199 protein-coding genes, 1 tRNA gene and 1 pseudogene (2 of these 201 cut by a window edge) are annotated in these 225,076 nt (G+C 67.8%); 115 read left to right on the forward strand and 86 right to left on the reverse strand.

Annotation, left to right across the window (positions count from 1 at the left end):
• The 11 genes from ACTWJ5_RS12695 to ACTWJ5_RS12745 all read right to left on the reverse strand — a co-directional run.
• A protein-coding gene (locus ACTWJ5_RS12695) for an NADH-quinone oxidoreductase subunit A (protein WP_009623254.1) crosses the window boundary here: on the reverse strand, positions 1-398 show its 5' portion. 16 nt of this gene lie to the left of the window's left edge; the window shows 398 of its 414 coding nt (coding positions 1-398); it begins with the start codon at positions 396-398; its stop codon lies beyond the left edge, outside the window.
• Between the two features lie 995 nt (positions 399-1,393).
• Positions 1,394-2,989 (reverse strand): isocitrate lyase, encoded by a 1,596-nt coding sequence (locus ACTWJ5_RS12700; RefSeq protein ID WP_074980670.1) that lies wholly within the window; start codon positions 2,987-2,989, stop codon positions 1,394-1,396.
• A 490-nt stretch (positions 2,990-3,479) separates the two neighbouring features.
• Complete coding sequence (locus ACTWJ5_RS12705; protein WP_074980669.1) at positions 3,480-4,295, reverse strand: secretin N-terminal domain-containing protein; 816 nt, start codon at positions 4,293-4,295, stop codon at positions 3,480-3,482.
• The gene (locus tag ACTWJ5_RS12710; protein WP_253410751.1) at positions 4,292-4,909 is read right to left on the reverse strand and encodes a DUF7931 domain-containing protein; all 618 of its coding nucleotides are present in this window, start codon (positions 4,907-4,909) and stop codon (positions 4,292-4,294) included. The genes ACTWJ5_RS12705 and ACTWJ5_RS12710 overlap by 4 nt, the downstream gene beginning before the upstream one ends.
• Before the next feature lie 10 nt (positions 4,910-4,919).
• Entirely contained in the window at positions 4,920-5,348 is a 429-nt protein-coding gene (locus tag ACTWJ5_RS12715) for a GNAT family N-acetyltransferase (RefSeq protein WP_009623246.1), read from the reverse strand.
• A complete protein-coding gene (locus ACTWJ5_RS12720; RefSeq protein WP_253410749.1) occupies positions 5,341-6,516 on the reverse strand; it encodes a ribosomal protein uL16 3-hydroxylase in 1,176 nt (391 codons plus the stop codon). Before ACTWJ5_RS12720 ends, ACTWJ5_RS12715 begins: the two co-directional genes overlap by 8 nt.
• A gap of 60 nt (positions 6,517-6,576) precedes the next feature.
• Positions 6,577-7,947, reverse strand: a complete 1,371-nt coding sequence (gene purB / locus ACTWJ5_RS12725) for an adenylosuccinate lyase (RefSeq protein WP_444438873.1) — start codon at positions 7,945-7,947, stop codon at positions 6,577-6,579.
• Between the two features lie 116 nt (positions 7,948-8,063).
• Positions 8,064-8,690, reverse strand: a complete 627-nt coding sequence (hflD, locus tag ACTWJ5_RS12730; RefSeq protein ID WP_074980665.1) for a high frequency lysogenization protein HflD — start codon at positions 8,688-8,690, stop codon at positions 8,064-8,066.
• Positions 8,687-9,826 carry a tRNA 2-thiouridine(34) synthase MnmA gene (gene mnmA / locus ACTWJ5_RS12735; RefSeq protein ID WP_444438875.1) on the reverse strand — a complete coding sequence of 380 codons (1,140 nt, stop codon included), beginning with the start codon at positions 9,824-9,826 and terminating at the stop codon, positions 8,687-8,689. The genes hflD and mnmA overlap by 4 nt, the downstream gene beginning before the upstream one ends.
• 40 nt (positions 9,827-9,866) lie before the next feature.
• The gene (locus ACTWJ5_RS12740; protein WP_249919626.1) at positions 9,867-10,334 is read right to left on the reverse strand and encodes an NUDIX hydrolase; all 468 of its coding nucleotides are present in this window, start codon (positions 10,332-10,334) and stop codon (positions 9,867-9,869) included.
• Positions 10,335-10,466: 132 nt separating this feature from the next.
• Entirely contained in the window at positions 10,467-12,689 is a 2,223-nt protein-coding gene (locus ACTWJ5_RS12745) for an NADP-dependent isocitrate dehydrogenase (protein ID WP_074980662.1), read from the reverse strand.
• Between the two features lie 396 nt (positions 12,690-13,085).
• Between ACTWJ5_RS12745 and icd the strand changes: the two genes are divergently transcribed.
• Entirely contained in the window at positions 13,086-14,342 is a 1,257-nt protein-coding gene (gene icd, locus ACTWJ5_RS12750) for an NADP-dependent isocitrate dehydrogenase (RefSeq protein ID WP_444438878.1), read from the forward strand.
• An 80-nt stretch (positions 14,343-14,422) separates the two neighbouring features.
• On the opposite strand, the gene cspD is transcribed toward icd, so the two are convergent.
• Positions 14,423-14,698 carry a cold shock domain-containing protein CspD gene (gene cspD / locus ACTWJ5_RS12755; RefSeq protein WP_058490152.1) on the reverse strand — a complete coding sequence of 92 codons (276 nt, stop codon included), beginning with the start codon at positions 14,696-14,698 and terminating at the stop codon, positions 14,423-14,425.
• Positions 14,699-14,925: 227 nt separating this feature from the next.
• On the opposite strand from cspD, the gene clpS reads away from it, so the two are divergent.
• On the forward strand, positions 14,926-15,288 hold the full coding sequence (clpS, locus tag ACTWJ5_RS12760) for an ATP-dependent Clp protease adapter ClpS (RefSeq protein WP_024128657.1): 363 nt from the start codon (positions 14,926-14,928) through the stop codon (positions 15,286-15,288).
• A gap of 27 nt (positions 15,289-15,315) precedes the next feature.
• Positions 15,316-17,589 (forward strand): ATP-dependent Clp protease ATP-binding subunit ClpA, encoded by a 2,274-nt coding sequence (clpA, locus tag ACTWJ5_RS12765; protein WP_043272069.1) that lies wholly within the window; start codon positions 15,316-15,318, stop codon positions 17,587-17,589.
• 88 nt (positions 17,590-17,677) lie between these two features.
• On the opposite strand, the gene infA is transcribed toward clpA, so the two are convergent.
• The 4 genes from infA to trxB form a co-directional block, all read right to left on the reverse strand.
• Entirely contained in the window at positions 17,678-17,896 is a 219-nt protein-coding gene (gene infA, locus ACTWJ5_RS12770; RefSeq protein WP_002553999.1) for a translation initiation factor IF-1, read from the reverse strand.
• 101 nt (positions 17,897-17,997) lie between these two features.
• Positions 17,998-18,705: an arginyltransferase gene (locus tag ACTWJ5_RS12775; RefSeq protein ID WP_074980660.1), complete on the reverse strand. Its 708-nt coding sequence runs from the start codon at positions 18,703-18,705 to the stop codon at positions 17,998-18,000.
• A gap of 31 nt (positions 18,706-18,736) precedes the next feature.
• Positions 18,737-19,441, reverse strand: coding sequence for a leucyl/phenylalanyl-tRNA--protein transferase (aat, locus tag ACTWJ5_RS12780; RefSeq protein ID WP_444438882.1), 705 nt, complete (start codon positions 19,439-19,441; stop codon positions 18,737-18,739).
• A 36-nt stretch (positions 19,442-19,477) separates the two neighbouring features.
• The gene (gene trxB / locus ACTWJ5_RS12785) at positions 19,478-20,431 is read right to left on the reverse strand and encodes a thioredoxin-disulfide reductase (protein WP_116424009.1); all 954 of its coding nucleotides are present in this window, start codon (positions 20,429-20,431) and stop codon (positions 19,478-19,480) included.
• Positions 20,432-20,624: 193 nt separating this feature from the next.
• On the opposite strand from trxB, the gene ftsK reads away from it, so the two are divergent.
• From ftsK to ACTWJ5_RS12815, 6 genes are read left to right on the forward strand one after another with little or no spacing between them, the layout of a single operon-like run.
• A complete protein-coding gene (gene ftsK, locus ACTWJ5_RS12790) occupies positions 20,625-23,063 on the forward strand; it encodes a DNA translocase FtsK (RefSeq protein ID WP_256514914.1) in 2,439 nt (812 codons plus the stop codon).
• A 12-nt stretch (positions 23,064-23,075) separates the two neighbouring features.
• Positions 23,076-23,699: an outer membrane lipoprotein chaperone LolA gene (gene lolA, locus ACTWJ5_RS12795; protein WP_009623215.1), complete on the forward strand. Its 624-nt coding sequence runs from the start codon at positions 23,076-23,078 to the stop codon at positions 23,697-23,699.
• 38 nt (positions 23,700-23,737) lie between these two features.
• Positions 23,738-25,063 carry a replication-associated recombination protein A gene (locus ACTWJ5_RS12800; protein ID WP_074980656.1) on the forward strand — a complete coding sequence of 442 codons (1,326 nt, stop codon included), beginning with the start codon at positions 23,738-23,740 and terminating at the stop codon, positions 25,061-25,063.
• A gap of 42 nt (positions 25,064-25,105) precedes the next feature.
• Complete coding sequence (serS, locus tag ACTWJ5_RS12805) at positions 25,106-26,386, forward strand: serine--tRNA ligase (RefSeq protein ID WP_444438885.1); 1,281 nt, start codon at positions 25,106-25,108, stop codon at positions 26,384-26,386.
• A gap of 1 nt (position 26,387) precedes the next feature.
• On the forward strand, positions 26,388-27,773 hold the full coding sequence (cysG, locus tag ACTWJ5_RS12810; protein ID WP_074980654.1) for a siroheme synthase CysG: 1,386 nt from the start codon (positions 26,388-26,390) through the stop codon (positions 27,771-27,773).
• A 17-nt stretch (positions 27,774-27,790) separates the two neighbouring features.
• A complete protein-coding gene (locus tag ACTWJ5_RS12815) occupies positions 27,791-28,120 on the forward strand; it encodes a lysozyme inhibitor LprI family protein (protein ID WP_043318304.1) in 330 nt (109 codons plus the stop codon).
• Positions 28,121-28,445: 325 nt separating this feature from the next.
• On the opposite strand, the gene ACTWJ5_RS12820 is transcribed toward ACTWJ5_RS12815, so the two are convergent.
• The 7 genes from ACTWJ5_RS12820 to ACTWJ5_RS12850 form a co-directional block, all read right to left on the reverse strand.
• Positions 28,446-29,447 carry a glutathione S-transferase family protein gene (locus tag ACTWJ5_RS12820; RefSeq protein WP_444438887.1) on the reverse strand — a complete coding sequence of 334 codons (1,002 nt, stop codon included), beginning with the start codon at positions 29,445-29,447 and terminating at the stop codon, positions 28,446-28,448.
• Positions 29,448-29,530: 83 nt separating this feature from the next.
• Complete coding sequence (locus ACTWJ5_RS12825; RefSeq protein ID WP_249919632.1) at positions 29,531-30,532, reverse strand: glycosyl transferase family protein; 1,002 nt, start codon at positions 30,530-30,532, stop codon at positions 29,531-29,533.
• Positions 30,529-30,864 carry a TusE/DsrC/DsvC family sulfur relay protein gene (locus ACTWJ5_RS12830; RefSeq protein WP_116424003.1) on the reverse strand — a complete coding sequence of 112 codons (336 nt, stop codon included), beginning with the start codon at positions 30,862-30,864 and terminating at the stop codon, positions 30,529-30,531. The genes ACTWJ5_RS12825 and ACTWJ5_RS12830 overlap by 4 nt, the downstream gene beginning before the upstream one ends.
• On the reverse strand, positions 30,861-31,160 hold the full coding sequence (gene tusB / locus ACTWJ5_RS12835; protein WP_253410733.1) for a sulfurtransferase complex subunit TusB: 300 nt from the start codon (positions 31,158-31,160) through the stop codon (positions 30,861-30,863). Before tusB ends, ACTWJ5_RS12830 begins: the two co-directional genes overlap by 4 nt.
• Positions 31,160-31,519 (reverse strand): sulfurtransferase complex subunit TusC, encoded by a 360-nt coding sequence (gene tusC, locus ACTWJ5_RS12840; protein WP_249919634.1) that lies wholly within the window; start codon positions 31,517-31,519, stop codon positions 31,160-31,162. Before tusC ends, tusB begins: the two co-directional genes overlap by 1 nt.
• The gene (gene tusD, locus ACTWJ5_RS12845) at positions 31,519-31,911 is read right to left on the reverse strand and encodes a sulfurtransferase complex subunit TusD (protein ID WP_253390198.1); all 393 of its coding nucleotides are present in this window, start codon (positions 31,909-31,911) and stop codon (positions 31,519-31,521) included. Before tusD ends, tusC begins: the two co-directional genes overlap by 1 nt.
• Positions 31,912-32,026: 115 nt before the next feature.
• Positions 32,027-32,692 carry a Bax inhibitor-1/YccA family protein gene (locus ACTWJ5_RS12850; protein WP_009623200.1) on the reverse strand — a complete coding sequence of 222 codons (666 nt, stop codon included), beginning with the start codon at positions 32,690-32,692 and terminating at the stop codon, positions 32,027-32,029.
• A gap of 129 nt (positions 32,693-32,821) precedes the next feature.
• Here ACTWJ5_RS12850 and ACTWJ5_RS12855 point away from each other — a divergent pair.
• Positions 32,822-32,909 (forward strand) — tRNA-Ser (locus ACTWJ5_RS12855).
• A gap of 203 nt (positions 32,910-33,112) precedes the next feature.
• On the opposite strand, the gene ACTWJ5_RS12860 is transcribed toward ACTWJ5_RS12855, so the two are convergent.
• The 6 genes from ACTWJ5_RS12860 to ACTWJ5_RS12885 all read right to left on the reverse strand — a co-directional run bounded on the left by ACTWJ5_RS12860 (position 33,113) and on the right by ACTWJ5_RS12885 (position 41,141).
• Positions 33,113-34,165 carry a cytochrome-c peroxidase gene (locus ACTWJ5_RS12860; RefSeq protein ID WP_256514918.1) on the reverse strand — a complete coding sequence of 351 codons (1,053 nt, stop codon included), beginning with the start codon at positions 34,163-34,165 and terminating at the stop codon, positions 33,113-33,115.
• A gap of 19 nt (positions 34,166-34,184) precedes the next feature.
• The gene (locus ACTWJ5_RS12865) at positions 34,185-37,013 is read right to left on the reverse strand and encodes a secretin and TonB N-terminal domain-containing protein (protein ID WP_444438891.1); all 2,829 of its coding nucleotides are present in this window, start codon (positions 37,011-37,013) and stop codon (positions 34,185-34,187) included.
• 117 nt (positions 37,014-37,130) lie between these two features.
• Positions 37,131-38,141: a FecR family protein gene (locus tag ACTWJ5_RS12870; RefSeq protein ID WP_444438893.1), complete on the reverse strand. Its 1,011-nt coding sequence runs from the start codon at positions 38,139-38,141 to the stop codon at positions 37,131-37,133.
• A gap of 31 nt (positions 38,142-38,172) precedes the next feature.
• Positions 38,173-38,658 (reverse strand): sigma-70 family RNA polymerase sigma factor, encoded by a 486-nt coding sequence (locus ACTWJ5_RS12875; RefSeq protein WP_236695232.1) that lies wholly within the window; start codon positions 38,656-38,658, stop codon positions 38,173-38,175.
• A gap of 158 nt (positions 38,659-38,816) precedes the next feature.
• Positions 38,817-40,106, reverse strand: a complete 1,290-nt coding sequence (locus ACTWJ5_RS12880; RefSeq protein WP_253390200.1) for an HD-GYP domain-containing protein — start codon at positions 40,104-40,106, stop codon at positions 38,817-38,819.
• A gap of 129 nt (positions 40,107-40,235) precedes the next feature.
• On the reverse strand, positions 40,236-41,141 hold the full coding sequence (locus tag ACTWJ5_RS12885; protein WP_074980648.1) for a LysR family transcriptional regulator: 906 nt from the start codon (positions 41,139-41,141) through the stop codon (positions 40,236-40,238).
• A 601-nt stretch (positions 41,142-41,742) separates the two neighbouring features.
• Here ACTWJ5_RS12885 and ACTWJ5_RS12890 point away from each other — a divergent pair.
• The 21 genes from ACTWJ5_RS12890 to ACTWJ5_RS12990 all read left to right on the forward strand — a co-directional run bounded on the left by ACTWJ5_RS12890 (position 41,743) and on the right by ACTWJ5_RS12990 (position 65,181).
• On the forward strand, positions 41,743-42,729 hold the full coding sequence (locus ACTWJ5_RS12890; RefSeq protein WP_245323039.1) for an SMP-30/gluconolactonase/LRE family protein: 987 nt from the start codon (positions 41,743-41,745) through the stop codon (positions 42,727-42,729).
• Positions 42,730-42,788: 59 nt separating this feature from the next.
• Positions 42,789-44,465: a DUF1302 domain-containing protein gene (locus ACTWJ5_RS12895; RefSeq protein WP_245323040.1), complete on the forward strand. Its 1,677-nt coding sequence runs from the start codon at positions 42,789-42,791 to the stop codon at positions 44,463-44,465.
• Between the two features lie 18 nt (positions 44,466-44,483).
• Complete coding sequence (locus ACTWJ5_RS12900) at positions 44,484-45,854, forward strand: DUF1329 domain-containing protein (RefSeq protein WP_074980646.1); 1,371 nt, start codon at positions 44,484-44,486, stop codon at positions 45,852-45,854.
• Between the two features lie 81 nt (positions 45,855-45,935).
• Positions 45,936-47,798 carry a phytoene desaturase family protein gene (locus tag ACTWJ5_RS12905; protein WP_116423995.1) on the forward strand — a complete coding sequence of 621 codons (1,863 nt, stop codon included), beginning with the start codon at positions 45,936-45,938 and terminating at the stop codon, positions 47,796-47,798.
• A gap of 26 nt (positions 47,799-47,824) precedes the next feature.
• Positions 47,825-48,757, forward strand: a complete 933-nt coding sequence (locus ACTWJ5_RS12910; RefSeq protein WP_074980644.1) for a VOC family protein — start codon at positions 47,825-47,827, stop codon at positions 48,755-48,757.
• 10 nt (positions 48,758-48,767) lie between these two features.
• Positions 48,768-49,151 carry a Rieske (2Fe-2S) protein gene (locus tag ACTWJ5_RS12915; RefSeq protein WP_074980643.1) on the forward strand — a complete coding sequence of 128 codons (384 nt, stop codon included), beginning with the start codon at positions 48,768-48,770 and terminating at the stop codon, positions 49,149-49,151.
• Between the two features lie 22 nt (positions 49,152-49,173).
• Complete coding sequence (locus ACTWJ5_RS12920; RefSeq protein WP_074980642.1) at positions 49,174-50,337, forward strand: alpha/beta hydrolase family protein; 1,164 nt, start codon at positions 49,174-49,176, stop codon at positions 50,335-50,337.
• A gap of 34 nt (positions 50,338-50,371) precedes the next feature.
• Positions 50,372-51,505 carry an FAD-dependent oxidoreductase gene (locus ACTWJ5_RS12925; protein WP_074980641.1) on the forward strand — a complete coding sequence of 378 codons (1,134 nt, stop codon included), beginning with the start codon at positions 50,372-50,374 and terminating at the stop codon, positions 51,503-51,505.
• A 228-nt stretch (positions 51,506-51,733) separates the two neighbouring features.
• Positions 51,734-52,477 carry an SDR family NAD(P)-dependent oxidoreductase gene (locus ACTWJ5_RS12930; RefSeq protein WP_074980640.1) on the forward strand — a complete coding sequence of 248 codons (744 nt, stop codon included), beginning with the start codon at positions 51,734-51,736 and terminating at the stop codon, positions 52,475-52,477.
• 48 nt (positions 52,478-52,525) lie between these two features.
• Positions 52,526-53,644, forward strand: a complete 1,119-nt coding sequence (locus ACTWJ5_RS12935) for a WD40/YVTN/BNR-like repeat-containing protein (protein ID WP_074980639.1) — start codon at positions 52,526-52,528, stop codon at positions 53,642-53,644.
• A 15-nt stretch (positions 53,645-53,659) separates the two neighbouring features.
• Positions 53,660-56,062, forward strand: coding sequence for an efflux RND transporter permease subunit (locus ACTWJ5_RS12940; protein WP_074980638.1), 2,403 nt, complete (start codon positions 53,660-53,662; stop codon positions 56,060-56,062).
• A 63-nt stretch (positions 56,063-56,125) separates the two neighbouring features.
• A complete protein-coding gene (locus ACTWJ5_RS12945; RefSeq protein WP_444438899.1) occupies positions 56,126-56,674 on the forward strand; it encodes a carboxymuconolactone decarboxylase family protein in 549 nt (182 codons plus the stop codon).
• A 56-nt stretch (positions 56,675-56,730) separates the two neighbouring features.
• Complete coding sequence (gene hisD / locus ACTWJ5_RS12950) at positions 56,731-58,014, forward strand: histidinol dehydrogenase (RefSeq protein WP_444438900.1); 1,284 nt, start codon at positions 56,731-56,733, stop codon at positions 58,012-58,014.
• Positions 58,015-58,017: 3 nt separating this feature from the next.
• Complete coding sequence (locus ACTWJ5_RS12955) at positions 58,018-58,773, forward strand: SDR family NAD(P)-dependent oxidoreductase (RefSeq protein ID WP_444438902.1); 756 nt, start codon at positions 58,018-58,020, stop codon at positions 58,771-58,773.
• A 17-nt stretch (positions 58,774-58,790) separates the two neighbouring features.
• Positions 58,791-59,249, forward strand: coding sequence for a VOC family protein (locus tag ACTWJ5_RS12960; RefSeq protein WP_245323041.1), 459 nt, complete (start codon positions 58,791-58,793; stop codon positions 59,247-59,249).
• On the forward strand, positions 59,246-60,232 hold the full coding sequence (locus ACTWJ5_RS12965) for a fumarylacetoacetate hydrolase family protein (protein WP_444438903.1): 987 nt from the start codon (positions 59,246-59,248) through the stop codon (positions 60,230-60,232). The genes ACTWJ5_RS12960 and ACTWJ5_RS12965 overlap by 4 nt, the downstream gene beginning before the upstream one ends.
• Positions 60,229-61,191, forward strand: coding sequence for an NAD-dependent epimerase/dehydratase family protein (locus tag ACTWJ5_RS12970; protein ID WP_444438904.1), 963 nt, complete (start codon positions 60,229-60,231; stop codon positions 61,189-61,191). The genes ACTWJ5_RS12965 and ACTWJ5_RS12970 overlap by 4 nt, the downstream gene beginning before the upstream one ends.
• A 38-nt stretch (positions 61,192-61,229) precedes the next feature.
• Entirely contained in the window at positions 61,230-61,760 is a 531-nt protein-coding gene (locus ACTWJ5_RS12975; protein ID WP_256514934.1) for a nuclear transport factor 2 family protein, read from the forward strand.
• A 96-nt stretch (positions 61,761-61,856) separates the two neighbouring features.
• A complete protein-coding gene (locus tag ACTWJ5_RS12980; RefSeq protein WP_444438906.1) occupies positions 61,857-63,101 on the forward strand; it encodes an MFS transporter in 1,245 nt (414 codons plus the stop codon).
• Positions 63,102-63,878, forward strand: coding sequence for an SDR family NAD(P)-dependent oxidoreductase (locus ACTWJ5_RS12985; protein WP_074980630.1), 777 nt, complete (start codon positions 63,102-63,104; stop codon positions 63,876-63,878).
• 88 nt (positions 63,879-63,966) lie between these two features.
• Positions 63,967-65,181 carry a multidrug effflux MFS transporter gene (locus ACTWJ5_RS12990; RefSeq protein ID WP_074980629.1) on the forward strand — a complete coding sequence of 405 codons (1,215 nt, stop codon included), beginning with the start codon at positions 63,967-63,969 and terminating at the stop codon, positions 65,179-65,181.
• 97 nt (positions 65,182-65,278) lie between these two features.
• On the opposite strand, the gene feaR is transcribed toward ACTWJ5_RS12990, so the two are convergent.
• A complete protein-coding gene (gene feaR, locus ACTWJ5_RS12995; RefSeq protein ID WP_074980628.1) occupies positions 65,279-66,217 on the reverse strand; it encodes a transcriptional regulator FeaR in 939 nt (312 codons plus the stop codon).
• Positions 66,218-66,434: 217 nt separating this feature from the next.
• Here feaR and ACTWJ5_RS13000 point away from each other — a divergent pair, with 217 nt between their 5' ends.
• From ACTWJ5_RS13000 to ACTWJ5_RS13040, 9 genes are all read left to right on the forward strand, one after another.
• On the forward strand, positions 66,435-67,853 hold the full coding sequence (locus ACTWJ5_RS13000; RefSeq protein WP_083426775.1) for an APC family permease: 1,419 nt from the start codon (positions 66,435-66,437) through the stop codon (positions 67,851-67,853).
• A gap of 33 nt (positions 67,854-67,886) precedes the next feature.
• The gene (locus ACTWJ5_RS13005) at positions 67,887-69,188 is read left to right on the forward strand and encodes an NAD(P)/FAD-dependent oxidoreductase (protein WP_074980626.1); all 1,302 of its coding nucleotides are present in this window, start codon (positions 67,887-67,889) and stop codon (positions 69,186-69,188) included.
• Positions 69,189-69,262: 74 nt separating this feature from the next.
• Positions 69,263-69,652: a DUF4440 domain-containing protein gene (locus ACTWJ5_RS13010; RefSeq protein ID WP_074980625.1), complete on the forward strand. Its 390-nt coding sequence runs from the start codon at positions 69,263-69,265 to the stop codon at positions 69,650-69,652.
• A 50-nt stretch (positions 69,653-69,702) separates the two neighbouring features.
• Positions 69,703-71,019 (forward strand): hypothetical protein, encoded by a 1,317-nt coding sequence (locus ACTWJ5_RS13015; RefSeq protein ID WP_116423983.1) that lies wholly within the window; start codon positions 69,703-69,705, stop codon positions 71,017-71,019.
• A 144-nt stretch (positions 71,020-71,163) separates the two neighbouring features.
• The gene (locus tag ACTWJ5_RS13020) at positions 71,164-71,331 is read left to right on the forward strand and encodes an OprD family porin (protein ID WP_143096590.1); all 168 of its coding nucleotides are present in this window, start codon (positions 71,164-71,166) and stop codon (positions 71,329-71,331) included.
• 235 nt (positions 71,332-71,566) lie between these two features.
• Entirely contained in the window at positions 71,567-72,097 is a 531-nt protein-coding gene (locus ACTWJ5_RS13025; protein ID WP_249919671.1) for an iron transporter, read from the forward strand.
• Positions 72,098-72,156: 59 nt separating this feature from the next.
• Positions 72,157-72,483, forward strand: a complete 327-nt coding sequence (locus ACTWJ5_RS13030; RefSeq protein ID WP_249919672.1) for a cupredoxin domain-containing protein — start codon at positions 72,157-72,159, stop codon at positions 72,481-72,483.
• 13 nt (positions 72,484-72,496) lie between these two features.
• Complete coding sequence (locus ACTWJ5_RS13035) at positions 72,497-73,348, forward strand: FTR1 family iron permease (protein ID WP_249919673.1); 852 nt, start codon at positions 72,497-72,499, stop codon at positions 73,346-73,348.
• The gene (locus tag ACTWJ5_RS13040; RefSeq protein WP_444438912.1) at positions 73,345-74,733 is read left to right on the forward strand and encodes a 4Fe-4S binding protein; all 1,389 of its coding nucleotides are present in this window, start codon (positions 73,345-73,347) and stop codon (positions 74,731-74,733) included. Before ACTWJ5_RS13035 ends, ACTWJ5_RS13040 begins: the two co-directional genes overlap by 4 nt.
• Positions 74,734-74,851: 118 nt before the next feature.
• Here ACTWJ5_RS13040 and ACTWJ5_RS13045 read toward each other — a convergent pair whose 3' ends face one another.
• From ACTWJ5_RS13045 to mhpA (ACTWJ5_RS13070), 6 genes are all read right to left on the reverse strand, one after another.
• Positions 74,852-75,676: a SphA family protein gene (locus ACTWJ5_RS13045; protein ID WP_256514940.1), complete on the reverse strand. Its 825-nt coding sequence runs from the start codon at positions 75,674-75,676 to the stop codon at positions 74,852-74,854.
• A 69-nt stretch (positions 75,677-75,745) separates the two neighbouring features.
• Positions 75,746-75,940 carry a 2-hydroxymuconate tautomerase gene (locus ACTWJ5_RS13050; RefSeq protein WP_009623158.1) on the reverse strand — a complete coding sequence of 65 codons (195 nt, stop codon included), beginning with the start codon at positions 75,938-75,940 and terminating at the stop codon, positions 75,746-75,748.
• Between the two features lie 113 nt (positions 75,941-76,053).
• Complete coding sequence (locus ACTWJ5_RS13055; RefSeq protein ID WP_074980709.1) at positions 76,054-77,298, reverse strand: MFS transporter; 1,245 nt, start codon at positions 77,296-77,298, stop codon at positions 76,054-76,056.
• 92 nt (positions 77,299-77,390) lie between these two features.
• Entirely contained in the window at positions 77,391-78,230 is an 840-nt protein-coding gene (locus ACTWJ5_RS13060; protein ID WP_074980619.1) for an intradiol ring-cleavage dioxygenase, read from the reverse strand.
• 44 nt (positions 78,231-78,274) lie between these two features.
• Positions 78,275-79,330 carry a maleylacetate reductase gene (locus ACTWJ5_RS13065; protein ID WP_074980618.1) on the reverse strand — a complete coding sequence of 352 codons (1,056 nt, stop codon included), beginning with the start codon at positions 79,328-79,330 and terminating at the stop codon, positions 78,275-78,277.
• 25 nt (positions 79,331-79,355) lie between these two features.
• Positions 79,356-80,984, reverse strand: a complete 1,629-nt coding sequence (gene mhpA, locus ACTWJ5_RS13070; RefSeq protein ID WP_253390207.1) for a bifunctional 3-(3-hydroxy-phenyl)propionate/3-hydroxycinnamic acid hydroxylase MhpA — start codon at positions 80,982-80,984, stop codon at positions 79,356-79,358.
• 295 nt (positions 80,985-81,279) lie between these two features.
• On the opposite strand from mhpA (ACTWJ5_RS13070), the gene ACTWJ5_RS13075 reads away from it, so the two are divergent.
• The gene (locus ACTWJ5_RS13075) at positions 81,280-82,911 is read left to right on the forward strand and encodes a sigma-54-dependent Fis family transcriptional regulator (RefSeq protein ID WP_058071776.1); all 1,632 of its coding nucleotides are present in this window, start codon (positions 81,280-81,282) and stop codon (positions 82,909-82,911) included.
• Positions 82,912-83,001: 90 nt separating this feature from the next.
• Here the strand turns inward: ACTWJ5_RS13075 and ACTWJ5_RS13080 are convergent, their stop codons facing one another.
• On the reverse strand, positions 83,002-83,154 hold the full coding sequence (locus ACTWJ5_RS13080) for a hypothetical protein (protein WP_261746417.1): 153 nt from the start codon (positions 83,152-83,154) through the stop codon (positions 83,002-83,004).
• A gap of 154 nt (positions 83,155-83,308) precedes the next feature.
• On the opposite strand from ACTWJ5_RS13080, the gene ACTWJ5_RS13085 reads away from it, so the two are divergent.
• Complete coding sequence (locus ACTWJ5_RS13085; protein WP_444438916.1) at positions 83,309-84,586, forward strand: putative porin; 1,278 nt, start codon at positions 83,309-83,311, stop codon at positions 84,584-84,586.
• A gap of 766 nt (positions 84,587-85,352) precedes the next feature.
• Here ACTWJ5_RS13085 and ACTWJ5_RS13090 read toward each other — a convergent pair.
• From ACTWJ5_RS13090 to cydP, 6 genes are all read right to left on the reverse strand, one after another.
• A complete protein-coding gene (locus ACTWJ5_RS13090; protein ID WP_159458817.1) occupies positions 85,353-85,526 on the reverse strand; it encodes a hypothetical protein in 174 nt (57 codons plus the stop codon).
• 160 nt (positions 85,527-85,686) lie between these two features.
• Complete coding sequence (locus ACTWJ5_RS13095) at positions 85,687-85,986, reverse strand: cyd operon YbgE family protein (RefSeq protein WP_043318342.1); 300 nt, start codon at positions 85,984-85,986, stop codon at positions 85,687-85,689.
• Complete coding sequence (gene cydX, locus ACTWJ5_RS13100) at positions 85,967-86,083, reverse strand: cytochrome bd-I oxidase subunit CydX (RefSeq protein ID WP_009623142.1); 117 nt, start codon at positions 86,081-86,083, stop codon at positions 85,967-85,969. Before cydX ends, ACTWJ5_RS13095 begins: the two co-directional genes overlap by 20 nt.
• A 12-nt stretch (positions 86,084-86,095) precedes the next feature.
• Positions 86,096-87,232 carry a cytochrome d ubiquinol oxidase subunit II gene (gene cydB / locus ACTWJ5_RS13105; RefSeq protein ID WP_116423977.1) on the reverse strand — a complete coding sequence of 379 codons (1,137 nt, stop codon included), beginning with the start codon at positions 87,230-87,232 and terminating at the stop codon, positions 86,096-86,098.
• Between the two features lie 10 nt (positions 87,233-87,242).
• Positions 87,243-88,817 (reverse strand): cytochrome ubiquinol oxidase subunit I, encoded by a 1,575-nt coding sequence (locus ACTWJ5_RS13110; protein ID WP_444438918.1) that lies wholly within the window; start codon positions 88,815-88,817, stop codon positions 87,243-87,245.
• A complete protein-coding gene (cydP, locus tag ACTWJ5_RS13115; protein WP_043272039.1) occupies positions 88,817-89,026 on the reverse strand; it encodes a cytochrome oxidase putative small subunit CydP in 210 nt (69 codons plus the stop codon). The genes ACTWJ5_RS13110 and cydP overlap by 1 nt, the downstream gene beginning before the upstream one ends.
• 182 nt (positions 89,027-89,208) lie before the next feature.
• On the opposite strand from cydP, the gene ACTWJ5_RS13120 reads away from it, so the two are divergent.
• The gene (locus tag ACTWJ5_RS13120) at positions 89,209-89,406 is read left to right on the forward strand and encodes a YgaP family membrane protein (protein WP_444438920.1); all 198 of its coding nucleotides are present in this window, start codon (positions 89,209-89,211) and stop codon (positions 89,404-89,406) included.
• 184 nt (positions 89,407-89,590) lie between these two features.
• Positions 89,591-89,824, forward strand: a complete 234-nt coding sequence (locus ACTWJ5_RS13125) for a metal-sensing transcriptional repressor (RefSeq protein ID WP_009623131.1) — start codon at positions 89,591-89,593, stop codon at positions 89,822-89,824.
• Positions 89,825-89,844: 20 nt separating this feature from the next.
• Here the strand turns inward: ACTWJ5_RS13125 and ACTWJ5_RS13130 are convergent, their stop codons facing one another.
• The 3 genes from ACTWJ5_RS13130 to ACTWJ5_RS13140 all read right to left on the reverse strand — a co-directional run bounded on the left by ACTWJ5_RS13130 (position 89,845) and on the right by ACTWJ5_RS13140 (position 93,354).
• Positions 89,845-90,639 (reverse strand): sulfite exporter TauE/SafE family protein, encoded by a 795-nt coding sequence (locus ACTWJ5_RS13130; protein WP_074980613.1) that lies wholly within the window; start codon positions 90,637-90,639, stop codon positions 89,845-89,847.
• Positions 90,640-90,649: 10 nt separating this feature from the next.
• Positions 90,650-92,332, reverse strand: coding sequence for a TIGR01244 family sulfur transferase (locus ACTWJ5_RS13135; RefSeq protein ID WP_444438922.1), 1,683 nt, complete (start codon positions 92,330-92,332; stop codon positions 90,650-90,652).
• A gap of 83 nt (positions 92,333-92,415) precedes the next feature.
• Complete coding sequence (locus ACTWJ5_RS13140) at positions 92,416-93,354, reverse strand: MBL fold metallo-hydrolase (protein WP_116423971.1); 939 nt, start codon at positions 93,352-93,354, stop codon at positions 92,416-92,418.
• Between the two features lie 148 nt (positions 93,355-93,502).
• Between ACTWJ5_RS13140 and ACTWJ5_RS13145 the strand changes: the two genes are divergently transcribed.
• Positions 93,503-94,153 (forward strand): peroxiredoxin, encoded by a 651-nt coding sequence (locus tag ACTWJ5_RS13145; protein ID WP_245323042.1) that lies wholly within the window; start codon positions 93,503-93,505, stop codon positions 94,151-94,153.
• The gene (locus ACTWJ5_RS13150; RefSeq protein ID WP_074980609.1) at positions 94,150-94,548 is read left to right on the forward strand and encodes an ArsR/SmtB family transcription factor; all 399 of its coding nucleotides are present in this window, start codon (positions 94,150-94,152) and stop codon (positions 94,546-94,548) included. Before ACTWJ5_RS13145 ends, ACTWJ5_RS13150 begins: the two co-directional genes overlap by 4 nt.
• On the opposite strand, the gene ACTWJ5_RS13155 is transcribed toward ACTWJ5_RS13150, so the two are convergent.
• Complete coding sequence (locus ACTWJ5_RS13155) at positions 94,545-95,306, reverse strand: TetR/AcrR family transcriptional regulator (protein WP_444438925.1); 762 nt, start codon at positions 95,304-95,306, stop codon at positions 94,545-94,547. The two genes, ACTWJ5_RS13150 and ACTWJ5_RS13155, sit on opposite strands and share 4 nt — an antisense overlap.
• Positions 95,307-95,788: 482 nt before the next feature.
• Here ACTWJ5_RS13155 and ACTWJ5_RS13160 point away from each other — a divergent pair, with 482 nt between their 5' ends.
• The 8 genes from ACTWJ5_RS13160 (at position 95,789) to ACTWJ5_RS13195 (ending at position 104,891) form a co-directional block, all read left to right on the forward strand.
• A complete protein-coding gene (locus ACTWJ5_RS13160; protein WP_444438927.1) occupies positions 95,789-97,003 on the forward strand; it encodes an acyl-CoA dehydrogenase family protein in 1,215 nt (404 codons plus the stop codon).
• A 16-nt stretch (positions 97,004-97,019) separates the two neighbouring features.
• Positions 97,020-97,526, forward strand: a complete 507-nt coding sequence (locus ACTWJ5_RS13165; RefSeq protein ID WP_444438928.1) for a flavin reductase family protein — start codon at positions 97,020-97,022, stop codon at positions 97,524-97,526.
• A 101-nt stretch (positions 97,527-97,627) separates the two neighbouring features.
• Positions 97,628-100,288 carry an alpha-ketoglutarate dehydrogenase gene (gene mdeB / locus ACTWJ5_RS13170; protein WP_444438929.1) on the forward strand — a complete coding sequence of 887 codons (2,661 nt, stop codon included), beginning with the start codon at positions 97,628-97,630 and terminating at the stop codon, positions 100,286-100,288.
• A 12-nt stretch (positions 100,289-100,300) separates the two neighbouring features.
• A complete protein-coding gene (locus tag ACTWJ5_RS13175) occupies positions 100,301-101,581 on the forward strand; it encodes a 2-oxo acid dehydrogenase subunit E2 (protein WP_444438931.1) in 1,281 nt (426 codons plus the stop codon).
• A gap of 26 nt (positions 101,582-101,607) precedes the next feature.
• Positions 101,608-102,186 (forward strand): VOC family protein, encoded by a 579-nt coding sequence (locus ACTWJ5_RS13180; RefSeq protein WP_253390217.1) that lies wholly within the window; start codon positions 101,608-101,610, stop codon positions 102,184-102,186.
• A 10-nt stretch (positions 102,187-102,196) separates the two neighbouring features.
• Complete coding sequence (locus tag ACTWJ5_RS13185; RefSeq protein ID WP_444438933.1) at positions 102,197-103,081, forward strand: fumarylacetoacetate hydrolase family protein; 885 nt, start codon at positions 102,197-102,199, stop codon at positions 103,079-103,081.
• On the forward strand, positions 103,071-103,448 hold the full coding sequence (locus ACTWJ5_RS13190; RefSeq protein ID WP_444438935.1) for a nuclear transport factor 2 family protein: 378 nt from the start codon (positions 103,071-103,073) through the stop codon (positions 103,446-103,448). The genes ACTWJ5_RS13185 and ACTWJ5_RS13190 overlap by 11 nt, the downstream gene beginning before the upstream one ends.
• 90 nt (positions 103,449-103,538) lie before the next feature.
• The gene (locus ACTWJ5_RS13195) at positions 103,539-104,891 is read left to right on the forward strand and encodes an outer membrane beta-barrel protein (protein WP_444438937.1); all 1,353 of its coding nucleotides are present in this window, start codon (positions 103,539-103,541) and stop codon (positions 104,889-104,891) included.
• A 514-nt stretch (positions 104,892-105,405) separates the two neighbouring features.
• Here the strand turns inward: ACTWJ5_RS13195 and ACTWJ5_RS13200 are convergent.
• A complete protein-coding gene (locus tag ACTWJ5_RS13200; protein ID WP_074984069.1) occupies positions 105,406-106,110 on the reverse strand; it encodes a GntR family transcriptional regulator in 705 nt (234 codons plus the stop codon).
• Between the two features lie 172 nt (positions 106,111-106,282).
• Between ACTWJ5_RS13200 and ACTWJ5_RS13205 the strand changes: the two genes are divergently transcribed.
• The 8 genes from ACTWJ5_RS13205 (at position 106,283) to ACTWJ5_RS13240 (ending at position 114,951) form a co-directional block, all read left to right on the forward strand.
• Positions 106,283-107,116, forward strand: a complete 834-nt coding sequence (locus ACTWJ5_RS13205) for a fumarylacetoacetate hydrolase family protein (RefSeq protein ID WP_116423964.1) — start codon at positions 106,283-106,285, stop codon at positions 107,114-107,116.
• A 75-nt stretch (positions 107,117-107,191) separates the two neighbouring features.
• Positions 107,192-108,112, forward strand: coding sequence for a VOC family protein (locus tag ACTWJ5_RS13210; RefSeq protein WP_253390223.1), 921 nt, complete (start codon positions 107,192-107,194; stop codon positions 108,110-108,112).
• Between the two features lie 106 nt (positions 108,113-108,218).
• Positions 108,219-109,850 carry a bifunctional 3-(3-hydroxy-phenyl)propionate/3-hydroxycinnamic acid hydroxylase MhpA gene (gene mhpA, locus ACTWJ5_RS13215; RefSeq protein WP_444438940.1) on the forward strand — a complete coding sequence of 544 codons (1,632 nt, stop codon included), beginning with the start codon at positions 108,219-108,221 and terminating at the stop codon, positions 109,848-109,850.
• A 64-nt stretch (positions 109,851-109,914) separates the two neighbouring features.
• Positions 109,915-111,267, forward strand: coding sequence for an outer membrane beta-barrel protein (locus tag ACTWJ5_RS13220; RefSeq protein ID WP_253390225.1), 1,353 nt, complete (start codon positions 109,915-109,917; stop codon positions 111,265-111,267).
• Positions 111,268-111,297: 30 nt separating this feature from the next.
• The gene (locus ACTWJ5_RS13225; RefSeq protein ID WP_253390226.1) at positions 111,298-112,542 is read left to right on the forward strand and encodes an MFS transporter; all 1,245 of its coding nucleotides are present in this window, start codon (positions 111,298-111,300) and stop codon (positions 112,540-112,542) included.
• A 229-nt stretch (positions 112,543-112,771) separates the two neighbouring features.
• Complete coding sequence (locus tag ACTWJ5_RS13230; protein ID WP_249919697.1) at positions 112,772-113,545, forward strand: ABC transporter ATP-binding protein; 774 nt, start codon at positions 112,772-112,774, stop codon at positions 113,543-113,545.
• A gap of 42 nt (positions 113,546-113,587) precedes the next feature.
• Positions 113,588-114,547 (forward strand): quinone oxidoreductase family protein, encoded by a 960-nt coding sequence (locus ACTWJ5_RS13235; RefSeq protein WP_116423959.1) that lies wholly within the window; start codon positions 113,588-113,590, stop codon positions 114,545-114,547.
• Between the two features lie 179 nt (positions 114,548-114,726).
• Entirely contained in the window at positions 114,727-114,951 is a 225-nt protein-coding gene (locus ACTWJ5_RS13240; protein WP_074984054.1) for a hypothetical protein, read from the forward strand.
• Between the two features lie 1,429 nt (positions 114,952-116,380).
• Here the strand turns inward: ACTWJ5_RS13240 and ACTWJ5_RS13245 are convergent.
• The 3 genes from ACTWJ5_RS13245 to ACTWJ5_RS13255 all read right to left on the reverse strand — a co-directional run bounded on the left by ACTWJ5_RS13245 (position 116,381) and on the right by ACTWJ5_RS13255 (position 119,365).
• Positions 116,381-117,583, reverse strand: a complete 1,203-nt coding sequence (locus ACTWJ5_RS13245; protein ID WP_444438944.1) for an NAD(P)/FAD-dependent oxidoreductase — start codon at positions 117,581-117,583, stop codon at positions 116,381-116,383.
• Between the two features lie 198 nt (positions 117,584-117,781).
• Positions 117,782-118,150, reverse strand: a complete 369-nt coding sequence (locus tag ACTWJ5_RS13250; protein ID WP_444438946.1) for a response regulator transcription factor — start codon at positions 118,148-118,150, stop codon at positions 117,782-117,784.
• Positions 118,151-118,339: 189 nt separating this feature from the next.
• Positions 118,340-119,365 carry a GlxA family transcriptional regulator gene (locus ACTWJ5_RS13255; protein ID WP_249919700.1) on the reverse strand — a complete coding sequence of 342 codons (1,026 nt, stop codon included), beginning with the start codon at positions 119,363-119,365 and terminating at the stop codon, positions 118,340-118,342.
• Between the two features lie 238 nt (positions 119,366-119,603).
• On the opposite strand from ACTWJ5_RS13255, the gene ACTWJ5_RS13260 reads away from it, so the two are divergent.
• Positions 119,604-120,278: a response regulator transcription factor gene (locus ACTWJ5_RS13260; RefSeq protein WP_074984045.1), complete on the forward strand. Its 675-nt coding sequence runs from the start codon at positions 119,604-119,606 to the stop codon at positions 120,276-120,278.
• A 22-nt stretch (positions 120,279-120,300) separates the two neighbouring features.
• Positions 120,301-125,427 carry a trifunctional serine/threonine-protein kinase/ATP-binding protein/sensor histidine kinase gene (locus ACTWJ5_RS13265; RefSeq protein ID WP_444438949.1) on the forward strand — a complete coding sequence of 1,709 codons (5,127 nt, stop codon included), beginning with the start codon at positions 120,301-120,303 and terminating at the stop codon, positions 125,425-125,427.
• Here the strand turns inward: ACTWJ5_RS13265 and ACTWJ5_RS13270 are convergent.
• Positions 125,413-126,162, reverse strand: coding sequence for an SDR family NAD(P)-dependent oxidoreductase (locus tag ACTWJ5_RS13270; protein WP_256514960.1), 750 nt, complete (start codon positions 126,160-126,162; stop codon positions 125,413-125,415). The two genes, ACTWJ5_RS13265 and ACTWJ5_RS13270, sit on opposite strands and share 15 nt — an antisense overlap.
• Positions 126,162-126,572 (reverse strand): MerR family transcriptional regulator, encoded by a 411-nt coding sequence (locus ACTWJ5_RS13275; protein WP_444438951.1) that lies wholly within the window; start codon positions 126,570-126,572, stop codon positions 126,162-126,164. Before ACTWJ5_RS13275 ends, ACTWJ5_RS13270 begins: the two co-directional genes overlap by 1 nt.
• Before the next feature lie 221 nt (positions 126,573-126,793).
• Between ACTWJ5_RS13275 and ACTWJ5_RS13280 the strand changes: the two genes are divergently transcribed.
• The 5 genes from ACTWJ5_RS13280 to nahK all read left to right on the forward strand — a co-directional run bounded on the left by ACTWJ5_RS13280 (position 126,794) and on the right by nahK (position 135,221).
• Positions 126,794-127,018 (forward strand): hypothetical protein, encoded by a 225-nt coding sequence (locus tag ACTWJ5_RS13280; RefSeq protein ID WP_058070440.1) that lies wholly within the window; start codon positions 126,794-126,796, stop codon positions 127,016-127,018.
• Positions 127,019-127,088: 70 nt separating this feature from the next.
• A complete protein-coding gene (gene pqqF, locus ACTWJ5_RS13285) occupies positions 127,089-129,377 on the forward strand; it encodes a pyrroloquinoline quinone biosynthesis protein PqqF (RefSeq protein ID WP_444438953.1) in 2,289 nt (762 codons plus the stop codon).
• 289 nt (positions 129,378-129,666) lie between these two features.
• Positions 129,667-130,863 (forward strand): porin, encoded by a 1,197-nt coding sequence (locus tag ACTWJ5_RS13290; RefSeq protein ID WP_043316469.1) that lies wholly within the window; start codon positions 129,667-129,669, stop codon positions 130,861-130,863.
• A gap of 637 nt (positions 130,864-131,500) precedes the next feature.
• Positions 131,501-132,661 carry a nitric oxide-sensing protein NosP gene (gene nosP, locus ACTWJ5_RS13295; protein ID WP_043316467.1) on the forward strand — a complete coding sequence of 387 codons (1,161 nt, stop codon included), beginning with the start codon at positions 131,501-131,503 and terminating at the stop codon, positions 132,659-132,661.
• Positions 132,594-135,221, forward strand: coding sequence for a hybrid sensor histidine kinase/response regulator NahK/ErcS' (gene nahK, locus ACTWJ5_RS13300; protein ID WP_444438955.1), 2,628 nt, complete (start codon positions 132,594-132,596; stop codon positions 135,219-135,221). Before nosP ends, nahK begins: the two co-directional genes overlap by 68 nt.
• A 404-nt stretch (positions 135,222-135,625) precedes the next feature.
• Here nahK and ACTWJ5_RS13305 read toward each other — a convergent pair whose 3' ends face one another.
• From ACTWJ5_RS13305 to ACTWJ5_RS13335, 7 genes are all read right to left on the reverse strand, one after another.
• The gene (locus ACTWJ5_RS13305) at positions 135,626-136,486 is read right to left on the reverse strand and encodes a DMT family transporter (RefSeq protein WP_444438957.1); all 861 of its coding nucleotides are present in this window, start codon (positions 136,484-136,486) and stop codon (positions 135,626-135,628) included.
• A gap of 9 nt (positions 136,487-136,495) precedes the next feature.
• Entirely contained in the window at positions 136,496-137,161 is a 666-nt protein-coding gene (agmR, locus tag ACTWJ5_RS13310; protein WP_009622977.1) for a response regulator AgmR, read from the reverse strand.
• Positions 137,162-137,216: 55 nt separating this feature from the next.
• Complete coding sequence (locus tag ACTWJ5_RS13315; RefSeq protein ID WP_444438960.1) at positions 137,217-137,753, reverse strand: PQQ-dependent catabolism-associated CXXCW motif protein; 537 nt, start codon at positions 137,751-137,753, stop codon at positions 137,217-137,219.
• A 104-nt stretch (positions 137,754-137,857) separates the two neighbouring features.
• Entirely contained in the window at positions 137,858-138,676 is an 819-nt protein-coding gene (locus ACTWJ5_RS13320) for an ABC transporter permease (protein WP_249919708.1), read from the reverse strand.
• Positions 138,673-139,404: an ABC transporter ATP-binding protein gene (locus ACTWJ5_RS13325; protein WP_249919709.1), complete on the reverse strand. Its 732-nt coding sequence runs from the start codon at positions 139,402-139,404 to the stop codon at positions 138,673-138,675. The genes ACTWJ5_RS13320 and ACTWJ5_RS13325 overlap by 4 nt, the downstream gene beginning before the upstream one ends.
• Positions 139,401-140,387 (reverse strand): YVTN family beta-propeller repeat protein, encoded by a 987-nt coding sequence (locus ACTWJ5_RS13330; protein ID WP_074984027.1) that lies wholly within the window; start codon positions 140,385-140,387, stop codon positions 139,401-139,403. The genes ACTWJ5_RS13325 and ACTWJ5_RS13330 overlap by 4 nt, the downstream gene beginning before the upstream one ends.
• A 14-nt stretch (positions 140,388-140,401) precedes the next feature.
• The gene (locus tag ACTWJ5_RS13335) at positions 140,402-141,607 is read right to left on the reverse strand and encodes an ABC transporter substrate-binding protein (RefSeq protein WP_444438962.1); all 1,206 of its coding nucleotides are present in this window, start codon (positions 141,605-141,607) and stop codon (positions 140,402-140,404) included.
• A 158-nt stretch (positions 141,608-141,765) separates the two neighbouring features.
• Here ACTWJ5_RS13335 and ACTWJ5_RS13340 point away from each other — a divergent pair, with 158 nt between their 5' ends.
• The 5 genes from ACTWJ5_RS13340 (at position 141,766) to ACTWJ5_RS13360 (ending at position 144,687) form a co-directional block, all read left to right on the forward strand.
• Entirely contained in the window at positions 141,766-141,906 is a 141-nt protein-coding gene (locus ACTWJ5_RS13340) for a hypothetical protein (protein WP_009622964.1), read from the forward strand.
• Between the two features lie 9 nt (positions 141,907-141,915).
• A complete protein-coding gene (locus ACTWJ5_RS13345) occupies positions 141,916-143,166 on the forward strand; it encodes a sensor histidine kinase (RefSeq protein WP_074984022.1) in 1,251 nt (416 codons plus the stop codon).
• A gap of 13 nt (positions 143,167-143,179) precedes the next feature.
• Entirely contained in the window at positions 143,180-143,836 is a 657-nt protein-coding gene (locus ACTWJ5_RS13350; protein ID WP_061562022.1) for a response regulator transcription factor, read from the forward strand.
• 268 nt (positions 143,837-144,104) lie between these two features.
• On the forward strand, positions 144,105-144,383 hold the full coding sequence (locus tag ACTWJ5_RS13355) for a type II toxin-antitoxin system RelE/ParE family toxin (protein ID WP_024128692.1): 279 nt from the start codon (positions 144,105-144,107) through the stop codon (positions 144,381-144,383).
• Positions 144,384-144,399: 16 nt separating this feature from the next.
• Positions 144,400-144,687 carry a HigA family addiction module antitoxin gene (locus tag ACTWJ5_RS13360; RefSeq protein WP_009622956.1) on the forward strand — a complete coding sequence of 96 codons (288 nt, stop codon included), beginning with the start codon at positions 144,400-144,402 and terminating at the stop codon, positions 144,685-144,687.
• Between the two features lie 170 nt (positions 144,688-144,857).
• Here the strand turns inward: ACTWJ5_RS13360 and ACTWJ5_RS13365 are convergent, their stop codons facing one another.
• Both ACTWJ5_RS13365 and ACTWJ5_RS13370 read right to left on the reverse strand, forming a co-directional pair.
• Positions 144,858-145,787, reverse strand: coding sequence for a carbon-nitrogen hydrolase family protein (locus ACTWJ5_RS13365; RefSeq protein WP_444438965.1), 930 nt, complete (start codon positions 145,785-145,787; stop codon positions 144,858-144,860).
• Between the two features lie 30 nt (positions 145,788-145,817).
• Positions 145,818-147,140, reverse strand: coding sequence for an MFS transporter (locus tag ACTWJ5_RS13370; protein WP_444438967.1), 1,323 nt, complete (start codon positions 147,138-147,140; stop codon positions 145,818-145,820).
• 80 nt (positions 147,141-147,220) lie between these two features.
• Between ACTWJ5_RS13370 and ACTWJ5_RS13375 the strand changes: the two genes are divergently transcribed.
• Positions 147,221-148,147 carry a LysR family transcriptional regulator gene (locus ACTWJ5_RS13375; protein ID WP_444438969.1) on the forward strand — a complete coding sequence of 309 codons (927 nt, stop codon included), beginning with the start codon at positions 147,221-147,223 and terminating at the stop codon, positions 148,145-148,147.
• Between the two features lie 211 nt (positions 148,148-148,358).
• Here the strand turns inward: ACTWJ5_RS13375 and ACTWJ5_RS13380 are convergent, their stop codons facing one another.
• Positions 148,359-148,598 carry a hypothetical protein gene (locus ACTWJ5_RS13380; protein WP_074984011.1) on the reverse strand — a complete coding sequence of 80 codons (240 nt, stop codon included), beginning with the start codon at positions 148,596-148,598 and terminating at the stop codon, positions 148,359-148,361.
• A 585-nt stretch (positions 148,599-149,183) separates the two neighbouring features.
• On the opposite strand from ACTWJ5_RS13380, the gene ACTWJ5_RS13385 reads away from it, so the two are divergent.
• The 5 genes from ACTWJ5_RS13385 (at position 149,184) to ACTWJ5_RS13405 (ending at position 154,800) form a co-directional block, all read left to right on the forward strand.
• Complete coding sequence (locus ACTWJ5_RS13385) at positions 149,184-149,477, forward strand: hypothetical protein (protein WP_074984009.1); 294 nt, start codon at positions 149,184-149,186, stop codon at positions 149,475-149,477.
• A 40-nt stretch (positions 149,478-149,517) separates the two neighbouring features.
• Positions 149,518-150,258 (forward strand): SDR family oxidoreductase, encoded by a 741-nt coding sequence (locus ACTWJ5_RS13390; protein ID WP_261746387.1) that lies wholly within the window; start codon positions 149,518-149,520, stop codon positions 150,256-150,258.
• Positions 150,259-150,740: 482 nt separating this feature from the next.
• Positions 150,741-151,271 carry a sigma-70 family RNA polymerase sigma factor gene (locus ACTWJ5_RS13395; RefSeq protein ID WP_444438972.1) on the forward strand — a complete coding sequence of 177 codons (531 nt, stop codon included), beginning with the start codon at positions 150,741-150,743 and terminating at the stop codon, positions 151,269-151,271.
• Positions 151,268-152,221, forward strand: a complete 954-nt coding sequence (locus ACTWJ5_RS13400) for a FecR domain-containing protein (protein WP_253412113.1) — start codon at positions 151,268-151,270, stop codon at positions 152,219-152,221. Before ACTWJ5_RS13395 ends, ACTWJ5_RS13400 begins: the two co-directional genes overlap by 4 nt.
• A 107-nt stretch (positions 152,222-152,328) precedes the next feature.
• Positions 152,329-154,800 (forward strand): TonB-dependent siderophore receptor, encoded by a 2,472-nt coding sequence (locus ACTWJ5_RS13405; RefSeq protein WP_444438974.1) that lies wholly within the window; start codon positions 152,329-152,331, stop codon positions 154,798-154,800.
• A gap of 350 nt (positions 154,801-155,150) precedes the next feature.
• Here the strand turns inward: ACTWJ5_RS13405 and ACTWJ5_RS13410 are convergent, their stop codons facing one another.
• The 7 genes from ACTWJ5_RS13410 to ACTWJ5_RS13440 form a co-directional block, all read right to left on the reverse strand.
• Positions 155,151-155,840 carry a GNAT family N-acetyltransferase gene (locus tag ACTWJ5_RS13410; protein WP_444438976.1) on the reverse strand — a complete coding sequence of 230 codons (690 nt, stop codon included), beginning with the start codon at positions 155,838-155,840 and terminating at the stop codon, positions 155,151-155,153.
• A 474-nt stretch (positions 155,841-156,314) separates the two neighbouring features.
• Positions 156,315-156,935, reverse strand: coding sequence for a hypothetical protein (locus ACTWJ5_RS13415; protein WP_444438978.1), 621 nt, complete (start codon positions 156,933-156,935; stop codon positions 156,315-156,317).
• Positions 156,936-156,939: 4 nt separating this feature from the next.
• Positions 156,940-157,566 carry a hypothetical protein gene (locus ACTWJ5_RS13420; RefSeq protein ID WP_061562011.1) on the reverse strand — a complete coding sequence of 209 codons (627 nt, stop codon included), beginning with the start codon at positions 157,564-157,566 and terminating at the stop codon, positions 156,940-156,942.
• The gene (locus ACTWJ5_RS13425) at positions 157,563-158,339 is read right to left on the reverse strand and encodes an ABC transporter ATP-binding protein (RefSeq protein WP_444438980.1); all 777 of its coding nucleotides are present in this window, start codon (positions 158,337-158,339) and stop codon (positions 157,563-157,565) included. The genes ACTWJ5_RS13420 and ACTWJ5_RS13425 overlap by 4 nt, the downstream gene beginning before the upstream one ends.
• Positions 158,332-159,348 (reverse strand): FecCD family ABC transporter permease, encoded by a 1,017-nt coding sequence (locus ACTWJ5_RS13430; protein ID WP_074983990.1) that lies wholly within the window; start codon positions 159,346-159,348, stop codon positions 158,332-158,334. Before ACTWJ5_RS13430 ends, ACTWJ5_RS13425 begins: the two co-directional genes overlap by 8 nt.
• Positions 159,345-160,412 (reverse strand): ABC transporter substrate-binding protein, encoded by a 1,068-nt coding sequence (locus ACTWJ5_RS13435; RefSeq protein ID WP_253412121.1) that lies wholly within the window; start codon positions 160,410-160,412, stop codon positions 159,345-159,347. Before ACTWJ5_RS13435 ends, ACTWJ5_RS13430 begins: the two co-directional genes overlap by 4 nt.
• Positions 160,412-162,529 carry a TonB-dependent receptor gene (locus ACTWJ5_RS13440; protein ID WP_444438981.1) on the reverse strand — a complete coding sequence of 706 codons (2,118 nt, stop codon included), beginning with the start codon at positions 162,527-162,529 and terminating at the stop codon, positions 160,412-160,414. The genes ACTWJ5_RS13435 and ACTWJ5_RS13440 overlap by 1 nt, the downstream gene beginning before the upstream one ends.
• A gap of 109 nt (positions 162,530-162,638) precedes the next feature.
• Between ACTWJ5_RS13440 and ACTWJ5_RS13445 the strand changes: the two genes are divergently transcribed.
• From ACTWJ5_RS13445 to ACTWJ5_RS13455, 3 genes are all read left to right on the forward strand, one after another.
• Positions 162,639-163,331, forward strand: coding sequence for a Crp/Fnr family transcriptional regulator (locus ACTWJ5_RS13445; protein ID WP_444438983.1), 693 nt, complete (start codon positions 162,639-162,641; stop codon positions 163,329-163,331).
• Between the two features lie 1,697 nt (positions 163,332-165,028).
• Entirely contained in the window at positions 165,029-165,814 is a 786-nt protein-coding gene (locus ACTWJ5_RS13450) for a hypothetical protein (protein WP_444438985.1), read from the forward strand.
• A gap of 13 nt (positions 165,815-165,827) precedes the next feature.
• Positions 165,828-166,115, forward strand: coding sequence for a hypothetical protein (locus tag ACTWJ5_RS13455; RefSeq protein ID WP_444438987.1), 288 nt, complete (start codon positions 165,828-165,830; stop codon positions 166,113-166,115).
• A gap of 122 nt (positions 166,116-166,237) precedes the next feature.
• Here the strand turns inward: ACTWJ5_RS13455 and ACTWJ5_RS13460 are convergent, their stop codons facing one another.
• Both ACTWJ5_RS13460 and exaA read right to left on the reverse strand, forming a co-directional pair.
• Positions 166,238-166,897 (reverse strand): pentapeptide repeat-containing protein, encoded by a 660-nt coding sequence (locus ACTWJ5_RS13460; protein WP_074983985.1) that lies wholly within the window; start codon positions 166,895-166,897, stop codon positions 166,238-166,240.
• 53 nt (positions 166,898-166,950) lie between these two features.
• Complete coding sequence (gene exaA, locus ACTWJ5_RS13465; protein WP_444438989.1) at positions 166,951-168,822, reverse strand: quinoprotein ethanol dehydrogenase; 1,872 nt, start codon at positions 168,820-168,822, stop codon at positions 166,951-166,953.
• Between the two features lie 314 nt (positions 168,823-169,136).
• Here exaA and pedF point away from each other — a divergent pair, with 314 nt between their 5' ends.
• From pedF to aldA, 8 genes are all read left to right on the forward strand, one after another.
• Positions 169,137-169,574: a cytochrome c-550 PedF gene (gene pedF, locus ACTWJ5_RS13470; protein ID WP_009622924.1), complete on the forward strand. Its 438-nt coding sequence runs from the start codon at positions 169,137-169,139 to the stop codon at positions 169,572-169,574.
• Positions 169,575-169,581: 7 nt separating this feature from the next.
• Positions 169,582-170,463 (forward strand): substrate-binding periplasmic protein, encoded by an 882-nt coding sequence (locus tag ACTWJ5_RS13475; protein WP_444438992.1) that lies wholly within the window; start codon positions 169,582-169,584, stop codon positions 170,461-170,463.
• A gap of 14 nt (positions 170,464-170,477) precedes the next feature.
• A complete protein-coding gene (locus tag ACTWJ5_RS13480) occupies positions 170,478-171,224 on the forward strand; it encodes a quinoprotein dehydrogenase-associated SoxYZ-like carrier (protein ID WP_444438994.1) in 747 nt (248 codons plus the stop codon).
• Between the two features lie 27 nt (positions 171,225-171,251).
• On the forward strand, positions 171,252-172,181 hold the full coding sequence (locus tag ACTWJ5_RS13485; protein WP_074983977.1) for a quinoprotein relay system zinc metallohydrolase 1: 930 nt from the start codon (positions 171,252-171,254) through the stop codon (positions 172,179-172,181).
• A 382-nt stretch (positions 172,182-172,563) separates the two neighbouring features.
• The gene (locus ACTWJ5_RS13490; protein WP_256514981.1) at positions 172,564-174,342 is read left to right on the forward strand and encodes a methanol/ethanol family PQQ-dependent dehydrogenase; all 1,779 of its coding nucleotides are present in this window, start codon (positions 172,564-172,566) and stop codon (positions 174,340-174,342) included.
• Between the two features lie 475 nt (positions 174,343-174,817).
• Positions 174,818-176,338: an acetaldehyde dehydrogenase ExaC gene (gene exaC / locus ACTWJ5_RS13495; RefSeq protein WP_043271910.1), complete on the forward strand. Its 1,521-nt coding sequence runs from the start codon at positions 174,818-174,820 to the stop codon at positions 176,336-176,338.
• A gap of 658 nt (positions 176,339-176,996) precedes the next feature.
• Positions 176,997-179,183, forward strand: coding sequence for a PQQ-dependent dehydrogenase, methanol/ethanol family (locus tag ACTWJ5_RS13500; RefSeq protein ID WP_444438996.1), 2,187 nt, complete (start codon positions 176,997-176,999; stop codon positions 179,181-179,183).
• A gap of 23 nt (positions 179,184-179,206) precedes the next feature.
• Positions 179,207-180,643, forward strand: coding sequence for an aldehyde dehydrogenase (gene aldA / locus ACTWJ5_RS13505; protein WP_444438997.1), 1,437 nt, complete (start codon positions 179,207-179,209; stop codon positions 180,641-180,643).
• A 592-nt stretch (positions 180,644-181,235) separates the two neighbouring features.
• Here the strand turns inward: aldA and ACTWJ5_RS13510 are convergent.
• Positions 181,236-183,149 carry a sigma-54-dependent Fis family transcriptional regulator gene (locus ACTWJ5_RS13510; RefSeq protein ID WP_444438998.1) on the reverse strand — a complete coding sequence of 638 codons (1,914 nt, stop codon included), beginning with the start codon at positions 183,147-183,149 and terminating at the stop codon, positions 181,236-181,238.
• Positions 183,150-183,540: 391 nt separating this feature from the next.
• Between ACTWJ5_RS13510 and pqqA the strand changes: the two genes are divergently transcribed.
• The 9 genes from pqqA (at position 183,541) to ACTWJ5_RS13555 (ending at position 193,104) form a co-directional block, all read left to right on the forward strand.
• The gene (gene pqqA, locus ACTWJ5_RS13515; protein WP_003106462.1) at positions 183,541-183,612 is read left to right on the forward strand and encodes a pyrroloquinoline quinone precursor peptide PqqA; all 72 of its coding nucleotides are present in this window, start codon (positions 183,541-183,543) and stop codon (positions 183,610-183,612) included.
• 47 nt (positions 183,613-183,659) lie between these two features.
• Positions 183,660-184,574, forward strand: coding sequence for a pyrroloquinoline quinone biosynthesis protein PqqB (gene pqqB, locus ACTWJ5_RS13520; protein WP_116423925.1), 915 nt, complete (start codon positions 183,660-183,662; stop codon positions 184,572-184,574).
• Positions 184,575-184,586: 12 nt separating this feature from the next.
• Positions 184,587-185,333: a pyrroloquinoline-quinone synthase PqqC gene (gene pqqC / locus ACTWJ5_RS13525; protein WP_064582816.1), complete on the forward strand. Its 747-nt coding sequence runs from the start codon at positions 184,587-184,589 to the stop codon at positions 185,331-185,333.
• Entirely contained in the window at positions 185,333-185,611 is a 279-nt protein-coding gene (gene pqqD / locus ACTWJ5_RS13530) for a pyrroloquinoline quinone biosynthesis peptide chaperone PqqD (protein WP_009622916.1), read from the forward strand. Before pqqC ends, pqqD begins: the two co-directional genes overlap by 1 nt.
• Positions 185,583-186,728, forward strand: coding sequence for a pyrroloquinoline quinone biosynthesis protein PqqE (gene pqqE / locus ACTWJ5_RS13535; protein ID WP_249919733.1), 1,146 nt, complete (start codon positions 185,583-185,585; stop codon positions 186,726-186,728). The genes pqqD and pqqE overlap by 29 nt, the downstream gene beginning before the upstream one ends.
• 2 nt (positions 186,729-186,730) lie before the next feature.
• Positions 186,731-188,563: an alpha/beta hydrolase family protein gene (locus tag ACTWJ5_RS13540; protein ID WP_249919734.1), complete on the forward strand. Its 1,833-nt coding sequence runs from the start codon at positions 186,731-186,733 to the stop codon at positions 188,561-188,563.
• 81 nt (positions 188,564-188,644) lie between these two features.
• Positions 188,645-189,808, forward strand: coding sequence for an alcohol dehydrogenase-like regulatory protein ErcA (gene ercA / locus ACTWJ5_RS13545; protein ID WP_423357672.1), 1,164 nt, complete (start codon positions 188,645-188,647; stop codon positions 189,806-189,808).
• Positions 189,792-191,489, forward strand: a complete 1,698-nt coding sequence (locus ACTWJ5_RS13550; RefSeq protein WP_444439001.1) for a PAS domain-containing hybrid sensor histidine kinase/response regulator — start codon at positions 189,792-189,794, stop codon at positions 191,487-191,489. Before ercA ends, ACTWJ5_RS13550 begins: the two co-directional genes overlap by 17 nt.
• A gap of 100 nt (positions 191,490-191,589) precedes the next feature.
• On the forward strand, positions 191,590-193,104 hold the full coding sequence (locus ACTWJ5_RS13555; protein WP_444439003.1) for a sensor domain-containing diguanylate cyclase: 1,515 nt from the start codon (positions 191,590-191,592) through the stop codon (positions 193,102-193,104).
• Positions 193,105-193,819: 715 nt separating this feature from the next.
• Here the strand turns inward: ACTWJ5_RS13555 and ACTWJ5_RS13560 are convergent.
• Together ACTWJ5_RS13560 and ACTWJ5_RS13565 are read right to left on the reverse strand one after the other, a co-directional pair.
• On the reverse strand, positions 193,820-194,296 hold the full coding sequence (locus ACTWJ5_RS13560) for an SRPBCC family protein (RefSeq protein ID WP_444439004.1): 477 nt from the start codon (positions 194,294-194,296) through the stop codon (positions 193,820-193,822).
• A 4-nt stretch (positions 194,297-194,300) separates the two neighbouring features.
• Entirely contained in the window at positions 194,301-195,071 is a 771-nt protein-coding gene (locus tag ACTWJ5_RS13565) for an SDR family oxidoreductase (protein WP_261746367.1), read from the reverse strand.
• Between the two features lie 290 nt (positions 195,072-195,361).
• Between ACTWJ5_RS13565 and ACTWJ5_RS13570 the strand changes: the two genes are divergently transcribed.
• Genes ACTWJ5_RS13570 through dmpG form a run of 4 tightly spaced genes read left to right on the forward strand, consistent with a single transcriptional unit; the run spans position 195,362 to position 198,938 of the window.
• Positions 195,362-196,186 carry an alpha/beta fold hydrolase gene (locus tag ACTWJ5_RS13570; protein WP_253412714.1) on the forward strand — a complete coding sequence of 275 codons (825 nt, stop codon included), beginning with the start codon at positions 195,362-195,364 and terminating at the stop codon, positions 196,184-196,186.
• The gene (locus ACTWJ5_RS13575; protein ID WP_116423916.1) at positions 196,183-196,974 is read left to right on the forward strand and encodes a fumarylacetoacetate hydrolase family protein; all 792 of its coding nucleotides are present in this window, start codon (positions 196,183-196,185) and stop codon (positions 196,972-196,974) included. The genes ACTWJ5_RS13570 and ACTWJ5_RS13575 overlap by 4 nt, the downstream gene beginning before the upstream one ends.
• 9 nt (positions 196,975-196,983) lie before the next feature.
• Entirely contained in the window at positions 196,984-197,892 is a 909-nt protein-coding gene (locus ACTWJ5_RS13580; RefSeq protein ID WP_253412715.1) for an acetaldehyde dehydrogenase (acetylating), read from the forward strand.
• An 11-nt stretch (positions 197,893-197,903) separates the two neighbouring features.
• On the forward strand, positions 197,904-198,938 hold the full coding sequence (gene dmpG, locus ACTWJ5_RS13585; protein ID WP_261746366.1) for a 4-hydroxy-2-oxovalerate aldolase: 1,035 nt from the start codon (positions 197,904-197,906) through the stop codon (positions 198,936-198,938).
• A gap of 62 nt (positions 198,939-199,000) precedes the next feature.
• On the opposite strand, the gene ACTWJ5_RS13590 is transcribed toward dmpG, so the two are convergent.
• The 5 genes from ACTWJ5_RS13590 to ACTWJ5_RS13610 form a co-directional block, all read right to left on the reverse strand.
• Entirely contained in the window at positions 199,001-200,281 is a 1,281-nt protein-coding gene (locus ACTWJ5_RS13590; protein WP_116423914.1) for an OprD family porin, read from the reverse strand.
• Between the two features lie 1,153 nt (positions 200,282-201,434).
• Positions 201,435-202,634 carry an MFS transporter gene (locus tag ACTWJ5_RS13595; protein WP_083426838.1) on the reverse strand — a complete coding sequence of 400 codons (1,200 nt, stop codon included), beginning with the start codon at positions 202,632-202,634 and terminating at the stop codon, positions 201,435-201,437.
• A gap of 269 nt (positions 202,635-202,903) precedes the next feature.
• Entirely contained in the window at positions 202,904-203,461 is a 558-nt protein-coding gene (locus ACTWJ5_RS13600; RefSeq protein WP_444439008.1) for a putative glycolipid-binding domain-containing protein, read from the reverse strand.
• Entirely contained in the window at positions 203,458-203,820 is a 363-nt protein-coding gene (locus ACTWJ5_RS13605; protein WP_074983928.1) for an MmcQ/YjbR family DNA-binding protein, read from the reverse strand. Before ACTWJ5_RS13605 ends, ACTWJ5_RS13600 begins: the two co-directional genes overlap by 4 nt.
• Before the next feature lie 13 nt (positions 203,821-203,833).
• A complete protein-coding gene (locus tag ACTWJ5_RS13610; RefSeq protein ID WP_444439010.1) occupies positions 203,834-204,112 on the reverse strand; it encodes a peptidylprolyl isomerase in 279 nt (92 codons plus the stop codon).
• 192 nt (positions 204,113-204,304) lie between these two features.
• Between ACTWJ5_RS13610 and ACTWJ5_RS13615 the strand changes: the two genes are divergently transcribed.
• The 6 genes and pseudogenes from ACTWJ5_RS13615 (at position 204,305) to ACTWJ5_RS13640 (ending at position 209,900) form a co-directional block, all read left to right on the forward strand.
• Positions 204,305-205,507 (forward strand): PilT/PilU family type 4a pilus ATPase, encoded by a 1,203-nt coding sequence (locus tag ACTWJ5_RS13615; protein ID WP_249919742.1) that lies wholly within the window; start codon positions 204,305-204,307, stop codon positions 205,505-205,507.
• Between the two features lie 543 nt (positions 205,508-206,050).
• Positions 206,051-206,479, forward strand: a pseudogene (locus tag ACTWJ5_RS13620) (GNAT family N-acetyltransferase); the annotation flags it as partial.
• A gap of 99 nt (positions 206,480-206,578) precedes the next feature.
• Positions 206,579-206,830, forward strand: coding sequence for a DUF1801 domain-containing protein (locus tag ACTWJ5_RS13625; protein WP_249920251.1), 252 nt, complete (start codon positions 206,579-206,581; stop codon positions 206,828-206,830).
• 98 nt (positions 206,831-206,928) lie between these two features.
• Entirely contained in the window at positions 206,929-208,017 is a 1,089-nt protein-coding gene (locus ACTWJ5_RS13630) for a glycerophosphodiester phosphodiesterase (protein ID WP_444439013.1), read from the forward strand.
• A gap of 206 nt (positions 208,018-208,223) precedes the next feature.
• Complete coding sequence (locus tag ACTWJ5_RS13635) at positions 208,224-209,165, forward strand: MBL fold metallo-hydrolase (RefSeq protein WP_444439015.1); 942 nt, start codon at positions 208,224-208,226, stop codon at positions 209,163-209,165.
• Positions 209,166-209,627: 462 nt separating this feature from the next.
• The gene (locus ACTWJ5_RS13640; RefSeq protein WP_444439017.1) at positions 209,628-209,900 is read left to right on the forward strand and encodes a hypothetical protein; all 273 of its coding nucleotides are present in this window, start codon (positions 209,628-209,630) and stop codon (positions 209,898-209,900) included.
• 532 nt (positions 209,901-210,432) lie between these two features.
• Here the strand turns inward: ACTWJ5_RS13640 and ACTWJ5_RS13645 are convergent.
• Positions 210,433-211,266, reverse strand: coding sequence for an oxidoreductase (locus ACTWJ5_RS13645; RefSeq protein WP_444439019.1), 834 nt, complete (start codon positions 211,264-211,266; stop codon positions 210,433-210,435).
• A 93-nt stretch (positions 211,267-211,359) separates the two neighbouring features.
• Here ACTWJ5_RS13645 and ACTWJ5_RS13650 point away from each other — a divergent pair, with 93 nt between their 5' ends.
• The gene (locus ACTWJ5_RS13650) at positions 211,360-212,304 is read left to right on the forward strand and encodes an AraC family transcriptional regulator (RefSeq protein WP_256514999.1); all 945 of its coding nucleotides are present in this window, start codon (positions 211,360-211,362) and stop codon (positions 212,302-212,304) included.
• 377 nt (positions 212,305-212,681) lie between these two features.
• Here ACTWJ5_RS13650 and ACTWJ5_RS13655 read toward each other — a convergent pair whose 3' ends face one another.
• Entirely contained in the window at positions 212,682-213,023 is a 342-nt protein-coding gene (locus ACTWJ5_RS13655) for a carboxymuconolactone decarboxylase family protein (protein WP_074986491.1), read from the reverse strand.
• Between the two features lie 272 nt (positions 213,024-213,295).
• Here ACTWJ5_RS13655 and ACTWJ5_RS13660 point away from each other — a divergent pair, with 272 nt between their 5' ends.
• Positions 213,296-214,225, forward strand: a complete 930-nt coding sequence (locus ACTWJ5_RS13660; protein WP_444439022.1) for an AraC family transcriptional regulator — start codon at positions 213,296-213,298, stop codon at positions 214,223-214,225.
• Positions 214,226-214,260: 35 nt separating this feature from the next.
• On the opposite strand, the gene ACTWJ5_RS13665 is transcribed toward ACTWJ5_RS13660, so the two are convergent.
• Together ACTWJ5_RS13665 and ACTWJ5_RS13670 are read right to left on the reverse strand one after the other, a co-directional pair.
• Positions 214,261-216,180, reverse strand: coding sequence for a tyrosine-protein phosphatase (locus ACTWJ5_RS13665; protein WP_444439024.1), 1,920 nt, complete (start codon positions 216,178-216,180; stop codon positions 214,261-214,263).
• A gap of 131 nt (positions 216,181-216,311) precedes the next feature.
• Positions 216,312-216,704 carry a GFA family protein gene (locus ACTWJ5_RS13670; protein ID WP_009619548.1) on the reverse strand — a complete coding sequence of 131 codons (393 nt, stop codon included), beginning with the start codon at positions 216,702-216,704 and terminating at the stop codon, positions 216,312-216,314.
• A 227-nt stretch (positions 216,705-216,931) separates the two neighbouring features.
• Between ACTWJ5_RS13670 and ACTWJ5_RS13675 the strand changes: the two genes are divergently transcribed.
• From ACTWJ5_RS13675 to ACTWJ5_RS13685, 3 genes are all read left to right on the forward strand, one after another.
• Entirely contained in the window at positions 216,932-218,098 is a 1,167-nt protein-coding gene (locus tag ACTWJ5_RS13675; protein ID WP_444439027.1) for a GGDEF domain-containing protein, read from the forward strand.
• A 583-nt stretch (positions 218,099-218,681) separates the two neighbouring features.
• Entirely contained in the window at positions 218,682-219,260 is a 579-nt protein-coding gene (gene gfa, locus ACTWJ5_RS13680; RefSeq protein ID WP_256515003.1) for an S-(hydroxymethyl)glutathione synthase, read from the forward strand.
• A 98-nt stretch (positions 219,261-219,358) separates the two neighbouring features.
• The gene (locus tag ACTWJ5_RS13685; protein ID WP_444439029.1) at positions 219,359-221,926 is read left to right on the forward strand and encodes an excinuclease ABC subunit A; all 2,568 of its coding nucleotides are present in this window, start codon (positions 219,359-219,361) and stop codon (positions 221,924-221,926) included.
• 49 nt (positions 221,927-221,975) lie between these two features.
• Here the strand turns inward: ACTWJ5_RS13685 and ACTWJ5_RS13690 are convergent, their stop codons facing one another.
• Complete coding sequence (locus ACTWJ5_RS13690; protein WP_116423903.1) at positions 221,976-223,187, reverse strand: MFS transporter; 1,212 nt, start codon at positions 223,185-223,187, stop codon at positions 221,976-221,978.
• Between the two features lie 268 nt (positions 223,188-223,455).
• On the reverse strand, positions 223,456-225,076 hold the 3' portion of the coding sequence (gene metE, locus ACTWJ5_RS13695) for a 5-methyltetrahydropteroyltriglutamate--homocysteine S-methyltransferase (protein ID WP_444439031.1). Its footprint extends 695 nt past the window's final position; only the last 1,621 of its 2,316 coding nucleotides appear in the window; the start codon falls outside the window, past its right edge; its stop codon occupies positions 223,456-223,458.

Raw genomic sequence — 225,076 nt, forward strand, 5'->3', positions numbered from 1 at the left:
GCCTGCCGCTCGCGACGTGCCGCCGGCGCCCAATCGAGCGCGCCGACCCGCCAGAGGTAGACAAGACCTGCCAACAGAATTGCAATGAAAATGGTGGCCTCGACCAGACCGGCCCAACCGCTTTCACGGACGGACACGGACCAGGCGAAGAGGAAGAGGGCTTCGACGTCGAAGATCACGAAGAGCATCGCGACCAGATAGAATTTTGCCGACAGGCGCAGGCGTGCGCTGCCGGTGGGAACGATGCCGGATTCGAAGGGCTCGTTCTTGCTGCGACCAAATGCCTTGCTGCCCAGCAGCGAGGAAACCCCTAGCATGAAGGCCAGCAGGCCGACCACGCCTAGAAGGAAGGCGGCGAGTCCCCAGTGTTGAGCTGCAAGTTCAGCTGGGTTGGGCATGCCGATACTCCTTCCTACAAAAATTAGCGGTGGTCTTGGATTCCGGGCCTTCGCCCGGCTGCATGAACCTCGGGCTCAAGATAGCGAGCTAAGGGTTCGAGTGATCTTTCCAATTTTATGCCCAAAGCCTCGGGCAAGTAAATTTTTCTAACACAAACAGATGCTTCCAAATCGGGCAAAAGGCTTTTGCATTTTTGTCCGGGCCCCGGCTGCAGGCCGCTCTACGCCTGGGCTGGTGCGGATCAGGCTTTGGTCGAATGGCACTTTTACGGATATGAAGAAAGTGTTTCTAGTGCTCTTTAGATGATAAATATTATCATTCGCGGTGTCGTTTATCCGTAACTTTACTACATATAGGCGTCGTACTTTTTATTGTCGGCGGTTTTAAGGGTTTATGGGCGTCAATTGGCGTCGGGAATTTCCCAATGAGCTGTTTTGGGGGCGTTGGGGTGTGCGCCGGAGGCCGCTGCCTAGGGCGGATAACGGTTCCAGGGAGGTGTGAGCGTCGGCATAGGCCGGCCTGCCGGCCGGATCGCGGATGAATCCGTTCCTACATGGAATGACGTGGGTGGGGCAGTGTAGGAGCGGATCTTATCCGCGAATCGCGCGGGAACCTCCGGCTATCGCGGACAAGGTCCGATGGCTTCTCGTGGGAGCGAGCTTGCTCGCGAACAAACTCCGCTGCGGGGCTCATTCGCGAGCAAGCTCGCTCCTACGAAGAGCATCTCGGCGTAGCCGGCAAGCCAGTTGTTCACTCCGCGTACTCGCAGAAGAGCCCCCTCTCCCGCAAGCGGGAGAGGGGGCGTTCGGAGTGGGCGGATAGTTCGGCGTCAGTCGGCGAGTTCGTAGGGCGGATAACCGCTCGCGGTTATCCGCCGCATCTCGGCGCCGGACATGAAAAAACGCCGTTTCCCAAGGGAAACGGCGTTTTCATTGGCGCTACACCTTTGCGGCTGGGCCGCTTCCCGGCCCCGAGGGGCCGGGCGAACCGGTTCTTAGTGGAACTGGTTCATGGTGTTGTCTTTGCCCGAGGCCTTCAGCGCGGCTTCGCCAGCGAAGTACTCTTTGTGGTTGTCGCCGATGTCCGAGCCAGCCATGTTCTGGTGCTTGACGCAGGCGATGCCCTGACGCAGTTCCTGACGCTGAACACCTTTCACGTAGGCCAGCATGCCCTGGTCGGCGAAGTAGCCCTTGGCCAGGTTGTCGGTCGACAGTGCGGCGGTGTGGTAGGTCGGCAGGGTGATCAGGTGGTGGAAGATGCCGGCGTGGGCCGAGCCGTCGCGCTGGAAGGTGCGGATCTTCTCGTCGGCAACCTGGGCCAGCTCGGTCTCGTCGTACTCGACACTCATCAGCTTGGCGCGGTCGTAGGCGGAAACGTCCTTGCCTTCGGCGACGAACGCATCGAACACCTGCTGGCGGAAGTTCAGGGTCCAGTTGAACGACGGGCTGTTGTTGTAGACCAGCTTGGCGTTCGGGATGACTTCGCGGATGCGGTCAACCATGCCCTTGATCTGACCAACGTGCGGCTTCTCGGTTTCGATCCACAGCAGGTCGGCGCCGTTCTGCAGCGAGGTGATGCAGTCCAGGACGCAGCGGTCTTCGCCGGTGCCCTTGCGGAACTGGAACAGGTTGGAGGGCAGGCGCTTGGGACGCAGCAGCTTGCCGCCGCGGTTGATCACCACGTCGCCGTTCTGCAGGTCGGCCGCGCTGATCTCGTCGCAGTCCAGGAAGGAGTTGTACTGGTCGCCCAGGTCGCCCGGTTGCTTGGTCACGGCGATCTGCTTGGTCAGGCCGGCGCCCAGGGAGTCGGTACGGGCGACGATCACGCCATCGTCAACGCCCAGCTCGAGGAAGGCGTAGCGAACGGCGTTGATCTTGGCGAGGAAGTCTTCGTGCGGAACGGTCACTTTGCCGTCCTGGTGGCCGCACTGCTTCTCGTCGGAAACCTGGTTCTCGATCTGGATGCAGCAGGCACCGGCTTCGATCATCTTCTTGGCCAGCAGGTAGGTGGCTTCAGGGTTGCCGAAGCCGGCGTCGATGTCGGCGATGATCGGTACGACGTGGGTTTCGTAGCCGTCGATCTGGGCCTGGATCTCGTCCTGCTTGACCTTGTCGCCGGCTTCGCGGGCGGCGTCCAGGGCGGTGAACAGCAGGTCCAGTTCGCGGGCGTCAGCCTGGCGCAGGAAGGTGTACAGCTCTTCGATCAGGCCGGAAACCGCGGTCTTCTCGTGCATGGACTGGTCGGGCAGCGGGCCGAAGTCCGAGCGCAGCGCGGCGACCATCCAGCCGGACAGGTAGAGGTAGCGCTTGTTGGTGGTCTTCAGGTGCTTCTTGATGGAGATCAGCTTCTGTTGACCGATGAAGCCGTGCCAGCAGCCCAGGGACTGGGTGTAGACGGAGGAGTCGGCGTCGTATTCGGCCATGTCCTTGCGCATGATGGCCGCGGTGTACTTGGCGATATCCAGGCCAGTCTTGAAGCGGTTCTGGGCGCGCATACGGGCGACGGACTCGGGGTTGATAGCGCTCCAGCTGCTGCCGAACTTCTCTTTCAGGGCGGCAACGGCCTTGATGTCGTTCTGATATGCGGACATGGTCAACAATCCTTCAAAAAATGTGTTGGTTGAGCACCGACTTCCCACGCAGGACCCGTGGGATCGCTCGCCGCAGATGGCGAAATGACGACTGGAAGGATTGACGCAGAGGGGGAGGGGGTGGAGCGGGCGAACAGGTAGATGATCGCAGCGATGGCATTCGGGATCGCTTGCCGGCTCGTGGCTGCCGTTGGGCGAGGGCGAATGGCTGCATTCGACCATCTTGCTGATACGTTGTTTGCTTCCCCGTCCCTCAGGACAACTTCTTGCCAGTCGCAACCTCGTCATTTCGCCTTGTGGGCTGTAACAACACGGACCGGCACAGCGAGTGGGCTGCGGGCTCGATCCGGAGGCCCGGTTCAGGGCCCCTGGTTAGCGGGAGCGAGGCCATCATGCCTTTCGAACAAACGTTCGTCAAACGTTTTGTAGTGTTTTTTTTGGACTACTACACGAAGGTCTAAGGAGGACTCTCCGGTCACCTTCGGAAGGCTTAGTCGAGCACTTCGACCTTCACCCGCAGGCTGCTGTCGCTGCGGCCCTGGGTGCTGTAATTGCGCGTCAGGCCGCCCTGGCTGCCCTGGCTGTTTTCGCTGACGCCGCCCACCTCGATCCACTCGCCGAGGCGGCCGCTCAGGCGGGTGCTGGCGCCGGCGGTGTCCATGGCGCCGGGGGCGCTGTTGTTGAAGCGGTCGTTGCGGGTGTCCAGGTCGATGTGGACGATGTTGCCGCTCAAGGTGGCGGTCACGTACATGCCGCGGTTGGCGTCGCGGTACTCGGTCTGGCTGTAGACCTGGCCGTAGGGGCCGACGCCGACGTTATATACCGGCTGGCTCTGGCCGACCTGGATCAGCGCCGGCGAGCCCTCGGTGGTCTGGATCTGCTGCACGCCGCCGCTGCGGCTGGCGGTGGAGCTGTCGATGATGCGCACCTGGTCGCGGCCGTGGACCTCGCCGCGGCCGCTCTGGATCTCGACGTTGCCGACGCTGGCCGAGCCGTTCACCGAATAGCCGCTGCGGCTGCGCTGGCTGGAATCGCTGGTGTCGACGCTGATCAGCAGGCGATGGGGGCGGGTGTCCAGTTGCTCCAGCACCTGCTGCAGCTCGCGAATCTTCGCTGGCTCGGCGTTGACCACCAGTTGGTTGCCGTAGGCGGTTACCCGGCCTTCGTTGCCGAGGACCTGCTGCACCACCGGGAGGATTTCGTCAGCGGTGCGGTAGCTCAACGGCAGGATCTCGGTGCGCGGCGCGGCCTGGACGGCCAGGCTGATGGCGCAGGCGAGGAGCAGGGCGGTTCGGCGATGGCTCACAGCAGGAAGCTCCGCAGGTTAGGGTCGGCGAGGCTGGTGTCCCAGGCCTGGTCGAACTGCGCCTGGAGCTGGCGCACGCGGCCGGGGTCGTTGTAGTGGGCATGGCCGGCGGGCAGCGCTGGTTCGGTTCGCAGCAGCAGGCCGAGTTGGTCGGCGAGCAGGAAGGCCTGTTCCGGGCTGGGGTAGTCCGGGTTGAGCAGGCGGATGTGCAGGTTGCTCGACAAGCGCCGGCTGAGGTTGAGCAGGCGGTGGCCTTCCCTGACCGGGCGGGTGCTGTCGCGCAGGAGGATGCGCAGGCGGTTCTGCGGATGGCGCAGCAGCAGGCGGGTGCAGGCTTCCTGGATGCTGCTGTGGTTGTACAGCCAGGCTTCCAGGTCGGGGCTGTACAGGCACAGGCTGCGGCTGGCCTGCTGCATCAGCGCCAGGGCATGGGAGCGGGCGGCCTCTGGTTCGCCGAAGCGTTGCAGGCCGCTGGCCTCGCCGAGGCGGAAGGGCGCCGGTTCCCAGGGTTGGGAGGTCGGCAGGTCGGGCGCCGGGTTGTGCACGCTGAAACGCCCCGGGGATTGGAAGTCGATGGCCGGGAGTTGGCCTTCGTGGTCCGGGGCGTCTTTCATCGCGGCTTCCTCAGGCGCTTTCGCGCACCATGTCGACGTGGGGCAGGCCGGCTTCGAGGAATTCGCCGCTGGCCACCTTGAAGCCTAGCCGCTCGTAGAAGGGGATGGCATAGACTTGGGCGGTGAGCAGCTGGCGCTTGAGCTGGCGGCGCTCGGCTTCCTCGATGGCGGCGCGCATCAGCTGGTCGCCGACCTTCAGCCCGCGCCAGTCCTTGAGTACCGAGACGCGGCCGATGTGGCCGTCGGGCAGCAGGCGCGCCGTGCCGATTGCGTAGTCCCCCTCGAAGGCGAGGAAGTGCACGGCTTCCGCGTCCTCGGCATCCCACTCCAGTTCCGGCGGCACCGATTGCTCGGCGATGAAGACCGCCTCGCGGATGCGTCGCAGGTCGGCATTGTCCTTCTGCCAATCGGCCAGGCGAACCCTGATCTTGTTACTCATCGGCAAACTCCAAACTGCCCTGTTTGACCAATTCTGCCAACAGCTTACGCCCATCCTCGTCGCCCAGCCATTGGCCGAGGTTGTCGCTGTGCAGGGCGTCCGCCGAGCACACCAGCTTGAGCAGCGGCTCCATGGCCTTGGGCAGCACCACGCTCTGGCCGCTGGAGAACAGCAGCAGGCCGACGTCCACTTCGCTCCAGGCCAGGCGCGCGCTGGGGTTGCGCACCAGTACGGCGCCGTCTTCCAGGGCCTGCCGCAGGTCCGTGTCGTCGATCTCCTCGCCGGTCACCAGTTCCGGGTAGCGCGGCTCGGTCATGAACTGGCCGAACCAGGTGAGCAGCAGGCGCTCGTCGCTCATGTGCTCCTGCAGCAGGTTCTTCAGGCGGTCGAGGGCGTCGCGCTGGATCTTGTGCTGGTCCTCGCCGCTCTGCACGGCGGCCATGCCGGCGTCGCTGTAGCGCTCCTCGTCGGAGAGGAACTGGGCGAGGAAGTCGGTGAAGTGGGTCAGCACCTCGGCGGCGCTGGGGGCGCGGAAGCCGACCGAGTAGGTCATGCACTCGTCCTCGGCGATGCCGTAGTGGGCCAGGCGCGGCGGCAGGTAGAGCATGTCGCCGGGTTCCAGCACCCATTCGTCGCTCTGCTGGAAGTCGGCGAGGATGCGCAGGTCGGCGTGCTGCAGCATCGGGCTGTCGGCGTCGCACAGCTGGCCGACCTTCCAGCGACGGCGGCCGTGGCCCTGCAGCAGGAACACGTCGTAGTTGTCGAAGTGCGGGCCGACACCGCCGCCGGGAGCGGCGTAGCTGATCATCACGTCGTCGATGCGCCAGCTGGGCAGGAACTTGAAGTGCTCCAGCAGGCCGGCGACTTCCGGCACGAACTGGTCGACGGCCTGCACCAGCAGGGTCCAGTCGCGCTCGGGCAGTTCCTTGTAGGTGTCCTCGCTGAAGGGGCCGCGGCGCATTTCCCAGGGGGTGTTGCCGTGTTCGAGGACGATGCGCGACTCGACGCTGTCCTCCAGGGACAGGCCGGCCAGCTCGTCGGCCTCCAGCGGGCTTTCGAAACCGGGGATGGCCTGGCGCACCAGCAGGGGTTTCTTCTGCCAGTAGTCGCGGAGGAATTCATCGGCGCTGATGCCGCCCAGGAGCTGAAGAGGAATAGCAGGATTCATATGTAAGTCCTTGAAACAAAAACGCCCGGCACAGCCGGGCGTGCAAATGTTCAGCGCATGTCAGATGCGCTTGGCCTGGGCGGCGGCGTTGCCGATGTAGTTCGCCGGAGTCAGCTTCTTCAGCTCGGCCTTGGCTTCGGCGGGCATGTCGAGGCCTTCGATGAACACTTGCAGGGCCTCGGCGCTGATGCCTTTGCCGCGGGTCAGCTCCTTGAGCTTCTCGTAGGGGTTCTCGATGCCGTAGCGGCGCATCACGGTCTGCACCGGCTCGGCCAGGACTTCCCAGCAGGCGTCCAGGTCCTCGGCGATGCGCGCGGCGTTCAGCTCCAGCTTGCCGATGCCCTTGAGGCTGGCTTCATAGGCGATGACGCTGTGGGCGAAACCGACGCCGAGGTTGCGCAGCACGGTGGAGTCGGTCAGGTCGCGCTGCCAGCGGGAGATCGGCAGCTTGCTGGCCAGGTGCTGGAAGATCGCGTTGGCGATGCCCAGGTTGCCTTCGGAGTTCTCGAAGTCGATCGGGTTGACCTTGTGCGGCATGGTCGAGGAGCCGATCTCGCCGGCCACGGTCTTCTGCTTGAAGTAGCCCAGGGAGATGTAGCCCCAGACGTCGCGGTCGAAGTCGATGAGGATGGTGTTGAAGCGGGCGATGGCGTCGAACAGCTCGGCGATGTAGTCGTGCGGCTCGATCTGGGTGGTGTAGGGGTTCCAGGCCAGGCCCAGGTCGTGGACGATGAACTCGCGGGCGTTGGCTTCCCAGTCCACCTGCGGGTAGGCCGACAGGTGGGCGTTGTAGTTGCCCACGGCGCCGTTGATCTTGCCCAGCAGCTCGACTTCGGCGACCTGCTTGATCTGCCGCTCCAGGCGGTAGACCACGTTGGCCAGTTCCTTGCCCAGGGTGGTCGGCGAGGCCGGCTGGCCGTGGGTGCGCGAGAGCATGGGCACGTCGGCGAACTGCACCGCCAACTCGCGGATCGACTCGGCGATCTGGCGCATCAGCGGCAGCAGCACCTGGTCGCGGCCTTCGCGCAGCATCAGGGCGTGGGACAGGTTGTTGATGTCCTCGCTGGTGCAGGCGAAGTGGATGAATTCGCTGACCTTGGCCAGCTCCGGCAGCTTGGCCGCCTGCTCCTTGAGCAGGTACTCCACGGCTTTCACGTCGTGGTTGGTGGTGCGCTCGATTTCCTTGATGCGCTCGGCGTGCTCCAGTTGGAAGTCCTCGGCCAGCTTGTCGAGCAGGGCGTTGGCTTCGCCGGAGAAGGGCGCCACCTCGGGGATGCCGGTGTGCGCCGCGAGGCGCTGCAGCCAGCGGACCTCAACCAGGACGCGGAAACGGATCAGGCCGTATTCGCTGAAGATCGGACGCAGGGCGCTGGTCTTGCTGCCGTAACGGCCGTCGACGGGGGAAACCGCGGTGAGGGAGGAAAGCTGCATGGGGCGTTCTCGTGGCTGTCGGTCAACGAAAAGGGCGCACATCATACACGAAAGGGCGCGCCGTCGCCCGTACTTGCTGCCATGTGGAAGGCGCCCGGGCGGGCGCCCCGGGCCGGTCAGTCGGCGCCGCGCAGGATCGGGCGCAACTCGTTGAGCAGCTTGCGCCGGCCGAACACCATTTGCCAGCGGTTGCCGCCCAGCTGCCGCCACAGGCGCGCCGAGCGGATGCCGGCCAGCAGCAGGGCGCGGATGCGCGCGGCGTTGGCGTTGATCTGCAGGTAGCGCATGTCGCCGTGCACCTGGATGCGCTGGCGGAAGGTGCTCAGGGTGTCCTGGTAGAGGCCGGCGCAGGAGGCGATGACGTTCTCGTGGACCAGGCCGAAGTGCTGCACCTGCTGCTGCACCTGGTCCAGGCGCGAGCCGATCAGGTCGAGCATATCGTCGCGCTTGGCCAGCTGGCGCTCCAGGCCGATCAGCGACAGCGCATAGCGCAGCGGTTCGCGCTGCAGGCTGTTGGGATCGCGCTCCAGGGCGCTGGCCAGGGCGCGGAAGCCCTCGCGCAGGTTGTGGATGTCGCCGCCGAACACGTCCAGGGTGGTCTTCGGCTCGCGCACCAGCAGGCTGCCGAGCATGCAGCCCAGCGGGGCTTCGGGAATCTGCCCGGTGCGGGCCAGGCGGTCCACCAGGGCGGCAGCTTCGAAGACGCCGGCGAGGGCGATCAGTTGGTCGCGCAACTCGCTCATGCACGCTCCTTCGCGTAGGACGGTTCGGCCGATTCGATCACACCACCGCCCAGGCACACCTCGCCGTCGTAGAACACCACGGACTGGCCCGGGGTGACGGCGCGCTGCGGCTGGTCGAACACTGCGCGGTAGCCGGCGGCGGTGCGCTCCAGGACGCAGTCCTGGTCGGCCTGGCGGTAGCGCACCTTGGCGCGCAGGGCGCGCGGTTCGGGCAACTCCAGCGGGTTCACCCAGAAGATGTTCGAGGCGTGCAGGGCGCGGGAGAACAGCCAGGGGTGGTCGTTGCCCTGGCCAACGATCAGCACGTTGCGCGCCAGGTCCTTCTCCAGCACGTACCAGGGGCTGTCGTCAGCGTTCTTCATGCCGCCGATGCCCAGGCCCTGGCGCTGGCCGATGGTGTGGTACATGAGCCCGGCGTGGCGGCCGATGACGGTGCCGTCGGTGGTCTCGATGTCGCCCGGCTGGGCCGGCAGGTACTGCTTGAGGAAGTCGCTGAAGCGGCGCTCGCCAATGAAGCAGATGCCGGTGGAGTCCTTCTTCTTCGCCGTGGCCAGGCCGTATTTCTCGGCGATGGCGCGCACTTCCGGCTTCTCCAGTTCGCCGACCGGGAACAGCGTCCTGGCGATCTGTTCGCCGCCCACGGCGTGGAGGAAGTAGCTCTGGTCCTTGTTCGGGTCCAGGCCCTTGAGCAGTTCGGTGCGGCCGTCGATGTCGCGGCGGCGCACATAGTGGCCGGTGGCGATCAGGTCGGCGCCCAGGGCCAGGGCGTAGTCGAGGAAGGCTTTGAACTTGATCTCGCGGTTGCACAGGATGTCCGGGTTCGGCGTGCGCCCGGCCTTGTATTCGGCGAGGAAGTACTCGAAGACGTTGTCCCAGTACTCGGCGGCGAAGTTGGCGGTGTGCAACTTGATGCCGATGCGGTCGCAGACGGCCTGGGCATCGGCCAGGTCGGTCATGGCGGTGCAGTATTCGGTGCCGTCGTCCTCTTCCCAGTTCTTCATGAACAGGCCTTCCACCTCATAGCCCTGCTCCTTGAGCAGGAGGGCGGAAACCGAGGAATCCACGCCGCCGGACATGCCGACGATGACGCGGCCCTTGCCGGGCTGGACGGGGGAGGTAGTGCTGGAATCGGACATGGCGGGCTATCGCAGGCGTCGGTGCAAAAGCGGGATTCTATCAGGCCGGGTTCGGCACGGGCAGTTCGGCGTCGCGGATCAGCGCCAGGGGGAAGCGTCCGCCGGCCAGGTAGTCGTCGATGCAGCGCGCTACCAGATGGCTGCGCCAGCTGTCCCGGCAGGCTTCCAGCTCCTCGCGGGTCAGCCAGCGCGGGCCGATGATGCCGTCGTCCAGCGGCAGCTCCGGGCGGTGCCGCAGCGGGCGGGCGGCGAAGCACACGCGCTGGTAGGTCACGCCGTTGCTGGGTGCGGTGTAGAGGTAGATGCCGGTGACCGCGGTCAGTTCGACTTCCCAGCCGGTTTCTTCGAGGGTTTCGCGTACGGCTGCCTGCAGCAGGCTCTCGTCGGCCTCCAAGTGGCCGGCGGGCTGGTTCAGCACGGTCTTGCCGTGGGAGGTTTCCTCCACCAGCAGGAAGCGGCCCTGGTCTTCGACGATGGTTGCGACTGTGATATGCGGTTGCCAGCGCATGGATGGTCCTCCGGGGGGAAATGGGCATGATAACCCTGGAAGGTGGGGACGGTGTTGGGTGGAGGCGCAGCCCCGAAAAGCAAAAACCCCGGCACCAGGCCGGGGTTTTCGTCGGTCACGCTAGCCTTCGATTCAGTTCAGCGAGTCGATGGCGGCGTTGAAGGTGGCGCTGGGGCGCATCACCTGGCTGGTTTTCTCCGGGTTGGAGCGGTAGTAGCCACCGATGTCCACGGCCTTGCCCTGGGCGCCGTTCAGTTCGGCGATGATGGCCGCTTCCTGTTCGGTCAGAGTCTTGGCCAGCGGGGTGAAGTGGGCTTTCAGCTCGGCGTCTTCGTTCTGCGCGGCCAGGGCCTGGGCCCAGTACAGCGCCAGGTAGAAGTGGCTGCCGCGGTTGTCGATCTCGCCGACCTTGCGCGCCGGGGACTTGTTGTTGTCCAGCAGCTTGCCGGTGGCTTCGTCGAGGGTCTTGCCCAGGACCTTGGCCTTGGCATTGCCGGTCTTGATGCCTTCTTCTTCCAGGGACACGGCCAGGGCCAGGAACTCACCCAGGGAATCCCAGCGCAGGTAGTTCTCTTCCACCAACTGCTGCACGTGCTTCGGAGCCGAACCGCCGGCGCCGGTCTCGTACATGCCGCCACCGGCCATCAGCGGAACGATGGACAGCATCTTGGCCGAGGTGCCCAGCTCCATGATCGGGAACAGGTCGGTCAGGTAGTCGCGCAGGACGTTGCCGGTCACCGAGATGGTGTCCTGGCCGCGGATCATGCGCTCCATGCTGGTGCGGATGGCTTCGTTGTAGCCCTTGATGCTGATGTCCAGGCCGGTCAGGTCGTGGTCCTTCAGGTACAGCTCGACCTTCTTGCGCAGCTCGTTGTCGTGGGCGCGCTCCGGGTCCAGCCAGAAGATGGCCGGAGTGTTGGACTGGCGGGCGCGGGTGACGGCCAGCTTGACCCAGTCGCGGATCGGGGCGTCCTTGGTCTGGCAGGCGCGCCAGATGTCGCCGGCTTCGACTTCGTGCTGCATCAGCACCTTGCCGTCTTCGTCGACCACGCGCATGGTGCCGTCGGCTTCCATCTCGAAGGTCTTGTCGTGGGAGCCGTATTCCTCGGCCTTCTGCGCCATCAGGCCGACGTTCGGCACGCTGCCCATGGTGGTCGGGTCGAAGGCGCCGTTGGTCTTGCAGAAGTTGATCATCTCCTGGTAGATGCGGGCGTAGGTGCTCTCCGGCATCACCGCCTTGGTGTCCTTCTGCTTGCCGTCCTTGCCCCACATCTGACCCGAGTTGCGGATCATCGCCGGCATCGAGGCGTCGACGATCACGTCGCTGGGGATGTGCAGGTTGGTGATGCCCTTGACCGAGTCGACCATCGCCATTTCCGGACGGTGGCTGTACACCTCGTGGATGTCGTGGAGGATCTCTTCCTGCTGCGAGGCCGGCAGCGACTTGATCTTGTCATAGACGCTGGAGATGCCGTTGTTCGGGTTCACGCCCAGCTCGTCGAACAGTTGGCCCCACTTGTCGAACACGTCCTTGTAGTAGACGGTGACGGCGTGGCCGAAGACGATCGGGTGGGAGATCTTCATCATGGTCGCCTTGACGTGCAGGGACCACATGACGCCGGTTTCCTTGCAGTCCTGCAGGGTCTTCTCGAAGAAGGCGCGCAGTTTGTTGCAGCTCATGAACATGCTGTCGAGGACTTCACCTTCCTGCATCTTCAGGGTCTTCTTCAGCTCGACCTTGCCGTCCTTGCCGACGAACTCGAGGCGGACTTCACCGGCCTTGGGGATGGTGACCGACTGCTCGCTGGAGAAGAAATCGCCGCCACGCATGTAGTCAGCGTGGGAGCGCGAGGCCATGCTCCACTTGCCCATGCTGTGCGGGTGCTTGCGGGCGTAGGCCTTGACCGCGGCGGGGGCGCGGCGGTCGGAGTTGCCTTCGCGCAGGACCGGGTTCACGGCGCTGCCCAGGACCTTGGCGTAGCGGGCGCGGGTGTCTTTCTCTGCGTCGGTCTGCGGGTCTTCCGGGAAGTCCGGGACGGCGTAGCCCAGGGCCTGCAGCTCGGCGATGGCGCCCTTGAGCTGGGGGACCGAGGCGCTGATGTTCGGCAGCTTGATGATGTTGGCGTCGGGTGCGGTGGCCAGCTTGGCGAGGTAGGCCAGGTCGTCTTCGATGGCCTTGTCGCCGAGCTTGTCGGTGAAGGCGGCGAGGATGCGTCCTGCAAGAGAGATGTCGCGGGTTTCGACGTCAATGTCGGCGGAGGCGGCGAAGGCCTTGACGATCGGGAGGAGCGAGTAGGTGGCGAGGGCGGGTGCTTCGTCGGTGAAGGTGTAGGTGATCTTCGAGCGGTTGGACATCTACTATGACTCTCTTCTTTGCTGGGCGCGCACAGAGTCTCGATACGCCTTGGTGGGCGCTTTCGTCCGACACGGCAAGGTGCCGGCATTCGAGAATTGCCGCGGGGATATAGGGGCGCCAGTAGAGCGTTGTACGACCGCGTCAGGGTGGCGACGTGGCCGTTGCGAGGGGAGGGGTCTGGTCCCAGACGGCTCGGACCTCGATGACTGTGAAGTCACGGCGCGCAGTATACCACTCTCGCGGCGGGGTGACGCACCCGCGGCTTTTAGACTAAGGCATAAGATTGTGGTTAGGGGCCGGCAACTGGGCTACCCTCAGGAACCCGGGCCTGTTCCCGTCACGCCGCGACGAAGCGGGGCTGGTCCCTGAGGTTCAACCACAGCACGGAGTTCAGCATGGGATACCAGAAGATCCAGGTGCCGGCCGCAGGTGAGCGCATCACCGTCAATGCCGACAATTCCCTGAAGGTACCGAACAACCCGATCATTCCCTACATCGAAGGCGACGGCATCGGCGTGGACATCAGTCCGGTCATGATCGACGTCGTCGATGCGGCAGTGGAAAAGGCCTACAGCGGACAGCGCAAGATCGCCTGGATGGAGGTCTATGCCGGCGAGAAGGCCACCCAGGTCTACGACCAGGACACCTGGCTGCCCGAAGAGACCCTGGAAGCCGTGCGTGACTACGTGGTGTCCATCAAGGGCCCGCTGACCACCCCCGTCGGCGGCGGCATCCGCTCCCTCAACGTGGCCCTGCGCCAGCAGCTCGACCTCTACGTCTGCCTGCGCCCGGTGCGCTGGTTCGAGGGCGTGCCCAGCCCGGTGAAGAAGCCCGGCGACGTGGACATGGTGATCTTCCGCGAGAACTCCGAGGACATCTACGCCGGCGTCGAGTGGAAGGCCGGTTCGCCCGAAGCCGAGAAGGTCATCAAGTTCCTCACCGAGGAGATGGGCGTCAAGAAGATCCGCTTCACCGAGAACTGCGGCATCGGCATCAAGCCGGTCTCCCGCGACGGCACCAGGCGCCTGGTGCGCAAGGCCCTGCAGTACGCCGTGGACAACGACCGCAGCTCGGTCACCCTGGTGCACAAGGGCAACATCATGAAATTCACCGAGGGCGCTTTCAAGGACTGGGGCTACGAGCTGGCCCGCGAGGAGTTCGGCGCCGAGCTGCTGGACGGCGGTCCCTGGATGCAGTTCAAGAATCCGGTGACCGGCAAGAACATTGTGGTCAAGGACGTGATCGCCGACGCCATGCTGCAGCAGATCCTGCTGCGCCCGGCCGAATACGACGTGATCGCCACCCTGAACCTGAACGGTGACTACCTCTCCGACGCCCTGGCGGCGGAAGTGGGCGGCATCGGCATCGCCCCGGGGGCCAACCTGTCGGATTCGGTGGCCATGTTCGAGGCGACCCACGGCACCGCGCCCAAGTACGCCGGGCAGGACAAGGTCAACCCGGGCTCGCTGATCCTCTCCGCCGAGATGATGCTGCGCCACATGGGCTGGACCGAAGCGGCCGACCTGATCATCAAGGGGATGAACGGCGCCATCGCGGCCAAGACCGTGACCTACGACTTCGAGCGGCTGATGGACGGCGCCAAGCTGGCGTCCTGCTCGGAGTTCGGCGAGGCCATGATCGCCAGGATGTAACAGGCGTGAGACAACGAAAAAAGGCCGGTTCCCACCGGCCTTTCTTCATCGCTTCGCCGGAAATGGCGGGGCAGGGGGAATCAGGCTTCTGCGGTGACGCTCTGCACCTCGCTGCTGGGGCTGGCCTGGGCGGCGCTGGCCGGCGCGCTGGCGCCGATCGGCTGGATGTTCACCGCATGCAGACCCTTCGGACCTTGCAGGATCTCGAAGCTGACCGGCTGGCCGGCCTTGAGCGTCTTGTAGCCATCCATCTGGATTGCCGAGTAATGAGCGAACAGGTCCTCATCTCGGCCGTCGGCCAGGATGAATCCATAGCCCTTGGCGTTGTTGAACCACTTGACCTTACCGCTGAGCATGCTGATATCCCTCTGCAAAGGACTCCATCGCTGGAGTATCATCCACTACGATTCCGCTCCAGCCCCAGAGGTTCCAGGGCCGCAGAACGCCTGATACCCGCTGTGGGGTATCCTTTGTTTGTAACACCGTTTCGGGGTTAGTCAAGGCGCTCTCGTCCGTGCCTGAGATTCCGGTCAAACTCCACTCAGGCCTTTAATTCCCACGTTGCGAACCCATTTATTCCAGCATGCATGCAAGTAGCCAGATTCGACTAACATTCAATCAGGACCGTCCCGATCCCCTCGAGGAAGAGGGGGCCGGGCTCGCGGTCGAGGAATCCAAGCCGGCCCTGAAACCTCCGCCGATGTACAGGGTCATCATGTTCAACGATGACTACACGCCGATGGATTTCGTGGTAGAGGTACTGGAGCTGTACTTCAACATGAACCGGGAGCAGGCGACCAAGGTCATGTTGACCGTACATACTCAAGGTAAGGCGGTCTGCGGCACGTTCACCCGTGACATCGCCGAGACCAAGGCCATGCAGGTCAATCAGTATGCGAGGGAGAGCCAGCATCCACTGTTGTGTGAGATTGAGAAAGAAAGCTGATGCGGATGTTTGGAGCGAGGTGAAGCCATGTTGAATCGAGAGCTCGAAGTCACCCTCAATCTCGCCTTCAAGGAAGCGCGGGCAAAACGGCATGAGTTCATGACCGTCGAGCACCTGCTGCTGGCGCTCCTGGACAACGAGGCGGCGGCCACAGTGCTGCGCGCCTGCGGGGCGAACCTGGACAAGCTGCGTCGTGATCTGCAGGAATTCATCGATTCCACCACGCCGCTGATCCCGCAGCACGACGAGGACCGCGAGACCCAGCCGACCCTGGGCTTCCAGCGCGTGCTGCAGCGCGCGGTGTTCCACGTGCAGAGTTCGGGCAAGCGCGAAGTGACCGGCGCCAACGTGCTGGTGGCCATCTTCAGCGAGCAGGAGAGCCAGGCGGTGTTCCTGCTCAAGCAGCAGAGCGTGGCCCGTATAGATGTGGTGAACTACATCGCCCACGGCATCTCCAAGGTGCCGGGCCATGCCGAGCACCCGGAAAGCGACCAGGAAATGCAGGACGAGGAGGGCGGCGAGTCCTCTACCTCCAGCCACCCGCTGGACGCCTACGCCAGCAACCTCAACGACCTGGCGCGCCAGGGCCGCATCGACCCGCTGGTCGGTCGCGAGGCCGAGGTGGAGCGCGTGGCGCAGATCCTCGCCCGGCGGCGCAAGAACAACCCGCTGCTGGTGGGCGAGGCCGGCGTCGGCAAGACCGCCATCGCCGAAGGCCTGGCCAAGCGCATCGTCGACGGCCAGGTGCCGGACCTGCTGGCCGACAGCGTGGTCTACTCCCTGGACCTGGGCGCGCTGCTGGCCGGCACCAAGTACCGCGGCGACTTCGAGAAGCGCTTCAAGGCGCTGCTCAATGAATTGCGCAAGCGCCCGCATGCGGTGCTGTTCATCGACGAAATCCACACCATCATCGGCGCCGGTGCGGCGTCCGGCGGGGTGATGGACGCGTCCAACCTGCTCAAGCCGCTGCTGTCCTCGGGCGAGATCCGCTGCATCGGCTCGACCACCTTCCAGGAATTCCGCGGCATCTTCGAGAAGGACCGGGCCCTGGCGCGGCGCTTCCAGAAGGTCGACGTCACCGAGCCGTCGGTGGAAGACACCGTGGGCATCCTCAAGGGCTTGAAGCCGCGCTTCGAGCAGCACCATCACATCGAGTACAGCGACGAGGCCCTGCGCGCCGCCGCCGAACTGGCCGCGCGCTACATCAATGACCGGCACATGCCGGACAAGGCCATCGACGTCATCGACGAAGCCGGCGCCTACCAGCGCCTGCAGCCGGAAGAGAAGCGCGTGAAGCGCATCGAGGTGGCCCAGGTCGAGGACATAGTGGCGAAGATCGCGCGGATTCCGCCGAAGCACGTCACCAGCTCGGACAAGGAGCTGCTGCGCAACCTCGAGCGCGATCTCAAGCTGACGGTGTTCGGCCAGGATGCGGCCATCGAGTCGCTGTCCACCGCCATCAAGCTGTCCCGCGCAGGCCTGAAGTCGCCGGACAAGCCGGTCGGCTCCTTCCTCTTCGCCGGCCCCACCGGGGTGGGCAAGACCGAGGTCGCCCGCCAGTTGGCCAAGGCGATGGGTGTGGAGCTGGTGCGCTTCGACATGTCCGAGTACATGGAGCGGCATACCGTGTCGCGGCTGATCGGCGCCCCGCCGGGCTACGTCGGCTTCGACCAGGGCGGCCTGCTCACCGAGGCCATCACCAAGACTCCGCACTGCGTGCTGCTGCTGGATGAAATCGAGAAGGCCCACCCGGAAGTCTTCAACCTGCTGCTGCAGGTGATGGACCACGGCACCCTGACCGACAACAACGGGCGCAAGGCGGACTTCCGCAATGTCATCGTCATCATGACCACCAACGCCGGCGCGGAAACCGCGGCGCGGGCCTCCATCGGCTTCAGCCAGCAGGACCACGCCAGCGATGCCATGGAAGTGATCAAGAAGAGCTTCACGCCGGAGTTCCGCAACCGCCTGGATACCATCATCCAGTTCGGCCGGCTCAGCCACGAGACGATCAAGAGCGTGGTTGACAAGTTCCTCACCGAGCTGCAGGCGCAGCTGGAGGACAAGCGCGTCCAGCTCGAGGTCAGCGACGTGGCGCGCAACTGGCTGGCGGAGAAGGGCTACGACCCGCAGATGGGTGCTCGCCCGATGGCGCGGCTGATCCAGGACAAGATCAAGCGGCCCCTGGCCGAGCAGATCCTGTTCGGCGAACTGGCCGAGCACGGTGGCGTGGCGCACATCGACCTGAAGGACGGCGAGCTGGTCTTCGAGTACGAGGTGGTCACCGCGGAGCCGGCCTGACGGTCGGCCTTGCGGCCCAAATGCAAACGCCCGGCAATGCCGGGCGTTTTGCTATTCGTCCGGGCCGTGGCCCGGATTCACCTTGCGCTCAACGTGCGCGGTAGGTGATGCGACCCTTGCTCAGGTCGTAGGGAGTCAGTTCGACGCGAACCTTGTCGCCGGTCAGGATGCGGATGTAGTTCTTGCGCATCTTGCCGGAGATGTGCGCGGTAACGACGTGCCCGTTCTCCAACTCCACGCGGAACATGGTGTTGGGCAGGGTGTCGACGACAGTGCCTTCCATTTCGAAGCTGTCTTCTTTCGACATGCAGTAGAGCCCTCGGTGTCTATGAATGGCCTGGGTGGCCTGAAAAAAGGCGAGTATTGTGCCTGAAATCCATGTCGTACGCCAGAAGCGGAGCGCTTGCTTCAGCTGAGCGCCACCCAGCGCTGGTTGACGAAGAGTTCGATCGGCCGGTACTGGGTCTTGTAGTTCATCTTCCGGCAGTTCTTGATCCAGTAGCCGAGGTACACCGCGTACAGGCCCAGGCGCTCGGTTTCGGCGATCTGCCAGAGGATCGCGTAGCGCCCCAGGCTGCGGCGTTCCTCGTCGGGGTCGTAGAAGGTGTAGACCGCCGACAGGCCGTTGGGCAGCACGTCGGTGACCGCCACGGCGAGCAGGCGGCCCTGCAGGCGGAACTCGTAGAAGCAGCTGAACGGCAGATCGCGCACCAGGAAGGTGCTGAACTGGTCGCGGCTGGGTGGATACATGTCGCCGTCGGCGTGGCGCTGCTCGATGTAGCGCATGTACAGCGCGTAGTACTCCTCGGTGAAGGCCGGGCGGCGCTTGAGCACCTTGAGATCGGTGTTGCGCTTGATGATGCGCTTCTGCTGGCGATTGGGCTGGAAGCCCGCGGCGGGGATGCGCGCCGGGATGCAGGCGGTGCAGTGCTGGCAGTGCGGGCGATAGAGGTGCTCGCCGCTGCGACGGAAACCGACTTCCGACAGCGAGGCGTACAGTTGCGCGTCCATGGGCTGACTGGGATCGAGGAACAGGGTGGTGGCCTGCTCCTCGGGCAGGTAGCTGCATGGATGCGGCTGCGTCGCGTAGAACTTCAGTCGGGCCAGTTCGGTCATGGTCAACCCCCGCGATAACCCTCTGGCAAGTTTATGCCAGTCCGCGCGAGTCCGCTTGCGAACGCCAGTCGCAGAGCGGCGTTTCGTCGAGATGACGGCGCAGGTGGCTGGCGAAATCGGCACGGCTGATGGCGCGGGCGCCGAAGCTGTGCAGGTGCTGGGTGGGCATCTGGCAGTCGATCAATACGAACCCGGCGGCGCGCAGATGTTGCACCAGGGTGACGAATGCCACCTTGGAGGCGTTGTCGGCGCGGCTGAACATGGATTCGCCGAAGAACAGCCGGCCCATGGCCAGGCCATAGAGGCCGCCGACCAGTTCGTCGCCGTCCCAGCTTTCCACCGAGTGGGCGATGCCCATGCGGTGCAGCTGGCGGTAGGCGTCCTGCATCGGCTGGGTGATCCAGGTGCCGTCGGCGTAGTCGCGCGGCGCGGCGCAGGCGGCGATGACCTGGTCGAAGGCCGTGTCGAAGGTCACCCGGTAGCGGCCCTGGCGCAGGCACTTGGCCAGGCTGCGGGAAACGTGCAGTTCGTCGGGGAAGAGCACGGTGCGCGGGTCCGGCGACCACCAGAGGATCGGCTGGTCGTCCTGGTACCAGGGGAAGCAGCCGTGGCGGTAGGCGGCCACCAGGCGGCGCGGGTCGAGGTCGCCACCGGCCGCGAGCAAACCGTTGGGCTCGTGCAGGGCCTGTTCGAGGGGCGGGAAGTCGAAATTGCCGCGGGAAAGCCAACTGAGCATGGCGGGGTAGGGGAGGGCGGGCCCTCCCCGGGCCTGTCAGTGACTGTCGTCGAGGTATTTCTCGGCGTCCAGCGCGGCCATGCAGCCGGCGCCGGCCGAGGTGATGGCCTGGCGGTAGACGTGGTCGGCCACGTCGCCCGCGGCGAACACGCCGGGGATGCTGGTGGCGGTGGCATTGCCTTCGCCGCCGCCCTTGACCACCAGGTAGCCGTCACGCATTTCCAGCTGGCCGGTGAACAGGTCGGTGTTGGGCTTGTGGCCGATGGCGATGAACACGCCGGCCAGGTCCAGCTGGCGGGTCTCGCCGCTGTCCACGTCCTTCAGGCGCACGCCGATCACACCCATGTCGTCGCCCAGGACCTCGTCCAGGGTGGTGTTCCAGTGCAGGCGCACGTTGCCGTTTTTGGCCTTCTCGAACAGCTTGTCCTGGAGGATCTTCTCCGAGCGCAGCTTGTCGCGGCGGTGGATCAGGTGCACTTCCTTGGCGATGTTGGCCAGGTACAGTGCTTCCTCGACCGCGGTGTTGCCGCCGCCGACCACGCAGACCACCTGGTTGCGGTAGAAGAAGCCGTCGCAGGTGGCGCAGGCGGAAACGCCCTTGCCCATGAAGGCCTCTTCCGAGCTCATGCCCAGGTATTGTGCGGAGGCGCCAGTAGCGATGATCAGCGCGTCGCAACTGTAGGTGCCGCTGTCACCCTTGAGGATGAAGGGCTTCTGCTGCAACTCGGCGGTGTGGATGTGGTCGTAGACGATCTCGGTATCGAAACGCTTGGCGTGCTGCTCCATGCGCTCCATCAGGGCGGGACCGGTCAGGCCCTCGACGTCGCCCGGCCAGTTGTCGACCTCGGTGGTGGTGGTGAGCTGGCCGCCGGGCTGGATGCCGGTGATGACAACAGGCTTGAGGTTGGCCCGCGCGGCGTACACGGCAGCGGTGTAACCCGCCGGGCCGGAGCCCAAGACGATCAGGCGCGAATGCTTGACTTCACTCATAAAAAGACTCCATAAGCCTTTGTCACGTAAGAGAATGCATGCTCCAATTGAGCAGCCGTGAAACCTTGGTGGGCTATGCTACACCGAACCTGGAAAAGGCGGCAAAAGGCGCCGCGGCGGGCCCTGTGGCATCGAGCGGCCAAAGCCGTACAATAGGCCCGTTTTGTCGCCAGATGACTCTCGGACGCGCCCAGTGCGCAGGAATAGACGCGTTTTGAAGGACTCGACCACCGCTAGCCACGCCGCAGCCTGGCGTCAGCAATTGCACATTCGCCTGAAGGAAGGGGCCCTGATCGCGCTCGGCGCGCTCTGCCTTTACCTGTGGATGGCGCTGCTCACCTACGATTCGTCCGATCCGGGCTGGAGCCATTCCAGCCACGTCGAGCAGGTGCAGAATGCCGCTGGTCGCCTGGGGGCCCTGAGCGCCGACATCCTCTTCGTCGCGCTGGGGTACTTCGCCTACCTGTTCCCGCTGCTGCTGGGGGTCAAGACCTGGCAGATCTTCCGCAAGCGCCACATGGCCTGGGAGTTCAGCGGCTGGCTGTTCTCCTGGCGGCTGATCGGCCTGGTGTTCCTGATCCTCTCCGGTTCGGCGCTGGCCTACATCCATTTCCACATCGGCGGCGGCCACCTGCCGGCCTCCGCCGGCGGCGCCGTGGGCGAGAGCCTCGGCCAGCTGGCGCTCAACGCCCTCAACGTGCAGGGCAGCACCCTGCTGTTCATCGCCCTGTTCCTGTTCGGCCTGACGGTGTTCGCCGACCTGTCCTGGTTCCAGGTGATGGACGTCACCGGGAAGATCACCCTCGACCTCTTCGAATTGATCCAGAACGCCTTCAACCGCTGGTTGAGCGCGCGCAGCGAGCGCAAGCAACTGGTCGCGCAACTGCGCGAGGTGGACGAGCGCGTCGCCGAGGTGGCCGCGCCGGTGGTGCCCGACCGCCGCGAGCAGGCCAAGGTCAAGGAACGCCTGATCGAGCGCGAGGAAGCCCTGGTCAAGAGCGTGCAGGAGCGCGAGAAGCGCCCGGCGCCGAAGATCGACGCGCCGCCGCCGCCCAAGCCGGTCGAGCCCAGCAAGCGCGTGCTCAAGGAAAAACAGGCGCCGCTGTTCGTCGATACCGCCGTCGAAGGCACTTTGCCGCCGCTGTCGATCCTCGACCCGGCCGGCGAGAAGAAGCGCAGCTATTCCCCTGAATCCCTGGAGGCCATGTCGCGCCTGCTGGAGATCAAGCTCAAGGAGTTCGGCGTCGAGGTGGTGGTCGAGTCGGTCCATCCGGGCCCGGTGATCACCCGCTTCGAGATCCAGCCGGCGGCCGGCGTCAAGGTCAGCCGCATCTCCAACCTGGCCAAGGACCTGGCGCGCTCGCTGGCGGTGATCAGCGTGCGGGTGGTCGAGGTGATCCCCGGCAAGACCACCGTGGGCATCGAGATCCCCAACGAAGACCGGCAGATGGTGCGCTTCTCCGAAGTGCTGATGACCCCGGAATACGACGAGCACAAGTCCACCGTGCCGCTGGCCCTGGGCCATGACATCGGCGGCAACCCGGTCATCACCGACCTGGCGCGCATGCCGCACCTGCTGGTGGCCGGTACCACCGGCTCGGGTAAGTCGGTGGGGGTGAACGCCATGCTCCTGTCGATCCTGTTCAAGTCCACGCCGGCGGACGCGCGGCTGATCATGATCGACCCGAAGATGCTCGAACTGTCGATCTACGAGGGCATCCCGCACCTGCTCTGCCCGGTGGTCACCGACATGAAGGAGGCGGCCAACGCCCTGCGCTGGAGCGTCGCCGAGATGGAGCGGCGCTACAAGCTGATGGCCGCCATGGGCGTGCGCAACCTGGCCGGCTTCAACCGCAAGGTGAAGGACGCCGAGGAAGCCGGCACGCCGCTGACCGACCCGCTGTACCGCCGCGAGAGCATGGAAGACGAGGCGCCGCTGCTGCAGACGCTGCCGACCATCGTCGTGGTGGTCGACGAATTCGCCGACATGATGATGATCGTCGGCAAGAAGGTCGAAGAGCTGATCGCCCGTATCGCGCAGAAGGCGCGGGCCGCGGGCATCCACCTGATCCTCGCCACCCAGCGCCCGTCGGTGGACGTGATCACCGGCCTGATCAAGGCCAACATCCCGACGCGTATCGCCTTCCAGGTGTCGAGCAAGATCGACTCGCGGACCATCCTCGACCAGGGCGGCGCCGAACAGCTGCTCGGCCACGGCGACATGCTCTACCTGCCGCCGGGCACCGGCCTGCCGATCCGCGTGCATGGCGCCTTCGTCTCCGACGAGGAAGTGCACCGCGTGGTCGAGGCCTGGAAGCTGCGCGGCGCGCCCGACTACATCGAAGACATCCTCGCCGGCGCCGATGAAGGCGGTGGTGGCGGCTTCGACGGTGGCGGCGGCGGTGGTGGCGAAGGCGGCGAGGGCAGCGAGGACGACCCGCTGTACGACGAGGCCGTGCGCTTCGTCACCGAGAGCCGCCGCGCCTCCATCTCCGCGGTGCAGCGCAAGCTGAAGATCGGCTACAACCGTGCCGCGCGCATGATCGAGGCGATGGAAATGGCCGGTGTGGTCACCCCGATGAATTCCAACGGCTCGCGCGAAGTGGTCGCGCCGGCTCCCATCCGCGACTGATCGAGGATTTCCATGCGACTGATCCGCATGCTCGTGCTTGCAGCGCTGGCCGTCGCCGGCGTCCAGGCCCACGCCGACGACGCCGCCACCCAGCGCCTGAGCGCCATGCTGAGCAAGGCCCAGACCCTGAGCGCGCGCTTCTCCCAGCTGACCCTGGACGGCAGCGGCACCCGCCTGCAGGAAACCGCCGGCAACCTGGCGCTCAAGCGCCCGGGCCTGTTCCGCTGGCACACCGACGCGCCCCAGGAGCAACTGCTGATCTCCAACGGCGAGAAGATCTGGCTGTACGACCCGGACCTGCAGCAGGTGACCATCCAGAAGCTCGACCAGCGCCTGACCCAGACCCCGGCACTGCTGCTTTCCGGCGACATCTCGAAGATCCACGAGAGCTTCGACATCACCAGCAAGGACGGCGGCAACGTGGTCGACTTCATCCTCAAGCCGAAGGACAAGGACACCCTGTTCGACAACCTGCGGATTTCCTTCCGCAACGGGGTGGTCAACGACATGCAACTGATCGACAGTGTCGGCCAGCGCACCAACATCCTGTTCTTCGACGTGAAGATGAACCAGCCGGTGGACGCCAAGCAGTTCGTGTTCGAGGCGCCCAAGGGCGTCGACGTCATTCAGGAGTGAAGGGCCGCCGCCTGGCGCGGCGCCCATGAGGTAGCAGCGTGGACCTGTTCCGTTCCGAACCCGTAGCCCAGCCCCTGGCCGCGCGCCTGCGCGCCGCCAGCCTGGACGAATACGTCGGCCAGGAGCACCTGCTCGCCCGCGGCAAGCCGCTGCGCGAGGCGCTGGAGCAGGGCGCGCTGCACTCGATGATCTTCTGGGGCCCGCCGGGCGTGGGCAAGACCACCCTGGCCAAGCTGCTGGCGCAGGTCTCCGACGCCCACTTCGAGACCATCTCCGCGGTGCTCTCGGGGGTGAAGGAAATCCGCCAGTCGGTGGAGATGGCCAAGCAGCAGGCCGCGCAGTACGGTCGCCGCACCATCCTCTTCGTCGACGAGGTGCACCGCTTCAACAAGAGCCAGCAGGACGCCTTCCTGCCCTACGTCGAAGACGGCACCCTGATCTTCATCGGTGCTACCACCGAGAACCCCTCGTTCGAGCTGAACAACGCGCTGCTCTCGCGGGCCCGCGTCTACGTGCTGAAAAGCCTGGACGAAGCCGCCCTGCGCAAGCTGGTGCAGCGCGCCCTGAGCGAGGACAAGGGCCTGGGCAAGCGCCACCTGAGCCTGCCGGAGGAGAGCTTCGCCATCCTCATGGCCGCCGCCGACGGTGACGGCCGGCGCCTGCTCAACCTGCTGGAGAACGCCTCCGACCTGGCCGAGGACGGCGGCGAGATCAGCGCCGAACTGCTGCAGAACCTGCTGGGCGACAGCCGCCGGCGCTTCGACAAGGGCGGCGAGGCCTTCTACGACCAGATCAGCGCGCTGCACAAGTCGGTGCGCGGCTCCAGTCCCGATGGCGCGCTCTACTGGTACGCACGCATGCTCGACGGCGGCTGCGACCCGCTCTACATCGCCCGCCGCGTGGTGCGCATGGCCAGCGAGGACATCGGCAACGCCGACCCGCGCGCGCTGACCCTGTGCCTGCACGCCTGGGACGTGCAGGAGCGCCTGGGCAGCCCCGAAGGCGAGCTGGCCATCGCCCAGGCCATCGTCTACCTGGCCTGCGCGCCGAAGAGCAACGCCGTCTACAACGCCTACAACACGGCGCGCCGCGACGTGGCCGAGAACGGCTCGCTGGAAGTGCCGCTGCACCTGCGCAACGCACCGACCAAACTGATGAAGAATCTCGGCTACGGCGAGGAGTATCGTTATGCCCATGACGAGCCCGACGCCTATGCCGCCGGGGAAGACTACTTCCCCGAACAGCTCGAACCGCGCCAGTATTACCAGCCCGTGCCCCGCGGCCTGGAACTGAAGATCGGCGAGAAGCTCAAGCACCTGGCGGCCCTGGACCGGGCCAGCCCGAGAAAACGCAGAAAATCCTGAGCGGCGCCCGCACGCCGCCGACACTAGACACGAGAACAGACCATGCTCGATTCCAAACTGGTACGCACCCAGCCGCAGGAAGTGGCCGACCGCCTCGCCGCCCGTGGCTTCACCCTGGACGTGGCGCACATCGAAGCGCTGGAGAACCAGCGCAAGGCCGTGCAGACCCGCACCGAAACCTTGCAGGCCGAGCGCAACGCGCGCTCCAAGGCGATCGGCCAGGCCATGAAGCGTGGCGAGGACGTCGAGCCGCTCAAGGCCGAAGTCAACCGCATGGCCGACGAGCTGGAAGCCGGCAAGCGCGAGTTGGATAGCATCCAGGCCGAGCTGGACGCCCTGCTGCTGACCATTCCCAACCTGCCCCATGAGTCGGTGCCGGTTGGCGCGGACGAGGAAGACAACCTGGAAGTGCGCCGCTGGGGCACCCCGCGCAGCTTCGACTTCCCCATCCAGGACCACGTCGCCCTCGGCGAGCAGCACGGCTGGCTGGACTTCGAGACCGCCGCGCGGCTGTCCGGCGCCCGCTTCGCCCTGATGCGCGGCCCGATCGCCCGACTGCACCGCGCCCTGGCGCAGTTCATGATCGACCTGCACACCCGCGAGCACGGCTACGAGGAAGCCTACACCCCGTACCTGGTGCAGGCGCCGGCGCTGCAGGGCACCGGCCAGCTGCCGAAGTTCGAGGAGGACCTGTTCAAGATCGGCCGCGACGGCGAAGCCGACCTGTACCTGATCCCCACCGCCGAAGTCTCGCTGACCAACATCGTCGCCGGGCAGATCCTCGACGCCAAGGAGCTGCCGCTGAAGTTCGTCGCCCACACCCCATGCTTCCGCAGCGAAGCCGGCGCCTCGGGCCGCGACACCCGCGGGATGATCCGCCAGCACCAGTTCGACAAGGTCGAGATGGTGCAGATCGTCGAGCCGACGAAGTCCTGGGAAGCCCTGGAAAGCCTGGTCGGCAACGCCGAGAAGGTGCTGCAGGCCCTGGAGCTGCCGTACCGCGTGCTGGCCCTGTGCACCGGCGACATGGGCTTCAGCGCGGCCAAGACCTACGACCTGGAAGTCTGGGTGCCGAGCCAGGACAAGTACCGCGAGATTTCCTCCTGCTCCAACTGCGGCGACTTCCAGGCCCGCCGCATGCAGGCGCGCTTCCGCAACCCGGAGACCGGCAAGCCGGAACTGCTGCACACCCTCAACGGCTCCGGCCTGGCGGTGGGCCGCACCCTGGTCGCCGTGCTGGAGAACTACCAGCAGGCCGACGGCAGCATCCGCGTACCCGAGGTGCTCAAGCCCTACATGGGCGGCATCGAGGTGATCGGCTGAGATGGATGCGCTGCCGCTGTTCCACGTCCTGCGCGGGCGTCGCGCACTTCTGGTCGGCGGCGGTGAAGTCGCCCTGCGCAAGGCGCGCCTGCTCGACAGTGCCGGCGCCGTGCTGCGCGTGGTCGCGCCGCAGGTCCACAGCGAGTTGCGCGAGCTGGTGGAGCAGGGCGGTGGCGAATTGCTGGAACGCCGCTACGCCGAGGCTGACCTCGGCGACTGCGTGCTGGTCATCGCCGCCACCGACGACGAGCCGCTGAACGCCCAGGTGTCCCGCGATGCCCACGCCCGCGGTGTGCCGGTCAACGTAGTGGATGCGCCGGCGCTGTGCAGTGTGATCTTTCCCGCCATCGTCGACCGTTCGCCCCTGCTGCTGGCTGTCTCCAGCGGCGGTGACGCGCCGGTGCTGGCGCGCCTGCTGCGGGCCAAGCTGGAAACCTGGATTCCCGCCACCTACGGCCAACTGGCCGGGCTGGCCAGCCGCTTCCGCGAAGCGGTCAAGCAGCGCCTGCCGGACCTGCAGCAGCGCCGCCAGTTCTGGGAGGAAGTGTTCCAGGGCCCGGTGGCCGAACGCATGCTCGCCGGGCAGCCGGCGGAAGCCGAGCGCCTGTTGGCCGACAAGCTGGAAAACGGCCAGGCCGAGGCCCGCGGCGAGGTCTACCTGGTCGGCGCCGGCCCGGGCGACCCGGACCTGCTGACCTTCCGCGCCCTGCGCCTGATGCAGCAGGCCGACGTGGTGCTCTACGACCGCCTGGTGGCCCCGGCCATCCTCGAACTGTGCCGCCGCGACGCCGACCGCCTGTACGTCGGCAAGCGTCGCGCCGACCACGCCGTGCCGCAGGACGAGATCAACCGCAAGCTGGTCGAGCTGGCCAAACAGGGCAAGCGCGTGCTGCGCCTGAAGGGCGGCGATCCGTTCATCTTCGGCCGTGGCGGCGAGGAAATCGACGAACTGGCGGCCAACGGCATTCCCTTCCAGGTGGTGCCGGGCATCACCGCGGCCAGCGGCTGCGCGGCCTACGCCGGCATTCCGCTGACCCACCGTGACTATGCGCAGTCGGTGCGCTTCGTCACCGGCCACCTGAAGGACGGCAGCACCGACCTGCCGTGGAACGACCTGGTGGCGCCGGGCCAGACCCTGGTGTTCTACATGGGCCTGGTGGGCCTGCCGGTAATCTGCGAGGAACTGGTGCGCCACGGCCGCTCCGCCGACACCCCCGCAGCGCTGATCCAGCAGGGCACCACCGAACATCAGCGCGTGTTCACCGGCACCCTGGCCAACCTGCCGCAACTGGTCGCCGAGCACGAAGTGCACGCGCCGACGTTGGTCATCGTCGGCGAAGTGGTCACCCTGCGCGACAAGCTAGCCTGGTTCGAAGGCCAGCCATGAAGGTCTGGCATGCGGCGATGGCCTGGGGTGCGGCTTGCGCCCTGGCTGCCGCCGCCTTGCCGGCCGGCGCCGCCAGCTTCGACTGCAAGAAGGCCCGCCACGCCGACGAAAAAGCCATCTGCGCCGACCGCCAGCTGTCCGAACTGGACGTGCAGATGGCCACCACCTACCGCCTGCTCAGCGGCCTGTTCGCCATGGGCATGCGCGGCAACATGGGCGATGCCCAACTCGCCTGGCTGGACCAGCGCCGCGCCTGCGGCCGCGACAAGGCCTGCCTGAAGCAGCGCTACCAGGAACGCCTGGACGCCCTGCAGAAGATCTACGACGGCATCGACAAGCCGCTCTGAGCCCCGCTTTGTTCACCCGCGAATCGCGGGCAAGGGCCCGCTCCTACGGGGGCGAATGCGCTGCTGTCCTTGGCTTCAGTGCTCGGGCCGACGGCGTATAACCGCGAACGGTTATACGCCCTACGTTTTCGTGCTCGCGGGAAGGGCGGGGATAGATAGGACTTTCAGGATTACTCCGAACTCACTGTCCACTCAGGACAGCCCCCTCTCCCTTCAGGGAGAGGGTTGGGGAGAGGGTGCTCTAAACCCAGCACCTACTCCCCCGGCAAACCCCTTCGCGAGCAAGGACTAGGCGTCCCCCTCGATCCTACGAATAGCCCGGGTCTCAGCCCTTGCGCGCAATCCCCTTGCCCGGCAGATGTTCGCGCCCGTGCGGCCCGCTGAAATCCTGCTGCGGCCCCAGCGGCACTATGCCGGTCGGGTTGATGGTGCGGTGGCTGCCGTAATAGTGGTTCTTGATGTGCTGGAAGTTCACCGTGCCGGCCACCCCCGGCAACTGGTACAGCTCGCGCAGCCAGCCGGACAGGTTCGGGTAGTCGGCCAGGCGCCGCAGGTTGCACTTGAAGTGCCCGTGGTACACGGCATCGAAGCGGATCAGCGTGGTGAACAGGCGGATGTCGGCCTCGGTCAGGTGTTCGCCGGTCAGGTAGCGCCGTTCGCCCAGGCGCTTCTCCAGGCAGTCCAGTTCCTCGAACAGAGTGACGAACGCTTCCTCATAGGCTTCCTGGCTGGTAGCGAAGCCGGCGCGGTATACGCCATTGTTCACCGCCGGGTAGATGCGCTCGTTCAGCGCGTCGATCTCGCCCTGCAAGGCTGTGGGATAGAGGTCCAGATCGTTGCCGGTCAGGCCGTCGAAGGCCGAGTTGAACATGCGGATGATTTCCGCCGACTCGTTGCTGACGATGCGCTTGCGCTGCTTGTCCCACAGCACCGGCACGGTGACGCGGCCGGTGTAGTGCGGATCGTCGCGGGTGTAGCGCTGGTGCAGGAACTCCAGGCCGTCCAGGGCGTCGCCGGTGGAGCCCAGGCTGCGGTCGAAGGTCCAGCCGTTCTCCCGCATCAGCCAACTGACCACCGAAACGTCGATCAGCCCGGCCAGGCCCTTGAGCTGGCGGTAGATCAGCGTGCGGTGTGCCCAGGGGCAGGCGAGGGAGACGTACAGGTGGTAGCGCCCGGCCTCGGCGCGGAAGCCGCCTTCGCCGCTGGGGCCGGGCTGGCCGTCGGCGGTGACCCAGTTGCGGCGTTGCGCGTTCTCGCGCTGGAAGCGGCCATCCTTGCTGGTGTCGTACCACTGGTCTTGCCAGCGGCCATCGATGAGCTGTCCCATGACTGGCTCCTCAGGAAAGGGAATGGGAACCAGTCTACGCCCTTGCTATCGATGGATCGCTGCAAAAACAGGGTAGAAGCTATCTACCCGATCGATCTGTCCCGGGCGGCCCAGCGTTGCCGGGCCTCGGCGAAGGCCGCCTCGCGGTCGCGGCCCAACCCGCGCAGGCCCAGGGCGATGGTGGCGACCACCGCCAGTTCGCCGTAGGCGTCCTCCCGCTCGCCACGCCAGAATTCGACCAGCACCTGCGGCTCCAGGCGCTCCGGCTTGACGTGGCGCAGCGCCGAGAGGGCCGGCCATTCCTCGTCCCAGCTCTGGCCCGCTTCGGTGCCGTAGAGATGCGCCGGGCTGTCCGGGTTGATCTCGATCTCGCCGCCTTCGCCCTTGATCACGATGGCGCGGTCGCCGAGCAGGCGGCTGCCTTCGCGGTGGGTTTCCTGGTAGCCGGGGTGGAAGATGCTCTGCAGGATGCAGTGCGCGCCCAGCGGGTTGAGCAGGCGCACCAGGGAATGAATGGGCGAGCGCAGGCCAAGGGTGTTGCGCAGGTCGATCATCCGCTGCAGCTCCGGCATCCAGTCCACCAGCGGGGCGAAGGCCATGCCGCCCCGGTCGAGCGCTTCGCCCACGGCGTTCCAGTCGCGGCACAGCGGGATGTCCAGCGTCTGCAGCAACTGCTCGGTGTACAGGCGCCCGGCGGTGTGCGCGCCGCCGCCGTGCAGGAGGATGCGCGTGCCGCTGCCGGCCAGGCACTTGGCGGCGAGCAGGTACCAGGGCAGGTGGCGCTTCTTGCCGGCATAGCTGGGCCAGTCGAGGTCGACGGCGATCCGCGGCGCGGCCAGGCGCGCGCGCACGGCCTCGGTGAAGCCGGCCAGCTCATCGGCGCTTTCCTCCTTGTGCCGCAGCAGCATGAGGAAGGCGCCCAACTGCGCTTCCTCGACCTGGCCGTCGAGGATCATGCCCAGGGCCTCGCGGGCTTCCTCGCGGGTCAGGCTGCGCGCGCCGCGCTTGCCCTTGCCGAGGATGCGCACGAACTGCGCGAAAGGATGCTCGGCGGGTGTCTGCAGGACGAGAGGCGTGGCGGTCATAGGCAATTGGTCGGCTTCGGCAGGCCGGCGAGCTTGGCGGCAAGCTTGGCCGGGGTGCCCTTGAACAGGAGGTTGAGGTGCAGGCTGCTGCCCTTTTCCGCGCCCAGGCGCTGGGCCACGTACTTGATCAGCGGGCGGTTGGCCGGCGACAGCTGGAACTGCCCGTAGAACTCGCGCAACAGGTGGAGGATTTCCCAGTGTTCCGGCGTGAGGTGCAGGCCTTCCTGGCGGGCCAGGGCTTCGGCGGCGGCTACCGACCAGTCGTCCAGGTATTGCAGGTAGCCGTCCTTGTCCAGGGCGATGGCGCGCCCTTCCACCGTGAGGGTAGTCATAGCCAGGCGTTGACCTTGTCGTAGCGGGTGCAGAGGTCGACGAAGGCGGGGTAGTCCACGGCCTTCAGGTTGGCCGGCAGGTGCTCCTGCAGGCCGCGCGCCTGCAGGTCCTCGGCGAGGGCGAAGCAGGCGTTGGGCAGACACTCCAGGCGTTGGCGTGGGGCGCTGCTGGCGGCGAGGGCGTAGACGGCATCGCCGCTGAGCAGCAGGCCGTCGTCGTGGGACAGCAGTTGCAGGCAGCTGTCGAAGCGGCCGTCGCCGAACGGGGAATGGGAAAGCAGATGCAGCGTGCTCATCAGAGGGTGATCACCTGGTCGTATTGCTGGGTCAACTGGCGCAATGCGAGGTCGTCCAACACCTCCACCGGCAGGCTCAGACTGGCGCCGGCCAGGCCACGCTCGGTGAGGCTGCGCTCGGCGGCGTAGAGCCTTTCGACGCCGAACAGCGGCAGGGCTTGCAGGTTGGCCTGCAGATCCTTCTGTTCGAGGCTGGCGGGTTGCTGGCCCGGAGCCAACTGGAACACCCCGTCATCGAGGAAAAGGAAGGCGATGGGCAGGTCGAAGGCGCCGCCGGCCAGGGCGATGTCCAGCGCCTCGCGGGCGCCGGGGCCGCTCCACGGGGCCTGGCGGCTGACGATCAGCAGGGACTTGGCCATCAGTTGCCTCCGAAGCAGACCAGGCGGTCCGCCATCTGCGTCGCTTCATGCAGCTGGCCGAGGCCGGACAGCTCCCAGGGCGCCTGCAGGTTGGCTGCCGGGCGCTGGTAGCGGGCGGCTTCCTCGGCGTTGAGCACACCACGGCGCAGGGCGGCGGCGATGCACACCACGGCATCGAGGTGGTGCTCGCCGACGAAGCGCGTCCAGGCCGCTGCCACATCCAGTTCGTCCTGGCCGCTCACCGGGTTGCTCGAAGCGCTGTGCACGCCGTCCTGGTAGAAGAACAGGCGGACGATCTCGTGGCCGCCGGCGAGCACCGCCTCGGCGAAGCGCAGGGCGCGTCGGGCGGCGGGCGAGTGGGGCGGGGCGAAGAGGGCGATGGCGAATTTCATGGCATGGGCCGGTCGGCGGATTACAGCGCGATGATAAGGCCAGCGCGGGGATTTTGCTGCGCCGGAAAAGGAAAAAGCCCGCCAAGGCGGGCTTTTCCGGTGTTGCCGGGAAGCGTCAGTCGTCGCTGCCCATGATGCCGAAGATCTGCAGCAGGCTGAGGAACATGTTGTAGATCGACACGTACAGGCTGATGGTGGCCATGATGTAGTTACGCTCGCCACCGTGGATGATGGCGCTGGTCTGGAACAGGATGGCCGCCGAGGAGAACAGCACGAAGCCGGCGCTGATCGCCAGTTGCAGGCCGCTGATCTGGAAGAACAGCGAGACCAGCATGGCGCCCAGCAGGACGAAGAAGCCGGCGGTGATGAAGCCGGACAGGAAGCTCATGTCCTTGCGGGTGGTCAGCACGTAGGCGGACAGGCCGAAGAACACCAGGGCGGTCATGAAGAACGCCGAGGAAATGATGCTGGCGCCGTTGGCCATGCCCAGGTACAGGTTCAGGATCGGGCCGAGGGTGTAGCCCATGAAGCCGGTGAGGGCGAAGGTGGTGACCAGGCCCCAGCCGCTGTCGCGCAGCTTGAGGGTGGCGAAGAACAGGCCGTAGAAGCCGACCAGGGTCAGCAGCAGGCCCGGGTGGGGCAGGTGCAGCTGTTGCGAGACATAGGCGACCAGGCCGCTGAAGGCCAGGGTCATGGCCAGCAGGCCGTAGGTGTTGCGCAGGACTCCGCTGACTTCCCGTTGTTCCGCCGCGGCGGGGTTGAGATATTGCCGTTCTTGCATGGCTAGACACTCCTGTAAGCGGAATGGGATTCCGTGACCATAGTTGCAGTGATGATATCAAAGCCGCCTGTCAGACGTAGGATCAGAGTTTGACAGTGTGTTGCGATCCGGTACTATGCGCCCCCGAAAGGAAGTGTGGCCGAGTGGTTTAAGGCAGCGGTCTTGAAAACCGCCGGGTGTAACAGCCCCCAGAGTTCGAATCTCTGCGCTTCCGCCATCTTGCCCAAGCTGAAAGCCCCGCACTGCGGGGCTTTTGCGTTTCTGGCCGGTTCCGAATGCAGGGGATTATGCTGCCGGATCATTTCCGCATGCTTAACGCCACTTCCGTATCGCAGCGCCACTTGGTTTGTTCGATCACCACACTGGGTGCCCGCGTGGAGGATTGGGCTGACATCCCGCATGACGCCTAAGCCTTGTTTCCTACAGTGCCTGGAGAAACTCCAGTAAGGCCTGCAACTCCTGCGCATTCAGCCGCAACGGTTCGAGCAGCGGCGAAGTCTTCGGGAACAGCGGGTCGTTCTTCTGCTGCGCCGTCGGCAGCGGGTGGAACATCCCGGCGTTGTACATGTTGAGGATGCCGCGCAGGTCGCCGAACAGGCCGTTGTGCATCCAGGGCCCGGTGCGCGCGACCTGGCGCAGCGAGGGCGTGCGGAAGGCGCCGACGTCCTCGGCGCGGCCGGTCACCCTGTAGCGGCCTAGGTCCTCGTAGCGGCGGCCGTAGTAGGTCAGGCCGAGGTTGTGGAAGCTGTCGTCGCTCAAGGCTTCGCCCTGGTGGCAGTTCAGGCAGCGGGCCTTGCCGCGGAACAGGTGCAGGCCATGCAGCTGGGTATCGCTCAGGGCCTTGCCGTCGCCCAGCAGGAAGCGGTCGAGGGCGTTGCGCCGGGGCGCGAGGCTGCGCTGGTAGGTGGCCAGTGCCCGGCCCAGTTGAGCCGCGTCGATCGGTGTGTGGCCGAAGGCCTCGGCGAAGACCCGTGGATAGTCGCGGTGCGTGCGCAGGCGCTGGAGCAGCGGGTCGAGGGCGAAGGCCATCTCGGTGGGATCGACGATGGGCATCAGCGCCTGCTGTTCCAGGCTGCCGGCGCGGCCGTCCCAGAACAGGTTGGTGAAGTGGCTGGCCATGGCTACGCTGGGGGCGTTGCGGGTTCCGGCCTGGCGGTCGTGGCCGAAGGACACGCGGCGGCCGTCGGCGAAGGCCAGGTCCGGTTCGTGGCAGGAGGCGCAGGCGATCTGCCCGGAGCGCGACAGCAGCGGATCGAAGAACAGCCGCCGGCCCAGTTCGACCTGGCGCTCGTCCAGCGCCGGGGGGGCGGGCAGCGGCGCCAGCTCGCGCCAGGCCAGCCCCGGGCTGATGTCCGGGGCCGGCCAGTTCGCCGAAGGCTGGCTGTAGACCTGGCGCAGGCAGGCGTAGTCCACCGGCTGCGCGTCCAGGTGCGTGGCGCAGTCGTCGGCCCGGGCCAGCCCGGCCAGCAGCAAGCCGGCGGCCAGCAGCGTCCTAGAAGCGATAACCCACCTCCACCCAGAACTGCCGGCCGACTTCGTAGGTGGGGACGCCGCTGCTGTTCACGCTGCTGACGGAAACCCTGTCGAGCACGTTGAACACGTCGAGGTTGACGAACAGCGCCTGGTCCTTGGCGGTGGGCTGCTCCCAGGCCAGGCGCAGGTCCCAGGTGAGGGCGGCGGACTGGTCTTCTTCCTCCCACACTTCCACCGGCGAGCCCTGGTAGTCCACCTTCTTGCCGGTATCGAGAATCTGCCGGTAGCCGGCGCGGTAGCGCAGGAAGTTGCTCCAGGTGAGGTTGGCCCGGGGGATTTCGGTGATGGTGGTCAGGCGCGCGGTCCAGGGCCGGTTGAAGTTGTCCGCCGGGCGTTCGGAGTAGCGCATGAACTTGCCGTCGTACTGGATGATCGGGTCGGCGAGGTCGGTTTCGCTGACGGCGGTGGCGTAGTCGACGTTGGAACTGGTCACGTCGGTCCAGTCCAGGGCCAGCTGCAGCAGGCTGCTGGTGCCGGCGAGCTCGAAGCGGCGCTGCGGGGTGACGGTCAGGGTGAGGATGTCGCTCTCGCTGCTGCCGCCGTTGGTGTAGGTGTAGTAGCTGGTGCTCAGGTCGTCGCTGGCCGGCTGCCCGAGGTAGCGGCCCTGGGTGCGGATGATCTGGTCGCGGCCGTCGCGGTGCACGTACTTCAGCGCGAACTCGGTGCTCCAGAGCATCTGGCTGATGCCCAGGGTCCATTCGTCGTCGTAGGGGATGTCCAGCTGGTTGAAGCGCGTGTTGTTCAGGGTGCGCACCGGCGAGCCCCAGTCGGCGCCGCCGCTGGCCCGCGTCAGCTTGTACTGCAGGGCGCTGCGGCCGTCGTACAGGCGATAGGCGAACATGTTGCGTCCGTAGTAGCGGTTGGCGCCGCCGGTGAAGCGCGTGCGGCCATCGCCGAACAGGTCGTATTCGGCGGCGAAGCGCGGGGCCAGGGTCTTCTTGTCCATGTAGTCGTCGCCATCCAGGCGCAGGCCGGGGCGCAGGGTGAGGCGGCCGATGGCGATCTCGTCCTGGGCGTAGAGCGCCCAGGCAGTGGTGTCGAACTCGATCTTGCCGGCTTCGTAGACGTTCAGCTGGGTGAAGGCCTGGCCCTTGCCGGCGAAGTAGGGCGTCGGGCTCAGCGAGCACCAGTCGCTTTCGCTGCAGGTGCTGGTGGCCTTGAGCAGCGAGCCGTACCGGAATTCCTCCAGGCGGTCGTAGTAGGCGTTCTGCCGGGTCAGCTCCAGGCCGGTCTGCACCTTGTGCTGGCTGCCCAGCACCTGCCAGGGATGCCAGTCGGCGTTGAGCTTGTAGCTCCAGGTGGTCTGGCGCTGCTCGATGTCGCCGTAGTTGCCCTCGGAGCTGAGCACCGTGGCGCTGCTGGCGCCGGGGGCGCCCCAGTTCTTCTCCGGCGACCAGCGCCAGCCCTTGAAGTAGTCCTTCTCGCTGTCGCGGGAGTTGTCCATGCGCGACCAGGCGAAGGTCTGGGTGACGCTGGCCAGGGAAGCGTCCCAGATCGCCCGCAGGTTGGCCTGGTAGCCGCCGGACTTGATGTCGAGCATGGAGTCGCGGCCGTTGACGATGAAGTAGCGGTTGTCCTGCGGGGCATAGGTCAGCGCCCCCTCGAAGCTCAGGTCCTCGCGGGCTTGCCAGACGCCCTTGAGGTAGTAGTTGTCGATGCGCCGGGTCTGGTCCTTGTCCATGCCCTCGGCCGGGGCATCGTAGGTGTTCGCGTTGTAGCCCTTCAGTGGAATGGTGGAACGCTTGGAGGAATAGTTGAGCAGCAGCCCGAAGTCGTCGGTCACGTGGCCTTCGAGGGTGCTGCGCAGCACCAGCTTGTCGAACTCCGGCTGGTTGGCGTAGCTGGTGGAGTCCTCGAAGTTCTGCTGGTCGCGTTGGTCGATGTGGTAGCGCGTCCACTCCGATCGGCTCACCTGCGCCGAGACCTTGCCGTGCAGCTCGCGGCTCGGCTGCCGCGTGTTGGCCTCGATCACCCCGCCATTGAAGCCGCCATAGGAGGCCGGGACGTTGCTGTCGAGCACCTTGACCTCGTCCAGCAGGTCGGTGTCCAGGGCCAGGCCCTGGCTGCGCCCGGGCACGTCGGTCATGGAGACGGCGCTGCTGGCGTCCGCTGCCGGGTCGAGGTCGTTGTTCATGCCCACGCCGTCGACCAGGAACAGGTTCTGCCAGTACTTGGCGCCGTTGATGCTGACGTTGGCCGGGTCGATCTCCCCGGGCGTCTTGCTGCTGAGCTGGGCGTCGTCGAACTGCACGTTGGGGTTCATCTTCAGCAGGCTGGTGATGTCGCCGTTGCCGGCCGGCATGCGCTCGATGATCTCGCGGTCGAAGTCCATCTCGCCCTGGAAGTTCCGGATCCGCGGGGCACGCACCCACATGTCGCCGGCGGAGACGGCGTTGCTCAGGTCGACGCGGAACAGCGAGACCAGGTTGGGCTCGCCGTAGCGCCAGTGCAGGCCGCTGCCCTGCAGCAGCCGGTCGAGGGCGTCCCAGGCGCTCATCCGCCCGGCAACGGCCGGGCTGCGCAGGCCCTCCAGCAACTCGCTGTCGGCGCTGACCTGCAGGCCGCTCTGCTGGCCGAAGACGAGCAGGGCGGAGGCCAGGGATTGGGCGGGAATCTCGAAGTGCCGCTTGTGCTCCAGCGGCGCCTCGTCGTCCTGGGGCGGGGTAGCGGCCCAGGCGGGCAGGGGAGCGAGCGGGGTGAGGCAGAGCAGGCCGATGCCGCCGAGTTGGCGCAGGGGCAGGTAGAAACGGCCGCAGCCGCGGGCTACGGACTTCCCGTTGAGATTCATGGAGCGCTGTCTCCGAAAGGCGCGAGGCGCCAGTTGCAGTTGATAACGACTCTCAGTCGTGTTCAGCGCTCAATGACGTAACCTACGGCGATTTTTTCAATCGCCGCATGAAATTTCTTACCTCCCAGGACTTACCGACAGCCACAACGGGCCCCAGCCACCGACTTCGCCACCGAATGGCCGGACCATGGCCTGCAGCGCGCGGCGTGGGTCGCGCAGGTCGTAGATACCGGTGACGCGCTTGCCGGCGAAGGCCTTTTCGTCCACCAGCAGCACCCCCGGGTAATTGCGCCGCAGTTGCGCCAGCAGGTCGGGCAGGGGCGTGTCGTTGGCCAGCAACTGGCCTTGGCGCCAGGCGCCGATCTGTTCGGCGGGAACCTTCTCCTGGCGCGCCTGACCACCCGGAAGTTCGACCCGCAGCCGGTCACCGGGGCCCAGCTGGCGCGGCGGCAGGTCCAGCGGCGGCTGGACGCGTACCGAGCCGCGCGCCACCGCCACTTCCCAGGCTTTGCCCTCGGCGCGGACGTCGAAGGCGGTGCCGGTCACCGTCACCTCGCCATCGCCGGCCTCGACGCTGAAGGGCCGCGCGGCGTCGTGGGCGACGTCGAAGAAGGCCTCTCCCTGCACCAGGCGGACCTGCCGCCGGTCGCCGCTGAACGCCAGTTCCAGGCGGCTGCCGGCGGCCAGGGAGACCTGGCTGCCGTCGGGCAGGCGCAGTTCGCGGTTGGCGCGGGCGCTGAAGCGGTCGGGATCGTCCGGTTGCAGGGCCCAGGCGAGCACGCCCAGCAGCAGCGAGGCGGCCAGCGCCAATGGCCAGCGCCTACGCTGTCGAGGCCGTGGAGCCGCAGGCGCGGCCTCGGGCGCTGGCCTCGGCGTCTGCGCGCTTCCGGCAGGCATGCCGCTGAGCTGCCAGGCCCGCCCGACCTGGCGCAGCGCCTGGGCGTGGCGCGGGTCGGCCTCGGCCCAGGCGCGGCAGGCCCGGCGCAGTTCCATCGAATCCGGCGCGTCGCGCAGGCGCATCAGCCAGTCCATGGCCTGCTGCCAGACCGGATCGTCGTCCAGGGGTGTGTCTCGCTCGTCGGTCTCGCTCACGCGGTCCTGCTCATCCATGGGGGCGGAGGGGGACATTGTCGGGCGCTTGCGCCCGCGGCGCCAGGCTTCATTGTCCATCGTCGGTCAGGCTCCGCGCGCAGTGGCCAAGGGCCTGGCGCACCAGGTTGTGGACCATCCCCACGGAAAGCTCCAACTGGTCGGCGATGGCCTGCAGGGTCAGCCCCTCCAGGCGGTACAGCTCGAAGACGCGCCGCGTGCGCTCGGGCAGTTCGTCGAGCGCGCGGTGCACGCGCTGCAGCTCCTCGCGCTGCAGGGCGATCTGCTCCGGCGAGGGACGCGGGTCGCTGAGGAAGTCGAAGAAATCGTCGTCCGCCGCCTGCCGTTCCCCATGCAGCGGACGACGCACGAAGTCCAGCGCCAGGTTGCGCACGATGCGGTACAGGTAGGCGCTGGGCTGATGCAGTTGGGCGACGCTCAGTTCGGCGCTGGCGAAGCGCAGCCAGGCTTCCTGGACGACGTCTTCGGCGTGTGCCCTGCAACCGACGATGGGCGTGGCGTAGGTGACCAGCGCGGTACGGTGGGTAAGGAACAACTGCAGCTTGTGTTGGCCTGGGTCTGTCACGGTGCCGGGGAGTCTGAGGTCGCGGGGGAGGAGGCTTAATCGAACATGGGAATCATTATCATCTCAGTAAACGGCGGCAAGCGCCAGATAGGCCGGGGCGCGATCGACAGGCCGGTACCTGGACTCGGCTAAAGATTCTCGGGAACGAGCAGCCCCTTCCTGCGGTAGTGCTCGATGTCGATGCCAAAGGCGCCGCTGGGGTGGACCAGGTAGAGGTAATAGGGTTTTCCCTGGTCGTCCTTCGGGTTCGTGGCCAGGTCGATGACCCGTTCCCGGCAGGGTTGCTTGTCGGCGTCCAGCACTCTCAGCAGCTTGGGCTTGAGCTTGTTGCCGGGCGGGCAGCCGATGATGATGCCGATTTCGCCATTGCTCAGCTCGGCGATCTCGCCCGGCGGGTAGATGCCGATGAGCTTGACGAAGTGCGCGACCATCTCTTCGTCGAAGTGCGTGCCGGCTGCATCAAATATTATCCGCAGCGCTTCCAGGCTGGAGCGCCCCTTGCTGTAGACCCTGTCGCTGGTGATGGCGTCATAGGCGTCGACTATCGCTACCAGCTTCGCCACTTGTGGGATTTTGTCGTGCCGCAGGCCCCGGGGATAGCCGCTGCCGTCCAGGCGTTCATGGTGGCAGTAGGCGGCATCGACGGCCGCCGGCGGGACGTCGCTGGTGCTCATGAGCAGCTTGCGGCCGCTGTCGGCGTGGGTCTGCATGATCAGGTATTCGTCCGCCGACAGCCTGCCGTTCTTGGTCAGTATCGGTAGCGGAACCTTGATCTTCCCGAGGTCGTGGAGCATGCCGCACATGCCGATATCGACCAGTTCCCGTGGCAGCATGTCGAGCCTGCGGCCCAGGGAAATCGCATAGATGGCCGTTCTCAGCGAGTGCTCGGCGGTGTAGTCGTCCTTGTTCCTGATCTGGGTGAGCCAGAGCATTGCCGCGGGGTTGCGCAGAATACTGTCGACGCACTTCTCGATGGTGCGCTTGACCCCGGGGATGTCCAGGGCCTGGCCGAGACGCACCGCGTCCAGCAGGCCCCGGGAAACCTCCAGCGCTTCGCCCCAGGTCTGCTGCGCCTGCTCTATCTCCTGCCGGAAATCCACCTTGCCAATGAGTGGCACAAGCTCCGCGTGGGTATCCCCGGGGACGCCGTCGGGCTGGGACCGGGCCTCGACCCAGGCATGCTTGGCTACCTGCCTGATCCGCTCCAGTTCCTTGAGGGTCCTGATCTGGAAGCCACGGAACAGAAACGGGGTGTTCTCCCAGGACTCGTCGAGTTCCAGCACATACATCCCGACGGTCAATTCGCAAACATCGATCCTTACCCTGTCTTTGCCACGCAATCGTTGTTTTCTCTGTGCAGTTTTCTTTACGAATAATGTCAATATGACATCATTTTTATCGGTTTCATTGATCTGCATCAGTGGAATGGTTTTCTTGTTTTCTGTTTATGCGGGGCGCTTCAAGGATTTTTTCTGACTCTTGCGGCAGGGGTAGAGGCCGGTGTTCGATAAAGCTGCATGTCGGTTTGCTTCCAGAAACGTCGACATCTAGATGGATGCAGCAACCTCTACGATCAGGCTGCGCAGCCAGGTCAGCCCAGGGTCGTGCTGCTGGTACTTGTTCCACTGCATGGCGATGGTCAGGCGTGGGGCGGTCCAGGGCAACGGCAGGATCTTGAGGGGCAGGTAGGTGACCCAGCGCTCCGCCAGCAGGCGGTGCATCGTGGCCAGCCGTTCGGTGCCTATCAGGTAGGACGGCACGCTGTTGAAGGTGTTCGTGATCACGTCGAAGCGGCGCTCGATGTCGAACTTGTGCAGGAACCACTCGTCCACGGTGGGAACCCGCTTTTCGCCCCAGCGCACCAGCACGTGCTTCATCTGCTTGTACTGCTCGAAGCTCAGGGTCGCCTCGGTCAGCGGGTTGTCGCGGCACATCACGCAGACGAATTCATCCTGGAACAGGGCTTGCGACGGGTGTTCGGTGGTGATCTGCAGGTCCGGCAGGAGCAGCAGGTCGATCTCGCCACGCTCGATCTGTTCGGTGGGCGCGTTGTGCGGCGGGAACATCTCTATCGAGCACAGGGGCGCGGAGTGGTTGATCCGCCGGCTCACCTCCGGCATCAGCACGGTACCGACGTAGTCGGAGACGATGAGGCTGAATTTCCGGCTGGATTCCGCAGGTTTGAACAATGCGCGGTTTTCCAGGGTGGCACGCATCTGGATCAGCAACTCGCGGATCGGCAGCGCCAGGCCGTCACCCACCGGCGTGCGCACCATCCGGCGCCCGATCTGCACCAGCAGGTCGTCCTGGAAGTAGTCGCGCAGGCGGGCGAGGGCGGCGCTGGTGGCCGGCTGGCTGAGGTGCAGGCGCTCGCCCGCACGGGTGATGTTCTGTTCGGTGAGCAGGACGTCGAGGACGACCAGCAGGTTGAGGTCCAGACCGTAGAAACGCATCGGATTCGCTCTTGTCGGCACGTCGGATGCCTGCCGATGGCGGGCGCCGAGATGATTGTTGTTGTTTTACCCGGCTGGGGAGCGGGGCTTTTTACAATCCATCGCAGTTATGGTTTGTATGTCAATTAAAAATTTCCCGAATGGTTCAGGGTTGCGTAATTTCGTCACTGCCCCGTCGCAGAACCGACAGGGGAAGACGCCAGGCCGATTGCCGCGGCGTACAGAACAAGAACGAAAACCGGAGATGACCATGCGCTGCCACGCCTCAGGTACGTCCGGGCAGGACCTTGCCCCTTGCGCTTCGCTGCCGGCCAGTTCTGGCCCGGCATTCACCGACTCCTTCCTGAATCCGCCCGGGCCTCCCGAATGCGCGCGACCGCGCCGGGACGCCGCCTGGGCATGACCCCCGCGTACCCGTCGATCTGACGCCTCGTCCGGGCGCAGCGCGGGCACAGGTTCCATTACCCGACTCACCTGGTGCCGGCCGAAAGGCCCGGCGAGGTCCGGCTGCGCCGTCGATGGCGGCTGCACGGCCGGCGCCAGCAGTCCAGCACAGAGGTATCGCATGATGGGTGGACACAATCCTCTCAAGGGATGGCAAGTGGAGCGGCAAGCCATCCAGTTCATCGGGCATGACTTGCAACGTCCGGAGTGCATAGTCGCGCAGCCCGACGGCACGCTCTGGGCCGCCGATGCCCGCGGAGGCGTGATGCGCATCGGCGCCGACGGCAGCCAGGCGCTGCTGGCGCCGCAGCAGGCGGCGGTTGCCGAGGTGTCCTTCGAGCAGCGCTACGTGCAGTCCCAGGGCGCCTCGCTGCCCAACGGCCTGGCGCTGACCGCCGAGGGCGACTTCATCATCTGCAACTGGGGCCTGGATCGCATCGAGCGCCTGGACCGCCAGGGCCACCTGCAGGTACTGCACGACCACCTGCACGGTCGCCCGCTGGGCAAGACCAACTTCCCCCTGCTCGATTCCAGGGGGCGCATCTGGTTCACCGTGACCACGACCATGCAGCCATGGACCGACTCGATAAATTCCGGTGTGCTCGATGGCTACATCGGGGTGATCGACGAGAAGGGCATCCGCATCGTCGCCGAGGGTTTCGGCGGCACCAACGAGATTCGTTTCGACGACAACGAGCAATGGCTCTACGTGGTCGAGAGCAACGTGCGGCGCATCTCGCGCTTGCGCCTGCGTCCCGACGGCTCCCTGGGCGAGCGGGAAATCTATGGGCCCAGCGAACTGGAGGGCTTCCCCGACGGCTTCGCCTTCGACAGCTACGGCAACCTCTGGGTGACGCTGGTGATGAGCGACAAGCTGATCGCCATCACGCCCGACGGCGAGGTGCTGACGCTGCTCGACGACGGCGATCCGCAGGCCACCGCGCGGCTCAACCGGCACTACGCCGACAAGACCCTGACCCCCGAGATCATGGCCGCGGCCCGCGGCACCCTCGCGCCCTGGATGGCCAGCCTGACCTTTGGCGGTTCCGACCTGAAGACGGTTTACCTGGGCAGCCTGCAAGGCACCCGCATCCCCTGGTTCCGCGCCCCGGTGGCCGGCCAGGCGCTGATTCACTGGCGCTAGGCGCAGCCCCGGGGCGCCGAGCGCCGACATTGTCCCAAAACAAGAATAAGGATCAGACGATGAAACCCATGCGACACACGAAGTACCAGTCCCGGTTGTGCCCGGGCGTGCGCGGCCAGACCCTGGCCCTGGCGGTGATCGCCGCCTTCGGCAGCGCCTCCAGCGAAGCCTTCATGCTCGACACCGAGAACCCGGACCTGAAGGTGCTCTGGGATACCACGGCCAAGTACTCCACTGCGTTCCGCGTCAAGGGCCAGGACTCGCGCCTGACTCGCGAGCCCCAGGCGAACTGGCCCAACACCGACGACGGCGACCGCAACTTCGACAAGGGGCTGATCTCCAATCGCCTGGACGTGCTCACCGAATTCGACCTGACCTACCAGCAGCGCTACGGCTTCCGCGTGAGCGGCGCCGGCTGGTACGACACCGAGTACCACGGCCATAACGACAACGACTCGCCGGCCACCGCCAACGCCATCTCGGTGGACCATGACGAGTTCACCTCCGGCACGCGCAAGTTGCACGGCGGCAACGCGGAGGTGCTAGACGCCTTCGTGTTCGGCCGTTTCGACCTGGGCTCCATGCCGCTGACCGGCCGCCTCGGACGGCATACCACCTTGTGGGGCGAAAGCCTGTTCTTCGGCGGCAACGGCATCGCCAACGCCCAGGCGCCGATCGATGTGGTGAAGGCGCAGTCGGTACCCAACACGCAGTTCAAGGAACTGATGCGCCCGGTCAACCAGCTGTCCGGCCAGTTGCAGCTCACCCCGGACGTCGCCATTGGCGCCTATTACCAGCTGGAGTGGGAGAAGAGTCTGTTGCCGGGCGCCGGCAGCTATTTCTCCGGTGTCGACTTCCTCAGCAACGGTGCGGAACGAATGCTGCTGGCCAGCGACGGCAGCAGCTACTTCCGCCGCATCAGCGATATCAAGGCCAAGGACTCGGGGCAGGGCGGCGTGCAACTGCGCTTCCGTGTCGGCGAGGTGGACTATGGCCTGTACGCGGTGCGCTACAACGAGAAGACCCCGCAGATCTACATCCTGCCGGGCGTCGGCGCCGGCGCTACCGACTCGGGCTACCGCGCCGGCAGCTATCGCTGGGTCTACCCGGAAGACGTCCGCTCCTTCGGCGCCAGCGCTTCGCGTACCTTCGGCGAGGTGAACGTCGCCGGGGAGATTTCCATCCGCCGCAACACCCCGCTCAGCAGCGATGCCCAGGTGGATTCCACCGGTACCGCCGATGGCGACGGCAATGTCCTCTACGCGGTGGGCAACTCGGTGCACGCACAGGTCAACTGGATGGCCAGCCTGGGGCCCAACTTCATCTCCAACGAGGCCGACCTGCTGGGCGAGATCGCCTGGAACCGCCTGAGCAGCGTGACCAAGAACCGCAGCGCGCTGAACCCCAATGCCGACCGCGACGCCACCAACATCCGCATGGTCTACGAGCCGAAATACCGCCAGGTCTACCCGGGCCTCGACCTTTCGGTGCCGATGGGGGTGGGCTACGGCCTGGACGGCAACTCGGCGGTGGTGGGCTCGTTCCTCGGCGAGCATGTCGGCGACCTCAACGTGGGGCTGAACGCCACCTACCTGGACGTCTGGCGCTTCGGTGTTTCCTACACCCACTACTTCGGCCCCGTGGACAACGCCATCGATGCCGATGGCCACGGTTCCTACAAGCAAAACCTGGCGGACCGCGATTTCGTCGCGGTGACCCTGCGTCGCACCTTCTGATCCTGCTGGAGAACTGACATGAACGCCCACTCCCTGCCGCTGCGCACGGCCATCCTAGGCGCACTGCTGACCTTCGGTTCCCTGGCGCTGGCCGCCGTCTCGCCCCAGGAGGCCGAGCGCCTGAACAAGGACCTGACTCCCCTGGGAGGAGAGAAGGCCGGCAATGCCGACGGCAGCATCCCGGCCTGGACCGGCGGCTACACCCAGCCGATTCCCGGTTTCGTCAACGGCGGCCGCCGCCCCGATCCCTTCGCCAGCGAGAAACCGCTGCTGAGCATCAATGCAGGCAACATGAGCCAGTACGCCGACAAGCTCTCCGAAGGCGTCAAGGCGATGATGCAGAAGTACCCGGACAGCTTCCGCATCGACGTCTACCCGAGCCACCGCACCGCCGCGGCCCCTCAGTGGGTGTATGACAACACCCTGAAGAACGCCTCCAGCGCCAGGCTCGACAACGGCAAGCTGGAAGGTGCCTATGGCGGCATTCCTTTCCCGATCCCGCAAAGTGCCGAGGAGATCATGTGGAACCACTTGCTGCGCTGGCGTGGTTCGTCCTGGCACGTCGACGTGCGCGGCGTGCAGACCACCGCCAACGGCAACCACGTGCCCAGCGTGCTGGCCTCGGGGTCGTTCGAGATGCCGTACTACCTCAAGGAAGGCTCGCCGGAACAGCTGAAGAGCCGCTACGGCAACAACTACTGGATGATCCGCATGCTCAACTACGGACCGCCGATCCGTGCCGGCGAGGCCATCACCGGGCACGAGAACCTTGATCCGGACAGCACCCAGTCGTGGGTCTACCTGACCGGCCAGCGCCGCGTGCGCAAGCTGCCCAACGCCTGCTGCGACACACCGACGCCGGCCAGCGCGGGCATCTCCATGTTCGACCAGACCGACGTCTTCACCGGCCGCCTGGACCGCTTCAACTGGAAGATCGTCGGCAAGAAGGAGATGTACATCCCCTACAACACCAACCGCCTGTTGCAGCGCACTTCCAAGGAAGTGCTGCTGGACCACCACATCAACCCGCAGGACATGCGCTTCGAACTGCACCGCGTCTGGGTGGTCGAGGCCACGGTCGCCCCCGGCAAGCGCCACCTGGCGCCCAAGCGGCGCTACTACGTCGACGAGGACACCTGGATCGCCGTGCTGGCCGACCACTGGGACGCCAATGGCCAGCTCTGGCAGATGGGCTTCGCCGATCCGATAGTGATGCCCGATATTCCCGCCACCGCGTCGCCGCAGAGCTTCGGGTTCTACGACCTGATCTCCGGCAGCTGGTACTTCGACGGCATGCTCAACGACTCCAAGGAGCAGTACAAGATCGTGCCGACCTATCCGGAAACCACCTTCACCCCGGAAGCGATGGCCGGCGAAGGGGTTCGTTGAGTACCTGAGGTCCCGCCCCCGCGAGGGGGCCGGGAACGGTCGCCAGCGGCCGTTCCCTCCCGATTCAGCAAGGAGTTGAAGATGAGCAATACCCCCTACGACATCGTCGCCATGGGCGCCGGGCACAACGGCCTGGTGGCTGCGGCCTACCTGGCCAAGGCGGGCAAGAAGGTCCTGGTGCTGGAGCGCAAGGGCTATCCCGGCGGCGGCGTCACCACGCGCCAGCTCAATACCCCCGGCTATTGGCACGACGAGCATTCCAGCGTGCACATCATGATCCAGGGCAACCCGATGCTGCGCCAGGATGAACTGGGCCTGCTCAGCCAGCACGGGCTGAAGTACCACTACTCGCCGGTGCCGCACGCCACCATCTTCCCGGACCAGTCGGCGCTGTTCACCTACAGGGACGTCGACAAGACCTGCGAATGCTTCGCCAAGGTCTCGCCGAAGGATGCCGAGACCTATCGCAACTTCGTGAAGCTCAGCCAGAACATCCTGCAGATGTTCATGCCCGGCCTGTACGCGCCGCCGCCGCCGCTGGGCGAACTGGTGGCGATGCTCGACCGCAGCGATGAAGGCCGCTTGATGCTGGACTACATGAATCGCGACTGCCTGGACCTGGTCAACCAGCTCTACGAGAGCGACAAGATCAAGATCCACCTGCTGCGCCTGGTCAGCGAGAACCTGCAGGCGCCCAACGAACTGGGCACCGGCATGGGCGTGCTGCTGATGCCCGGGATCATCCACACCTACGGCGTTTCACAACCCATCGGCGGCAGCGGCAAGCTGACCGAGTCGCTGGTGCGCTGCATCGAGTCCCACGGCGGCGAGGTGCGCTGCAACGCCGAGGTGGCGCAGATCCTCACCAGCGGCGGCCGCGCCAGCGGCGTGCGCCTGAGCAGCGGCGAGACCATCCAGGCCCGTGACGCGGTGATCGGCGCCATCCACCCCCACGTCGTGCGCAAGTTCGTCGAGGGTGTGCCCGAGCCGGTGCTGGCGCGGGCGGAACGCGCGACCCTGGCGCCGTTCTCGATCATGGTCAGCCACTACGACCTGAAGGAGAACTGCAAGTACCACGCGGGCGAGGAGGTGGGGTACGCCACCATGCTGGAGTTCATGGCCACCGACTCGCTGGACGAGATGCTGGCCGATTTCGACGAACTCAAGCGCGGCTACATCAGCCAGCGCCGCCTGTGCGCCGGCGGTGATGAAAGCATCGGCGACAAGACCCGCGTCCCCGCCGGGGCCGGCATGTTCCATGGCATCACCTTCGCGCCCTACAAGGTCAACGACCCGCGCTGGAAGGACCGCCACTGGGACGACTTCAAGGAAGAGATCGGCGACCTGTCGCTGGAGCACTACCGCAAGTTCGTGAGCAACCTGACCGGCGACAACATCATCGCCCGCAGCATCGTCAGCCCGGTCGACCTGGAGCGCTCCAGCCCCAACAGCATGATGCGCGGCGACCTGCATGGCGTGGCGCCTTACTTCTATCAGAGCGCCGGCCACCGTCCGACGCCGGACCTCGGCCAGTTCACCGTGCCCGGCGTGGAGCGGCTGTACCTCGCCGGTCCGTTCCAGCATCCCGGCGGCGGTGTCTACGGCGCCGGCCGGGCCACCGCGATCAAGATGTTCGAGCAACTGGGCATGGACTTCGGCGCGGTCTCCTCCGGCGTGCGCGAGGACCTGCCGCCACCGGCCGGCCAGGCCGCAGCCGCCCGCGAGGGCATGGTGCTGCGCGGGCCGGCGGACGAGGAGCTGATGCACGTCGAGTCGATCCGCCGGGTCGGCGACGAGCTGGTGATCAAGGGCAAGAGCTTCGGCACCTTGCCCATGGAGGCACGGCTGGACGGCGCCGCCACGCGGGCCGGCCTGAAGATGCTGAGCCTCAAGGACATGGCGTTTCTCGCCAGCCTGCCGTTCCGCAAAGCCAAGCAGTCCTGAGCGATCCGGGACAGGAGCAAAGCACCATGAATATCGTCGGTCTTGAATACCTGGTCTTCGGCGTCGAAGACCTCCAGGGCGCCCACCAGTACCTGGTTGACTACGGCCTGCGCGTGCAGGACTACGACCCGGCGGGCGGCGGCGTCTACGTCGCCCTCGATGGCACCGGCCTCATCGTGCGGCGCAGCGATGCGCCCGGCCTGCCACCGCTGCCGCCGGGGGCGGTTTCGCCTTCACTGCGCGAGACCGTCTATGGCGTGGCCGACGAGGCCACGCTGGCGGCGATCCGCGACGAGCTCGGGCGTGACCGGGAGCTGCGCATCGACGCCGATGGCAGCCTGCACTGCCTGGACGACGGCGGCTTCGGCGTGGCTTTCATGGTCACCCGCCGGCAGCCGATCCAGGCGCGCTACCTGGGCTTCAACGTGCCGGGCCAGGCGCCGGGGCGGGCCCCCAACGACTGCGCCGCGGACCCCGATGCCCATATCGAACCGCGCTCGCTGTCGCACGTGGTGTATTTCGTCTCCGACGTGGACAAGGCCGAGGCCTTCTACCGGCGCCTGGGCTTCGTGGTCACCGACCGCTTCAACCACCTCGGCCCGTTCATGCGCCCGGCCGGCACCCTGGATCACCACACGCTGTTCATGATCCAGAGCCAGAACGAGCACATGGTCGGCTGCAACCACTTCACCTTCCACCTGGGCTCGGCCGGCGAGGTCCTGCAGCAGGGCTGGCGCTTCGTCAAGAAGGGCTATCGCAGCTTCTGGGGGCCGGGGCGGCACATCATGGGCAGCAACTACTTCTGGTACTTCAACAGCCCCTTTGGCGCCGTGATGGAAATGGACGCCGACATGGACCAGCACGACGAACTGTGGGCGGCACGGGCGATGGACCCCGGCTCGGACAACTCGCAGATCTTCCTCTTCGACGCCATCGACAAATGGGCGCCGGGTGAGTGAGGAAGCGGCCATGCCGGATGAACAACTGCTCTGCCTGCTCCGGGACATTCCCGACGGCGGCGCCCGGGGCCTGTTGCGCGAGGGGCGGGACGACCGGGTATTCGCGGTGCGCCAGGGCGAGGAGGTGTTCGTCTGGCTCAACGACTGCCCGCACAACCATCGCCCGCTGGACTACCGGCAGGACATGTTTCTCTCCGGCGATGGCCAGCACATCGTCTGCTTCGCCCATTCCGCGCACTTCGACATCCGCGCCGGACACTGCTTCGCCGGACCCTGCGTCGGCCAGCGCCTGACGCCAGTGCAGGCGCGCGTGGCGGCCGACGGCGGCGTGTGGATTCCCCGGCAACTCCCGGCCGCGCCGGCGCCGCAGCGGCGCGTGGCCAGGCATCCCTGATTTCAAGCTAAAGGTCGAACCCATGTTTCAGTACTTTCCCACCAACTATGTCTGGAGCCTCTCGACGATGATCGCCCTGACCCACGGCGGCAACATCGGGGAGGTGGATGCGATGTGCGCCCCCCTGCTGGACGTCGCCAGGGCAGGGGATGACCCCGGCACCGAGGCTTTTTTCCAGGCCTGGAAGGGCGGCGGCGACAAGCTGGTCGAACTGGCCGACGCGGACCTGGCGCGTGGGCGCAAGCGTTCCGCGGGTGACAAGCTGGGGCGCGCCGCCCTGTACTACACCATCGCCGAGCGCATGCAGGCGCACGGCTACGAGCACCGCCTGGCGCTGTACAAGCGTTCGCTCGAACTCTTCGAGCAGAGCCGCCAGCTGCGCCACGAGAACTGCCAGCGGGTCGAGATTCCCTATGGCGAGGCCTGCATCAGCGGCCTCTACGTTCGCGCCGAGGGCCTTGCCCCCGGAGCCCGAGCGCCCATCGTGGTGATCATGAACGGCCTCGACAGCACCAAGGAGATGCTGCAGAAGAGTGTCATGGGCAGCCAGTTCGCCGAGCGCGGCCTGTCGGCACTGTTCATCGACCAGCCGGGAACCGGCGAAGCCTTGCGCCTGCATGGCATGCCGGCGGTGCATGACACCGAGGTGTGGGCGAGCCGGGTGGTCGACTGGCTGGAGACACACCCCGAGGTGGACCCTCGTCGCATCGGCGCGCTCGGGGTTTCCCTGGGCGGCTACTACTGTCCGCGCGCCGTGGCCTTCGAGCCGCGCTTCGCCTGCGGCGCGGTCTGGGGCGCCAACCACGACTGGCGGGCCGTGCAACAGGCACGCCTGAAGCGCGAGGGCGAAAATCCCGTTCCGCACTACTGGAAGCACGTGCAATGGGTGTTCGGCGCCCGCGACCTCGACGACTTCTTCGCCAGGGCCGAGCACATGCACCTGGACGGGGTGCTCGAGCGCATCCGCGTGCCCTTCCTCGTCACCCACGGCGAGAATGACCGCCAGATCCCCCTGCGCTATGCCCATCTCACCTTCGAGCAACTGGTCAACAGCCCGGACAAGGAGCTGATCGTCTTCACCGACCGCGAAGGCGGCGTCGAACACAGCTCGCTGGACAACCCCGGCAATGCCGGAGCCCTGATCGCCGACTGGCTGGCGGAACGACTGGGCGGAACCACCGAATGAGCCTACAGGCACAGATGCATCCAGGAGAAAGACCATGGCACTGATTCAGCGTGCGCTCGTTGTCGGTGGGGGGATCGGCGGCATGTGCGCCGCCATCGAACTGAGCAAGCAGGGCATCGCCGTCGAGCTGGTGGAGATCAACCCGAACTGGGCGCCTGACGGTGCCGGCATCACCATCAGCGGGCCGACGCTGCGTGCCCTGCGGCAGATCGGCGTGGTCGACGAGGTGTTGCACGAAGGTGGCTCCTGGCGGGCCATCGACATCTGTGACGCCAACGGCAACGTCACCCGCACGGTGCCGATAGCCGCCATTCCAGGCGCCGAGGACCTGCCGGGGGCGGCCGGCATTCTGCGGCCGGTGCTGGCCCGCATCTTGGCCCGGGCGACCGAGCGGGCAGGAGTGCGCGTACGCCTGGGGCAGAGCTTCCGGGACATGCGCCAGGACGAGGCAGGGGTGGACGTGCTGTTCAGCGACGGCACTGGCGAACGCTACGACCTGGTGATAGGCGCCGACGGGGTCAACTCGGCAGTGCGCAAGCTCGTATTGCCTGATTTCCCCGGCCCGCGCTTCACCGGGCAGGGTTCGTGGCGTGCCGTGGTGCCGCGGCAGAGGGAGAATTCCACGGTCTACATGGGGCGTACCACCAAGGCCGGGGTGAACCCCATCAGCGACAGCGAATGCTACCTGTTCGTCCTCGACAAGCGCGAGGGCATGGACTTCATTCCGCCGGAGGAGTGGCCGGGCAAGCTGGCCGAGTTGCTGGGGGAGTTCGGTGGCCAGGTCGCCGAGATCCGCGAGGGCATCCTCGATGGCTCGCTGCGCAACCACCGTCTGCTGTACCGGCCGCTGGCCGGGCACATGATAGGGGCGCCCTGGCACAAGGGGCGCATCGTATTGCTGGGCGACACCGTGCATGCCACCACGCCGCACCTGGCGTCCGGCGCGGGCATCGCCATCGAGGGCGCCATCGTCCTGGCCGAGGAGCTGGGCCGGCGGCACTCGCTGGAAGGCGCGCTGACGGCCTACGCCGGGCGCCACTTCGACCGCGCCAGCCTGGTAGTGCGCGCCTCCGGGCGGCTGGGGCAGATCGAGCAGGAAGGCGGCTCGCTGGAAGAGCACACCCGGGTGATGATCACGGCCCAGGAGGCCCTGCGCGCACCCATCTGAGAGGCCCCGGCCGCTCCGAATGCCCGTGCCCGCCCATCCCTTGCCAGGGAGGTGGTAGGCACGGGCATTCGCTTTTGGGCGGGGAGCGTTGACTCATTTGTTCCATGGATACCTTGGATTCCGACAAACGATTTCCCGAATGAATAGGCGGGCGATAAGGTCGTTGCCATAGAGCCGGGCGGCCAAGCGGGCGCCCCGATAACAAGAACAACAACCAGGAGACTCATCGTGCAGAGTACTCACCAAGGCCGCGTCGCGGTCATCACCGGCGCCGCTGGCGCCCTGGGCCACCACTTCGCCTGCCACCTGGCCCGCCAGGGATGCCACCTGGCCATGGCCGACCTGAGCCTCCCCGAAGAAGCCGTCGCCGCGGTGCGCGAACTGGGCGCCGAAGTCTATGCCGAGGCCTTCGACCTGGCCGACGCCGAGGCCCTGCGACGCTTCGCGGGCAAGGTGCTGGAGCGCTTCGGGCGCTGCGACATCCTGGTCAACAATGCCGCCTACATGCCGCTGGTTCCTTTCGCCGAACTGACCCTGGAATGCTTCCGGCGCTTCGAGGCGGTGAACGTCGAGGCCTCGCTGCTGCTGGCCCAGTGCTTCGCCCCGGACATGGCCAGCCGTGGATACGGCCGTATCGTGCAGATCGCCTCCAGCACCGTGGGCAATCCGATGCCCAACTTCGCCGCCTACATCACCACCAAGATGGCCGGTATCGGCCTGGTCCGCGCCCTGGCCGCCGAGCTTGGCCCGCAGGGCATCACCGTCAATGCGATTTCCCCAGGGCTCACGCGCACCGCGGCGTCGGAGAAGAACCTGCCGCCGGCGCTGTTCGCCGCGGTGTGCGAACAGCAGTTGATCAAGCGCAACGGCGTGCCGGAAGACCTGTGCGGGCTGCTCGCCTTCATCACCTCGGAAGAGGCGGGTTTCATCACCGGCCAGGTGCTCAACGCCGACGGCGGCACGGTGTTCTGATCACGCCGCAGCGCCGTCACCGCCATAACAATTACAAGAGTCAGCGTCATGCAGATTGCCTTGCCCAGCGGCTCGCGCCGCCGCGTTGCCACGCGTCCATGGTGTTCATCGATCCTTGCCGTTTCCCTGGTTCTGGTCAGCGGTGCGTTCGGTGCCGGTGCGCCGGCTGCCCTGCCGCTGGCCGATGCCGATAGCCGTCCTGCGCTGCACGCGGAGTCTTTCGAACAGGCGGCCATCCTCGCCCTGCAGGACACCGGCAGGCGCCTGGTGGCGGTGGGCGAGCGCGGCCTGATCCTGCTGTCCGAGGATGGCGGCAGGCATTGGCGCCAGGCACGCGTGCCGGTCAGCGTGACCCTCACCGCCGTGCGCTTCCCCACGCCCGAGCAGGGCTGGGCCGTGGGGCATTTCGGCACCGTGCTGCACAGCGACGACGGCGGCCTGAGCTGGAGTGTCCAGCTGCGCGGCGGCCAGGCAGCCCAGCTCGTGCTGGACGAGGCCCAGGCGCGCGACGGGGCCGATAGCCAGTCCAGTGCCGTGAGCAACGCCCAGCGCCTGGTCGAGGACGGCCCGGACAAGCCCTTCCTCGACCTGCACTTCGCCGACGAGAAGCACGGCTTCGTCATCGGCGCCTACAACCTGATCCTGCGAACCGACGATGGCGGCCGCAGCTGGCAGTCGCTTTCCACCCGCCTCGACAACCCGGGCTCACGGCATCTGTATGCGATTGCCGGGGCGGGAGCCTACCTCTATATCGTCGGCGAGGAGGGCAGGGTGTTCCGCTCCGCCGACCATGGCGCCAGCTTCACCCGCCTGAACACGCCCTACCAGGGCAGCTACTTCACCGTCAGCGCCCACGGCGACAGCCTGGTGGTCGCCGGCCTGCGCGGCAATGCCTTCCGTTCCGACGACCACGGCCAGAGCTGGAGCCGGCTGGCGCTGCCACAACCGGTGTCGGTGGTGGCCAGCCAGCTGCAGCGCGATGGTAGTGTGCTGCTCCTCGACCAGGCCGGCCAGCTATGGCAGGGCGGCTCGTCCGGCACGCGCCTGGAGCCGCTGGCGCGCACGGCGCTGCCGGCACCCACGGCAATGCTCCGCAACGCCGCCGGCGAGCTGCTGGTCAGCAGCCTGCAAGGTATCGCCCAGCCGGCCATGCCGGCGCAGCACTGAAGAGCCGAGGTCGTCATGCAACAGCCCGCATCCAGCAGCTTCCCCATCGTCGCCAGCCTGGCCGATTTCGATCGGCAGTCCGGCAGCCTGGTCGAGCGCCTCCTGTTCAACCATCGCCTCGCGGTCATCGCGCTGTGCCTGCTGGCAACCCTGCTGCTGGGGTGGAAAGCCCTGGGGCTGCAGCTCAATGCCAGCTTCGAGAAGACCATCCCGGCCAACCATCCGTACATCGCCAACTACCTGCGCCACCAGGACGACCTGCGCGGGCTGGGCAACGCCATACGCATCGGCGTGGTCAGCCGTTCCGGAAGCATCTATGGCGCGGCTTACCTGGAGGCCCTGCGCAAGCTCAACGACGAGGTGTTCCTGATTCCAGGCGTGGACCGTGCCGGCATGAAGTCGCTGTGGACGCCGAACACCCGCTGGACCGGCGTGACCGAGGAGGGCATGGAAGGCGGCCCGGTGATCCCCGATGGCTACGATGGCTCGCCGGCCAGCCTGCGCCAGCTGCGCGCCAACGTCGACCGCTCCGGCGAAATCGGCCAGCTGGTGGCCGCGGACGGCAGCGCCAGCGTAATCTACGTGCCTCTGCTCAGCCGCCTGCCCGACGGCAGCAAGCTGGACTATGCGCAGTTGTCCGCACGCCTGGAGGACCTGCGCACGCATTACCAGCAGGGCGATATCGAGCTGCACATCACCGGCTTCGCCAAGATCGTCGGGGACCTCATCGACGGCCTGCGCGAGGTGCTGACCTTCTTCGCCATCGCCGTGGTCATCGTGACCGCCATGGTGTTCTGGTACACCCGCTGCGTGCGCAGTACCGCCCTGGTCGTCGCCAGCTCGCTGATCGCGGTGATCTGGCAACTGGGGCTGATCAGAACCCTGGGCTACGACCTGGACCCGTACTCGATGCTGGTGCCTTTCCTGGTCTTCGCCATCGGCATGAGCCACGGCGCGCAGAAGATGAACGGCATCATGCAGGACATCGGCCGCGGCACCCACAAGTACGTTGCCGCGCGCTTCACCTTCCGCCGCCTGTTCCTCGCCGGGCTCACCGCCTTGCTGGCCGACGCGGTGGGCTTCGCCGTGCTCCTGGTGATCGACATCCGGGTGATCCAGGAACTGGCCGTCGCCGCCAGCCTGGGCGTGGCCGTGCTGATCTTCACCAACCTGATCCTGTTGCCGATCCTGCTCTCGTTCAGCGGCGTCAGCGCCGGTGCCGCCGCGCGCAGCCTGCGCGCCGAGCAGGCCGGCGCGCGCCATCCGCTGTGGCGCCTGCTCGACCGCTTCACCCGCCGCCGGGGCGCCGTGCTGGCGCTGGCCGTCGCCGTGCTGCTGGCCGGACTGGGGGCGCTGGGCAGCCACCAGCTGAAGATCGGCGACCTCGACCCGGGGGCCCCGGAACTGCGTGACGATTCGCGCTACAACCGCGACGTGGTCTTCATGAACCAGCGTTTCGGCGCCAGCAGCGACCTCTTCGCCGTGATGGTGGAAACCGACGGCAACGGCAGCTGTGCCGGCTACGAGGTGCTCAAGCGGGTCGACGCGCTGGAGTGGCAGCTGCGCCAGCTGCCGGGCGTGGAGTCGACCAACTCGCTGGCGCGGCTGAACCGCCAGGTGCTCGTCGGCCTCAACGAAGGCAACCCGAAATGGTTCGAGCTGATCAAGAACCAGTCGATGCTCAACTTCATCACCGCCGGGGCGCCGCGCGGCCTGTACAACGACGCCTGCGACCTGCTGACCCTCTACGTGTACCTGAAGGATCACAAGGCCGACACCTTGTCGCGCGTGGTCGGCGCGGTGGAGGCTTTCGCCGCCGCCAACGACGGGGACGGCATTCACTTCAGGCTGGCCGGGGGCAGCGCCGGCATAGACGCGGCGACCAATATCGTGGTCAAGCAGGCCTGGCGGCAGATGCTGTTCCTGGTCTACGGCGCGGTGATCCTGCTGTGCTTCGTCACCTTCCGTTCCTGGCGCGCCGTGCTGGTGGCGGTCCTGCCGCTGATGCTCACCTCCCTGCTGGCCGAGGCGTTGATGGTGGCCCTGGGCATGGGCGTGAAGGTCGCCACCTTGCCGGTGATCGCCCTGGGCGTGGGGATCGGCGTGGACTACGCGCTCTACATCCTCTCTGTGACCCTGGCGCGCATGCGCGCCGGCGACAGCCTCTCGGACGCCTACTACGCGGCGCTGACCTTCACCGGCAAGGTGGTCCTGCTGACCGGCCTGACCCTGGCGGTGGGCGTCGCCACCTGGGCCTTCTCGGCCATCAAGTTCCAGGCCGACATGGGCGTGCTGCTGGCCTTCATGTTCCTCTGGAACATGCTCGGCGCCATGGTCCTGCTGCCGGCGCTGGCCTGTTTCCTCCTGCCCAGGCCCCGGCCCGCACAGGCCGAGGCCCTGCAGCCGAGCACCGCCTGATCCAACTGAACGGCGGCCGCGCCGGCCGCCCATCCCCCTCCGACTGATCGCTGGAGATCGACTATGCCGGGCATTCCCTACAAGCCCTCGGACGCTGCCGGCCCGCCGGACGTATTGGCCCCCATCCTCGAACGCCGTGGCGGCACGCTGCTCAACATCGACCGCATGCTGCTGCACAGCGTGCCCTTCACCCAAGGCTGGGGCGCGCTGCTGGGCAAGGTGCGCAACGAGCTGGGGCTGCCGGAGAAGCTGCGAGAGCTGGCGCTGTGCTCGGTGTGCGGGCTGTGCGGCGCCGAATACGAGATGCACCACCACGGCCCGCTGTTCCTCAAGGCCGGCGGCACGCCCGCGCAGTTCAACGCCCTGCGCGACCTGAAGAGCGCCATCGGCCACGAGGCGCTGTTCACCCCGCTGGAGCGGGCCGTGCTGCGCCTGGCGCTGGACATGACCCGCCAGGGCCGCGCGCCGGCGGGGCTGCTGGTGCAGCTGCGCGGCGAACTGGGCGATACCCGCCTGGTGGAGCTGGTCGGCGTGATCGCCACCTACAACATGGTCGCCCGCTTCGTCGTCACCCTCGGCGTCGAGGTGGAAAGCGTGGCGGCCTGGACCTGATGAGCAAGCAAGCCCTCGCCCCTGGCGAGGGGCAACCGAAAACGGAGAAACCAGCAATGATCCAGTATCTGAAGAAAGGCAAACCGGCCGAGGTCAAGGCCGAGCTCAACACCCAGGTGCGCGCCACCGTCGAGCAGATCATCCGAGACATCGAGGCGCGCGGCGAGGCGGCGGTGCGCGAGTACTCCGAGAAGTTCGACAAGTGGAACCCGCCATCGCTGCGCCTGAGCCAGGAAGAGATCCAGGCCTGCATCGACTCGCTGAGCCCGCAGGCGCTGGAGGACATCCGGTTCGCCCAGGCGCAGATCCGCCGCTTCGCCCAGGTGCAGCTGATGTCGCTGCGCGACGTCGAAGTGGAGACCCTGCCCGGCGTGGTGCTCGGCCACCGCAATATCCCGGTCAACTCGGTGGGCTGCTACATCCCCGGCGGCAAGTACCCGCTGCTGGCCTCGGCGCACATGAGCGTGCTGACCGCCAAGGTCGCCGGGGTCAAGCGCGTGATCGCCTGCGCGCCGCCGTTCGACGGCAAGCCCTCGGCCGAGATCATCGCCGCCATGGCCCTGGCCGGCGCCGACGAAATCTACGTGATGGGCGGCGTGCAGGGTGTCGCCGCCATGGCCCTGGGCACCGAGAGCATCGCGCCGGTGGACATGATCGTCGGCCCGGGCAACGCCTACGTCGCCGAGGCCAAGCGTCAACTCTACGGGCGCGTGGGGATCGACCTGTTCGCCGGGCCCACCGAGACCATGGTGATCTGCGACGACAGCGTGGATGCCGAACTGGTCGCCGTCGACCTGCTCGGCCAGGCCGAGCACGGACCGACTTCCCCGGCCTTCTGCCTGACCACCAGCCGCAAGATCGCCGAGGAGCTGCCGGCGGCCATCGAGAAGGTGCTCGAACGCCTGGACACTGCGGCGGTGGCCAGCGTCGCCTGGCGCGACTACGGCGAGATCATCCTCTGCGACAGCGACGAGGAGATGCTCCAGGAGTCCGAGCGCATCTGCTCCGAGCACGTGCAGGTGATGACCCGCGACCCCGACTGGTTCCTCCAGCGCATGACCCGCTACGGCGCGCTGTTCCTCGGCCACCGTACCAACGTGTCGTACGGCGACAAGGTCATCGGCACCAACCACACCCTGCCGACCATGGGCGCGGGCCGCTACACCGGTGGCCTGTGGGCGGGCAAGTTCATCAAGACGCACACCTACCAGCGCGTGCTGACCGACGAGGCCTCGGTGCTGATCGGCGAATACTGCTCGCGCCTGTGCGCCCTCGAACACTTCGCCGGGCACAAGGAGCAGGCGGACATCCGCGTGCGCCGCCTGAAGAAGACGGCCTGAGCCATGGGCGTATCCCTGCAGGGCCGGGTGGCCGTTGTCAGCGGTGGCGCCGGCGGCATAGGCGCGGCGATCTGCCGGACGCTGGCGGCGGCCGGGGCGAACCTGGTGGTGGGCTACAACAGCTCCCGCGAGCCCGCGCTGCGTCTGGTCGAGGAACTGGTGGAAACCGGCGGCGCGCATTGCGCGTTGCCGGTCCCGGTGACCGACAGCGTGGCGCTTGCCGGGCTGGCGGCGGAAGTGGAACGGCGTTATGGCCGTTGCGACCTGCTGGTGAACTGTGCCGGCACCACGCGCTACGTCCCCCATGACGACCTCGATGGCCTCGACGACGAGCTGTTCGAGCGGATACTCGCCACCAATGTGCGCGGCCCCTTCGCCACGTTGCGGGCACTGCGTCCTCTGCTGCAGCGCAGCGACGCCGCGCTGGTGGTGAACATCTCCTCCATCGCCGCGGTGAGCGCCATGGGCAGCAATGTCGCCTACTGCGCGTCCAAGGCGGCGCTGGACAACATGACCCGCTCGCTGGCCCGCGCGCTGGCGCCGGCGATCCGCGTGGTGTCGGTGTCGCCGGGGCTGGCCGACACCGAGTTCGTCCAGCGCATGGACCGCGCCTGGCGCGACGAGCAGGCCGAGCGCACGCCGCTGCGGCGCCTGGCCGAACCACGGGAGGTGGCCGATGCCGTGCTGGCTGCGGCCACCCATCTGACCTTCACCACCGGCGCCGTCATCCCTGTGGATGGCGGTCGCCCCCTGAGCTGAGCGACAGGAGCGCAGCGATGAATTCGACCCTGCCGGAGATACGCCCGCATCACGTCGGCATCAGCGTGCCGGACATCGACGCCGCCATCGGCTGGTACCAGCGCATGCTCGGCTTCGAGCTGGAGATGCGCGCCTTCATCGACATCATCCCGGCGGACGTGGCCTTCGTCCGCCGCGGCGACTTCCGCCTGGAGCTGTTCCAGGTCGAGGGCGCCGCGCCGCTGCCGGCCGAGCGCCGCGAACCCAACCAGGACGTGCGCACCCATGGCAACAAGCACCTGTGCCTGGCCGTGCGGGATGTCCCGGCGACGGTCGCCGGGCTGCGGGAGAAGGGCGCCGACATCGTCTTCGAGAAGGTGGTGCAGGGCACGCCCATGGCGTTCATCCGCGACAACTCGGGAAACCTGCTGGAGCTGATCCAGTGCCCCGAGCTGTGGGCGTCATCCACAAGCGATTGCAAGGAGAACACTCAATGAAACTGGCGACCCTGAGGGACGGCAGCCGCGATGGCCGGCTGCTGGTGGTGTCACGCGATCTCGCCCGTGCGTGCCTTGCCCAGGCCGCGCCCACGCTACAGGCGGCCATCGAGCGCTGGGATGAGCTGGAGCCCGCGCTGCAGGCCGAATACGCCGCGCTGAACGCCGGCACGGCGACGGATGCCTTCGTCTTCGAGCCGGCGCAGGTCATGGCGCCGTTGCCGCGCGCCTACCAGTTCGTCGACGCTTCGGCCTTCCTCAATCACGGCGAGATCATGGAGCGCGCCTATGACCTCGACGTGAAGAAGGAAAGCGGCGTGCCCATCCTGGTCCAGCGCCAGGGCGACGACTTCCTCGGCCCCCGCGACGACTATCCCTTCCCGAGCGAGCAGGACAACTGCGACTTCGAAGGAGAAGTGGCTGTGCTGCTGGATGACGTGCCCATGGGCGTGACGGCGCAGGAGGCCCAGGCGCACATCAAGCTGTTCCTGCTGCTCAACGACGTGTCCATGCGCGCGCACCTGTTCCGCGAGCTGTCGATGGGCTTCGGCTTCATCAACGCCAAGCCCGCCACCGTGTTCGCCCCGGTGGCGGTGACGCCGGACGAGCTGGGCGAGGCCTGGCGCGACGGACGGGTGCACCTGGACCTGCAGGTGAGCCGCAACGGGGAATGGTTCGGCAACCCCAATGGCGCGGAGATGGACTTCTCCTTCGGCGAGCTGATCACCCACCTGGCCTACAACCGGAACCTGCGCGCCGGCACCGTGCTGGCCTCGGGGACCTTCTCCAACCGTGGCTACCGCGAGGTCGGCTCGGCCTGCCTGGCCGAGCGCCGGGCGATCGAGAAGCTCGAACAGGGTGAGCCGCGCACCGGCTTCATGCGCTTCGGCGAGGTGCTGCGCTTCGAGATGCTCGACCTCGACGGCCAGTCGCTGTTCGGCGCCATCGAGCAGCGCCTGGTGTCCACGGAGGGCAGGGCATGAACGTACTGGTAACCGGCGGCAACGGCTTCGTCGGCCGCGAGCTGGTCAAGCGCCTGTTGGCGGCTGCTTCGCCATTGCCGGAAGGGGCCCCGCTGCGGCGCCTGACCGTGGTGGACATGGGCGGCGAGCACCTGCCGGCCGACCCGCGGCTGCATCTGGTCAGTGGCAGCATCGCCGATCCGGCGGTGCTGGATGCCGCGCTGGAGGTGGCGCCGGACCTGGTGTTCCACTTGGCGAGCATTCCCGGCGGGGCCGCCGAGCGCAATTTCGAGCTGGGCCTGCAGGTCAACCTCCACGCGACCCTCGCGCTGTTCCAGCGGCTCGCCCGGCAGGGCAGGTGCCCGCGGGTGGTCTTCACCAGCACCATCGCGGTCTACGGCTCGCCGCTGCCCGCGCAGGTGGACGATGCCTCGCCGTTGCGCCCTGGGTTGTCCTACGGGGCGCACAAGCTGGTTGGCGAAATCCTCCTGGAGGACTACAGCCGCCGCGGCCTGCTGGATGGCCGCATCCTGCGCCTGCCCGGCATAGTCGCCAGGCCGCCGGAACCCTCGGGGCTGCTGTCGGCTTTCATGAGCGACCTGTTCTGGAAGCTGGCCGCCGGCGAGCCCTTCCGTTGCCCGGTGTCCGCCGGCGCGGTGGCCTGGTGGATGTCGGTCGGCTGCTGTGCCGGGAACCTGCTGCATGCGGCCCGGCTGCTGCCCGAGCAGGTCGCTGCGCGACGCGTCTATACCCTGCCGGTGCTGCGCCTGAGCGTGGCGGAAGTGGTGGAGGGGCTGGCCGCACGCTTCGGAGAAGAACGCCGGGCGCTGGTCGACTACCAGCCCGATGCACAGCTGGAGGCCGCCTTCGGTTGTCTCCCGCCGCTGGATGCCCGCGCCGCGCAAGCGATCGGTTTCCGCCACGACGGCAGCGTGCAGTCGCTGGTGGACAACGCCATGGCCTGGCGCGAGCCGGTCTGAATTTTTCCTCGTACAACAACAAAGAGAGAGGCAAGACCATGAAGCTGAACAAGTTCGCCGCCGTACTCGCCGTCACCGCCATGGCCCTGGGCGCAATCGCCGGCGCCTACGCCGCCGATGCCAGCGCGCCGGACGAGGGACACGTGGTTGACCGGCAGAGCTTCGAGCACTACCTGGCGTTGTTCAACCAGAAGAACCCGGCTGCGTTCGAGAAGTACTACGCGCCCAACGTGCGCATGTCCAACGGCGGGCTGGTGTTCAACAGCATCCCGGAGGTGGAGGCGCACTACCGCAAGATCTGGGGGGCGATGGACGAGAAGGTCAACCTCGAGGAGTTCCTCTTCGATGGCAAGACCCTCGCCGTGCAACTGCTCGTGACCTTCGACGTGCCAAGGGATGCGGCGAATACGCCGTTCGGCCCGCTGCGCAAGGGCGAACGCTTCCAGTTCCATGGGCCGATCTTCTACAAGCTCAACGACCAAGGTAAGTTCACCGACATCAAGGTCGGCTACTACAGCTTCAGCCGTACCACCGATGGCGTCACCCATTCCATGGGGATGCCGCACTAGCGCCTGCGGTTGCGGCGCGTCTTCGTCCCGGCTTCCCGGGCGAGGGCCGCCGCCCCTGTCGACTCGATCTGATACAAGAACAAACCGGAGAGTCCGATGAGCTCATCCAGCCTGGCCCGTTCGCCGAAGGCGGCGCTGGCGACCTACCTGCTGCTGCTGGTCAACTGCCTGTCCCCCATGGCGGCTATCGTCATAGCACCGAGCCTGCCCCAGATGCAGGCGCATTTCGCCGACGTGCCCCACGTCGAGTTCCTGGTTCCGGTCGCATTGACCATTCCCGGCCTGCTGGTCGCCCTGCTCAGCCCGCTGGTGGGCGTGCTCGCCGACCGTTTCGGGCGCAAGCGCCTGCTGATCTGGGCAATCGTCGGCTACGGCGTGCTCGGGACCCTGCCGATGTTCCTGCAATCGTTGCATGCGATCATCGCCAGCCGCGTCGCGCTGGGCTGCGTGGAGGCGGTGATAGTGACCGTCAGCACCATGCTGATCGGCGACTACTACAGCGGTGCCCAGCGCCAGAAGTACCTGGCCCTGCAGACGACCTTCGCCTCGACCTCGGCGATCCTCTTCTTCATGATCGGCGGCGCCCTGGGCGAGTTGGGCTGGCGCGTGCCGTACGTGGTCTATTCGTTGCCATTGCTGCTGGCGCTGTTCTGCCAGTTGCTGCTGTGGGAGCCCCTGCCGGCGGAGCTGGCCCGGGCCGAGGAGGAAAGCCGTGGCGGCCCGCAGGTCTTCCGGCCCTACCTGCTGCTGGGGATCTGCCTGATCACCTTCGTCGGCGCGGTCGCCTTCATGGTCCTGCAGATCCAGATGGCCTACCTGCTGGCTGGCATCGGCGAGCACTCGCCACGCAGCGCCGGCCTGATCGCCTCGGCGTGCAGCGTGATGATCGTCCTGGGCACCCTCTCGGTGCACCTGCTGGTGCGCCTGGGGCTGCGCACGCCGCATTGCCTGACCCTGGCCTTCGGCCTGATCGCCGCGAGCTTCCTGCTGATTCCTGGCGTCCACGACAGCCGCGGGATGCTCGCGGTCGCCCTGGTCAACGGCCTGGGCTGCGGCCTGCTGCTTCCGACGCTGGCCATCTGGAACATGCGCGAGCTGCCCTGGTTCCGCCGCGGCCTGGGAACCGGCATGTGGTACGGCAGCTACTGCCTCGGCATGTTCCTCAGCCCGATCCTGGTGGTTGCCCTGAGCCGCGCCAGCGGGGCGCTGCCGGTCACCGTGGGGTGGCTGGGCTGGGCCCTGGTGCCTGTCGTCCTGGCCGCCTTCGTCGCCTGCCTGTGCCGATACAAGCGCAAGAGATGCATCGTCCGCGTGGTGGCCCGCAACCTGGAGGACGCCTGAATGACCAAGGGACAACGTCTGGCCGGCAAGGTCGCCATCGTCACCGGTATCGGCAGCGGCATCGGCCAGGGCTGCGCCCTGCTGTTCGCCCGGGAAGGGGCGCGGGTGGTGGGGTGCGACATAGATGCCGCGGCCGCCGAGCGGACGCTGGCGATGGCCCGCGAACAGGGGCTGGAGCTGCTCAGCCTGCACCCCTGCGACCTGACCGAGCCGCAGGACGCCAGGCGCCTGGTGGAGTTCGCCGTCGCCAGCCACGGCGGCATCGATGTCCTGGTCAACGCGGCGGCGTTCGGTGCCTTCGCCTGGATCGAGGACATGGACTACCAGAGCCAGTGGCGGCGGACGCTGAGCGGGGAGCTGGACCTCGTCTTCCTGCTCTGCCAGGCTGCCTGGCCTCATCTGAAGCGGCGCGGCGGCTCCATCGTCAACTTCGCCTCGGCCAATGCCTGGATGGCCCTGGAAGGTTCGCCGGCACTGGCCCACTGCGCCGGCAAGGGCGGCGTACTGGCGATGACCCGGCAACTGGCCCTGGAGGGTGGGCCACACCGGATCCGCGCCAACAGCATCTCGCCCGGGCTGATCGAGACCAATGCCACCCGCGAGCACCTGGCGCGCGACCCCGCGTTCCTCCAGGCCGCGCTCGACAAGCAGATGCTGCGCCAGCGCATCGGGCAGCCGGAGGACGTCGCCTGGGCCGCGCTGTACCTGGCCAGCGACGAGTCCGCCTGGGTCACCGGCAGCGACCTGAAGGTGGACGGCGGCGCCACCGCCGGATGACCCCAGGGGCGGGGTGCCGGCCGGCGCCTCGCCTCGTTCCCGTAGGCCGCTCCAATCTCCATCGGCTCCTCTACAAGGAAAACGCTGCATGCGGGCATCGGCAGATATCCGTTCACCCAACGCCGTCAGGCGCCTGATCGTCGTATTGGCGATGCTCGCCGCCTTCGCGCCCTTCGCCACCGACATGTATTTGCCCGCCTTCGCACAACTGGCTGCGCATTTCGGCTCCAGCCATGGCGGCATGGAGTCGACCTTGTCGCTGTTCTTCCTCGGCTTGGCGGTCGGGCAGTTCTTCTATGGCCCGCTGATAGACCGCTACGGCCGCCGCCTGCCATTGTTGCTGGGCGTGGTCCTGTTCCTCGGCGCCAGCCTCGGCTGCCTGCTGGCGCCGAGCCTGGAGGTGTTCAGCGGCATGCGTTTCGCCCAGGCGCTGGGCGGCTGCGCCGGCATGGTCATTGGCCGGGCAATCGTCAGCGACCTGTTCGGCCCGCTGGAAAGCGCCCGGGTGCTGTCGCTGTTGATGTCGCTGATGGCCTTTGCGCCCATAGTCGCGCCGCTGCTTGGCGGGTGGATCCTGCTGTTCGCCGGCTGGCAGGCGATCTTCGTGTTCCTGCTGTCGTTCGCCGCTCTGTGCCTGGGGCTGGTGTGGCGATACGTGCCGGAAACCCTGGGGCCGCAGCGACGCAAGTCGATTCATCCGCTGGCCGTGGGGCGTGGCTACCTGGCGCTGTGCCGGACCCCGGCCTTCCTGATACCCGCCGTGGTCGGCGGCCTGGCGCAGGCCTGCATGTTCGCCTTCATCACCGGCTCGCCCAGCGTATTCATGGGGACCTTCGCCGTCAGCGAGCAGGCCTATGGATGGCTGTTCGGCCTCAATGCGCTGGGCCTGATCGTCGGCGCCCAGGTCAATCGGCAACTGCTGCGCCGCCACTCGATGGAACGCCTGCTGGGGCTGGCGCTCGGCCTGAACCTGGCCGCCGGGCTGGCGCTGGTCGCAGTGGCTGGCCTGGGCCAACTGGCGCTACTGCTGCTGCCATTGTGGCTGTGCATCGCCTCGCTCGGGCTGATCGCCGGCAACGCCGCCGCCCTCGCCATGGGCGCCAGCGGCAGCCTGGCAGGGATGGGCTCGGCGCTCATAGGCATCCTGCAGTTCCTCTTCGCCTTTCTCGTCAGCAGCCTGGTCGCCGCCTTGCAGGATGGCACGGCGTACCCCATGTCGATCGCCATGGCCTTATCCGGCTTGCTGGCAAGCGGGTTGTGGTTCATGGCACAGCGTTATCGGCTGTGCCGGGCAAGGCGCTGATCTGCTTCTGGAGCCTGGCCGTCCTTCCCCGGGCAATGTCCGGCCCATCCACTGGCGCCCCGGCTGTACGACCGGAAATCCAGCGGGGCCGGGGCGTTCATTTGCTCGTTCGGTACCCGCGGGGAGAAACACCGAAGTGGTTCTTGAACGAACGGGAAAAGTGGCTGAAGTCCTTGAAGCCCCGGGCAAAGGCGATGCTGCTGATTTTCTGCTCGCTCTCGCGTATGGCCGTTGCGCACGATTGCAGGCGGCGATCCAGGATGTAGCGTCCGACCGTCGTTTCCATCTGGGCGAAAAGCCGATGCAGGTTGCGCAGCGACGTCCCTATCGAGCCGGCGATCTGCTCGGGGCACAAGGCCTCGTCGGCAAGGTGCCTCTCGATGAAGGTCTTGGCCTTGAGCAGCAACGGGCCGTCGGCCTGTGCGCCTAGTCCGCCATGGTCGAGGGCCGGGCGAAGTAGCGCGAGTATCGCCTCCCGCATGGCCGTCGCTTCATCGATGCGGAGCAGGGGGTTGGAGAAGAGCTGACCTACGAGCATGCCGCCCATCGCCCCCAGGGGGGAGGCGGAGCCGATGCGTCGGTTGAGCAGTATCTGCCCCTCCCTGAAGCGCTGAAGCACCTGGTTGCGCGGGAGGATCACCGAGAACTGGTCGCTCAGCCCCTCGAAGTAGAAATCGCAGGGTTGCGTGATATCGAGCAGCACCAGGTCTCCGCTGCCCAGCCGGGTCTGCGAGTCGGACTGGCACATGAGCGCTTCGCCTCCTACCTGCATGACCAGGTAGAAGAAGTCCTTGTCATCCTGGCGAATGTCCCGCCGGGAGCGGTGGACATGCCGGCAGTTGCTGGTGATGCGCGCACCCTGGAGCGAGCTGAGGTCCGGCGTGACGGCGGTTACCGCGCCCCGGAAGGAGGCGATGCCAGCATCGGCTGGAGGCTCGACGTGGAAGGTGCCGCAGTTGGAGGAGAGGTCGCCATGCCAGGCTTCGAACCCTTGGCGGCCCTGGAACACGCTGGCGTGGTCGAGAGGATGATTCATCGCTTCACCTCCGCTACCGGATTGCACCGGACTTCTTGTTATGCCCGCCCTGCCGGAGCGGCCGGAGGCTGGGTTAATTTACTAACATGTTAATGGTTGTTTCAAGGCAATTACGGCTTGGCACGCCAGGCCATGCGGTGTGCGCTCTGAGCAATGTCGCCGCTCTGCGCGGGCGCGTTAAATAGAGGCTCCTTTACAACCTGCGCGGAGCCCTTCCGTGAACGACAACAACAATAATCAGCACTTGCAGAAAACCCTCCGCTGGACGGATGCCTTCGCGCTGTCGATGGCGGTGTCCGGCTCCATATTCGCCTCCTTCGGGTTCGCCCTGGGCGTCCTCGGGCCCGTCGGCGCGCTACTGCTGTGGGTCGGCTCCGCGGCCATCGGGGCGTGCCAGAACTGGATCTTCCTCGAGGTCTGCGCGATGTTCCCGGACAAGCCGGGCGGCATCGCCATGATCGCCACCGAAGGCTGGCGCCGCCGCTGCGTCCTGGTCGGGCCCCTGGCGTCTTTCGGCTACTGGCTCGGCTGGTCGGCCGTTCTGTCCATCGTCAGCGTCAGCGCCGGCGCCCTGATCCAGGCCCAGTGGTTCGCCGGGCAGGACTGGACGCTGGCGCTGGGGCCGCTGAACATAGGTTTCGCACAGTGCGTCGGCGCCGGCCTGCTGCTGCTCTTCTGGCAATTCAACCGCCTTGGCGTGCATATGGCCGCCGTCGTCTCCAAGTACATGGGCGCGCTGCTGCTGGTGCCGATTCTGGTTCTCGCCGTGTCCCCGTTGTTCGGCGACGGATGGAGCCTCGAGCGCTTCCGGGAGGAGCTGGCGCAACCTGTCGTGTGGAGCTGGGGGACCTTGCGCACCGCTCTGGTCTGGCTGTTCCTGGTCAGCTGGAGCGCCTATGGCACCGAGATGTGCGCGGCCTTCGGTCCGGAATACCGTAGCCAGCGGGACATGCGCCTGGCGCTGCTGACCTCCGGCGGCTATACGGTGGCTGTCTTCGCCGCCGTGGCTTTCGGGCTGGGAGGGATGGTTGGCCGCGAAGAGGCCATGGCCAACCCGAGCGGTTTCTACATCCAGGCGTTCAATGCGGTGCTTGGCAGCGGCTTCAGCGGCTTCTTCGTGGCCACTTTGCTGGTGGGGCTCTTCATGGGCCTCAACGCGGCCCTGGCGGACGGTTCCCGCGCACTGTACGGCATGGCGCTCGAAGGGCTCACCATCCGCCAGCTGGGCGTCCTCAACAAGCACCAGGTGCCGGGGCGCTGCATGACCGTCGCGGTCGTGCTCAACCTGGGCATGATCTTCCTGCTGTCTTCGCCCCTGGCGATGCTGGTCACCGCGAATATCGGCTACCTCGTGGCCATCTTCTTCGCCCTGTCCGGGTTCATCCTCCTGCGCAAGGACGCCTCCACCGTGCCACGGCCCGTGCGCCTAGGCCGCGGTTGGATGCCCGTGGCCTGGCTCCTGAGCATCTTCACCGGCCTGGTCGTGGTGGTCGGCGCTGCTTCGGCGGAACTGGCGGGCTACGGCGGCCTGCGCGAGGTGGTCACCGGCATCGGCATCCTGCTGTTGTCGCTGGTGCTCTTCGCCCTGCGCAGATGGCAGGACCGGCTGCCTTCCCGAACGGCGCTGCCCCGTTGACCCGAACCGAAACCACAAGAACAAGGTGATCCCATGCTGTCTGTCGAAACACCCACTACCTACTACACCGCTACCCGCAAGTACGACCTCAGGTTTGCCGACCTGGAACAGGACCTGGAGGCCGAGGTGGTGGTCATCGGCGGTGGTTTTTCCGGCGTCAACACCGCCCTGGAGCTGATCGAGCGAGGGGTGACGGACATCGTCCTGCTGGAGGCGCGCTACCTGGGCTTCGGCGGTTCGGGGCGCAACGGCGGACACGTGATGGCCGGCATAGGCCATGACCTGGAGAAGATTCGCCGCAGCGTCGGCGAATCGGGGCTGCAGGCGATCTTCGAGATCAGCGACCTGGGTTCGTCCATCATCAAGTCGCGGATCGAGAAGTATGGAATCGATGCCGACTTTCGCCATGGCTATGGATACCTCGGTTTCAATGCGCGCCAGGGAAAGCTGCTGCAGGCCTGGGAAAAGGAGTTCCGCCAGCTCAACCCCGACCAGGAGATCGCCTACCTGGAAGGCAGCGCGGTCAAGGACATCGTCGGCTCCGACATCTACAGCTGCGCCCTCAAGCACATGGGCAATGGCCACATCCATTCGCTGAACATGCTGCTGGGCTCGGCAAAGGCATTGGTGGGCCTGGGCGGGCGCATCTTCGAGAACACGCCGGTGCTGGAGGTGACCTACGGCGAAACGATCCACGTGCGCACGGCGAAAGGCTCGGTACGGGCGAAGAAGATCCTCTGGTCCTGCGGTGCATTCCTCGACCGCCTGGAGCCCGAACTGCACCGGACCATGATCAGCACCTACGCCTTCCAACTGGTGACCGAGCCGCTGCCGGACTCGCTCATCGAGCAGATCAGCCCTATCCGTGGCGCATTCAGCGACATCCGGCCGGTCATCGAGTACTACCGCGTGACCAACGAGAACCGACTGCTCTTCGGTTCGGCCACCCGCGCGCTGGAATACATCCCCAACGACCTGAAGGCCTGGAACCGCAACCTGATGCTGAAGGTTTTCCCCTACCTCGGACATGTGAAGATCGACCTGGCCTGGGGCGGCCCGATGGAATGCACGGCGAACCTGTTCCCGCAGATCGGGACCTTGCCCGGCCGCCCCAATGCCTTCTTCGTGCAGGGGTACTCCGGTTTCGGGGTGACGCCCAGCCACGTGGTGAGCCGGGTCGTCGCCGAGGGCATGACTGAGGGTTCCCGCCACTGGGACGTCATGAGTTCCATCCCGCGCACGCGCATCTACGCCAAGGACAGCCTGCGCAACCTGATCTGCACGCTGGGCAAGGTCTGCCACCAGCTCGCGGGATACGGCAACGGCCGGCGCTGACACGCCGGCCCGATCCAACCGGCCTCGACGAGGCCTCATTTCTCTCCAATCAATTCGACCAAGAGGATTCGAAGATGGCTTCTGCTGCCCTGAAATCAGCCCTGCGAGAGCGCCTGGACGTACTGCAGTCGTTGTGGATGCGTCGAGATGCCGAGGGCATCGTCAATGAACTCTATACCCAGACCACCGAGATCGCCGGCCCGGGCAGCGAGCCTCTGCTCCAGGGCTCCGACGTGCTGGTCGGACTCGTCAGGAGCCTCGTCGACGACTCCCGTGGCGCGGCCATCCGAATCGACCGCATCCATTCGCTTGGCGGCGCCGCAGCCTACACCTGGGTGACCTGGAGCGTCCTGCCCCGGGATGGCGAGGCCTTCTCGATGAAGAGCCTCTTCGTTTGGGTGCTCACTGACAGCGGTTGGCGCATAGCGGCGGATATGTACGCCGAAGGTGAAATTCCCGCCTGACTTCCTACGGCCTCGTAGCGAGGCCGCTTCCTTGCTCGAAGAGACCTCCGATGCGAAAACAAAAACTCAAGGCATCCCTTCCGCTGCTGTTGTCGTTGTCGGGCTGGGCGGATGCCGCAGTGCTCTATCAGGATGCCGAGACAGAACTCGATGTGAAACTGCAAGGCGCCGTTGGCGCTTTTCACAGCCGTGAGAGCTATGCCCAGGCCGGTACCAGGGACGCAGGAAGCAGCCGTTGGCAAGAGGCGACGTTGCAATACGGAATCGACTTCAGGCAACGCAGACCTGCGACGGGCGAGCTATACGGAGCGCTCGACTGGGTCAGCAGCGCCACCTTCGGGGACGGCGATGCGGCAGGCTGGACCATGGGGGATGAGCGGACCACCAAGATCGAGAATGCCTACCTGGGCTGGCGCTCCATGGACGCCCTGTCCCAGCTTGGCGAGAACGCCCTCGACGTCTCCGCGGGAAGGCAAACGGTGGTCGTGGGGGACGGCTTCCTCATCGCCGGCGACGCCTTGAACCTTGGGCGCGGCCTGCTGGATGGCAGGGTGAGCCGAGGGGGCGCCTACTACCTCACGGGCCGCAGGGCGTTCGACAAGACGGCCATTCTTCGCTGGGGCGGTGAGCGTGGGCTGCGGGGCGACCTGATGTGGCTGGAGTCGGACAACCCGGCCCAGGCCAAACCCGAACTCGGGGTTGCCACGCTCGAGCATGTCGTCGACGAAGGGACGCTGGGGCTGACTCTCATCAAGGTCCTGGATACCGACCGCGAGCTTGGCGAGCTCCTTTACCCGGAACGAAGGGGGATGAAGGTGGGCAGCCTGCGAGGGCAGGGCAACATGGGGGTTCCCAACCTGTTCCTCGCCGCGGAACGTGCCTGGGAAGACAAGCGTGACGGGAACGAAAGCGCCTGGTACCTGGAGGCGGGCTGGACATTCACCGAGTTGCCGGGAAAACCCAGCATCAATTATCGCTACAGCCGTTTCTCGGAAGGCTACGACCCGCTTTTCTACGGCAACGGGCGGGCGTTGGGCACCTGGTTCCAGGGCGAGGTTGCCTCGAACTATGCAGGTCCTTTCAATACCAACACGGCCGTTCACCATGTGGGCTTGAAGGCCTCCGTCATGGACGGCCTGAACCTTGGGGCGCTCGTCTACTCTTTCGATACCCTCGATCGATCGCTGGGGAATCGGGATGGACGGGAGATCGATATCTACGCCGAATGGAATATCGATCCGCATTGGACGCTGTTGCCTCTGCTGGGCTTTTACAAGCCCCAGCGAAGTGTGTCAGGAGGCGGCACGCAACTGGGCGATGACAGAACCAACCTGTATGCCCAGTTATTGGCAGTCTGGTCCTACTAGAGTGACCTCGGCCGCGGATTGGCTGCCGTCAGGTCGAAAGGCGTGTCGGCGGCCCAGTGACCTTGCTTCCTTGCTCCGCGACACCGACCTCGCGGTCCTGGCGGGCGGGTCGCAGGCTGTCGCCGCCCTGGCCGATGCCAGCCCGTGGCTGGCCTACCTTACGCCTCGCTCTCGGCTTCATCCCTGAATTCGCGGAGAACCGCCATCGCCCCGCTGGTTGACCTGAGCGTGACGATCAATGGCGACAAGGGCCATCGCCGTGACCTGGACGAGACGCGGCTGATCGTCAGCTACACCTTGCCGCTCTGGTAGGGCAGGGCCGGCGAAAGGGGAGCGCCGCCTGGCGCTCCCTCTTCTGCGCCGGGCAGGCCATATCGGCGATCAACGCCGTGAGCGTGGAAGTGGACAGCCCTGGTCTTCCTGTCCTCGCCGCGCAGGCCTTGCGGATTTACTTCAGGAATTCTTGATACAAATCATTCTCAATGGCGTCGTTTGGTTCCTAAATGCGGGCTCGCGATTCCTCATCTATCGAGCCAAGGAGAAGACCATGCGAATCAACCGCGCCGTTCCCGTGATACTGGCGCTCGCCGCCCCGTTCGCGGCGGCCAAGGAGTACCCCATCGGCGCGCCGCAGGCCTGCGGCGGGATGGAGATCGGCGCGGTGTACCTGCAGCCGATCGAAATGGACCCGCCCGGGATGATGCGCGCCGCCGCGCAGTCCGACGTGCACCTGGAAGCCGACATCGCCGCCACCGCCGACAACCCCAACGGCTTCCAGGAGGGCAGCTGGATTCCCTACCTGCGGGTGGCCTACGAACTGCGCAAGGACGGCAGCGAGCAGGTCCTCAAGGGCGACTTCCACGGCATGGTGGCCAGCGACGGCCCGCACTACGGCGACAACCTCAAGCTGCTCGGCCCGGGCAAGTACCACCTGACCTACACCATCCTGCCGCCGTCGGGAGCCTCCATGTTCGGCCGCCACGTCGACAAGGAAACCGGCGTGGCGCCCTGGTTCGAGACCTGCAAGGTGGAATACGACTTCACCTACGCCGGCATCGGCAAGAAAGGCGGCTATTGATGCGCGGGCCGCACCCGCTGCGGGTGCGGCGTTAATTTCCCGAGAGTCGCGAGGCCGTCATGTTGCGCTCGTTCTTCTGCCTGCTGGCACTGTCGTTCGCCGTTGCCGCGCAGGCAGCGCCGCTCCCCACCTATGAGCTGACCATCACGGATGGCCACTTCACCCCCCAGACTCTGGAAGTGCCCTCCGGGCAGCGCTTCAAGGTCGTGGTGCGCAACGCCGGCAGCGGGCCGGCCGAGTTCGAGAGCACGCCGCTGCGGGTGGAGAAGGTGCTCTCGCCGGGCGTCACCTCGTTCGTGGTGATCCACCCCCTGCGTCCCGGCCGCTACCCCTTCTTCGACGAGTTCCACATGGACCTGCCGCAAGGCGAGATCGTGGCGCACTGACCGGGAGCCAAGCATGCTGCAATCCTTGTTCATCGTCTGGCGCGAGAGCGTCGAGGCGCTGCTGGTCGTCGGCATCCTGCATGCCTGGCTCTGCCATCGCCCGGAGCCCGCGCGCGGCCTGCGCATGCTCTGGAGCGGGGTAGGGCTGGGCGTCGTGCTGGCCTGCTCGCTGGCCGCGCTGTTCATGCTTGCCGGGGAGTGGCTGGCGGGGCCGTCCGGCGAATGGTTCCAGGCCGCCATGGTGCTCTGCGCCAGCCTGCTGATCCTGCAGATGGTGGTGTGGATGCACCGCCATGGGCGCGGCATGAAGCGCCAGCTGGAGCAGGACGCCGAGCGCAGCATCGCCGAGGACGGCGGCTGGGGCGTGCTGCTACTGGCGATGCTGGCGGTGGCCCGCGAAGGCAGCGAGACGGTGGTGTTCCTCTACGGCATCGGCGCGCAGCAGGGGGCGGACTGGAGCTGGTTCGCCTTGGGCGGCGTGCTCGGCTTCCTGCTGGCGCTGGCCACCTACGCCGCGCTGCAGTGGTCCTCGCGGATACTCACCTGGCGGCGCTTCTTCCGCGTCAGCGAAGTCCTCCTGCTGCTGCTCGGCGGCGCCCTGCTGATGGCGGCGCTGGATCGGGTGGCGGGGCAGGTCATGGCGCTGGACCTGCCCGAGTGGTGCTATGGGCTGTTCGGCGATCCGCTCTGGGACACCTCCGCCTGGCTCAGCGACGGCCACGGCCTGGGCGCGGCCCTGGCCGGCTTCGCCGGTTATCGCGCCGCGCCCTCGCTGCTGGCGGTGCTGCTCCTGCCGGCCTACTGGATGCTGGCGAGCTACCTGTGCCGGCGCGGCGAGCGCCGCGTAGAGGCCCGGCTGGCATGAAGGGCGCGCCTTCCCTCTTGCTGACCCGGTCGTTGGCCCGGCTGGGGGACGGCATGCGCCGGCATGCCGGGCTGATCCGCGCCCTGCAATGGGCGGTGGTGCTGTTCTACGCGGTGCTGCTGATCGTCCCGGCGTGCCTGGACCTGCCGCCGGCCCAGGCGCGCATGCTGGACAACCTGGCGGTGTTCGCGCAGTTCGTGTTCTGGGGCATCTGGTGGCCCTTCGTGCTGTTGTCGATGCTGCTGTTCGGGCGGCTCTGGTGCGGGCTGTTCTGCCCCGAGGGCGCGCTCAGCGAATGGGCGAGCCGGCACGGCCGCGGGCGCGGCGTGCCGCGCTGGATGCGCTGGGGCGGCTGGCCGTTCCTGGCCTTCTGCCTGACCACCCTGTACGGGCAACTGGTCAGCGTCTACGACTACGCGCTGCCGGCGCTGCTGATCCTCGGCGGCTCGACCCTGGCGGCGATGCTGGTGGGCTTCCTCTACGGGCGCGGCAAGCGCGTCTGGTGCCGCTACCTGTGCCCGGTCAGCGGCGTGTTCAACCTGCTCGCGCGGCTGGCGCCGGTGCACTTCCGCGTCGACGAGGCGCGCTGGCTGGCCAATGCCGGGCCGCACCTGCCGCCGCCCAACTGCGCCCCGCTGATCGACATCCGCCGCATGAGCGGCTGCGCCGACTGCCATTCCTGCGGCCGCTGCAGCGGCCAGCGCGGCGCCGTGGCCCTGAGCCCGCGCTGGCCGAACGAGGAAATCGTCGTCCACGGCCAGCGCACGGAAAGCCCCTGGCCGGCGCGCCTGCTGCTGTTCGGAGTGATCGGCCTGGCCATGGGCGCCTTCAACTGGACGCTCAGCCCCTGGTTCATCGCGCTCAAGCAGACGAGCGCAGAATGGCTGGTGGAGCGGGGCATCCTCTGGCCGCTGGAGGCCAACGCGCCCTGGTGGGTGCTGACGCATTACCCGCAGAACAACGACCTCTTCACCTGGCTCGACGGCGGCGTGCTGGTCTTCTACGTGCTGGCCTGGGCGCTGCTCATGGGCACCTGGCTGACGGCGCTGCTGCGCCTGGCCGGCAAGCTGTCGGGACTGGGGCAGGGGCTGCACGGGCACCTGGTCCAGGCGCTGATTCCCCTGGGCGGCTGCGGGCTGTTCCTGGGGCTTTCCGCCACCACGGTGAAACTGCTGCGCTACGAAGGGCTGGCCCTCGGCTGGGTGCAGCCGGCGCGGGCCCTGCTGCTGGCGGGCGCCTGCGCCTGGACGCTGTGGCTGGGCTGGCGGATCCTCCGCCGCCGCGGCGTCGCGCCCCTGCGCCAGCCAGCCGCGCTGGCTTGCCTGGCGCTGGCCTGCGTGCCGGTGCTGGGTGGCTGGTGGTTGATGTTCTGGGGTTGGAGCTGAGGCGGCGAGGCTGAATCCTGATGTAGCTGGGGCTTCCCCTCTGCCGGGGACATGCACGCTTCGGCGATGGCGATGGAAACCTCCGGAGCGGCAACGCCCGCCGCCCCGGAGGCCCGGTTCAGAACGCCTTGGTCAGCACGGCCCGCAACAGGTAGCCCTTGAAGTCGTCGTTGACCGCGTATTCCTGGTAGGCCGCCAGGTTCAGGCCGACGCCCGCGGCCGGCCAGAAATAGCCGCCCTCCAGGCCGGCCGCGTGCCTTTGCGCGTCGCCGTCGCCCAATTGCCACTGGTCGTAGCCGACGAGGCCGAGTTTCAGGCCGTTGTCCAGGCGCTTGGCGAGGCCCCATTCGACCAGGAACGTGTCTTCCACGTCAGGGTCGTCCGCGGCTTCGTAGCGGCTGAGGACGCTCAGGCTGAGGTCCTTGCGCTCGGTCAGGTATAGGTTGCCGCCCAGGGTGAGCATCAGTTCGGAATAGCCCAGCCCGGGGTCGGCCGGCCGGTCGTCCTGACCGGTGGGCGACCAGAACCCGGCGCCCGCCACGGCGTCCCAGCGCTGGCCATGCCAGCCGATGACGCTGCCGGCGTAGATGTCGCCCACGCCCCAGGCCGAGTCGTCGACGGCTCCCGACGCCAGGTGCAGGTCGGTGTGGGTCACCGGGACTATGGTCTCGAAGGTCAGGTCGCCGCCCAGGACCTTCTGCCCGGTGACCCAGACCAGGCGGTTGGCCAGGGCGTCGACGCGCACGTCGCTGTCGGGGACGGCGTCGTGCCGGTCGGCCTGGTAGTGCACGGCGTAGCCGCGGTAGTACACGCCGGGAGGCGGCACGACGGCGCCGTCGATGCCTTCGACGCCAGGGCTGTAATGGCCCCCAGCCAGGGCGGAGAGGGGCAGCAGCAGGGCCAGGATTGCGGGAGCGAGGTTCTTGTTCTTGGTAATGCTCATGGTGTCTTCCGGTAGGTCGGCAGGGTGGGTGTGGTCAACGCCGGGTTGCTTCGCGGGGGACTGCCGCTTTCACTGGCTTTCCGACTTCAGCCTGGATTGGCCGCCGACGCCGTAGTGCTGCCTGGCCATGTCGCTGAGGATGATCCGCACCGCGTCCCGCGGGACCGCCAGGGCGCGGTGGCAGGCTTCGGTGACTTCGTGGATCAGTTGCTCCTTCTGCTCGTCCGTGCGGCCTTCGACGAGGTGGATGCTGATGATGGGCATGGGGCTTTTTCCTCTCTGGGGTGGGTTCCGCCCTTTCTGGCGGATGAGCGAAGCCGTGGGCCCTGCCGGTATGCAGGCGGGGCCCCGGTGTGGTTTCGGGCGTCAGGTGGAGGTCAGGTCGCCTCGAGGCTGGCGCCGATGCGCAGCGGCGCCGTCTCCTTGAGGCAGAGCGTCACCAGCAGCCCGCAGGCCATGGCGCCGAGCGCCAGCAGGGGCGTGTGCTGGATGCCGTGGTGGTTGGCGACGTAGCCCGCCAGGCCGGGGGCGATGCCGCCGCCGAAGATTTCGCCGATGCCGACGACGAAGCCGGAGGCGGTGGACATGAGCGTCGCCGGCACCGATTCGGTGGTGGCCGGCCCCACGGTCAGGCAGATCAGCCCGAAGTCGAAGAAGACCGTGAAGAACAGGGTGAGGAACAGGCGGGAGGTATCCGCGCCGGTGTTGATCAGCAGGTACAGCGAGGCCACCCCGCAGAGCACCGACAGCACCATCACCGGCTTGCGGCCGATGCGGTCGGACAGGCTGGGCAGGACGATGGTGCCGACGGCGCCGCCGAAGCCGATGGCGGAAAGCACGTAGCCCATTTGCGCCAGGCTGAGCCCCAGGTAGTCGAGCAGGTAGTTGGGCAGGAACGCCCCCAGCACCACGAGGACGGTCAGCCAGCACATCATGCCGAGGATGTTCAGCGGCACGTTGCGGCTCTTGAAGGCATCGCGCCAGTGATGGCGGCCGGCGTCGTGGGTGCTGGTGTGTTCCGCGGCCGTGGCCGCGTCGGTGTTGCGCAGCACCTTGTACAGCAGGTAGCCGACGATCAACCCGGGGAGCATCACCATGGCGAACACCCAGTGCCAGTCGAACAGGTGCAGCAGCTGGGTGGCCAGCAGCGGAGCGAGCGCCAGGCCGAAGAGCGGCATCGCGGCCTGCTGGATGCCCAGGTTCAGGCCGTGGCGGCTGGGCCTCGAGGCCTCCAGCGTGGCGACGATGCTGGCCGGCGTGTAGGCGCCCTCGGCCGCGCCTATGACCGCGCGGATCAGCATCAGGCTGACCAGGCCGGTGGCCAGGCCGCTGCAGCCGGCCAGCAGGGAGAAGAGGATGACCGCGGGGATGATCACCGCGCGGTGGCCGAGGCGGTCGGACAGCTTGCCCATGAACAGGGACGAGCAGCCCCAGGTCACGGCCAGGATGCCGGTTATCAGGCCGAGGTCCTGATAGTCCAGGCCCAGGTCCTTCATCATGATCGGGAAGAGCGGCATGATCATGAAGCGGTCGATGCTGACCAGGCCGAAGCCGAGCGCCAGCAGCAGGACGGCTTTCCACTCGTACGAGGTATCGGGGCGATTGCCCAGGGTATCTTTCATGTTGTCGTCCACTGTTGTTCTTGTAATAGGAACGTGCCGGTACCACGGGGTGCACGCCTGGCCGGCACTTTGGGTTGGTACTGCGTCGTCGGTCAGTCGGGGGCCAGTACGAAGTCGAACCTGGCCGTCCAGCGGGTGGCGCCGCCCGGGTTCGCCTCGAATATCTGGATGAGGGATTGCTTAACGCCGAACACCGTGTCGGAGGCCAGGTACGCGTCGCCGGACACGAAGGTGTGCGTCACCAGGCGCTGGTAGCCCTCGGCCCCGACCATGAAATGCATGTGGGCGGGGCGCCACGGGTGCCGCCCCAGGCGCGCCAGCAACTGGCCGACCGGGCCGTCGTCGGGGATCGGGTAGGGCACCGGCTTGATGCCGCGGAAGCGGTAGCGCCCGTCGGCGCCGGTGACGAAGCGGCCACGGTTGTTCCACTCCGGTTGCAGCCCGGGTTGCTGCACGTCGTAGTAGCCCTCGGCGTTGTCCGACCACACGTCCAGCACGGCGCCGGCGATGGGCTGGCCCTGCAGGTCGAGGACGCGGCCTTCGTACAGGCAGCTTTCACCTTTCTCGTCCAGGGATATGGTGTCGCCCATGGCGCGCAGGGGCGCGTTCTCCACGTGGAAGGGGCCGAACACCGTGCTCTCGGTCGCGCCGGGCGGGCGCCGGTGGTTGATGGCGTCCACCAGCATGGAGACGCCCAGGGTGTCGCTGAGCAGGATGAATTCCTGGCGGCGGTCGGAGCAGAGCTGCCCCGTCCTGGTCAGGAAGTCGATCGCCAGTTCCCATTCGGCCTCGGTCAGCTCTACCTCGCGGACGAAGCTGTGCAAGTGCTCGACCAGCGAAGCCATGACGGTACGCAGGCGCGGGTCGATGGCATCCCCCATGCGTGCGTTGACGGTCTTCGCCGACGCTGCCTCGGTAAAGTATTCGATCATCTGGTTCACCTTGATGCTTTCGTGTGGCCGCCGGGGCGGCGCGCTCATTCCGGCCGCAGGCCAGCCCAGGCCCGTTGCAGGAGCGCGCGGATGGCCTCGCGCTCGACCGGTCGGGGGTTCCAGTACGGGTTGGTCACGGCCAGGTCCGCGGCGCGGTCCAGGTCGCTTTCGCGCAGGCCCAGGTCCTTCAGCGCCAGGGGCGCGCCCAACTGCCCGGCGAAGTCGTGGAGGCCGCCGCCGAGGTCGCCGCCGAACAGTTCGGCCGCCGGCTGCAGGGCCTCGGCCGCGGCCTGCTGGTTGTAGGCGGCGGTGTGGGGCAGCATGACCGCGTGGGTTTCGGCGTGGGGCAGGTTGAAGCTGCCGCCCAGGGTGTGGCAGAGCTTGTGGTGCAGGGCCATGCCGACGCTGCCCAGCACCGTGCCGCACAGCCAGGCGCCATACAGGGCCGAGCTGCGCGCAGCGATGTCCTCCGGCTGCCGGACCACGCCGGGCAGGGCCTGCTTCAGCGCCCGGATGCCTTCCACCGCCATCAGCGAGGTGATGGGGTTGCGGTTGCGCGCATACAGCCCCTCCACGGCGTGGGCCATGGCGTTGAGGGCGCTGGTGATGCTCATGGGCACCGGCAGCCCGAGGGTCAGCTGCGGGTCGTAGATCACCACTTCGGGGAGGATCGACGGCGCGCTCACCGTGGTCTTCACACCGTTTTCCGTCTGCCCGAGGATGGGCGTCACCTCGGAGCCGGCGTAGGTCGTCGGGATCACCACCTGGGGGGCGTCGTTGCGGTAGGCGATGGCCTTGCCCAGGCCGATGGTGGAGCCGCCGCCCAGGGCCACGACGCTGTCCGCGCCCAGCTCGGCATAGCGCGCCAGCGCCGCCTCGGTCACCTCTACGGGGGTGTGCATGGTGGCCTGAGCGAAGACGCCGACGCCCAGCCCGCCAAGGCTGTCGAGCAGCCGCTCGGCGTCCGCCTGTTGCGCGGGCGTCGAGAGCAGCAGGGCGCGCCGGCAACCCAGGGCCTCCAGTTCCGCGGCCGCGCGCAGGGAACTGCCGGCGCCGAAGACCACGCGGGCGGGGTTTTGGGTATAGAGAAATTCGTGCATCAGGATGGACTCCCGGTCGTGTCGGTCAGGCGAAGGCGGCGGTCGCTTCGTGGGAAGGGGCCTGGAGGTGCGTCAGGTGAAGCTGCCCCAGCAAGTCGTCCAGCTGGCGCTGCAGCGCCTCGGCCGAGCCGGCGCTGGCGGCGACGTAGAAGTCCGGGCGAATCACCAGGTAGCGGGCGCCCAGTTCTTCCAGCCAGGCGGCATAGGTGCCTTCGGCGTCTTCCAGGTCGCAATGGCTGCCCGGGCGGCCCAGGGTGACGAAGCGCGCGCCCAGGTGCTCCAGCGCCTGCAACTGGTGGGAGGGCAGGGCCTGGCGGGGCGATTGCTCGAAACCGATGACCCGCCAGCCGCGGCCGGCGAGGTCGTCGAAGCGCCCGCGCCGCTCGCCCGCGCGGACGATGCCCTGCACCGAGAGTTCGCCGGCGTGGGCCGCGTCCTTGCACCAGATGCCCGGGCCCAGCGCCGCCTTGTCGGTGGGCACCGGCGTGCGGCCGGAGGCCTCCAGTTCCGCTTTCATGCGCCGGTCGCGCTCGGCGGCTTCCTGCGGGTCGGTGATGCAGATGATGCGCCCCAGCTCCATGGAGAACTCGATGTAGTGCTTGGCATGTTCGCGGCGTTCGCTGGTGTAGCTGTCCAGCACCGCTTCGCCCAGGGTGCCGTCGAGGATGGCGTCCAGGCGCCAGGCCAGGGCGACGGCGTCGCGCAGGCCGGCGCACATGCCCTCGCCGGCGAAGGGCGGCATCAGGTGCGCGGCATCGCCGGCGATCAGGCCGCGGCCATTGCGCCAGGACTCCGCCCAGCAGGCCTGGAAGCGGTACACGGCGCTGCGTTCCAGCGTCGCGTTGGCCGCCGTCAGGCCCCAGGGCTGCATCAGGCTCCAGGCGTTTTCCGGGCTGGCCAGTGCCTCCGCCGACTCGCCGGGCAGCGCCATGAACTCCCAGCGCAGGCGGCCGGGGCCGCCCGGCACTATGGTGGTGGGGCGCCTGGGGTCGCACAGTTGCCAGTGCACCGGGTCCAGCACCTGTTCCTGGTGCGGGATCATGTCGAGGATCAGCCAGTCGTAGAAGAAGCCGCGGTCGGTGAGGCTCAGGCCCAGCGCCTTGCGCACGAAGCTGTTGGCGCCATCGGCGCCCACGACGTAGCGGGCGCGGATGCGGCTGGGCGCGTCCGGCGCATCGCCAATGCCGCCAAGGCAGATGCCCTGGTCATCCTGCTGCAGTTCGTTGGCTTCCCAGCCACGGATCAGGCGGATGTTCGCGATGCCCTCGGCGATGCCCAGCAGGCGCCTTTCCAGGCCGGGCTGGTTGAACCAGTAGCGCACCCGCCAGCCGGAGGCCGAGGTGCTTTTCCAGTCGACGATCTGCAGGTCTTCGCCGGCGGCGTTGCGCCAGTAGTAGAGCTCGTCGTGGTAGTTGATCGCCGGGTCGTTGTCGGAGTCGATACCCAGGCCCGCGAGTATCCTGGCGATCTCATGGTCGAAGGTCACGGCGCGGGGGCGGTCGTAGGGTTGCGGCCAGCGCTCCACCAGGGTGACGCGGTGGCCCTTGCGGCCCAGCAGAATGGCCAGCAGGGTGCCGACGGGGCCGGCCCCGACGATGGCCACGTCCGCGTCGTAGCGCGCTTCGCCGGCGTTGTCGGCGGGTAAACCAGGCATGCTCATTGTCATTGTTCTCGCTCTCCGGATACCGGGCCGCCACGCCCGGCATCGCCATCTTGTTATCGGGTAGCCCTCCGTGGTGGGCAGGGCGCGGCGTCCTGTCCGTCCCCAGCGCGTTGCGCTTGAGAGGGCAATGGCAAGCGGCATGCCAATGCTTCGTTGATTTTGTTTTCTTCAGGATAAACATAGGCTTACAGGACTTTTCGGCGCCTTTGGCGCCAGCGCTGGATTGCCGCGGAATTAACGTGTTTGTTAATTTCGAATTCACTAATAACAAAAATGTTGAGATGCCATGGGTGCCCGCAGCTTCCCCCAGGACCTGCTCCGTCAGTTCCGCATGCAGCCCGAAAAGGGCCAGATCTGGATCGGCCAGCAACGCGCATTCCTCATGCAGCTGTCCGCCTTCGCCGCCTTCCGCCGTGAGTTGATCGCCGAGATCGGCGTGGCCCATTCGCGCCGCCTGCTGGCCCGCATGGGCTATGCGACGGGCTCCAGCGACGCTGGGCTGGCGCGCCAGTTGCGTGGCGACGAGAGCGACCACGCCTTCATGGCGGGGCCGTTGCTGCATGCGCTGGAAGGGGTGACGCAAGTGGAGACCTTGCGCATGGAGGTGGACGTGGAGTCTGGCCACCACTACGTCGAGCAGATCTGGCACGACTCCTTCGAGGCCAGCGCCCACCTGGCGCACCTGCCGCCTTCCGCCGAGCCGGTCTGCTGGATGCAGGTCGGCCACGCCTCCGGCTTCAACAGCGCCTTCTTCGGCCGCACGGTGCTGTTCCGCGAGGTGGAGTGCCGCGGCATGGGCCACGCGCACTGCCGGATCATCGGCAAGCCGCTGGAGGAGTGGGGCCCCGACGGCGATCAGCTGGAGCTGTTCGGCTCCACCGACTACATCAACGCTTCGCTGAACGACCCCGTGCTGGACGAGGCCCTGGCGGTTTCCGACCTGATCGGCGCGGACCCGAGCTTCCTCGCCACCTGCCGGCGCATCGAGAAGATCGCCACGCGCGACGTCACCGTGCTGTTCCAGGGCGAGACCGGCGTGGGCAAGGAACGCTTCGCCCGCCTGCTGCACCAGCTCAGTCACCGCGCGGACAAGCCCTTCGTCGCCGTCAACTGCGCGGCCCTGCCGGAAACACTCATCGAGTCGGAGCTGTTCGGCGTCGAGAAGGGCGCCTTCACCGGCGCCCACCGCAGCCGGCCGGGACGCTTCGAGCAGGCCGACGGCGGCACCCTGTTCCTCGACGAGATCGGCACCCTGACCTCGGTGGCCCAGGAGAAGCTGCTGCGCGTGCTGCAGCAACGCGAGGTCGACCGGCTGGGCGGCGATGCGCCGCGCCCCGTCGACATCCGCGTCATCGCCGCCACCAACGCGGACCTGGAGAAGGATGTCCAGCAGGGCCGTTTCCGCGAGGACCTGTACTACCGCATCAACGTCGTCCCCATCCACATCCCCGCGCTGCGCGAGCGGCGCAACGACATCCCCTTGCTGATCCGCTACTTCATCAAGCGCTTCTCCACCCAGCACCAGCGCACCATCAAGGGCCTCTCGCGCGCGGCCGTGCGGGCGCTGCTGGAATACCACTATCCCGGCAACGTGCGCGAGCTGGAGAACATCATCGAGCGAGGCGTGGTCCTGGCCGACGACAACGAGCCCATCGGCCTGAGCGACCTGTTCCTGTCCCCGGCGCGGGAGGCGGAAGCCCGGCCGGCCTTCGAGGCCCCGCAGCAGCGGCAGCGGATCATCGAGCAGTGGCTGGACGAGCACCCGCTGGAGGAGCTGATCGAGGCTTCGGTGAAGCGTGCCCTGGGCCGGGCCGGCGGCAATGTCGCCGGCGCCGCGCGGCTGCTAGGCATCACCCGCCGGCAGTTGGAGCACCGCCTGAAGACGCGCCAGCCTGGCGACGCCGGTATGGCGGATTGATCGCCCGGCCCCCTTCGGCAACGAGGCCGAAGGGTGCCCGGGATCGCTGAATTCTGGTTGCTCTATTCAGAGAGTCGATCGAACTTTCATTCAACCGAAAACAGCAGGGTTCTTCACTTTTAAAATGCTAGGTATTTCCCGCCCGGCAATATAGCCGCTGCGCGTAAAAACACCCTCGCCAAATAGTATATGAATCCGCAATCCATAAGGGCTGCAGGGACTCTTGATGTTCTGCTGGTTCATGTTCCGCCTTCGCTTGAAACCATTCTGCAATATTCAAAAAACAAGAATCGGCCCCGGTTTGGGGACAAGGTCTTCGCCGGTGGCGGAGAACTTTGTGGGAACCGAATTAATTGGGTGGCAGTTGCCGCCTTTATCGGATTTCAGGAGATTCTTGATGCGTAGTACTTCTGCACTGGGCGGGATGGGGATTTGTACCGGGGCATTGCTCGTCCTGAGTGTTCCGGCGCATGCGGGGGTCGATGCCAGGTTGCTGGAAATGCTCAAGGCCAATGGCTCGATCAGCGCCGCCCAGTACACCGAACTCACGGCCGAGCTGGACAGGGAGAACCAGGTCGCCGCGGAACAGGCCAAGGCCAAGAAAGAGCAGATGAGCGCTTTCGAGCAGAGCATCGCCTGGGCCGCCAGGACCCAGGTGAAGGGCGACGTCCGCGTGCGCCAGGAAACCGTGCATGCGCAGAACAGCGGCAGCAAGGGCGACCAGAACCGCCAGCGCATCCGCGCGCGGGTCGGCTTCTACAGCCAGATCAACCCGCAGGTGGACACCGGCATCCGCATCGCCACCGGCAGCGGCGACGACGCCCGCTCGACCAACCAGAGCATGGACAACTACTTCGACAAGAAGCAGCTGTGGCTGGACCAGGCCTACATCGACTTTCACCCCGCGGCGGTGAAGAACCTGCACCTGATCGGCGGCAAGATGAACCAGCCGTGGGTCAGCGAAGGCGATGTCATCTGGGACGGCGACATCAACCCCGAAGGCTTCGCCGCCACCTACAAATACCCACTGGGCGGCAGCGCCGAGCTGTTCGGCAGCGCCGGCTACTTCAACCTGAAGGACAACGTCGACGGCGAAGGCTACGCCTTCCAGCATGACCTGCGCCTGTACAGCGGCCAGTTCGGCGCCCGCTTCGCGCCCATCGACGGCATCAAGGCGACCCTCGGGGCGAGCCTCTACGCCTACGACAACGACACCGACAGTGCCTGCGGCTCGGCCACCACGACGCCGTGCCAGCTTTCCGCCAACGGCAACACCACCAGGGACTTCCGCCTCTACGAAGGCTTCGGCCAGCTGGACTTCGGCAACCTGCCGGTTCCGCTTTCGCTTTATGGGCAATACGTGGTCAACCAGGCGACCGATAGCAATGAAGATACTGCCTGGCTGACCGGCGCGAAGACCAAGGTGGGTGACTTCAGCTTCGACTACAACTATCGCGACGTGCAGCGTAATGCGGTGGTCGGGGCATTTACCGATTCGGACTTCGCCAATGGTTACACCGCATCTCGTGGTCACAAGTTCAAGGTTGCCTACGACATCGACAAGAACTTCGCCTTGGGTGCCACTTATTTCATGGCCAGGTCGGATGCCGCCAGTGGTTCACGTAAAGATGCGGATATCGATACGTTGCAATTGGATCTGGAGGCGAAGTTCTAGGTTAGTTGCGGATTTAAAGATTTTTCGAAGTATCAGTTGATACCGCGTGCTCCATATATCGAGGGTTGTCCATTGACTTCATTCAAGCCACCTTGAGTTCGTGAATGCCGGCTTCGGCCGTCCGATTCATTCCCCTTGGCCGCCACGACGACCCCATGCGTCGTGGCGGCTTTTTCATGGGGGATCGGAGAGCTTTGCGTAGGAGCAACTGTCTTGCGCCGAGGTGCTCTTCGTAGGATGGGTTGAGCTTGCGAAACCCATGCGGTTGCGCTGATGGGTATCGCTTCGCTCAACGCCATCCTACGAAAAGCCGTGCTTCCTGGAACCGTAGGGCCCTGCCCGCGATTTCGCGCGCAGGGCGCGCTCCTACATGGGCACGGTGCCGGGGCGGCCCGCAGGAGCGGATCTTATCCGCGAATCGCGTTTGCGAATGGTGCGTGCCTGTGGCTTTGGGGGTTAGGGAGAGGGGCTCTTGGACCTGCCACCGATGTTCCGGCCCGCAGCCGAAAATCGCGGATAAGGTCCTCCTCCGGTCCGATGGGGGAGCGCCCGAGGGTGGGATAACTCGCCGGCGTCCATGTCTGGCCCCCTCGGGCGCTCGGTTCCACTATGTTTTCGCCGGAGGCCGGAAACGAATGACCTGGGTCAAGGCTTCCGGACTGTTTCCATGCGCAATGAGCACACCATCCTATCGTTCAGGTCCGGCGCTTCCTGCTCCCTGGCTGATCGAGGCCAGCGGGGCCATTCCCGCCAGGCCGTGGCGGGATCAGCTCCCTTGTACCCAGTCGCGGGGATCCTGGGAGAAGTAGTGCCTGTTCAGGTCCATGGCGTCGTAGGCGGCGGGATCGGCGTCGCGCTTCGCCCGGGCTTTCTCCAGCTGGGCGCAGCCCGTGGAGAAGAGCAGGGCGAGCAACGGAATGACGATGGAAAGGTTTTTCATGTTTGAACCTGCCAGGGTGAGTTGAAGCGGAATAGGTGGTTTGCGCTGCCGTCGGATGGCTCGCTGGCGTGGAGGGCTTGCCGTCGTGCAGGTGTCGCTGTCCGCCGCCGGGGTGGCGATGCATGGGCGTGGCTCTTCCGATGGGTGGGGACGCGCGGCCTCAACTCGTCCGCGCGTAGAGCAGCAGGCCATAGCCCAGCAGCATCAGCGGCCAGGCCACAGGCGGCCCGAACAGCAGCGCCCAGAGCCGGCCGCGCGGGTCGAAGCCCACGCCGTGGACAAAGCCGCCGCTCACGCCGAGCATCACCAGCATCAGCAGGCCGTGGCTGTAGCCGCCGTTGGCGTCGAGCATCAGCGCCGGGTGGATCAGCAGCACCAGCGCCAGCGGCGCCGCCAGCAGCAGCGACAGCGCGCGGCTCCAGCGGCGGCGCAGGGCGCGTTCAGGACTGGCGGCGGTCATCGCTGTCCAGGTCCTGGGTGGTTTCCAGCCAGAGGGCGTTGATGATGCCGAAGCTGCAGGCCAGCAGCACACCGAGAATCCAGGTGAAGTACCACATGCTTGTCGCTCCTCAGTAGAGTCCGTGGGGGTTGGCGTCGATGTGTCCGCGGCTCAGCCGGCCCCACATGCGCACGTAGCCCCAGAGGGTGTAGCAAAGGATCAGCGGCACGAAGATGCAGGCCACGGCGAACATGATGCCGAGGGTCTTGTGGCTGGACACCGCGTCCCACAGCGTCAGGCTGGCCGCCGGGTTCTCGCTGGAGGGGAAGACGAAGGGGAACAGCGCGAAGCCGGCGGTGCAGAGCGTGCCGACGATGGCCAGGGCGCTGCCGAGGAAGGCCAGGCCGCCCCTGTTGCCGCTGGCGCTGGCCAGGGCCAGCAGCCCGCCGAGGATGCCCAGCGCCGGGGCGAGCAGCGTCAGCGGCTGCTTGTGGTAGTTGGCCAGCCAGCCGGCGTTGTCCAGCGTCACCTGCTTGTGCAGCGGATTGAGCACGGCGTTGCCGTCCACCGCCGAGGCCAGGCTGAAGCCGTGCATGCCCAGGCTGAGCCATAGCCCGGCGCCGATGAAGGCCGCCAGGTACACCAGCGCGCACAGTTGCGCGGCGCGGCGCGAGCGTTCGGCCAGTTCGCCGTCGGTGCGCAGCATCAGCCAGGCGCCGCCGTGCAGGCAGAGCATGCTCAGGCTGACCACCCCGGCGAGCAGGGCGAAGGGGTTGAGCAGGGCGAAGAACGAGCCGCTGTAGGTCGGCCGCATCATTTCGTCGAGGTTGAACGGCAGGCCCAGGAACAGGTTGCCGAAGGCCACGCCGAACACCAGCGCCGGGACGCAGCCGCCGACGAACAGCGCCCAGTCCCAGGCCGCGCGCCAGCGCGGGTTCTCCAGCTTGCTGCGGTAGTCGAAGCCCACCGGCCGGCAGAACAGCGCGAACAGCACCAGCAGCATGGCCCAGTAGAGCCCGGAGAAGGCGGTGGCGTAGACCATCGGCCAGGCGGCGAAGAGCGCGCCGCCGGCGGTGATGAACCACACCTGGTTGCCGTCCCAGTGCGGGGCGATGGTGTTGATCGCCACGCGGCGCTCGTGGTCGTCCCGGGCGACGAAGGGCAGCAGCGCCATGGCGCCCATGTCGAAGCCGTCGGTGAGGGCGAAGCCGATCAGCAGCACGCCGATCAGCACCCACCAGGTGATCTTCAGGGTTTCGTAGTCCATGGCGGGTTCCTCAGACAGTGGCCGGGCGCTGCGCGGCGCCCTGCTCGAAGTGGTAGCGGCCGGTGTGCAGGCTCGACGGGCCGAGGCGGGCGAACTTGATCATCAGGTACATCTCCACCACCAGCAGCAGGCTGTAGAAGGCCACCAGCGCGATCAGCGAACCCCACAGGTCGTGGGTGCCCAGGCTGGAGGCGGACAGGTGCACCGGCAGCACCTCGCCGATGGACCAGGGCTGGCGGCCGTGCTCGGCGACGTACCAGCCGGTCTGCGCGGCGATCCACGGCAGCGGCAGGCTCAGCAGCGCCCACTTCAGCAGCCAGGGCTTGCGCTCCTCGTTCTTGCGCGCCGAGGCCCAGAAGGCGCAGGCGAACAGGGCGAGCATGAGGAAGCCGCAGGCGACCATGATGCGGAAGCTGAAGAACAGCGTGAGCACGTCGGGGATGGTGTCCAGGGTGGCCAGGCGGATCTGCTCTTCGCTGGCGTCCACCACCTTGTCGGTGTACTTCTTCAGCAGCAGGCCGTAGCCCAGGTCCTGCTTCACATCATTGAAGGCGGCGAGGGTGGCCGCGGACGTGTCGCCGCCGCGCAGCTGTTCCAGCAGCGCGTAGGCCTGCATGCCGTTGCGGATGCGCGCCTCGTGCTGCACCAGCAGGTCCTTGATGCCGGTGACCTCCTTGTCCAGCGAGCGGGTGGCGATGATGCCCAGCGCATAGGGAATCTTGATCGCGTAATGGGTGCGCATCTGCTCCTGGTCGGGGATGCCGAACAGGGTGAAGCCGGCCGGCGCCTGCTCGGTGCTCCACTCGGCCTCGATGGCGGCCAGCTTGGTCTTCTGCACGTCGCCGATCTCGTAGCCGGACTCGTCGCCGAGGATGATCACCGAGAGGATCGAGGCCAGGCCGAAGGCCGAGGCGATGGCGAAGGAGCGGCGGGCGAAGCCCTGGTCACGGCCCTTGAGCAGGTAATAACTGGAGATGGCCAGGACGAAGATCGCCCCGGTGACGTAGCCGGCGGCCACGGTGTGGACGAACTTGACCTGGGCCACCGGGTTGAACAGCAGGGCGCCGAAATCGGTCAGCTCCATGCGCATGGTCTGGAAGTTGAATTCCGCACCCACCGGGTTCTGCATCCAGCCGTTGGCGATCAGGATCCACAGCGCCGAGAGGTTCGAGCCCAGCGCCACCAGCCAGGTCACGCTCAGGTGCTGGACCTTGGACAGGCGATCCCAGCCGAAGAAGAACAGGCCGATGAAGGTGGATTCTAGGAAGAACGCCATCAGCCCCTCGATGGCCAGGGGCGCGCCGAAGATGTCGCCGACGTAGTGGGAGTAGTAGGCCCAGTTGGTGCCGAACTGGAACTCCATGGTCAGCCCGGTGGTGACGCCGAGGGCGAAGTTGATGCCGAACAGCTTGCCCCAGAACTGCGTCATGTCCTTGTACACCTGCTTGCCGGTCATCACGTAGACCGACTCCATGATCGCCAGCAGGAAGGCGAGGCCCAGCGTCAGGGGCACGAACAGGAAGTGGTACATCGCCGTCATCGCGAACTGCAGGCGTGACAGGTCGACTACGGCTTCGGAAATCATCACGGGGACTCCTTGGCGGGGGATGAGGTGGGGGTGGATACGGGGTCGGGGGTGCCCAGCAGGTGCGCGCTGACCTGCCGTTCGCCCTCGGCGGGAAGGGTGGGGTGGTCGAACCAGATGGCCTTGATGGCCAGGAGCAGCACCAGCTTGATCAGCAGGATGGCCGCCAGTTCCTTCACCAGCTTCGGGTAGCGGATTGACGCACTCACTTGTGCACCTCTGGAGCGGCTGCTGTAATACCCCATAGGGTATGCTGGAAGTGCCCTTTCAATGAGATGGCAGATTGACGCAGCAGGCGCCTGGACCCTCGTCCGGCGCCCGACCCGGCAAGCCGGCCGCTCATCTTCACCGTGCTGGATGGCCAGCGCGGGACCTGACCAAGGAGATCGTCATGAAAGCGAATGTGGGGACCATCGATCGCGCGGTGCGCATCGTCGTGGGGCTGCTGCTGATCGGGCTGAGCCTCGCCGGCGTGATCGGCTGGTGGGGGTGGATCGGCATAGTGCCGCTGGCCACCGGCATCTTCCGTTTCTGCCCGGTTTATCCGCTGCTGGGCATCAGCACCTGCGGGAGCTGCAAGCGCTCCTGAGGCCGGGCGCGGGCCATGCCCGGCGGCTGCCCCGCCGCCGGGCTGGCTGTGCCCGCCGAACAACGCTACCCTCACGCCCGGGCGCCGGGTTGCCGTGGATGGGAACCCCATGGAGCCTTCACCTCGGGATGCGCGTTGGAAGGTACACGTGAGCAGAAAAAGCGATATCACCCCCCAGGAAGCGATGCTCAACCGCCTGGCCCGGGTCGAGGGCCAGATACGCGGGTTGCAGGCCATGATCCGCCGGGGCGAGGAGTGCGAGACCATCGCGCTGCAGTTCCGCGCGGCGCGCAAGGCCCTGGAAAAGGCCTACCAGGAGCTGCTCGCCTGCCTGCTGGAAGAGGCGTTCGAGGACCAGGAGCAGGACGCGGCGCAGACGCTGCAGCGGGTCCGGGCGATCTTCACGAAATACACCTGAGCGGTGCGTTGCCCTGTCGTTCATATGACGCCCAGCGCCCCCAGGCTGCGGTAGAGCATGTACAGCGCGGTGGCGCCGATCATCGCCGCCGACACCAGGTTCAGGGTGCCCTGGCTGCGCGACAGGCGCGTCGCCAGCCAGGCGCCGCACAGCCCGCCGGCCACCCCGCCGCCGATGAACACCACCGCCAGCGGCCAGTCCACCAGGCCCGAGCGCGCGTAGTTGAGCGCGGTGGTCAGGCCGAAGGCGGTCACTGCCACCAGCGAGCTGCCCACGGCGAAGAGGATCGGCATGCGCGTGGCGGCCATCAGGCCGGGGACGATGAGGAAGCCGCCGCCGATGCCGAAGAATCCCGACAGGGCGCCGGCCAGGCCGCCGAATGCCGCCAGCCGCGGGGCGTTGCCGCGGCCCAGGGCCACCGCGGCGTCGCCTTCGCTGGCGCGCCCGCGCAGCATCAGCGCCGCCACCACCAGCATCAGCAGGGCGAACAGCACCAGCAGCTTCTGGCCGTCGAAGGCCTTGCCCAGGGACGAGCCGAAGAAGGCGCCGACCACCCCGACCAGCGCGAACACCGAGGCGCAGGGCCACTTCACGTTGCCGCGGCGGGCATGGTTGAGCAGGTTGGCGGCGGCGTTGGCGGCCACCGCCAGGGCGCTGGTGCCGATGGCGACGTGGGGGTTGTCGACGCCGACCAGGTAGACCATCAGTGGCACGGCGAGGATCGAGCCGCCCCCGCCGACCAGGCCGAGGGTGAAGCCCACCAGCGAACCGGCGGCGGCGCCGAGCAGGTACTGCAACAGGCTGAGGGTCGGCATCGCGGCTTCCTCAGGCGGACTGTTCGGCGCGGCGCCGGCCGGGCGCGCAGAGCCACTCGCGGCCCTTGAGCATGGCGTTCCAGTAGATGCCCGGCAGCGCCTCGGACTTCAGGTGCCAGGCCAGGCGCGACGGCTTGCGGCCATCGAGCAGCCAGCGCGGGAAGGTGGGCAGCAGCTTGCCGCCGTAGCCGAACTCGGCGAGCACGATCTTGCCGCGCTCCACGGTCAGCGGGCAGGAGCCGTAGCCGTCGTAGGCCGCCGTCAGGGGCTGGCCGTCGAGGCAGGCGAGGGCGTTGTGCGCCACCACCGGCGCCTGCTTGCGCGCCGCCGCGGCGGTCTTGGCGTTGGGCGCGGCGCTGGCGTCGCCGAGGGCGAAGACGTTGGCGAAGCGCGCATGGCGCAAGGTCACCGGGTCGACGTCGATCCAGCCGCCGTCGCCGGCCAGCGGGCTGCTGCGGATGAAGTCTGGAGCGGTCTGCGGCGGGCACACGTGGAGCATGTCGAACTCGCGCACTTCCTCGTGGCGCTGGCCGTCGGCATCGGTGCGGGCGAAGGTGGCGGTGCGCGCCGGGCCGTCGACGGCCGCCAGGGTCGAGCCGAAGTTGAGCTGGGCGCGGTAGCGCTCGACGTACTCCATCAATGCCGGCACGTAGTCCGCCACGCCGAACAGCGCGGCGCCGGCGGTGTGGAACTGGATATCGATGCCGTCCAGGCGGCCACCGCGCAGCCAGTGGTCGGCGGACAGGTACATGGCCTTCTGCGGCGCGCCGGCGCACTTGATCGGCATCGGCGGCTGGGTGAAGAGCGCGCGGCCGCGGTGCAGGCCGCGCACCAGCTGCCAGGTGTAGGGCGCCAGGTCGAAGCGGTAGTTGGAGGTCACGCCGTTGCGCCCCAGGGTGTCGGCCAGGCCGGGGATGGCGTTCCAGTCCAGCTTCAGGCCGGGCGCCAGGATCAGCACGCGGTACTTCAGGCTGGCGCCGTTGGCCAGGATCACCCGCTCGTCCTGGGGCGCGAAGGCTGCCGCGGCGGAGCGCTCCCAGGCCACGCAGTCGGGGATCAGCGCCGCCATCGGGCGCACCGTGCGGTCCTGGGTGAAGACGCCGGCGCCGACCATGGTCCAGCCCGGCTGGTAGTAGTGCTCCGTGGCCGGCTCGACCATGCAGATGCTCAGGTTCTGGCGGCGCTTGAGCAGGCTGGCGCAGGTGGCCAGGCCGGCGGCGCCGGCGCCGATCACCACCACGTCGTAGGTGGGCTCGCCGCGCCCCGGGCGGGGGCTGGCGGCGGCCTGTAGGCGCGGGCGCAGCTGGCCGAGGTCGAAGCCGGCCCGGGCGGTGCGGGCGAGTATGTCGTCCAGGGGCCGTTGCCCGGCCTGGGACAGCGCCCAGAGCGTGGCCGAGCGGGTGCCGGTGCGGCAGTAGGCGAGCACCGGGCCGGGCAGCTGCTCCAGGGCGGCGGCGAAGGCATGGACGTCGGCGTCGCCGATGGCGCCGCTGGTCACCGGCAGGTAGGCGAACTCCAGGCCCTGGGCGGTGGCGGCCGCGGCCATGGCCTGGCTGCCCGGCTGGTCGTCGGCCTCGCCGTCGGGGCGGTTGCAGACCAGGCTGCGGATGCCGGTGGCGGCCAGGGCGGAAAGGTCTTCGGGGTTCAGTTGCGGGGCGACGCAAAAGCCATCGTCCAGGGGCAGACGTTGCATGGCGGATTCCTCTTCTTCTTTCGGCGGCGCAAGGCAAGGGGAGGGCGGCGGGACAGCGGCCGTCATGGCCCGCCGTCGGCGGCTCAGAGCAGGTTCAGCGGCAGCTTGAGGTAGCGCACGCCGTTGTCTTCCGGCTCCGGCAGGTGGCCGCCGCGCATGTTCACCTGCACCGAGGGCAGCATCAGGCGCGGCATCGGCAGGGTGGCGTCGCGGGCGTCGCGCATGGCGACGAACGCGGCCTCGCTCACGCCGTCGTGGACGTGGATGTTGCCGGCGCGCTGCGCGCCGATGCTGGTTTCCCAGGCGTAGCGGTCGCGGCCGGGGGCCTTGTAGTCGTGGCAGAGGAACACCCGCGCCGGCTGCGGCAGGCCGAGCAGCCGGCGGATGGAGCGGAACAGCGTGGCGCTGTCGCCGCCGGGGAAGTCGCAGCGCGCGGTGCCGTAGTCGGGCATGAACAGGGTGTCGCCGGGGAACACCGCATCGCCGATCACGTAGGCCATACAGGCCGGGGTATGCCCGGGCACGTGCAGGGCGATGGCCTGCAGGTTGCCGATGCGGAAACTTTCGCCATCCGCGAAAAGATGGTCGAACTGGCTGCCGTCGCGGGCGAAGGCGCTGCCGGCGTTGAAGATCTTGCCGAAGGTCTGCTGCACCCGGGTGATCCGCTCGCCGATCGCCAGGCGCCCGCCCAGGCGTTCCTGCAGCAGCGGCGCGGCGGACAGGTGGTCGGCATGGGCGTGGGTCTCCAGCAGCCAGGACACCCGCAGGTCGTTGGCCTGGACGAACTCCACCAGGGCCTGGGCCGACTCCTGGTGGGTGCGGCCGCTGGCCTGGTCGAAGTCGAGCACGCTGTCGATGATGGCGCAGGCGTTGCTGGTGGGATCGCGCACCACATGGCTGACGGTGAAGGTGGCTTCGTCGAAGAACGAGGTGACCTGCGGGGCGGGGGCGCGGCCGCTGGTGGCGTCGTCGACCAGTGCGCTGGCGGCGGCCAGGGCGGCATCGGCGTGGAGGGCGGACATGGGGGACGTCTCCTGCGACATTGACCTGAATCATGCTTACACTATTTCTTTAATAGTGCAATTATGAAAACGTCGAAGTGTCGGCGTCGACGCTACCGGGCCGGGGCGGTAGCATGACGGGCCTGTTCAGCCGAGGATCTGGATCACCGTGGAAGCCAATGCCTGTTCCGCTCCCTCCATGCCGCCGCTGCGCCAGAACGACCGTGCGCCGGAGTTCCGCGCCCGCACCACCCGCGGCGACGTCGCCCTGAGCGACTACCGCGGCCGCTGGCTGCTGCTGTTCTCCCACCCGGCGGACTTCACCCCGGTGTGCACCAGCGAGTTCATCGCCTTCGCCCGCGCCAAGCCGCGCTTCGACGCACTGGGCTGCGAGCTGCTGGCGCTGTCGGTGGACGGCCTCTACTCGCACCTGGCGTGGATACGCGACATCCACGAGCGCTTCGGCGTGGCCATCGACTTCCCGATCATCGAGGACCCCTCCATGGCCATCGCCCGCGGCTACGGCATGGTCGGCCCCGACGCGGTGGACAGCTCGACCACCCGGGTCAGCTACGTGATCGATCCGGAGGGCATCATCCGCGCCCTGAGCTGGTACCCGATGAACGTCGGCCGTTCGGTGGAGGAGTTACTGCGCCTGGTTGCCGCGCTGCAGGCCACCGACCGGCACGCCGCTTCCACGCCGGAGGGCTGGCAGCCCGGCGGCGCGCTGCTGGAGCCGGTGGCCCTGGATGCCCATGAGGCGTTGCAGGTCGAGCCCGGCCCGGACGAAACCTGGTACTACCGCTGGAAGAAACCATGAAGGCGCCGGCCGACGAGGGCCTGGAAGCCCTGAAGGAGCGCGCCAACGACGCCGCCGAACTGCTGCGCCTGCTGGCCAACCCGACGCGCCTGCTGCTGCTCTGCCAGATCGCCCGTGGCGAATGCTCCGTGGCGGAACTGGAACGCGACCTCGGCCTGCGTCAGCCCGGCCTGTCGCAGCAACTGGCCGAACTGCGGCAGAACCAGCTGGTGAAGACCCGCCGCGAATCCCGCTCGATCTACTACAGCCTGGCCGACGCCCGCGTGCAGGTGCTGCTGGAAGCGTTGCACGAGGCGCTGTGCGGCGATCCGCAGCTGCAGCAGGTTGCCAGGCTCCCCGCCAGGGCGACGCCGGCGCCCGGGGAGAGCGCGCGCTTCGCCCGCATCGAGCGCTAGGCCTGCTGCCGGCGATAGGCGAGGAACTCGCGGCCCTCGCGCGAGTTGAGGTTCAGCGACCACACCGGGCGCGGCAGCTCCAGCGCGCCCGAGCCCCAGTCCTGCAGGTAGCTCAGCGAGAAGTCCACGCCGCGCCGGCAGGTGGCCGCGTCGTAGCCGAGGCTGGCCATGGCCATGTGCACGCAGGCGTCGATGTATTCGTTGGGCTGTTCCACGCCCTGCAGGATGGTCTGGATGCTCAGGGCCGAGGCGCCCATGAGGAAGTCGGTGGCGGCGTCGAGGCGTTCGAAGTGGAGTTCGCCGGCGGCGCGCCCACTCTCCAGGTCGCGGCCCATGTACTCGGCCACCAGGGCGTGGTGCGGCCAGACGTCGACGCGGGTGACGAAACCGGCCCACTTGCGGTCCAGCAGGGCGCGCACCAGGAACACCCGGAAGCCCACCGAGATGCGCTTCCACGGCTCCTCGAGGATGTCGTAGAGCGGCAGGATGTCGGTGGTCATCTGGTTGCTCAGGTCCTGGCCGAGGGCGACCAGCACCTGGTCCAGGGAATCGAAGTAGCGGTAGAAGGTGCCGCGCGAAACCTTGGCCTCGCGGATCACGTCGTCGATCACCGGCGCGGCCGAGCCGGGCTCGGCGAATACCCGCATCGCCGCGTCGAGCAGGCGCGTGCGCATCAGCAGGCGTTTCTTCTCCGCCATCTTCGGGCGGTGGTCGGGGCTGGCCCGTCCGCGGGGGGAGGGCTGCTCGCTGTCTGGCACGGGCTTTATCTCCTTGAGTGACAAAATGTCATTGTTAAAAACTATGCCGATGGTCGGGTAGATAAATTTATTTGATCGCACCCCTTGTACGAGCGGGGCGTCTGTCCTACATTGCTGCTCAATGTCGGAATGACAAGTATGTTCTATCTGTAGCGTATTCGTCGGTCCGGCGCTTTCGTCATAAAAACAACAGGAGACGAAAAATGATCCGTAACGCCTTGCCGCCCCGCCTGTCCCGCCCGCTTCCTCCGCCGCCGCGCAGCAAGCGCCCGCGCGCCTGATATTTCCCCGCATTCCTAGCCACTCCGGGTAACCGTATGCCTTCGGGACCATCAAGGTCCTGAGCGCCGACGCCTGCCCGCGAGGAATCCATTGCCATCCACTGCGCCCTGGCGCCACGGCCGGCGGGATTCGTTCGCCCAGAACAAATGAATGACATTTTAGTCATTGTGACATACAAGGTCGAAGCCATGAAAGAAGCGATGAAAGTGTCCGACGTAAGCGTGCTGCCGCTGGCCGAGCAGCGTCCGTCCCTGCAGGAACTGGTCAAGCGCGCCGAAGCGCTGCAGCCGCTGCTGCGTAAGAACGCCGCGGACTCGGAAAGGAATCGCCGCGCCGCCGAGGAAAACATCCAGGCCATCCGCGACGCCGGGCTGTTCCGGCTGATGGTGCCCAAGCGCTTCGGCGGCCACGAAGGCACCCTGCGCTCGCACCTGGAAGTGTCCGCGGCGCTCGCCGAAGGTTGCGGCGGCACCGCCTGGGTGGCCGCGCTGACCAACGTCTGCGCCTGGTTCACCGGCCTGTTCAGCGAGCGCGCGCAGAACGACGTGTTCGGCGCCAACCCCGACGCCCGCGTGTCCGGCGTGTTCAACGCATCCCCCAACACCCGCCGCGTCGAAGGCGGCCTGATCGTCTCCGGCAAGTGGTACTTCTCCTCCGGCAGCCTGCACGCCGACTGGGCCGCCGTGGGCGCCGAGGAGCGCGACGCCAACGGCGCGCTGGTGGCCCAGTACCTGGCGCTGATCCCGCGCGAGCAGTTCTGCATCGAGGACACCTGGTTCACCACCGGCATGCGCGCCTCGGGCAGCAACTGCATCGTCGCCGAGGAGGTGTTCGTGCCCGACCACCGCCTGCTGAACATGGGCGCGGCCATCGAGGGCGAATACCCCACCGAGTTCAAGGACGAGGCCAGCTACCGCCCGCTGTTCGTGCCCTTCGCCGCGCTGATCCTCAACGGCCCGCAGCTGGGCCTGGGCCGCGCTGCGCTGAAGTACGTGATCGACAACGCGCCGCGCCGCGCCATCGCCTACACCTCGTTCGAGAAGCAGACCGACTCGGTGCTGTTCCAGGCCCAGGTCGCCGAGGCCGCGCTGAAGATCGACAGCGCCGAGCTGCGCGCTTTCCGCGCCGTCGACGAGATCGACGCCGCCGCGCGCGAGGGCCGCAAGCTCGATGCCACCACCCGCGCGCGCATCCGCGCCGACGTCGGCCTGGTCAACACCCACATCACCGACGCCATCAACATCCTGCTCACCGCCCACGGCGCCGGCAGCTTCGCCGAGACCAGCCCGATGCAGCGCTGGTGGCGCGACTCCAACACCGCCGCGCGGCACGCCGTGGCCCTGCCGAGCATCGGCCTGGAGCTGTACGGCAAGGCGCTGCTGGGCGTGGAAAACACCGTCACCCCGCTGATCTGACCGGGAGGGCAACCCCATGGACCCTAAACTCCTGCGTTCGGTGATGGGCCAGTTCGCCACCGGCGTCACCGTGATCACCTACCTCGCCGACGGCGAACCGGCCGGCATGACCGCCAACGCCTTCATGTCGGTGTCGCTGGAGCCGCCGCTGATCCTCGTCTCGGTGCGCAACGCCTCGCGCTTCAACCAGTGGGTGAAGGAGGGCGTGCGCTACGGCGTGAACTTCCTCGCCGAGACCCAGCGCCCGCTGAGCGCGCACTTCGGCGGGCGCCCGGAGGAGGGCCTGGAGCTGCCGTTCTGCCAGCACCAGGACACCCCGCTGCTGGACGGCAGCCTGGTGCAACTGGTGGCGCGCACGGTGGACGTGCACCCGGCCGGCGACCACCAGCTGTACATCGGCGAGGTGGAACACCTGCGCATCGGCGAGCAGCGCAAGCCGCTGCTGTTCTACAGCGGCCGCTACCACCAGATGCACGCCCGCTCGCCGGGCGCCGAATGGAGCGGTAGCCGCGAAGGCTGGTAGGCCCGCGCACCGACGATTGACCGTGCGAACGCCACGGCGCCCCCGGCAGGGGGCGTCGGAGGGCGGCTCGCGCCTGCGAAACCCTGATCGAGCGAAGAACCATGACAGCCAGGATCACCGAATCATCCCGCGAGCGCGCCGAACAGGACAGCGACCGCCAGGAAACCCACGAATGGCTCGACGCCCTGGAGGCCGTGGCGCGCAGCGCCGGCGGCGAGCGCGTCGACTTCCTCCTGCAACGCCTGGCCGAGCACGCCAGCCACCTGGGCGTGCGGCCCTCGGCGCACCCCTATTCGCTGTACCAGAACAGCATCCCCCTGGAGCGGCAGCCGGCCTTCCCCGGCGACCTGGCCATGGAGGAGCGCATCACCTCGATCATCCGCTGGAACGCCCTGGCCATGGTGGCGCGGGCCAACAAGGCCTACGGCGAGCTGGGCGGCCACATCGCCAGCTACGCCTCGGCGGCAGAAATCTTCGAGGTCGGCTTCAACCACTTCTTCCGCGCCGACAGCGCCGCCGGCAAGGGCGACCTGGTGTACTTCCAGCCGCACTCGGCGCCCGGCGTCTACGCCCGCGCCTTCCTCGAAGGGCGCCTGGGCGAGGAACAACTGCAGCGCTACCGCCAGGAAGTGGACGGCGGCGGCCTGTGCTCCTACCCGCACCCCTGGCTGATGCCGGACTTCTGGCAGTTCCCCACCGGTTCCATGGGCATCGGCCCGATCAGCGCCATCTACCAGGCGCGCTTCCTGCGCTACCTGGAGCACCGCGGCATCGCCGATACCGCGCAGCGCCACGTCTGGGGCGTGTTCGGCGACGGCGAGATGGACGAACCGGAATCCCTCGCCGCGCTGTCCCTGGCCGCCCGCGAGAAGCTCGACAACCTGACCTTCGTGATCAACTGCAACCTGCAGCGCCTGGACGGCCCGGTGCGCGGCAACGGGCAGATCATCCAGGAGCTGGAGGCGCTGTTCAGCGGCGCCGGCTGGAACGTGATCAAGGTGATCTGGGGCTCGGACTGGGATGCGCTGTTCGCCCGCGACCGCAACCACGTGCTGCTGCGTCGCTTCGCCCACACCGTCGATGGCCAGTACCAGACCCTCGGCGCCAACGACGGCAACTACAACCGCGCGCACTTCTTCGACCTCGACCCGGAACTGCAGGCGCTGGTCTCGCACATGAGCCCCGAGGAGATCGACGGGCTGCGCCGCGGCGGCCACGACTTCCGCAAGCTGCACGCCGCCTTCGCCGCGGCCAAGGCGCACGACGGCCGGCCGACGGTGATCCTGGCCAAGACCAAGAAAGGCTTCGGCATGGGCCAGGCCGGCGAGTCGCGCAACACCTCGCACCAGCAGAAGAAACTCGACATCGACGCGCTCAAGGCCTTCCGCGACCGCTTCGCCCTGCCGCTGGACGACGCCGCCCTGGAAGAGATGCGCTTCTACAAGCCGGCCGAGGACAGCGCCGAGCTGCGCTACCTGCGCGAGCGCCGCGAAACCCTGGGCGGCTACCTGCCGCGCCGCGTCGGCCAGGCCGAACCCTTGGCGCTGCCGGCGCTGGAGAGCTACGCGCAGTTCGCCCTGCAACCGGACGAACGCGAAAGCTCGACCACCACCGCGGTGGTGCGGCTGTTCTCCAACCTGCTCAAGGACAAGCAGCTGGGCCCGCGCATCGTGCCCATCGTCGCCGACGAGGCGCGCACCTTCGGCATGGCCAACCTGTTCCGCCAGATCGGCATCTACTCGCCGGCCGGCCAGCTCTACGAGCCGGAAGACGCCGGGGCGATGCTCTACTACAAGGAGGCGCGCGACGGCCAACTGCTGGAAGAGGGCATCACCGAGGCCGGGGCGATTTCCTCCTGGGTCGCGGCGGCCACTTCCTACAGCGTCAACGGCGTGGCCATGCTGCCGTTCTACATCTACTACTCGATGTTCGGCTTCCAGCGCATCGGCGACCTCATCTGGGCCGCCGCCGACCAGCGCGCCCGCGGCTTCCTGATCGGCGCCACGGCCGGGCGCACCACCCTGGCCGGCGAGGGCCTGCAGCACCAGGACGGCACCAGCCAGCTGATCGCCTCCACCGTGCCCAACTGCCGCGCCTACGACCCGGCCTTCGCCAGCGAGGCGGCGGTGATCATCGACCACGGCGGCCGGCGCATGCTCCAGGAGCAGCACGACGAGTTCTACTACCTGACGGTGACCAACGAGAACTACGTGCAGGCGCCGCTGGAGCCCGCGCAGCACGCCGACGTGATCAAGGGCATGCGCCTGTTCGGCACCCGCGGCGAGGGCAAGCCGGCGGTACGCCTGCTCGGTTCCGGGGCCATCCTGCGCGAGGTCATCGGCGCCGCCGAGCTGCTCGCCGAGGAGTGGGGCGTGGCCAGCGAGATCTGGAGCGTCACCAGCTTCTCCGAGCTGGCCCGCGAGGCCCGCGAGGTCGAGCGCGAGCAACTGTTCGGCGACGACAGCGAAGCGCGCAGCCACCTGCAAACCTGCCTGCCCGGCGAGGTGCCGGTGGTGGCCGCCAGCGACTACGTGCGCGGCTATGCGCAGCTGATCGCGCCCTACCTGCAGGCGCCGTACACCGCCCTGGGCACCGACGGTTTCGGCCGCAGCGACACCCGCCCGGCGCTGCGCCGCTTCTTCGAGCTGGACCGCCAGCACATCGCCCTGGCGGCGCTGGCCGGCATCGACCGCGACAAGCATGCCCGGGCCCGCGCGCGCTACGCCATCGACGGCGCCGCCGGCGCCCCCTGGAACCGTTGAGGAGTGAACGCCATGCAACAACTGATGGTTCCGGATATCGGCGACTTCAAGGACCTGCCGGTGGTCGAGGTGCTGATCAAGGCCGGCGACGTGGTCGCCGTGGAACAGCCGCTGATCGTGCTCGAATCCGACAAGGCGGTGATGGACGTGCCCAGTACCCTGTCCTGCACCATTCGCGAAGTGCTGATCAAGCCGGGCGACAAGGTGTCCCGGGGCAGCGTGATCGCCCATATCGAGCTGGCCGGGGAGGGTGCTGCCGCGCCTGTGGCCGCTGAAGCTGCACCTGCGATTCCCGACGCCGCGCCCGTCGTGGCGAAAGCCGAACCGCTGGCTGCCGCTCCCGCGCCCAGCGTACAAGCTGCGCCCGCCGCCGAGGAAGTCCGCAAGCCACAACTGGCCCTGGCCGGCCCGGCGGTGCGCAAGCTGGCCCGCGAACTGGCGGTGGACCTCGACCAGGTGCCGGCCAGCGGCCCCAACGGCCGGGTGCTGCGCGAGGACGTGCTGGCCTTCGTCAAGGCCCTGCGCGAACAACCGGCGGCCGCCGCCAGGCTCGGTGGCGGGCTCGACCTGCTGCCCTGGCCGCAGGTGGACTTCGCCCAGTTCGGCCACGTCGAGCGCCGCACGCTGTCGCGCATCAAGCGCATCTCGGCGGCCAACCTGCACCGCAACTGGGTGAGCATCCCCCACGTCACCAACCACAGTCAGGCCGACGTCACCGAGCTGGAGGCGCTGCGCGTGCAGCTCAACGGCGAGGCCCGCGAAGGGCAGGCCAAGGTCACCCTGCTGGCCTTCCTGATCAAGGCCTGCGTGGCGGCGCTGCAACGCTTCCCGCAGTTCAACGTGAGCCTGGAGGGCGACGAGGTGGTGCAGAAGCACTACTTCCACATCGGCTTCGCCGCCGACACCCCCAACGGCCTGGTGGTGCCGGTGATCCGCGATGCCGAGCGCAAGGGCATCGCCGCGCTGGCGCAGGAGATGGCCGAACTCTCGCAACTGGCCCGCAGCGGCAAGCTGAGCCCGGCGCAGATGCAGGGCGGCTGCTTCTCGATCTCGTCCCTGGGCGGCATCGGCGGCGGCCACTTCACCCCGATCATCAACGCGCCGGAAGTGGCGATCCTCGGCGTCGGCCGCGCCGAGCTGCAACCGCGCTGGAATGGCAGCGCCTTCGAACCGCACCTGCAGCTGCCGCTGTCGCTGTCCTGGGACCACCGCGCGGTGGACGGCGCCGAGGCCGGGCGCTTCCTGGCCTACCTGGCGACCCTGCTCGGCGACTTCCGCCGGGTGCTGGTCTGAGTACGACAACAACAAGGAGAACGGATATGACTGCTTCCCACGCCACGCCCGCCGAGCGCATCGTGCCGATGAAAATGGCCCACCTGGTGTTCCGCTGCGCCGACCGCAAGGCCATGGTCGACTGGTACCGCAAGCTGTTCCAGGCCGAGCTGGTGTTCGAGGACGACATCCTCACCTTCATCACCTACGACGACGAGCACCACCGCCTGGCCTTCTTCAACATGCCGCACCTGCCGCCCAAGGCGGAGGAGACCACCGGCATGCACCACATCGCCTACAGCTACGCGAGCATCGCCGACCTGCTCAACACCTACCTGCGCCTGAAGCAGGAGGGCATCCGCCCCTACTGGTGCATCAACCACGGGCCGACCACCTCGCTGTACTTCCGCGACCCGGAGCACAACGACATCGAGCTGCAGGTGGACAACTTCGTCGAGGCCGCCGACGCCGCGGCCTTCTTCCACAGCGAAACCTTCGCCAACGACCCCATCGGCCTGGAGTTCGACCCCGACGCCATGGTCGCGCTGTGGCGCAGCGGCGCCAGCGACGCCGAACTCTGCCGGCTGGGCACCGCTGCCACCGGCACCCGCACCGTACTGGGATAAGGAAACGACCATGAAACTCTGCACCTTCAAGACCCCCGGCGGCCTGGTGGGCGTCGGCATCGTCAACGGCGACGGCATCATCCGCATCGCCGACCACCTGTCCGCCGCGCCGCGCGACATGGCCGGGCTGATCGGCGAATGGCAGTTCTGGCAGGAGCCGCTGCAGCGCCTGGCGCAGATCCAGAAGGCCGACTTCGTCCTCGACGAAGTGACCCTCCTGGCCCCGCTGCCGCGCCCGGGCAAGATCCTCGGCATCGGCCTGAACTACGCCGACCACGTCGCCGAGTCGGGCATGGCCACGCCGGCCGACCAGCTGTGGTTCGCCATGATGAACACCGCGGCCAACGGCCCCTATGCGCCCATCGACCTGCCGCTGGTGTCGGAGCAGCTGGACTACGAGGCCGAGATGGTCTTCGTGATCGGCAAGCGCTGCCGCCACGTCAGCCGCGAGCAGGCTCGGGACGCGATCTTCGGCTACTGCGTGGGCAACGACGTGAGCGTGCGCGACTGGCAGCTGCGCACTTCGCAGTTCGTGCTCGGCAAGTCGTTCGACGGCCACGCGCCCTTCGGCCCCTGGCTGGTCACCCCGGACGAGGTGGGCAACCCGCACGAGCTGGGTATCCGCTGCTTCGTCAACGACGAGAAGCGCCAGGAGTCCAACACCCGCGAGCTGATCTTCGACTGCTACCAGCAGGTCGAGCACCTGTCCAAGGTGATGACCCTGGTGCCGGGCGACGTGATCTTCAGCGGCACCCCCGGCGGCGTCGGCGCGGGCTTCAAGCCGCCGCGCTGGCTGCGCGAGGGCGACCGGGTACGGGTGGAGATCGACGGCCTGGGCGCCATCGAGAACGTCGTCCGCGCCGAGCGCGCGGCGGGAGACGGCCATGCACGCTGAAGCCATCCGCGAGGAAATCCTGCGTCTGGAAAGCGAACGCTGCCGCGCCCTGGTGCAGCGCGACCTGCAAACCCTGGCGGCGCTGATGGACGACGCCCTGGTGCACGTCCACGCCACCGGCAAGGTGGACGACAAGGCGCAGTACCTGGAAATGGTCGCCAAACACATCGACTTCCTCCGCGTCGAGCGCAGCGACATGCGCGTGCGCGTGCTCGGCGACACCGCCATCGCCAGCGGCCGCCTGGAGCAGGCCATCGTCCTGCGCGAGAGCGGCGAGGAGCGGCTGATGAAGGCCTACACCACCCAGGTGTGGCTGCGCGGGGAGGGCGGCTGGCGGCAGTGCGCGTTCCAGGCCACCCACCTCTGACTGCGTGAATCCGCGGGCCGGCAACGGCCCGCGCCGGCAGGGACGCCGGGCCTCACCCCACTGACAGAACAACAACAAGAGTCCACTTCCATGAACAACATCCGGGTGAAAGCGCTGGGTGCGGTGCTGGCCGCCTTCGCGATAATCGACTGCCATGCCGAGCCGGCCGACGAACCCGCCGAAGGCACGCTGTTCCGCAGCCTGTTCGGCGACAGCCTGCAACGCGACTACGGCATCAGCGTCTCCAACCTGCTCGACATCGGCTACTCGCGCAACAACCGCTCGACCCACGATGAACGCCGCGCCGGCCTGAGCAACTTCCCCATCACCGGCATGTCCGACGAAGGCCTGGAACTGGGCAGCCTGCACCTGTTCGTCGACAAGGCCCTGCAGGGCACCTTCGTCCCGCGCATCACCCCCTTGCCCGGGCCCAGGCCCGAGGCCTTCTCCTTCGGTTTCACCTTCGAGGCCAACTACGGGCGCAACGCCCAGTTCGCCCGCACCTACGGCTGGGACATGGGCCTGCACCTGAACCAGAAGGACGCCGCCAAGGCGCAGAAGGACGAGGACCTGTTCCTGGCGCTGCCCAACTTCGCCGCCACCGCCTACCTGCCCTACGGCCCCGGCATCAGCCTGATGGCCGGGGTGTTCGGCCCGGCCCAGGGCTACGAGATCCCGCCCAACGTGCGCTTCGCCCGCAACCCCTTCGCCAGCAAGACCTACGCCTTCGTCAGCGAACCGGGCACCGTGGCCGGCGTGCTCGGCAGCGTGCGGTTGAAGAACGACGACAGCGGCATCCTCGGCCTGGAGCTGGGCGTGGTGCAGGGCTGGAACAACCTGCGCGACAACAACGACAGCAAGTCGCTGATGGGCGCGTTGCGCTGGCGCACGGCGGACATGAACACCTGGGTGGACTACGAATTCCTCGTCGGCGATGAACAGAACGACGGCTATTCCGACGTCCAGGCGCCGCCCTCGCGGGTGATCGCCGACAGCGGCCAGCTCAAGCAGCAGCACTCGCTCAACGGCTGGCACAAGTTCAACGACCAATGGTCCATGGGCGCCGAACTGGTCTACGGCCACCAGGCCGGCGACGGCAAGGCCAGCACCGTCGACGTGGTCACCGGCCCCGGCTTCGACGGCGCGCACTGGTGGGGCGCCAACGCCGTGGTCACCTGGCAGTTCCACCCGCGGGTGTCGCTGTCCGTGCGTGGCGAGCACTTCGAGGACCCGGACGGCTACGCGCTGTTCCCCACCAGCACCGCCCGCGGCAACTACAACGCGCTGACCACCGGCCTGCGCTGGGACCTGACCAGGAGCCTGGTGCTGCGCCCGGAAGTCCGCTACGACTGGTTCGACGCGCGGGACCACGACCGCCCCTACGGCAACGGCCGTGATCGCACGCGGCTGGGGACGATGGTCGAAGCGCTGTATTACTTCTGACGCGTTCCGTTGTCTTGCAGGCTGCGCCGAAGAGCTCTTCGTAGGATGGGTTGAGCTTGCGAAACCCATGCGGTCGTGACGATGGGTATCGCTTCGCTCAACCCATCCTACGGGACTGTAGGAGCGGGCCATGCCCGCGATTCGCGCGCATGGCGTGTTCCTTCTGCCAAACCCACCTCTGCTCCCTCTCCCTAACCCTCTCCCTGAAGGGAGAGGGGACCGTTGGGCAGGGGCGGATGTATAGGCGTTAGCCGGCAACTCCGAAATTTTCAGGCTGATGCCATGCCTCCTCTCGGCACGGACTAGCCCCCTCTCCCTTCAGGGAGAGGGCTGGGGAGAGGGGCTCTTTACGCCGGCTTGTACCGCCCCGCTCTTGCCAGCTGCACCGAAGCGCTTTTCGTAGGATGGGTTGAGCCTGCGAAACCCATGCGGCCGTGGCGATGGGTATCGCTTCGCTCAACGCCATCCTACGGGACGTTGTGCTTGGCGGTGGATGTAGGCGCGCCGCCTGGGCTCAACCCTTCAACGCCTCATGGGCCAGCACGCTGCGGGTGGTGGTCTCGTAGTGCTGCGCCAGCAGCGCGCAGGCCTTGTCCACGTCGCGCGCCAGGGCGGCGTCGAGCAGTTCGCGGTGCTCGCCGGGGACGTCGCGCTCGGCGCCGTCGTTGTAGTGCACCGAGAGCATGCGGTAGCGCGCGGTCTGGTCGCGCAGCATGTGCGACAGGCGCAGCAGCCAGGGCGAGCGGCAGTTGGCGATCAGCGCCTCGTGGAAGGCCACGTGGGCGTTCTCCCATTCCGGCTTCAGCAGCCGCTCCGGGCCTTCGACGATGGGCAGGCGGTCCAGGCGGTGGTGGGCGGCGATCAGCCGGCTTTCCCACTCCAGGTCGCCGTTGCGGATGGATTCGGCCAGGGCCTGGCACTCGATGAGCAGGCGGGTGTGGGTGATGTCGCGGATTTCCTCCGCGGAGATGCGCCCGACGCTGAAGCCCTTCTGGTCCTCGGCGCTGACGAAGCCGCTGGCGGCCAGGCGCGACAGCGCCTCGCGCAGGGGGATGACGCCGGCGTCGTAGTGCTCGGCCAGCTCCTTCAGGCGCAGGCGGCTGCCCGGCGCCAGGCGGCCGTTGATGATGTCTTCGCGGACCCGGGCCTCCAGTTGCGAGGCCATGGTGCGCTTCTCCGAGACTTCGGGCTGCTGTGCCCAGCGTTCGGCTCGGTTCATGGGCTTTACCACGGGTGATGACGGATGAGGCAGATGATACACACGGCGGCCTTTTATCGATAATTCTGAAAAAATATATTTTATCGTTGACGGCATATTTTCCTCGGATTAGCTTAGGGCCCATACCGCACTGCCTGGCGGTCGTCACGAACCACAACAAGAGGTCAGCTCCATGCGCTACGTTCGCTTCACTCACCAAGGCCGCCCGGTACTGGGCGTGCGTACTGCCGAAGGCGTCCGGGTTCTGGGCGAGGAATCGCTGGAATCGCTGCTGGAGCGCGGCGTGGACCTGGCCACCTACGGCGCCGAGGCGCAGGGGCCGCTGGTGGAGATCGGCGAGCAGGACTACCTGCCGCTGATGAAGAAGCCCGGCAAGATCGTCTGCGTCGGCCTGAACTACGCCGACCACACCAAGGAATCGCCCTACGCCCAGCCGGACTACCCGACGCTGTTCCCGCGCTTCAACAGCAGCCTCATCGCCCACAACAAGCCGCTGGTACGCCCGCGCGTCTCCGACACCCTGGACTACGAGGGCGAGATGGCCGTGGTGCTCAAGAGCGGCGGCCGGCACATTGCCAAGGAGCAGGCGCTGCAGCACGTGGCCGGCTATGCGCTGTTCAACGAGGGCTCGGTGCGCGAGTACCAGTTCAAGTCGCCGCAGTGGACCGTGGGCAAGAACTTCGACGACACCGGCGCCTTCGGCCCGGACCTGGTGACCGCCGACGAACTGCCGGCCGGCGGCAAGGGCCTGCTGTTGCAGACCCGCGTCAACGGCAAGGTGGTGCAATCGGCCAACACCGAGGACATGCTGTTCGACGTGGCCACCATCATCTCCACCCTCAGCGAGGCGGTGACCCTCGAAGCCGGTGACGTGATCGTCAGCGGCACCCCGGCCGGCGTCGGCTTCGGCATGGACCCGAAGGTCTACCTGAAGGCCGGCGACGTGGTGGAAGTGTCCATCGAAGGCATCGGCACCCTGGTCAACCCGGTGCTGGACGAAGCCTGACCCCGGGCATTCCCGGCCAGATCGAAGCCTCCCGCTCCGAGGCTTCGACGACAAGAACAACAAACGGAGGCGATCATGACTGTCACTCCCCGCAGTGTGCATTCGATCGATCATTACGCGCTGTTCGTGCCCTCGCTGGCCGAGGCGCGGACCTTCTTCGCCAGCTTCGGCCTGGAAGTCGGCGAAACCGCGGACGCCCTGGAACTGCGCGCCGCCGACGGCCACCGCTGGGCGCGGATGCTGCAGGGTCCGCGCAAGAGCCTGGCCTACCTGAGCTTCAACTGCTTCGCCGAGGACTACGAAGCCCTGCGCCAGCAGGCCGAGGTCGCCGGCGCGCGCTTCGAGGCCGGCGACGGCGAGGGCTTCTGGTTCCGCGATCCCGACGGCAACCTGCTGCAGGTCAGGGTCGGCGCCAAGCACATGCCCGACAGCAAGCGCGCCGCGGCGCCGGCGCAGCCCGCCGTGCGTGGCGTCGGCACCCGCGACGAAGTGGCCCGGGTACGCCCGCGGCGGCTGTCCCACGTGCTGCTGTTCAGCCCCGACGTGCCCCAGGCGGTCACCTTCTACGAGCGGGCCCTGGGCCTGCGCCTGTCCGACCATTCCCAGGACATCATCGCCTTCACCCACGCCCCCCACGGCTGCGACCACCACCTGGTGGCCTTCTGCAAGAGCGGCGCCAAGGGCTTCCACCACGCCGCCTGGGAAGTCGACGGCGTCGACGAGGTCGGCAACGGCGCCGAGCAGATGGCCAGCGCCGGCTATCGCGAGGGCTGGGGCACCGGGCGGCACTGCCTGGGCTCCAACTACTTCCACTACGTCCGCGACCCCTGGGGCTCGTTCTGCGAGTACTCGGCGGACATGGACTTCATCGACGCCGGCAGCCAGTGGCCGGCCGGCGACTTCCCGCCCGAGAACTCGCTGTACCTCTGGGGCCCCAGCGTCCCCGAGTACTTCGTCGTCAACACCGAGACGGACAGCGCGCCGGCCAGAAGCTAGCGCCCCCCAGCGACGCAGGCCGCTCCCTGGTCCCGAACACTTTCCTGCCGCGCAGGGAGGCGGGGAGCGGCTTGCCCAAAACCCACCCGGTTTCAGGTCAGCACAGATGAACGAAAACAAGATCCATGACGTGGCCATCGTCGGCTACGGCCCGGTCGGCCAGACCCTCGCCATCCTCCTCGGCAAGATGGGCTACAGCGTCGCCGTGTACGAGCGCTGGCAGTCCCTCTACCCGCTGCCGCGCGCGGTGTTCCACGACCACGAGATCCGCCGCGTATTCCGCATGATGGGCCTGGAGGAGGAGCTGCAAGAGATTTCCCAGCCCTCGGCCTGCTACCAGTGGTTCAACGCCGACTGGAAGGTGCTGGTGGAAATCGACTGGTCGGCTGAGTCGATCAGCGACGGCCCCTTCGGCTACCTGTTCAACCAGCCGGGCCTGGAGGCCATCCTCGACCGCCGGGCCAAGGCCATCGCCAACGTCGAGGTCCACCAGGGCTGGGAAGTGCTGGGGCTGAGCCAGGACGAGCAGGGCTGCGAGCTGCGCATGCAACGCACCCAGCGCGGCGACGCGGCGCAGGCTGCCGAACAGCGCACCGTGCGCGCCCGCTACGTGATCGGCGCCGACGGCGCCAACAGCGTGGTGCGCCGCGAGTGCGGCATCGACTGGCAGGACCTGGGCTTCCAGGAAGACTGGCTGGTGGTCGACCTGCAACCCAACCCCGGCGTCGAGCTGGACGTGCCGGACATCGGCCAGTGGTGCAACCCGGCGCGGCCGACCACCATGGTCCCCGGCGGCCCCGGCTACCGCCGCTGGGAGTTCATGCGCCTGCCCCACGAGAGCATCGAGGACCTGCAGAGCACCGAGAAGGTCTGGGAACTGCTGGCGCCCTGGGTCACCCCGGACACCGCCAGCCTGGTGCGCCACGCCGTGTACCAGTTCCGTTCGCGCATCGCCCAGACCTGGCGCCACTGCCGCGTGCTGCTGGCCGGCGACGCCGCGCACCTGATGCCGCCGTTCATGGGCCAGGGCATGTGCTCGGGCATCCGCGACGCCTGGAACCTGTCCTGGCGCCTGGACCTGGTCTTGCGCGGCATCTGCTCCGACAAGCTGCTGGACAGCTACACCCTGGAGCGCAAGCCGCAGATCCGCGCGGTGATCAATGCCTCGGTGGAAATGGGCAAGGTGGTCTGCGTGGCCGACCCGCAGAAGGCCGCCGAGCGCGACGCCGCCTTCCTTTCCGGCCAGGTGCCGCCGCTGCCGCCGTTCCCCGGCCTGGTCGACGGCGTGGTGCACAAGGACGAGCGCAACGGCCGTGCCCTGGGCCCGGCCGGCTGCCTGGGCGTGCATGGCGAAATCGAGCGCGACGAACACCGCCAGCGCTACGACGACGCCTTCGGCCGCGGCTTCCACCTGCTGAGCATCGGCGACGACCCGCTGGCCGGGCTGGACGAGGCGCACAAGGCGCTGCTCGAACGGCTGGAGGTGAAGACCGTGCTCCTGAGCGAGGACGGCGCGCCGGGCACCTGCCGCGACCTCTCCGGCAAGTACCACCAGTTCCTCCGCGCCGCCGGGCTGCAGGCCGTGCTGGTGCGCCCGGACTTCTACATCTACGGCGGCATCGGCCACGCCAGCGAACTGCCGCAACTGCTCGACGCGCTGCGCCGCGACCTGGCGCTGCCGCAGGGCCAGGGCGGCGCGCTGCGCGAGGAGCGCCGGCCGCTCGCCGCCCAGGTCTAGGCCCCTTCTGCCGCGGGGCACTCCCCGCGGCACCCCTCTGAAAACAACAACAAGAGACAGAAGCATGCTCAACATCAAGGTGAAAACGCTTGGTGCGGTCCTGGCCGCCCTGGCATTCGTGGAATGTCATGCCGCCGAGGCGCCGGCGCCGGGGGAGGGCGCTCTGTTCAAGGGCCTCTTCGGCGACAGCCTGGAGCGCGACTACGGCATCACGGTTTCCGGCCTGCTGGACATCGCCTACGCGCGCAACAACCGCTCCACCCACGACGAGCGCGAGGACGGCCTGAGCAACCTGCCGCTCACCGGCATGTCCGACGAGGGCCTGGAGTGGGGCAGCCTGCACCTGTTCGTCGACAAGGCGCTCAAGGGCACCTTCGTGCCGCGCATCACCCCGTTGCCGGGGCCCAAGCCGGAGGACTTCGCCTTCGGTTTCACCTTCGAGGCCAACTACGGGCGCAACGCCCAGTTCGCCCGGACCTTCGGCTGGGACATGCACTGGAACATGAACGAGGACGACGCCGCCAAGGCGCAGAAGGACAAGGACCGCTTCCTCGCCGTTCCCAACATCGCCGCCACCGCCTACGTGCCCTACGGCCCGGGCTTCAACTTCATGGCCGGGGTGTTCGGCCCGGCGCTGGGCTACGAGATCCCGCCGAACATCCGCCAGGCGCGCAACCCCTTCGCCAGCAAGACCTACGCCTTCGTCAGCGAGCCGGGCACCGTCTCCGGGGTGCTGGTCGGCACCCGCCTGCTCAACGACGACAGCGGCATCCTCGGCCTGGAGCTGGGCGTGGTGCAGGGCTGGAACAACCTGCGCGACAACAACGACGGCAAGTCGCTGATGGGCGCCCTGCGCTGGCGCACGGCGGACATGAACACCTGGCTCGACTACGAGTTCATCGTCGGCGACGAGCAGAACGACAGCTTCTCCGACGTCCAGGCGCCGACCTCGCGGCTGGTCGCCGACAGCGGCCAGCTCAAGCAGCAGCACTCGCTCAACGGCTGGCACAGGTTCGACGAGCGCTGGTCCATGGGCGCCGAGCTGGTCTACGGCCACCAGGCCGGCGACGGCAAGGCCTCCACCGTCGACGTGGTCACCGGCCCCGGCTTCGACGGCGCCCGCTGGTGGGGCGCCAACGCGGTGGTCACCTACCAGTACCGCCCGGACCTGTCCTTCTCCCTGCGCGGCGAGCATTTCAGCGACCCGGACGGCTTCATCCTGTTCCCCACCAGCACCGCCCGCGGCGACTACAACGCCCTCACCACCGGCCTGCGCTGGGACGTGACCGGCAACCTCTCGCTGCGCCCGGAAGTCCGCTACGACTGGTTCGACCCCCGCGACCACGACCGCCCCTATGGCAACGGCCGCGACCGCTCGCAACTCTCCACCATGGTCGAAGCGCTGTTCTACTTCTGACCGCCCGCCAACGTCCCGAGTACCCATGCCATGCACAACAACGACAACAAGTGGAATGCGCGCTACGAATACACGGCCGTCGCCATGCTCGCCCTGGGCTTCGGCCTGGTCGGCCTGGACCGCTTCATCATCCTGCCGCTGTTCCCGGTGATGATGAGCGAGCTGCACCTGGACTATCAGGACCTGGGCAACATCTCGGCGATCCTCGCCATCGCCTGGGGGATTTCCTCCATCTTCATGGGCCGCCTGTCCGACCGCATCGGCCGGCGCAAGGTGCTGATCCCCGCGGTGCTGCTGTTCTCCCTGCTGGCCGGGCTGTCCGGGCTGGCCAACGGCGTCGCCGCGCTGCTGCTGATCCGCGCGGTGATGGGCGTCTCCGAGGGCGCCTTCACGCCCACCGCCATCGCCGCCACCGCGGAGTCTTCGCACCCGTCGCGGCGCGGGCTGAACATCGGCATCCAGCAGGCCTTCTTCCCGATCCTCGGCCTGGGCCTGGCGCCGATCCTCGCCACCCAGCTGCTGCTGGTGCTGCCGTCCTGGCGCTGGGTGTTCGTGGTGGTGTCGCTGCCCGGCTTCCTGCTCGCCTGGTTCATGTACCGCAACCTGCGCGAGACCCGCGCGCCGGCGGCCGCCGAGGCGTCCCAGGAACAGGGGCGCTGGTTGGACGCGCTGCGCTACCGCAACGTGCCGCTGAACATCCTCGGCATGTTCTGCATGCTCACCAGCCTGTTCGTGCTCAGCGTGATGATGCCCAACTACCTCACCGACTACCTGCACCTGGAGCTGCAGCAGATGGGCTTCGTCATGTCCGCCATAGGCCTGGGCGGCTTCATCGGCCAGCTGCTGCTGCCGGGGCTGTCCGACCGCCTGGGGCGCAAGCCGGTGGTGTTGGGCAGCTTCGTCGCCACCGGTGCCTGCATCTGGCTGCTGATGCACACCGGGGCCGAGCCGCTGACGCTGTTCGCGCTGCTGTTCCTCACCACCTTCTTCAACTTCAGCATGATCTGCATGACCGTCGGCCCGCTCACCGGCGAATCGGTGCCGCTGCCCCTGGTGTCCACCGCCACCGGCCTGGTGGTGGGCGTCGGCGAAGTGTTCGGCGGCGGCGTGGCGCCGGCGCTGGCCGGCTACATCGCCCAGCACCACGGCATCCAGTACACCCTCTACCTGGCCCTGGGCGGCGTGGTGCTCGGCCTTGCCGCCGCCAGCCTGCTGCGCGAAACCGCGCCGCTGCGGCGCAAGGCGCCGGTCGGGCAGGCCGGAGACGTGGCCTGAAGCCGCAAGCCGGCAACGCCGACAGGACGTCGGCAGGGTGGAGCCGGGCCGACCGTCCCGGCTTCGCCCGCGTCATGCGCGGGATGCGCATGCCATCGCCGGCGCTACCCGCGCCGGCCGATGTTCCTTCCCTCGCGCAGGGCCCGGGCGGCGCCGGTCACGAGCCGGCGCCGCCCGGTGCCACCTGATGTAGTATCGGCGTTCCCCCGCCCGCGACGACGAACCCTTCATGATCGACATCCACAACGTCACCGCCTTCCAGCAGCAGACCCGCGTGCTCGACGGCTTTTCCCTGCACATCGGCGATGGCGAGAAGGTCGCCATCCTCGGCCCCAACGGCGCCGGCAAGAGCACGCTGCTCAAGCTGATCAGCCGCGAGCTGTACCCGGTGGAGCGCGAGGGCAGCCACCTGCGGCTGTTCGGCAGCGACACCGTCAACCTCTGGGACCTGCGCAGCCGCATCGGCTTCATCTCCCAGGACCTGCAGGACGACTACACGCCCTACACCCAGGCCCTGGACGTGGTGGTCTCCGGCTTCTTCGGCTCGATCGGCGCCCACGGCCACCTGCAGCCCAGCGACGAGCAGCTGGAGCAGGCCCGCGCGCTGCTGGCGGTGGTGGAGATGGCCGGCCACGAGCGGACCATGTTCCAGCGCCTGTCCACCGGGCAGAAGCGCCGCCTGCTGCTGGCCCGCGCGCTGGTCCACCGGCCGCGCGCGCTGATCCTCGACGAGCCGGCCAACGGCCTGGACATGGGCGCCAGCCTGGGCATGCTCAAGCTGCTGCGGCGCTTCTGCGGCGAGGCGCACGCCATGATCATCACCACCCACCACATCGACGAGGTCATCCCCGAGATCGAGCGCGTGGTGCTGCTGGACAGGGGTCGCGTCGTCGCCGACGGGCCCAAGGCCGAGGTGCTGACCAGCGCCCGGCTGTCCGACCTCTACCAGACCGAGCTGCGCATCGACGAGCAGGACGGCTGGTACCGCTGCTGGCACGCCTGAAGCCGGCATCCCGATTCCTCTGAGCCACCGGAGTAGAACCCCATGAAAGCCGCCATCGTCCATGCCTTCGACCAGCCGCCGCGCTACGGCGAGTTCGAGGCGCAGCCAGCCGCCGCCGGCGAGGTGCTGGTGCGCGTGCGCGCCGCCGCGCTCAGCCAACTGGTGCGCGCCCAGGCCAGCGGCAAGCACTACAGCAGCCCCCGGAGCCTGCCGGCGGTGCCCGGCGTCGACGGCGTGGGCCTGCTGGAAGACGGCACCCGCGTGTACTTCGCCTTCCCCCGCGCGCCCCACGGCGCCATGGCCGAGACCGTGGCGGTGGACGCGCGCTATTGCGTGGCGGTGCCCGACGGCATCGACGACATCACCGCCGCGGCCATCGCCAACCCCGGCATGTCGTCCTGGGCGGCGCTGCAGGAACGCGCGCACTTCAAGCCCGGCGAAAGCGTGCTGGTCAACGGCGCCGCCGGCACCTCCGGGCGCCTGGCCATCCAGGTGGCCAGGCACCTGGGCGCCTCGCGGGTGATCGCCACCGCGCGCAACCCGGCGGTGGAGGCGGAGCTGCGCGCCCTGGGCGCGGACCACTTCATCCGCCTGGACCAGCCGGCCGAGCAGCTGACCGCCGAGCTGCGCGAGGAAATCCAGGGCCGCGGCATCGACGTGGTGCTGGACTACCTGTGGGGCCCGCCGGCGGCCTGCATCCTCGACGCCGCGGCCAGCCACGGCAGCGGCGAGGCCTCGCCGCGCCTGCGCTTCGTCAACATCGGCTCGCTCGCCGGGGCGAGCCTGCCGCTGAACGCCGGCGCGCTGCGCAGCTCCGGCCTGGAGCTGCTCGGCAGCGGCCTGGGCAGCGTGTCCAACGAAGGCCTGGTGCGGGTGATCGGGCAACTGCTGCGGGCCATCGAGCCGGCCGGGCTGAAGGTGGACGCCGAGGCGGTGCCGCTGAGCGAGGTCGAGTCGGCCTGGCAGCGCAGCGCCGCCGAGCGCATCGTCTTCACCCTGTGAGCCGATACGGCTGAGGAGGCGCAACGATGCCAGGGTCAATGGCCCGCACAGGGCAGCGCGCCGCCCTGTGCCGGACTTCCAGCGGGTGCCACGAGGCGTTGCCCGGCAAACTTCCGTCGTATTGCCCGCAGGCCCGCGGGCATCGAGAATGCTGCCTTCCGAGCCAGAGGTGAGCGGCCATGATCCTGCGCGGTATGGCACAGATGCATATCGACGACCTGCCTCCCGGGTTCCAGGCGCTGGCCCGTGGGCTGGCGGGCGGGGAGCCGTTGGGGTTCGTCTGGGTGGTGTTCTACCAGGGGCGTATTTTCGGGGCTTATCCCTGTGCGGACCAGGCGTTGCGCAAGGTGACCGAGATAGAGCATTGCATCAGTGAGGATGAGGTGCCGAGTGCGCAGGGGTGAGGGGGTGGTTCTTCTCGCGGACTTGCCGGCTACGCCGGACTCCCCGGTTACGTCGATGTGCTTTTCGTAGGAGCGAGCTTGCTCGCGAACCCTGGATTCCCGCGTTCGCGGGAATGACGAGGGGGAGTTCTGGCATTTCAGGATGACTCCGAACTCCCCGCCCACTCCGAACGGCCCCTCTCCCGCTTGCGGGAGAGGGGCTCTTCTGCGGATTATCAACCTCTACTCCAACCCCAACCCCGTCATTCCCGCGAACGCGGGAACCCAGCTGCCTTGGCTTGGGTGTTTCTGCGTCGCACCGAGTTTGCCCGGCCTTCTCGTTTCGCCCCCTCGGGCGAGTCCCTTTTGTCAAACGGTGGAAGGCCACCCCCGCAAAAAGGAACCAAAAAGGCTTGCGCCGACATACGGGCCCGATAAAGCCGGGCTACCCTCACGAATTCCCCCGCCACGGAGGCCCGCCCCGAGGGTACGTCCCTGTAGCCCGCGGGGTTCTCGCGACATCCATGTCGCATGACCTCCTGAGCGCGGGTTTCGCTCGGCCTTCTGAAGGGGCGTTCCGGTGCGCTCGGCTATTTCTCTGGAAGTCCAAGAGCAAACGCGCTTTTGCTTTTTGCTTTTCGTAGGAGCGAGCTTGCTCGCGAACCCGCCAGTCTCTGGGTTATTCCCCTTCGGGCCAGCGCAAGCGCTGTTCGCGATGGAGCCGCGTCCCGCGTCCGCGGGAATGAGGGGGTGATGTTAGGCGTTTCAGGATGACTCAGGACTTCCCGCGGCTCAGGACAGCCCCCTCTCCCTTCAGGGCGGGGCGCGCAGCCGAGGGCTGGGGAGAGGGTTGCGGACACCGCCCACACACCTTTGCCAACCCTATACTCCGCTCCCCCTCCCTAACCCTCCCCCGCAAGCGGGAGAGGGGACCGTTCGGCGTGAAGTGCAATCACGAAGCTCCCTGACTCCACCCCCGTCCAGCCAAACCCATCGCGGACGGAGTCCGCTCCTACGGTTCCAGGAAGCACGGGCGTAGGAGCGGACTTTGTCCGCGATTGGATTCACCGGCACCGCCGAACGCTCCGGTGGCACGGCCAGCGGCGGATAACCGCGAACGGTTATCCGCCCCGCGTTCCCGCGTTCGCTAGGTGTATCAGTCTGACTCCAAACTCCCCACCCACTCCGAACAGCCCCCTCTCCCGCTTGCGGGAGAGGGTTGGGGAGAGGGGCGCTCCTACGGTTCCAGGAAGCACGGGCGTAGGAGCGGACTTTGTCCGCGATTGGATTCACCGGCCCCGCCGAACGCTCCGGTGGCACGGCCAACGGCGGATAACCGCGAACGGTTATCCGCCCCACGTTCCCGCGTTCGCTAGGTGTATCAGTTTGACTCCAAACTCCCCACCCACTCCGAACAGCCCCCTCTCCCGCTTGCAGGAGAGGGGGCTCTTCAGGCCACCGGGATAAGCGGATCGGCCGCCGCCAGGGCGATGCTGCGGTCGGCTGCCGGCGGGTAGATCCACAGGGTGTTGATCTGCGTCTTCAGCTCCTTGGCCTGCTCGCCCAGCAGTTTGACCTGGCGGTCCCAGCCCTCGGTGTACACCGCGCCCCAGGCGCCCAGGTCCAGGCAGGTCACGTACTTGGGCTGGCGGTAGGGGGTGGGCGGCACGCCCAGCAGGTCGGCGGCGGCGTTGTTGCCGGCGTGGCGGCCCAGGGAGATCGCGTGCTGGCAGGACATCACCGCGTGGTTGCCGAGGTCGTCGGTGGCGGCATAGGCCACGTCGCCGGCGGCGAATACCTTGGCCTGGCCGCGCACCTTGAGGTTGCCGTCCACGTGCAGGCGGCCCAGGCCGTCGCGCTCGCCGCTCAGTTGTTCGGTCAGCGGGCTGGCGCGCAGGCCGCCGGTCCAGATGACCGTGTGGCTGTCGATGCGACGGCCGTCGGCCAGGCTCACGCCGTCGGCGTCCACCGCCGCGACGCTGGCGTCGGGCAGCCATTCGATGCCCAGCTTTGTGGAGGCCTCGATGATCGACGGGCGGATGCCTTCGCCCAGGGCGGCGGCCACCTGCGCGCCGCGGTCGACGACGATCACGTGGATGTCCTGCTCCGCGCCCAGCGCTTCGCGCAGGCGCGCCGGCATTTCGGTGGCGGTCTCGATGCCGGTGAAGCCGCCGCCGACCACCACCACGGTGTTGCGCGCCGGGCTGGCGGGGCGGTTGCGCAGGGCCTTGAGGTGCGCTTCCAGGCGCGCCGCGGATTCGATCTGGTCGACGTCGAAGGCGTGGCTGTCCAGGCCCGGCACCGGCGGCCGGGCGAGCTGGCTGCCGGTGGCCAGTACCAGGCGGTCGTAGCCCAGCTCGCCCTGGCGGCCGGCGGCGTCGCGGTAGCCGACGCTCTGCGCCTGCTCGTCGATACTCTCGGCGCTGCCCTGGACGAAGCGGATGCCCACCGTGTCGAACAGCGCGTCCAGCGGGGCGAACATGCGGCCCACGTCGGGTTCGTAGAAGCGCGGGCGGATGCGCAGCTCCGCCTGGGGTGCGAGGAGGCTGATCTGCACGTCGTGACGCTCGTGTCGGTCCAGCAGGCGTGCCGCGCTCAAGGCGCTCCAGAGCCCACCGAAGCCTGCGCCCACCACCAAAATCTGCTGTTTCATGATTTGCTCCCGAATATACGTAGTGATGAATGACCTTGAAGTTTCGGCTCCAAGCCCGGCGTGACTGTCGAGTCGTCCGCTGTGGAATTCATGCTATTCGGGGAACTTGCGCCGCACACTTCTACATGGGGTTCGCGGAATAGTGCGTTGGTCTGGCGGATATATACCTAGGTATCGGCAGAACTTGCCGGGGAAGTTTCAGCGCGGCTGGCGCAGGGCGGTTTCGATGTACGCGAGCAGGCGCTCGGCGTCGAACGGCTTGGGCAGGCAGGCGAGCGGGGCGGGAACCGCCTCGGGGTAGGCGGTGATGAAGATGACGGGAATGCGCAGGCCCATGGCGATGAGCCTTGCGTGCAGCTGCAGGCCGCTCATGCCGGGCATCTGCACGTCGGACACCAGGCACTGCGCCTCGCCGGGCTCTCCGGCGAGGAAGTCCAGGGCGCTGGAATGACTGCGCACGCGGTAGCCGCTGGCGCGCAGCAGGCTCTCCAGCGCCGCGCGCACGGAGTCATCGTCGTCGACCACGGCAATCACGACCGTCTGGCGACTCGGAGGTTCTTGGGTCATCTGGAATTGCTCGTGGCGGTATCTGTCGAGACTTCAAGATACGCCAGCGAACAAGGCGAAGAAGTATACCTGGGTATAGTCGGGCGAGACCTGGGTATGGGTTCTTGCAAACTTCCGTCGAGGCACTTTCCGCAACTTGGCAACTTCCTTGATCAATGAAGGGCAAGTTCATGGATACGAATGTAGTGCTCAGGCCTCGCGGGTAAAGCGGCTGCGATAGTCGCGCGGGGCGATCGACAGGTGGCGCTGGAAGGTGACGCGCATCCGCTCCTCGTTGCCGAAGCCGCATTGCCGGGCGATCTGCTCGATGCTCTGCGTCGAGTGTTCCAGCAGGCGCCGGGCGGCCTCCAGGCGGAACAGCTCGATGGCCCGGGCCGGGGTGCGGCCGGTGCGCTGCTTGTAGACCCGCGAGAAGTTGCGCGGGCTCATCCGCACGCGCTCGGCCAGCTGCTCCACCGTGAGGCTGCGCTCGCCCAGGTGCTCGGCCAGCCACAGGTGCAGTTCGTCGAACAGCGGGCTGTCGGCGGCCTGGGACTGCAGCAGGGTGCTGTACTGCGCCTGGCCGCCGGGGCGCTTGAGGTACACCACCAGCTCGCGGGCCACGGCCATGGCCACCTCGCGGCCGCAGTCGGCTTCCACCAGCGCCAGGGCCAGGTCGATGCCGGCGCTCACGCCCGCCGAGGTCCAGGTTTCGCCCTGCTGGATGAAGATCGCGTCGGCATCCACTTCCACTGCCGGGAAGCGCTGGCGCAGGGCGTCGCACAGGGCCCAGTGGGTGGCGGCGCGGCGGCCGTCGAGCAGGCCGGCGCGGGCCAGCAGGAAGGCGCCGCTGCACACCGAGGCGACACGCCGGATGTGTGGCGCGGCGGCGCTGATCCAGGCTGCCAGCTCGGTATGGCTGTCCAGCGTGTGGCAGATGTCCGGGGCGCCGGGCACCACCAGGGTATCGGCTGCCACGGCGTGCGGCGGCGGCAGGCACGTACTGTCCACCGCCAGGCCTTCCACGGTGCGCACCAGGCCGCCGGCCAGGCTCGCGGTGTGCAGGCGGTAGCCGGGCAGGCCGCGTTCGGCCAGCGCCTTGGAGGCGGCCCAGAACACCGTCTGGGCGCCGCTGAGGTCGAGCAGGCCCATGTCCGGGTAGGCCACGAACAGCACCTCGCGCGGGCCGTTGCCGGGCAACGCATTCTGGGGGTTGTCGATTGGGGTGATGTTCATTGCCAACGCTGCCATGCCTATTCCAACCAGCAGCGAGATACCGCCTGTGGCGGCGCTTGGCAAGCCCGGCGCCGGCGCTGGCCGATAACCTGGGATTTCTGTCCTGGCGAGCGGGCGCGGCGGCGCGCTAACTTCGTCCGGATGCCGGGCGTCCCGCCGCGTTGTCGGAGACGCCGTGGTGGACTAGTTTTTTCAGTCGTATGCCATGCGCGGCGTCGGTCGCGGGAGAGCCAGCCAGATGAGTTCGTGGTCGCAATCGGGGGCGCAGCAGGGCAGCGCCAAGCCCAGGGAACCGGTGGTCTACGTGGTCGACGACGACGAGTCGATGCGCCTGGCGCTGTCGGGGCTGCTGCGCTCCATCGGCCTGCGCGTGGAGACCTTCGAGTCCCCCGCGGACTTTCTCGTCTTCCCCCGCGACGACGCCCCCAGCTGCCTGGTGCTCGACGTGCGCCTGCGCGGCGAGAGCGGCCTGGCCTTCCAGGAGCAGGTGGAGAAGCACGGCCTGCGCATGCCCATCGTGTTCATGACCGGCCACGGCGACATCGCCATGACCGTCAAGGCCATGAAGGCCGGCGCAGTCGACTTCCTCGCCAAGCCGTTCCGCGACCAGGACATGCTCGACGCCGTGGCCAACGCCCTGGCCAAGGACGCCGAACGGCTCGCCGCCGAGCGCTCCAGCGCCGGGCTGCGCGAGGCCTACGCCGCGCTCACCCCCCGCGAGCGGGAGGTGATGGGCTACGTGGTGGCCGGCCTGATGAACAAGCAGATCGCCGCCGAACTGAACCTCAGCGAAGTGACGGTGAAGGTCCACCGCGGGCAGCTGATGCGCAAGCTGGCGGCGCGCTCGGTGGCGGACCTGGTGCGCAAGTCCGAGGCCCTGGGCATCGCGCCGCAGACGCGCCGGGCCCCCTGAGCGGGCGCGGCGTGGAGCGGGGATGAGCGACAGACAGCAGGTCCTCTGGGACGACGGCGAGCGCGTGTTCAGCCGTGGGCGGCACCCGCGCCAGGACGAGCTCGGCGTGCTGCTCGCGCGCCCGGCCGGCGAGCCGCCGCAGCCCGCCAGCGTCGAGCGCCTGGCCCACGAGTTCGGCCTGAAGGACCAGCTGGACGGCGCCTGGGCGGTGCGCCCGCTGGAGCTGCTGCGCGAGGGCGGGCGCAGCCTGCTGGTGCTGGAAGACCCCGGCGGCGAGCCGCTGTCCGCGCAACTGGGCGCGCCCATGGAGACCGGCCGCTTCCTGCAGCTGGCCGTGGGCATCAGCGCGGCCCTGGGCCACCTGCACCAGCGCGGCCTGGTGCACAAGGACCTGAAGCCGCCGCACATCCTGGTCGATTGCGCCGACGGCCGCGTGCGCCTCACAGGTTTCGGCCTGGCCTCCTGGCTGCCGCGCGAGCGCCAGGCGCCGGAGCCGCCGGAAACCATCGCCGGCACCCTGGCCTACATGGCGCCCGAGCAGACCGGGCGGATGAACCGCTCGATCGACTCGCGCAGCGACCTCTACGCCCTGGGCATCACCCTCTACCAGATGCTCACCGGCGACCTGCCGTTCGCCGCCAGCGAGGCCATGGAGTGGGTGCACTGCCACATCGCGCGCCAGGCGGTGCCGCCCACGGCGCGGGTGGCGAGCATCCCCGCGCCGCTGTCGCAACTGGTCATGAAGCTGCTGGCCAAGACCGCCGAGGAGCGCTACCAGAGCGCCGCCGGGCTGGAGCACGACCTGCGCCGCTGCCTGGCGAGCTGGCAGCGCCAGGGGCGCATCGACGACTTCCCGCTGGACGGGCACAGCGTGCCGGAGCGCCTGCTGATCCCCGAGAAGCTCTACGGCCGCGAATGCGAGGTCGGCACCCTGGTGGCCGCCTTCGAACGCATAGTCGCGGGCGACGCGCCGGGGCTGGTGCTGGTGTCCGGCTACTCCGGCATCGGCAAGTCCTCGGTGGTCAACGAACTGCACAAGCTGCTGGTGCCGCCGCGCGGGCTGTTCGCCTCCGGCAAGTTCGACCAGTACAAGCGCAACATCCCGTACTCCACCCTGGTGCAGGCCTTCCAGGGCCTGGTGCGCATGCTCCTGGGCAAGAACGACCGCGAGCTGGCGCGCTGGCGCCAGGCCCTGCAGCAGGCGCTGGGCGCCAATGCGCGGGTGATGACCGAACTGATCCCGGAGCTGAAGCTGATCATCGGCGAGCAGCCGCCGCTGCCGGCGCTGGAACCGCAGCAGGCGCAGCGCCGTTTCCTGCTGGTGCTCAAGCGCTTCATCGGCGTGTTCGCCCGGCCGGAACACCCACTGGCGCTGTTCCTCGACGACCTGCAATGGCTGGACGCGGCCACCCTCGACCTGCTGGAAGACCTGCTGACCAGCGACGACCTGCGCCATCTGATGCTGCTCGGCGCCTACCGCAGCAACGAGGTGGACGAGGCCCACCCCCTGCGCACCACGCTGCGCAAGGTCGGCAAGGCGCAGGTGCGCATCGACGAAATCCGCCTGGCGCCGCTGGGCCGCGGCCACGTCGAACAGTTGATCGCCGAGGCCCTGCACGGCGCGCCGGCGCATATCCGCCCGCTGGCGCAGCTGGTGCACGACAAGACCGCCGGCAACCCGTTCTTCGTCATCCAGTTCCTCCAGGCCCTGGCCGAGGAGGGCCTGCTGGCCTTCGAGGCGCAGGCGCGGCAGTGGCGCTGGGACCTCGGGCGCATCCAGGCGATGGGCTACACCGACAACGTCGTCGACCTGATGCTCGACAAGCTGGCGCGCCTGCCGGCGCAGACCCAGGAGGTGCTGCAGCAGCTGGCCTGCCTGGGCAACCGCGCCGAGGCCGCGACCCTGGGCAGCGTGCTGGCGCTATCGCGCAGCCAGCTGCAGCGGGCCCTGTGGGACGCCATCCGCCAGGAACTGGTGGAGCGCGGGGAGGGCGCCTACGCCTTCGCCCACGACCGCATCCACGAGGCGGCCTACCTGCTGATTCCCCAGGCCGAGCGCGCCGCGGCGCACCTGCGGATCGGCCGCCTGCTGGCCGAGCAGACGCCGCCGCAGGCGCGCGAAGAGGCGATCTTCGAGATCGTCGGCCAGCTCAACCGCGGCGCTGCGCTGATCGCCGAGCCGGCCGAGCGCGAGCGCCTGGCCGGGTTCAACCTGCTCGCCGGGCAGCGGGCCAAGGCCTCGACCGCCTATGCCTCGGCGCTGGCCTATTTCGCCCGCGGCGTGGAGCTGCTGGATGAGGCGAGCTGGCAGGGCCGCCACGAACTGCTGTTCGCCCTGGAGTCCGGCCGCGCCGAATGCGAGTTCGCCACCGGCCAGGTGGCCCTGGCCGAGCAGCGCCTGCGGATGCTCTCCGGGCGCGCCGCGACGACCGTGCAGCGCGCCTGGGTGGCCTGCCTGCAGGTGGACGTCTACCTGATCCTCGACCGCCGCGACGACGCCGTGGCGGTCTGCCTGGATTTCCTCCGCCACGTGGGCATCGACTGGCCGGCCCACCCGGACGACGCCACGGTGCAGGCCGAGTACGAGCGCATCCGCGCGCAACTCGGCGCGCGGCCCATCGACACGCTCATCGACCTGCCGCCGATGCGCGAGCCGCTCGCCCTGGCCACCATCGAGGCGCTGACCACGCTGTTCTCGCCGGCCCTGCACACCGACGGCAACCTGGCCTGCCTGACCATCTGCAAGGCCATCAACCTGAGCCTGGAGCACGGCAACGGCGACGCCTCCTGCGTGGCCTACGCCAACATCCCGCGGGTCGCCGGACGGCGCTTCGGCGACTACCAGGCCGGCTTCCACTTCGGCCGGCTCGGCTGCGAACTCGTCGAACGCCGCCGCCTGGAACGCTACGAGGCGCGCACCTACCTGTCGTTCTCGCTGTTCGCGCAGCGCTGGGTGCAGCCGGTGCGCGCCTGCGAGGAGCAGCTGCGCCGCGTGTTCGACAGCGCCAACCGCACCGGCGACCTGCCGTTCGGCGCCTTCGCCTGCAACAGCCTGGTGTCCAACCTGCTGTTCAGCGGCGAGCCGCTGCCCGAACTGCAGGCCGAGGCGGAGCGCGGCCTGGCCTACGCCGGCAAGGTCGGCTTCGGCCTGGTGATCGACTTCCTCGACAACCAGCTCGCGCTGATCCGCACCCTGCGCGGCCTGGCCCCGCGCTTCGGCCACCTCGACCAGGGCGGCTTCCGCGAGGCGGAGACCGAGGCGCGCCTGGCCGGCGCCTCGCGGGTGTACAGCTGCTGGTACTGGATCCGCAAGTTGCAGGCGCGCTACTTCGCCGGCGATTACTCGGCGGCGCTGGAGGCTTCCGCCCAGGCTCAACCGTTGCTGTGGACCTCCCACGCGTTCATCGAGGAGGGCGAGTACTGCTTCTTCGACGCGCTTGCCCACGCCGCGCTGTGCGATGCCGCCTCGCCGGACGATAGCCACCTGGACGTGATAGCCGCACACCGGGACGAACTGCGGGTGTGGGCCGACCTCTGCCCGGCGAACTTCAGCTGCCACGTCCTGCTGCTGGAAGCCGAACTCGCCCGCCTGCGGGGCCGCGTGGCCGACGCCGAGCTGCACTACGAGCAGGCCATCCGCGCCGCCCAGGACGACGGCTTCCTCCAGGTGGAGGCGCTGGCCAACGAACTGGCGGCCGCCTGCTACGCCGCGCGCGGGCTCGACAGGGTGGCCCGCGTCTACCTGCAGGGCGCGTATGCCTGCTACCTGCGCTGGGGCGCCGAGGGCAAACTGCGGCAGCTGGAGGCGTGGCATCCCTTCCTCGGCGAACAGGCGCCGGCGCCGGGCCCCACCGCCACCATGGCCGCCCCGGTGGAACAGCTAGACCTGGCCACCGTGCTCAAGGTGCTGCAAACCACCTCCGGCGAAATCGTGCTGGAGCGGCTGGTGGACAGCGTCATGCGCACGGCCCTCGAGCAGGCCGGCGCCGAGCGCGGCGTGCTGGTGCTCCAGGGCGCCGACGGGCCGCGCATCGTGGCGCAGGTGACGGTCGACGACGATGCGCCGCGCCTGCAACTGCGCGACGAGCCGCTGAGCGAGGCGCTGCTGCCGGAGGCGCTGCTCTACCAGGTGCTGCGCACCGGCGAGAGCCTGGCGCTGGACGACGCCCTGGCCGAGGCGGCGTTCGCCAGCTCGCCCTACGTGCGCAACCGCCAGGCGCGCTCCATCCTCTGCCTGCCGCTGATGAACCAGGGCCAGCTCAGCGGCGCCCTGTACCTGGAGAACAACCTGACCGCCCGCGCCTTCAGCCCGGCGCGCACCGCCGTGCTCAAGCTGGTGGCCTCGCAGGCCGCCGCCTCGCTGGAGAACGCCCGGCTGTACCGCGACCTCGCCGAGCGCGAGCGGCGCTACCGCGAGGTGCAGGGCGAACTGGCCCACGCCAACCGCGTGGCGACCATGGGCCAGCTCACCGCGTCCATCGCCCACGAGGTCAACCAGCCGATCGCCGCCACCATCACCAACGCCTACGCGGCGCAGCGCTGGCTGGGCGCGCAGCCGCCGGACCTGGGCGAGGTGGGGCAGGGGCTCGAACGCATCGTCAAGGACGCCAACCGCGCCGCGGACGTGCTCAAGCGCATCCGCGGGCTGCTGCGCAAGGCGCCGTCGCAGAAGGCCGCGCTGGACATCAACGAGGCGATCCTGGAAATGGTCGAGTTCACCCGCGGCCAGGCCGCCAAGGGCGGCGCCACGGTGCGCACGCAACTGGCCGACGGCCTGCCGCCGGTGGAGGGCGACCGCGTGGAGCTGCAGCAGGTGCTGCTCAACCTGATCATCAACGCCATCGAGGCCATGGGCGAGGTCGACGACGGCGTGCGCCAGCTGGACATCGAGACGGCGCCGGATGGCGCAGGCGGCGTGCGGGTGAGCGTCAGCGACACCGGGCCTGGCTTCGCCGCGCAGGACGCCGGGCAGGTCTTCGCGCCTTTCTACACCACCAAACCCAGCGGCCTGGGCATGGGCCTGTCGATCTGCCGCTCGATCATCGAGGCCCATGGCGGGCAGCTGCAGGCCTTGGCCAACCCGCCGCGCGGCGCGCGGGTCCGCTTCGACCTGCGGGGCTGCCCGGGCCAGGCCCTAGAGCTGCGATAGGCCGCCGTCCACGCACAGGTCGACGCCGGTGATGAAGCTGCTGTCGTCCGAGGCGAGGAACAGCGCGGCGTTCGCCAGCTCCTCGGGGCGGCCGAGCCGGCCCAGGGGAATCTGCCCGGCCACCTGCCTTTCGAAGGCGGCGAACTGCTCGTCGCCGATGCCCATCTTGCCGATGATCGGCGTCAGCACCGGGCCCGGGCTCAGGCAATTGACGCGGATGTTGCGCTGCCTGAGCTCCGCCGCCCAGCTGCGCGCGAAGGAGCGGACGGCGGCCTTGCTGGCGGCGTACACCACATGGGCGTCCAAGGCCTTGAGGTGGGCGATGGACGACACCAGCACGATGGAGCCGCCGTCGCGCAGCAGCGGCAGGGCCTTCTGGATGCTGTAGAAGACGCCCTTGACGTTGATGTCGAACTGCTCGTCGAACTGCGCCTCGTCCACCTGTTCGCCCGCGGCGGGGCGGATGATGCCGGCATTGGCGACCAGCACGTCGAGCCGCCCGTACAGCTGGCCGATGCGCTGGTACAGCGCGTCGATATCGGTCAGCCGGCCGGCATCGGCGCAGATGCCCAGGGCGTTGCCGCCGATCTGCCCGACGGCCTCGTCCAGCACCTGGCGGCGCCGCCCGGTGATGACCACCGTCGCGCCCTCCCGGGCGAACCGCTGCGCGGTGGCCAGGCCGATGCCGCTGTTGCCGCCCGTCACGAGCGCGATCTTGTCGTTCAGCTTTCCCATCATTCCTCCAACGTCGTTGCCGAGTGAGTTTGCGTGGGGGATTGCCATGCAGGATCGGCCGGCAGCGGCAGGTAGCGCCCGATCTTCTCCGCCAGCTTCGCGCGGCGATCGGCGAGCCGGGCCTGGAGCGCGTCCAGTGCCTGGAGCTTCTCCACGTGCCGCTGCAGGCAGGCGAGGAAGCCTTCGCTGTCTTCCTCCTCCTCCAGGTGCTGCAACAGGCCGTGGATCTGCCGGGTGCTGAAGCCGCACTCGATCAGTTCGCGTATCCAGAGCACGCGCTGCACCATGGCCGGGGCGTAGTCGCGATAACCGTTTTCCAGCCGTGACGACGCGATCAGCGCCCGGGCCTCGTAATGACGAAGCGCGCGGGTGCTCGCGCCGGTACGCAGTGCCAGTTCGCCAATCCGCATGTTCACCTCCACCGGCGGAACTCTAGGGGCTTGACGCTAGTGTCAAGGTCAAGCGCCCGGGCTTGCCCGGCGCGGGACCTCGGGTGGCGATTATAGGAACGCGGCCCGGCGGCCAGAAATGCACATGGGTATAGGCCGGGCATACCTGGGTATGACGGCCGGCGGGGCACGGAGGCCGGCTCGTCTATGCTGGAACTTTCGATTGCCAGCGAGGGTGCGTCATGGGCCTGAACGAAGCGAGCCAGCGGCTGCGGCGCGAATTATTGAACATGGCCTTCCGCCATGAGGGGCTGGCGACCGACCTGGGGCGGGCCGCCGAGCAGCTGCCGGCATCCCAGGCGGTGCACCTGGTGCGCATGGCGGCCTTCCTGCAGGGCGATGCCGAACGGCTGATCGCCATGGCCGAGCAGGTGCGCACGGGCGTCATCAGCGCCAGCGGCCCCTGACCCCTCCAAAGCACTATTCCCTTCCTCCGGCGTGCGGGTAAGGTGGCGGCAGAACACCATTGGATTGCCCATGAACCGCAACGCCGCGCCCCCGCAGGCCCGCCAGGTCGTCCTGGCCAACGGCCTGGGGCTGACCCTGGTGCACGATCCGCAGGCCACCCGCGCCGCCGCCCTGGCGCGGGTGGCGGCCGGCAGCCATGACGAGCCGCGGGCGCACCCCGGGCTCGCGCATTTCCTCGAACACCTGCTGTTCCTCGGCGGCGTGCGCTTCGCCGCGGGCGAGCGGCTGATGCCCTGGGTGCAGGCGCGGGGCGGGCGGCTGAACGCCAGCACCCGGGCGCGCACTACCGACTACTTCTTCGAAGTGCCCGCCGCGGAGCTGGACGGCGGCCTGGCGTGCCTGCTCGACATGCTGGCCCGGCCGCGGTTGGAAGTTAGCGCGCAACTCGGCGAACGCGAGGTGCTGGAGGCGGAATACATCGCCCGCGCCAGCGATGCCGGCACGCTGATAGACGCGGCCCTGGCCGCCGGGGTGGCCGAGGGGCATCCGCTGCGCCGCTTCGTGGCCGGCCGGCGCGCCAGCCTGGCGGTGGAGGAGGCGGGCTTCCAGGGCGCGCTGCGGGACTTCCATGGCGGTTTCTACCGGCCCGGCAATGTGCAGCTGTGGCTGCAGGGGCCGCAGTCCCTCGATGAGTTGCAGGCCCTGGCCGCCCGGTACTGCGGGGATTGGTTGGCTGGCCCAGTGCCGGTCCGCAACCTGCCGCCGGCCCTGGTGCCGCTGGCCGGCGACAGGCTGCACCTGCGCCTGCCCGGTGCGCCGCGCCTGGTGCTGGGCTTCGCCGTGGCCGAGCTGGATGCCGCCGCCGAACAGACCTTCGACGCCCTGGCCGGCCTGCTGGCCGACGAGGCGGAGGGTGGATTGCTGGCCTGGCTGGGCGAGCGCGGGCTGTGCGATGCGGCGAGCTTGCGGGTGGTCTACCGCGCGCCGGGGCAGGCGCTGCTGGCGGCGACCTTCGAACTGGCCCAGGCGCGGGATGCCGCGCGGGTCGAGGCGGCCTTCCTCGATTGGCTGCGGGCGTTGCGCGAGGGTGGCGGCGTTGCCTTGGTGGCGGACGAAGCACGGCAACTGCCTCCCCTGGAACAACTGCAGCGGCGTGCCCGGGGCCTGCCGGCGCCGGTCTCGCCGCAATGGCTGGCGGCGCTGGACGCATCGCGCCTGGTCCGCCTGCTGGTGGCGGCGGATGCGCCGGGCCAGCCCGCCTGCGTAGCCGGCTTCGACCTGCACCTGGGGCGCAGCCCGGTCGAGTCCGTGGACTTCGCCCCGCAGCCCTGGCGCTTCGCGGCGCCACCTGCGGCCAGCACGGCGGCAACGGGGGCGATCCATTTGCGTTGGCGCTTCCCGAGCGCGCCGGCCCATAGCCACTTCCTCGCCTTGCGCCACGGCCTGCGTCCCCTGGCCGGGCTGGCGCGGCGCAATGGCGTGAGCCTGCGCCTGGACGAGGAGGGCGCCGACTGGACCCTGGGCCTGCAAGGCCCGGCCGACCGCCTGGAAAGCTGCCTGGACGGCGCCCTGGCGCTACTGGCCGAGCCTCCCGCGGCAGCGCTGGCCCAGGGGGAGCGCCTGCTGCTGCGCGAGCGGCAGCAGAAGGCCGCCGAACTGCCGATCCGCCGTCTGCTCGATGCCTTGCCGGTCCAGTTGGCGGGGGAGGGTACGGCTTTGCCGGACTGGCCCTCGGCGCGCTGGGATGTGCTGGCGCGCAACGTCGAGCCGCCCCAGCCAAGCCAGGTGCCTGGCCTGCTGGCGACGGAGCTGCTGTTGCCGCCGGCACTGGTTCCCGGCCGCCATCGCTGCGTCATGGCGGGTGAGGGCGAGTCGGCGTTGTTGCTGTTCTACCCGCTGCCAGGGCGGGATGCGACTCAGGAGGCCGCCTGGCGCCTGCTGGCGCGCGAGCTGGAAGGCGGCTTCTACCAGCGCCTGCGCGTCGAGCTGAACCTGGGCTACGCGCTGTTCTGCGGCTTCCGCCAGGTCGCCGGTTGGCGCGGGCTGCTGTTCGCCGTGCAGTCGCCGCACGCGCAGCCGGACGCGCTGTTCGGCCACCTGCGCACCTTCCTGGAAGACGCCGCCATCTCCCTGGGCGAACTGTCCGAGGCCCGCCTGCACGACCTCGCCCACAGCCTGGCGAATGAGCCAGCTAGCGAGGGCGCAGCCTGGCGCGACCAACTCGCCGGCGTGGATGCCGATCACGCGCAACGCGTGGCCGAGGCCGCCCGCCGCACCACTCGCGCCGATCTCCAGGCCGCCCATGCCGCATTGCTGGGCGAGCAGGGCGGCTGCTGGCTGCTGACCCACCGCGCCTGATCCACCCCCAGACTTTCTTCCGCTGCTGCCCGGGCGTACCGCCCCGGACACGTACGCCTGCGACTTTGGTCCTGCGCCGCAAGGCCCGCTGCCAAGGTGCCGCTACCCCCGCGACCAAGGCGCCGGGCCTTGTGGTGGCCTGGTGCCATGGCCTTGCGCAGCGCTCCGGCAAGCCCCACGCAAGCAGCGTCGAAGCGCGCCCAAAGCAGCGTATGGCGCCGCGCGGGGCGTTTCGATAATCGCCTCCGCCACGACCCCGAACGGTCATCCATCCCCTGCGGAGCGCGTCATGAACAAGAACAACACCGCCATTCGCCGTTTCCTGCCCCTGGCCCTGGCCTCGCTGGGCAGCCTGGGCTGCCTGCCGGCCGTCGCCGACATCAAGCTGTACGACAAGGACGACACCACCTTCTCCACCGACGGCTACTTCAACGCCTTCTACGTCAACAGCGACGTGGACCGCGAGGGCGACACCTACGACCGCCGCCAGTCGCGGGTGAAGATGGGCTTCCTGCCCAACTACATCGGCTTCAACTTCGGCAAGAAGATCGACGGCCTGACCCTCACCGGGCGTTCCTCGTTCTGGGTGACCATCAACGACAGCGAGCAGGACGGCACCGACACCGCCATCGACGTGCGGCAGTTCTACGGCAACGTGGCCGGCGACTGGGGCGAGGTGCTGATCGGCAAGGACTTCGGCCTGTTCTCGCGCTCGAACATCTTCCTCGACGAACTGCTGGCCGGCTTCGGCAACGCCAGCGACACCCTCGGCCTGGTGGACGGCAAGGGCGTGTCCTTCGGCAACATCGGCACCGGCTACCCGTACCCGTTCCCCACCTCGCAGATCACCTACCGCAACAACAACCTGGTGGACGGCCTGCGCGTGGCGGTGGGCATCATGGACCCGATCGACACCAACCAGATCGACAAGGACGCCAGCGACGGCCTGGACGACAAGGCCTACCAGGACAACCCGCGCTACGAGAGCGAGATCAGCTACCAGTTCGACCTGGGCGGCGCGCAGATCTACAGCTGGGTCAACGGCGCCTACCAGACCTCGAAGAACACCAACGACCAGGTCGACGACGTCACCTCCAAGGGCCTGGGCTACGGCATCCAGGCCAAGTTCGGCGGCGTGTCGCTGACCGGCTCGGGCTTCACCGCCAAGGGCATCAACCCCTTCTTCACCAACAACGCCGGCGAAGCCGCGCTGCGCGAGGTGGACAGCCGCGGCATGCTGCTGCAGGGCTCCTACACCTGGGGCAAGAACCGCCTGGCGCTGTCCTACGGCAAGACCGAGGACGACGGCAACGGCCTGGGCAGCGCGGCGGACTACTCCACCCGCGGCATCGCCTACTTCCGCACCATCAACGACAACCTCAAGCTGGTGGCCGAGTACAACCAGTACGAGATCGACGGCCGCAAGGGCTCGCTGGTGAGCGAGGACACCGACACCTTTGCGGTTGGCGCGGTATTGAACTGGTAATCCTCAGAGCTCCTTTGGCAGTAATTGGGCGGGGCGGCGGTGGCGTCGGTCCGCCGTTTTTTTTGTGGGGGGATGGTGTTGCTTTGAAGAGCGCCCTCTCCCTAACCCTCGGCTGCGCGCCCCGCCCTGAAGGGAGAGGGGACCGTTCGGAGTGCTCGGGTATTTCGGAGTCAGCCGGCTAGCACGAAGTTGCCGGCTGACACCAAATCCATTCTCGGCACGGACTAGCCCCCTCTCCCTTCAGGGAGAGGGCTGGGGAGAGGGTTGCGGACCCCAACCCCGCTCCGCAGATGAACCTGACTCCGCTGTTCGCTGTACCGCGAATCGCGCGCAGGGCGCGCTCCTACAAAGGAAATGGGGAGCAACTGTCTTGCCGACTGCGCCGAGGTGCTTTTCGTAGGATGGGTTGAGCTTGCGATACCCATCGGACCCTGGTGATGGGTATCGCTTTCGCTCAACCCATCCTACGGAAGCCGGGCCGCTTGTACGGTAAGCGGATATTGCCCGCGAAGTGCGCCGGAGCTTCCGGCCCGCCCCTACGCCTTTCGGAGGTCCCCGCCAGCACCCAAGTAGCATGGGGCCGCGCCGGGCGCCTTCGTAGAATGCCCCCGTGGTCAACCGGCGTTGAGGCAGGCGTATGCAGGAAGGGCAGGGGGAAGGGGTAGTCAGGGGCATGTCCAGTGCCCGCGATGCGGAGGCGGTGGCCCAGGACCTGGCGCGCCAGTTGATCCACCCGCACCTGGGCTTCGTGCTGTTCTTCTGCTCCGCCGAGTACGACCTGCCGGCCCTGGCCGCCGCGCTGGAGCAGTACTTCGGCGGCATCGAGCTGGTCGGCTGCACCACCGCCGGCGAGATCACCCCCCAGGGCTACGGCCGCGGCTGCGTCAGCGCGGTGGGCTTCGACGTGCGCAGCTTCGCCGTGGCCAGCGCGCTGATCGACGAGATGGAGCGTTTCAGCCTGATCGACGCGCAGCAGCTGGTGGAGGCCCTGGTGGCCGACTGCCGCAGCAGCGAGCTGGCGCCGATCAAGGACCACAGCTTCGCCCTGACCCTGCTCGACGGCCTGTCCAGCCGCGAAGAGGTGGTGCTGGCGGCGCTCAGCGCGGCGCTCGGCGCCATCCCGCATTTCGGCGGCTCGGCCGGCGACGACAACCACCTCACCCATACCCACGTCTACTACCAGGGCCAGTTCCACACCGGCGCGGCGGTGGTGCTGCTGTTCAACACCTGGCTCGACTTCGAGGTGTTCACCACCCACCACGTGGTGCCGCGCGGCGAGAAGCTGGTGGTGACCCGCGCCGACAGCGCCAGCCGCCGGGTGCTGGAACTCAACGCCGAGCCCGCCGCCCTGGAATACGCCCGGCTGGTCGGCGTGGAGCCCCACGAGCTGAGCTTCGAGCTGTTCTCCCGCCACCCGCTGGCGGTGCGCATCAAGGACCAGTACTACGTGCGCTCCATCCAGCAGGTGCACGACGACTTCAGCCTGACCTTCTACTGCGCGGTGGAGAACGGCATCGTCCTCACCGCCATGAGCACCGGGCCGCTGCTGCCCAACCTGCAGGCGCAGTTCGCGCGCCTGCACGAACGCCTCGGCCCGCCGCTGCTGACCATCGGCTGCGACTGCTTCCTGCGCCGCCTGGAGCTGGAAGTGGCGGGCGACAGCGCAGCCACCGCCGCTTTTCTCCGCCACCAGCAGGTGATCGGCTTCAACACCTACGGAGAGCAATTCAATGGCATGCACATCAACCAGACCTTCACCGGCGTCGCCATTGGCCGTCCCCGTGGCGGCGCCGGCTGAGCTGCTGGCGCGCATCGAGGCGCTCGAGCGCGACAAGCTCAAGCTGCAGCGCATCAACACCGCGCTGATCGAGCGCATCGAATCCAGCGCCTCGCGCGGCGACGGCGCCTACGGGGCCTTCCAGCACTCGGTGGTGCTGGCCGAGCAGGTGCGCGAGCGCACCGACGCCCTGAGCCAGGCAATGGCCGAGCTGAAGTCCAGCAACCAGCTGCTCAGCGATGCCCGCCTGCGCGCCGAGACCGCCCACCAGCACCTGCTGGACGCCATCGAAAGCATCTCCGACGCCTTCGTGCTGTTCGACCCGCAGCAGCGCATCGTGCTGTTCAACGAACGCTTCCGCGCGCTCTGGGCGCCCACCCGCGCGCGCCTGGGCGCCGGCACCCGGCTGGCCGAGGTGCGCCGCCTGGCGCAGAGCAGCGGGCTGATCGTCGAGGAACAGCGGAGCAACGACGACGAACACACCCTCTACCGCCTGCGCGACGACCGCTGGGTGCGCATGAGCGAGCGGCCGACCCGCGACGGCGGGCTGGTGGTGCTCTACACCGACATCACCGAGATCAAGCTCAGCGAGACCGCGCGCCGCGAGCAGGCGGTGGCGCAGAAGTCGCACCTGCTGCAGCGCGCCGTGGACAACCTGTCCCAGGGCGTGGCCATGGTCGGCGCCGAAGGCGCGCTGGAGCTGTGGAACCGGCGCTTCCTGGAACTCTGCGGGCTGGCGCCGATCGGCGCGCACCGGCCCTTCGCCGACGTCATGGGCGAGAGCGGCCTGCCGCTGCTCACCCCGCGCAGCCGCGGCGACGACGGCGCGCCCCTGGCGGCCCTGGAGCAGCGCCTGTTCGATGGCCGCATGCTGGAGATCCGCACCCACGCGCTGCCCACCGGCGGCTTCGTCAACACCTTCACCGACATCACCGAGCGCTACCGCCACGCCGAGGCGCTGCGCGAGAGCGAACGCTGGATCCGCCTGATCACCGACCAGGTGCCGGCGCTGATCGCCTACCTCAACGCCGACCTGGTCTACGAGTTCACCAACAAGGTCTACGAGCAGTGGTACCGCTGGCCCAGCGGCGCGATGCTCGGGCGCAACCTGCGCGAGGTGCACGGCGCCGAGCACTGCCGGCGCCTGGAACCGTACTTCGAGCGGGCGCTGTCGGGCGAGAGCGTGACCTTCGAGATCGCCGAGACCAACCTGGCCGGGCAGGAGCGCTACATGCAGCGCTCCTACGTGCCCAACCGCCAGGCCGACGGCCAGGTCGCCGGGCTGTTCGTGCTGATCCGCGACATCACCGAGCGCCGGCGCACCGCCGAGGCGCTGCACCAGGCCTACCAGAACCTGGAGCAACGGGTGCGCGAACGCACCGCCGAGCTGACCAGCCTGAACGACCAGCTCAAGCGCGAGATCGACGAGCGCAGCCAGGTGCAGGCGCGCCTGCGCGAGGCCAAGCGCGAGGCCGAGCAGGCCAACCTGTCGAAGACCAAGTTCCTTGCCGCGGTCAGCCACGACCTGCTGCAGCCGCTGAACGCCGCGCGGCTGTTCACCAGCGCCCTGCAGGAGCGCGGCGAGGGCGACGGCCTGGTGCGCAACATCAGCCACTCGCTGGAAGACGTGGAGAACCTGCTGGGCACCCTGGTGGACATCTCCAAGCTCGACGCCGGGGTGATCAAGCCGGACATCGCGCCCTTCGAGGTGGGCGAGCTGCTCGGCAACCTCGCCGCCGAATACCGCCAGATCGCCGCCAGCGAAGGCCTGCGCCTGGACTACGTGGCCTGCGACGCCCAGGTGCGCAGCGACCTGCAGCTGCTCGCGCGGATCCTGCGCAACCTGCTGTCCAACGCCATCCGCTACACGCCCAGCGGCCGCGTGCTGCTGGGCTGCCGGCGGCGCCGGCAGAGCCTGTGGATCGAGGTCTGGGACACCGGCATGGGCATCCCGGCGGACAAGCTCGGCGAGATCTTCCAGGAGTTCAAGCGCGGCGACACCCAGCGCTCCCACCAGGACCGCGGCCTGGGCCTGGGGCTGGCGATAGTCGAGAAGATCGCACGCATGCTCGGCCACCGCATCCAGGTCGGCTCGGTACCTGGCAAGGGCTCGCGCTTCGCCATCGAGGTTCCGCTGGCGCGCGGTGCGGTGCGGGCGCGCCCGGAGCCGGCGCAGCAGGCCGAACACCTGGTGGAACGCCTGCGCGGCTCGCGGGTGTGGGTGCTGGACAACGACGCGGCCATCTGCGCCGGCATGCGCACCCTGCTGGAAGCCTGGGGCTGCCGGGTGGTCACGGCGCTATCGGAAGAAGACCTGGCGCGCCAGGTGGACAACTTCCACGCCGAGGCCGACCTGCTGATAGCCGACTACCACCTGGACGACGGCTGCAACGGCGTGGACGCCGTGGCTTCGATAAACGCCCGCCGCGCCGCGCCGCTGCCGGCGTTGATGATCACGGCCAACTACAGCAACGAGCTCAAGCAACAGGTGCGGGAGCTGGGGCATACGCTGATGCACAAGCCGGTGAGGCCGATGAAGCTGAAGACGGCGTTGTGTCATTTGATGGATCGCACCGGTTGAAGCTGGCGCCGTACCTGTAGGAGCGGGCCCTGCCCGCGATTTTCGCGCGCAGGGCGCGCTCCTACATGGGGGATGGGGGCGGAGTAGGGCGGATAACCGTTCGCGGTTATCCGCCGTTGGTTGGGGGTCGTGGCGGTGAAGGTTCGACTTCGGTGCCGGGGTTAGGTCCGCAACCCTCTCCCCAGCCCTCGGCTGCGCGCCCCGCCCTGAAGGGAGAGGGGGCTATCCGTGCCGCCGGTGATTTTCGCGCCATCCGGCAACATCGGCGTGGCCGGCGAGCGCTGAAATCACACTTCACGCCGAACGGTCCCCTCTCCCTCTGGGAGAGGGTTAGGGTGAGGGAGCGGAGTCACCGGCAAACAGGTTCGCGAGCAAGCTCGCTCCTACGAAAAGCCAGCCAGTGCTCAAGCCCGCTGGGCAGCCGGCACACGCACCTTGGCCCGCAGTATCAACCCAATCCCCCCCAACACCGCACAAGACACCAGCACCAACCGCAAACCGATGTGCTCCCCCAACACCAACGCCCCGGACAACGCCGCCAACACCGGCACACTCAACTGCACCGACGCCGCCTGGATCGCCGACAACCCCGGCAATGCCGCGTACCAGATGGCATAGCCAATCCCCGAAGCCAGCGCCCCGGACAGCACCGCGTAGACCACTCCCGGCACATCCCCCCGCAACTGGCCATGGAACACCAGGGCCAGCACGGCAGCGAAGGCGATGCCGCGAACGAAGTTGCCGGTAGTCACCGCCAGCGGATCGCCCGCATTGCGCCCCAGCAGCGAATACAGCCCCCAGGCCACGCCGGACAGCAGCATCAGCAGGGCGCCCGTCAGGGGCGGGGCGCCGGCGCCGGGCAGCAGTTGTACCAGCAGCCCGCCCAGGGCCAGGGCGAAGCCCAGCAGGGCCTGGCCGGCCAGGCGTTCGCCGCGCAGCAGGCCGACCACCAGCATGGTCACCTGCACCGCGCCGAACAGCAGCAGCGCGCCGGCGCCGGCGTCCAGCTGCACGTAGGCGTAGGAGAAGGCCGCGGCATAGACGAACAGCGCCGCCGCCGCGCGCCAGTTGCCCCTGGCCTGGCTGGCCCGGCCGCGCAGGCGCAGCAGCAGGCCGAGCATCAGTGCGCCGGAGAGGATGCGGATGCCGGTGAAGCTCACCGCGTCCAGCTGGGTGGCCTTCAGCGCCAGGCGGCAGAGCAGGGAATTGCCGGCGAAGGCCAGCATGGCGACGGCGGTCAGGAACAGGGTGCGTGAAGCGGGCATGGGCTCTCCCTAGCGGCGCAGGTAGGCGGCGAAGTCGATGTCGCCGGCGCTGAGAATGGCCTGCACCCGGTTGTGCACCTTGAGCTTGCGCAGGATCGCCGAGACGTGGGCCTTCACCGTGGTCTCGGCGATCTCCAGATTGTAGGCGATCTGCTTGTTCGACTCGCCCTTGGTCATGCGCTCCAGCACCAGCAGCTGCTTGCGCGTCAGCGCCTGCAGCAGCTCCGGCGGGATGCCGTGCTCCTCGTGGCCGTTGCGCCGCGGCGAGGCCTTCTGCGTGCGGATGATGTCCGAGGGCAGGTAGACGTTGCCATTGAGGATCTGCTCGATGGCCTCGGTCATCTGCGCCCGCGGCGAGGACTTGGTGATGAAGCCCACCGCGCCGTAGGTGATGGCCTGCAGCACCACCTGCTTGTCCTGTTCGGCCGAGACGATCACCACCGGGATGGTCGGCGCCTCGTTGCGCAGGTTCATCAGGCCGCTCAGGCCGTGCATGCCGGGCATGTTTAGGTCGAGCAGGATCAGGTCCAGGTCGTCGTGCTCCTGGGTCAGGCCCAGGGCGCTGTCGAGGTCGGCGGTCTCCATCACCTCGCTGCCGGGGAAGCCGTCGGCGATGACGTTGTGGATGGCCTCGCGGAACAGCGGGTGATCGTCGGCGATCAGGATCTTGTACATGGCCTACACCTCGTTGTTGTCGTTATGGGCGGCGGCTAGCCGTTGCCGGGTGTGCTCAGGGGAAAGGGCGCGGCTGGGCGTCCTGCAGGGGCAGGCCGGCCTGTTCCCAGGCGTCTACTCCGTCACGGTACCAGTAGAGCCTGGAATAGCCCAGCGCATGGGCGCGCCTGACCGCGTTCCAGCTGGCCCAGCAGTCCGAGCGGCAGTAGAACACCAGTGGGCGCGTCGGGTCGCCCTCGCTCAGCTGCCGCAGGTTCTCGCGGAAGTAGGCCTGCCAGGGCGCGCTCAGCACGCCGTCGCCGGTGTTGGCCAGCCACAGGCTGCCGGGCAGGTTGCGGTGCGCTTCGTTGGTCACGAACTGGCCGTTGAGCCAGGTGCGCCGGTACACGTCCACCAGGCGCGTGCGTGGTTCGCGGGCCAGCAGCGCCTGCAGGGCGGCGGTGTCCAGGGTGGTGGCGTGGTCGGCGCTGGCCGGGGTCGGGCTGCGGTACTGGCTGGTGCGGTAGCCGTCGCTGGAGAACAGCGCTTCGTCCGCATGGGCCAGCGGCAGGCCCAGCAGCGCGCAGAGCAGGGCAGGGGCTAGGCGGGGCATGGTGGCATCTCGATATTTATTCTTCTGCCCGCCATTACATGCCAGGGGCGCTGCTTTGGAAATTCGACGTCCGGAGGGTTGATCCAGTACCAAAGTAGGAGATTTCAGCCCTTGCGCAGCGCCGCGTGCTGCGGGTTGAAGGTGAGCAGCGCAAGGCCGGCGAACAGCAGCGTCAGCCCCAGGCACACCGCCAGCGCCAGCGGGTTGAAGCGCTGGTACAGGGCGAAGCGCACCAGCTCCACGGCGTGGCTGAAGGGGTTGAGCGCGCACAGCCAGTACAGCCCCACGCTGGCCTCGCGCATCTTCCACAGCGGGTACAGCGCCGAGGACAGGAAGAACAGCGGGAAGATCACGAAGTTCATCACCCCGGCGAAGTTCTCCAACTGGCGGATGGCGTTGGACAGCAGCAGGCCCAGGGCGCTCAGCAGCAGCGCCGCCAGCAGCAGCGCCGGCAGCGCCGCGAGCAGCCCCCAGGCCGGCGGCTGCACGCCGTAGAGCCAGGCGATGGCGAGGAAGGCGTATACCTGCAGCAGCGACACCAGCGCCGTGGCCAGCAGCTTGCCGGCCAGCAGGAAGGCGCGCGGCAGCGGGCTGGTGAGCAGCACGCGCATGCTGCCCATCTCGCGGTCGTAGACCATCGACAGCGAGCCTTGCATGCCGTTGAACAGCAGGATCATGCAGCACAGCCCGGGGACGATGTAGGTCTCGTAGGTCACGTAGGTGTCGTAGGGCTCGATGATCGAGATGCCCAGCGCGGCGCGAAAGCCGGCGGCGAACACCAGCAGCCACAGCAGCGGGCGCACCAGGGCGCTGAGGAAGCGCGAGCGCTGCAGCACGAAGCGCAGCCACTCGCGCACCACGATGCCGCGCAGGCACTGCCAGTAGGCGGCGGGGCCGAAGCCGAGGGTGTCGTATGGCTTCATGCGCAGGCTTCCAGGCGGGTGAGGCGGGCGAAGGCGCGGGGCAGGTCGCCACCGTCGGCGGCGCTGACCTGCGCCGCTTCGCCCTGGGCCACCAGGCGGCCGCGGTCGAGCACCAGCAACTGGTCGTCGCCGCGCACCTCGTCCAGCAGATGGGTGGTCCACAGCACTGTCAGGCCCTCGTCGCGGCACAGCTGGCGCACGTGTTCGTTCAGCCCCTGGCGCGCCGCCGGGTCCAGCCCCACGCTGGCCTCGTCGAGCAGCAGCAGGCGCGGGCGGTGCAGCAATGCGCGGGCGATCTCCACGCGGCGGCGGTGGCCGCCGTTCAAGGTGCGCACCTTGTCGCGGCGGCGCTCCTGCAACTGCTGGCGGGCCAGTTCCTGCTCGATGCGGCCGGCCGCCAGGGCCCGCGGCAGGCCGTGCAGGGCGGCGTGGTAGCGCAGGTTCTGCTCCACGCTCAGGTCCAGGTCCAGGGTGCTCTGCTGGAACACCACGCCCAGCTGGCGCAGGGCCAGGCGCGGCTGGCGGGCCAGGCTGCAGCCGCACACTTCTATCTCGCCGACCTGCAGGTCGTACAGGCGCGTGAGCAGGGCGATCAGCGTGGACTTGCCGGCGCCGTTGGGCCCCAGCAGGGCGGTGAAGCGCCCGGCCGGCAGGGCGAAGTCGATGCTGTCCAGCGCCTTGCGCGCGCCGTAGGCGAAGCCCAGGCCCGCCACCCGCAGGGCGTTCATGGCGTCACCACCACGCCCCAGGGGTAGCGCCCGACCTTGATCGAGCGGGTCACCTTGAGGTCCTTCACGTCGATCACCGACACGTCGCCGCTGACGCCGTTGGTGGCCAGCAGCAGGCTCTCGTCCGGGTTGAACGCCAGGTGCCAGACGCGGCGGCCCACCAGCAGGTAGTCGAGCACCTCGAAGGTCTTCGCATCCACCACCGCAATGTGGTTGGCCGGGCCCAGGGCGACGAAGGCGTACTTGCCGTCGCTGCTCAGCTTCACCCCCACGGGCTGGATCTTGTCCGGGTGCACGCCCTTGATGGCGAAGCGCAGGCTCTTGAGGATCTTGCGGCTGGCCACGTCCACCACGCTGACGCTGCCGCCGATCTCCGCCGACACCCAGACCTGGCTGCCGTCCTTGTTGAACTCCGCGTGGCGCGGGCGCTGGTCCACCAGGGTGCTGTCCACCAGCTTCTGCGTGGCGGTGTCGATCCAGTGCAGCATGTTGGTGGTCTCGCTGGTGTTCACCGCCCACTTGCCGTCCGGGCTCACCGCCATGCCCTCGGGCTCCACGCCCACGTCGATCTGGCCGAGCACCTGGGCGGTCTGGGTGTCGACCACGGTCACCAGCGCGTCGTCCTCGTTGGAGACGTACAGCCAGCGGTCGTTGGGGTGCAGGGCGAACTGCTCGGGGTCGGCGCCGGAGGGCAGCTGCTTGACGATCTTGCCGCTGGCCAGGTCCATCACCTGCACGGTGTCGGAGTCGCTGGCGCAGATGTACAGCAGCTTATTGTCGTGGGACAGCGCCAGGCCGCGGGGGCGCTTGCCGGTCTCCAGGGTGCCGGTGACGGTCATGCTGTCCAGGTCGATGACGCTGATGTTGTTGTCCTTCTCGTTGGACACGTAGGCCTTGGCGGCGAAGGCCGGCGGCGCCAGGCACAGGGCGGCGGCCAGCAGGGAAGGGGCCAGGGTGGCTGGGAAAATGGCGGCGCGGAACATGGCGTATCTCCAGGTCAGGGCTTGGCGTCGGCGAGGCGGCAACGGCTTTCCGGGGCATCCAGGCCGAGGCTGTCGAGTTCGCTTGCGGGGTGCAGGAAGCCTTCCTGCGGCGAGGTGCTGACCAGCGCGCGCGGCTGCACCAGCGGGATGGGTTGGCGCAGCTGGCCGTCCCAGGGGCGGTAGCTGAGCTTGTAGCCCTTGAAGCCATCCAGCGGCAGGTCCGGCGACAACGCCAGGGCGCGGATGGCCTGCGGCTCGGCGTTGCGCAGGCGCGTCACGGCGCTGGCCACGCTGCGCACGGCGACCCAGGCGGCGAAGTCGCGGTCGTTCATCCAGCGCTTGGCCTGGGCCTCGAAGCGCTTCTGCAGCTGCGCGGCGCCGAAGGTTTCCACGGTCTTGTGCCAGCCCGTGGCGACCAGGCCCTGGGTGCCGGCCACCGGGCGCGGCAGCCAGGTGTTGTAGGGCACGTACTCGCCGAAGTCGCCGTGCTCGTCGGCCACCAGCACCACGTCGTAGTCGTCGCCGGCCTGGGTGAACAGCGGCATGTCGGCCTGGGCGCTGCGGCGCTGGTCGTTGGCGAAGGTGAAGGCCTTCTCCTCGACTATCTTGGCCCCGAAGCGCTTGGCCGAGCGGCGCAGGGCGGCGGCGTAGGCCTGGTCCTCGGGACGCTGGCCGATGATCAACAGCCAGTGCGTCCACTTGCGCAGCACCAGGAACTGGGTGAGGGCGTCGGTCAGCATCAGCCGGCTGGGCAGGGTGTGCAGCACGTTGGCCGGGCACTGGTCGGCGCGCAGCTCGTCGTCGGCGGCGCCGGCGTTGAACAGCAGGCTGTCCGGCAGCGCGGCGGCGAGCTGGCGCAGGCTCTCGGCCGGGGCGTTGACCACGAACAGGCGCAGGCCGTCATCGTGCAGCTTGCGCGCCTCGGCCAGCAGCTGCTGGGCATCGGCGCTGGTGGCGCTGACCAGGCTGTAGCGCTGCTTGAGGAAGCGCCCGGTGGTGTTGCTGTCGTCGATGGCCAGCTCGGCGCCGCGCAGGCCGGCGTCGCTGGGTTCAGGGATGATATTGGACAGCAGCGGGCCGGGGTCGGGCGTGTAGCCGAGGTAGGCGATGCGCACCTGCAGCTCGGCCGGGGCATCCTCGGCACGCGCGTTCAGGCAGAGCAGGGCAGCGCAGGCGACCGCCAGCAGGTAGGCCACGCCGTGCAGGGCGAACTGGCGCATGGGCGACTCCATTGTTGTTGTGTCGCCAGCATAGGAACGCGCCAGGGCCGGGGAAATATGCAGAAAGTACCGCCGGGGCAATACCAAGGTAGTAGATCGCCGCCCGCGGCCGCGCCCTAGCATGGCCCTACAACAACAAAGACAACGGGAACCGAGCCATGCGTATCGCCGTCACCCTGGTACTGCCCATCCTGCTGATCCTCAGCCTGCTGGGCTTCGATTTCATGTACAGCCTGCACACCCGCCCCGGCGTGCCCAGCGCCTGCGTCGCCGGCCAGCCCTGCCGCGTGGGGCCCTAGGGCGCGGCCATGTCGGCGCTGTGGCGGATCAACCTGCTGGTCGGGCTGTTCTTCGCCCTGGTCGCCGCGCTGTGCGTGGCCGTGCTGCTGCACCAGGGCGACGAGGACGTGCGCCGCGAACTGGACGCCGCCCGCGCCGTGGTGGAATACCTGCGCGAGGCGGCGCTGCGCGACCCGGCCAGCCTCGACCAGAGCCTCACCGGCGGCCTGCGCCACGTGCGCGTGCACTGGCTCGACCAGCCGCCGCCGGCGCCGCGCGGCTGGCTCGACGAATGGCTGGCGGCGCGCCTGTACCCGGACGTCTACCACGCCGCGCCGCTGCAACTGGCCGATGGCCGCCGCGTGCAGCTGAGCGTGGACCCGCGCGACGAAATCGACGAAGTCCGCGACTCCCTGGTGCAGCTGCTGGCGCTGTTCGGCGTGGCCCTGGCGGTCAGCCTGCTGGCGATCCGCTGGGCGGTGCGCGGCGGGCTGCGGGTGGTGGAACAGTTGCAGGCCGCGTTCGGCGAGATCGCCCAGGGCCGCCTGCAGGTGCGTCTGCCCGGCCATTCGCTGCCCGAAGCGCAACGCCTGGCCGGGCGCTTCAACGGCATGGCCGAGGCCCTGGAACGCGCCTGCCAGGAAAACGCCGAACTGACCCGCTCGCTGCTCGCCGTGCAGGAGCGCGAGCGCCAGGAGCTGGCCCAGGCCCTGCACGACGACATCGGCCAGTACCTGGCCGGCATCCGTGCGCAACTCTTCCTGCTGCACAGCCTGCACGACCAGCCCGCCGCGCAACCCACCCTGGAGCGCATGGACCAGCACTGCCGCGGCCTGAACGACAGCTTCCGCGCACTGATCCGCGACCTCTACCCGGTGGTGCTGGAGCACTTGGCCCTGGACGAAGCGGTGCGCGCCTACGTCGAGGACTGGCAGGCCAGCCAGGGCATCGCCTGCACCCTGCGCCTGCCCGACAGCCTGCCGCCCCTGGGCGACGCGGCCAAGGCGCACCTGTATCGCCTGCTGCAAGAGGCGCTGACCAACGTCGCCCGCCACGCCGGCGCCACCCGCGTGTGGGTGCGCCTGCAGACCCGCGGCGGCCACCTGTACCTGGCCGTGCGCGACGACGGCCGCGGCAGCGACGGCCCGCCCCGCGCCGGCATCGGCCTGCGCTCCATGCGCGAGCGCGCCCGCTGCCTGGGCGGCGAACTGCAACTGCGCAGCCAGCCCGGCCTGGGCCTGGCGCTGCGCCTGCGGGTGCCGCTGCCGGTGGCGGCATGAGAGGAGAAAAGCGATGAAAATCCTGCTGGTGGACGACCATTTCGTGGTGCGCGAAGGCATAGCCGCCCTGCTGCGCGGCCTGCTGCCGGAAGCGGACGTGGTGGAGGCGGGCGACGGCGAGGAAGCGCTGCAGGCGGTGCAGCGCGAGATTCCCGCGCTGGTCATCCTCGACATCGGCCTGCCCGGCATCAGCGGCCTGGAAGTCACCCGCCGCCTGCGCCAGCGCCTGCCGCAGCTGCGCGTGCTGTTCTTCAGCATGCACGACGAACTGCCCCTGGTGCGCCAGGCCCTGGACGCCGGCGCCGCCGGCTACGTGACCAAGGGCGCGGCCCCGGCGGTGCTGCTCGAAGCGGTGCGCCGCGTACTGGCCGGCCAGCTCTACATCGAACAACCCCTGGCCACCCGCCTGGCCTGCCAGCCCAGGGGCCTGGAAGAGGGCGACCCCCGCCTGCACGGCCTGACCCGCCGCGAATTCGAAATCTTTGTCATGCTCGCCCGCGGCCTGCCGGCAAGACAGGTGGCCGAACACCTGTGCGTGAGCGCCAAGACGGTGTCCAACCACGTGACGCTGCTGAAGCAGAAGCTGCAGGTGAGTTCCCACGCGGAGCTGGTGCACCTGGCGATCGATAGCGGGGTGCTGCGTGTGAGCGGTGAGGCGCTGGCCGGGTAGGGGTTGGGCTTTTCTGCGATTCGCGCGCAGGGCGCGCTCCTACAGGGGAATGGTGTGGGTGGCGCAGCGTAGGAGCGGATCTTATCCGCGATCCGCGCCGATACGTCTGGCTATCGCGGATAAGATCCGCTCCTACACCTTCCGGCAAATATGACACCTCGTAGGATGGGTTGAGCGAAGCGATACCCATCTTTTCCCCACGCATAACCTGCTTGGGTTTTCTATCTACCTGTTGATTGGTGTGATGTATTGCATCACACTTTGCCGCATGATCGTCAGCTTCCAGCACAAGGGCCTGGCTCTGTTCTTCAGAACTGGCTCCACCCGAGGAATCCGTGCCGACCACGCCAAACGCCTGGCGCGTATGTTGCCGTTCCTCGATCGAGCGGCCGCTCCGGACGACCTCAACCTGCCAGGCTGGCGTCTGCATCCCTTGAAGGGAGAACTGGACGGGTTCTGGTCACTCACGGTCAGCGGCAACTGGCGGGTGATCTTCCGCTTCATCGGCAACGACGTGGAACTTGTCGACTATCTTGATTACCACTGAACAGGAGGGGGTGCCCATGGTCATGTTCAATCCACCACATCCTGGCGAAACCCTGCGCGAAGACGTGCTGCCGGCGCTCGATATCAGCGTCACCGAACTGGCCCGCCGCCTGGGCTTCGCGCGCGAAACCCTGTCGCGGGTGCTGCACGGCCGCGCGCCCATCAGCCCGGACCTGGCCGTGCGCCTGGAGCTGGCCGGCATCGGCACGGCGCGCACCTGGCTCGGCGTGCAGGCCGACTACGACATCTGGCAGGCCAGGCACCGCGAACAACCACATATCGAGCGCTTCGCCGATATCGCCTGAAAACTGAAAAGCCCCGCGAATGCGGGGCTTTGCCTGTTCCGAAGCATCAGGGAGCTGCTCCGTAGGACGGCGTGGAGCGCAGCGATACCCATCGCCCCTTGCGCACCACCTCCCCTGTAGGAGCGGACTTCGTCCGCGATCCGCGGCCACGCCCCCTGCAACGGTCGCCCTCAAGGCTCGAAAGTTACCGGCCGCAGCGGTGCGGTATTCACCTTCAACTCGAACACATCCGGCCGCGCGTAGTGGCCGCAGGCATCGAAATCGAGGTTGCCCTTGCTCAGCTGGGCCATGTCGAGGTCGGCGTAGAGTTCGGTCTCGCAGTCGAACACCGGGCCGGCCAGCACTTCGCCCTGCGGGCTGACGATCATGCTGCCGCCGCGCATCACGTACTCGTCCTCCTGGAAGTCCAGGCCGAACGCCTCGCGGTGCTGCTGCGGGTACTCGCCCAGGCGGATCGCCTGGCAGGCTGAGAGCACGAACACCCGGCCTTCCAGGGCGATATGCACCATCGAGCTGGCCCAGGACGGGCGGTCATCCGCGGTGGGCGCGCAATACAGCTGCACGCCCTGGGCGTACATGGCCTGGCGCAGCGCCGGCATGTAGTTCTCCCAGCAGATCACGCTGCCCAGCACGCCGAACTCGGTGTCCACCGGCTCGATGGTGGAACCGTCGCCGAAGCCCCAGATCAGCCGCTCTTGCCCGGTGGGCATCAGCTTGCGGTGGTAGCCGGCGATGCCGCGCCCCGGCGCCAGGGTCACGGCGGTGCAGTAGAGGGTGCGGCCGAAGCGCTCGATGATGCCCACCACCACGGTCACCCCGGTCTGCTCCACGCACTCGGCGAGCACCGCCAGTTCCGGGCCGTCCAGCGCCACGGCGCCCTCGACGTAGCGCTGGTACAGCTCGCGCCCCGCGGCGCTGCGGTTGCCCACCACGCTACCGAAGGCGGCCCCCTTGGGATAGCCGCCGATGAAGGCCTCGGGGAACACCGCCAGCTTCGCGCCCTGTTCCGCCACGCGGCGGAGGATGCCGCAGGCCTTCTCGACGCTGGCCATCGGTTCGTAGGGAACGGAGGCGGCCTGGATGATTGCTACACGGGTCATGGGGGACTCCTGATTGTCTGTTAAGAAGGCCTAGAAACGGCTGATGTCGTTGTCGCGGGTTTCCGGCAGGGTCTTCCACAGCACCACCAGGCACACCAGGGAGACCGCCGCCAGGTACGCCGCGGGCAGGTTCGCGTCGCCGGTCTGGCGAATCAGCGCGGCGGCGATGAAGGGCCCGGGCCCGGCGAGGATCGCCAGCGCCAGGTTGTGGCCCAGGGCCGCGCCGGTGGAGCGGATCGAGGCCGGGAAGACTTCCACCAGCAGCACCACGTCCATCACCGCGGTGATCGCCACCAGCACGCCCATCACGATCAGCCCGGCGAGAATCGCCAGTGGGTTGCCGCTGTTGAGCAGCAGGAAGATCGGATAGGCCAGCAGCGTGAGCGCGGCGGCAGCGCCCAGCAGCAGCTTGCGCCGGCCGATGCGGTCGCTGAGTTGGCCGATCAGCGGGTTGACGATCACATAGACCACCAGCGCCGCGCTGCACAGCCACAGCGCGCTGCTGCGCGGCAGGCCGACGGTGGAGACCAGGTGGTTGTTGGCGTAGGTGATGAAGTAGTAGAGCGAGACGCCGAACAGCGCGGAGAAGGCGAAGGTGGTGACGAAGGCGCGGCGGCGCACGGCGCGGCTCGGGGCTTGCACCTTGTGCGAGTCGCGCTGGCGGACCATCTCCTCGTATACCGGGGTGTCGCCCAGCTTGCGGCGGATGAACACGGCGATGCCGGTCATCACGATGGACGCCACGAACGGCAGACGCCAGCCCCAGGCCGCCAACTGCTGGTCGTCCAGCGCCGAGGCGATGCTCGCGGCGGTGAAGGTGCCGAACAGGAAGGCCAACCCCGCCGTGCCGGTGATCACGCTGGCCGCGGTGGCGCGGCGGTTGGACGGGGCGCTCTCGACGATGTAGATGCCGGCGCTGGACCACTCGCCACCGACCATCATGCCCTGGATGAAACGCATGGCGATGAGCAGGATGGGCGCGGCGATGCCGATCGCCTCGTAGGAGGGCAGCAGGCCGATGATGGTGGTGCACACGCCCATGCCGAACACCGTGATGATCAGCACCGCGCGGCGGCCGAAGCGGTCGCCGATGGGCCCGAGGATCAATGCCCCGAACGGCCGCGAGAGGAAGCCGACGGCGAACACCGCCAGCGACGAGAGCAGCGACACGCCCGGCGCGCTGGAGGGGAAGAACAGCATGCCGATCACCGCGGCGAAGTAGCCGTAGATGGCGAAGTCGAACCATTCCATGAAATTGCCGATGCCGACCGCGATGGCCCGCTTGCGGATATCCGACTGCCCGCCCTTGGTCCGGATGCCGCCTGCACCCATGCTTTGCTCAATCGCGTCCACAGAATTCTCCAGCGCTTGTTATGTTGTTGTGGACGCCAGACTAGGAATCTCCTCGGGCACGGGGCAAACGATTAGCAAATATGAGCCGGATTAACGTACGTAATATCTCGCGGATCGACCTCAACCTTCTGCTCACCTTCCACTGCCTGATGACCGAGCGCAGCGCCACCCGCGCCTCGGTGATGCTGCACGTGACCCAGGGCGCGGTGAGCGCGGCGCTGCGCCGGCTGCGCGAGCACTTCGGCGACGAACTGTTCATCCGCACCGCCTCCGGCATGCAGCCCACGCGCAAGGCCATGGAACTGGCGCCGAAGATCGCCGAGGCGCTGACCTCCATCTCCGGCGTGCTGGGCGCCGAGCCGGAGTTCTCCCCGCGCGATTCCAGCTACCTGTTCAACATCGGCCTGTCCGACGACATCGAGTCCTACCTCGCCCCGCGCATCGTCAGCGCGGCGGCGGAGCGGGGCCTGGGCGTGACTTTCGCCTTCCACCAAAGCAACAGCTCGCTGTGGAAGCAGTCGCTGCAGGACCCGGACATGGACCTGGTGATCTGCAGCGAGCCGAAGGACTTCAACACCAGCTACTCGTCGCAGGTGCTGTTCTCCTCCTCGTACTCCTGCCTGTTCCGCCCGCGCGCCGGCGCGGCGGACGAACCCATCGGCCTGGAGGAATACTTCGCTGCCGACCACGTGCGCATCTCCTACGACGGCCGCCGCGGCTTCATCGACGACATGTTCGAGTCCGCCGGCTACGCCCGCCGCGTCATCGCCTCCTTCACCCACTTCAGCGGCGCCTTGACCACGCTGGTGAGCAGCGAGGCCATCGCCACGCTCCCGACCTTCGCCGCCGAGAGCTACGCGGCCATGACCCAGCTGCGCGTAAGCCCGGCGCCGCTGCCGGTGCCGTCCTTCCGCTGCTTCATGGTCTGGGACATCGCCAAGCACAGCAAACCGCACCACGAATGGCTGCGCCAGTTCATCGGCGAACTGGCGCAGAAGCTAGGCTAGCCGCAAGAACCGTCCATTCGGCATAGCGGGCTCTGCCCGCGATATCGCGCGCAGGGCGCGCTCCTACGAAGAGCGCCCCGGCGCGGCCGGCACTATGGCACCAGGGAGGCACGGTCGTAGGAGCGGACTCTGTCCGCGATTGGATTCACCGGCCACGCCGGACGCCTCGGTGGCACGGCTGACGGCGGATAACCGCGAACGGTTATGCGCCCTACGCCCGCCCATGCTCCTCAGCTGCGGCATACAACCGCTCGGCATCGGCCGCCAGGTACTCCAGTGCGCTGAAGGTGCCGTCCAACACATCCTCGGCAGGCGCTCCCAGGTCCGGCGCGCCGGCCAGCAGGCGCAGCAGATTGATCAGGGCGGATTGACGGGATTGGGCAGCGTCGTAGAAGTCCGATGGGGCAGCGTGCTTGAGGGGATGGGGTAGAACTTGGGCAGAAAGGCTCATGAAAATCTCCCAGATTGATTCAGTCTTCCGCCTCCCGACGCCAATCGGGGAGGGCGGACCGTACAGGTTGGCGTACCGGAATCTGGGAACCGGCGCATCCGAAGATGCCCCGCACGGCCCGCCCATAACATGGGTACAGCCATGCAAGGTGCCGGAGATTGACCCCAGACACCTTCCAGAATTCCGGGACGCCAATCCCGCACCGCTCTGTTGAGCGGCTGAGCAACGTTAGGGAGTTGCCGCGAGGCTGTCAATTGGGTGTGGCAAGGCGCGTGGCGGGAAGCGCAGTTGACCTGCATGGCAGCCATAGGTGAATGACTACTTTCGCGCCCTCCCGGCAATGACGACGGATGCTCGGTGCCTGCTCATCCGCACTTTCTCGGAGGCGCTTTGTATTCCAGTGTGTCCGCAGACCGTTTTGACATTCGCAGAGATGGCCACGCCTTTTCTCGACACGGCGCAGATACCCCAAGGGCTTTTAATTCACTCCAACAGGACATCGGCGCGCGGTAGAGCCAGCGCTCCTCCAGAGCGCTCTTTCCCACTCCGATGGACTGTTCCCCCTAACCCTTGAGGAACAATGCCATGAACACTCTGAAGACCCTCGTGACCGCCATTACCTTTTCGCTGGCCGGCGTGGCGGTGCATGCGAATGCGGCCGAGGCACGCTGCTCCCACGGCACCGTCTGTTTCCAACTGACGCCCCTGGCTGAAGAAGGCGCAACCCCGCAACTGGCAGAAGATGGCTTCAGCAGGACGCCCCTGGGCATGCGCGTGAACACGGCAGCGCCTGCGCAACAGACCATTGCCGCAGATGGCTACAGCCGGACGCCGTTGGGCAAGCGCGTGGCGTCGTCCCATGAATCGGCAACCGTCTGATTCCCGGGTTTTCACGTTTTCAGTCAATGAAGGTGAGGCGATGAAGCGAGACGAAGCAGGGAATGACAAGGTCGCCATTGTTTTTGGTGGCTCCCGGGGCATCGGCGCGGCAGCGGCGAGGCAACTCGCCGCCGACGGTTTCTCGGTGGCGCTGACCTACGTGTCCCGGCCGGACAGCGCCAAAGCGCTGGCCGACGAGATCGAGGCGGGTGGCGGCCGTGCCCTTGCGATCCAGGCCGACAGCAAGGATGCCGCTGCCATCCGGAATGCGGTGGCGGCGGCGGTCGAGCGCTTTGGCGCGATAGACGTGGCGGTGGTCAATGCCGGCGTGCTGCGGCTCGCCCGCATCGATGCCCTTGGCGTCGAGGACCTCGACCTGATGCTCGACGTGAACATCCGTGGCGTCATTCTCTCGATCCAGGCCGCCGTGGCCAGCATGCGCGACGGCGGGCGAGTGATCACCATCGGCAGCAATTCGGCCTCTGGGCGCACTTCGGTCGAAGGCGCGGTGTATGCGATGACCAAGGCCGCCGTTGCGCGCCTGGTGCAAGGGCTCGCGCTGGATCTCGCGGCGCGCCGGATCACCGTCAACAATATCCAGCCCGGCCCGACCGCGACCGACATGACGCAATCGCACCTGGACGCGCTGGCGGAACTCGTCCCACTCGGACGCGTCGCCCAGCCCATGGAGATCGCCGGCCTGGTCGCGTACCTCGCCAGCCCGGCAGCGGCCCACATGACCGGGGCGAGCCTGACGCTGGATGGCGGCTATGCCCTGTAACGCCAGAAACGCCGGGGGCTGCGACGCTCAAGGGCTTGAACGGCAATGACGCAGACGCCCCATTGTGGAAGAGGAACAGATTTATTCCTTCTGCTCTAAAGTTGTCCGGATGGACGAGACTAGAGTGCTGAAAATAAACCTGTCTTGCACGGACACCATACCGGTGGGCACGGCTTCTCGTAGGAGCGAGCTTGCTCGCGAACAGGCTCCGCTGCGGGCTCATTCGCGAGCAAGAACCAGGCGTCCCCCCTCGATCCTACGAAGAGCCCCCGCACGGCCGGTAAGAGAGTCGCTCTTACGGCACCAGGGCGGGCTGTGCAGGTGGCGTACCGGACTCGGACCGGCGCATCCGAAGATGCCCCACACGGCCCCCATGGCGGGCATCCACGATAAGGCGCGCTGATCCCGGCCCGAATGCCTTGATGGAAGAGGTGGCATAAAAATATAATGCGAGTCATTCGCATATGATGGAATGCCACTCCATGCACGCTACTGCCGCTACAGAGGATCAGCTGCTCGGCCGGCTGTACCAGGACCACCACGGATGGCTGCGCGGATGGCTCAATCGTCGATTGGGCAACCGTTGCGATGCGGCCGACCTGGCCCAGGATACCTTCATCCGCTTGCTCGTTTCGCCCGCTGCGCTGCAGCAGCCCATCGCGACGCCGCGAGCCTACCTGCTGACCATCGCCCGGCGGCTGGTGATCAATCTCTACCGTCGGCGCTCGCTGGAGCAGGCGTATCTGGAAGTCCTGGCCAGCCTGCCGGAGGCGTGCACGCCTTCGCTGGAGCATCAGGCTCTGGTGCTCGAAGCCCTGCACGAGGTCGATGCGGTACTGGCCCGCCTGCCGAGCAAGGCACGCCAGGCGTTCCTCCTGTACCAGCTCGAAGGGCTCACCCAGGATGCCATCGCCCAGCGGTTGGGCGTGAGCGTACGTAGCGTTCAGCGCTATCTCGCGCTGGCTTTCGAAGAGTGCATCGTGCTGGCGGCGGAAGTGCCGGAGCACCCGTGAGCGCGCAACCCATCGACCGTGATATCGCTCGCCAGGCCGCGCGCTGGTATGTGCGCCTTCAGGGGCCGCGCGTCAGCGAGGCGCAACGTCGCGATTGCGAGCGCTGGCGCGCAGCCGACCCGGAGCACGAGCGCGCCTGGCAGTTGGCGGAAGGCTTCAACCAGCGACTGGGGCTGATCCCGCCTCAGCTGGGGCTCGAAACGCTGGATCGTTCCCACGCCGCTACGCGCCGACAGGCCCTCAAGTTGCTCGCGCTGCTGCTGGCAACGACGCCTGCAGCCTTGCTGATTCGCCGTACGCAGCCCTGGCAGCAACTCAATGCCGATGTTCGCAGTGGGGTGGGTGAGCAGCGCCAGATCTCTCTGGCCGACGGCACACAGATTCATCTCAATACCGACAGTGCCGTCGACGTGGCTTTCGACGGTACGAGCCGGCGGGTACGGCTGGTTGCAGGCGAGGTGCTGATCATCACCGCCAAGGACCCCGCCGGCAGACCCTTCATTGTGGAAACTGCCCAGGGCGAGGTCGAACCCATCGGCACGCGCTTCCTGGTGCGGCAATGGCCCGAGGACAGCCAGGTTGCGGTGCTCGAAGGCGCGGTGAAGCTGAACTCGCGGGCTGGAGAGTCCCAGCTGCTGAAGGCCGGCGAACAGGCGAGATTCAACGCCCGGCATGTGGGCGACGTCGAGCCGCTCGATGCACGCATCGCCGATTGGACCCGCGGCGTGATCAAGGCTGAGCGTATGAGCCTGGCAAGCTTCGCCGCCGAACTGGGGCGATACCGGCCCGGCCTGTTGCGCTGCGACCCCGAGGTTGCGCAACTGGAAGTCTCCGGGGCGTTTCAACTGCACGACACCGACCAGGCGCTCCATGCGTTGACCCAGGTGCTGCCGGTGGAGATCCGCTATCGCACCCGTTACTGGGTCACCATCGCGCCCATTTCCAGCTGATCGGCCCAGCTGATTGGCGCTGCCGAATTCTTTCTGTCGTCTTTTTCGTCTCTCGCGTGTCACCCGAGCACACAACGAAAAAACATGCTCGACACAGGGAGTCACTCATGCAGCTTCACCCCTTCGCTTCGCGCCGCGCAGCACGACCCAGCGAACTTGCAAAGGCGTTGCGCGCCGCTGCGCTCGGGCTGTGCCTGGGCCCGATCGGCTTCGTCGCCTGCGCGCAGGCCGACACCTCCGATCAGGCCAGTCGGCAACGCCACTTCGAGATAGCCCCTGGCCCGCTGGGCGCTGCGCTGGCGGAGTTCGCGAGCCAGGCGGGCATCACACTGCCGCTGCAGCCGCAGCGGGTGCAGGGGCTGAGGAGTCGAGGCCTGAGCGGCGATGCCGACGTCGACACCGGCCTGAGCCGGCTGCTCGAGGGGACTGGGCTGCGCGCCTCACGGCAGGGCGACGGCCTCTATGTTCTGCGTCCGGTAGCCGAGGCCGAGCAGCCACTGAAGATGGACAGCAGCGAAATCGTGGGCGTTCGCCAGGATGGCCTGACCGAGGGAACGGGCTCCTATACGACCGGTGCCATGCAGACCGCCACCAAGCTGAACCTCTCGCTGCGTGAAACGCCGCAGTCGGTCACGGTGATGACTCGCCAGCGCCTCGACGACCAGGCCCTGGCCGACCTCAACGACGTCGTGCAGAACACCCCGGGCATGGTCATCCGGCGCACGGGGCCGGAGCGTTCCACCTACTACGCCCGCGGCTTTGCGCTCGACAACATCATGTACGACGGCCTGCCCACCAGCCTCGACAGTTCCCAGCTGTCCCAGGACCTGCTTTCCGCAGACATGGCCATGTACGACCGGGTGGAGGTGGTGCGCGGCGCCACCGGCCTGATGCAGGGCGCCGGAAACCCGGCCGCGGCCATCAACCTGGTTCGCAAACGTCCTACGCCAACGTTCCAGGCCAGCATCCAGGGCAGCGCCGGCACCTGGGACCGCTACCGCACCGACGTCGACCTGTCCGGCCCGCTGACCGACAACGGCGCTGTGCGCGGTCGCCTGGTCACCGCTTACCAGACCCAGGGCAGCTTCCGCGACTCGCTGGATAACCAGCGGAACCTGTTCTACGGGATCGTAGAGGCCGACCTGAACGACAGCACCACCCTAACGTTCAGCGCTTCGCGCCAGCAGGACGACTACAACGGCAACGGCTGGACCGGCCTGCCGGTGGGCTTCGACGGCAGCGACCTGAAGCTGTCGCGCTCCACTTCCCTGAGCAATGACTGGGAGTACTGGAACAAGACCAGCACCTCCGCATATGCCGCCATCGAACACGCCCTGGACAACGGCTGGAAACTCAACCTGTCGGCCACCAAGACCTGGGCCGACCTGGATATGCTGGGCACCTACATACTGGGGCGCACCGCCACCCAGACCTATGACCAATACGTCGGCGCCGGCCACTATCGGGAAAGCCAGAACAGCTTCGATGCCTACGCCAGTGGCCCGTTCCGCCTGATGGACCGCGACCACGAACTGGTGTTCGGTGCCAGCCATCGCCGCGTGGTGTTCAATGGCGACGTGCCGGTAAACGTGCTGCTGCACAGCAATATCGATATCTACAACTGGAACGGCGACACCCCGAAAATCGCCAGCCAGACCAAATACGGCTGGCAGAACACCAACGCCAAGCTCAACAGCGTTTACGCCACCACCCGCCTGAGCCTGGCCGACCCACTGAAACTGATTCTGGGCAGCCGCCTGGACTGGTACGAAAACGATACCAGCGCCCCCTACAAAGGCACCGAGACCGAACTCAAGGTCAACCGCCACGTCACCAAGTACGCCGGCCTGATCTATGACCTGGACGCGCATCACTCGGTGTATGTCAGCTACACCGACATCTTCAAGCCGCAGAGTTACTTCGACACCTCAGGCTCGGTCATCGAACCCATCACCGGCAAGAACTACGAGCTGGGCATCAAGGGCGAGTATTTCGACGGCGCGCTGAACGCTTCGGCCGCCATCTTCCAACTGGACCAGGAAAACCGCGCCAAGGCCATCACCGACCAGAGCCTTTGCCCCAGCTATCCCACCACTTCCTGCTACGAGGCGGCCGGCGAGGTGCGCAGCAAAGGCATCGAACTGGAACTGCAAGGGCAACTCACGCCCAACTGGCAACTGGGCGCCGGCTACACCTTCACCGAAGCCAAATACCGCAAGGATGCGAACAAGGCCAACGAAGGGCGCCTGTTCGATACCGACATACCGCGACACCTGTTCAAGATGAGCACGACCTATACCTTGCCCAGCGCGCTTGACCAATGGCGCATCGGTAGCTCCCTGTACCGGCAGAACCGCATCTACAACAAAGGCACCACCTACATGATCGAGCAGGACGCCTACACGCTGGTGGACTTCATGCTGGGGTTCAAGCCGACTGCCCATATCGATGCGCAGCTGAACCTGAACAATGCGTTCGACAAGAAGTACTACAACTCCTTGAGTTCGTCTGTCACGGTGCCGAGCAATGTGTATGGGGAGCCGCGGAATCTGATGTTGTCGGTGAAGTACAGTTTTTGAAGCGGCCGCGGGCGCAGGCCTGACCGTGTGGAGAAGCGCAGGAGGCCTATGGACGCCTGGCATCAGCCGGCTTAGCGCTTGGCATCGCGGCGGTATGGCTGCCATGGGGGCGGAAGCTGACGATTACCGAGGTCTGCTTTCGGCCGAGGCTGTGTGAAAACCCGAGCGGCTCTTCGAAGAGCGCGTTCCTACGTGAAATCTGAAAAGGCTTGGCTGTTCAGCCACAAGCCAGAATCCGCGTAGAAACGCGAAATCCAGGTTGTTTTTTAACCAACTGGACCGATCCGGAGGTTTTCACACAGCCTGGGCCGTTAGCAGACACTCAAAGCCGAATCCGTTTCCGCTGGCTGTCAGTGCAGCGTGGGGAAGCGCTCTTTCACCAGCGCCTGGGCCTGATGGGCCATCTGGTCAAGCAGGCGGTCGCGTTTTTTCTCGGCATCGGCCATGGCCTTCCGGCCGTGTTGCTGCACCAGGTAGGCGTGGATCTGCCGCACTTCCTTGGATTGGTAGATCGGGGCCAGGTCCTGCACCGCGACCATGCCGTCGGAGCGGTGATCGCGGGTGTTGAGCAGTACGTGCGGCCCTTGTGCGGCCAGGACCTTAAAGCCCATCGACTCGAAGGCCGGCACCTTGCTCGCCGTGCAGGCGAGTTCGACGTGGGGCCGATGGCCGGCCACCTGTTGCAGCATGGCCCGCGCGATGCCGTGCCGGCGATGGCTGGCCGTGACGGCCAGGTAGGCCAGCGTGCAGGCCTGGGCATCGTCCTGGCTCGGCAGGTACAGGGCAAAACCCAGGACCTGGGAGGGATCCTCGTCGTCCAGCGCCAGGACCAACCGCGCGCTGCTGTCCACGGCGCGGTCCATGGCCTGCAGATACAGGTGCACCTCGTAACCGATCACGTACTGGTACAGCTGATAGAGCGGGTTGCTGGGCGTCAGCGGCACCGGGCTGATGTCGCTGAAGTAGTCCACCACCATTTGCAGAACCTGATTCTTCAGGGACTCCGGTGGCGGTGCGTCCAGGGTTACGAGGGTGAACATCTGAAGCTGGCTCCGGGCGTGCCCGATCGGGGGAGATCGGCGCGGGCGCCATTGTAGCGCCCATGCGTGCCGAGCGTTGCAGCCGTTGGCGGAGTTCAGTGCGTAGGGCGGATAACGCGAAGCGTTATCCGCCGATTGGCCTTGGTCGAACCCCGCTCGGGGGCGGGCTTGGGCATCCTGGGTGGGAACGCCAGGGCCGGCCACTGTGTTGGCGATGAGAAAGGTGTAACGGCGGATAACCGCGAACGGTTATCCGCCCTACGCCCGGTCCGTCGCAGGAGCGGGCCCTGCCCGCGATTCGCGCGCAGGGCGCGCTCCTACAGGGGGAATGGCGTGGGTGTGGTGGGGCGGGCACAGTTTCTGGCTTCTCGTAGGAGCGAGCTTGCTCGCGAATGAACCCCCGCGGCGGAATCTGTTCGCGAGCAAGCTCGCTCCTACGAAGAGCATCTCGGAGCAGTCGGCGAGACAGTCGCCTCAACCCTCCCGTCTGACCTTGGCCCCCGCCTTCAACCACGGCAGGAGCCCATGCAGGAAGCGCGTGGTCGCCGGCATGAAGTAGCTGCCATGGTGGTAGCACGGGTCCAGGGTGGAGACGATCATCCGGCCCGCCGTGGTGACGCTGTCGTCGTAGAGCACCGAGCCGCCGTCCACGGTGTTCACCAGGGAGATCGCGCCTTCCGGCGGCTGCAGTTCGCCGTGGCGGTGCCAGGTGGCGGCGGCCAGGTCGAGGTGGGCGAACAGACCGTGGTCGGCGGCGCCCAGGCGCAGGCCGGAGTCGGCGCCGGGTTGCAGCCACCACCAGAAGTTGGTTTCGCAGGGGCGCCAGCGCACGCCTTGCAGCCACAGGTCGGCGCGGCTTTCGCCCAGGGCCACCACCAGCTTTCCGGCGGCGAGGAAGGCGGCGATGGTGTCTTGCGCGGCTATCAGGTCCTCGGGGTTCTGCCGGCTGGCGACGTACAGGCAGTCGATGTCGTCGAGGTCGGCGCCGGGCAGTTCCGGGGCGTAGAGGTTGCTGTGGAAGCAAGGGCGCAGCTGCGGGTCGTTGTAGGTGGCGTGGTGGTAGTAGGTGCCACCGTCGACGAAGGCGATTCGCATGCTTTCACTCCTGTTCCGGGTAGATGGCGGCGGGCGCGCCGGCGCGCACCCAGTCCAGTAGCTGCGGGGCGATGCGCGCCGCGCTGGTGTCGTCGTTGATGTACATCCACAGGTTGTTGCCGCTGTGCATGAATACCTGCCCGCCATCCGGCCGCTGCCATACCCAGTCGATGGGCGAGCCGTCGACGCGCAGGCGGTGCAGCACCACGGCGCCGGGCGGCGGCGGGTTGGCGCCGCGGGCGTAGAAGCCGGCCACGCCGCGGCGGTAGCTGAGGTCGTGGCAGTCCACGCCGTCGAACACCGGGTGCGGGTTCACGCGCTCCACTTCCAGCTCCTTCACGCCGCGCCGAGGCGCCACGACGAAGTCCGCCAGGCCGTCGAAGATCGGGTAGACCAGGTGGCCGTTGAACACCAGGGTGCCGCCGGCGTCGAGGTGGCGGCGCAGGGCGTCGCGGTGGGCGAGGAGGGCGCGCTGGTCGACGTGGCCCTCGACGAGGATGGCGCTGCGCCCGGCGAAGTGCTCGTCGGTCATCTGGCGCAGCGACAGGGAGTCGATGCCGAGCGCTTCCAGGCGCGCGGCGAAGGCCGGCAGTTCATGGGAGACGGCGCGGATGTGGAGGATGCTGCTCATGGCTGTTCACGGTTCTCCTGTGGGAGTTGGGAAAAGATCGGGACCGCCGTGCCGCTCTGCGGCAGCTCGTCCAGGCGGACCCGGCGTACGGGGATGCGGTACAGGCGCGACAGCGCCGTTTCGTCCATCACCTGCGCCGGCTCGCCAAAGGCGTGGGCGCCTTCGTTGAACAGCAGCAGGGCGTGGCTGGCGAACTCCAGCGCGTGTTGCGGGGCGTGGGTGCTGAACACCAGGGTGATGCCGGCGCCGGCCAGTTCCGCCAGCAGGCGCAGGGTCAGGGCCTGGTTGTGCCAGTCCATGGCCGCGGTGGGTTCGTCCAGCAGCAGGATGTCGGCCTCGGCGGCCAGGGCGCGGGCCAGCAGCACCAGCTGGCGCTCGCCGCCGGACAGCGAGGCGAAGGCGCGGTCCGCCAGGTGCGCCGCCTCCACGCGCGCCAGGGCGCGGTGGGCGGCGGCGTAGTCGTCGCGGCCGGCGGCGCGTAGCAGGGAGATGCTCGCGGAGCGCCCGAGCAGGACCATCTCCAGGGCGCTCATCGGCAGCGCCGGGTGCACTTCCTGGGGCACGAAGCCCAGGCGGCCGCGGCGTTCGACGTGGCCACGGCTGGGCGCGAGGCTGCCGGCCAGGATTTTCAGCAGGGTGGACTTGCCGGCGCCGTTGCCGCCCAGCAGCGCGCAAAGGGCGCCGCGCGGCAGCGCAAGGTCGAGGCCGCGCAACAGCGGGCGGCTGTCGTAGGCGTGGTACAGGTCGTGGCAACGCAGGGCGATTTCAGCCATGCAGGGTTCCCCCCAGGCGGCGGATGAGGAAGGCGAACAGCGGTGCGCCGAGCAGTGCGGTGAGCACGCCCAGGGGCACTTCCAGCTGGGTGAGGGTGCGCGCCAGGGTGTCCACCAGGATCAGGTAGGTGGCGCCGGCCAGCGCGGTGTTGAGCAGGAAGCCGCGGTGGTCGCTGCCGCAGCCCATGCGCACCAGGTGCGGCACCACCAGGCCGACCCAGCCGACCACGCCGCACACCGCCACGCTGGAGGCGGCGATCACGCCGACGGCGAGCAGGGCCAGCAGGCGCACGCGCTGCACCGGCACGCCGAGGCTGCGCGCGTCGCTGTCGCCGACCGACAGCGCCATCAGGTGGAAGCGCAGGCCGTAGAGCACGGCCAGGCTGAGGCCGATGCAGGGCAGGGCGATCAGCAGCTTGCCGGTGTCGGCCGCGGACAGGCTGCCCATCAGCCAGAAGACGATGGCCGGCAGCTGGTTCTGCGGGTCGGCCACCAGTTTGATCAGCGACACGCCGGAGGCGAACACGGCGCTGACCACGATGCCGGCCAGCACCAGCAGCACCGTACTGCTGCCACGGCTGCCGCGCCCGCCGGCCAGCCAGTAGACCGCCAGCAGCGCCAGCAGGCCCCAGACCAGCGCGCCGGTGACCACCGGCCAGCCGTCGCCGGCGAGCAGGAAGGCCAGCACGCCGCCGAACGCCGCGCCGGACGACACGCCGAGCAGTTGCGGCTCGGCCAGCGGGTTGCGGAACAGCGCCTGCAGCGCCGCCCCGGCCCCGGCCAGGCCGGCGCCGACCACCGCCGCCAGCAGCACCCGCGGCAGGCGCACGCCTTCCACTACGCGTTGCTGCATGGCGTTCCAGTCGCCTTCGCCGAACAGCGGCGCGAAGAGGATGCGCAGCACGGTCCAGGGCTCGATGGCGTAGCGCCCGGCGCCCAGGGCGAGCACCGCGGCCAGCAGCAGGGCGAGCAGCAACAGCGGCGTGGCCAGGCGTTGGCGCAGGTTCATCGGGCCTCCCCGGCGAACAGCGCGCGGTAGTGGGCGCTGTCGCCGTTGCCGGCGAGCTTGAGCAGGTCGTCGAGGTCGGCCGGGCTCATGGCGTAGCCGTAGAGCAACTGGTAGGCCTCGGTGATGCGCTGGCGCAGGCCGGGCTCGGCCCGTTCGGGGTGGAACAGGCTGGCCAGCCAGTCCAGCGCCAGGGGCGTTTCCTGGCTCGGCGGGTCCCAGCGGAAGCCGCCGTGGGGGTAGCTGTAGACGCGCCGCTCGCGCACCGCGGCCAGGCCGGCGAGGCGGCTGTCGCCATAGAGTTCGGCCGGGGCCAGGCCCGGTTCGAAGTTGTTCAGCAGCACCACCTGCGGGTCCCACACCAGCAACTGCTCGACGTCCACCGGGGCGAAGCCGGGGATGCCGGCGGCGACGTTGCTGCCCCCGGCCAGGCGGATGTCGCCGTCCATGCTGGTGCCGGCGCCGGCGGCGATCAGCCCCGAGCGCGTGCGCTGCAGGTACAGCACCCGCGGCCGCTGCGCCGCGGGGATGCTCGCTGCGCGCGTGGCGATGGCCCGGCTACGCGCCTCGAACCACTGCGCCAGGCGCTCGCCGCGCTCGGGCTTGCCGAGGGCGGCGCCGACCAGCCGCAGCCAGCCGGCGGCCAGGGCGCTGTCGCCGTAGCGCAGGGTGATCACCGGGATGCCCAGGGCGCTGATCGGGCGGACGATGTCGTCGCCGCGGTCGCCCCACTGGAACACCAGGTCCGCGCCGGTGGCGGCCAGCGCCTCGACGTTGGGCACGAAGCCTTCGCCGGCCACCTGTGAGGGCACCTGTTGCGCCTGCGGGTACATGCGCCCGAGCAGGCCGTGCTCGAAGTCGGCGCGGCTGGCCGAGTTCATCCCGGCCAGGCGTTGCGGGCCGCCGTCCACGGCCATGATCATCGATGCCAGCGGGATGGGGATGGCCACCAGGTGCTCGACCCGCGCCGGCAGTTCCACGCTGCGGCCGCTCTGGTCGACGACCTGGGCGGCCAGCGCCGGGGCGGCGCCGAGCAGGGCCAGCAGCAGTGCGATGGGGCGCCGCATCAGTAGTCCACCGACAGCTTGACCACCAGGGCGCGGCCCGGCTCCACCAGCGGGTTGCCCACCAGGTCGTTGGGGTAGGCCAGGTTCTCCGCCACCGTGGGGTTGCGGCCCACGCGGTCGAACAGGTTCTCCACCCCGCCCATCAGCTTCCAGTCCTGCCAGCCATTGCCGAGCACGCGGTCCAGGTCGATGCCGGCGTACAGGTCGACCATGGCGTAGCTGGAGGTCTCGCGTTCCTGCTTCTCGTCGATGTGGTGCTTGCCCTGGTAGGCGCGCACCACGCCCTCGCCGTACCAGTGGCCGGTGTCGTAGCGCAGCTTGAGGTTGCCGGTGAGCGGGGCGATGTAGGGCAGGTCCTGGTCGGTCTTGTCGTCGCGGCCGCGGGTCAGGGTGGCGGCGTAGCCCAGGCTCCAGCGCTCGGCCAGCTGCGTGCGGCCGTCCAGCTCCAGGCCGCGGATGGTGGCCTTGGCCACGTTCTGCCGCTGGTAGAGGGTGGAGTCCAGGCGCACCAGGCTGATCAGGTCCTTGTACTTGCTCTGGTAGGCGGTGAGGTTCAGCTGGCTGCGCTCGCCGTACCAGCGCACGCCGGCCTCGACGGTGACGTTGGTTTCCGGGTCGAGGTCCGGCGAGGGCAGCGTCGGCTGGGTGCCGGCGGTGCTGGAGATGGTCAGCTCGTTGCCCGAGGGCGCGCGGAAGCCGCGGCTGAGGTTGCCCACCAGGTGCCAGGCCGGGGTCAGCCGGTACACAGCGCCCAGGCTGCCGGTGACGGCGTAGTGGCGCTGGTCGGTGTTGCCGCGGTAGGCGTTGGCCAGGCTCGCGGCCTCGCCGGCGAAGGTGTCGCCGATGTCCACGTCGACCACGTCGCCGCGCAGCGCGCCGGTGAACGACCAGCGCTCGTCGAAGCGCCAGTCGTCGTTGACGAACAGGCCCAGGTTGGTTTGCTCGGAGTCGCGCTCCATCTGGTTCCAGCCGCTGTCGGAGAGCAGCGCGCCGGTGCTGCGGTTGTAGCGCCGGGCGTTGTTCTCGCGGCCGTCGAAGCGCTCGTTGAAGAAGTCGCCGCCGTAGCTGAGGTTGTGTTCGCCCAGCTGCTTCATGGCGGTCAGGTGGCCGCCCCAGACGGTGGGGGTGTAGACCTTGATGTGGGCGAAGGCGTCGACCGTGGCGGCGGTGCTGTTGCGCTGGTAGATGTCGGTCTCGAAGTCGCGCACGTAGAGGCTGCTGTCCAGGCTGTCGGCCCAGGCGCCGACGTTGTAGTTCTGGTAGCCCAGGCGCAGGTAGCGCTCGGTGATCGGGTCTTCACGCACGTCCATGAAGGGCTCGCCCGGCGCCGCGCCGAGGCCGCCGGCGCGCTTGCTGACCACCCGCTGGTAGCGCCCGGAGAGTTCCCAGCGCGAATCGCTGTCGGGGCTGTAGCCGATGGCGAAGTCGCCGCCGAGCGAGCTGTAGCCGCTGTTGCTGGCGTCGCCGATGGGGGTGGAATAGTCGCTGGCGCTGCGCTGGTTGACGCCCAGCAGCACGTCGAAGCCGTTGCCGCCGCCGACCATCTCGGCGCGCCCGCCGAGCATGCTGTTGCCGCTGTTCCATTCCAGGGCGCGCAGCTTCGGCGTCAGCTCGAAGCTCTGCGATGGGTCGACCTTGGCCCGCCGGGTGACGATGTTGACCACGCCGTTCATGGCGTCGGAACCGTAGAGCGCCGAGGCCGGGCCGCGGATGATCTCGATGCGTTCGATCGAGTCCGGGTCGATCATGTTGAATTCCAGGGTGCTGCGGCCACGGTAGCGGTCGCCGTCGATGGCCAGGATCGAGCGCCCCGAGTTGCTGTTGAAGCCGCGTACCACCAGTTGCCCACCAAGGCCGCCGCTGCGGGCGAACTCGATGCCGGGGATTTCCGCCAGCAGGCTCTGGATGCCGCCGCTGCCGACGCGCTCGCGGACCTGCTCGCCGCTGATCACGGTCAGGGTGCGCGGCGAATCCTCGGCCGCCGCCGAGGAGCGGGTGGCGGTCACCGTCAGGCTTTCCAGCTCTTTATTGTCTTCCGCCTGGGCCAGCGGGCTCAGGGTGAACAGGCCGCTCAGGGCGGGTGCCAACAACACTGCACGATAGGACTTCAGAACCACGATCAACGCCTCCCCCAAGGATGGTGTGCGCCCTTAGCAAAAGAGCTGCACGCTGTAAATGACATGAATTATCATTTGCGAATAATCCACCTTTGCGGGCTTGTATCAAATGAGAAATGTCAAGAATGGCCTGACGCTGGCCCGCGAACTGCTCGCCGGCCACCCGCTGCTGGGCGCGCAGCCGGAAGCGCTGCGCGAAAGCCTGCTGGCGGACGCCAGCCTGTGCGCGCTGGAGGAGGGCGCGGCGGTGTTCAACCAGGGCCAGCCGGCGCTGTTCTGGTACGTGGTGCTGGAGGGCCGCATCGACACCCTGCGCTACGGCATGGACGGCGAGGAGCGGGTGATCCAGCACGTGGGCCGCGGCCAGCTGCTGGCGCCCATCGTGATGTTCATGCCGCAGCGGCAATACCCGGTGGGCACCCGCGCGGCCATGCCCAGCCTGCTGTGCCGCCTGCACCGGGAGAACCTGCGCCGCGCCTGCCTGGAACACCCGCCCCTGGCGCTGGACATGCTGGACATAGCCGGCCAGGCGCTGAGTTCGCGGATCGACGACGTCGACAGCCTCGCCGGCTTCAACGCGCCGCAACGCCTGGCGACCTACCTGCTGCGCCTGCCACGCCGCCCCGGGCAGAGCATCGAACTGCCGCTGAGCCAGCGCCAACTGGCCGCCAAGCTGGGCGTGCGCGCAGAAACCCTGAACCGCCTGCTGGCCGAATGGCAACGCCAGGGCGTGCTGGAAGGCAAAAGGCGGCAATGGCGGATCGCCGAGATAGAAGCGCTGGAGGCGCAGGCGCGGAGTTGACGGTGCTGATGGGGGCCGGGTCTGACTGCGGACGGTGCTTACCGGCGGCGCTGGTGTCTCGGGTTGACTCCGTTCCCTCACCCCAACCCTCTCCCGCAAGCGGGAGAGGGGGCTGTCCGGCGTGGTCGGGAGGTTCGGCGTCAACCTGTAGGAGCGGGCCCTGCCCGCGATTCGCGCGCAGGGCGCGCTCCTACATGGGGCACGGCGCGAGGCTGTCTATTGGGTTCCCGCGTTCGCGGGAATGACGAGGATAGCTAGGCGTATCAGGATGACGCTGAGCTTGCCAAACGCTCCGAACGGCCCCCTCTCCCGCAAGCGGGAGATGGGGCTGTCCGGCATGGCCGGGAGGTTCGGCGTCAACCTGTAGGAGCGGGCCCTGCCCGCGATTCGCGCGCAGGGCGCGCTCCTACAAGAGGCAAGGTGTGGGGCTGTCTATTGGATTTCCGCGTTCGCGGCTAGGCGTATCAGGATGACACTGAGCTTGCCAAATGCTCCAAACGGCCCCCTCTCCCGCAAGTGGGAGAGGGGGCTGTCCGGCATGGCCGGAAGGTTCGGTGTCAACCTGTAGGAGCGGGCCCTGCCCGCGATTCGCGCGCAGGGCGCGCTCCTACAAGAGGCAAGGTGTGGGGCTGTCTATTGGATTTCCGCGTTCGCGGCTAGGCGTATCAGGATGACACTGAGCTTGCCAAACGCTCCGAACGGCCCCCTCTCCCTTCAGGGAGAGGGTTGGGGAGAGGGGACGGGGTTCATCCAAACACCAACGACCCCCGGGAGGCACCATTCGCGAGCAAGCTCGCTCCTACGAAGAGCGCCTTGGTGCTGCCTGCAAGCCAGTTGCTCCTACAGGACCGATACGAAGCGAAGCGCCACCCACCACCAGCGGCTGACGCTTCGCATCACGTTCCCTTCGCCCGGCCGCCTTTCTCTGCGGCGGCATATAACCTCTCTGCATCGGCCGCCAGGTACTCCAGCGAACTGAAAGTGCCATCCAGCACATCCTCGCCGGGCGCCCCCAGGTCCGGCGCGCCGGCCAGCAGGCGCAGCAGGTTGACCAGGGCCGATTGGCGGGATTGGGCGGCGTCGTAAAGCTCCGACGGGGCGGTGTTCTTGAGGGGATGGGAACTTGGGCTGCAGGGAGGGCGGACCGTACAGGTTGGCGTACCGGCCTAGAGTTCCGGCGCATCCGAAGATGCCCCGCACGGCCCGCCCATAACACAGGTGTAGCCATGCTAAGTGCCCGAACACTCGCTCAGGCACCTGAATCCAGGGTCGGGACGCCAATCCCGAACCGCCCTGTTGGGCGGCCGGGCCACGTTAGGGAGTTGTCGTGGGGCTGTCAATTGAAAGGGAGGATAAGGAGGGCTGACCGCACAGGCGGTTTGCATTGCAGTCGTTGGTGACGGTGGCTTCCAACCCAAGGTAGCCCCTCGCGGCAGACAGTTATCTGCCAATAGCGGGCATTGAGAATCGGGAAAATAAATCTATCCCTTTTTCCATTTGTTACAAAGACGCAAGGAGCGCGCAGGCTCTGCTCTGGCGGCCACTCATGCGGTGAAAGGTAGGCGTTCGACCACGTCTCTAGTGAAAAATCCCTCTTGGGATTCGTCTAGTGAGAAATCACTCTTTGGTTCGTCCTGAAATTATCTATAGGCGTAGCTGTCAATCAGCGTGGTCATATCTAATTTAGAGGTGGTTGCATGAGCAGCAAGTGGACACTTGGCGTCGTGATGAGTGGTTTTCTCGGTCTTGGAGTTTCAGTCGCTCAAGGGGAGAGTAGCTATAAATTAACTGATGACGGGGTCACATATGAATTCAGCTCCGTGCCCGTTAACGATAGTAACAATGCTCTCATGCTCAATGCTGGAGAGGTCAGAGTTATAGACAGCTCTGGAAAGTTGTTGTCATTCACTCATTATGGCCAGTCACCTGGGTGTACGGAAGGCGCTTATCCAGTTAAGAGAATAGATATTCCTGTAAAGGCTGTTCGATACGCAGAAACAGGGCAGATGCAGAAATATATTATGTTTTGTGGATCGAGTGGTGGGGAACACAAAACAGTAAGGTTCTACAAGCCAGGCTTTGGCTTTGTGTCTGCAATTGATTTCCTTAACGGGCCTATCGAAATGGAGGTGGATTCCAGGCAGATCGCGACAAAAATTACCTATAGAAGCTATTCCAAATTCTTGAGCAGGGATATTGACTACTCACTGGCTTATGACTTGCTATCGGATGGAGTGTCAGTTTATCGCGAGATAAATAAAGCCAGGAGCGCTTCTATTTTGAAGTTGGACGCTAGATTAGAGCCCCATAGAGGGGGCGATATAAAGTCCCAAAAATTGATGGGCTTAATGGCTTTTGCTGCATCTGGAGAAGAGGCCAAATACTGCAGCCTGCTCGGAGATGGAGGTAAGGAGGGGGAGGCTTCTATGTTGCAAGAGGATGTTGAGAGTTTGGTTGGGTTTGCATTTAAACCTAAATGCTAAGGGGGTAGATGTTATGAGTAACGCGGACGATAAGGATGCAGCAGTTATGGAAGACGCTAGGGGTGGTGCACCGGGGAGCGGCGAGCAGCGTCTGTTTGTACACCCTGAGTTGTATAACGGTGATGGTGCGTACAAGGATTACGACACTGCGCAGTGTATAAAATTTTTAAATGAAGGTGTCTATGGAAGTATCTATATTGATCGCGACAGAGAGGCTTTTCTAAGTCCGGATGATCGAAATAATATTGTTGGGAGCAGTCCTACTGGAGCGTTTTACCTTAAGCCATTGTATATAATGTGAAATGTCATTTTAGGTTCGTAGGGCGCATAACCGCGAACAGTTATGCGCCCTACGCGTTACCCGGGACATCCCATTCGCGAGCAAGCTCGCTCCTACAGTTCATGCCACCCCGTGCCAGGTACTCAATCCCACCCGCCGGGACACCCCTTGCACCCCTGCATATTCGTCCCCTGGAAATTCCCGAACCTCGGCTTGCTGCCGCGCAAATCCGCATCCTCCAGATTCGCCTCCGCCAACTTCACCTCCTGCAGATTCGCATCGCGCAAATCCGCCCCCTTCAGGTCCGCGCGGGACAACCAGGTCATCTCCAAATCCGCCGCGCGCAGGTTAGCCTGGTGCAGCTTGCCGCCGCTCAGGCGGGCGAATTCGAGGTAGGCGGCGGTCAGGTCGGCGCCTTGCCATTGGGCGCCCTGGGCGAACAGGCCCCAGGCCTGGATGGCCACCAGGCTGGCGCCGGAGAGGTCGGCGGCGCGCAGGTTGGCTTGTTGCAGGCTGGCGCGGGTGAGGTTGGCGCCGCGCAGGTTGGCTTTTTCCAGGTTGGCCAGGTCGAGGGTGGCGTGGCGCAGGTCGGCGCCTGAAAGGTCCGCGCCGGCGAGGTTCATGTGGCTGAGGTCCTGGCCTTTCAGATCGGCGCCGCGCAGGTCGGCGCCGGGGCATTGGCTGCCGGGGGCGATGCGGCAGTGGGCGATGACGGTGGCGTCGTTGTCGGTGTCGACGGATTCGTCGCTGGCGTGGGCCAGGCCGGCCAGCAGCAGGGCGGCGAGCAGGGTGGTGGTTTTCATGGCTTTCTCCCGGGGCATGGAAAACCGCGCCCCAGGGGGCGCGGTCGGTGGGCTCAGCGGCTGGCGGTCTTGTTGTCCCAGCTGGGCAGCTTGAACACCCAGAAGGATCCGCCCTGGGCCACCGGGCGCGTCAGGTCGGCCATGTCGCCGCCCCACAGCGGCACGGCGCCGCCGTAGCCGACGGTCACGCCGATGTACTGCTCGCCGTCCTGTTCCCAGGTGATGGGCGGGGAGACGATGCCGCTGCCGGTCTGGAACTTCCACAGTTCCTTGCCGTTCTTCGCGTCGAAGGCCTTGAGGAAGCCGTCGCCGGTGCCGGTGAACACCAGGTTGCCGGCGGTGGCCAGCACGCCGGCCCACAGCGGCAGGTGCTCCTTGTGTTCCCACACCACCTTGCCGCTGGTGGGGTCCATGGCGCGCAGGCTGCCGACGTGGTCGTCGTACATGCGCTTGATGCGGAAGCCCATGCCCAGGTAAGCGCTGCCCTTGGTGTAGCTGACTTCCTCGGTCCAGTAGTCCTCCTTCCAGTGGTTGGCCGGCACGTAGAACAGGCCGGTGTCCTGGCTGTAGGCCATGGGGTTCCAGTTCTTGCCGCCGAGGAAGGGCGGCGAGACTTCCACCGCCTTGCCGTGCTTCTGCCCCGGTTCCGGCAGCGGCGGGCGCTGGCCTTCACGCTCGACCGGGCGGCCGGTCTTCAGGTCGATGTGGCTGGCCCAGGTGATGTTGTCGACGAAGGGGAAGGCGTTCTGCAGCTTGCCGTTGCTGCGGTCGACCACGTAGAAGAAGCCGTTGCGGTCGGCGTGGGCGGTGGCCTTGACGATCTTGCCGTCCTTGGCCTTGTAGTCGAACAGCACCAGTTCGTTGTTGCCGGAGAAGTCCCAGGCGTCGTTCGGGGTGTGCTGGTAGAACCACTTCACCTCGCCGGTGCTCGGGTCCACGCCCACTTGCCCTGAGGTGTAGAGGCTGTCGTAGTCGTGCGGGTTGCCGCCCTTGGCGGTGCGCGCCCAGGTGTTCCACGGGCCGGGGTTGCCGGCGCCGACGATGATGGTGTTGGTTTCGGCGTCGAAGCTGGCGCTCTGCCAGGGCGCGCCGCCGCCGTGGTTCCAGGATTCGACCTTGCCGGTGGGCGAGTTGGGGTCGTCCGGCCAGGATGGCGCCTTGACGTTGCCGGTGACGCTGCTGTCCTTGCCGTTGAGGCGGCCTACGTGGCCTTCGACGAAGGGCCGCATCCAGATTTCCTCGCCGGTGTCCGGGTCGCGGGCGAACAGGCGGCCGACCACGCCGAACTCGTCGCCCGAGCTGCCGTGGATGAGCAGCACCTTGCCGGTCTTCTGGTCCTTCACGATGGTCGGCGCGCCGGTCATGGTGTAGCCGGCGCCGTGTTCGCCGAACTTCTTCTTCCATACCACCTTGCCGGTGTCCTTGTTCAGCGCCACGACCGAGGCGTCGAGGGTGCCGAAGAAGATCTTGTCGCCGTAGATGGCGGCGCCGCGGTTGACCACGTCGCAGCACGGGCGGATGTCGTCGGGCAGGCGGTGGTTGTAGGTCCACAGGCGCTTGCCGGTCTTGGCGTCGAGGGCGAACAACCGCGAGTAGGAGGCGGTGACGTAGATCACCCCGTCGCTGACGATGGCCTGGGATTCCTGGCCGCGCTGTTTCTCGTCGCCGAAGGAGTAGGACCAGGCCGGGGTCAGCTTGAACACGTTGTCGGCGTTGACCTGCTTGAGCGGGCTCCAGCGCTGGGCGTTGGTGCCCATGCCGTACTGCAGCACGTCGCTGGTGGTCTTGTGGTCATTGGCGATGTCGTCCCAGCTGACGTCCTTGGCCAGCGCCGCGCCGCTGGCGCCCAGGGCGATGGCGAGGGTCAGGCTGTGCAGGGCGAGGCGCAGGGGGCCGGCAGAGGCGAGGGAGGTTCTTGTTGTCATCTTCGGGTTCCCGTTTTTGATGTTGGGTCGAGAAACGGCGGGCCGCTGCTCGGGCCGCGGCGGTTCCATGGTGGGAGCCGGCGGCCGTGGCGGAAACGGAAAAGCTCCCGCATCGGCCGGGACAAGTTCCCGGTCGGGGCATGACTTGGGCTTGCTGCCGAAGGCCCTGGAGCGGCAGCCCTGCGCCCTAGTACGAAGGGAGTAGGCGGGGGCATCCAAAGCAGCATTCGGGGCGGGGGCGGGGCTTCCTAACATGGTCGAGGAGCGCCCCCGGTGGCGCCCGTGCCTTGTCCTACCCCCAGAGGAATGAAGTGATGAACAAGAAGAACTCCTTGCGCGGCCTGCTGGTGCTGGCCGGCCTCAGCGTCTCGGCCCTGGCCCTGGCCCATGGCAACGTGACCCCGCAAGCGGTGGATACCAAGGGCCTGGAGCCCCTGGGCAAGGAGTGGCGCGACACCAACCCGTACCGCGAGCCCTACGCCAACCACAAGCTGGCGGTGGAGATCGGCTCCTCCGCCTACAACCAGAACTGCGCGCGCTGCCATGGCCTGGAGGCCAAGTCCGGCGGCATCGCCCCCGACCTGCGCAAGCTCGACCTGGGCGCCGAGGGTGACGAGTGGTTCAAGGAGCGGGTGATCAACGGCGCGGTGCGCGACGGCGCCGTGTACATGCCGAAGATGGCCGACTTCATCAGCCAGGAAGGCCTGTGGGCCATCCGCAGCTACCTGGAAAGCGTCCACGTGGACGAGTGACGCCGCCATGCGCCTGCTCAGCCTGCTGTGCGGCCTGCTCCTGTTGCTGGGGCAGGCCGAGGCCAAGGTCCGGCCCTACGAAGACATGGTCGCTTCCGGCGTATTGCGGGTGGCGGTCTACCAGAACTTCCCGCCCTACAGCTACATGCAGGGCGGCCAGCCCCACGGCATCGACGTGGATCTCGCCACGCGCCTGGCCCAGGGCCTGGGCCTGCGCGCGGAGTTCCTCTGGGTGATCCCTGGCGAGCGCCTGGACGACGACCTGCGCAACTTCATCTGGAAGGGCCATTACCTGCGCCCGGGCGTGGTGGCCGACGTGATGTTGCGGGTGCCCTACGACCGTGACTATTCCAACAAACGCAATGACGTCGGCGAACTGGCCAACGACCAGGTGGTGATGTTCGGCCCCTACCAGCGCGAGCGCTGGCAGGTGGTCAACGACGCCCGCCGGCTGCCGCAGGTGGACACCATCGCGGCGTTCCGCGAGCACCGCATCGGCGTGGAACTGGACAGCGTGCCCTCGTTCTACCTGACCTCGGTGCTGGGCGGCCAGCTCAGCGCCATGACCGTGCACTTCCCCAGCACCCAGGCGGCCTTCGACGCCATGCGCGCCGGCAAGGTGGACGCGGTGATGGCGCTGCGCGGCGAGCTGGACTGGATGCGCGCCCAGGCCCACGACGACCAACTGAAGAACGCCGAGAATACCTACCCCAGCCTCGGCCAGCCGGACTGGGACATCGGCATGGCGGTGCACGAGAGCAACCGCCAGCTGTCCAATGCCCTCGACGGCGAGCTGGAGGAACTGGTGCGCAGCGGCGAGCTGGCCAAGCTCTACGCCGGCTACGGCGTGCGCTACGAGTTGCCGGGGCTGTACCAGGACGTGCAATAGCACGAGGAGGAGGGATGCGTAGACGTAGCCTGCTGTTGGGCCTGTGCGGCCTGCCGCTGCTGGCCGCGGCGGTGGAGGGCGACCCGGTGCCCTCGGTGATGTGGGACTACCACCACAAGCGCCTGCTCGGCGGCGAGCCCTTCGTCTTCGACGAGCGGGTGAAGCTGGGCGTGCCGCCCTTCGCCGAGGACGCGCGGCAGGTGCCGGTGGAGGTGGACGCGCGGCAGTTGCCCGGGCGCTTCGAGCGCCTGGTGCTGTGGGCCGAGCTGAACCCCATCCCCCACGTGCTGACGCTCTACCCGGGCGAGGACCTGGAGGCGCTGCTGGCGGTGCGCATCCGCATCGAGCAGGCCACCGCCATCCGCGCCGCGTTGCGCGGAGAGGATGGCGTGTGGCACGTGGGCTCGGCCTGGATCGACGCCGCCGGCGGCGGCTGCACCGCGCCCAGCGTGGTGCGCGCCCAGGCCGGCTGGGAACAGCGCCTGGGCCAGGTGCACGGCGGGGCTTTCTCGCGCGGGCCGAACACGCGGCTGCGGCTGAAGGTGAACCACCCGATGGACAACGGCCTGGTCGGCGGCATCCCCGAGTTCTACCTCGACCACGCCGAGCTGCGCACGCCCGAGGGCGAGGTGCTGGCGCGCCTGGACCTGTTCCCGGCGGTGAGCGAGAACCCCAGCTTCAGCTTCGAACTGCGCGGCCACCCCCACGCGAAGCTGTTCCTGCACGACAACAACGGCAACGAATTCGAGGCCGCCCTCTGAGGCGGCCGGCCCGCCCGCGAGGTGCCCATGCGTTACCTGCTGACCTTCCTGCTGCTGCTCTGCACCCAGGTCCTCGCCGACCTGCAGTACCACCTGCAACCCCGGCAGATCGCCGAGGGCACCTGGCTGGTGGAGGGCAGCACCGACAACTTCGCCAAGGACAACGGCGGCAACATCGTCAACGTCGCCTTCGTCGACACCGGCGACGGCATCCTGGTGATCGACACCGGCCCCTCGCGGCGCTACGGCGAGGCGCTGCGCGCGGTGATCCAGCAGACCACCGGCAAGCCGGTGAAGCAGGTGCTGCTGACCCACCACCACCCCGACCACGTGCTGGGCAACCAGGCCTTCGCCGACGTGCCCATCGGCGCCCTGGCCGGCACCAGCAAGCTGCTGAAGGAGCAGGGCAACGCCATGGCGGAGAACATGTACCGCCTGGTGGGCGACTGGATGCGCGGCACCGAGGTGGTGCTGCCGACGCAGACGGTGGAGCCGGGCGAGCTGCAGGTCGGCACGCACCGTTTCCGTCTGCTCGGCCTGCGCGGGCACACCGGGGCGGACCTGGCGATCCTCGACGAGACCAGCGGGGTGTTGTTCGCCGGTGACCTGGTGTTCTACGAGCGCGCTTTGACCACGCCCAACAGCCCGGGGCTGGATGTCTGGCTGGCCGATCTCGATACCCTGCAGGCATTGCCCTGGAAGCTGATCGTCCCCGGCCATGGGCCCATTGCCACCGACGCCAGGCCCTTCGCCCAGATGCGCGACTACCTCGGCTGGCTCGACAGCGTGATGCGCGAAGGCACCCGCGAAGGCGCGGACATGAACGACCTGCTGCGCACCCCCATCCCCGAACGCTTCGCCGGCATCAGCCTGACGCGCTACGAGCTGATCCGCAGCGTCACCCACCTGTACCCGCGCTACGAACAGCAGGCGTTGCCGCGTATCGACCAGCAGTGAGCCGCCCCGGCTCTTCGTAGGAGCGAGCTCGCTCGCGAACCGATTCCGCAGCGGGGCATGTTCGCGAGCAAGCTCGCTCCTACGAAAGGCCGTGTTCACCTGTAACGGGCCGCGTGGCCGTTCCCATGTAGGAGCGCGCCCTGCGCGCGAATCGCGGGCAGGGCCCGCTCCTACAGGTCTTCCGCACGTCACGGAGTTGTCTATTGGGTTCCCGCGTTCGCGGGAATCCAGAAAACAGCGATCACAAAGCCGGGTATTGCTACCAAGGAACTAGGGAATTCGGCAAAGCGGTCAATTGTTGGCCCACCGCACCGGGCCAAGAATCTGCGGCAGACCGGGAAAACTTCCCGGGTACAACAACAAATCCGCAGAGGTAGCCGCAATGAGACATGCAGGTCCCACCCCTTCCTTCGCGCGCAGCGCGCTCTTCGCCGCACTCGCCCTGGCCAGCCTGGGCGCCCAGGCCGCGGTTACCGACCAGGACATCAGCGACAGCGCCAAGCGCACCGACCAGATCGTGGTCAACGGCATCAACCAGCAGGGCCAGCGCTTCAGCCCGCTGAAGACCCTCAACAGCGGCAACGTCAAGGAACTGCGCCCGGTGTGGGCGCTGTCCTTCGGCGGCGAGAAGCAGCGCGGCCAGCAGGCCCAGCCGCTGGTCAAGGACGGGGTGATGTACGTCAGCGCCTCCTACTCGCGGGTGTTCGCCGTGGACGCGCGCACCGGGCGCAAGCTCTGGCAGTACGACGCGCGCCTGCCCGACGGCATCATGCCCTGCTGCGACGTGATCAACCGCGGTGTGGCGCTGTACGGCGACCTGGTGATCTTCGGCACCCTGGACGCCAAGCTGGTGGCGCTGAACAAGGACACCGGCAAGGTGGTGTGGAAGAAGACCGTGGCCGACTACAAGGCCGGCTACTCCATCTCCGCCGCGCCGCTGATCGCCAAGGGCAAGCTGATCACCGGCGTGGCCGGCGGCGAGTTCGGCGTGGTCGGCAAGATCGAGGCCTACGACCCCAGCAACGGCGAGCTGCTGTGGAGCCGCCCGACCGTCGAAGGCCACATGGGCTACGTGTACAAGGACGGCAAGGCCATCGAGAACGGCATCTCCGGCGGCGAGGCCGGCAAGACCTGGCCGGGCGACCTGTGGAAGACCGGCGGCGCCGCGCCCTGGCTGGGCGGCTACTACGACCCGAGCACCGACTCGCTGTTCATCGGCACCGGCAACCCCTCGCCGTGGAACTCGCACCTGCGCCCGGGCGACAACCTGTTCTCCTCCTCGCGCCTGGCGCTGAACCCGGAGGACGGCTCGATCAAGTGGCACTTCCAGACCACCCCGCACGACGGCTGGGACTTCGACGGCGTGAACGAGCTGGTGTCCTTCGACTACAAGGACGCCGGCAAGACCATCAAGGCCGCGGCCACCGCCGACCGCAACGGCTTCTTCTACGTGCTGGACCGCACCAACGGCAAGTTCATCCGCGGCTTCCCCTTCGTCGACAAGGTCACCTGGGCCAAGGGCCTGGACCCGAACGGCCGGCCGATCTACGACGACGCCCACCGCCCCGGCGCGCCGGGCGAGGGCGCCAAGGGCAGCTCGGTGTTCGTCTCGCCGTCCTTCCTTGGCGGCAAGAACTGGATGCCCATGGCCTACAGCCAGGACACCGGCCTGTTCTACGTGCCCTCCAACGAGTGGGGCATGGACATGTGGAACGAGCACGTGACCTACAAGAAGGGCGCGGCCTACCTGGGCGCCGGCTTCACCATCAAGCCGCTGAACGAGAAATACATCGGCGTGCTGCGCGCCATCGACCCGAAGACCGGCAAGCAGGTGTGGCGCTACGAGAACTACGCGCCGCTGTGGGGCGGCGTGCTGGCCACCCACGGCAACCTGGTGTTCACCGGCAACCCCGAGGGCTACCTGATGGCCTTCGACGCCAAGAGCGGCAAGAAGCTCTACGAGTTCAACACCGGCTCGGGCGTGATCGCCTCGCCGATCACCTGGGAGATGGACGGCGAGCAATACGTCACCGTGCTCTCCGGCTGGGGCGGCGCCGTGCCGCTGTGGGGCGGCGAGGTGGCCAAGCGCATCAAGGACCTGGACCAGGGCGGGATGATCTGGACCTTCAAGCTGCCGAAGGACCTGGTGAGCAAGCGTTGAGTTCGCAGGGGTAGGGCAGGGGGCTGGCTGGTGCCGGCCCTTTGCTTTTTGCTTTTCGTAGGAGCGAGCTTGCTCGCGAACGGTGTCTCCCGGCGGCTGTGGTGCAAGCACGGACGCCGTTCCCTCTCCCTAACCCTCTCCCTGAAGGGAGAGGGGACCGTTCGGCGTGCGCTGATGCTTCGGCGTTAGCCGGCTTGCACCGAGTGGCCGGCTGACACCAAGTCCTCTCTCGGCACGGACAAGCCCCCTCTCCCTTCAGGGAGAGGGCTGGGGAGAGGGGGCGAGATTCGAGCCTGCACTGGAATCGCCGGCAGACTCCATTCGCAAGCAAGCTCGCCCCCACGAACACCCCCCTCTACTACCAAATAACTACCCCCCCACGCCCATGGGCGCATTCCTGGCCGGCGCGGGCGCTGCCTAAGATCGCCGCAAGGCCCGGGCTTGGTGCGCCGGGACGCCACAGGAGAGCTTCGCCATGATCTACGCCCCACCCGGAACCCCCGGTGCCGTCGTCACCCTCAAGCCGCGCTACGGCAACTACATCGGCGGTGAGTTCGTACCGCCCGTGCTAGGTCAGTACTTCACCAACACTTCCCCGGTGAACGGCCAGCCGATCGCCGAATTCCCCCGTTCCACCGCCGAGGACGTGGAGCGCGCGCTGGACGCCGCCCACGCCGCCGCCGATGCCTGGGGCCGCACTTCGGTGCAGGAGCGCTCGCGGGTCCTGCTGAAGATCGCCGACCGCATCGAGCAGCACCTGGAACAACTGGCCGTGGCCGAGACCTGGGACAACGGCAAGGCCGTGCGCGAGACGCTGAACGCCGACGTGCCCCTGGCCGCCGACCACTTCCGCTACTTCGCCGGCTGCATCCGCGCCCAGGAAGGCGGCGCCGCCGAGATCAACGACAGCACCGTGGCCTATCACATCCACGAACCGCTGGGCGTGGTCGGGCAGATCATCCCGTGGAACTTCCCGCTGCTGATGGCCGCCTGGAAACTGGCCCCGGCCCTGGCCGCCGGCAACTGTGTGGTGCTCAAGCCGGCCGAGCAGACGCCGCTGTCGATCATGCTGCTGGCCGAGATCGTCAACGACCTGCTGCCGCCGGGCGTGCTGAACATCGTCCAGGGCTTCGGCAAGGAAGCGGGGCAGGCGCTGGCCACCAGCAAGCGCATCGCCAAGATCGCCTTCACCGGCTCCACCCCGGTGGGCGCGCACATCCTCCACTGCGCGGCGGAGAACATCATCCCGTCCACCGTGGAGCTGGGCGGCAAGAGCCCGAACATCTTCTTCGACGACATCATGCGCGCCGAGCCGAGCTTCATCGAGAAGGCCGCCGAGGGCCTGGTGCTGGCCTTCTTCAACCAGGGCGAGGTGTGCACCTGCCCGTCGCGGGCGCTGGTGCAGGAGTCGATCTTCGAGCCGTTCATGGCCGAGGTGCAGAAGAAGATCGCCCAGATCAAGCGCGGCAACCCGCTGGACACCGAGACCATGGTCGGCGCCCAGGCCTCGCAGCAGCAGTACGAGAAGATCCTGTCGTACCTCGACATCGCCCAGAACGAGGGCGCCCAGCTGCTGGCCGGCGGCCAGAGCGAGCGGCTGTCCGGCGACCTCGCCAGCGGCTACTACATCCAGCCCACGCTGCTGAAGGGCCACAACGGCATGCGCGTGTTCCAGGAGGAAATCTTCGGCCCGGTGGTGGGCGTCACCACCTTCAAGGACGAGGCCGAGGCCCTGGCGATTGCCAACGACACCGAGTTCGGCCTGGGCGCCGGCGTCTGGACCCGCGACATCAACCGCGCCTGGCGCATGGGCCGCGGCATCAAGGCCGGCCGCGTGTGGACCAACTGCTACCACCTGTACCCGGCGCACGCCGCGTTCGGTGGCTACAAGAAGTCCGGCGTCGGCCGCGAGACGCACAAGATGATGCTCGACCACTACCAGCAGACCAAGAACCTGCTGGTGAGCTACGACGTCAACCCGCTGGGGTTCTTCTGAGGTAGACCGGCCGCCCGCGCGCCCGTCCCCATTCGGGGCGCGGGCTGGTTCCGACAAGCGTGTTCAACACCCGCGCCCGGCGCTCCACCGGGCCACTTTTTTTCGATGCGCCCGAGCGTGGGCGACCCGTGCGCCCCTCCCACTTCCGGGCGCGGCGGGGCTGTCGAGCGCGGCTTTGGCCGCGTTTTTTGTTTTTGGGGGGAGGGGCTGCCGGTGATCACTGTGTCTTGGCGTGGCTCCGCTCCCTCTCCCCAGCCCTCTCCCTGAAGGGAGAGGGGGCCAGTCCGTGCCGAGAGTAGTGATGGTTTCAGCCGGCCACTCGGTGCAAGCCGGCTAACGCGGAAATATCAGCGCACGCCGAACGGTCCCCTCTCCCTTCAGGGAGAGGGTTAGGGAGAGGGAACGGCATCAACACTTGCACCCCAGCAACCGGGAGGCACCAGCCGCAAAAAACCGTCCCACCCCCGCAACACCTGCCCCATCCACCCGCAACACCTGTAGCGCCCCACCAAGCTCCAGCCACCACCACCGATCCCCCCGAAACCCCCGCCATTCCTGCCTCGCAGCCATTCCCCCGCCCCTTGGCACAGCCATTGCTCAAGCCCTCTCCAAGCCACGGCGTCCGATCCGTGGCACCAACAAGAATCGGAGACCCTCCATGAGCTCGACCGGCCTCACCTTGCCTGACGCCCACCCGCATCCCACCTCGCGCCTGCGCCGTAGCGCACTCGCCGCCGCGCTGCTGGCCGGCCTCTGCTCACCCCTGCATGCCGCCGATGCCCCGGCCGATGTCGATGGCGCGCGCATCGCCGCCGCCGACCAGGAGCCGGGCAACTGGATGAGCACCGGGCGCACCTACGACGAGCAGCGCTACAGCCCGCTCAAGCAGATCGACCAGGGCAACGTCGACAAGCTCGGCCTGGCCTGGAGCTACAAGCTGGACATCGACCGCGGCGTGGAGGCCACGCCCATCGTGGTCGACGGGGTGATGTACACCACCGGGCCGTTCTCCATCGTCTACGCGCTGGACGCGCGCAACGGCAAGCTGCTGTGGAAGTACGACCCGCAGTCCGACCGCAGCCGCGCCGGCGAGGCCTGCTGCGACGCGGTGAACCGCGGCGTGGCGGTGTGGAAGGGCAAGGTCTACGTCGGCGTGCTGGACGGCCGCCTGGAGGCCATCGACGCCAGGACCGGCAAGCGCGTGTGGAGCGTCGACACCCGCACCGACCCCTCGCGCAGCATCACCATCACCGGCGCGCCGCGCATCGTGAAGGGCAAGGTGATCATCGGCAACGGCGGCGCCGAGTTCGGCGTGCGCGGCTACATCACCGCCTACGACGCCGAGACCGGCAAGCAGGACTGGCGCTTCTTCACCGTGCCCGGCGACCCCAAGCAGGCGCCGGAGAACAAGGCCATGGAGATCGCCAGCAAGACCTGGTTCGGCGACAAGTACCCCGAGCAGGGCGGTGGCGGCACCGTGTGGGACTCCATGTCCTACGACCCCGAGCTGAACCTGCTGTACATCGGCGTGGGCAACGCCTCCTCGTGGAACCCGCGCATCCGCAGCGAGGGCAAGGGCGACAACCTGTTCCTCTCGTCCATCGTCGCCATCAACCCGGACAACGGCGAGTACGTCTGGCACTACCAGACCACCCCAGGCGACGCCTGGGACTTCACCGCCACCGCGCACATCATGCTGGCCGACCTGCCCATCGACGGGAAGGTGCGCAAGGTGCTGATGCAGTCGCCGAAGAACGGCTTCTTCTACGTCATCGACCGCGCCACCGGCGAGCTGCTCTCGGCGAAGAACATCATCCCGGTGAACTGGGCCAAGGGCATCGACATGAAGACCGGCCGGCCCATCGTCGACGACAAGGCCGCGGCCTACTGGAAGGACCCCGAGCGCAAGGCGCTGCTGATCCAGCCGGCGTTCTGGGGCGCCCACGACTGGCAGCCGATGTCCTACAACCCGGCCACCGGCCTGGTGTACATCCCGGCGCACATCATGTCGGCCTACTACCAGGACGTGGAGGGCGCGCCGCCGCGCTCGAAGTTCAAGAGCATCTACCAGCTGGACGTCAACACCGGGATGATGCCCGAGGACCCGGAGGGCCTGCGCAAGGTCGCCGACAGCTGGTCCGGCAAGCTGATCGCCTGGGACCCGCTCAAGCAGAAGGCCGCCTGGGAAGTGCCCTACAGCACCATCTTCAACGGCGGCACCCTGAGCACCGCCGGCAACCTGGTGTTCGAGGGCACCGCCGACGGCCGCGTGGTGGCCTACGCCGCCGACAGCGGGAAGAAGCTCTGGGAATCGCCGGCCAACACCGGGGTGATGGCCGCGCCGGTGACCTACGAAGTGGACGGCGAGCAGTACGTGACCTTCATGGCCGGCTGGGGCGGCGCCTTCTCCACCTTCGCCGGCGCCCTGTCGCTGCGCGCCGGGGTCAAGCCCAACGCCCAGGTGCTGACCTACAAGCTCGGCGGCAGCGCCAGGCTGCCCGAGGCCAAGTACAAGTGGGCCGGACGCAAGCCCGAGCCGCCGAAGCTGACCGGCACCACCGCGCAGATCGACCAGGGCCGTGAGCTGTTCAACGCCAGCTGCTCGCAGTGCCACGGCATCAACGCCATCAGCGGCGGCGTACTGCCCGACCTGCGCACCCTCAGCGCCGAGAACCACCAGCGCTTCCTCGGCATCGTCTACGGCGGGCGCATCCCCGACGGCATGCCGTCGTTCCAGGGCCACCTCGACCTGCAGCAGGCCGAGGCGGTGCACCAGTACCTGATCAAGCGCGCCTACGACCTCCAGGAACAGCTGGCCGCCGCGCAGAAGACCGCCGGCAAGTGATCGACCCCCACAGGAGAACCCCGATGACCGACGTCACGACCTACCAGCACTACATCGACAACCGCTTCGTCGCCGGCGAGGCGCTGATCGAGGTGCGCAACCCGGCCAACGGCGAGCTGCTGGCGCGCATCCCCGAGGCCAGCGCCGGGCAGGTGGACGCCGCCCTGGGCGCGGCGCGCATGGCCCAGAAGGGCTGGGCGGCCAAACCCGCCATCGAGCGCGCCGGCTACCTGCGGCGCATCGCCGGGAAGGTCCGCGCCAACGCCGAGCGCCTGACGCGCATCATCACCGCCGAGCAGGGCAAGGTGCCGGCGCTGGCCGAGGTGGAAGTGGCCTTCACCGCCGACTACCTGGACTACATGGCCGAGTGGGCGCGGCGCCTGGAAGGCGAGGTGCTGACCAGCGACCGTGCCGGCGAGCACATCTTCCTGCTGCGCAAGCCGCTGGGCGTGGTGGCCGGCATCCTGCCGTGGAACTTCCCGTTCTTCCTCATCGCGCGGAAGATGGCGCCGGCGCTGCTGACCGGCAACACCATCGTCGTCAAGCCCAGCGAGGAAACCCCGATCAACTGCTTCGAGTTCGCCGCCCTGGTGGCCGAGACCGACCTGCCGCGCGGCGTGTTCAACGTGGTCGGCGGCACCGGCGGCGGGGCCGGGCAGGCGCTGACCGGCCACGCCGGGGTGGACCTGATCAGCTTCACCGGCTCGGTGGCCACCGGCTCGCGGATCATGGCCGCGGCGGCGCCGAACATCACCAAGCTGAACCTGGAGCTGGGCGGCAAGGCGCCAGCCATCGTCCTGGCCGACGCCGACCTGGACCTGGCGGTGAACGCCATCAAGGCCTCGCGGGTGATCAACAGCGGGCAGGTGTGCAACTGCGCCGAGCGCGTGTACGTGCAGCGCCGGGTGGCCGACGCCTTCATCGAGAAGATCGCCGCCGCCATGGCCGCCACCCGCTATGGCGACCCGGGCACCCAGGCCGACCTGGACATGGGCCCGCTGATCAACCAGGCCGGCCTGGACAAGGTCGCGCAGATGGTCCGCACGGCCCAGGGGCAGGGCGCCCAGGTGATCACCGGCGGCGCCGTGGCCGACCTCGGCCGTGGCTTCCACTACCAGCCCACGGTGCTGGCCGGCTGCTCGGGCGAGATGGAGATCATGCGCAAGGAAATCTTCGGCCCGGTGCTGCCGATCCAGGTGGTGGATGACCTCGACGAGGCCATCGCACTGGCCAACGCCAGCGAGTACGGCCTGACCTCGTCCATCTACACCCGCGACCTGGGCGCCGCGCTCAAGGCCAGCCGCGAGCTGGACTTCGGCGAGACGTACATCAACCGCGAGAACTTCGAGGCCATGCAGGGCTTCCACGCCGGCACGCGCAAGTCCGGCATCGGCGGCGCCGACGGCAAGCACGGGCTGTACGAGTACACGCACACCCACGTGGTGTACGTACAGGAATAGGTGCCTCCTTGGGCGGTGCGTGCTTGCCAGGCGCGCGCCGCTCCTTTTTCCCTGCGCCGAGTTGCTCTTCGTAGGAGCGAGCTTGCTCGCGAACAAACGCGGTGCCATGCGGTTCGCGAGCAAGCTCGCTCCTACAAAAAAACGCCGCCAGTCGGTGATGTAGGAAACGGGCCATGCCCGCGAGAGCCTGAGCGCAGAGTCGTGGCGATGGGTATCGCTTCGCTCAACCCATCCTACGGGGCTGCGCCGAGCTGCTCTTCGTAGGAGCGAGCTTGCTCGCGAACAAACGCGGTGCGATGCGGTTCGCGAGCAAGCTCGCTCCTACAAAAATCGCCGCCAGCCGGTGATGTGGGAAGCGGGCCATGCCCGTGACAGCCTGAGCGCAGAGTCGTGGCGATGGGTATCGCTTCGCTCAACCCATCCTACGGGACTGCGCCGAGGTGCTCTTCGTAGGAGCGAGCTTGCTCGCGAACAAACATGGTGCCATGCGGTTCGCGAGCAAGCTCGCTCCTACAAAAAATCGCCGCCAGCCGGTGATGTGGGAAACGGGCCATGCCCGCGGGCAAAGCGGACGCAGGGAAAAGGGATGCGCTCAATACAACGCGTTGGGCTGGACGATGCCGTGCTTCTTCATCTTCCGATACAGGGTCGAGCGGGCCACGCCGAAGTGCTCGGCCACCGCGCTGATGTTCCACTGCCGCTCGCGCAGCGCGGCCAGCAGGTGGCTCGCCTCGGTGTCGTCCAGGCGTGCGGCCAGGGCGCCGCTGGGCGTGGCCGCGACGGGGGCCGGCTGATGCAGTTCGGCGGGCAGGCAGTCGAGGTCGATGACGCCGTCCTCGGCCAGGGCCGCGGCGTAGCGCAGGCAGTTGAGCAACTGGCGGATGTTGCCCGGCCAGGGCTGCGCGCGCAGGCGTTCGCGCGCTTCAGGCGCCAGGCGCAGCGCGGGGTTGATGGCGGCCAGCAGCTGCTCGACCAGCACCTCGCGGTCGCTGCGCTCGCGCAGGGCCGGCAGTTGCAGTGTCATGCCGGCCAGGCGGTAGAACAGGTCCTCGCGGAAGCCGCGGGCCTGGATCATCGCGGCCAGGTCCTGGTGCGTCGCCGAGACCACCTGCACGTCCAGCGCCACCGGCGTCTCGGCGCCCAGCGGGAGGATCTCGCGCTCGGCCAGCACGCGCAGCAGGCGCGTCTGCAGGTGCGCCGGCATGTCACCGATCTCGTCGAGGAACAGGGTGCCGCCGTTGGCCAGCTCCAGCTTGCCCTTCATGCCTTTCTTGCTGGCGCCGGTGAAGCTGCCGCCGCGGTAGCCGAACAGCTCGCTCTCGATCAGGCTCTCGGGGATGGCCGCGCAGTTCAGCGCCACGAAGGGCCCGGCGCGGCGCGTGCTGGCCTGGTGGATGGCGCGGGCGAAGGCCTCCTTGCCGGTGCCGGTCTCGCCGTTGAGCAGGATGGCGATGCCCTTGTCCAGCACCTTGCGCAGGCGCCGCACGCCCTCCTGCAGGCGCGGGTCGGCGCCGGCCAGGCGCGCCAGGTCCGGGTGCTCGCCGGCCTTGGCCGGCGCCGGCGGGGCGCTGCGCCGCGGCAGGCCGGCGGGCATGCGCAGGCCGACCTCCACCGCCGCCTCGTCGCCCAGGGTGCGCAGGCGCACGGCGCGGGCGCCGCCCTGGCTCAGGGCCAGCAACTGGTCGAGGTCGCTGGCCAGCAGTTGCTCGATGCGGCTGCCCAGCAGTTCGCCGGGGCTGGCGGCGAAGGCGGCGTGGTTGGCGCCGATCACCCGGCCGCGCTCGTCCAGGGCCAGCAGCTGCTCGGCGGCCAGGTCGGCTACCTCGTCGCGGGCCTTCACCGAGAGCGTCAGGCGGTCGCGGTAGCGCTGGCGGAAGGCGGCGTTCTCGATCAGCCGGGCATAGAGGATGACCAACTGCAGGGTGAGGTACTGCGCCTCCTTGGGCCCGCCACTGTTCAGGCAGGTGGCGTTGAGGCAGCCGCGCAGGTTGTGCTGGGCGTCGTAGATCGGCGCCACCGAGCAGCTCAGGCGGAAGTTGCTGACAAGGAAGTGTTCCTGGCGATGGATGGTCAGCGGCGCGGCGGCGGCCAGGGCGGTGCCGATGCCGTTGGTGCCGGCCACCGACTCGTCCCAGCGCGCGCCGACGATCAGCCCGGCCTGGGTATAGCGGTCGCGCTGCGCCGGCAGGCGGGCGTCGAGGGTGACGCCCTGCTCGTCGCTGAGCAGCACGGCGAAGCCGGCCGGGGTGACGCGCCGGGCCAGGCCGCTGACGCCCTGGCCGGCGATGGCCAGATATTCCTCGTGCTGGGCCTGGTGCTCGCGGATTTCGCCGGCGGTGAGGATGTGTTTCTCGGCGCTGGCGCGCGGGTCCAGGTGGTGCTGCACCACGCTGCGGTACCAGGAGCGGGCGATGGCGTCCTCCGGTTGCAGGTCGCGCTCGCCGAAGTGGTCGGCGATGAAGCTGGCGAGGTCGTTCGGGCAGTTGTCCAGGGCATGCTCGTTCATGGGTACTACTCCCGGGCGCCGTCAGCCGTGCTGCGGCGCTTTGTTGTTGTCAGGTGCCGTTCGGCGGGGCTTGCCGGGCGAACGGACCGGCGCAGGCAGGCAAGTCTAGTCAGGCGAGCGCCGAACGGCGAGGAACCGAGCAAGGCCTGTGCCGTCTGTGCAAACAAGGGGCGCCCCGCGCGGCGCCAGGGTTCAGCGCGCCGCGCGAGGGCGGCGCCGGGAACGGTTGTCGCGCCCCGCGCGACACCTGTAGCGGGCGGGCGCGACAGCTGTCGCACCCTCCCTACCAAATCAGGGGGAAAACTCCTTCGAAAGTATCATTCGGAGGGCTCCCCCCTGGTGTTTAACTCGACCTGCCGGAATCGCCGGCCAACAAGAAGAGGACAGACCCATGTGGACCAAGCCTAGCTTCACCGACCTGCGCCTTGGCTTCGAAGTGACCCTGTACTTCGCCAACCGCTGATCCACCCGGCCCCGGTCTTCCGGGGCCCCTGCCCACGGGGCACTGTCATGCACATCCGTATTCTCGGTTCGGCCGCCGGTGGCGGCTTCCCGCAGTGGAACTGCAACTGCCGCAACTGCCACGGCGTGCGCAGCGGCCAGGTGCTGGCGCAGCCGCGCACCCAGTCGTCCATCGCCCTGTCCGACGACGGCGAGCGCTGGATTCTCTGCAACGCCTCGCCCGACATCCGCGCCCAGCTCGCTGCCTTCCCGGCCCTGCAGCCGGCGCGCAAGGTGCGCGACACGGCCATCGCCGGCATCCTCCTGCTGGACAGCCAGATCGACCATTGCACCGGCCTGCTCAGCCTGCGCGAGGGCTGCCCGCACGACGTCTGGTGCACGCAGATGGTCCACCAGGACCTGACCAGCGGCTTCCCGCTGTTCAACATGCTGCAGCACTGGAACGGTGGCCTGCGCCACCACCTGATCGAACTGGACGGCGCGCCCTTCACCGTGCCCGCCTGCCCGAACCTGCGCTTCACCGCCATCCCGCTGCGCAGTGCCGCGCCGCCGTATTCGCCGCACCGCCACGACCCGCACCCGGGCGACAACATCGGCCTGTTCGTCGAGGACCTGGGCAGCGGCGGCAAGCTGTTCTACGCCCCCGGCCTGGGCCAGGTGGACGAGGCGCTGCTGGGCTGGATGCGCCGCGCCGACTGCCTGCTGGTGGACGGCACCCTGTGGCGCGACGACGAAATGCGCCGCTGCGAAGTGGGCGACAAGCTCGGCAGCGAGATGGGCCACCTGGCCCAGAGCGGCCCCGGCGGCATGCTCGACGTGCTGGACGGCGTGCCCGGGCCGCGCAAGGTGCTCATCCACATCAACAACACCAACCCCATCCTCGACCCGGCCTCGCCCGAACGCGCCGAACTGGACGCCCGTGGCGTCGAAGTGGCCTGGGACGGCATGGCCATCCACCTGTAGAGGGAGCGCGCGATGAACGCCGCCATGAGCCCCGCCGAATTCGAGCAGGCGCTGCGCGCCAAGGGCGCCTGCTATCACATCCACCACCCGTTCCATGTGGCCATGTACGAGGGCCGCTGCACCCGCGAGCAGATCCAGGGCTGGGTGGCCAACCGCTTCTACTACCAGTTGAACATCCCGCTGAAGGACGCCGCCATCCTCGCCAACTGCCCGGACCGCGACACCCGCCGCGAGTGGGTGCAGCGCATCCTCGACCACGACGGCCGCCCCGGCGAGCCCGGCGGCATCGAGGCCTGGCTGCGCCTGGCCGAGGCGGTGGGGCTGGACCGCGAGCAGGTGCTGTCGCAGGAGCTGGTGCTGCCCGGCGTGCGCTTCGCCGTGGACGCCTACGTCAACTTCGCCCGCCGCGCCAGCTGGCAGGAAGCGGCCAGCAGCTCGCTGACCGAACTCTTCGCCCCGCAGATCCACCAGTCGCGGCTGGACGCCTGGCCGCAGCACTACCCCTGGATAGACGCGGCCGGCTACGACTACTTCCGCAGCCGCCTGTCCCAGGCCCGCCGCGACGTCGAGCACGGCCTGCGCATCACCCTGGAGCACTACCGCACCCGCGAGGCCCAGGCGCGCATGCTGGATATCCTGCAGTTCAAGCTCGACGTGCTCTGGAGCATGCTCGACGCCATGAGCATGGCCTACGAGCTGGGCCGCCCGCCGTACCACACGGTGACCCGCGAGCGCATCTGGCACAGGGGGCTGCTGTGATGAGCCTGCCCGCGCTGGACAGCGTGCCGCGCATCCGCCGCGGCTTCCGCCTGCAATTCGAACCGGCCCAGGGCTGCCACGTGCTGCTCTACCCCGAAGGCATGGTCAAGCTCAACGACAGCGCCGGGGAAATCCTCCAGCGCATCGATGGCCAGCGCGACGTGGCGGCCATCATCGCCGAGCTGAGCAAGAGCTTCCCCGGCGTGCCGGGCATCGACGAAGACATCCTGGCGTTCCTCGAGGTGGCCCATGCGCAATTCTGGATCGAGCTGCACTGAAGGCGCCGGCCCGCCGCTGTGGCTGTTGGCCGAGCTGACCTACCGTTGCCCTTTGCAGTGCCCGTACTGCTCCAACCCGCTGGACTTCGCCAAGCAGGGCGGTGAGCTGAGCACCGCCGAGTGGATCGAGGTGTTCCGCCAGGCCCGCGAGCTGGGCGCCGCGCAGCTGGGCTTTTCCGGCGGCGAGCCGCTGCTGCGCCAGGACCTCGCCGAGCTGATCGGCGCGGCCCGCGGGCTGGGCTTCTACACCAACCTGATCACCTCCGGCATCGGCCTGAGCGAGGCGCGCCTGGCGCAGTTCGCCGAAGCCGGGCTGGACCACATCCAGATCAGCTTCCAGGCCGCCGACGAGGAGGTGAACAACCTGCTCGCCGGCTCGCGCAAGGCCTTCGCCCAGAAGCTGGCCATGGCCCGCGCGGTGAAGGCCCACGGCTACCCGATGGTGCTCAACTTCGTCACCCACCGGCACAACATCGACAACATCGGGCGGATCATCGAGCTGTGCATAGAGCTTGAGGCCGACTTCGTCGAACTCGCCACCTGCCAGTTCTACGGCTGGGCCGAGCTCAACCGCGCCGGCCTGCTGCCGACCCGCGCGCAACTGCAGCGCGCCGAGCGCATCACCAACGAATACCGCGAACGCCTGGCCGCCGAAGGCAACCCCTGCAAGCTGATCTTCGTCACCCCGGACTACTACGAGGAACGCCCCAAGGCCTGCATGGGCGGCTGGGCCAGCGTGTTCCTCGACGTCACCCCCGACGGCACCGCGCTGCCGTGCCATAGCGCGCGGCAACTGCCGGTGCAGTTCCCCAACGTGCGCGAGCACAGCCTCAAACACATCTGGTACGAATCCTTCGGCTTCAACCGCTACCGCGGCGACGCCTGGATGCCCGAGCCGTGCCGCTCCTGTTCGGAGAAGGAGCGCGACCACGGCGGCTGCCGCTGCCAGGCCTACATGCTCACCGGCGACGCCGACGCCACCGACCCGGTGTGCGCCAAGTCGGCCCACCACGGGAAGATTCTCGACGCCCGGCGCCAGGCCGAGGAAGCGCCGCTGGGCCTGGACCAGCTGACCTGGCGCAACCAGCGCGCCTCGCAACTGATCTGCAAGGCCTGAGGGTGCGCAGCCTGGCCCATGGCGACTGGCCCAGCGCCTGGAGCGCCGAGCGCGCGGTGGCGGCGGGGCGCGACTTCGCCGAACTGCACGCGGCCCACGGCGGGCTGCTGTGGCTGGAGTTCGAGCCGCGCAGCGCGCGCTGCCGCCTGTACCTGTGGCGCGACGGCGCGCTGCAGGAACTGACGCCGCCCGGCGCCTCGGCGCGCAGCCGTGTCTACGAATACGGCGGCGGCGCCTGCTGCGCCACGGCCGAGGGCGTGGCCTGGGTGGAGGAGGGCGACCAGCAGGTGCGCTGGCTGCGCTTCGGCGAGGCGCCCCGGCAGTTGACCGCGCGCCCGCAGTGCCGCTATGGCGACCTGCACTACGTGCCGGCCTGGAACGCGCTGCTGGCGGTGGAGGAAAGCCGCGAGGGCGATGCCGTGATCCACCGCATCGTGCGCCTGGATGCCGATGGCGCGCGCCAGGTCATCGCCGAGGGCGCGGACTTCTACGCCGCGCCGACAGCCAGCCCCGACGCGGCGCGCATCGCCTGGGTGGAATGGGACCGCCCGCAACAGCCCTGGACCGCCACGCGCCTGTGCCTGCTGCGGGATGGTGTGCAGCGCTGCCTGGCGGGCGAGGGCGGCGAAGAATCCATCCAGCAACCGCGCTTCGACGACCAGGGCCGCCTGCACTGGCTCAGCGACCGCAGCGGCTGGTGGCGCCCCGAGGCCGAGGACGGGCAGGCCGGAGCCTTCGCCGTCGCCGACCACGCCCCGGCGCCCTGGCAACTGGGTGGACGCAGCTACCTGTCGCTGGCCAATGGCGAGATGCTGCTGAGCCGCTTCGAGGAAGGCCGCGGCCTGCTCGTCCTGCGCACCACCGATGGCAGTGAACGGCGCCTGGCCCCGGCCTTCTCGCGCTTCCGCGCCCTGGCCGCCGACGCCGGGCACTGCTACTGCATCGCCGCCGCCGAGGACCGCCTGCCGGCGCTGCTGGCCATCGGCCGCGAGGATGACCACGTGCAAGTAATCGCCGGCGGCGAACATCCGCTGGACGAGGCCGAGCTGTCGCGCCCGCAACCCTTCGGCTACCCGGTGGCCGGCAACGAGCGCGGCCACGGCTTCTTCTACCCGCCGCGCAACGCCCAGTGCCGCGGTCCGGCGGGACGGCGGCCGCCGCTGGTGGTGTTCCTGCATGGCGGGCCCACTTCGGCCTGCTACCCGGCGTTCGACGCGCGCATCCAGTTCTGGACCCAGCGCGGCTTCGCCGTGGCCGACCTCAACTACCGCGGCAGCGCCAACTTCGGCCGCGCCTACCGCGAACGCCTGCGCGGCGAATGGGGCAGGGCGGAGGTGCAGGACATCTGGGCGGCGGTGGTGAAACTGGCCGCCGACGGGCTGATCGACCGCCAGCGGGTGTTCGTCCGCGGCGCCAGCGCCGGCGGCTACAGCGCGCTCTGCGCCCTGGCCTTCGTCGGCGGCTTCCGCGGCGGCGCCAGCCTCTACGGCGTCAGCGACCCGCTGGCGCTGGGGCGGGTGACGCACAAGTTCGAGGCCGACTACCTCGACTGGCTGATCGGCGACCCGCAACGCGACGCCCGCCGCTATCGGGCGCGCACGCCGCTGCTGCACGCCGCGCGCATCCAGGCGCCGGTGATCTTCTTCCAGGGCGGGCTGGACGCAGTGGTGGTGCCCGAGCAGACCCAGGCCATGGTCGCCAGCCTGCGCCAGCGCGGCCTGGCCGTGGAATGCCACCTGTACCCCGGCGAGCGCCACGGCTTCCGACAGGCGGCCAACCTGGCCCACGCGCTGGACGCCGAGTGGCGCTTCTACCGCGCGCTGCTGGGCGGCTGACGGCCGGGCCAAGGTCGCATTGCAATCAGCGCAGGATGCAGTAGGCTCGCGGAAACATTTCATAACAAGAACAAGCACCCCATGAGCCACGACCTCAGCCTGCTGCGTAAATTCGTCTCGCCAGAGATCATCTTCGGTGCCGGCTGCCGGCACACCGTCGCCAACTACGCCAAGACCTTCGGCGCCCGCAAGGTGCTGCTGGTGTCCGACCCCGGCGTGCTCGCCGCCGGCTGGGTGGCCGACGTGCAGGCCAGCCTGGCCGGGCAGGGCATCGAGCACTGCCTGTACACCGACGTCTCGCCCAACCCGCGCGTGGAAGAAGTGATGCGCGGCGCCGACATCTACCGCAGCGAAGGCTGCAACGTGATAGTCGCGGTCGGCGGCGGCAGCCCGATGGACTGCGCCAAGGGCATCGGCATCGTCGCCGCCCACGGCCGCAACATCCTCGAGTTCGAAGGCGTCGACAAGCTGCGCGTGCCCAGCCCGCCGCTGATCCTCATCCCCACCACCGCCGGCACCTCGGCCGACGTCTCGCAGTTCGTCATCATCTCCAACCAGGACGAGCGCATGAAGTTCTCGGTGGTGAGCAAGGCGGTGGTGCCCGACGTGTCGCTGATCGACCCGGAAACCACCCTGAGCATGGACGGCTTCCTCTCCGCCTGCACCGGCATCGACGCCCTGGTGCACGCCATCGAGGCCTTCGTCTCCACCGGCCATGGCCCGCTCACCGACAGCCACGCGCTGGAGGCCATGCGCCTGATCGACGGCAACCTGGTGCAGATGATCGCCAACCCCGACGACATCGCCCTGCGCGAGAAGATCATGCTCGGCAGCATGCAGGCCGGGCTGGCCTTCTCCAACGCCATCCTCGGTGCGGTGCACGCCATGTCCCACAGCCTGGGCGGCTACCTCGACCTGCCCCACGGGCTGTGCAACGCCGTGCTGGTGGAGCACGTGGTGGCCTTCAACTACAACGCCGCGCCCGAGCGCTTCAAGGTCATCGCCGAGACCTTCGGCATCGACTGCCGCGGCCTTACCCACGCGCAGATCCGCCAGCGCCTGGTCGAGCACCTGATCGCCCTCAAGCGCGCCGTGGGCTTCCACGAGACCCTCGGCCCGCACGGCGTGGGCATCTCCGACATCCCCTTCCTGTCGCGCCACGCCATGCAGGACCCGTGCATCCTCACCAACCCCCGCGAATCCAGCCAGCGCGACGTCGAGGTGGTCTATGGCGAGGCCCTCTGAGCCGCAGCAGGACGCCCTGGCGGCGCTGCTCGGCCTGGGCAGCCACTCCACGCGCAAGAGCCACTACCCCGAGCTGCTGGCGCGCCTGGAGGAACTGGAAACCGAGCGCAACCGCTACAAGTGGCTGTTCGAGCACGCCGTGCACGGCATCTTCCAGGCCAGCCTCAGCGACGGCCTGCGCGCGGCCAACCCGGCCCTGGCGCGGATGCTCGGCTACGCCGACCCGCAGCAGGTGTTGTGGAACCTGCAGGACATGGCCACGCAACTGTTCGCCGGCGGCGAGGCGGAGATGCGCCGCATCCGCGACCTGCTGCGCGAGCAGGGCGGGCTGTTCGGCTACGAGACGCGCCTGCTGCGCAAGGACGGCAGCCACGTCGACGTGCTCATGAACCTGCTGCTCAAGCCCGACGAAGAAGGCCTGGTGGAAGGCTTCGTCGCCGACATCACCGAGCGCATCCTGGCCCAGCAGCGCCTGCAGACGCTCAACGAGGAACTGGAGCAGCGCGTGGCCGAACGCACCGGCGAGCTGGAAGCGCTGAACCAGCAGCTGCGCGAGGCGCGCGATGCCGCCGAGGCGGCCAACCACAGCAAGGACAAGTACCTGGCGGCGGCCAGCCACGACCTGCTGCAGCCGCTCAACGCCGCGCGCCTGCTGGTGGCCACCCTGCGCGAGCGGAAGCTGCCGGGCGCCGAGCAGCAATTGGTGGAACGCACCCACCAGGCCCTGGAAGGCGCTGAGAACCTGCTCACCGACCTGCTGGAAATCGCCCGCCTGGACCAGAGCGCGATCCGCCCGGACCTGGACGTCCACGGCCTGGACGAACTGCTCGGCCCGCTGGCCTCGGAGTTCGAAAGCGTGGCGCTGTCGTCCGGCCTGCAATGGCGCGTGCGCATCCCCAATCTCTCGGTGCGCACCGATGCGCGCCTGCTGTCGCGCATCCTGCGCAACTTCCTCAGCAACGCCTGCCGCTACACCGGGCGCGGTGGCGTATTGCTGGCCGCGCGACGGCGCGGCGCCAGCGTGCGCCTGGAGGTGTGGGACACCGGCCGCGGCATCCCGGCGGACCAGTTGCAGGCGATCTTCCTCGAATTCAACCAGCTCGATACCGGCCGCGCCGCCGAGCGCCAGGGCGTGGGCCTGGGCCTGGCCATCGTCGACCGCATCGCCGGGCTGCTCGGCTGCGCGGTGCAGGTGCGCTCGGTGCCCGGGCGCGGCTCGCTGTTCGCCCTCGAAGTGCCCCTGGCCGAGGCGCTGCCGCCGCGCGCCGGCGGCGATGCCACGCCGCGCCCGAGCACCGGCGACCCGCTGCCGGGCCGGCGCCTGCTGGTGGTGGACAACGAAACCTCGATCCTCTTCAGCATGGCCGCGCTGCTCGGCCAGTGGGGCTGCGAGGTGCTCACCGCCACCGACCGCGACGCCGCCCTGGCGCTGCTCGGCTCGCAGCCGCCGGAGGCGATACTGGCCGACTACCACCTGGACCACGGCGCCACCGGCTGCGAGCTGGTGCGCGACCTTCGCCGCCACTACGGCCGCGAGATCCCCGCGGTGATGATCAGCGCCGACCGCAGCGACGAATGCCGCCGCGCCCTGCAGCGCCTGGGCATCCCGCAGCTGAACAAGCCGGTGAAGCCGGGCAAGCTGCGCGCGGTGCTCAGCGCGCTGCTCGATACGCTGGCCTGACCGGCCGGTCATGGGCGGATTCGCCCATGCGGGCTAGAATACCCGGGTGCGCGGGCCATGCCGTCCGCTACGGATTACCCCGTGTCGAGCCCGTGATGTCGTGAAGCGTGATACCCGCGTAGCCTCCCTGCTGCTGTTCATGATCTGCGTCTCCCTGGCCCTGCTGACCGCCTGGCAGACCTGGTCGTCGCGCGAGCGCACCCTGCGCGACGTCAACACCGACATGCTCAACCTCACCCAGGCGCTGGACTCCTACGCCGAGGGCGTGGTGCGCCAGTGCGAGGTGCTGCTGCTGGACCTGGCCGACCGTGTCGAGAGCGACGGCCTGGGCCCCGCGCAGCTGGCGCGCCTGCAGCGGCTGCTGGAGCGCCAGCAGAAGGTGCTCAGCCAGGTGGTCGGCATCTCGCTGTTCGACGCGCACGGCCGCTGGTTGCTGGTCTCCCACGGCAGCATCCCGCCGGGGGCGAACAGCGCGGACCGCGCCTTCTTCATCCACCACCGCGACAACCCCTCGCGGGACATCTTCATCGGCCCGCCGATCCGCAGCCGCTCCAGCGGCCTGTGGGTGATCACCGTCAGCCGCCGCCTCGACCACCCCGACGGCAGCTTCGCCGGCGTGGTGGCCACCACCCTCGGCATCGAGAACTTCCTCAGCCTGTTCGGCCGCCTGGACATCGGCCAGCACGGCGCCATGAGCCTGACCCAGGGCAACGGCCAGCTGCTGGTGCGCTACCCCTTCCGCGAGGCCGACCTGGGCCGCGACCTGTCGGGCTCGCCGCTGTTCACCGACTACCTGCGCCACGCCGACTCCGGCAGTGCCAGCAGCACTTCGCGCTTCGACGGCGTGGAGCGCATCTACGTGTTCCGCCGCAACGACCACTACCCGCTGGTGACCACCGTGGCGCTGAGCAAGGCGGAGGCCCTGCAGGACTGGCGCAAGCAGGCCCAGCTCAACGCCGGCATCGTCCTGGTGCTGCTGGCGGTGCTCGGCCTGACCGGCCAGCGCCTGCTCATCGACATCCGCCAGCGCACCCGCACCAGCCGCCAGCTCGCCGCCGCCCGCGAGGAACTGCTGCGGGCCAACGACCAGCTACGGGTGCTCGCCGCCCAGGACGCGCTGACCGGGCTGGCCAACCGCCGCAGCTTCGACGAAACCCTGGCCACCGAGGCGCGGCGCTGTGCCCGCGAGGGGGCGCCGTTGTCGCTGTTGCTGGTCGATATCGATCACTTCAAGCGTTACAACGATAGCTATGGGCACCAGGCTGGCGATGACTGTCTGCAGGTGGTGGCGGGGTTGCTAGCCGCCTGCGTGCGGCGACCGGGGGATCTGGTGGCGCGCTATGGCGGTGAGGAGTTGGCGGTGATTCTGCCCAGCACTGACAGCGCTGGCGCCGAGGCGGTGGCTAGGGCCTTTCTGCAGCGGTTGGCGGGTGAGCGGCTGGCGCACCGTGAGAGTCCCTTCGGGGTGGTTACTGCCAGTGTCGGTCTGGCCACCGCACCGGCTACGGTGGCGGGGGGGCAGGAGTGGCAGTTGGTGAATGCTGCTGACCGGGCTCTGTATCGTGCCAAGGCTGGTGGGCGTAATCGCCTGGAAGTGGAGCGCCTGGAGGGGTGATGGGGGGCTACGGATTCTCAACCTCCTCTCCAACCTCAACCCCCGTCATTCCCGCGAACGCGGGAACCCAGCTGCCTTGGCTTGGGTGTTTCTGCGCCGCTCCGAGTCTGCCCGACCTTCTCGTTTCGCCCCCTCGGGCGAGTCCCTTTTGTCAAACGGTGGAAGGCCACCCCCGCAAAAAGGAACCAAAAAGGCTTGCCCCGACATACGGGCCCGACAGAGTCGGGCTACCCTCGCGAATTCCCCCGCCACGGAGGCCCGCCCCGAGGGTACGTCCCTGTAGCCCGCGGGGCTCTCGCGACATCCATGTCGCATGACCTCCTGAGCGCGGGTTTCGTTCGGCCTTCTGAAGGGGCGTTTCGGAGTGCGCGGATGTTTCTCTGGAAGTCCCAAGAGCAAACGCGCTTTTGCTTTTGCTTTTGCTTTTCGTAGGAGCGAGCTTGCTCGCGAACCTGGCCGTCACTGGGTTATTCCCCTTCGGGCCAGCGCAAGCGCTGTTCGCGATGGAGCCGCGTCCCGCGTTCGCGGGAATGACGAGGTGGGGGGCAGGCGTTTCAGGATGACTCAGGATTCTCCCTTCGCTCAGGACAGCCCCCTCTCCCTTCAGGGCGGGGCGCGCAGCCGAGGGCTGGGGAGAGGGCGCTCTTCTGCAGAGCCTCAACCCCTCCCCAACCTCGACCCCCTCGGAAATCCGAATCGCGGACAAAGTCCACTCCTACGACGTACTTGCGAAATCCGGATTCTGCGTCTCCCCGGTCTCGTAGAAAGCCTTCAGGTTCACCGCGATCTTCGCCACCGTCCTGCGCAGCGCGCCGGCCAGCAGCCATTCGCCCAGTCTTCCGCCGCGCAGTTCGCCGTCCAGGCTCAGACTCAGGCGGGTGCGGCCTTCGCCTTCGGGGTGCAGGGCATAGCGGAAACTCGCCTGGCGGAAAGGGAAGGGCGGCCCCTGCTCGGCACGGTGCAGGCGCAGCACCAGGCCCTGGCCTTCGTCCCACTGCGCCACGCTTTCGTCGAGGTAGCCGCGCTTCATGAACACCCGTCGGCTGGCGCCCAGGCCCGCGCGCGGGCCGGGGTGGAATTCGCAGCCGGTCAGGCCGGGCACGTAGTGCGGCGCCAGGCTCAGGTCGCGCAGGCGCGCCCAGGCGGCTTGCGGGGTGAGGTCGAGGTTGAGGTCGTGGCGGGCGCTGAGCATGGCTTCACCCCTGGGCCGCGTCGAGGAAGGCGGGGCGCTCGCCGCCGCCGTGCAGGGCCAGTTCCGCGCCGCTGACGTAGGCCGCCAGCGGGGAAGCCAGGTACAGGCAGGCGTCGCCGATGTCTCCCGGTTCGGCCAGACGCCCCAGCGGCACCGTGGCGGCCACGCGCTGCAGGCCGGCCTCGTCGCCGTAGTGCAGGTGGCTCTGCTCGGTGCGGATCAGCCCGCCGATCACCGCGTTGACGCGTACCTTCGGCGCCCATTCCACCGCCAGCGAGCGTCCCAGGTTGAGCAGTCCGGCCTTGGCCGCGCCGTAGGCCGCGGTGCCGGGGGAGGGGCGGGTGGCGCTGACGCTGCAGATGTTGATGATCGAGCCGCCGTTGGGCTGTTTCTGCATACGCTGGTTGGCCAACTGGCAGAGGTTCAGCGGCGCCAGCAGGTTGAGACGGACGATGGCCTCGGAGAAGCGCGGCGAGGCATCGGCGGCATCGGCATGGGGCGCGCCGCCGGCATTGTTGACCAGCACGTCGAGGCGCCCGTGGCGCTCGTCGATGGCCGCCATCAGCGCCTCCAACTGGGCGAAGTCGCGCACGTCGCAGGGCACGAACCAGGCTTCGCGGCCCGCGTGGCTCGGTAACTGCGCGGGGGCCTCGCGGCCGCAGATCACCACCTCGGCGCCGCGTTCCAGGAAGCGCTGGCTGATGCCGCGGCCGACGCCCTTGGCGCCGCCGGTGACCAGGACCACCTGGCCGCTGAAGTCCAATGCTTGAGTCATGTGTCGTCCTCTTTCGCGAAAGGCTTCCAGGCTAGGCGGGGTGCTGGTGGGTGCCCACGTCCGAAGGGACTAGGAATCCCGGTTTCGGCCACGGCGTTGACGGTAAACGAGGTGTATCGGCGTACAACCGCGAACGGTTGTACGCCCTACGCCGAGGGTGAGCCGGTTGACCATGCCCACACCTCGCACGGCGTCGATCCAGGCGCAAACCCCAATAGTCCTCTCGGACGATGCCACCCCCGCCCCCCGCCGAAATAATCCCGCCACATCCCCACCCCAGGAGCCACGCCATGGCCTTGCCGCAAGGGCACTTCGTCACCCTCAACGACGGACTCCGGTTGCACTACCTGGACAGCGGCAGCGGCGATGCCGTGCTGTTCATCCACGGCAGCGGCCCCGGGGCCAGCGGCCACAGCAACTTCAAGCAGAACTACCCGGACTTCGCCGGCGCCGGCCACCGCGCGCTGGTGCCGGACCTGCCCGGCTACGGCGCCAGCGACAAGCCCGAGACCGACTACACCCTGGACTTCTTCGTCGAGGCCATGTTCGGCCTGCTCGACGCCCTCGACGTGCAGCGCTGCACCCTGGTGGGCAACTCCCTGGGCGGCGCCATCGCCATCAGGATGGCCCTCGACCAGCCGCAGCGCATCGCGCGCCTGGTGCTGATGGCGCCCGGCGGGCTGATGGAGAAGGAGCAGTACTACCTGCAGATGGAAGGCATCCAGAAGATGGGCGCGGCCTTCGCCAATGGCGAGCTGAACGATGCCGGGGGCATGCGCCGCCTGCTGGCGCTGCAGCTCCACGATGCTTCGCTGATCAGCGACGAGACGGTCGATGAACGCGTCGCCGTGGTGCAGGAGCAGCCGCGCTGCGTGCTCACCCGCATGCAGGTGCCGAACCTGTCCGCGCGGCTGGCCGAGCTGGCCTGCCCGATCCTCGGCTTCTGGGGCATGAACGACAGGTTCTGCCCGGCCAGCGGCGCGCAGACGCTGATGCAGAGCTGCCGCAACATCCGCTTCATCCTGCTCAGCGAATGCGGGCACTGGGTGATGGTGGAGCACCGCGCGCTGTTCAACCGCGAGGTCCTGGCCTTCCTGGCGGAGGCCAAGGCATGAGCGAGGCCCTGCAACGCCAGCACGCTGACGAGCTTTACGCTGCGTTGGTTGAAGGCCGCACGATAACGCCGCTCACCGAGCGCTGGGCGCAGATCGGCATCGACGACGCCTACCGCATCTCCCAGCGCATCCTGCAGCGGCGCCTGGCCGACGGCGACGAGCTGGTGGGCAAGAAGATCGGCGTCACCTCCGCGGCCGTGCAGCGCATGCTGAACGTGCACCAGCCGGACTTCGGCTTCATCACCCGGCGGATGTGGTTCGCCGATGGCGCCGATATCTCGCTGGCGGAGAACCGCCTGATCCAGCCGCGCGCCGAGGGCGAGATCGCCTTCCGCCTCAAGCGCGACCTCAAAGGCCCCGGCGTCACCGAGGCCGATGTGCTGGAAGCCACCGAGTGCGTGATGGCCTGCTTCGAGATCGTCGACTCGCGCATCCACGACTGGCGCATCCGCATCCAGGACACCGTCGCCGACAACGCCTCCTGCGGGGTGTTCGTGCTCGGCGCGGTGGAGCGCGACCCGCGCGAGCTGGACCTGCCCAACCTGCGTATGCGCGTGCGCAAGAACGGCGAGCAGATCAGCGAGGGCCTGGGCTCGGCGGTGCAGGGCAACCCGCTCACCGCGGTGGCCTGGCTGGCCAACACCCTGGGCGCCTTCGGCATTCCCTTCAAGGCCGGCGAGATCATCCTCTCCGGCTCCCTGGTGCCGCTGGAACCGGCGCGCGCCGGCGACCGTTTCGAACTGGACATCGACGGCCTGGGCGGCGCCCGGGTGTCCTTCCGTGCATAGGAGCTCCCCATGAGCAAGAAACTCCGGGCCGCGATCATCGGCCCCGGCAACATCGGCACCGACCTGCTGATGAAAATGCGCCGTTCCGACTGGATCGAACCGGTGTGGATGGTCGGCGTCGACCCCGAGTCCGACGGCCTCAAGCGTGCCCGCGACTTCGGCCTGAAGACCACCGCCGAGGGCGTCGACGGCCTGCTGCCGCACGTGCTGGACGACGACATCCGTATCGCCTTCGACGCCACCTCGGCCTACGTCCACGCCGAGAACAGCCGCAAGCTCAACGCCCTGGGCGTGATCATGGTCGACCTCACCCCGGCGGCCATCGGGCCCTTTTGCGTGCCGCCGGTGAACCTCGCCGAGCACGCCGGCAACCTGGCCATGAACGTCAACATGGTGACCTGCGGCGGCCAGGCGACCATCCCCATGGTCGCCGCGGTGTCGCGGGTGCAGGTGGTGGACTACGCGGAGATAGTCGCGACGGTTTCGTCGCGCTCGGTGGGCCCGGGCACGCGCAAGAACATCGACGAGTTCACCCGCACCACCGCCGGCGCCATCGAGCAGGTCGGCGGGGCGAAGCAGGGCAAGGCGATCATCGTCATCAACCCGGCCGAGCCGCCGCTGATGATGCGCGACACCATCCACTGCCTGACCGCCGGCGAGCCGGACCAGGTGGCCATCCGCGAGTCGGTGCACGCGATGATCCGCGAGGTGCAGCGCTACGTGCCGGGCTACAAGCTGATCAACGGCCCGGTGTTCGACGGTAACCGCGTCTCGGTGTACCTGGAGGTGGAGGGCCTGGGCGACTACCTGCCGAAGTCCGCCGGCAACCTCGACATCATGACCGCCGCCGGCCTGCGCACCGCCGAGATGTTCGCCGAAGAAGCCCACAAGGGCGCCCTGCAACTGCCGGCGCGCTGAGGAGAGAGAACATGAACCTGCAAGGTAAGAAGGTCCGCCTGCACGACATGAGCCTGCGCGACGGCATGCACGCCAAGCGCCACCAGATCAGCCTGGAGCAGATGGTCAGCGTGGCCACCGGGCTGGATGCGGCCGGCGTGCCGCTGATCGAGATCACCCACGGCGACGGCCTGGGCGGCGCCTCGGTGAACTACGGCTTTCCGGCGTACAGCGACCGCGAGTACTTCGAGGCGGTGATTCCCCAGCTCAAGCAGGCCAAGGTCTCGGCGCTGCTGCTGCCGGGCATCGGCACCGTCGAGCACCTGAAGATGGCCCATGGCTGCGGCGTTTCCACCATCCGCGTGGCCACCCACTGCACCGAGGCCGACGTCTCCGAGCAGCACATCGGCATGGCCCGCGAGATGGGCCTGGACACCGTGGGCTTCCTGATGATGGCGCACATGGTCAGCGCCGAGCAGTTGCTGGCGCAGGCGAAGCTGATGGAGAGCTTCGGCGCCAACTGCATCTACTGCACCGACTCGGCCGGCTACATGCTGCCCGACGAGGTGAGCGCGAAGATCGGCCTGCTGCGCGCCGAGCTGAAGCCGCACACCGAGGTGGGCTTCCACGGCCACCACAACCTGGGCATGGCCATCGCCAACTCCCTGGCCGCCATCGAGGCCGGCGCCGCGCGCATCGACGGCTCGGTGGCGGGGCTGGGCGCCGGCGCCGGCAACACGCCGCTGGAAGTCTTCGTCGCGGTGCTCAAGCGCATGGGCGTGGATTGCGGCGTGGACCTGTACGGCATCATGGATGTCGCCGAGGATCGGGTGGTGCCGATGATGGATCAGCCCATCCGCCTCGACCGCGATGCCCTGACCCTGGGCTACGCCGGGGTGTACAGCTCCTTCCTGCTGTTCGCCAAGCGCGCCGAGGCGCGCTACGGGGTATCGGCCCGCGAGCTGCTGGTGGAGCTGGGCCGGCGCGGCACCGTCGGCGGGCAGGAGGACATGATCGAGGACCTGGCGCTGACCCTTTCAGGTCAGCGTTCCGCGCTGCCGACCTAAAAGAAAACGCCCCGTGGCGCGAGCCACGGGGCGTTTTCATTCACGCGTAGCGAGCAGGTCGATCAGAACACGCTGAACGGGTACTCGACGAAGATGCGCACTTCGTTGCCGTCGTCGTTGTACTCGCGGGCGTCGTTGGAAACGCGTACCCAGGAGCCACGCAGCTTGACCGACAGGTCCTTGGCCGGGCCGCTCTGTACGACGTACTTGGCCTGGTTGAAGATCTCGCGCTCGTGGCCGTTGTTGGTCTGCGAGGTCTTGATGTTGTCGCCGTAGACGTAGGCGACGGTGTAGCTCAGGCCCGGGATGCCGTACTCAGCGAAGTTGATGCTGTAGTTGGCCTGCCAGGAACGCTCGTCCTCGGCGTTGAAGTCCGACCAGTAGGAGTTGGCCAGCCAGATGGTGGTGCCGCCGTCGCCCAGGCCGCCGGCGTTCTGGTACCAGCCGTAGTTGTAGCCGGTGTCGCCGGTGTTGCGCTGGTGGGCGATCATGAACGAGTGGGCGCCGATGGCGTAGGTAGCCGCCAGGCTCCAGATGGTGTTGTCGCGGTCGCCGCCGAAGTTCAGGTTGGCGAAGTCCTTGTTCAGCTTGGTCTTGTAGCCGTTGAAGTCGAAGGTCAGCGACTGCGCATCCTGCATCGGGATGACGTAGTTCAGGTTCATGTACTGCTTGCGTGCCACGTCCTTGTTGTCCGAGGCGTACAGCGAGCCGCTGAAGTTGTCGGTGAACTTGTAGCTGCCGCCGTACACGTCGATGCGCTTCAGGCCGCCGCTGTCACGCCCTTCGGCGCTCTTGCGGGCTTCTTCGGTGAAGCTGCCGACGTTCAGCTCCAGGCCCTCGATCTCCTTGGAGGTGATCAGGGTGCCGGTGTAGCTCTCCGGCAGCAGGCGCGAGTTGTCGTAGCTCAGCACCGGCAGGCTGGGCATCTGGTCACCGTACTTGATCACGGTGTTGGAGATGCGCGCCTTGACCGCGCCACCGGCGCGAGACAGGTCGTTGGCTGCTTCGCCGCTGTCGCCGCGCTTGAAGAAGTCGATGCCGCCGGCACCGCTCTTGCCTTTGCCGCCATCCAGGCGCAGGGCGTACAGGCCGAAGGCGTCGACGCCGAAGCCGACGGTGCCTTGGGTGAAGCCGGAGGAGAAGGTGGCGGTGGCCGACTGGCCCCACTCGGCTTTGTCCGGCGCGCCGTGCTTGTAGTCACGGTTCATGTAGGCGTTGCGGAAGAACAGGTCCAGGTGGCTGTCCTCGACGAAGCCCTTGGCGCCGGACTGGTCATCGGCCATGGCCTGGGTGCTGGCAGCGAGGATCCCCAATGCAAGCAAACTGAACGCTTTGTTAGTCATTTTGTTATTTCCTGCAGTCTGTTTATTCGCAGCCCCCGAGCGTGGAAAAAAGCCTGCCGTCCCGGATGCTCCAATCCAGGTCTGGCAACGCGTGGGTGCTGGCGTTTCTTGGATGTCTCGAGGCCCCTCACAGGCCCCGATGGCGCGGGATGATAGCAGAACGTGGATAAAATCCAGGAATTTCGATGGCAGGTTGCGAAAATCGCCTTTCGGGCGGTGAGGCTGGGTGCTTGAGAAGGACTGCCGTTTCTTTCCATGGGAGAAATGGCATTTTTCATATGGGAGGGGTTATGGCTTCGCTTGCGGAGTGGGGTGGGGGCCTTGGCCCCGCGCTCCGATCTCCACCCCGTCATTCCCGCGAACGCGGGAACCCAGAGACTTGGGGGCTCGGTGTAGCGCGCCGCACCGAGTCTGCGGAGATTTTTTGTTTCGCCCCCTCGGGCGAGTCCCTTTTGTCAAACGCCACAAAAGGAACCAAAAAGGCTTGCCCCACATACGGGCCCGACAGAGTCGGGCTACCCTCGCGAACTCCCCCGCCACGGAGGCCCGCCCCGAGGGTACGTCCCTGTAGCCCATCGGGGCTCTCGCGACATCCATGTCGCATGACCTCCTGAGCGCCGGTTTCGCTCGGCCTTCTGAAGGGGCGTTCCGGAGTGCGCGGATATTCCTCTGGAAGTCCAAGAGCAAACGCGCTTTTGCTTTTGCTCTTCGTAGGAGCGAGCTTGCTCGCGAACCTGGCCGTCACTGGATTCCCGCGTTCGCGGGAATGACGAGGTGGGGGGCAGGTGTTTCAGGATGACTCAGGATTTTCTCTTCGCTCAGGACAGCCCTCTCCCGCTTGCGGGAGAGGGCTGGGGAGAGGGCGCTCTTTGCAGAGCCCCAACCCCTGCCGCAACCCCGTCGGAAATCCGTAGGGCGCATAACGCCTACGGCGTTATCCGCCGAATCGCGGACAGAGTCCGCTCCTACGGTTCCAGGGAAGCACGGGCGTAGGAGCGGACTCCGTCCGCGATTGGATTCACCGGCCACGCCGGACGCTCCAGTGGCACGAACAGCCCCTCTCCCTCCGGAAGAGGGCCGGGGTGAGGGCGCGAACCCAGCATTGCGCACCTTCCCCAAACCAAAGAATCACTTAACTGAACAACACCACCGCTCAGCCCGAGCCCATTTCACGATTACGCCTTTGCAACCACAGGCTCAGACCCAGGCCGAGAAGCGCAGCGACGCAGGCAAAGGGGAAGATCGAACGGAAGCCCCAGGCAGTGGCGATGGCGCCGGCCACCGGCCCGGTGATGCCTAGGGATACGTCGATGAACAGCGAGTAGGCGCCCAGCGCCGCGCCACGGCTGGAGGCCGGCACCAGGCGCACCGCCTCCACGCCCAGGGCGGGGAACACCAGGGAGAAGCCGAAGCCGGTCAGCGCCGCGCCGGCCATGGCCGACCAGGGCCCCGGGGCCAGCCACAGCAGGAGCAGGCCGAGGCTTTCCACCAGCAGGCAGCCGATGGCCACGGCGAAGCCGCCGTGGCGGTTGATGGCGTTGGCGAACAGCAGACGCGCACCGATGAAGCAGGCGCCGAAGGCGCTCAGGCAGTACACCGCGCCGCCCCAGCCGCGGCTGGCGTAGTACAGGGTGATGAAGGTGGCGATGCAGCCGAAGCCGATGCCGCCCAGGGCCAGCCCGGTGCCATGGGGCGCCACGCGGCCGAGCACGTGGTGGAAGGGCAGGCGCTCGCCGTGGACGATGGCCGCGGCGCGCTTTGGCCAGGCCAGGGCGAAGCCGACGGCGGCCAGCAGCATCACCACCGCGCCCATGCTCCACAGTCCCAGGCCCTGCACCAGGAGGACGCCGAAGGGTGCGCCCACGGCCAGCGCGCCGTAGCTGGCGATGCCGTTCCAGGAGATCACCTTGGCGGTGTGCAGCGAGCCGACGCGGTCGATGCCCCAGCTGATGGCGCCGGTGCCCACCAGGCTCTCGGCGGTGCCGAGGATCATCCGGCCGAGCAGCAGGCAGCCCAGGCTCAGCGCCGGCATGCCCTGCAGCCACACCGAAAGCAGCATCAGCAGGCCGCTGCCGGCGCAGCCGAGCATGCCGTAGAGCACCGCGCGCTTGGGCCCGAGGTTGTCGATCACCTTGCCGGCGTAGGGCCGGGTGAGCAGGGTGGCCAGGTACTGCACGCTGATCACCAACCCGGCCAGCACCGAGCCGAAGCCCAGGTCGCCATGCACGTAGCCCGGCAGCACGGCCAGGGGAATGCCGATGGTCAGGTAGGCGAGAAAGGTGAACAGCACCACCGACACCACCTCGAGCGTGATGGCGGCGTTGGAACGGGACATGGCGGTATCGGCGGACATGGACACGAACAGCGGGGCGGAGAGGGGAGAAGCATGATGAACCGCCGTCGGCTTGTAGGAAAGCTAGCTAACGAACTACCTGAGGGGTTTGCACGAAGCCGGGTGTATCGGCGTACAACCGCGAACGGTTGTACGCCCTACGTTACGGGTGGGTTTTGCGTAGGGCGGATAACCGTTCGCGGTTATCCGCCGTTTGACCGTGATCCCCGGCGCGCCCCGGATTCGAGCACGAAGCGCCTGTTCGGGCGCGCTCCGTGTTTACCGGGGAATCAGACGCGCCGGAACAGCGTCGGATAATCCACCACCAACCCCTGCCCATCCACCTCCAGCAACGCCTGGAAGTCCGTACCCTCCAGGTTGCGGTACAGGTAATGGCTGGCATCCCGGCGCGTGTAGCCCTGGCGCATCTTCCTCGGCTGCAACTTTGGAGCCTCCACGTAGACCACCTCCAGCGCAACCGACTGGCCATCGCCCAGGCCCAGGCGGCGGATCGGGAAGGTGTTGGTGAAGGGGCTGGGCCAGATGTCGATGTCCAGGCAGCCATCCAGTTCATCCAGCGCAGTGCCATCGCCCAGCGTCCAGCGGCCCTGGCCGTCGGTCAGCAGCGCCAGGTGGCGTTGCAGGTGTTCGTCTTCCACCAGCAGCTCGGCCTCGCGCAGGCGCCAGTCGGCGTCCCATTCCAGGCGGTATTCCAGTTGGTAGGGCGGCTGGCCGTCGGCGGCGGCCACGCGCAACTGGCTGTCGGCGCGACCGTCCTGCAGGTGCAGGCGCTCCCAACTGGCCGGCGGGGCCTGCCACAGGCCTTCCCAGGTGAGCTGACGGTTCATGCCGGGTCCAGCAGCAGGCCCAGGCGCAGGCGCTTGGGCAGGCGGGCGACCACCAGCTGGTGGGAGCGGGTGAGGGCCTCGCGCAGCTCGTCGGCGCCCATGGGGTAGGGACGCTGCATGCTGATCCAGTGGGCGCGGGCCAGGTAGGGCGCGGGGCGGATGCCGGGGCGGTCGACGAAGCCGAGGAAGAGTTCCGGGCCGACCTTGAAGGCCAGGCCGCCGCGGCCCTCGTCGAGGAAGTCGAGGATGGCGAACATCTTGTTGCCGGCCACCGAGAACACCCGGTTGCTGCCCCACTTGAGGTCTTCGCGGGCGCCGGGCAGTTGCAGGCAGAAGCGGGCGATCTGGTCGGGTGTCATGGGTTCTCCGGCGTCAGTCGCGGAAATAGACCTGCACCAGATGGTAGCCGAACTGGCTTTTCACCGGGCCGTGGACGACGTTCAGCGGCTTCTTGAACACCACCGCGTCGACGCTGCGCACCAGTTGCCCGGGGCGCATCTCGCCGAGGTCGCCGCCGCGCTTGCCGGAGGGGCAGGTGGAGTGCTTCTTCGCCAGGGCGGCGAAGTCTTCCCCCTTGGCCAGGCGCAGCTTGAGCTGCTCGGCCTCGGCGGCGGTCTTGACCAGGATGTGGCGGGCCATGGCGACGGGCATGGAAGGTTCTCGGCTGAAGGAAATGGCCGATTGTACCCCCGCTCGGCCGCCCGGGAGGCAGTGACGTACATCGCATTTTTCCGGGGCTGGCATTGTGCCCGTCTGACGGCCTACCTAGAGTCTGATGATTATTCCTACAAGCGCTTGCCTGTCGTGGGCAGCGCCTTCCCCTAGCGTGCGGATGCAGTACAGATGGAAATCCAAGCGATGCTGCGGATCCTGTCCAGCCAGGACGGTTCCGACCTTTACCTTTCCACCGGCGCGCCGCCCTGCGCCAAGTTCAACGGCGTGCTCAAGCCGCTGTCCAGCGAACCGCTGAAGGCCGGCGACGTAGCGCGCATCGCCGACGCCATCATGGACGAGGAGCAGAAGGCCGAATTCGAGCGCGAGCTGGAGATGAACCTGGCGATCTCGGTCGCCGGCGTCGGGCGCTTCCGCATCAACATCTTCAAGCAGCGCAACGAGGTGTCCATCGTCGCGCGCAACATCAAGCTGGACATCCCGCTGTTCGAAGACCTGAAGCTGCCCGAGGTGCTGCTCAAGGTGGTGATGGAGAAGCGCGGCCTGGTGCTCTTCGTCGGCGGCACCGGCTCGGGCAAGTCGACCTCCCTGGCGGCGCTGATCGACCACCGCAACCGCAACAGCGGCGGGCACATCATCACCATCGAGGACCCCATCGAGTACGTGCACCGGCACCGCAAGTCGATCATCAACCAGCGCGAGGTGGGGGTGGACACCCGCAGCTTCCATGCCGCGCTGAAGAACACCCTGCGCCAGGCGCCGGACGTGATCCTGATCGGCGAGATCCGCGACCGCGAGACCATGGAGCACGCCCTGGCCTTCGCCGACACCGGGCACCTGGCGATCTCCACCTTGCACGCCAACAACGCCAACCAGGCGCTGGACCGCATCATCAACTTCTTCCCCGAGGAGCGCCGGCCGCAGCTGCTCAACGACCTGGGCAACAACCTCAAGGCCTTCGTCTCCCAGCGCCTGGTGCGCACCCAGGACGGCAAGCGCCGCGCCGCAGTGGAGGTGCTGCTGGGCACCGCGACCATCAGCGACATCATCAAGCGCGGCGACTTCAGCTCGATCAAGGAGATCATGGACAAGTCCCGCGCGCTGGGCATGCAGACCTTCGACCAGGCGCTGTTCGACCTGGCGGTGGAAGGCGCGATCAGCGAGGAAGAGGCGGTGAAGAACGCCGACTCGGCGAACAACCTGCGGCTGAAGCTCAAGCTGCACCGGGACAACCCGGCCGCGGCCCAGGCCCAGGCGGCCAGCGCCCAGCCGGCAACCCCGGCCGCGCCCGCGGTGGAAGCCTCCAGCTGGGGCCTGGAACTGGCCCTGGAAGAGATCAAGGCCGAGGACGAGGAAGACAAGAAGGGCGGTTGAAAGGTGGGCGAGGCGTAGGGCGGATAACCGTTCGCGGTTATCCGCCGTTTGACCTTGACCCCCGGCGTGCCGCGGATTCGACCACGGAGCGCCTGTTGGAGGCCCCGATCGAGCAAGGTCCGCTCGCTGTTTTCTGGGTTATTCCCCTTCGGGCCAGCGCTTGCGCTGGCCCGAAGGGGAATAACCCAATAGACCGCTGCATCACCCATGGCGCACCAATGTAGGAGCGGGCCCTGCCCGCGATTCGCGCGCAGGGCGCGCTCCTACAGGTGGGCTCGGAGGCGGACGCATCGTAGGAGCGAGCTTGCTCGCGAACAGACTCCGCTGCGGGGTTCATTCGCGAGCAAGCTCGCTCCTACGAAAAACCGTGCTCGCCTGCAACGTCGCGATCCGGCCGCCAGGCCGGTGCCAGGCCGTATCGCTGATGAGGCGGATTTCTCCCATTCCCGGAATGTCGGCTAACTTCCCGATACAGCTTCTTCCTCAAAGCCCAGGATGCACGGCTTATGCTCGGCGACCCATGCAAAGGCCGGAGCCCCGAAGATGATCCGTATTCGCCCCGCCACCGAGGCGGACGTGGCGACCCTGTTCGCCATCCGCACCAGCGTGCGCCAGAACCACCTGTCCCACGAGCAGTTGGCCGAGTTGGGCATCACCCCGGCCAGCGTGGCCGAGGCCATCAGCCTCGGCCCCTGCTGCTGGCTGGCCGAGGCGGATGGGGTGGCCGTGGGTTTCGCCATGGTGGATGGGGCGGCGGGGGAAGTCTTCGCCCTGTTCGTCCGCCCGGAATACGAGGGCCTTGGGGCAGGGCGCCTGCTGCTGGCGGCGGCCGAGGCCAGCCTGTTCCGCGAACATGTGCGCATCTGGCTGGTCACCGATGGCTCGGACGGCATTCGCGCCAACGACTTCTACCAGCGCCACGGCTGGCAGAAGGTGGCCAACCTCGATGCCCGCGACGTGCGCTACGAGAAGCAGGCCGGCGCCGTCGATCGGTTGCTGCAGGACGTGCGCCTGGTCAGCGAGACGAACTTCCAGTTGCTCTGCCGGGTACGCGAACTGGCATTGGCAGTGATGCCCGATGTCCATGACGAAGTGAAGTACGGTGGCGTACTGTTTTCCCGGGCGCGGCCCTTCGGCGGCGTCTTCGCCTATGCCGGCCACGTCTCGCTGGAGCTCAGCCAGGGCGCCAGCCTGGATGATCCCTATGCTGTGCTGGAGGGCGGCGGCAAGCAGCGGCGGCACATCAAATTGCGCACGCTCGACGACATAGAGACGCGACAGATCGCCCATTACCTGCGCAGCGCCGCGATGCTGGCCGAGTAAGGCCCGCCGGCCGTCTTTCGGCAACACTGCCCTGGCAGACTGGCGCCAGCCGCCCGACTCGCGCGTAGCTCACCCTGGACCGCAGAAGGACCTCGACCATGCGCCATGCCTTGCTCAAGACCCTCGGCCTCGCCGGCCTGCTCGCCACCAGCCTCGCCGGCACCGCCGCGGAAAATCCCGGCCAGGCCCTGAGCGTCAGGGCCGGCATCCCCTGGCCGACGGTGATCGCCCACCGCGGCGCCTCCCACGACGCCCCGGAGGAAACCGCCCCGGCCTACCTGGCGGCCCGCGAGCTGGGCGCCGACTACCTGGAGGCCGACCTGCAGCGCACCCGCGACGGCGTGCTGGTCGCCCTGCACGACGACACTCTGGAACGCACCACCAACGTCGCCGAGGTCTTCCCCGCGCGGGCCAAGGACCCGGTCAGCAGCTTCACCCTCGCCGAACTCAAGCGCCTGGACGCCGGCAGCTGGTTCAACCAGGCCTACCCCGAACGCGCCCGGGCGAAGTTCGCCGGCCTGAAAATCCTCGCCCTGGACGAGCTGATCGACATCGCCGAAGGCGGCGCCCATAAGCCCGGCCTGTACCTGGAAACCAAGGTCCCGGCGCAGTTCCCCGGCATCGAGGAAGACCTGCGCAAGGCCCTGCAAAGAAGGGGCTGGCTCAGCCCGCAAAGCCTGGCCCGCGGTGGCGTGGTGCTGCAGACCTTCGAGAAAGGCAGCCTGGAACTGCTGCAAAAGAGCATGCCGCAGGTGCCCAAGGTGCTGCTGCTGTGGGTGGGCGACGGCTACATGACGCCGCGCTCTGACGTGGCCTTCAAGGACTCCGGCGCCCCGGACAAGGCCACCTTCTACGCCGGCCAGCAAGTGAAATCCAAAGCGGAATTCAGCGCCTGGATCGACTGGACCAAGGCCCACGGCGCCGCCGGCACCGGCCCCTCGGCCACCCTCAGCGAACGCGGCGAGCAGAGCTACATGGACCTGGTGAAACCCTGGATGAACCAGCTGACCCACCAGCGCGGCCTGTTCATCCATGCCTACGCGGTGGATTCCGACGTGGACTTCAAGCGCCTGTCCGAGGCCGGCGTGGACGGCTTCTTCACCAACCGCGCCGACCGCCTGCTGGCCTTCTACGGGCGCCCGGCCGCCAAGTCGGTGGGGGAGGTACTGGCGGGGCTGGGCTACTGATAGAAATACCTTCGTATATCCCCCCGCCACAGAGGTATAGCCCTGCCGTCCCGATGGAGAAGTGCGCCAGGAAGTACCCGCCAATAGCATGGGTTCACAGCGGACGATTCGCTGCAACGGCCCTGCATTTCGGTACTCGCCTATCGCCCAGCCGAGCCCGAAGGAACGACTTCCAGGTTATTGGCCACTTCTTCCGAGGAAACGTCATGAACATGCATCTGAACTATTCCTTTCAAAAGAATTCCACCCAAAAGAATGAACAACACCAGGAGAGGGAAGAGCTGGTGCCTTCGCGCTATGCGCTGCGGGTCGGCGAGATCGACGTGCTGGTGGTCAGCGATGGGGTGCTGCCGCTGCCGACCGCGACCATGTCCACCAATGCCGATCCGGCCGCCCGCGCGGCCTGGTTCAAGGACATGTTCCTGGGCCCGGAGGCGTTCGACTGGGCGCTGAACGTACTGGTGGTACGCAGTGGCGAGCAGACCATTCTGGTCGACGCCGGCCTGGGCGGGCAGTTCCCCGGCTTCCCGCGGGCCGGGCAGTTCCCCCGGCGCCTGGAGGCGGCCGGTATCGACCTGGCGTCGGTCACCGACGTGGTGATCACCCACATGCACATGGACCACATCGGCGGGTTGCTCGTCGACGAGGTGAAGAACCGGCTGCGCCCGGATGTGCGCATCCACGTCGCGGCCACCGAGGTGGCGTTCTGGGCGGCGCCCGATTTCTCCCTCACCTCCATGCCGGCGCCGGTGCCGGACGTCCTGCGCACGACTGCCGGACAGTTCATGGAGGCATACCGCGACAAGCTGCATACCTTCGAGGATGAGCACGAGGTGGCGCCGGGCGTGGTCGCCAGGCTCACCGGCGGCCACACGCCGGGGCATAGCGTGGTCCATGTGACATCCGCCGGCGAACGCCTGACCTTCGCCGGCGACGCCCTGTTCCCGGTGGCCTTCGACCACCCCGACTGGCACAACGGCTTCGAGCACGACCCCGAGGAATCGGTGCGCGTGCGCGTCCGTCTTATGCAGGAGGCGGCGGCCAGCGGTGAGCTGCTGGTGGCCACGCACCTGCCGTTCCCCTCCGTTGGCCGGGTGGCGGTCGACGGCGATGCCTTCCGTTGGATTGCGGCCTTCTGGGATTACTGACGGTCCGGCCCGCCCGGATGGGCTGTACACGTTCACTGGCCAGGAGTCCGGCGTCGGTCCGCTCCTGGCCTTCATGGATTCTCCTGAAATTTCCCACTCACATTCTCCCTTGTGAGCCTACAAGCCCCCTCGCTAGATTCCCTTCCGCCACGGTCAATCCCGTGGCCCGGATCGCAGTCCGGTACTGTTCAAAGCACACGTAGCGCCACCGCACCTTGCACAGGCGCTTTTTTGCGCCTGCTGCTTGGTGCAGCTATGGCGGATCGTGTGGGGCAGGCTACGGCCTGGCCGGGCACTGCTTTGAACAGCCGGTACTGCGACCCCGCACGATCCGCCACCCATTCCCGGGTTGGCGGCTCCTTCCTCCGTACTAAGGAGCAATGGAAATGCCGTATCACTTCGTGTCTGTCGTGTATCCCCCGTTGTCCCATTCGTCCTTCGCCTTCCCCCGGGAGGTGCGCCATGGCTGATCGCAGGCTGGTTGCGTTGCAGGCCCAGGCGTTCGAGGGCGTGCTCTATATCGATACCGCCGCGCCGGCGGAACATATCTACGATGTGGCCGAACGCCGGCTGAATGCACTGGAGGACCTGTTGCGGGTGCTGGAGGTGCATGATGTCGGCGATGTGCTGGTGCACGAGACGTCGCGCCTGGCTTCCGCACTGGCGCCGTTGGTGGGCGAGGCGCGGCAGTTGTATGAGCTGGCGCGGGAGAAGGCTTTGGTGGCTGGCCGGTAGAGCAACTGTCTATTGGGTTCCCGCGTTCGCGGGAATGACCTGGGAAAACACGAATCTTAATCCCGTCATTCCCGTGAACGCGGGGCGCGGCTCCATCGCGAACAGCGCTTGCGCTGGCCCGCAGGGGAATAACCCAGAAAACAACGTAGGAGCGGGCCCTGCCCGCGATTCGCGCGCAGGGCGCGCTCCTACAGGGGAATGGCGTGGGTGGGGCGGCGTAGGAGCGAGCTTGCTCGCGAATGGGGTTTACCGGTGGCTTGGGTATCGGGTTCAAGAGCGCCCTCTCCCCAACCCTCTCCCGCAAGCGGGAGAGGGGGCTGTCCGGCGCGGGCGGGAGGTTCGGCGTCAACCTGTAGGAGCGACTGTCTTGCCGACTGCGCCGAGGAGCTCTTCGTAGGAGCGAGCTTGCTCGCGAATGAGCCTCGTAGTGGAGTCTGTTCGCGAGCAAGCTCGCTCCTACGAAAAGCAAAAGCCGTGGCGCCGGTGTGGGTAGGAGCGGACTCTGTCCGCGATTCGCGCGCAGGCCGACGCCTCATCCATCCGTGGAGCGGGTAGTGGCTTCCCAGGCCGCTATTTCCTCTTCCAGCGCCTCCAGCTTCTGACGCACCAGGCCGAGTGCGTCGCTGCCCAGCAGCAGGTGGGCGGGGGGATTCGCCGAGTCGATCGCTTCCAGCATGGCCCTGGCCGCTTTCCTCGGGTCGCCCAGCTGCTTGCCGCTTTTTTCCTGGCGCGCCTGGCGCACGGGGTCGAAGAGTGCGTCGTAGTCGGCGATGCCGCGGGGGCTGCGGACCATGGAGCGGCCGGCCCAGTCGGTGCGGAAGGAGCCGGGCGCGACAGCGGTCACGGCGATGCCGAAGCCTTCGACCTCCTTGCTCACCACTTCGGAGATGCCCTCCAGGGCGAACTTGCTGCCGCAGTAGTAGGCAATGCCGGGCATGCTGATGAAGCCGCCCATCGAGGTGATGTTGAGGATGTGGCCGCGGCGCCGCTGGCGCATGTATGGCAGCACGGCCTTCATCATCGCCACGGCGCCGAACACATTCACTTCGAACTGCCGGCGCACTTCCGCCAGCGGGGATTCTTCGAGGATGCCTTCGTGACCGTAGCCGGCGCTGTTCACCAGCACATCCAGCGGGCCGATGGTCTTTTCGATCTCGGCGACCAGCGGCTCGATGGCCGCGAAATCGGTCACGTCCAGCAGGCGCCCCAGCGCCCGGCCGGGGGCCAGGGCTTCGAGCGCGGCCCTGGCCTGTTCGCTGCGGACGGTGCCCACCACGCGGTGGCCGTCCGCCAGTGCCTCCTGGGCGAGGGCCAGCCCGAAGCCGCTGCTGGCTCCGGTGATCAACAAGGTTTTGTGGGGTGACATGGCGGTGGCTCCATTTCAGTGGGGATGAGCGCACAATACTCATCCGCTGGCCTGTTTCAGAGACCGAATCTTCTGACTTTATTGCCTAATCCTATGAGCCGACATCATCCCCCGGAGCGGGAACGCATGGTCGCCCTGCTAGAGGCGTTGGCCCCCCAGGAGGGGTACAACCTCACGTCGCTGGCCAGCGTGCGCATCCTGAGGTCGGACCGGCCCCTGGCGCGGACGCCGGTGCTCTACGACCCCGGCATCGTGATCGTGTGCCAGGGCTGCAAGCGCGGGTATTTCGGCGATCAGGTGTATGTGTACGACGAGCAGCATTACCTGGCCGTCGCCGTGCCGGTGCCCTTCACCATGGAAACGGACGCGACGGCCGAGCGCCCGCTGCTGGCCATCTACCTGCACCTGGATTTTCAGCTTGCCGCCGAACTGATGATCCAGATCGACCAGCAGCAGGCGCCCTCGTCGAAGGAGGCGCCGCGCAGCATGATGTCGAGCCCCATGGATGACGCGCTCGCCGCTTCCGTCCTGCGCTTCCTGGCGGCGCTGAACGACCCGCTGGAGGCGACGGTGCTCGGCCCGGCCCTGCTGCGCGAGCTGTATTTCCGCGTGCTGACCGGCGCCCAGGGCACCGCCATGCGCGCGGCGCTGGCCATGCAGGGGCGGTTCGGGCGGATCGCCAGGGCGCTGCGGCGCATCCACACGGATTACGCGCAGCCGCTCGACTTGCCGCAGCTGGCCGAGGAGGCCGGCATGAGCGTTCCTTCGTTCCACGGCCATTTCAAAGCGATCACCCAGACCTCGCCCATGCAGTACGTGAAGTGCACCCGGCTGCACCAGGCGCGGCTGCTGATCGTGCGCCAGGGCATGACAGCGCAGGCCGCCAGCCATGCCGTGGGTTATGCCAGCCCGTCGCAGTTCAACCGGGAGTTCAAGCGGTTGTTCGGGCGTTCGCCGCAGGCGGAGGCGAGGCGGATGCGGGAGAGTTTTGCGATTCCGCCGGTGCATGGGGAGGCGGTGTATGTGTCTTCCCATTAGGTTTCGTTGCGAGGGTTGTTCGCGAGCAAGCTCGCTCCTACAAACGAGGCGACGTGCCTGCAGGGACCGCTTTTCGTAGGAGCGAGCTTGCTCGCGAACGGTGTTTACCGGTGGCTTGGGTGTCGGGTTTAAGAGCGCCCTCTCCCCAACCCTCTCCCGCAAGCGGGAGAGGGGGCTGTCCGGCGTGGGCGGGAGGCTCGGTGTCAACCTGTAGGAACAATTGTCTTGCCGGTTGCGCCGAGGTGCTTTTCGTAGGATGGGTTGAGCTTGCGAAACCCATGCGGTTGCGGTGATGGGTATCGCTTCGCTCAACACCATCCTACGAAAAGCCATGCTCGCTCATGCTGTAGGAGCGGACTCCGTCCGCGATTTGCCTTTCAGGCCCCGCCCGCCTGGTCCACCGCGGCCAGCACCCGCGTGGAGTACACCAGCGCAGCGCCGGTGTTCATCGCCACCGCCACGCCCAGCGCCTCGGCGATTTCCGCCTTGCTGGCGCCTTCCTTCACCGCTTCGGCGGCGTGTACCGAGATGCAGCCGTCGCAGCGGGTGGTCACCGCCACGGCCAGGGATATCAGCTGGCGCGTCTTGGCGTCCAGGTGGCCGGTTTCCTGGCCGGCGCCGCTGGCGGTGAGGTAGCCGTCGACGGTGCCCGGGGAGAGTTTTCCGAGCTCGCCTACGCCGGCCATCAGCTGATTGCGGTGTGCGTTCCAGTCCATCATGGGTTCATCCTCCGGGTGATGCTGCCTGGGCAGCCAACAGGTGCCGATGACGCTAACCACTGGCGCGGCGCCGGGCACTCCGCCTTTGGCGGCGGTCGGGGCGGACTTTGGGAGGAGGGCGCGGCATCACGCAGTTGTAATCCGCGGCCGCTACCCTGGCGCCCGCATGCTGCCCGCCGCGGTGCGGGCGGCTTCCTGGCATTGCCGGCAGATGGGGCAGCAAGGTGGACACAGGTACTTCGCGCAGGCCGTTTCTCATCCGTTCCGAGGACATGCACGCCGACGAGTTCGGCGCGCTGTTCACGCGGATGTTCGGCGATCTCTATTCCGGCCTTCCGCCCCTGCGGCGCAAGGTCGCCATCGCCGGCGTCTACGGGCGCTACGAGGGCGTCAGCTTCCGGCGCCTGAGCTTTCGCGGCGACTTCCTCACTGCGCTGCCCGACATGGATGACGAGATCACCTTCGTCTTTCCCACCGCCGGGCGCATCGTCTTCAACCAGTCCAGCGAGACCGTGGGCGTGCCCCAGGTCGGCCTCGCCATCGAGAAGGCCGCGGTGCGCTCGGTGGGCTTCGGCGACGGCCATGCGCAGTACGGGCTTTCGGTGCGCCGCGGGCTGTTCGCCAGGCGGCTCGCCACGCTGCTCGGCCGCCCGGTGGTGCGCCCGGTGCGCTTCCAGCCGGTGGTGGACTTGAAGGTGGAGGCCTTCCAGGGGATCAAGGCGATCGTCGGCCTGGCCACCGGCGCGGAGTTCGATGCCCTGGCCAGTTCCAGCGCGCTGATGCCCGCCCGTGTGCAGGAGATGCTGGTGGATTCGGTACTGGAGGCCTGGCCGCACAACTACAGCGAGGCCCTGCGCCGGCCGGGGCCGCTGATTGCACCGCGCCACGTGAAGCTGGCCGTGGAGTACATCCGCGAGCATCCCGACGCCCTGGTCAGCGGCGGCGAGCTGGCCGCGCTGACGAACGTCAGCCTGCGCGCCTTGCAGGAGGGCTTCCGGCGCTTCGTCGGCAGTTCCATCGTCGCCTACCAGCGCCAGGTCCGCCTGGAGCGGGCGTACGACGCGCTGCGGCAGGACGCTTCGCCCTCGGTCAGCGAAATCGCCCTGGGCCTGGGCTTCAGCAATGTCGGGCGGTTCTGCCAGTACTTCCAGGGCGCCTTCGGGCTGAGCCCGGCGGACGTGCGCAAGGGCATCCGCCACTAGCGATGCCCGGCCGGTCGGCCGGGCAGGGCGGGCGGTCAGAACTGGTAGCTGGCCTTGAGGCTGCCGCTGTAGCCGTGGCTGCCGCTGCCGCTCAGGGCGCCGACTTCTGCGCCGAAGCTCAGGTCGCCGAGGCTGGCCATGGCGTTCACCGCGCCGCTGAACTGGTCGCGGTTGTCGAAGGCGGCGCGCTGGGCGACGTCCAGGCCCAGCAGGTGGCCTTCGCTGTCGACCTTGTAGTCGCCCAGCGCGTGGTCGTAGCCCAGGTCCAGGCCCGGCACCAGTTGCCAGCCGCCGCTCAGGGCGATGGGCATGAAGCTCACTTTCAGGTTGGCGACGGCGCTGCGGCGGGTCTGCTCGATACCGTCGACGTCCAGCGCCAGTTCGCTGCCTTTTTCCTGGAAGCCGGACAGGTCCAGGTGGCTGATGCGCACGCCCAGGCTCGGTTCGAGGATCGCGTCGCGCACCGGGATGCGGTAGCCCAGCGCCACGCCGGCGCCGCTGAGGGTGCCGTGGCTGTCGCCCTTGGCGGTGCCCAGGCCGCCGCCGAGCTCGCGCTTGCTGTCGTAGTCGAGCCAGCCGGTGCTGAGGCCGGCGTCGACGAACAGGCCCTGCTCCAGGCTGCCCGGGGCGAAGCGCGCGCCGGCGCGGAGGAAGGTCAGGTCGGTGTCCACCTCGCCGCCCGCGCCGCCGACGCTGCCGCGGCTGTAGCCGAAGCCTGCGTTGGCGCTGAGCTGCTCGCTGAAGCGCTGGGTCAGGCCGATCATCAGGCCCTGGGTGTGTTCGTTGCTGCTGGCGGCCTGGGACGAGCCGTCGTTGCCCTGGTAGCCGGCCAGGGCGGTGCTCCACAGGCGGCGCTGGCCGGGCTTGAGGTCGGTGCCGCTGGCGAAGGGCGCGGCGGCCCTGTCGATCAGCGCGTCCTGGCGCAGCAGGTAGCTGGCGGCATCGGCGTGGGCCTGGCCGCCGACGGTGGACTCGACGCCGCCGAGGCTACCGGCGTCGATGGCCGATTGCAGGTAGTAGTTGTAGGCGCTGTAGGCGCCGGAGAGGCTGCTGTTCTGCAGTTGCTGCAGCAGTTGCGCGCCGGCGGCGGCGTTGCCGGCCAGGCCTGCCATGCCGGGCAGGCTGTTGTAGTAGACCATCTTGCCGCGCAGCACGTAGATGGTTTCCTGGGACAGGCCCAGGCCTTGCTTGAGGTAGTTGTCCATGCTGCCGTACTGGGCCACCACTTCGTCCAGGCCGGCCTGCAGGTAGCTGGCCTGCACGCCGAGCAGGGGCGCGTAGATTTCCGCCAGGCTCGGCGGCAGCGCCGCCAGGGTCGCGGCGACGCGGGCGGCGGTGTAGTCGTTGGTGGCCAGGTAGTTGGCCATGATGGTGGCGCTGTCCACTCCGGCGATGCTCAGCAGCACGGCGGCGGTCCAGCCGGTGCGGTCCTTGCCGGCGGTGCAGTGGAAGAGGGCGGCGCCGTCGGCCGCGGCCAGTTCGTTGAACAGCTCGGTGAACTGGCTGCGCATGCCGGCGTCGCTGACGAAGGCGCGGTTGGTTTCTTCCATCATGGCAACGGCCTCGGCGGCGCTGCTGAAGGAGATGTTGGTGACGTTCGCCCCGGAGGTGGTGCTGCCGATGATGTCGATGTTCCGGTAGGCGGCGCCGGCGGGCAGGGTGTCGGGCGTGGCGGCGATTTCGCTGGGGGTGCGCAGGTCGAAGACGTTGCTGATCCCCAGGCCATCGAGCGTGGCCAGGTCCGAGGCCGTGGGCGTCAGCGCGTTGGAGCGGTAGAACACCCCCGAGCGCATGGTGCCGTCGTTGGCGGTGGTGTAGGCGGTGGTGGTTCCGGCGATGTCGCGGAAGTTGTCGATGCCGGTCAGCCGCGGGGTGTCGAGGGTGTAGGTCTCGGCGGCGTGGGCGGCGATGGACAGGCTGAGGGCGGACAGGGAGAACAGAACACGATGCAGCACGATGTAGCCTCTTCGAGCGGGTTGGCGGGGCTACTATCGGCATCGTTGCGAACCGGGATATTACAGTTCGCGGCGCCGGGAAAATCACGGCGCGAATTGTCCGTGGGCTGCGTTTTCCGTCCGTCGTGAGCCTACTCCTCGAAGCGGCCGGTGCCCTCGCGATCGCGCTCGTAGTGCCTGGCCAGCGGGAACGCCGGCAGCCAGGACTCGCGGCGAAGGGTCCAGAGTTCGTAGGTCGGCACGAACTGGTCCGGGGCATCCAGGGCGCCCAGGTTCACTTCCACCTCGTCCGCGCTGCGCAGGAACACCGACGAGCCGCAGCGCGGGCAGAAGAAGCGCCCCGCGTAGTCGCGGGTTTCGCCCTCGATGCTCACCGCGGCTTCGGGGAATATCGCCGAGGCGTGGAACAGCGCGCCATGGTGCTTGCGGCAGTCGAGGCAGTGGCAGAGGCCGACCCGGTAGGGGCGCCCCGAGGCCACGAAGCGGACGTTGCCGCACAGGCAACCGCCGGTGAACTGGTCCATGCTGCATCTCCTCTGGAGTCGAAGGCTCGGAAGTCCGCCGTGAAAAATAGCAGCCGGACCGTTGCCGGGTTTCGGCTTCCGACGTTCGTTGCCGGGCGGGGGGCGGCGAAGCGGCTATGCTCGTGGGAGCGGGCTTCCCGTCGGCAGGGCGGGAAGGGCCCTGCGAAAAAGCGCCGCGAACGCTTAGAATCCGCCCCCCACCGTCCAGGCAGCCCCGTCCAGAAGTCATGGCGCTCGATCCTCCCACGATGTTGACCCTCTCGATCGCCCTGGCAGCGGCCGCCGCCCTGTACCTGGCCATCGAGTGGCGCAATGTCCGCGAACCCTCGCTGCTGTTCTGGAGCGCGGGCTTTTCCACCATCGCCGTGGGCTCGACCCTCGCCTTGGCGCGCATGGGTGGCTTCCCGCTCCTGGGCATCTGGTTCGCCAACGGCCTGCTGATCATCGCCCACTGGCTGTTCCTGCTGGGCGTGGCGCGCTTCACCGAGGCGCGCCTGTCGCGCGCCTGGTACCTGATCTTCGTCGCCTGGACGGCCATGCTGCTGTTGCCGGACGGGCAGGCGTGGTCGAAGGTGATGCTGCTGGCCAACTCGTTGCTGGTGGCGCTGCCGACGCTGCGCGCCAGCGCGCTGCTGCGGCCCCACGGCAAGTCGTTGAGCGTGGGCGCGGGGCAGTTGCGCTACGTGTTGCTGTTGCACGGGCTGTTCTACCTGGCCAAGCCGTTGACGGCGATGGTGCCGGGCACGCTGATCGACCTCACGCTGTTCCGTGGCGCGATCATCCAGGTTTCGCTGGTGGAAGGGGCGATGGCGATCATGCTGATCGCGCTGTCGATGACCGGCACCGAGCGCTACCGCCGCGAGAAGCGCATGGCCCGGCTGGCCGCCCGTGATCCGCTGACCGCGCTGTACAACCGCCGCGCCCTGGAAGTGCGCGCGCCGCGGCTGCTGGAGGAGGTCTGCAGCGCGCGGCCGGGCGCGCTGCTGCTGATCGACATCGACAACTTCAAGCTGGTCAACGACCTGCACGGCCACATCGCCGGCGACCGGTTGCTGGTCACGCTGAGCGAGATGATCCGCTCGCTGCTGCCCGAGGGCGCAATCGCGGCCCGGTTGGGCGGCGATGAGTTCGTCATCCTGCTCAGCGACGTGACCGACGAGCGCGTCGTGGCGCTGGGTAGTGCGCTGCGCGAGCAGTTCCACCAGGCCGCCGCGCAGGCCTTCGCCACTCCCGAGGCGGTGACCCTGAGCATAGGCGCCAGCCTGTTCGATCGGCCGCCGGCCAGCCTGGCGGCGCTGATCGAGCAGGGCGACGCGGCGCTGTACGAATCCAAGCGCGGCGGGCGCGACAGCATCCGCCTGGTGGACCGTAGCCTGGCTGGTGGCGAGGCGTAGGTTGTGACGAGACGCTTTTCGTAGGATGGGTTGAGCTTGCGAAACCCATCGGGCCGTGGTGATGGGTATCGCTTCGCTCAACCCATCCTACGGTTCCGCTGCCGGGCAACTATGCTGCAGAGATGCTCTTTGTAGGAGCGAGGGGGACGCCTAGTTCTTGCTCGCGAACCGACTCCGCAGCGGGGCACGTTCGCGAGCAAGCTCGCTCCTACGAAAAGCGGTGTTTACCTATGGTATTCCCCTGTAGGAGCGCGCCCTGCGCGCGAATTGCGGGCAGGGCCCGCTCCTACCACATCACGGAGTTGTCTATTGGGTTCCCGCGTTCGCGGGAATGACGGGGTAAGAATGGTGTTTTCCGACGTCATTCCCGCGAACGCGGGAACCCAGAAAACAACGGAGCAGACTCCGCCCGTGATTGGACGCCCCGGTGGCCCCTACCGGATATCCGGCCCGCCCCCGAAGCCGCGTGTTTGGCGGGAAAATCCATCGATGGCCCGTGCCACCCATTTCGACCGCCAGGGCTTCGCGGCGCGGCATGTCGTCGTGCCGGCCCTGGCGCAGCGAACGCCAGGAGGTCAACCCCATGAGCGCGATTCACATTCACCCCTCGCTGGACAACGGCATCCGCCCGGCCCGCGCCGATTTCGCCGGCGGCACCCTGCAATGCCTGTGCGCGACCGACAAGGTGGAAGTCGCGGTCGGCGCCCAGACGCTGCACAACCACGCCTGCGGCTGCACCAAGTGCTGGAAGCCCGCGGGGGCGACCTTCTCGGTGGTCGCGGTGGTGCCGCGGGACAAGGTCAGCGTGGTGGCCCACCCCGAGAAGCTGCAGATCGTCGACGAGAGCGCCGTCATCCAGCGCCACGCCTGCCGCGAGTGCGGCGCGCACCTGTTCGGGCGCATCGAGAACCCGGGGCACGCCTTCTACGGCCTGGACTTCGTGCATACCGAACTGTCCCCGCAGGAGGGCTGGTCGGCGCCGGGCTTCGCCGCCTTCGTCTCTTCGGTGATCGAGAGCGGCACCCCGCCGGTGCAGATGGACGCCATCCGCCAGCGCCTGCGCGAACTCAACCTGGAACCCTATGACTGCCTGTCGCCGCCGCTGATGGACGCCCTGGCCAGCCACGCCGCCAAGCAGAAGGGCACCTACCGCGAGGCCTGACGCCGGCGCCGGGGCGGCCGGCCACCTGATAGAGGCCCTCGGTCAGCGCGGGCCTCCTCAGGCATACTCCTGGCCAACAGAGCCCCGAGTCCGTCCCCATGCCCCACAGCAAGCCCCCGGCCGGCGCCCCCGGCGCCAGCGGTTTCGTCGAAGTGCGCGGCGCGCGCGAGCACAACCTCAAGGACGTGGATGTCGCCATCCCGCGCGATGCGCTGGTGGTGTTCTCCGGCGTGTCGGGTTCCGGCAAGTCCTCGCTGGCGTTCGGCACCCTGTATGCCGAGGCGCAGCGGCGCTACTTCGAGTCGGTGGCGCCCTATGCCCGGCGCCTGATCGACCAAGTGGGCGTGCCGGACGTCGACGCCATCGACGGCCTGCCGCCGGCGGTGGCGCTGCAGCAGCAGCGCGGCGCCAGCAACGCGCGCTCCTCGGTGGGCAGCGTGACCACCCTGTCCAGCCTGGTGCGGATGATGTATTCGCGCGCCGGCAGCTACCCGCCGGGCCAGCCGCTGCTGTACGCCGAGGACTTCTCGCCGAACACGCCGCAGGGCGCCTGCCCGGCCTGCCACGGCCTGGGCCACGTGTACGAGGTGACCGAGGCGCTGATGGTGCCGGACCCGTCGCTGAGCATCCGCGAGAAGGCCATCGCCGCCTGGCCGCCGGCCTGGCACGGGCAGAACCTGCGCGACATCCTCGTCACCCTGGGCTACGACGTCGACCGGCCCTGGCGCGACCTGCCGAAGAAGGACCGCGACTGGATCCTTTTCACCGAGGAAACCCCCACCGCGCCGGTGTACGCCGGCCTCACCCCCGCCGAGACCCGCATCGCGCTCAAGCGCAAGCAGGAGCCCAGCTACATGGGCACCTTCACCGGCGCGCGGCGCTACGTGCTGCACACCTTCGCCAGCACCCAGAGCGCCCTGATGAGAAGGCGCGTGTCGCGCTTCATGGAGGGCCGGCCGTGCCCGGCGTGCGGCGGCAAGCGGCTCAAGGCCGAGGCGCTGGCGGTGACCTTCGGCGGGGTGGACATAGGCGCGCTGGCGCAGTTGCCCCTGGACCAGGTGGCGGCGCTGCTGGAGCCCATCGCCCAGGGCGACTTCCGCGCCCAGCCCGGCGCTGCGCTCTCGGAAGAGAAGCAACTGGCGGCGCGGCGCCTGGCCGAGGGCGTGGTGGCACGGCTGCGCACGCTGCAGCAACTGGGCCTGGGCTACCTGAGCCTGGACCGCGCCACGCCGAGCCTGTCCACCGGCGAGCTGCAGCGCCTGCGGCTGGCCACGCAGCTGAGTTCCATGCTGTTCGGCGTGGTCTACGTGCTCGACGAGCCCTCGGCCGGGCTGCACCCCTCCGACAGCCAGGCCCTGTACGACGCCCTGGACAGGCTGCGCGACGCCGGCAACTCGGTGTTCGTGGTGGAGCACGACCTGGAGCTGATGCGCCGCGCGCAATGGCTGGTGGACGTCGGGCCCGACGCTGGCGAGCGCGGCGGCCGGGTGCTCTACAGCGGCGCCCCGGCGGGCCTGCGCGCGGTGGTGGAGTCGCGCACCGCCCGCTACCTGTTCGACGAGATTCCCGCGCCGCCCAGCCACGGGCGCGAGGCCGCCGGCTGGCTGGAGCTGCGCGGCATCCACCGGCACAACCTGCGCGGGGTGGACGCGCGCATTCCGCTGGGCGTGCTCACCGCGGTCACCGGCATCTCCGGCTCGGGCAAGTCCAGCCTCATCGCCCAGGCGCTGCCCGAGCTGATGCTGGCGCACCTGGGGCACGAGCCCGAGGAGGATGGCGCGCCAGCCACCGACGAAGGCCCGGCGATCCTCGAAAGCACCGGTGGCCACCTGGCCGGCGACCTGGCGGCGGTGCAGCGGGTGGTGCAGGTGGACCAGAAGCCCATCGGCCGCACGCCGCGCTCCAACCTGGCCACCTACACCGGCCTGTTCGACCACGTGCGCAAGCTGTTCGCCGCCACCCCCGATGCGCGCCGCCGCCGCTACGACGCCGGGCGCTTCTCGTTCAACGTGGCCAAGGGGCGCTGTGACACCTGCGAGGGCGAGGGCTTCGTCAGCGTGGAACTGCTGTTCATGCCCAGCGTGTATGCGCCATGCCCCAGTTGCCACGGCGCCCGCTACAACGAGGCGACGCTGCAGGTGCGCTGGAACGGCCGCAACATCGCCGAGGTGCTGGGCATGACGGTGGAGGAGGCCGGCGATTTCTTCGCCGAGGAGGACGCGGTGGCGCGCCCGCTGCGCCTGCTGCGCGAGATCGGCCTGGGCTACCTGCGCCTGGGGCAGCCGGCCACCGAGCTGTCCGGCGGCGAGGCGCAGCGCATCAAGCTGGCCACCGAACTGCAACGCAGCCAGCGCGGCTGCAGCCTGTACGTGCTGGACGAGCCCACCACCGGCCTGCACGTGGCGGACATCGACCGGCTGATGCTGCAACTGCAGCGGCTGGTCGATGCCGGCAACAGCGTGGTGATGATCGAACACGACATGCGCGTGGTGAGCCAGGCCGACTGGGTGATCGACGTCGGCCCGGGCGCCGGCCAGGCCGGCGGCCGCGTGGTGGCCAGCGGCACCCCGCAACAGCTGGCGCGGGCGAAGGGTAGCAGGACCGCGGCCTATCTCGCCGCGGAACTGGCGCGCTGCGCGGCGAGCACGCGGCGCGCAAGGCGCTGAGGGCGGAACCGCCGGCGCAGAAGGTGCTCCTTCGAGCGCCTTCGCGCCGTCAGGCCCGCTTGGTGGAGGGCAGCAGGATAGTCAGGCAGCCCAGCAGCGGCAGGTAGGAGCACAGCTTGTACACGTACTCGATGCCGTGGATGTCGGCCAGGTGGCCGAGCAGGGCGGCGCCGATGCCGCCGAAGCCGAACATCAGGCCGAAGAACACCCCGGCGATCATGCCGACGTTGCCAGGCACCAGCTCCTGGGCGAAGACCACGATGGCGGAGAACGCCGAGGCGAGGATGAAGCCGATGATCATGCTCAGCACGCCGGTCCAGAACAGGTCGACATAGGGCAGGGCCAGGGTGAAGGGGGCCACGCCGAGGATCGAGAACCAGATCACCGTCTTGCGCCCGATGCGGTCGCCCACCGGGCCGCCGAAGAAGGTGCCGGCGGCCACCGCGCCGAGGAACAGGAACAGGTACAGCTGCGAGCTGGCCACCGAGAGCTGGAACTTCTCGATCAGGTAGAAGGTGAAGTAGCTGGTGAAGCTGGCCATGTAGAAGTACTTGGAGAACACCAGCAGCGCCAGCACCACCAGCGCGGCGTTCACCCGCCCCTTGGACAGGCCGTGGGTGGCCTTGCTGCCCTGCTTGAGCTTGAACAGGTTCAGGTGGTTGCGGTACCAGCGGCTCAGCCCGTAGAGCACGCCGATGGCGAACACCGAGAACAGGCCGAACCAGGCCACGTGGCCCTGGCCGTAGGGCACGATGATGGCCGCGGCCAGCAGCGGGCCGAAGGCGCTGCCGGCATTGCCGCCGACCTGGAAGGTGGACTGCGCCAGGCCGTAGCGCCCGCCCGAGGCCAGGCGCGCGATGCGCGAGGTTTCCGGGTGGAAGGTCGAGGAGCCAATGCCCACCAGCGCCGAGGCCAGGAGGATGGCCGGGAAGCTGCCGACGAAGGCCAGCATGAGGATGCCGATCAGCGTGCAGACGCTGCCGGCCGGCGCCAGCCAGGGCTTGGGATGGCGGTCGGTGTGGTAGCCCACCCAGGGCTGCAGCAGCGAGGCGGTCAGCTGGAAGGTCAGGGTGATCAGGCCGACCTGGGTGAAGCTCAGACCGTAGTTGGCCTTGAGCACCGGGTAGATCGACGGCAGCACCGCCTGGATCAGGTCGTTGATCAGATGGGCCAGGGCGCAGGCGCCGATCACGCGCATGACCAGGGGGCTTGCTTGGCTGGCGACGGACGCGGCAGCCGTGGGGGCGGCAGTAGTGGACATGGGACTCCGGGCAGCAAGGGGCGGCCGGCTCGCTGGCGCGGCCATCGTTTTTGGCGGAGGCCCTATGCTAGGCAGTACGTGTCCGTCCGTCTTGCGAGTTTCGGACGTCGGGTATCGAGAAACGGGCAATTCGTTTCGGGCAGACCGCCGTAGGGGGGGGCTGCAACGCGCGGGGAGCGCAAAGCAAAACGGGACGCCAGGCGTCCCGTTTCGTCATTGACCGTAGGATGGGTCGAGCGAAGCGATACCCATCACCATGGCGGGTGGATCAGGCCAGCGCGGCGAGGTCGTTGCGCAGCTCGCGGGCCGCCGCGACCATGTTCACCAGCGCCGCTTCGGTCTCCGGCCAGGCGCGGGTCTTCAGGCCGCAGTCCGGGTTCACCCACAGGCGCTCGGCGGGGATGCGCTGGGCCGCCTTGCGCAGCAGCTTGACGATCTCTTCCCGGCTCGGCACCCGCGGCGAGTGGATGTCGTACACGCCCGGGCCGATCTCGTTCGGGTAGTCGAACTTCTCGAAGGCCTCCAGCAGCTCCATGTCCGAACGCGAGGTCTCGATGGTGATCACGTCGGCGTCCATGGCGGCGATGGATTCGATCACGTCGTTGAACTCGCTGTAGCACATGTGGGTGTGGATCTGGGTTTCGTCGCGCACGCCCGAGGCGCACAGGCGGAAGGCCTCGGTGGCCCATTCCAGGTAGTGCGCCCAGGCGCTCCTGCGCAGCGGCAGGCCTTCGCGGAAGGCGGCTTCGTCGATCTGCACGATCCTGATGCCGGCGGCCTCCAGGTCCACCACTTCGTCGCGGATGGCCAGGGCCAGCTGGCGCGCCTGGACTTCGCGGGGCACGTCCTCGCGCGGGAAGGACCACATCAGCATGGTCACCGGGCCGGTCAGCATGCCCTTCATCACCTTGCCGGTGAGGCTCTGGGCGTAGGTGATCCACTCCACGGTCATGGCCTTCGGGCGGCTCAGGTCGCCGTAGATCACCGCCGGCTTCACGCAGCGCGAACCGTAGCTCTGCACCCAGCCGAAGCGGGTGAAGACGTAGCCGTCGAGCTGCTCGGCGAAGTACTCGACCATGTCGTTGCGCTCGGCTTCGCCGTGTACCAGCACGTCCAGGCCCAGGTGTTCCTGGATCTGCACGGCGTGGCGGATTTCGCTGTGCATGGCCTCGGTGTACTCGGCCTCGCTCAGCTTGCCCTGCTTGAACGACTGGCGCGCCAGGCGGATGGCCGAGGTCTGCGGGAAGGAGCCGATGGTGGTGGTGGGGAAGGCCGGCAGGTCCAGGCCGGCGCGCTGCTTGGCGATGCGCTCGGCGAAGGCGGAATGGCGCTGGGCGTCGGCCGGCTGGATGGCGGCCAGGCGGGCCTGCACGGCCGGCTTGTGGATGCGCGGCGAGGCGGCGCGGCTGGCCTGTACGGCGCGGCTCTGCTCCAGGGCGGCAACCACGTCGGCGGCCTGCGGCTCGGTGGCGGCGCGGGCCAGCACGGAAACTTCGGCGCACTTCTGCACGGCGAAGGCCAGCCAGCTCTTCAGCTCGGCGTCCAGCTTGTCTTCACGCTCCAGGTCCACCGGGCTGTGCAGCAGCGAGCAGGAGGGCGCCAGCCACAGTCGCTCGCCGAGGCGTTCCTGGGCGTGGCGCACCACGTCCAGGGCCTTTTCCAGGTCGCAGCGCCAGACGTTGCGGCCGTTGACCAGGCCCAGCGACACGACCTTGTAGGCCGGCAGGCGGTCGAGGATGCTCGGGAACTGTTCCGGCGCGCGCACCAGGTCGATGTGCAGGCCGTCGACCGGCAGGTTCGCGGCCAGGCCGAGGTTGTCTTCCAGGCCGCCGAAGTAGGTGGCCAGCAGCTTTTTCAGCGGCTCGCCCTGCAGCAGGTTGTAGGCGCGC

The organism is Pseudomonas sp. A6 (assembly GCF_052367875.1).
Lineage (GTDB): Bacteria > Pseudomonadota > Gammaproteobacteria > Pseudomonadales > Pseudomonadaceae > Pseudomonas > Pseudomonas citronellolis.

Excerpts from the sequence above, each read along its gene's own strand:
- ACTWJ5_RS12700 (WP_074980670.1), bottom strand. The coding sequence starts at position 2,989 with ATGTCCGCATATCAGAACGACATCAAGGCCGTTGCCGCCCTGAAAGAG.
- ACTWJ5_RS12710 (WP_253410751.1), bottom strand. The coding sequence starts at position 4,909 with ATGAAAGACGCCCCGGACCACGAAGGCCAACTCCCGGCCATCGACTTC.
- ACTWJ5_RS12715 (WP_009623246.1), bottom strand. The coding sequence starts at position 5,348 with ATGAGTAACAAGATCAGGGTTCGCCTGGCCGATTGGCAGAAGGACAAT.
- ACTWJ5_RS12720 (WP_253410749.1), bottom strand. The coding sequence starts at position 6,516 with ATGAATCCTGCTATTCCTCTTCAGCTCCTGGGCGGCATCAGCGCCGAT.
- purB (WP_444438873.1), bottom strand. The coding sequence starts at position 7,947 with ATGCAGCTTTCCTCCCTCACCGCGGTTTCCCCCGTCGACGGCCGTTAC.
- hflD (WP_074980665.1), bottom strand. The coding sequence starts at position 8,690 with ATGAGCGAGTTGCGCGACCAACTGATCGCCCTCGCCGGCGTCTTCGAA.
- mnmA (WP_444438875.1), bottom strand. The coding sequence starts at position 9,826 with ATGTCCGATTCCAGCACTACCTCCCCCGTCCAGCCCGGCAAGGGCCGC.
- ACTWJ5_RS12740 (WP_249919626.1), bottom strand. The coding sequence starts at position 10,334 with ATGCGCTGGCAACCGCATATCACAGTCGCAACCATCGTCGAAGACCAG.
- ACTWJ5_RS12745 (WP_074980662.1), bottom strand. The coding sequence starts at position 12,689 with ATGTCCAACCGCTCGAAGATCACCTACACCTTCACCGACGAAGCACCC.
- icd (WP_444438878.1), top strand. The coding sequence starts at position 13,086 with ATGGGATACCAGAAGATCCAGGTGCCGGCCGCAGGTGAGCGCATCACC.
- cspD (WP_058490152.1), bottom strand. The coding sequence starts at position 14,698 with ATGCTCAGCGGTAAGGTCAAGTGGTTCAACAACGCCAAGGGCTATGGA.
- clpS (WP_024128657.1), top strand. The coding sequence starts at position 14,926 with ATGCATGCAAGTAGCCAGATTCGACTAACATTCAATCAGGACCGTCCC.
- clpA (WP_043272069.1), top strand. The coding sequence starts at position 15,316 with ATGTTGAATCGAGAGCTCGAAGTCACCCTCAATCTCGCCTTCAAGGAA.
- infA (WP_002553999.1), bottom strand. The coding sequence starts at position 17,896 with ATGTCGAAAGAAGACAGCTTCGAAATGGAAGGCACTGTCGTCGACACC.
- ACTWJ5_RS12775 (WP_074980660.1), bottom strand. The coding sequence starts at position 18,705 with ATGACCGAACTGGCCCGACTGAAGTTCTACGCGACGCAGCCGCATCCA.
- aat (WP_444438882.1), bottom strand. The coding sequence starts at position 19,441 with ATGCTCAGTTGGCTTTCCCGCGGCAATTTCGACTTCCCGCCCCTCGAA.
- trxB (WP_116424009.1), bottom strand. The coding sequence starts at position 20,431 with ATGAGTGAAGTCAAGCATTCGCGCCTGATCGTCTTGGGCTCCGGCCCG.
- lolA (WP_009623215.1), top strand. The coding sequence starts at position 23,076 with ATGCGACTGATCCGCATGCTCGTGCTTGCAGCGCTGGCCGTCGCCGGC.
- serS (WP_444438885.1), top strand. The coding sequence starts at position 25,106 with ATGCTCGATTCCAAACTGGTACGCACCCAGCCGCAGGAAGTGGCCGAC.
- cysG (WP_074980654.1), top strand. The coding sequence starts at position 26,388 with ATGGATGCGCTGCCGCTGTTCCACGTCCTGCGCGGGCGTCGCGCACTT.
- ACTWJ5_RS12815 (WP_043318304.1), top strand. The coding sequence starts at position 27,791 with ATGGCCTGGGGTGCGGCTTGCGCCCTGGCTGCCGCCGCCTTGCCGGCC.
- ACTWJ5_RS12820 (WP_444438887.1), bottom strand. The coding sequence starts at position 29,447 with ATGGGACAGCTCATCGATGGCCGCTGGCAAGACCAGTGGTACGACACC.
- ACTWJ5_RS12825 (WP_249919632.1), bottom strand. The coding sequence starts at position 30,532 with ATGACCGCCACGCCTCTCGTCCTGCAGACACCCGCCGAGCATCCTTTC.
- ACTWJ5_RS12830 (WP_116424003.1), bottom strand. The coding sequence starts at position 30,864 with ATGACTACCCTCACGGTGGAAGGGCGCGCCATCGCCCTGGACAAGGAC.
- tusB (WP_253410733.1), bottom strand. The coding sequence starts at position 31,160 with ATGAGCACGCTGCATCTGCTTTCCCATTCCCCGTTCGGCGACGGCCGC.
- tusC (WP_249919634.1), bottom strand. The coding sequence starts at position 31,519 with ATGGCCAAGTCCCTGCTGATCGTCAGCCGCCAGGCCCCGTGGAGCGGC.
- tusD (WP_253390198.1), bottom strand. The coding sequence starts at position 31,911 with ATGAAATTCGCCATCGCCCTCTTCGCCCCGCCCCACTCGCCCGCCGCC.
- ACTWJ5_RS12850 (WP_009623200.1), bottom strand. The coding sequence starts at position 32,692 with ATGCAAGAACGGCAATATCTCAACCCCGCCGCGGCGGAACAACGGGAA.
- ACTWJ5_RS12865 (WP_444438891.1), bottom strand. The coding sequence starts at position 37,013 with ATGAATCTCAACGGGAAGTCCGTAGCCCGCGGCTGCGGCCGTTTCTAC.
- ACTWJ5_RS12870 (WP_444438893.1), bottom strand. The coding sequence starts at position 38,141 with ATGTCCCCCTCCGCCCCCATGGATGAGCAGGACCGCGTGAGCGAGACC.
- ACTWJ5_RS12880 (WP_253390200.1), bottom strand. The coding sequence starts at position 40,106 with ATGCAGATCAATGAAACCGATAAAAATGATGTCATATTGACATTATTC.
- ACTWJ5_RS12885 (WP_074980648.1), bottom strand. The coding sequence starts at position 41,141 with ATGCGTTTCTACGGTCTGGACCTCAACCTGCTGGTCGTCCTCGACGTC.
- ACTWJ5_RS12895 (WP_245323040.1), top strand. The coding sequence starts at position 42,789 with ATGAAACCCATGCGACACACGAAGTACCAGTCCCGGTTGTGCCCGGGC.
- ACTWJ5_RS12900 (WP_074980646.1), top strand. The coding sequence starts at position 44,484 with ATGAACGCCCACTCCCTGCCGCTGCGCACGGCCATCCTAGGCGCACTG.
- ACTWJ5_RS12905 (WP_116423995.1), top strand. The coding sequence starts at position 45,936 with ATGAGCAATACCCCCTACGACATCGTCGCCATGGGCGCCGGGCACAAC.
- ACTWJ5_RS12910 (WP_074980644.1), top strand. The coding sequence starts at position 47,825 with ATGAATATCGTCGGTCTTGAATACCTGGTCTTCGGCGTCGAAGACCTC.
- ACTWJ5_RS12915 (WP_074980643.1), top strand. The coding sequence starts at position 48,768 with ATGCCGGATGAACAACTGCTCTGCCTGCTCCGGGACATTCCCGACGGC.
- ACTWJ5_RS12920 (WP_074980642.1), top strand. The coding sequence starts at position 49,174 with ATGTTTCAGTACTTTCCCACCAACTATGTCTGGAGCCTCTCGACGATG.
- ACTWJ5_RS12925 (WP_074980641.1), top strand. The coding sequence starts at position 50,372 with ATGGCACTGATTCAGCGTGCGCTCGTTGTCGGTGGGGGGATCGGCGGC.
- ACTWJ5_RS12935 (WP_074980639.1), top strand. The coding sequence starts at position 52,526 with ATGCAGATTGCCTTGCCCAGCGGCTCGCGCCGCCGCGTTGCCACGCGT.
- ACTWJ5_RS12940 (WP_074980638.1), top strand. The coding sequence starts at position 53,660 with ATGCAACAGCCCGCATCCAGCAGCTTCCCCATCGTCGCCAGCCTGGCC.
- ACTWJ5_RS12945 (WP_444438899.1), top strand. The coding sequence starts at position 56,126 with ATGCCGGGCATTCCCTACAAGCCCTCGGACGCTGCCGGCCCGCCGGAC.
- hisD (WP_444438900.1), top strand. The coding sequence starts at position 56,731 with ATGATCCAGTATCTGAAGAAAGGCAAACCGGCCGAGGTCAAGGCCGAG.
- ACTWJ5_RS12955 (WP_444438902.1), top strand. The coding sequence starts at position 58,018 with ATGGGCGTATCCCTGCAGGGCCGGGTGGCCGTTGTCAGCGGTGGCGCC.
- ACTWJ5_RS12960 (WP_245323041.1), top strand. The coding sequence starts at position 58,791 with ATGAATTCGACCCTGCCGGAGATACGCCCGCATCACGTCGGCATCAGC.
- ACTWJ5_RS12965 (WP_444438903.1), top strand. The coding sequence starts at position 59,246 with ATGAAACTGGCGACCCTGAGGGACGGCAGCCGCGATGGCCGGCTGCTG.
- ACTWJ5_RS12970 (WP_444438904.1), top strand. The coding sequence starts at position 60,229 with ATGAACGTACTGGTAACCGGCGGCAACGGCTTCGTCGGCCGCGAGCTG.
- ACTWJ5_RS12975 (WP_256514934.1), top strand. The coding sequence starts at position 61,230 with ATGAAGCTGAACAAGTTCGCCGCCGTACTCGCCGTCACCGCCATGGCC.
- ACTWJ5_RS12980 (WP_444438906.1), top strand. The coding sequence starts at position 61,857 with ATGAGCTCATCCAGCCTGGCCCGTTCGCCGAAGGCGGCGCTGGCGACC.
- ACTWJ5_RS12985 (WP_074980630.1), top strand. The coding sequence starts at position 63,102 with ATGACCAAGGGACAACGTCTGGCCGGCAAGGTCGCCATCGTCACCGGT.
- ACTWJ5_RS12990 (WP_074980629.1), top strand. The coding sequence starts at position 63,967 with ATGCGGGCATCGGCAGATATCCGTTCACCCAACGCCGTCAGGCGCCTG.
- feaR (WP_074980628.1), bottom strand. The coding sequence starts at position 66,217 with ATGAATCATCCTCTCGACCACGCCAGCGTGTTCCAGGGCCGCCAAGGG.
- ACTWJ5_RS13005 (WP_074980626.1), top strand. The coding sequence starts at position 67,887 with ATGCTGTCTGTCGAAACACCCACTACCTACTACACCGCTACCCGCAAG.
- ACTWJ5_RS13010 (WP_074980625.1), top strand. The coding sequence starts at position 69,263 with ATGGCTTCTGCTGCCCTGAAATCAGCCCTGCGAGAGCGCCTGGACGTA.
- ACTWJ5_RS13015 (WP_116423983.1), top strand. The coding sequence starts at position 69,703 with ATGCGAAAACAAAAACTCAAGGCATCCCTTCCGCTGCTGTTGTCGTTG.
- ACTWJ5_RS13025 (WP_249919671.1), top strand. The coding sequence starts at position 71,567 with ATGCGAATCAACCGCGCCGTTCCCGTGATACTGGCGCTCGCCGCCCCG.
- ACTWJ5_RS13030 (WP_249919672.1), top strand. The coding sequence starts at position 72,157 with ATGTTGCGCTCGTTCTTCTGCCTGCTGGCACTGTCGTTCGCCGTTGCC.
- ACTWJ5_RS13035 (WP_249919673.1), top strand. The coding sequence starts at position 72,497 with ATGCTGCAATCCTTGTTCATCGTCTGGCGCGAGAGCGTCGAGGCGCTG.
- ACTWJ5_RS13040 (WP_444438912.1), top strand. The coding sequence starts at position 73,345 with ATGAAGGGCGCGCCTTCCCTCTTGCTGACCCGGTCGTTGGCCCGGCTG.
- ACTWJ5_RS13045 (WP_256514940.1), bottom strand. The coding sequence starts at position 75,676 with ATGAGCATTACCAAGAACAAGAACCTCGCTCCCGCAATCCTGGCCCTG.
- ACTWJ5_RS13050 (WP_009623158.1), bottom strand. The coding sequence starts at position 75,940 with ATGCCCATCATCAGCATCCACCTCGTCGAAGGCCGCACGGACGAGCAG.
- ACTWJ5_RS13055 (WP_074980709.1), bottom strand. The coding sequence starts at position 77,298 with ATGAAAGATACCCTGGGCAATCGCCCCGATACCTCGTACGAGTGGAAA.
- ACTWJ5_RS13060 (WP_074980619.1), bottom strand. The coding sequence starts at position 78,230 with ATGATCGAATACTTTACCGAGGCAGCGTCGGCGAAGACCGTCAACGCA.
- ACTWJ5_RS13065 (WP_074980618.1), bottom strand. The coding sequence starts at position 79,330 with ATGCACGAATTTCTCTATACCCAAAACCCCGCCCGCGTGGTCTTCGGC.
- mhpA (WP_253390207.1), bottom strand. The coding sequence starts at position 80,984 with ATGCCTGGTTTACCCGCCGACAACGCCGGCGAAGCGCGCTACGACGCG.
- ACTWJ5_RS13075 (WP_058071776.1), top strand. The coding sequence starts at position 81,280 with ATGGGTGCCCGCAGCTTCCCCCAGGACCTGCTCCGTCAGTTCCGCATG.
- ACTWJ5_RS13080 (WP_261746417.1), bottom strand. The coding sequence starts at position 83,154 with ATGAACCAGCAGAACATCAAGAGTCCCTGCAGCCCTTATGGATTGCGG.
- ACTWJ5_RS13085 (WP_444438916.1), top strand. The coding sequence starts at position 83,309 with ATGCGTAGTACTTCTGCACTGGGCGGGATGGGGATTTGTACCGGGGCA.
- ACTWJ5_RS13090 (WP_159458817.1), bottom strand. The coding sequence starts at position 85,526 with ATGAAAAACCTTTCCATCGTCATTCCGTTGCTCGCCCTGCTCTTCTCC.
- ACTWJ5_RS13095 (WP_043318342.1), bottom strand. The coding sequence starts at position 85,986 with ATGACCGCCGCCAGTCCTGAACGCGCCCTGCGCCGCCGCTGGAGCCGC.
- cydX (WP_009623142.1), bottom strand. The coding sequence starts at position 86,083 with ATGTGGTACTTCACCTGGATTCTCGGTGTGCTGCTGGCCTGCAGCTTC.
- cydB (WP_116423977.1), bottom strand. The coding sequence starts at position 87,232 with ATGGACTACGAAACCCTGAAGATCACCTGGTGGGTGCTGATCGGCGTG.
- ACTWJ5_RS13110 (WP_444438918.1), bottom strand. The coding sequence starts at position 88,817 with ATGATTTCCGAAGCCGTAGTCGACCTGTCACGCCTGCAGTTCGCGATG.
- ACTWJ5_RS13120 (WP_444438920.1), top strand. The coding sequence starts at position 89,209 with ATGAAAGCGAATGTGGGGACCATCGATCGCGCGGTGCGCATCGTCGTG.
- ACTWJ5_RS13125 (WP_009623131.1), top strand. The coding sequence starts at position 89,591 with ATGCTCAACCGCCTGGCCCGGGTCGAGGGCCAGATACGCGGGTTGCAG.
- ACTWJ5_RS13130 (WP_074980613.1), bottom strand. The coding sequence starts at position 90,639 with ATGCCGACCCTCAGCCTGTTGCAGTACCTGCTCGGCGCCGCCGCCGGT.
- ACTWJ5_RS13135 (WP_444438922.1), bottom strand. The coding sequence starts at position 92,332 with ATGCAACGTCTGCCCCTGGACGATGGCTTTTGCGTCGCCCCGCAACTG.
- ACTWJ5_RS13140 (WP_116423971.1), bottom strand. The coding sequence starts at position 93,354 with ATGTCCGCCCTCCACGCCGATGCCGCCCTGGCCGCCGCCAGCGCACTG.
- ACTWJ5_RS13150 (WP_074980609.1), top strand. The coding sequence starts at position 94,150 with ATGAAGGCGCCGGCCGACGAGGGCCTGGAAGCCCTGAAGGAGCGCGCC.
- ACTWJ5_RS13160 (WP_444438927.1), top strand. The coding sequence starts at position 95,789 with ATGAAAGTGTCCGACGTAAGCGTGCTGCCGCTGGCCGAGCAGCGTCCG.
- ACTWJ5_RS13165 (WP_444438928.1), top strand. The coding sequence starts at position 97,020 with ATGGACCCTAAACTCCTGCGTTCGGTGATGGGCCAGTTCGCCACCGGC.
- mdeB (WP_444438929.1), top strand. The coding sequence starts at position 97,628 with ATGACAGCCAGGATCACCGAATCATCCCGCGAGCGCGCCGAACAGGAC.
- ACTWJ5_RS13175 (WP_444438931.1), top strand. The coding sequence starts at position 100,301 with ATGCAACAACTGATGGTTCCGGATATCGGCGACTTCAAGGACCTGCCG.
- ACTWJ5_RS13180 (WP_253390217.1), top strand. The coding sequence starts at position 101,608 with ATGACTGCTTCCCACGCCACGCCCGCCGAGCGCATCGTGCCGATGAAA.
- ACTWJ5_RS13185 (WP_444438933.1), top strand. The coding sequence starts at position 102,197 with ATGAAACTCTGCACCTTCAAGACCCCCGGCGGCCTGGTGGGCGTCGGC.
- ACTWJ5_RS13190 (WP_444438935.1), top strand. The coding sequence starts at position 103,071 with ATGCACGCTGAAGCCATCCGCGAGGAAATCCTGCGTCTGGAAAGCGAA.
- ACTWJ5_RS13195 (WP_444438937.1), top strand. The coding sequence starts at position 103,539 with ATGAACAACATCCGGGTGAAAGCGCTGGGTGCGGTGCTGGCCGCCTTC.
- ACTWJ5_RS13200 (WP_074984069.1), bottom strand. The coding sequence starts at position 106,110 with ATGAACCGAGCCGAACGCTGGGCACAGCAGCCCGAAGTCTCGGAGAAG.
- ACTWJ5_RS13205 (WP_116423964.1), top strand. The coding sequence starts at position 106,283 with ATGCGCTACGTTCGCTTCACTCACCAAGGCCGCCCGGTACTGGGCGTG.
- ACTWJ5_RS13210 (WP_253390223.1), top strand. The coding sequence starts at position 107,192 with ATGACTGTCACTCCCCGCAGTGTGCATTCGATCGATCATTACGCGCTG.
- mhpA (WP_444438940.1), top strand. The coding sequence starts at position 108,219 with ATGAACGAAAACAAGATCCATGACGTGGCCATCGTCGGCTACGGCCCG.
- ACTWJ5_RS13220 (WP_253390225.1), top strand. The coding sequence starts at position 109,915 with ATGCTCAACATCAAGGTGAAAACGCTTGGTGCGGTCCTGGCCGCCCTG.
- ACTWJ5_RS13225 (WP_253390226.1), top strand. The coding sequence starts at position 111,298 with ATGCACAACAACGACAACAAGTGGAATGCGCGCTACGAATACACGGCC.
- ACTWJ5_RS13230 (WP_249919697.1), top strand. The coding sequence starts at position 112,772 with ATGATCGACATCCACAACGTCACCGCCTTCCAGCAGCAGACCCGCGTG.
- ACTWJ5_RS13235 (WP_116423959.1), top strand. The coding sequence starts at position 113,588 with ATGAAAGCCGCCATCGTCCATGCCTTCGACCAGCCGCCGCGCTACGGC.
- ACTWJ5_RS13240 (WP_074984054.1), top strand. The coding sequence starts at position 114,727 with ATGATCCTGCGCGGTATGGCACAGATGCATATCGACGACCTGCCTCCC.
- ACTWJ5_RS13245 (WP_444438944.1), bottom strand. The coding sequence starts at position 117,583 with ATGAAACAGCAGATTTTGGTGGTGGGCGCAGGCTTCGGTGGGCTCTGG.
- ACTWJ5_RS13250 (WP_444438946.1), bottom strand. The coding sequence starts at position 118,150 with ATGACCCAAGAACCTCCGAGTCGCCAGACGGTCGTGATTGCCGTGGTC.
- ACTWJ5_RS13255 (WP_249919700.1), bottom strand. The coding sequence starts at position 119,365 with ATGAACATCACCCCAATCGACAACCCCCAGAATGCGTTGCCCGGCAAC.
- ACTWJ5_RS13260 (WP_074984045.1), top strand. The coding sequence starts at position 119,604 with ATGAGTTCGTGGTCGCAATCGGGGGCGCAGCAGGGCAGCGCCAAGCCC.
- ACTWJ5_RS13265 (WP_444438949.1), top strand. The coding sequence starts at position 120,301 with ATGAGCGACAGACAGCAGGTCCTCTGGGACGACGGCGAGCGCGTGTTC.
- ACTWJ5_RS13270 (WP_256514960.1), bottom strand. The coding sequence starts at position 126,162 with ATGGGAAAGCTGAACGACAAGATCGCGCTCGTGACGGGCGGCAACAGC.
- ACTWJ5_RS13275 (WP_444438951.1), bottom strand. The coding sequence starts at position 126,572 with ATGCGGATTGGCGAACTGGCACTGCGTACCGGCGCGAGCACCCGCGCG.
- ACTWJ5_RS13280 (WP_058070440.1), top strand. The coding sequence starts at position 126,794 with ATGGGCCTGAACGAAGCGAGCCAGCGGCTGCGGCGCGAATTATTGAAC.
- pqqF (WP_444438953.1), top strand. The coding sequence starts at position 127,089 with ATGAACCGCAACGCCGCGCCCCCGCAGGCCCGCCAGGTCGTCCTGGCC.
- ACTWJ5_RS13290 (WP_043316469.1), top strand. The coding sequence starts at position 129,667 with ATGAACAAGAACAACACCGCCATTCGCCGTTTCCTGCCCCTGGCCCTG.
- nosP (WP_043316467.1), top strand. The coding sequence starts at position 131,501 with ATGCAGGAAGGGCAGGGGGAAGGGGTAGTCAGGGGCATGTCCAGTGCC.
- nahK (WP_444438955.1), top strand. The coding sequence starts at position 132,594 with ATGGCATGCACATCAACCAGACCTTCACCGGCGTCGCCATTGGCCGTC.
- ACTWJ5_RS13305 (WP_444438957.1), bottom strand. The coding sequence starts at position 136,486 with ATGCCCGCTTCACGCACCCTGTTCCTGACCGCCGTCGCCATGCTGGCC.
- agmR (WP_009622977.1), bottom strand. The coding sequence starts at position 137,161 with ATGTACAAGATCCTGATCGCCGACGATCACCCGCTGTTCCGCGAGGCC.
- ACTWJ5_RS13315 (WP_444438960.1), bottom strand. The coding sequence starts at position 137,753 with ATGCCCCGCCTAGCCCCTGCCCTGCTCTGCGCGCTGCTGGGCCTGCCG.
- ACTWJ5_RS13320 (WP_249919708.1), bottom strand. The coding sequence starts at position 138,676 with ATGAAGCCATACGACACCCTCGGCTTCGGCCCCGCCGCCTACTGGCAG.
- ACTWJ5_RS13325 (WP_249919709.1), bottom strand. The coding sequence starts at position 139,404 with ATGAACGCCCTGCGGGTGGCGGGCCTGGGCTTCGCCTACGGCGCGCGC.
- ACTWJ5_RS13330 (WP_074984027.1), bottom strand. The coding sequence starts at position 140,387 with ATGTTCCGCGCCGCCATTTTCCCAGCCACCCTGGCCCCTTCCCTGCTG.
- ACTWJ5_RS13335 (WP_444438962.1), bottom strand. The coding sequence starts at position 141,607 with ATGCGCCAGTTCGCCCTGCACGGCGTGGCCTACCTGCTGGCGGTCGCC.
- ACTWJ5_RS13340 (WP_009622964.1), top strand. The coding sequence starts at position 141,766 with ATGCGTATCGCCGTCACCCTGGTACTGCCCATCCTGCTGATCCTCAGC.
- ACTWJ5_RS13345 (WP_074984022.1), top strand. The coding sequence starts at position 141,916 with ATGTCGGCGCTGTGGCGGATCAACCTGCTGGTCGGGCTGTTCTTCGCC.
- ACTWJ5_RS13350 (WP_061562022.1), top strand. The coding sequence starts at position 143,180 with ATGAAAATCCTGCTGGTGGACGACCATTTCGTGGTGCGCGAAGGCATA.
- ACTWJ5_RS13355 (WP_024128692.1), top strand. The coding sequence starts at position 144,105 with ATGATCGTCAGCTTCCAGCACAAGGGCCTGGCTCTGTTCTTCAGAACT.
- ACTWJ5_RS13360 (WP_009622956.1), top strand. The coding sequence starts at position 144,400 with ATGGTCATGTTCAATCCACCACATCCTGGCGAAACCCTGCGCGAAGAC.
- ACTWJ5_RS13365 (WP_444438965.1), bottom strand. The coding sequence starts at position 145,787 with ATGACCCGTGTAGCAATCATCCAGGCCGCCTCCGTTCCCTACGAACCG.
- ACTWJ5_RS13375 (WP_444438969.1), top strand. The coding sequence starts at position 147,221 with ATGAGCCGGATTAACGTACGTAATATCTCGCGGATCGACCTCAACCTT.
- ACTWJ5_RS13380 (WP_074984011.1), bottom strand. The coding sequence starts at position 148,598 with ATGAGCCTTTCTGCCCAAGTTCTACCCCATCCCCTCAAGCACGCTGCC.
- ACTWJ5_RS13385 (WP_074984009.1), top strand. The coding sequence starts at position 149,184 with ATGAACACTCTGAAGACCCTCGTGACCGCCATTACCTTTTCGCTGGCC.
- ACTWJ5_RS13390 (WP_261746387.1), top strand. The coding sequence starts at position 149,518 with ATGAAGCGAGACGAAGCAGGGAATGACAAGGTCGCCATTGTTTTTGGT.
- ACTWJ5_RS13395 (WP_444438972.1), top strand. The coding sequence starts at position 150,741 with ATGCACGCTACTGCCGCTACAGAGGATCAGCTGCTCGGCCGGCTGTAC.
- ACTWJ5_RS13405 (WP_444438974.1), top strand. The coding sequence starts at position 152,329 with ATGCAGCTTCACCCCTTCGCTTCGCGCCGCGCAGCACGACCCAGCGAA.
- ACTWJ5_RS13410 (WP_444438976.1), bottom strand. The coding sequence starts at position 155,840 with ATGTTCACCCTCGTAACCCTGGACGCACCGCCACCGGAGTCCCTGAAG.
- ACTWJ5_RS13415 (WP_444438978.1), bottom strand. The coding sequence starts at position 156,935 with ATGCGAATCGCCTTCGTCGACGGTGGCACCTACTACCACCACGCCACC.
- ACTWJ5_RS13420 (WP_061562011.1), bottom strand. The coding sequence starts at position 157,566 with ATGAGCAGCATCCTCCACATCCGCGCCGTCTCCCATGAACTGCCGGCC.
- ACTWJ5_RS13425 (WP_444438980.1), bottom strand. The coding sequence starts at position 158,339 with ATGGCTGAAATCGCCCTGCGTTGCCACGACCTGTACCACGCCTACGAC.
- ACTWJ5_RS13430 (WP_074983990.1), bottom strand. The coding sequence starts at position 159,348 with ATGAACCTGCGCCAACGCCTGGCCACGCCGCTGTTGCTGCTCGCCCTG.
- ACTWJ5_RS13435 (WP_253412121.1), bottom strand. The coding sequence starts at position 160,412 with ATGCGGCGCCCCATCGCACTGCTGCTGGCCCTGCTCGGCGCCGCCCCG.
- ACTWJ5_RS13445 (WP_444438983.1), top strand. The coding sequence starts at position 162,639 with ATGAGAAATGTCAAGAATGGCCTGACGCTGGCCCGCGAACTGCTCGCC.
- ACTWJ5_RS13450 (WP_444438985.1), top strand. The coding sequence starts at position 165,029 with ATGAGCAGCAAGTGGACACTTGGCGTCGTGATGAGTGGTTTTCTCGGT.
- ACTWJ5_RS13455 (WP_444438987.1), top strand. The coding sequence starts at position 165,828 with ATGAGTAACGCGGACGATAAGGATGCAGCAGTTATGGAAGACGCTAGG.
- ACTWJ5_RS13460 (WP_074983985.1), bottom strand. The coding sequence starts at position 166,897 with ATGAAAACCACCACCCTGCTCGCCGCCCTGCTGCTGGCCGGCCTGGCC.
- exaA (WP_444438989.1), bottom strand. The coding sequence starts at position 168,822 with ATGACAACAAGAACCTCCCTCGCCTCTGCCGGCCCCCTGCGCCTCGCC.
- pedF (WP_009622924.1), top strand. The coding sequence starts at position 169,137 with ATGAACAAGAAGAACTCCTTGCGCGGCCTGCTGGTGCTGGCCGGCCTC.
- ACTWJ5_RS13475 (WP_444438992.1), top strand. The coding sequence starts at position 169,582 with ATGCGCCTGCTCAGCCTGCTGTGCGGCCTGCTCCTGTTGCTGGGGCAG.
- ACTWJ5_RS13480 (WP_444438994.1), top strand. The coding sequence starts at position 170,478 with ATGCGTAGACGTAGCCTGCTGTTGGGCCTGTGCGGCCTGCCGCTGCTG.
- ACTWJ5_RS13485 (WP_074983977.1), top strand. The coding sequence starts at position 171,252 with ATGCGTTACCTGCTGACCTTCCTGCTGCTGCTCTGCACCCAGGTCCTC.
- ACTWJ5_RS13490 (WP_256514981.1), top strand. The coding sequence starts at position 172,564 with ATGAGACATGCAGGTCCCACCCCTTCCTTCGCGCGCAGCGCGCTCTTC.
- exaC (WP_043271910.1), top strand. The coding sequence starts at position 174,818 with ATGATCTACGCCCCACCCGGAACCCCCGGTGCCGTCGTCACCCTCAAG.
- ACTWJ5_RS13500 (WP_444438996.1), top strand. The coding sequence starts at position 176,997 with ATGAGCTCGACCGGCCTCACCTTGCCTGACGCCCACCCGCATCCCACC.
- aldA (WP_444438997.1), top strand. The coding sequence starts at position 179,207 with ATGACCGACGTCACGACCTACCAGCACTACATCGACAACCGCTTCGTC.
- ACTWJ5_RS13510 (WP_444438998.1), bottom strand. The coding sequence starts at position 183,149 with ATGAACGAGCATGCCCTGGACAACTGCCCGAACGACCTCGCCAGCTTC.
- pqqB (WP_116423925.1), top strand. The coding sequence starts at position 183,660 with ATGCACATCCGTATTCTCGGTTCGGCCGCCGGTGGCGGCTTCCCGCAG.
- pqqC (WP_064582816.1), top strand. The coding sequence starts at position 184,587 with ATGAACGCCGCCATGAGCCCCGCCGAATTCGAGCAGGCGCTGCGCGCC.
- pqqD (WP_009622916.1), top strand. The coding sequence starts at position 185,333 with ATGAGCCTGCCCGCGCTGGACAGCGTGCCGCGCATCCGCCGCGGCTTC.
- pqqE (WP_249919733.1), top strand. The coding sequence starts at position 185,583 with ATGCGCAATTCTGGATCGAGCTGCACTGAAGGCGCCGGCCCGCCGCTG.
- ercA (WP_423357672.1), top strand. The coding sequence starts at position 188,645 with ATGAGCCACGACCTCAGCCTGCTGCGTAAATTCGTCTCGCCAGAGATC.
- ACTWJ5_RS13550 (WP_444439001.1), top strand. The coding sequence starts at position 189,792 with ATGGCGAGGCCCTCTGAGCCGCAGCAGGACGCCCTGGCGGCGCTGCTC.
- ACTWJ5_RS13560 (WP_444439004.1), bottom strand. The coding sequence starts at position 194,296 with ATGCTCAGCGCCCGCCACGACCTCAACCTCGACCTCACCCCGCAAGCC.
- ACTWJ5_RS13565 (WP_261746367.1), bottom strand. The coding sequence starts at position 195,071 with ATGACTCAAGCATTGGACTTCAGCGGCCAGGTGGTCCTGGTCACCGGC.
- ACTWJ5_RS13570 (WP_253412714.1), top strand. The coding sequence starts at position 195,362 with ATGGCCTTGCCGCAAGGGCACTTCGTCACCCTCAACGACGGACTCCGG.
- ACTWJ5_RS13575 (WP_116423916.1), top strand. The coding sequence starts at position 196,183 with ATGAGCGAGGCCCTGCAACGCCAGCACGCTGACGAGCTTTACGCTGCG.
- ACTWJ5_RS13580 (WP_253412715.1), top strand. The coding sequence starts at position 196,984 with ATGAGCAAGAAACTCCGGGCCGCGATCATCGGCCCCGGCAACATCGGC.
- dmpG (WP_261746366.1), top strand. The coding sequence starts at position 197,904 with ATGAACCTGCAAGGTAAGAAGGTCCGCCTGCACGACATGAGCCTGCGC.
- ACTWJ5_RS13590 (WP_116423914.1), bottom strand. The coding sequence starts at position 200,281 with ATGACTAACAAAGCGTTCAGTTTGCTTGCATTGGGGATCCTCGCTGCC.
- ACTWJ5_RS13595 (WP_083426838.1), bottom strand. The coding sequence starts at position 202,634 with ATGTCCGCCGATACCGCCATGTCCCGTTCCAACGCCGCCATCACGCTC.
- ACTWJ5_RS13600 (WP_444439008.1), bottom strand. The coding sequence starts at position 203,461 with ATGAACCGTCAGCTCACCTGGGAAGGCCTGTGGCAGGCCCCGCCGGCC.
- ACTWJ5_RS13605 (WP_074983928.1), bottom strand. The coding sequence starts at position 203,820 with ATGACACCCGACCAGATCGCCCGCTTCTGCCTGCAACTGCCCGGCGCC.
- ACTWJ5_RS13610 (WP_444439010.1), bottom strand. The coding sequence starts at position 204,112 with ATGCCCGTCGCCATGGCCCGCCACATCCTGGTCAAGACCGCCGCCGAG.
- ACTWJ5_RS13615 (WP_249919742.1), top strand. The coding sequence starts at position 204,305 with ATGGAAATCCAAGCGATGCTGCGGATCCTGTCCAGCCAGGACGGTTCC.
- ACTWJ5_RS13625 (WP_249920251.1), top strand. The coding sequence starts at position 206,579 with ATGCCCGATGTCCATGACGAAGTGAAGTACGGTGGCGTACTGTTTTCC.
- ACTWJ5_RS13630 (WP_444439013.1), top strand. The coding sequence starts at position 206,929 with ATGCGCCATGCCTTGCTCAAGACCCTCGGCCTCGCCGGCCTGCTCGCC.
- ACTWJ5_RS13635 (WP_444439015.1), top strand. The coding sequence starts at position 208,224 with ATGAACATGCATCTGAACTATTCCTTTCAAAAGAATTCCACCCAAAAG.
- ACTWJ5_RS13640 (WP_444439017.1), top strand. The coding sequence starts at position 209,628 with ATGGCTGATCGCAGGCTGGTTGCGTTGCAGGCCCAGGCGTTCGAGGGC.
- ACTWJ5_RS13645 (WP_444439019.1), bottom strand. The coding sequence starts at position 211,266 with ATGTCACCCCACAAAACCTTGTTGATCACCGGAGCCAGCAGCGGCTTC.
- ACTWJ5_RS13650 (WP_256514999.1), top strand. The coding sequence starts at position 211,360 with ATGAGCCGACATCATCCCCCGGAGCGGGAACGCATGGTCGCCCTGCTA.
- ACTWJ5_RS13655 (WP_074986491.1), bottom strand. The coding sequence starts at position 213,023 with ATGATGGACTGGAACGCACACCGCAATCAGCTGATGGCCGGCGTAGGC.
- ACTWJ5_RS13660 (WP_444439022.1), top strand. The coding sequence starts at position 213,296 with ATGCACGCCGACGAGTTCGGCGCGCTGTTCACGCGGATGTTCGGCGAT.
- ACTWJ5_RS13670 (WP_009619548.1), bottom strand. The coding sequence starts at position 216,704 with ATGGACCAGTTCACCGGCGGTTGCCTGTGCGGCAACGTCCGCTTCGTG.
- ACTWJ5_RS13675 (WP_444439027.1), top strand. The coding sequence starts at position 216,932 with ATGGCGCTCGATCCTCCCACGATGTTGACCCTCTCGATCGCCCTGGCA.
- gfa (WP_256515003.1), top strand. The coding sequence starts at position 218,682 with ATGAGCGCGATTCACATTCACCCCTCGCTGGACAACGGCATCCGCCCG.
- ACTWJ5_RS13685 (WP_444439029.1), top strand. The coding sequence starts at position 219,359 with ATGCCCCACAGCAAGCCCCCGGCCGGCGCCCCCGGCGCCAGCGGTTTC.
- ACTWJ5_RS13690 (WP_116423903.1), bottom strand. The coding sequence starts at position 223,187 with ATGTCCACTACTGCCGCCCCCACGGCTGCCGCGTCCGTCGCCAGCCAA.